The organism is Hyphomonas oceanitis (assembly GCF_036964545.1).
Lineage (GTDB): Bacteria > Pseudomonadota > Alphaproteobacteria > Caulobacterales > Hyphomonadaceae > Hyphomonas > Hyphomonas oceanitis.
The window spans coordinates 229,939-393,866 of the sequence record NZ_JBALTL010000005.1 but is presented as its reverse complement, the minus strand read 5'-3'; the positions used below and the strand labels follow the sequence as shown (position 1 = coordinate 393,866).

General features: G+C 60.9%; 163 protein-coding genes and 1 pseudogene (1 of these 164 running past the window's edge). 95 read left to right on the top strand and 69 right to left on the bottom strand.

Annotated elements, in window-relative coordinates; all coding sequences use genetic code 11:
• The first annotated feature begins 131 nt into the window (after positions 1 to 131).
• The 8 genes from V7651_RS15550 to V7651_RS15515 all read left to right on the top strand — a co-directional run bounded on the left by V7651_RS15550 (position 132) and on the right by V7651_RS15515 (position 6,683).
• Entirely contained in the window at positions 132 to 1,511 is a 1,380-nt protein-coding gene (locus V7651_RS15550; protein WP_335613696.1) for an aromatic ring-hydroxylating dioxygenase subunit alpha, read from the top strand.
• Positions 1,512 to 1,625: 114 nt separating this feature from the next.
• The gene (locus V7651_RS15545) at positions 1,626 to 2,189 is read left to right on the top strand and encodes an aromatic-ring-hydroxylating dioxygenase subunit beta (RefSeq protein WP_045699447.1); all 564 of its coding nucleotides are present in this window, start codon (positions 1,626 to 1,628) and stop codon (positions 2,187 to 2,189) included.
• Positions 2,190 to 2,197: 8 nt separating this feature from the next.
• Complete coding sequence (locus V7651_RS15540) at positions 2,198 to 2,524, top strand: bifunctional 3-phenylpropionate/cinnamic acid dioxygenase ferredoxin subunit (RefSeq protein WP_034738357.1); 327 nt, start codon at positions 2,198 to 2,200, stop codon at positions 2,522 to 2,524.
• The gene (locus V7651_RS15535; RefSeq protein WP_051615014.1) at positions 2,524 to 3,753 is read left to right on the top strand and encodes an NAD(P)/FAD-dependent oxidoreductase; all 1,230 of its coding nucleotides are present in this window, start codon (positions 2,524 to 2,526) and stop codon (positions 3,751 to 3,753) included. The genes V7651_RS15540 and V7651_RS15535 overlap by 1 nt, the downstream gene beginning before the upstream one ends.
• Positions 3,754 to 3,804: 51 nt before the next feature.
• Entirely contained in the window at positions 3,805 to 4,683 is an 879-nt protein-coding gene (bphC, locus tag V7651_RS15530; protein ID WP_335613695.1) for a biphenyl-2,3-diol 1,2-dioxygenase, read from the top strand.
• A 66-nt stretch (positions 4,684 to 4,749) separates the two neighbouring features.
• Positions 4,750 to 5,604: an alpha/beta fold hydrolase gene (locus V7651_RS15525; RefSeq protein ID WP_335613694.1), complete on the top strand. Its 855-nt coding sequence runs from the start codon at positions 4,750 to 4,752 to the stop codon at positions 5,602 to 5,604.
• A 100-nt stretch (positions 5,605 to 5,704) separates the two neighbouring features.
• Positions 5,705 to 5,998 (top strand): hypothetical protein, encoded by a 294-nt coding sequence (locus V7651_RS15520; RefSeq protein ID WP_034738361.1) that lies wholly within the window; start codon positions 5,705 to 5,707, stop codon positions 5,996 to 5,998.
• Positions 5,999 to 6,167: 169 nt separating this feature from the next.
• Positions 6,168 to 6,683: a hypothetical protein gene (locus tag V7651_RS15515; protein ID WP_335613693.1), complete on the top strand. Its 516-nt coding sequence runs from the start codon at positions 6,168 to 6,170 to the stop codon at positions 6,681 to 6,683.
• Positions 6,684 to 7,192: 509 nt separating this feature from the next.
• Here V7651_RS15515 and V7651_RS15510 read toward each other — a convergent pair.
• From V7651_RS15510 to V7651_RS15475, 8 genes are all read right to left on the bottom strand, one after another.
• A protein-coding gene (locus V7651_RS15510; RefSeq protein WP_335613692.1) for an IS630 family transposase occupies positions 7,193 to 8,150 on the bottom strand; the annotation gives its coding sequence in 2 pieces (ribosomal slippage) (positions 7,193 to 7,798 and positions 7,800 to 8,150; 957 coding nt in all).
• A gap of 394 nt (positions 8,151 to 8,544) precedes the next feature.
• Complete coding sequence (locus V7651_RS15505) at positions 8,545 to 9,894, bottom strand: M24 family metallopeptidase (protein WP_335613691.1); 1,350 nt, start codon at positions 9,892 to 9,894, stop codon at positions 8,545 to 8,547.
• Between the two features lie 89 nt (positions 9,895 to 9,983).
• Complete coding sequence (locus tag V7651_RS15500; RefSeq protein ID WP_335613690.1) at positions 9,984 to 11,642, bottom strand: MFS transporter; 1,659 nt, start codon at positions 11,640 to 11,642, stop codon at positions 9,984 to 9,986.
• 51 nt (positions 11,643 to 11,693) lie between these two features.
• The gene (locus V7651_RS15495) at positions 11,694 to 14,978 is read right to left on the bottom strand and encodes an efflux RND transporter permease subunit (RefSeq protein WP_335613689.1); all 3,285 of its coding nucleotides are present in this window, start codon (positions 14,976 to 14,978) and stop codon (positions 11,694 to 11,696) included.
• Complete coding sequence (locus V7651_RS15490) at positions 14,975 to 16,051, bottom strand: efflux RND transporter periplasmic adaptor subunit (protein ID WP_051624956.1); 1,077 nt, start codon at positions 16,049 to 16,051, stop codon at positions 14,975 to 14,977. Before V7651_RS15490 ends, V7651_RS15495 begins: the two co-directional genes overlap by 4 nt.
• Before the next feature lie 176 nt (positions 16,052 to 16,227).
• Positions 16,228 to 17,256, bottom strand: a complete 1,029-nt coding sequence (locus V7651_RS15485; RefSeq protein ID WP_051624957.1) for a zinc transporter ZntB — start codon at positions 17,254 to 17,256, stop codon at positions 16,228 to 16,230.
• The gene (locus V7651_RS15480) at positions 17,257 to 18,780 is read right to left on the bottom strand and encodes an amidase family protein (RefSeq protein ID WP_335613688.1); all 1,524 of its coding nucleotides are present in this window, start codon (positions 18,778 to 18,780) and stop codon (positions 17,257 to 17,259) included.
• Positions 18,781 to 18,891: 111 nt separating this feature from the next.
• On the bottom strand, positions 18,892 to 19,479 hold the full coding sequence (locus tag V7651_RS15475; protein ID WP_335613687.1) for a superoxide dismutase family protein: 588 nt from the start codon (positions 19,477 to 19,479) through the stop codon (positions 18,892 to 18,894).
• Between the two features lie 71 nt (positions 19,480 to 19,550).
• Here V7651_RS15475 and V7651_RS15470 point away from each other — a divergent pair, with 71 nt between their 5' ends.
• Positions 19,551 to 20,279, top strand: coding sequence for a TlyA family RNA methyltransferase (locus tag V7651_RS15470; RefSeq protein ID WP_335613686.1), 729 nt, complete (start codon positions 19,551 to 19,553; stop codon positions 20,277 to 20,279).
• Here the strand turns inward: V7651_RS15470 and V7651_RS15465 are convergent.
• Positions 20,276 to 21,121 (bottom strand): hypothetical protein, encoded by an 846-nt coding sequence (locus tag V7651_RS15465; protein ID WP_335613685.1) that lies wholly within the window; start codon positions 21,119 to 21,121, stop codon positions 20,276 to 20,278. The two genes, V7651_RS15470 and V7651_RS15465, sit on opposite strands and share 4 nt — an antisense overlap.
• A 118-nt stretch (positions 21,122 to 21,239) precedes the next feature.
• Between V7651_RS15465 and V7651_RS15460 the strand changes: the two genes are divergently transcribed.
• Positions 21,240 to 22,313, top strand: coding sequence for a class I SAM-dependent methyltransferase (locus tag V7651_RS15460; RefSeq protein WP_335613684.1), 1,074 nt, complete (start codon positions 21,240 to 21,242; stop codon positions 22,311 to 22,313).
• Here V7651_RS15460 and V7651_RS15455 read toward each other — a convergent pair whose 3' ends face one another.
• Positions 22,314 to 23,369 (bottom strand): hypothetical protein, encoded by a 1,056-nt coding sequence (locus V7651_RS15455; protein WP_335613683.1) that lies wholly within the window; start codon positions 23,367 to 23,369, stop codon positions 22,314 to 22,316. It lies immediately after the preceding gene.
• A 94-nt stretch (positions 23,370 to 23,463) separates the two neighbouring features.
• Positions 23,464 to 24,555: a chorismate synthase gene (gene aroC / locus V7651_RS15450; RefSeq protein WP_335613682.1), complete on the bottom strand. Its 1,092-nt coding sequence runs from the start codon at positions 24,553 to 24,555 to the stop codon at positions 23,464 to 23,466.
• An 81-nt stretch (positions 24,556 to 24,636) separates the two neighbouring features.
• On the opposite strand from aroC, the gene pdxH reads away from it, so the two are divergent.
• Complete coding sequence (gene pdxH, locus V7651_RS15445) at positions 24,637 to 25,293, top strand: pyridoxamine 5'-phosphate oxidase (RefSeq protein WP_418887256.1); 657 nt, start codon at positions 24,637 to 24,639, stop codon at positions 25,291 to 25,293.
• A 3-nt stretch (positions 25,294 to 25,296) separates the two neighbouring features.
• Here pdxH and V7651_RS15440 read toward each other — a convergent pair whose 3' ends face one another.
• Both V7651_RS15440 and V7651_RS15435 read right to left on the bottom strand, forming a co-directional pair.
• A complete protein-coding gene (locus tag V7651_RS15440) occupies positions 25,297 to 25,746 on the bottom strand; it encodes a glyoxalase superfamily protein (RefSeq protein ID WP_335613680.1) in 450 nt (149 codons plus the stop codon).
• Positions 25,747 to 25,951: 205 nt separating this feature from the next.
• On the bottom strand, positions 25,952 to 26,986 hold the full coding sequence (locus tag V7651_RS15435) for a glycerophosphodiester phosphodiesterase family protein (RefSeq protein ID WP_335613679.1): 1,035 nt from the start codon (positions 26,984 to 26,986) through the stop codon (positions 25,952 to 25,954).
• Positions 26,987 to 27,089: 103 nt separating this feature from the next.
• On the opposite strand from V7651_RS15435, the gene V7651_RS15430 reads away from it, so the two are divergent.
• Entirely contained in the window at positions 27,090 to 28,715 is a 1,626-nt protein-coding gene (locus tag V7651_RS15430; RefSeq protein ID WP_035540152.1) for a long-chain-fatty-acid--CoA ligase, read from the top strand.
• Positions 28,716 to 28,793: 78 nt separating this feature from the next.
• Here V7651_RS15430 and V7651_RS15425 read toward each other — a convergent pair whose 3' ends face one another.
• The gene (locus V7651_RS15425) at positions 28,794 to 29,168 is read right to left on the bottom strand and encodes a hypothetical protein (RefSeq protein WP_335613678.1); all 375 of its coding nucleotides are present in this window, start codon (positions 29,166 to 29,168) and stop codon (positions 28,794 to 28,796) included.
• A 156-nt stretch (positions 29,169 to 29,324) separates the two neighbouring features.
• On the opposite strand from V7651_RS15425, the gene V7651_RS15420 reads away from it, so the two are divergent.
• Positions 29,325 to 30,200, top strand: coding sequence for a DUF1499 domain-containing protein (locus V7651_RS15420; RefSeq protein WP_335613677.1), 876 nt, complete (start codon positions 29,325 to 29,327; stop codon positions 30,198 to 30,200).
• 23 nt (positions 30,201 to 30,223) lie between these two features.
• Positions 30,224 to 30,712 (top strand): GNAT family N-acetyltransferase, encoded by a 489-nt coding sequence (locus tag V7651_RS15415; protein ID WP_335613676.1) that lies wholly within the window; start codon positions 30,224 to 30,226, stop codon positions 30,710 to 30,712.
• Here V7651_RS15415 and V7651_RS15410 read toward each other — a convergent pair.
• Together V7651_RS15410 and V7651_RS15405 are read right to left on the bottom strand one after the other, a co-directional pair.
• Positions 30,709 to 31,620 (bottom strand): ABC transporter permease, encoded by a 912-nt coding sequence (locus V7651_RS15410; protein WP_035540162.1) that lies wholly within the window; start codon positions 31,618 to 31,620, stop codon positions 30,709 to 30,711. The genes V7651_RS15415 and V7651_RS15410 overlap by 4 nt on opposite strands.
• The gene (locus tag V7651_RS15405) at positions 31,620 to 32,591 is read right to left on the bottom strand and encodes an ABC transporter permease (protein ID WP_335613675.1); all 972 of its coding nucleotides are present in this window, start codon (positions 32,589 to 32,591) and stop codon (positions 31,620 to 31,622) included. Before V7651_RS15405 ends, V7651_RS15410 begins: the two co-directional genes overlap by 1 nt.
• A 132-nt stretch (positions 32,592 to 32,723) precedes the next feature.
• Between V7651_RS15405 and V7651_RS15400 the strand changes: the two genes are divergently transcribed.
• The 3 genes from V7651_RS15400 (at position 32,724) to V7651_RS15390 (ending at position 35,168) form a co-directional block, all read left to right on the top strand.
• Positions 32,724 to 33,134, top strand: coding sequence for a protein tyrosine phosphatase family protein (locus tag V7651_RS15400; protein ID WP_034738388.1), 411 nt, complete (start codon positions 32,724 to 32,726; stop codon positions 33,132 to 33,134).
• A gap of 147 nt (positions 33,135 to 33,281) precedes the next feature.
• A complete protein-coding gene (locus tag V7651_RS15395; RefSeq protein WP_335590569.1) occupies positions 33,282 to 34,220 on the top strand; it encodes an ATP-grasp domain-containing protein in 939 nt (312 codons plus the stop codon).
• A 36-nt stretch (positions 34,221 to 34,256) separates the two neighbouring features.
• Entirely contained in the window at positions 34,257 to 35,168 is a 912-nt protein-coding gene (locus V7651_RS15390) for an MBL fold metallo-hydrolase (protein ID WP_335590570.1), read from the top strand.
• A 4-nt stretch (positions 35,169 to 35,172) separates the two neighbouring features.
• Here V7651_RS15390 and V7651_RS15385 read toward each other — a convergent pair whose 3' ends face one another.
• Positions 35,173 to 37,092 carry a DUF3604 domain-containing protein gene (locus tag V7651_RS15385; protein ID WP_335613674.1) on the bottom strand — a complete coding sequence of 640 codons (1,920 nt, stop codon included), beginning with the start codon at positions 37,090 to 37,092 and terminating at the stop codon, positions 35,173 to 35,175.
• Positions 37,093 to 37,180: 88 nt separating this feature from the next.
• Positions 37,181 to 37,687, bottom strand: a complete 507-nt coding sequence (locus V7651_RS15380) for a hypothetical protein (RefSeq protein WP_335613673.1) — start codon at positions 37,685 to 37,687, stop codon at positions 37,181 to 37,183.
• 112 nt (positions 37,688 to 37,799) lie between these two features.
• Here V7651_RS15380 and V7651_RS15375 point away from each other — a divergent pair, with 112 nt between their 5' ends.
• From V7651_RS15375 to V7651_RS15365, 3 genes are all read left to right on the top strand, one after another.
• The gene (locus V7651_RS15375) at positions 37,800 to 39,425 is read left to right on the top strand and encodes a peptide ABC transporter substrate-binding protein (protein ID WP_335613672.1); all 1,626 of its coding nucleotides are present in this window, start codon (positions 37,800 to 37,802) and stop codon (positions 39,423 to 39,425) included.
• 24 nt (positions 39,426 to 39,449) lie between these two features.
• Positions 39,450 to 40,523, top strand: coding sequence for a DUF3667 domain-containing protein (locus V7651_RS15370; RefSeq protein ID WP_335613671.1), 1,074 nt, complete (start codon positions 39,450 to 39,452; stop codon positions 40,521 to 40,523).
• Positions 40,524 to 40,704: 181 nt separating this feature from the next.
• The gene (locus tag V7651_RS15365) at positions 40,705 to 43,716 is read left to right on the top strand and encodes a TonB-dependent receptor plug domain-containing protein (protein ID WP_335613670.1); all 3,012 of its coding nucleotides are present in this window, start codon (positions 40,705 to 40,707) and stop codon (positions 43,714 to 43,716) included.
• 215 nt (positions 43,717 to 43,931) lie between these two features.
• Here the strand turns inward: V7651_RS15365 and V7651_RS15360 are convergent, their stop codons facing one another.
• Complete coding sequence (locus V7651_RS15360) at positions 43,932 to 44,822, bottom strand: class I SAM-dependent methyltransferase (RefSeq protein WP_335613669.1); 891 nt, start codon at positions 44,820 to 44,822, stop codon at positions 43,932 to 43,934.
• Positions 44,819 to 45,631: a TrmH family RNA methyltransferase gene (locus tag V7651_RS15355; protein WP_035540187.1), complete on the bottom strand. Its 813-nt coding sequence runs from the start codon at positions 45,629 to 45,631 to the stop codon at positions 44,819 to 44,821. Before V7651_RS15355 ends, V7651_RS15360 begins: the two co-directional genes overlap by 4 nt.
• A gap of 97 nt (positions 45,632 to 45,728) precedes the next feature.
• Here V7651_RS15355 and V7651_RS15350 point away from each other — a divergent pair, with 97 nt between their 5' ends.
• The 14 genes from V7651_RS15350 to tuf all read left to right on the top strand — a co-directional run bounded on the left by V7651_RS15350 (position 45,729) and on the right by tuf (position 66,202).
• A complete protein-coding gene (locus V7651_RS15350) occupies positions 45,729 to 47,174 on the top strand; it encodes an OmpA family protein (RefSeq protein WP_335613668.1) in 1,446 nt (481 codons plus the stop codon).
• A complete protein-coding gene (locus tag V7651_RS15345) occupies positions 47,174 to 48,988 on the top strand; it encodes a hypothetical protein (protein WP_335613667.1) in 1,815 nt (604 codons plus the stop codon). The genes V7651_RS15350 and V7651_RS15345 overlap by 1 nt, the downstream gene beginning before the upstream one ends.
• Before the next feature lie 121 nt (positions 48,989 to 49,109).
• The gene (locus V7651_RS15340) at positions 49,110 to 49,961 is read left to right on the top strand and encodes a M48 family metallopeptidase (RefSeq protein ID WP_335613666.1); all 852 of its coding nucleotides are present in this window, start codon (positions 49,110 to 49,112) and stop codon (positions 49,959 to 49,961) included.
• A gap of 201 nt (positions 49,962 to 50,162) precedes the next feature.
• The gene (gene rplK / locus V7651_RS15335; protein ID WP_034740641.1) at positions 50,163 to 50,609 is read left to right on the top strand and encodes a 50S ribosomal protein L11; all 447 of its coding nucleotides are present in this window, start codon (positions 50,163 to 50,165) and stop codon (positions 50,607 to 50,609) included.
• Between the two features lie 5 nt (positions 50,610 to 50,614).
• Positions 50,615 to 51,307: a 50S ribosomal protein L1 gene (gene rplA, locus V7651_RS15330; protein ID WP_035540193.1), complete on the top strand. Its 693-nt coding sequence runs from the start codon at positions 50,615 to 50,617 to the stop codon at positions 51,305 to 51,307.
• 394 nt (positions 51,308 to 51,701) lie between these two features.
• A complete protein-coding gene (gene rplJ / locus V7651_RS15325) occupies positions 51,702 to 52,217 on the top strand; it encodes a 50S ribosomal protein L10 (RefSeq protein WP_035540195.1) in 516 nt (171 codons plus the stop codon).
• Between the two features lie 58 nt (positions 52,218 to 52,275).
• Positions 52,276 to 52,653: a 50S ribosomal protein L7/L12 gene (gene rplL / locus V7651_RS15320; RefSeq protein WP_035540198.1), complete on the top strand. Its 378-nt coding sequence runs from the start codon at positions 52,276 to 52,278 to the stop codon at positions 52,651 to 52,653.
• Between the two features lie 154 nt (positions 52,654 to 52,807).
• Positions 52,808 to 56,944, top strand: coding sequence for a DNA-directed RNA polymerase subunit beta (gene rpoB, locus V7651_RS15315; protein ID WP_335613665.1), 4,137 nt, complete (start codon positions 52,808 to 52,810; stop codon positions 56,942 to 56,944).
• A 132-nt stretch (positions 56,945 to 57,076) separates the two neighbouring features.
• A complete protein-coding gene (gene rpoC, locus V7651_RS15310; protein WP_035540201.1) occupies positions 57,077 to 61,303 on the top strand; it encodes a DNA-directed RNA polymerase subunit beta' in 4,227 nt (1,408 codons plus the stop codon).
• A gap of 82 nt (positions 61,304 to 61,385) precedes the next feature.
• Positions 61,386 to 61,634: a hypothetical protein gene (locus V7651_RS15305; RefSeq protein ID WP_035540203.1), complete on the top strand. Its 249-nt coding sequence runs from the start codon at positions 61,386 to 61,388 to the stop codon at positions 61,632 to 61,634.
• A 254-nt stretch (positions 61,635 to 61,888) separates the two neighbouring features.
• On the top strand, positions 61,889 to 62,260 hold the full coding sequence (gene rpsL / locus V7651_RS15300; protein ID WP_034740661.1) for a 30S ribosomal protein S12: 372 nt from the start codon (positions 61,889 to 61,891) through the stop codon (positions 62,258 to 62,260).
• A gap of 12 nt (positions 62,261 to 62,272) precedes the next feature.
• A complete protein-coding gene (gene rpsG, locus V7651_RS15295; protein ID WP_034740664.1) occupies positions 62,273 to 62,743 on the top strand; it encodes a 30S ribosomal protein S7 in 471 nt (156 codons plus the stop codon).
• A 90-nt stretch (positions 62,744 to 62,833) separates the two neighbouring features.
• Positions 62,834 to 64,957: an elongation factor G gene (gene fusA / locus V7651_RS15290; protein ID WP_035540205.1), complete on the top strand. Its 2,124-nt coding sequence runs from the start codon at positions 62,834 to 62,836 to the stop codon at positions 64,955 to 64,957.
• A 54-nt stretch (positions 64,958 to 65,011) separates the two neighbouring features.
• Positions 65,012 to 66,202: an elongation factor Tu gene (gene tuf / locus V7651_RS15285; protein ID WP_035542525.1), complete on the top strand. Its 1,191-nt coding sequence runs from the start codon at positions 65,012 to 65,014 to the stop codon at positions 66,200 to 66,202.
• 94 nt (positions 66,203 to 66,296) lie between these two features.
• On the opposite strand, the gene V7651_RS15280 is transcribed toward tuf, so the two are convergent.
• Positions 66,297 to 67,607, bottom strand: coding sequence for a tetratricopeptide repeat protein (locus V7651_RS15280; RefSeq protein ID WP_335613664.1), 1,311 nt, complete (start codon positions 67,605 to 67,607; stop codon positions 66,297 to 66,299).
• 204 nt (positions 67,608 to 67,811) lie between these two features.
• Here V7651_RS15280 and V7651_RS15275 point away from each other — a divergent pair, with 204 nt between their 5' ends.
• Positions 67,812 to 69,497 carry a bifunctional helix-turn-helix transcriptional regulator/alpha/beta hydrolase gene (locus V7651_RS15275; protein WP_335613663.1) on the top strand — a complete coding sequence of 562 codons (1,686 nt, stop codon included), beginning with the start codon at positions 67,812 to 67,814 and terminating at the stop codon, positions 69,495 to 69,497.
• Between the two features lie 63 nt (positions 69,498 to 69,560).
• Here V7651_RS15275 and V7651_RS15270 read toward each other — a convergent pair whose 3' ends face one another.
• Entirely contained in the window at positions 69,561 to 70,181 is a 621-nt protein-coding gene (locus V7651_RS15270) for a hypothetical protein (protein WP_335613662.1), read from the bottom strand.
• Positions 70,182 to 70,547: 366 nt separating this feature from the next.
• Positions 70,548 to 70,868 (bottom strand): hypothetical protein, encoded by a 321-nt coding sequence (locus tag V7651_RS15265; protein WP_335613661.1) that lies wholly within the window; start codon positions 70,866 to 70,868, stop codon positions 70,548 to 70,550.
• Between the two features lie 947 nt (positions 70,869 to 71,815).
• Between V7651_RS15265 and rpsJ the strand changes: the two genes are divergently transcribed.
• From rpsJ to V7651_RS15110, 31 genes are all read left to right on the top strand, one after another.
• Positions 71,816 to 72,136, top strand: a complete 321-nt coding sequence (gene rpsJ, locus V7651_RS15260; protein WP_034738419.1) for a 30S ribosomal protein S10 — start codon at positions 71,816 to 71,818, stop codon at positions 72,134 to 72,136.
• Positions 72,136 to 72,897 carry a 50S ribosomal protein L3 gene (gene rplC / locus V7651_RS15255; protein WP_035537785.1) on the top strand — a complete coding sequence of 254 codons (762 nt, stop codon included), beginning with the start codon at positions 72,136 to 72,138 and terminating at the stop codon, positions 72,895 to 72,897. Before rpsJ ends, rplC begins: the two co-directional genes overlap by 1 nt.
• The gene (gene rplD, locus V7651_RS15250; RefSeq protein ID WP_035537789.1) at positions 72,897 to 73,559 is read left to right on the top strand and encodes a 50S ribosomal protein L4; all 663 of its coding nucleotides are present in this window, start codon (positions 72,897 to 72,899) and stop codon (positions 73,557 to 73,559) included. Before rplC ends, rplD begins: the two co-directional genes overlap by 1 nt.
• A 2-nt stretch (positions 73,560 to 73,561) precedes the next feature.
• Positions 73,562 to 73,861: a 50S ribosomal protein L23 gene (locus V7651_RS15245; RefSeq protein ID WP_035537792.1), complete on the top strand. Its 300-nt coding sequence runs from the start codon at positions 73,562 to 73,564 to the stop codon at positions 73,859 to 73,861.
• A gap of 16 nt (positions 73,862 to 73,877) precedes the next feature.
• Complete coding sequence (rplB, locus tag V7651_RS15240; RefSeq protein WP_035537794.1) at positions 73,878 to 74,708, top strand: 50S ribosomal protein L2; 831 nt, start codon at positions 73,878 to 73,880, stop codon at positions 74,706 to 74,708.
• Between the two features lie 14 nt (positions 74,709 to 74,722).
• Entirely contained in the window at positions 74,723 to 75,001 is a 279-nt protein-coding gene (gene rpsS, locus V7651_RS15235; protein WP_034738424.1) for a 30S ribosomal protein S19, read from the top strand.
• A 2-nt stretch (positions 75,002 to 75,003) separates the two neighbouring features.
• Positions 75,004 to 75,393 carry a 50S ribosomal protein L22 gene (gene rplV / locus V7651_RS15230; RefSeq protein ID WP_034738426.1) on the top strand — a complete coding sequence of 130 codons (390 nt, stop codon included), beginning with the start codon at positions 75,004 to 75,006 and terminating at the stop codon, positions 75,391 to 75,393.
• Positions 75,393 to 76,130, top strand: a complete 738-nt coding sequence (gene rpsC / locus V7651_RS15225; RefSeq protein WP_035537796.1) for a 30S ribosomal protein S3 — start codon at positions 75,393 to 75,395, stop codon at positions 76,128 to 76,130. The genes rplV and rpsC overlap by 1 nt, the downstream gene beginning before the upstream one ends.
• 3 nt (positions 76,131 to 76,133) lie before the next feature.
• Complete coding sequence (gene rplP, locus V7651_RS15220) at positions 76,134 to 76,550, top strand: 50S ribosomal protein L16 (protein ID WP_034738428.1); 417 nt, start codon at positions 76,134 to 76,136, stop codon at positions 76,548 to 76,550.
• A gap of 2 nt (positions 76,551 to 76,552) precedes the next feature.
• Positions 76,553 to 76,753 (top strand): 50S ribosomal protein L29, encoded by a 201-nt coding sequence (rpmC, locus tag V7651_RS15215; RefSeq protein WP_034738429.1) that lies wholly within the window; start codon positions 76,553 to 76,555, stop codon positions 76,751 to 76,753.
• 10 nt (positions 76,754 to 76,763) lie between these two features.
• Positions 76,764 to 77,009, top strand: a complete 246-nt coding sequence (gene rpsQ, locus V7651_RS15210; RefSeq protein ID WP_035537799.1) for a 30S ribosomal protein S17 — start codon at positions 76,764 to 76,766, stop codon at positions 77,007 to 77,009.
• Positions 77,006 to 77,374, top strand: coding sequence for a 50S ribosomal protein L14 (gene rplN, locus V7651_RS15205; protein WP_034738431.1), 369 nt, complete (start codon positions 77,006 to 77,008; stop codon positions 77,372 to 77,374). The genes rpsQ and rplN overlap by 4 nt, the downstream gene beginning before the upstream one ends.
• Before the next feature lie 2 nt (positions 77,375 to 77,376).
• Positions 77,377 to 77,694 carry a 50S ribosomal protein L24 gene (gene rplX / locus V7651_RS15200; protein WP_035537805.1) on the top strand — a complete coding sequence of 106 codons (318 nt, stop codon included), beginning with the start codon at positions 77,377 to 77,379 and terminating at the stop codon, positions 77,692 to 77,694.
• Positions 77,687 to 78,241: a 50S ribosomal protein L5 gene (rplE, locus tag V7651_RS15195; protein ID WP_034738433.1), complete on the top strand. Its 555-nt coding sequence runs from the start codon at positions 77,687 to 77,689 to the stop codon at positions 78,239 to 78,241. The genes rplX and rplE overlap by 8 nt, the downstream gene beginning before the upstream one ends.
• 19 nt (positions 78,242 to 78,260) lie before the next feature.
• On the top strand, positions 78,261 to 78,566 hold the full coding sequence (rpsN, locus tag V7651_RS15190) for a 30S ribosomal protein S14 (protein WP_035537806.1): 306 nt from the start codon (positions 78,261 to 78,263) through the stop codon (positions 78,564 to 78,566).
• A 14-nt stretch (positions 78,567 to 78,580) separates the two neighbouring features.
• Positions 78,581 to 78,976, top strand: a complete 396-nt coding sequence (rpsH, locus tag V7651_RS15185) for a 30S ribosomal protein S8 (protein WP_034738435.1) — start codon at positions 78,581 to 78,583, stop codon at positions 78,974 to 78,976.
• Between the two features lie 10 nt (positions 78,977 to 78,986).
• Positions 78,987 to 79,598 (top strand): 50S ribosomal protein L6, encoded by a 612-nt coding sequence (gene rplF, locus V7651_RS15180; RefSeq protein ID WP_335613660.1) that lies wholly within the window; start codon positions 78,987 to 78,989, stop codon positions 79,596 to 79,598.
• Positions 79,599 to 79,602: 4 nt separating this feature from the next.
• Positions 79,603 to 79,965 (top strand): 50S ribosomal protein L18, encoded by a 363-nt coding sequence (gene rplR, locus V7651_RS15175; protein WP_034738437.1) that lies wholly within the window; start codon positions 79,603 to 79,605, stop codon positions 79,963 to 79,965.
• Between the two features lie 11 nt (positions 79,966 to 79,976).
• Positions 79,977 to 80,555 (top strand): 30S ribosomal protein S5, encoded by a 579-nt coding sequence (rpsE, locus tag V7651_RS15170; protein WP_034738438.1) that lies wholly within the window; start codon positions 79,977 to 79,979, stop codon positions 80,553 to 80,555.
• Between the two features lie 13 nt (positions 80,556 to 80,568).
• Positions 80,569 to 80,754, top strand: a complete 186-nt coding sequence (gene rpmD, locus V7651_RS15165; protein ID WP_034738439.1) for a 50S ribosomal protein L30 — start codon at positions 80,569 to 80,571, stop codon at positions 80,752 to 80,754.
• Between the two features lie 53 nt (positions 80,755 to 80,807).
• Positions 80,808 to 81,287: a 50S ribosomal protein L15 gene (rplO, locus tag V7651_RS15160; RefSeq protein ID WP_035537809.1), complete on the top strand. Its 480-nt coding sequence runs from the start codon at positions 80,808 to 80,810 to the stop codon at positions 81,285 to 81,287.
• A gap of 89 nt (positions 81,288 to 81,376) precedes the next feature.
• Complete coding sequence (secY, locus tag V7651_RS15155) at positions 81,377 to 82,723, top strand: preprotein translocase subunit SecY (protein WP_035537811.1); 1,347 nt, start codon at positions 81,377 to 81,379, stop codon at positions 82,721 to 82,723.
• Positions 82,720 to 83,289, top strand: coding sequence for an adenylate kinase (locus V7651_RS15150; protein ID WP_034738442.1), 570 nt, complete (start codon positions 82,720 to 82,722; stop codon positions 83,287 to 83,289). The genes secY and V7651_RS15150 overlap by 4 nt, the downstream gene beginning before the upstream one ends.
• Before the next feature lie 145 nt (positions 83,290 to 83,434).
• The gene (gene rpsM, locus V7651_RS15145; protein WP_034738443.1) at positions 83,435 to 83,803 is read left to right on the top strand and encodes a 30S ribosomal protein S13; all 369 of its coding nucleotides are present in this window, start codon (positions 83,435 to 83,437) and stop codon (positions 83,801 to 83,803) included.
• A 15-nt stretch (positions 83,804 to 83,818) separates the two neighbouring features.
• On the top strand, positions 83,819 to 84,211 hold the full coding sequence (rpsK, locus tag V7651_RS15140; protein WP_034738444.1) for a 30S ribosomal protein S11: 393 nt from the start codon (positions 83,819 to 83,821) through the stop codon (positions 84,209 to 84,211).
• 57 nt (positions 84,212 to 84,268) lie between these two features.
• The gene (locus tag V7651_RS15135) at positions 84,269 to 85,312 is read left to right on the top strand and encodes a DNA-directed RNA polymerase subunit alpha (protein ID WP_035537813.1); all 1,044 of its coding nucleotides are present in this window, start codon (positions 84,269 to 84,271) and stop codon (positions 85,310 to 85,312) included.
• 52 nt (positions 85,313 to 85,364) lie between these two features.
• A complete protein-coding gene (rplQ, locus tag V7651_RS15130) occupies positions 85,365 to 85,787 on the top strand; it encodes a 50S ribosomal protein L17 (RefSeq protein WP_035537814.1) in 423 nt (140 codons plus the stop codon).
• Positions 85,788 to 85,945: 158 nt separating this feature from the next.
• Complete coding sequence (locus tag V7651_RS15125) at positions 85,946 to 87,310, top strand: metallophosphoesterase family protein (protein WP_335613659.1); 1,365 nt, start codon at positions 85,946 to 85,948, stop codon at positions 87,308 to 87,310.
• A 375-nt stretch (positions 87,311 to 87,685) separates the two neighbouring features.
• Complete coding sequence (locus V7651_RS15120; protein ID WP_335613658.1) at positions 87,686 to 88,897, top strand: RtcB family protein; 1,212 nt, start codon at positions 87,686 to 87,688, stop codon at positions 88,895 to 88,897.
• Positions 88,898 to 89,152: 255 nt separating this feature from the next.
• Positions 89,153 to 90,220: a hypothetical protein gene (locus V7651_RS15115; RefSeq protein WP_335613657.1), complete on the top strand. Its 1,068-nt coding sequence runs from the start codon at positions 89,153 to 89,155 to the stop codon at positions 90,218 to 90,220.
• 386 nt (positions 90,221 to 90,606) lie between these two features.
• On the top strand, positions 90,607 to 91,455 hold the full coding sequence (locus V7651_RS15110; RefSeq protein ID WP_335613656.1) for an alpha/beta hydrolase: 849 nt from the start codon (positions 90,607 to 90,609) through the stop codon (positions 91,453 to 91,455).
• A gap of 68 nt (positions 91,456 to 91,523) precedes the next feature.
• On the opposite strand, the gene V7651_RS15105 is transcribed toward V7651_RS15110, so the two are convergent.
• Positions 91,524 to 92,510 (bottom strand): pepsin/retropepsin-like aspartic protease family protein, encoded by a 987-nt coding sequence (locus V7651_RS15105; RefSeq protein WP_335613655.1) that lies wholly within the window; start codon positions 92,508 to 92,510, stop codon positions 91,524 to 91,526.
• A gap of 137 nt (positions 92,511 to 92,647) precedes the next feature.
• Between V7651_RS15105 and V7651_RS15100 the strand changes: the two genes are divergently transcribed.
• Complete coding sequence (locus tag V7651_RS15100) at positions 92,648 to 93,244, top strand: HD domain-containing protein (RefSeq protein ID WP_335613654.1); 597 nt, start codon at positions 92,648 to 92,650, stop codon at positions 93,242 to 93,244.
• Positions 93,245 to 93,280: 36 nt separating this feature from the next.
• On the opposite strand, the gene V7651_RS15095 is transcribed toward V7651_RS15100, so the two are convergent.
• Together V7651_RS15095 and V7651_RS15090 are read right to left on the bottom strand one after the other, a co-directional pair.
• Entirely contained in the window at positions 93,281 to 93,643 is a 363-nt protein-coding gene (locus tag V7651_RS15095; RefSeq protein WP_335613653.1) for a Kazal-type serine protease inhibitor domain-containing protein, read from the bottom strand.
• Positions 93,644 to 93,702: 59 nt separating this feature from the next.
• The gene (locus V7651_RS15090; RefSeq protein ID WP_335591973.1) at positions 93,703 to 94,623 is read right to left on the bottom strand and encodes an SDR family NAD(P)-dependent oxidoreductase; all 921 of its coding nucleotides are present in this window, start codon (positions 94,621 to 94,623) and stop codon (positions 93,703 to 93,705) included.
• 155 nt (positions 94,624 to 94,778) lie between these two features.
• On the opposite strand from V7651_RS15090, the gene V7651_RS15085 reads away from it, so the two are divergent.
• On the top strand, positions 94,779 to 95,147 hold the full coding sequence (locus V7651_RS15085) for a VOC family protein (protein WP_335591974.1): 369 nt from the start codon (positions 94,779 to 94,781) through the stop codon (positions 95,145 to 95,147).
• A gap of 336 nt (positions 95,148 to 95,483) precedes the next feature.
• Here V7651_RS15085 and V7651_RS15080 read toward each other — a convergent pair whose 3' ends face one another.
• From V7651_RS15080 to ruvX, 13 genes are all read right to left on the bottom strand, one after another.
• Entirely contained in the window at positions 95,484 to 96,080 is a 597-nt protein-coding gene (locus tag V7651_RS15080; protein ID WP_335613652.1) for a hypothetical protein, read from the bottom strand.
• 153 nt (positions 96,081 to 96,233) lie between these two features.
• On the bottom strand, positions 96,234 to 96,446 hold the full coding sequence (locus V7651_RS15075; protein ID WP_335613651.1) for a hypothetical protein: 213 nt from the start codon (positions 96,444 to 96,446) through the stop codon (positions 96,234 to 96,236).
• A gap of 251 nt (positions 96,447 to 96,697) precedes the next feature.
• The gene (rsmA, locus tag V7651_RS15070; RefSeq protein WP_035537838.1) at positions 96,698 to 97,531 is read right to left on the bottom strand and encodes a 16S rRNA (adenine(1518)-N(6)/adenine(1519)-N(6))-dimethyltransferase RsmA; all 834 of its coding nucleotides are present in this window, start codon (positions 97,529 to 97,531) and stop codon (positions 96,698 to 96,700) included.
• The gene (gene pdxA / locus V7651_RS15065; protein ID WP_418887255.1) at positions 97,528 to 98,517 is read right to left on the bottom strand and encodes a 4-hydroxythreonine-4-phosphate dehydrogenase PdxA; all 990 of its coding nucleotides are present in this window, start codon (positions 98,515 to 98,517) and stop codon (positions 97,528 to 97,530) included. Before pdxA ends, rsmA begins: the two co-directional genes overlap by 4 nt.
• 60 nt (positions 98,518 to 98,577) lie before the next feature.
• Positions 98,578 to 99,822 carry a peptidylprolyl isomerase gene (locus V7651_RS15060; protein WP_335591978.1) on the bottom strand — a complete coding sequence of 415 codons (1,245 nt, stop codon included), beginning with the start codon at positions 99,820 to 99,822 and terminating at the stop codon, positions 98,578 to 98,580.
• 167 nt (positions 99,823 to 99,989) lie between these two features.
• Positions 99,990 to 102,179: an LPS-assembly protein LptD gene (locus V7651_RS15055; RefSeq protein ID WP_335613649.1), complete on the bottom strand. Its 2,190-nt coding sequence runs from the start codon at positions 102,177 to 102,179 to the stop codon at positions 99,990 to 99,992.
• Positions 102,180 to 102,351: 172 nt separating this feature from the next.
• Complete coding sequence (gene dprA / locus V7651_RS15050) at positions 102,352 to 103,464, bottom strand: DNA-processing protein DprA (protein ID WP_335613648.1); 1,113 nt, start codon at positions 103,462 to 103,464, stop codon at positions 102,352 to 102,354.
• The gene (plsY, locus tag V7651_RS15045) at positions 103,461 to 104,078 is read right to left on the bottom strand and encodes a glycerol-3-phosphate 1-O-acyltransferase PlsY (protein WP_035537847.1); all 618 of its coding nucleotides are present in this window, start codon (positions 104,076 to 104,078) and stop codon (positions 103,461 to 103,463) included. Before plsY ends, dprA begins: the two co-directional genes overlap by 4 nt.
• Before the next feature lie 69 nt (positions 104,079 to 104,147).
• A complete protein-coding gene (locus tag V7651_RS15040) occupies positions 104,148 to 105,170 on the bottom strand; it encodes a glycoside hydrolase family 5 protein (RefSeq protein ID WP_335613647.1) in 1,023 nt (340 codons plus the stop codon).
• Positions 105,171 to 105,258: 88 nt separating this feature from the next.
• Complete coding sequence (pyrC, locus tag V7651_RS15035) at positions 105,259 to 106,551, bottom strand: dihydroorotase (protein WP_335613646.1); 1,293 nt, start codon at positions 106,549 to 106,551, stop codon at positions 105,259 to 105,261.
• The gene (locus V7651_RS15030) at positions 106,548 to 107,495 is read right to left on the bottom strand and encodes an aspartate carbamoyltransferase catalytic subunit (protein WP_035537851.1); all 948 of its coding nucleotides are present in this window, start codon (positions 107,493 to 107,495) and stop codon (positions 106,548 to 106,550) included. Before V7651_RS15030 ends, pyrC begins: the two co-directional genes overlap by 4 nt.
• A 54-nt stretch (positions 107,496 to 107,549) precedes the next feature.
• A complete protein-coding gene (locus V7651_RS15025; RefSeq protein WP_335613645.1) occupies positions 107,550 to 108,476 on the bottom strand; it encodes an AEC family transporter in 927 nt (308 codons plus the stop codon).
• The gene (ruvX, locus tag V7651_RS15020) at positions 108,473 to 108,931 is read right to left on the bottom strand and encodes a Holliday junction resolvase RuvX (protein ID WP_335591985.1); all 459 of its coding nucleotides are present in this window, start codon (positions 108,929 to 108,931) and stop codon (positions 108,473 to 108,475) included. Before ruvX ends, V7651_RS15025 begins: the two co-directional genes overlap by 4 nt.
• Before the next feature lie 83 nt (positions 108,932 to 109,014).
• Here ruvX and gatC point away from each other — a divergent pair, with 83 nt between their 5' ends.
• The 6 genes from gatC to V7651_RS14990 all read left to right on the top strand — a co-directional run bounded on the left by gatC (position 109,015) and on the right by V7651_RS14990 (position 114,774).
• Positions 109,015 to 109,302: an Asp-tRNA(Asn)/Glu-tRNA(Gln) amidotransferase subunit GatC gene (gatC, locus tag V7651_RS15015; RefSeq protein WP_335591986.1), complete on the top strand. Its 288-nt coding sequence runs from the start codon at positions 109,015 to 109,017 to the stop codon at positions 109,300 to 109,302.
• 112 nt (positions 109,303 to 109,414) lie between these two features.
• On the top strand, positions 109,415 to 109,543 hold the full coding sequence (locus tag V7651_RS15010) for a hypothetical protein (RefSeq protein ID WP_277812963.1): 129 nt from the start codon (positions 109,415 to 109,417) through the stop codon (positions 109,541 to 109,543).
• 83 nt (positions 109,544 to 109,626) lie between these two features.
• The gene (locus tag V7651_RS15005) at positions 109,627 to 110,073 is read left to right on the top strand and encodes a hypothetical protein (protein WP_335613644.1); all 447 of its coding nucleotides are present in this window, start codon (positions 109,627 to 109,629) and stop codon (positions 110,071 to 110,073) included.
• Between the two features lie 77 nt (positions 110,074 to 110,150).
• Complete coding sequence (locus V7651_RS15000) at positions 110,151 to 110,930, top strand: enoyl-CoA hydratase/isomerase family protein (RefSeq protein WP_335613643.1); 780 nt, start codon at positions 110,151 to 110,153, stop codon at positions 110,928 to 110,930.
• Positions 110,931 to 111,157: 227 nt separating this feature from the next.
• Positions 111,158 to 112,885 (top strand): peptidase M61, encoded by a 1,728-nt coding sequence (locus V7651_RS14995; RefSeq protein ID WP_335613642.1) that lies wholly within the window; start codon positions 111,158 to 111,160, stop codon positions 112,883 to 112,885.
• Positions 112,886 to 113,034: 149 nt separating this feature from the next.
• The gene (locus V7651_RS14990; protein ID WP_335613641.1) at positions 113,035 to 114,774 is read left to right on the top strand and encodes an AMP-binding protein; all 1,740 of its coding nucleotides are present in this window, start codon (positions 113,035 to 113,037) and stop codon (positions 114,772 to 114,774) included.
• Between the two features lie 3 nt (positions 114,775 to 114,777).
• On the opposite strand, the gene V7651_RS14985 is transcribed toward V7651_RS14990, so the two are convergent.
• Together V7651_RS14985 and V7651_RS14980 are read right to left on the bottom strand one after the other, a co-directional pair.
• The gene (locus V7651_RS14985) at positions 114,778 to 115,161 is read right to left on the bottom strand and encodes an SET domain-containing protein (RefSeq protein WP_335613640.1); all 384 of its coding nucleotides are present in this window, start codon (positions 115,159 to 115,161) and stop codon (positions 114,778 to 114,780) included.
• A gap of 32 nt (positions 115,162 to 115,193) precedes the next feature.
• The gene (locus tag V7651_RS14980; RefSeq protein WP_335613639.1) at positions 115,194 to 115,628 is read right to left on the bottom strand and encodes a DUF6491 family protein; all 435 of its coding nucleotides are present in this window, start codon (positions 115,626 to 115,628) and stop codon (positions 115,194 to 115,196) included.
• A gap of 173 nt (positions 115,629 to 115,801) precedes the next feature.
• On the opposite strand from V7651_RS14980, the gene gatA reads away from it, so the two are divergent.
• Positions 115,802 to 117,274 carry an Asp-tRNA(Asn)/Glu-tRNA(Gln) amidotransferase subunit GatA gene (gene gatA, locus V7651_RS14975; protein WP_335613638.1) on the top strand — a complete coding sequence of 491 codons (1,473 nt, stop codon included), beginning with the start codon at positions 115,802 to 115,804 and terminating at the stop codon, positions 117,272 to 117,274.
• Positions 117,275 to 117,284: 10 nt separating this feature from the next.
• Positions 117,285 to 117,758, top strand: a complete 474-nt coding sequence (locus tag V7651_RS14970; protein WP_335613637.1) for a hypothetical protein — start codon at positions 117,285 to 117,287, stop codon at positions 117,756 to 117,758.
• Here V7651_RS14970 and V7651_RS14965 read toward each other — a convergent pair.
• The gene (locus V7651_RS14965) at positions 117,755 to 118,126 is read right to left on the bottom strand and encodes a hypothetical protein (protein ID WP_335613636.1); all 372 of its coding nucleotides are present in this window, start codon (positions 118,124 to 118,126) and stop codon (positions 117,755 to 117,757) included. The genes V7651_RS14970 and V7651_RS14965 overlap by 4 nt on opposite strands.
• A gap of 157 nt (positions 118,127 to 118,283) precedes the next feature.
• Here V7651_RS14965 and gatB point away from each other — a divergent pair, with 157 nt between their 5' ends.
• The gene (gene gatB, locus V7651_RS14960; protein WP_335613635.1) at positions 118,284 to 119,795 is read left to right on the top strand and encodes an Asp-tRNA(Asn)/Glu-tRNA(Gln) amidotransferase subunit GatB; all 1,512 of its coding nucleotides are present in this window, start codon (positions 118,284 to 118,286) and stop codon (positions 119,793 to 119,795) included.
• Positions 119,796 to 119,799: 4 nt separating this feature from the next.
• Here gatB and V7651_RS14955 read toward each other — a convergent pair whose 3' ends face one another.
• On the bottom strand, positions 119,800 to 120,675 hold the full coding sequence (locus tag V7651_RS14955; RefSeq protein ID WP_335613634.1) for a LysR family transcriptional regulator: 876 nt from the start codon (positions 120,673 to 120,675) through the stop codon (positions 119,800 to 119,802).
• Positions 120,676 to 120,839: 164 nt separating this feature from the next.
• Between V7651_RS14955 and V7651_RS14950 the strand changes: the two genes are divergently transcribed.
• Together V7651_RS14950 and V7651_RS14945 are read left to right on the top strand one after the other, a co-directional pair.
• Positions 120,840 to 121,211 (top strand): group I truncated hemoglobin, encoded by a 372-nt coding sequence (locus V7651_RS14950; protein ID WP_335613633.1) that lies wholly within the window; start codon positions 120,840 to 120,842, stop codon positions 121,209 to 121,211.
• Between the two features lie 43 nt (positions 121,212 to 121,254).
• Positions 121,255 to 121,761, top strand: coding sequence for a GFA family protein (locus V7651_RS14945; protein WP_335613632.1), 507 nt, complete (start codon positions 121,255 to 121,257; stop codon positions 121,759 to 121,761).
• A 9-nt stretch (positions 121,762 to 121,770) separates the two neighbouring features.
• Here the strand turns inward: V7651_RS14945 and V7651_RS14940 are convergent, their stop codons facing one another.
• The 5 genes from V7651_RS14940 to V7651_RS14920 form a co-directional block, all read right to left on the bottom strand.
• Positions 121,771 to 122,205: an HIT family protein gene (locus V7651_RS14940; RefSeq protein WP_335613631.1), complete on the bottom strand. Its 435-nt coding sequence runs from the start codon at positions 122,203 to 122,205 to the stop codon at positions 121,771 to 121,773.
• Positions 122,202 to 123,365: a GNAT family N-acetyltransferase gene (locus V7651_RS14935; RefSeq protein WP_335613630.1), complete on the bottom strand. Its 1,164-nt coding sequence runs from the start codon at positions 123,363 to 123,365 to the stop codon at positions 122,202 to 122,204. Before V7651_RS14935 ends, V7651_RS14940 begins: the two co-directional genes overlap by 4 nt.
• A 25-nt stretch (positions 123,366 to 123,390) precedes the next feature.
• Positions 123,391 to 124,107, bottom strand: coding sequence for a glycerophosphodiester phosphodiesterase family protein (locus V7651_RS14930; RefSeq protein ID WP_335613629.1), 717 nt, complete (start codon positions 124,105 to 124,107; stop codon positions 123,391 to 123,393).
• Between the two features lie 6 nt (positions 124,108 to 124,113).
• Positions 124,114 to 124,575 (bottom strand): RidA family protein, encoded by a 462-nt coding sequence (locus V7651_RS14925; RefSeq protein WP_035537884.1) that lies wholly within the window; start codon positions 124,573 to 124,575, stop codon positions 124,114 to 124,116.
• A gap of 69 nt (positions 124,576 to 124,644) precedes the next feature.
• Positions 124,645 to 125,940 carry a DNA polymerase IV gene (locus tag V7651_RS14920; protein ID WP_335613628.1) on the bottom strand — a complete coding sequence of 432 codons (1,296 nt, stop codon included), beginning with the start codon at positions 125,938 to 125,940 and terminating at the stop codon, positions 124,645 to 124,647.
• 124 nt (positions 125,941 to 126,064) lie between these two features.
• Here V7651_RS14920 and V7651_RS14915 point away from each other — a divergent pair, with 124 nt between their 5' ends.
• The 3 genes from V7651_RS14915 to V7651_RS14905 all read left to right on the top strand — a co-directional run bounded on the left by V7651_RS14915 (position 126,065) and on the right by V7651_RS14905 (position 129,108).
• Positions 126,065 to 126,454, top strand: coding sequence for a response regulator (locus V7651_RS14915; RefSeq protein ID WP_034738512.1), 390 nt, complete (start codon positions 126,065 to 126,067; stop codon positions 126,452 to 126,454).
• On the top strand, positions 126,451 to 127,818 hold the full coding sequence (locus tag V7651_RS14910; protein ID WP_335613627.1) for a PleD family two-component system response regulator: 1,368 nt from the start codon (positions 126,451 to 126,453) through the stop codon (positions 127,816 to 127,818). Before V7651_RS14915 ends, V7651_RS14910 begins: the two co-directional genes overlap by 4 nt.
• Before the next feature lie 63 nt (positions 127,819 to 127,881).
• The gene (locus tag V7651_RS14905; protein WP_335592002.1) at positions 127,882 to 129,108 is read left to right on the top strand and encodes an MFS transporter; all 1,227 of its coding nucleotides are present in this window, start codon (positions 127,882 to 127,884) and stop codon (positions 129,106 to 129,108) included.
• A gap of 66 nt (positions 129,109 to 129,174) precedes the next feature.
• On the opposite strand, the gene rpmG is transcribed toward V7651_RS14905, so the two are convergent.
• The 3 genes from rpmG to rnr all read right to left on the bottom strand — a co-directional run bounded on the left by rpmG (position 129,175) and on the right by rnr (position 132,448).
• A complete protein-coding gene (gene rpmG, locus V7651_RS14900; protein ID WP_034738520.1) occupies positions 129,175 to 129,342 on the bottom strand; it encodes a 50S ribosomal protein L33 in 168 nt (55 codons plus the stop codon).
• Positions 129,343 to 129,428: 86 nt separating this feature from the next.
• The gene (locus V7651_RS14895; RefSeq protein WP_335613626.1) at positions 129,429 to 130,163 is read right to left on the bottom strand and encodes an NUDIX hydrolase; all 735 of its coding nucleotides are present in this window, start codon (positions 130,161 to 130,163) and stop codon (positions 129,429 to 129,431) included.
• Entirely contained in the window at positions 130,160 to 132,448 is a 2,289-nt protein-coding gene (gene rnr, locus V7651_RS14890) for a ribonuclease R (protein ID WP_335613625.1), read from the bottom strand. Before rnr ends, V7651_RS14895 begins: the two co-directional genes overlap by 4 nt.
• Before the next feature lie 152 nt (positions 132,449 to 132,600).
• Here rnr and V7651_RS14885 point away from each other — a divergent pair, with 152 nt between their 5' ends.
• Positions 132,601 to 133,239, top strand: a complete 639-nt coding sequence (locus V7651_RS14885) for a hypothetical protein (protein WP_335613624.1) — start codon at positions 132,601 to 132,603, stop codon at positions 133,237 to 133,239.
• 21 nt (positions 133,240 to 133,260) lie between these two features.
• Here V7651_RS14885 and V7651_RS14880 read toward each other — a convergent pair whose 3' ends face one another.
• From V7651_RS14880 to V7651_RS14860, 5 genes are all read right to left on the bottom strand, one after another.
• Positions 133,261 to 133,929: a M90 family metallopeptidase gene (locus V7651_RS14880; RefSeq protein ID WP_335613623.1), complete on the bottom strand. Its 669-nt coding sequence runs from the start codon at positions 133,927 to 133,929 to the stop codon at positions 133,261 to 133,263.
• Positions 133,930 to 133,983: 54 nt separating this feature from the next.
• The gene (locus V7651_RS14875; protein WP_335613622.1) at positions 133,984 to 134,664 is read right to left on the bottom strand and encodes a M23 family metallopeptidase; all 681 of its coding nucleotides are present in this window, start codon (positions 134,662 to 134,664) and stop codon (positions 133,984 to 133,986) included.
• Positions 134,665 to 134,706: 42 nt separating this feature from the next.
• Complete coding sequence (gene topA / locus V7651_RS14870; RefSeq protein ID WP_335613621.1) at positions 134,707 to 137,307, bottom strand: type I DNA topoisomerase; 2,601 nt, start codon at positions 137,305 to 137,307, stop codon at positions 134,707 to 134,709.
• 66 nt (positions 137,308 to 137,373) lie between these two features.
• Positions 137,374 to 138,498, bottom strand: coding sequence for an LPS export ABC transporter permease LptG (gene lptG / locus V7651_RS14865; RefSeq protein WP_035537899.1), 1,125 nt, complete (start codon positions 138,496 to 138,498; stop codon positions 137,374 to 137,376).
• The gene (locus V7651_RS14860; protein ID WP_051624689.1) at positions 138,495 to 139,637 is read right to left on the bottom strand and encodes an LptF/LptG family permease; all 1,143 of its coding nucleotides are present in this window, start codon (positions 139,635 to 139,637) and stop codon (positions 138,495 to 138,497) included. The genes lptG and V7651_RS14860 overlap by 4 nt, the downstream gene beginning before the upstream one ends.
• 122 nt (positions 139,638 to 139,759) lie before the next feature.
• On the opposite strand from V7651_RS14860, the gene V7651_RS14855 reads away from it, so the two are divergent.
• Together V7651_RS14855 and V7651_RS14850 are read left to right on the top strand one after the other, a co-directional pair.
• Positions 139,760 to 141,226 carry a leucyl aminopeptidase gene (locus tag V7651_RS14855; RefSeq protein ID WP_335613620.1) on the top strand — a complete coding sequence of 489 codons (1,467 nt, stop codon included), beginning with the start codon at positions 139,760 to 139,762 and terminating at the stop codon, positions 141,224 to 141,226.
• A 155-nt stretch (positions 141,227 to 141,381) separates the two neighbouring features.
• Entirely contained in the window at positions 141,382 to 141,858 is a 477-nt protein-coding gene (locus V7651_RS14850; RefSeq protein ID WP_035537903.1) for a DNA polymerase III subunit chi, read from the top strand.
• Here V7651_RS14850 and V7651_RS14845 read toward each other — a convergent pair.
• Positions 141,855 to 142,190: a zinc ribbon domain-containing protein YjdM gene (locus V7651_RS14845; protein WP_035537905.1), complete on the bottom strand. Its 336-nt coding sequence runs from the start codon at positions 142,188 to 142,190 to the stop codon at positions 141,855 to 141,857. The genes V7651_RS14850 and V7651_RS14845 overlap by 4 nt on opposite strands.
• Before the next feature lie 145 nt (positions 142,191 to 142,335).
• On the opposite strand from V7651_RS14845, the gene ndk reads away from it, so the two are divergent.
• Positions 142,336 to 142,758: a nucleoside-diphosphate kinase gene (gene ndk, locus V7651_RS14840; RefSeq protein WP_335613619.1), complete on the top strand. Its 423-nt coding sequence runs from the start codon at positions 142,336 to 142,338 to the stop codon at positions 142,756 to 142,758.
• 101 nt (positions 142,759 to 142,859) lie between these two features.
• Here the strand turns inward: ndk and V7651_RS14835 are convergent, their stop codons facing one another.
• From V7651_RS14835 to V7651_RS14815, 5 genes are all read right to left on the bottom strand, one after another.
• Positions 142,860 to 143,240, bottom strand: coding sequence for a DUF7668 domain-containing protein (locus V7651_RS14835; RefSeq protein ID WP_035537908.1), 381 nt, complete (start codon positions 143,238 to 143,240; stop codon positions 142,860 to 142,862).
• A gap of 110 nt (positions 143,241 to 143,350) precedes the next feature.
• Positions 143,351 to 144,295, bottom strand: coding sequence for an alpha/beta fold hydrolase (locus V7651_RS14830; RefSeq protein ID WP_335613618.1), 945 nt, complete (start codon positions 144,293 to 144,295; stop codon positions 143,351 to 143,353).
• A gap of 117 nt (positions 144,296 to 144,412) precedes the next feature.
• The gene (locus V7651_RS14825) at positions 144,413 to 145,267 is read right to left on the bottom strand and encodes a formate/nitrite transporter family protein (RefSeq protein WP_335613617.1); all 855 of its coding nucleotides are present in this window, start codon (positions 145,265 to 145,267) and stop codon (positions 144,413 to 144,415) included.
• 61 nt (positions 145,268 to 145,328) lie between these two features.
• Positions 145,329 to 145,970: a glutathione S-transferase family protein gene (locus tag V7651_RS14820; RefSeq protein ID WP_335613616.1), complete on the bottom strand. Its 642-nt coding sequence runs from the start codon at positions 145,968 to 145,970 to the stop codon at positions 145,329 to 145,331.
• 383 nt (positions 145,971 to 146,353) lie between these two features.
• Complete coding sequence (locus V7651_RS14815; protein ID WP_335613615.1) at positions 146,354 to 146,788, bottom strand: GNAT family N-acetyltransferase; 435 nt, start codon at positions 146,786 to 146,788, stop codon at positions 146,354 to 146,356.
• Between the two features lie 280 nt (positions 146,789 to 147,068).
• On the opposite strand from V7651_RS14815, the gene V7651_RS14810 reads away from it, so the two are divergent.
• On the top strand, positions 147,069 to 147,290 hold the full coding sequence (locus V7651_RS14810) for a hypothetical protein (protein ID WP_335613614.1): 222 nt from the start codon (positions 147,069 to 147,071) through the stop codon (positions 147,288 to 147,290).
• On the opposite strand, the gene purN is transcribed toward V7651_RS14810, so the two are convergent.
• Both purN and purM read right to left on the bottom strand, forming a co-directional pair.
• On the bottom strand, positions 147,287 to 147,877 hold the full coding sequence (gene purN, locus V7651_RS14805) for a phosphoribosylglycinamide formyltransferase (protein WP_335613613.1): 591 nt from the start codon (positions 147,875 to 147,877) through the stop codon (positions 147,287 to 147,289). The genes V7651_RS14810 and purN overlap by 4 nt on opposite strands.
• Positions 147,874 to 148,899, bottom strand: coding sequence for a phosphoribosylformylglycinamidine cyclo-ligase (gene purM, locus V7651_RS14800; protein WP_035537922.1), 1,026 nt, complete (start codon positions 148,897 to 148,899; stop codon positions 147,874 to 147,876). Before purM ends, purN begins: the two co-directional genes overlap by 4 nt.
• 107 nt (positions 148,900 to 149,006) lie before the next feature.
• Here purM and V7651_RS14795 point away from each other — a divergent pair, with 107 nt between their 5' ends.
• The 4 genes from V7651_RS14795 to V7651_RS14780 are packed head-to-tail and all read left to right on the top strand — an operon-like array spanning position 149,007 to position 154,432.
• Positions 149,007 to 150,035, top strand: a complete 1,029-nt coding sequence (locus tag V7651_RS14795) for a hypothetical protein (RefSeq protein WP_335613612.1) — start codon at positions 149,007 to 149,009, stop codon at positions 150,033 to 150,035.
• A gap of 25 nt (positions 150,036 to 150,060) precedes the next feature.
• Positions 150,061 to 150,744, top strand: a complete 684-nt coding sequence (locus V7651_RS14790) for a P-loop NTPase family protein (RefSeq protein WP_335613611.1) — start codon at positions 150,061 to 150,063, stop codon at positions 150,742 to 150,744.
• 35 nt (positions 150,745 to 150,779) lie between these two features.
• Positions 150,780 to 152,954 carry an RNA degradosome polyphosphate kinase gene (locus V7651_RS14785; RefSeq protein WP_335613610.1) on the top strand — a complete coding sequence of 725 codons (2,175 nt, stop codon included), beginning with the start codon at positions 150,780 to 150,782 and terminating at the stop codon, positions 152,952 to 152,954.
• Positions 152,951 to 154,432 (top strand): Ppx/GppA family phosphatase, encoded by a 1,482-nt coding sequence (locus V7651_RS14780; protein ID WP_335613609.1) that lies wholly within the window; start codon positions 152,951 to 152,953, stop codon positions 154,430 to 154,432. The genes V7651_RS14785 and V7651_RS14780 overlap by 4 nt, the downstream gene beginning before the upstream one ends.
• An 8-nt stretch (positions 154,433 to 154,440) precedes the next feature.
• Here V7651_RS14780 and rnd read toward each other — a convergent pair whose 3' ends face one another.
• Entirely contained in the window at positions 154,441 to 155,607 is a 1,167-nt protein-coding gene (gene rnd / locus V7651_RS14775; RefSeq protein ID WP_335613608.1) for a ribonuclease D, read from the bottom strand.
• Between the two features lie 97 nt (positions 155,608 to 155,704).
• Here rnd and aspS point away from each other — a divergent pair, with 97 nt between their 5' ends.
• Positions 155,705 to 157,537 (top strand): aspartate--tRNA ligase, encoded by a 1,833-nt coding sequence (gene aspS, locus V7651_RS14770; RefSeq protein ID WP_418887254.1) that lies wholly within the window; start codon positions 155,705 to 155,707, stop codon positions 157,535 to 157,537.
• Positions 157,538 to 157,668: 131 nt separating this feature from the next.
• On the opposite strand, the gene V7651_RS14765 is transcribed toward aspS, so the two are convergent.
• The 3 genes from V7651_RS14765 to V7651_RS14755 form a co-directional block, all read right to left on the bottom strand.
• Positions 157,669 to 158,403 carry a pentapeptide repeat-containing protein gene (locus V7651_RS14765; RefSeq protein WP_051624691.1) on the bottom strand — a complete coding sequence of 245 codons (735 nt, stop codon included), beginning with the start codon at positions 158,401 to 158,403 and terminating at the stop codon, positions 157,669 to 157,671.
• A gap of 150 nt (positions 158,404 to 158,553) precedes the next feature.
• Entirely contained in the window at positions 158,554 to 160,794 is a 2,241-nt protein-coding gene (locus V7651_RS14760) for a TSCPD domain-containing protein (RefSeq protein WP_335613606.1), read from the bottom strand.
• A 104-nt stretch (positions 160,795 to 160,898) separates the two neighbouring features.
• Positions 160,899 to 162,047, bottom strand: a complete 1,149-nt coding sequence (locus V7651_RS14755) for an FG-GAP repeat domain-containing protein (protein ID WP_335613605.1) — start codon at positions 162,045 to 162,047, stop codon at positions 160,899 to 160,901.
• A gap of 185 nt (positions 162,048 to 162,232) precedes the next feature.
• Here V7651_RS14755 and V7651_RS14750 point away from each other — a divergent pair, with 185 nt between their 5' ends.
• The 3 genes and pseudogenes from V7651_RS14750 to V7651_RS14740 form a co-directional block, all read left to right on the top strand.
• Entirely contained in the window at positions 162,233 to 162,625 is a 393-nt protein-coding gene (locus V7651_RS14750; RefSeq protein WP_034739614.1) for an NADH:ubiquinone oxidoreductase subunit NDUFA12, read from the top strand.
• Entirely contained in the window at positions 162,618 to 163,307 is a 690-nt protein-coding gene (gene mlaD, locus V7651_RS14745; RefSeq protein WP_335613604.1) for an outer membrane lipid asymmetry maintenance protein MlaD, read from the top strand. Before V7651_RS14750 ends, mlaD begins: the two co-directional genes overlap by 8 nt.
• Positions 163,304 to 163,657 (top strand): annotated as a pseudogene (locus tag V7651_RS14740) (DUF2155 domain-containing protein); the annotation flags it as partial. The gene mlaD and the pseudogene V7651_RS14740, both read left to right, overlap by 4 nt.
• 35 nt (positions 163,658 to 163,692) lie before the next feature.
• Here V7651_RS14740 and aat read toward each other — a convergent pair.
• Positions 163,693 to 163,928 carry the 3' end of a leucyl/phenylalanyl-tRNA--protein transferase gene (aat, locus tag V7651_RS14735; RefSeq protein WP_335613603.1) on the bottom strand. The gene runs 487 nt beyond the window's last position, so 236 of the gene's 723 nt are visible here — the last part of the coding sequence; its start codon lies off the right edge, out of view — the gene reads right to left on this strand; the stop codon is at positions 163,693 to 163,695.

Genomic DNA, 163,928 nt, shown 5'->3' with positions numbered 1-163,928 from the left:
AGCCGTAGAATTCTTGAAGGGGCGTGGTCTGATTTTGGAAAGTCCGGACAAGGAAAGCTAATTCTGCCGGCAGGCCTCATATTAAAAATGGAGGCATGGGCGGCTCATGATATCAAGGAAGGTTACAAAATATGACGACGGCTAAGACAAAGACGCGCCTGAACATCGGGACCGAACCAAAGGCGTTCGAGAAGAAAAATGTTTGGAATGTCGAGGAGATAACGGCTCTGCTTGACGAAGAGAATGGCACGCTTGATCCAAGAATTTATTCAGATCAGGATCTGTATGAGTTGGAACAGGAACGCGTTTTCGGACGATCATGGATTATGCTCGGGCACGAGACACATGTTCCCAAAGCCGGTGACTTTTTGACGGCCTATATGGGCGAGGATCCCGTCATTCTTGTGCGTCAAAAAGATAGAAGCTTGAAGGTTTTTCTAAACCAGTGCCCGCATAGGGGGATGAGAATCTGTCGAACCGATGGCGGCAACGCAAAATCGTTTACATGCAGCTATCATGGTTGGGCGTACGACATCGGCGGAAACTTGGTGAACGTACCATATGAGTCTGAGGCATTCTGTGAGGACTTCAACAAGGCCGAGTGGGGGCCGGGCCAGGCAAGGGTTGAGACCTACAAGGGCTTGATCTTCGCGAACTGGGATAAAAACGCGCCAAATCTGCGCGAGTATCTTGGTGACGCGACATTCTACATGGACCACATGCTCGATCGAACCGAGGCGGGTACTGAAGTTATCAGCGGCATGCAGAAATGGGTTATCCCATGCAACTGGAAGTTTGCCGCTGAGCAGTTTTGTAGTGATATGTATCATGCCGGAACCGTATCCCATCTGTCCGGTATCGAGGCGGGCCTGCCCGAAGGTATGGAGCTTTCGGATGCGAAGATTCCGACGGTGGGATACCAGTTCAGGGCGAAGTGGGGCGGGCATGGAACGGGTTTCTATGTCGGAGACCCAGGTATGCTAGTGGCTATCATGGGGCCCAAGATTGCTAAATATTGGACGGAAGGTGAAGCGGCCGCCAGGGCGGAGAGGCGCTTGGGAAGCGCAGAGCGTGCGCGTCAATTGATGGTCCAGCACATGACTGTTTTCCCAACCTGCTCATTCCTTCCCGGTGTCAACACCGTTCGAACCTGGCAGCCGAGAGGCCCGAACGAGACAGAGATATGGGCATTTACAGTTGTAGATGCTGATGCTCCTGACGAGATCAAGGAAGAGTACCGCCGTCAGACATTAAGAACGTTTTCTGCCGGAGGCGTATTCGAGCAAGACGATGGTGAAAACTGGGTCGAAATCCAGGCTGTGTTGCGAGGGCATCAGGCTAGGAAGCGCCGGCTCAACATTCAAATGGGAAAAGGTCGTTCTGCTGCCGATAATCCGCATTACCCGGGCAGTATTGGGTATGTGTACAATGAAGAAGCCGCTCGCGGACTCTATCATCAGTGGATCCGTATGATGACTGAACCTGATTGGGACACACTCGGGCCAAAGTAGGGAGGTCTGTGAGCGGATCACCCGTTTCGTAGGCAGAGCGAAGTGCGCTCAACCGATAGTTCTATTAACCCTCGCGAATAACGGGCGCATAAATCGCGCAAATTGGAGATAATTATGCTGAAAGAAAAAGTGGGACCAGAGTCATCAGCGTCGCAGATAAGCACTGCCGCTCTGCTGCTGCAGCATGAAGTTGAGCAATTCTATTATAAGGAGTCTCTTCTGCTTGATCGGCACGAGTTCAACGATTGGTTTGACCTTCTGGACAAGGACATCAGGTACTTTATGCCGTTGAGAACGAATCGCACGAGGCGCGATCAAAAGCTCGAATACTCTAAGGACGGTGAGTACGCGCATTTTGATGATGATCTAGTGATGATGCGTGGGCGGCAGCGGAAATTAATGTCGGATGTCGGATGGTCTGAAAGCCCGGCTTCGCGAACGCGCCACATCATAGCGAACGTCATCATTAACGATGCAAGTGATGATCAGGAAGTTCATGTGACGTCGTCATTTATTCTTTACCGAAATCGTCTGGAACGGCAGGTCGATATTTTTGCAGGAGAGCGAATGGATGTACTGCGCCGCAGTGACAACAAGCTCGGCTTCATGATCGCTAAGAGAACCATACACATCGATCAAAGTACGATTCTCTCTAATAATCTCAGCATCTTTTTCTAGGTATCGTGATGGCTTTTAAGAAAGTTTGCAGCCTAGACGAAGTTCCTGAAGGTGACGCGTTGCGGGTGGAGTTGTTCGACGAACCTATCGCGCTATTCAACTTAGACGGAGAGATCCTCGCGACTCAGGACCGCTGCACACATGGCGACTGGTCGTTAGCGGATGGCTTTCTCGAAAATGGCGTCATTGAGTGTACGCTTCACTGGGGAAAATTCTGTGTGCGGACGGGAAAAGTGAAGGCTCCACCCGCTTGCGCGGCCTTAACTGTTTATCCCGTGAAGGTGGAGGGCAACGACGTCTACGTGGATTTCGAATCTGGTAAGGTCAACGATTGATGCAGAGTTTCGCGATCATAGGTGCGGGTCTGGCGGGGGCGACAGCGTGTCGGTCGCTCAGAGACCAGGGGTTTGAGGGAAAGATTTTCCTCTTTGGCGACGAGCCGTATGAGCCATATGATCGACCCTCTTTGTCAAAGTCTGCTTTAGCGACCAAATCTGCCCCCCCTTTGTTAATGGGTTGTAATTGGAGCGAAGAATTCAGGGTCGAGAAATGTCTGGGAGTTCGCGTTGAAACAATAGACTTGCCCTCGATGCGTATTGAGGTGAGCTCTGGCTCGGACCTCAAGTTTGACAAGCTCCTTTTTGCCACTGGGTCTCGGGCGCGGTCTCTGCGTCTAGATGCGCATAGCGAGACGCCGGGACTTTACTCACTGCGGACACTTGACGATTGCGTGGCTCTACAGGGAGCAATCTCCCCTGGGGCACAAGTCATCATCATCGGGGGAGGCCTCATTGGATGTGAGCTTGCCACTACAATTCAGAAGATGGGTGCAAAGGCGATTATCCTTGAGACTGCCAATGAGCTCTTGTTGCGTGTTCTGGGCAAGACAATAGGCTCGTGGTGTCGAGAGGAATTGGAGGCCATAGGGGTTGAAGTCCACACGGGCGTCTCAATTACTCATGTAGATCTAGACCCCTCGTTCCGGGAAGTACGATGCGGCGACGGAAGAAGATTTTCTGGTGATCTGGCAATCGTCAGCGTTGGTGCGGAGCCGGTCACCGCTTTAGCAGAGCATGCTGGATTGGCGTGCGCGAGGGGCATCATTGTAAATTCAGTTGGTATGGCTTCAAGCGACACGGTGTACGCAGCGGGCGATGTCGCAAGTTGGCCTCTCAGGAGCGGAGGGCGCCGCAGTCTGGAGACTTATCTGAATTCTCAAAACCAGGCGGCTGTGGCTGCGGGAGCAATGCTCGGAAAGGGTGAGCCAGCACCGCAAGTTCCGATTTCTTGGACGGAGATAGCGGGGCATCGGATACAGATGATGGGCGAAGTCACTGGTCCTGGCGATGTCGTCACTCGGGTTGATCCCGGAGGGACCGGAATGACGGTGTGTCGATTGAATGGTGGGGAGCTTCAATCTGTTGTTTCAATAAACCAGCCGGCAGATTTTTCTTTCGCATCAAAAATCATTGAACGGAGGATGCAGGTAGATGCGAAATCAATTCGTGATCCACTCATTCGTATGAAAGACGTTTTCAAATTGGCGGCAAAGACGGTCGCGTGAAGTACAATAAGTACGGATACACACTAAAATCAAAAAGACAGGGAGAAGACAATGAGCGTTAACAAGTTGGGATATCTGGGTTTTTCTGCATCAAACATTGATGCGTGGCGGGATTACGCAACCGGAACGTTAGGGCTAATGGATGCTGGGACGAGAAATGACACTCTCTTTCTGAGAATGGATTCTCGAAATTGGCGGGTTGCAGTCCATCCAGGTGCGGCAGATGATCTTTTGTATGCGGGGTTCGAAGCTTCGAATCGAGCCGAGATGCTTGAGATCGCTGAAAGACTAAAGGAAATGGGTATCTCCGTCGAGCAGGCCGATTCCAAGCTGTTGGCGCAACGGGGAGTGATTGATTTGGTATCCTGCCTTGATCCGTCAGGGATCAAGATTGAGGTGTATTATGGTGCCAGCGAACTCTACGAAGAGCCGTTTATTTCGCCTACGGGTGTATCTGGATTTCTAACTCAGGATCAGGGACTTGGGCACTATGTCCTGAGTGTTGAAGATATTGAACGTTCTTTGGATTTCTACATCCGTGGACTGGGAATGGAGCTATCCGACATCATCGACTGGCAGGTCAATCCGGACGTGAAGCTTCAGGTGAACTTTCTCCATTGCAACAGGCGCCATCATAGCCTGGCATTAATCCAAGCGCCCGCCTCCAAGAAGTTACACCACTTTTTGCTGGAAGTAAGCTCGTTCGATGATGTCGGGCGCGCATATGATCGCGTGTCAGAGAAGAATGAGATCGTGATGACGCTCGGTCGGCACACAAATGACCACATGTATTCGTTCTACGGCGTCACGCCTTCCGGCTTTGCTGTCGAGTATGGATGGGGCGCTCGACCCATCGAGTCAGATTGGTCTGTCGTCCGATATGACAGCATCAGCATGTGGGGACATAAGTTTATGGGCACAGGAGCTTGAGCGGCGCGTCCGCAAAACTGATCCAAATCCGTCCGACCCCCGACGCTGCATTTAGGAGATTCTAGCATGGCCATTCAGAGCGTATCTGAAGATACCAACCCAGAGATCGCACGTAACATTGAAGTTCACGGTGTAAAGACGAACTATCATGATCTCGGCTCTGGGAAACCGCTCTTTCTGATTCACGGATCAGGGCCGGGGGTTTCAGCTTGGGCAAACTGGCGATTGGCAATGCCAAATTTTAGTGAGGTGGCCAGAGTAATTGCTCCTGATATGCTCGGGTTCGGATATTCGGAACGTCCGGGTAAAGACTACTATAATATGGAAAGTTGGCTCGACCAGGTTGTTGGGTTGATGGACGCTCTTGATATTGAACGGACCGATCTCGTAGGCAATTCCTTCGGGGGTGCGATTTCTCTTGCGATGGCCATTCGACACCCGGATAGAGTTCGGCGCATTGTTCTAATGGGAAGCGCGGGTTTGGCGTTGGGGCTGAGTGAGGGACTTGACCAGGTTTGGGGGTATTCTCCATCCATTGAAAATATGCGCCGTTTGCTGGATATCTTTGCATATGATCGAAGTTTGGTAACGGATGAGCTTGCTGAACTACGGTACAAAGCAAGCATTCGTCCGGGTTTTCAGGAGTCATTCTCAGCGATGTTTCCTGCGCCTCGGGGGAGATGGCTGGAGCACTTGGCAAGTGATGAACGCGATATCCAGAAAATTCCTCATGAGGTTCTGGTTATTCATGGGCGTGAAGACGTGGTTGTGCCGCTGGAAAATGGCCTGCGGCTGTCGCAGTTAATCAAGAGGTCTCAGTTGCATGTCTTTGGAGAGTGCGGGCATTGGGCGCAAATTGAACATGCTGCGAGATTTGAAAAACTCGTCATGAATTTCATTCAGGAGGCGGAAGAAAAATAGGTGCGGTGCGTCGTTAGTGCGAAACGAAAATATCTAAAATTCGTATGCTGCAATTGACTTAATAATTAAGTTCGAACAAGGACTAAAAAGGAGTGGTAAAATGTTGAAAAAGTTTGCTTTGATTGCCTCTGGTTTTGCGGCCCTGTATTGTGCGAGCGCGCAAGCGGAGGGCCGAGATGATTTGCAGCGCGTCTGCGTAACGGTTTCTGTTGCTGACGGTTTGAGCGAGGAGGAGAGTCAGGATTTTTGTGAGTGCTTAGCAACAGGCGCTGAAGAACAAGGACAAGAGTCCATTGACGAGCTTGTTGAATCGGCAGGAATACCGGATCGGCAAGCGCGCATCAATGGGCTGTCCGAAACGTCTCAGAAAATCGTGGCGGTATGTGCTCCCTAAACAGGTTCCAGTATAAGAGTCTTCGCCTTGGCTAGCTCTGCTTCTGAACAAGCTGTCCGAAGCATGAGTTATTACGCATTCGATTGGTCTTGCCGCTGTGAGGCCGGCTCTCTTCGGGGAAATGTAGACTATTGTTCTTGTGCAGAAAACTTCAATCGGGTCCGGGCGAGTGACTGTTGTCGCGGCATTGGCGAGAAATGCGGTAGGCGATGACAAAGCTGACGTGCCTGTGGGGAGGCTCTCATCTGCCGCCGTCGATATTCTTTTGGGCCTTTATACTGCGCAAACAAGGATGCTTGAGAATGGTTTCCGCAATGACGTAGCAGTCTTGGCTGTATGCACTTTGCTTGCCAATCTGATCGACGGGTTCGTTGCCGCCGAACTTGGTAAGCCGTCCTTGTCTCTCGTTCAGAAAGGCTGGCATCTTCGGAGGCGCGAATTGTTGCTCGCGCGTCCGAACGTCGAATCCCGCAAGGTCGGCGCGGCTGCTAATCGATTGACAAATGATTTTCGCAAAAGCCTCGAAGCATCCGCAGGCGCGAATGGATTAGCCAGAGAGCTAGCAGCTATCTGCCTGGCAGTCATTAGCGAATATCATGAGCGGGGCGAACCGGGCTCGTGCTTCGCTGAAGCCGAGGGAGCGCTCAGCCAACTCATCCGCGCATTCAGTAAAGGTGTTGCTTGACAGAATCAGTATGCGGATAAAGAAGGGGCTGGAGCAACCTCTATTGTTTGAATTCAATCGATAGAAAAGAGACGTTGATAAAGCTCAACCATTGACGGGATCTGACGAAAGTGATCCGGCAAGTGCTTTAGCTATCTTACAATGGTGACGCGCTTACCGATCAAATCTTGGGCTCTTGTACGTATCTAAACAAATCAAAATGGATTTCTCGTGGCCCAGTACCTCGGTAGATGGCGTGCACATGAATTCCTTTAATGGATCGCTCCGGGATGAACGCCAACGGGTTCGTTTCCTTGACCGTAGCAATACAGCTACTTGAGACGTCGAGAATGGACTACAGTGAGAGGAGACCTCATACGGCTCACAATGGGCAATCTCCTGCCGAGTTTGCCCGCAACGTCGGCCTGTGCCATGATGGCAAGGTCAAAATCGCTGCTGGATTTTAACACCAAGGCCGGACTACCAGAGCCAAGCACTTCATCGCTGCTGTATTTTAGAGCACCATGCTTTTAATCTGACGCATAGCCTGCGGCCTTGAAGTAGTTCCAGCATTCATCTGGCTCGTAAAGTTTGCAGATACTACCGATTGCGGCTTCGAGATCGTCAAAGGTCCGTGCGGCGGCTGCCCGCAGATGGGCTTTCAGCTTCGAGAAGGCCTGCTCGATCGGGTTCAGGTCGGGCGAGTATTGCGGCAGGAACAACAGCCATGCGCCATGGGATCGGATGATCTCGTCGGCGTAGGCACTCTTGTGGACCGAGAGGTTGTCGAGGATCACCACGTCACGGGGCTGCAGGGTCGGAGCAAGTTGAGTTTCGACATAGACATTGAAAGCGGATCGATCCATCGCGCCGGGGATAATCCAGGGTGCGGTGAGTTCTCCGCAGCGCAGGGCAGCGATGAAGGTCTGGGTACCCCATTTGCCGAACGGAGCGTCTGCTTTCAGCCGTTTGCCCCATCGCGCCCGGCCGCGCAGACGCGCCATCTTGGTGTTCACCGAAGTTTCATCGATGAACACCAGCCGGCCGGGCGAGCGGCGCATAAAGGGCTGGCGATGGTGGATCCAGATCCGGCGGCGTTCAGCTACGTCGGCGCGTGCGCATTCCGAGGCCATCAGCTGTTTTTTTATATGTGAACCCGGCCCGGCACAGCAGCCGCGAGATCGAGGCAGGATGGGCAACCTTGCCAGTCTCGACTTCAAGCTTGTCGGCCAGTTCCGGCATCGTCATGTCTGGCTTCTTCTCGACCATCGCAATCAGCAGGTCGAGATGATCAGCGAGCGGGCCCTTGCCCAAGGGGCGGCCCTGCTTGCGAGGAGCCGGGCTGCCCTCATCGGCTGCTCGAGCGGCCCACCGGATCGCCGAACTCTCGCTCACCGCAAACCGGCGGGCCGCCGACCGACGCGATGCGCCATCCAAAACAAGCTTGGTTACCCGAAGCCGGATGTCGTCTGAATATACCTTTCCCATGATCCACCTCCTAAAACGAGTGAATCACCGTTCTCACCAAATGGGAATCCTTCGATTCACAGAATCAGCAGGATGCTCTAGCACCACGACTGGGCCACCAGAGCCAGGCATTTCAGAAACCGCCAACTCTAACTTTACGGGTGGACCAGTCCGATTGGGCAAGCGAGGAAGACATGACGACAAGCGCCTAGTTCCGATGCCAGAGTGATGACATTTGCGGTTTACACTTGGTGCCAACGAGCCTTGTTTTTAATACGGAAAACCTGATGCGGTTTACAGAGAACTCCATGTAAAATAAGAAAAAGTGCGTCGTTTACACCGAGAGGGTCAGCGGTTCGAGCCCGTTACCGCCCACCATTAAACACCGCAGATCGCGTCAGGCGGTTTTGCGTGCTTACTCAGCACCAATCAGATGCAGACGCGTTTGGCGCCCGTCGATGAACCGAACGGTCTTGCCGTCAAAGAACGCGTCATCCTCTGTGCGGAACGGGAGTTCCTGGCCACCCCATTCAGGAACAGCCTTCTTTGCAGCCAGTTCAATGGACCAGGCCGTGTTTGGCCGCAGGCGATAGGTGCCTTTGTCGGATGGTGCCTGGTTGTCCCAAAAGCCAATGGCCGACCCGGCGCCGTGTCCATGATAGCCAATCGGGTGGCTGTAGATCGTTGGCTCAAGACCGGCTGCGATGGCTTTCTGCCGGGCGCGCGCAAGTATCTCGTTGCCTGAGAGGCCGGTCTCGAAGGAGGAGATAAGCGCGTCCTGTACGTCATTGCTCGCCCTCAGGCCCGCTTTCAGACCTTCGGGCGCATCCGTTTCGCCATCCTTCAGGACATAGGCCATGTGCTGGGTGTCGGTGTTGAGGCCGAGATAGACGATCCCGAAATCGATCCAGAGCAGGTCACCCTTCTCGATGACCGTATCGCCCGCCAGTTCTTCCGGCTCGCCTTCCCTGAAAACGCTCACCGAGGTGTGAAACCACGGTGACAGGCCAAGATCCGAAATCTTCTGGCGTGTCCACCAGACGACATCGTCTGCCGTGGTCTCGCCCGGTGTGATCACGCGGGAGGAGAAGGCTTCGCCGATGATGCTGTGAGCGGTGCGAACGATCTCGGGATAGTACTCCATCTCGCCGGGAATACGCGTCTCCAGCCATCCGGTGGCGAGTTCGAAACCCGAGACGATACGCTTCTGGTATTCCGGATCTAGCGCAGCATAAAAATCCGTATACTGGCTGCTTGTCAGTCCGTCCGCGAAGGCCGAGGCGGATGACACATTGACGGCGATCTTCTCTGGATTGCGCTCTGCAATGACTTCCGCAAGACGCGCCCATTGATCGTCGCCGCCTTCTGGATTCCATGCTGCCTTGAAGAAGTCACCCATGCCATAGCGGCTCACCGTAAGACGCTCCACGGGCTCGCCATTGCCGGGATCACTGAACACAAGCACGGTGCGTCGGCGTGCCCGCATGCTTGTTGAATTCAGCATCGTGCTCAGCACCGGGTCTTCCATGTATTCGCGGGCGATGATGACCCACATGTCGATCTTGTGCTCGCGCATGAGGGCTGGGACCACAGTATCGAGGCGTTCGGCCAGCCAGCGGTCGTGGATCTCGGCCTGATCGCGCAGCGACAGGATTTCCGGCGTCGCGGGCGATAGGCTCGTCTCGCCCTGGGCAGGCTCATCAGCGTGGGCGGCACCCACGGCAAGCAGTGACAGGGCAGACAGCGCGTAGAGAAAATGGCGCATTGTGGCATTCCTTCAGAAGATCAGCCCATTGGGAGGATGGACGGTGTTGCAGGGGTTTCGGCGCGTGCAGAAAATCGTTTACCGCCTCACTAGGTCTCGCTTGGCTCAGGCGGGTTGGTGGCGGGCTTAGGTAATGAATGCGTATCGGCAGATACTTGCCGTTCGATCAGGCGGTGCACAACGGGCTTCTGTCCGTCCTTCATCAAGCGCCGTATGGCATCGCCAATGTCGGCATCCGCCTTGGTGCGTCGCTGCGTGTTGCGCACATAATCGAGCCATGTCGGCACACGATAACGTTCGAGCCATTTGTCCGGATCGTTGAGGTCGCGCGCTAGGGTCCACCGGAAGGCGCCGTCGCGGCGACAGATGCGGCGACGTTCGCGCATGGCCGTCAGAAATTCGGGGATGTTATGTTCGGCCACCCTGTACTCGACCATGATGACAATCGGGCCGCTGCGCTGTTCAATTGGCAAGACAACATCCGGCTCTTTCCAACGCCCGAGCGGGTCGAGATCAATATCTTCCACTTGCGGCAGTTTCACGAAAAAGCCGACCAACATGCCAAAGGCCTGAAAGCCGGCTGCCGCAAGCAGCGCGTTCCGCACGCCATAATGTTCCGACACATAGCCAAACGCGGCGCTGCCGAGCGCCATGCCGCCAAAGGCCGCCATCTGGTAGATCGAGAGGCTGCGCGCGACGACCCAGCGCGGCGCCGACAGCTGGATGGCCACGTTGAAGGTGGACAGCGCAAGCACCCAGCCCGCGCCGGCAATCATCAGCGCCGGAATGGTCAAGAGCACCGATCCGCTGAGGGCCGTACTCGTGACGCCGACAACAAGCGCCGTGGACGACAGGCGGATGATGCCGTCGGTTGACAGACGCGCCCGCAGGCGGCGGCTCGAAAATGCACCCAGCACAGCGCCGATACCGAACGCCCCGAGCAGGCCGCCGTAAATCAGCGGGCCGCCTTTGAGCAGTTCCTTGGCCACAAGTGGCATCAGGGCCGGCACAGCGCTGGCGGCGATTGCAAACAGCGTGGCGCGTAGCAGGGTGATCTGGATTTTGGGGGAAAGCGATACGTATCGCAGGCCGGCCAGGATGGCGATGGACGTGGGTTCGCGGGGCAGGAGACGGGTGTGCTGCGGCGGCTTCCATTTCAGCAGCACAAAGATCAGTCCGAGATAGCTGAAAGCATTGACCATGAAGGCGGCGGCCGCCCCTGCCGTGGCAATGATGATGCCGCCAATGCCGGGGCCGACACTGCGGGCGATATTGAAGCCCATGCTGTTGAGGGCCACCGCGCTTGGCAGCACAGGGCGCGGGACCATGTCGCCGACGGAGGCCTGCCAGGCTGGGCTGTTGAAGGCCGTGCCGCAGCCGATCAGGAAGGTGAAGGTCAACAGCAGGGCGGGCGTCAGGGCGCCCGACCAGGCAAACAGGGTGAGGCCGACCGAGACAATCAACATGAAGCTCTGCGTGCACAGCATCATGATGCGCCGGTCGAGATTATCAGCCAGCGCGCCGGCCCAGAGCGAGAAGAGCATGATCGGCAAGGCCGTCGATGCCTGCACAAGGGCCACGTCCGTCGGCGAGTTCGACAGTGTCGTCATCAGCCATGCGGCGCCGACCGACTGGACCAGACTGCCGAAGTTTGACGCAAGGTTTGCCAGCCAGACATTCCGGAAAATCGGGATGTTGAAAGGCGAAGGCGGCGCCTGGGCTACGGAATCGGGTGATATCTGTTCCACACGCCATTGGTAGTAGCGGTGGCTCAGATCGCAAGAATCTTTGTGCGATCCCTATTCAGCGGCGGGCAGGATCCGGACAGGCTTGTCGTCCTTTTTCACAGATTCGCGAGGTCCCGGTTGGGGATCCGAGGGGGGCTTTCGGGTCACAAAGCGCTTTATTCGGGTCATAAGGCACATTATCTGGCGCCATAGCCAGAGGATAGCTGGAACCAGGACGCGCCGTGTCCAGCGGCCCACGCGGTGGGGCACAAGCAGCCAGACCGGCGTCACCAGCAGGATCATGAGCGTCGAGAAGGCGAGGCCGAAGACGACCGCGGTTGCCAGCTGCGTCCACCATTCCGAAGAGGCGCTGCCATAGTTGATGGCACCGGCGCCGAAATCCACGTTCAGCTGGAAAACCATGGGCAGCAGGCCGCAAATGGTCGTGCCGGTGGTTAGCAGGATGGGGCGGATACGCTGGGCGGCTGTTGCAATCGCGGCGTATTCGGGCGTGCGTCCATCGCTGCGCAGGCGGTTATAGGTATCGATCAGAACGATATTGTTGTTCACGACGATACCCGCCAGCGCCACGATACCCGTGCCGATCATAAGGACCGAGACATAGGGCAGCACGAGCTGGATGCCGACCAGCACGCCGGCCGTGGAGATGATGACGGCCGTGAGCGTCAGGATGACCTGCCAGAAATTGTTGAACTCCCAGAGCAGGATGACGGCCATCATGAACAGGGCCGCCGCTGCAGCGCCCGCGAAGAATGCGCCAGCATCGGCGGCGTCTTCATCGGCACCTTCGAAGCGGACTTCCACATCGGACGGTATGTCTTGCTGGGCGATCCAGTCTTTCAGATCGGCGACGATGACGGCGCCTTCACCCTGGACCCTGGCATTCGCGCGCACATCAACCACTCGCTTGCCATCGCGCCGCTCGATCGAGCTGACTCGTGGGGCAGGCACGCGTTTGACGAACAGGGAGAGCGGCACATTGCCTGCCGGCGTTGCGATACGCAGCTGGTCGATGGCAGACGCACTCCGGTCGTCTTGCGGGAAGCGGACGCGAATATCGACTTCATCGGGCGCATCGTCGGGCCGGTAGCGGCCGACGAGGATACCATTGGTGATCAGCTGAACGGCCGCGCCGACCTGTGACACGTCCACGCCGAACTTGCCGGCTTCGGCGCGGTCGACTTCGAGCTGGTATTCAATACCAGGCAGCGGGCGGGTGTCGTCAATCTCCTGCACGGTGTCCATGCTGTCGAGCTTGTTGCGCACGAGGGCAGCCGTGGCGGCAAGCGCGGGACCGTCCTCCGAGAGGAGGGCGATCTGCACGTCCTTGCCGGCTGGCGGACCCTGTTCGCGGGCCTGGATCTGGTATTTCAGCGCGGGCACGGTCGACAGGCGCTCGCGCACCGCGATCAGCGTCTTGCGGCCATCATGCACGCCATCATCTGTGGCGAGGTCCAGCAGGATCTGGCCAATCGTGTCGACAGGCGCACTGCCGCCATCGCGGCTGAAGCCGTCGCTGCCTGGCCCACCCGTGCGTGTGGAGATGTCCTCGATGCCGTTAATGTCGCGAATGGCCGCTTCGGCGCGCTTCACGAGGTCAGACTGCTCGCTGGCCGAGAGGGCGCCCTGTGCCTGGATGAAGACATAGGCCTGTTCCGGCTCGATATCGAGGAAGAGTTCCGATTTGTGGGTTGTGCTGCCAAACCACATGAAGATCAGGATGACTGAGCCGATGGCGACACCTGTCACCATCAAGGGCCGCGCGATGAGGCCCTTGACCAGTTTGACGTAACCGCCGAGCCAGCCCTTGGCGAGTTCCGGGTCGGCATCGGCTGCGAGGGCGGCAAGGTCTTCATTGGTGCCGCTGGGGCGAGCGCCGATCACCGAGCCAAGCACAGGCAGGAAGATAAGCGCCATCACCAGCGAGGCCGTCAGAACGAAGATCAGCGTGATCGGCAGATAGGCCATGAACTTGCCGGGCATCGAGTTCCAGAACAGGAACGGCACGAAGGCCGCGAGCGTGGTCGCGTTGGAGGCAACAACAGGCCAGAACATGCGCTTGCCCGCGAGGCCATAGGCTTCCTTGCGGTTCAGGCCTTCAGCCATTTTCCGGTCGGCATATTCCGTCACGACGATAGCGCCGTCGACGAGGATACCAACCGCGATCACCATGCCGAACATGACCATCATGTTGATCGTGTAGCCAAAGGCGCCAAGGATCAGGAAGGCCATCACGAACGAGGCCGGGATCGAGATGCCGACCAGAAGGGCCGAGCGCCAGCCGAGGGCGGCGACGCAGATGATCATCACGAGCAGCACGGCGGCGACGATGGAGCTTTGCAGCTGGCCGAGCTGTTCGCCGATCATTTCAGATGCGTCAGACGTGACCTGCGCGCGGATCGTCGAGGGCCACGACTTTTCCTCGTCAGCAATCTCACTCCGCACGAAATTGGCGGTGTCGAGAATATTGGCGCCGGTGCGCTTGATGACTTCGACAAGAATGGCGGGCTGGCCGTTGAAGGTCGCATAGCTGGTCGCGTCCTTGTACGTCCGGCGCACCTGCGCGACGTCCGAGAGCGTAACTACCGAATTGGCCGTCCGGCGGATCGGCAGGTCGAGTGCATCCTTCGCAGTACGGATCAGGCCCGGCACTTTGACGGCAAAGCTGCCCTCGCCCGTGTCGATCTGGCCAGCGGGCACCAGCTGGTTATTGGCGGACACGACCTGCAGGATTTCCTGATAGGATATATTGTAGGTTTCGAGTTTTACAGGATCGACGATGATTTCCAGAACGTCGTCGCGGCGGCCGACGATGCGGGCCTCAAGGATGCCGGCATTGCGTTCGAGCCGGTCCTGAAGGTCTTCGGCAATGTCGTTGAGGCCGCGTTCCGGCGCGTCGCCATACAGGTTCACGATCATCATCGGGAACTGGGCGGCGTTGAATTCGGTGATGATCGGCTCGCGCGCGTCGGCGGGGAAATAGCGCTTGGCCATGTCCACCTTGTCCTTCACGTCCAGCACGGCCTGGTCGATATCGGTATCAATCTCGAATTCCAGCACGAGCTGGCCGGCGCCTTCAGCGCCATAGCCACGGAAGGTCTTCAGGCCTTCGAGCGACTGGATTTCCTGTTCGATCGGTTTGACCAGCAAGCGCTCGGAATCTTCCGGCGTCACGCCGACCAGTGGCACCGTGATGCTGACAAAGGGAATCTGGATGTCCGGATCAGCTTCCTTCGGCAGGCCGATATAGGTGACCGTACCGGCAATGATGGCGCAGAACAGAATGGCGAGCACCATGCGTGCCCGGCCAATGGCGCCGTCGATCAAGCTGTTCATCGTTGCGCTCCACCCGACATGACTGGCTTAACCTTGACCCCTTCATTGAGATAGTCCTGCCCCATCGAGATGATGCGGACCGTGTCAGGCAGGCCCGTCACCCAGGCGCCGCCTGGGCCTTCGTCGACGATCCGTACGGGGGCAAAGCGGACTGTATTGTCTGCCTCGACATAGCGGACGCCGAGTTCGCCGCTGTCTGAAAGGGTCAGCAGGGCTGGCGAGATGAGCGTGGCCGGCGTGGTGCCAATCGGGACCAGCAGTGAGGCAGAGACACCTGCGGCGAGCGTGGCGTCGCCTGAGTCAATCTCGGCTTCAATGATGAAGGTCCGTGTCTGGTCACTGGCCGTGCGCGACACATAGCGGATGCGCGCGGGATAGGATTCGCCGCTGGCCAGCTTGGCGGTAGCTTCCATGCCGGGCTTCAGCTGGACGGCATAATCTTCTGCAACTTCGGCCGCGACGATGACGGGAGTCATGTCGACCAGCACGCCGCAGGCGCCGCCGGGGCCGAGATAGTCGCCGGCTTCGGCAAGCTGGGTCTCGAACACGCCATCGAAGGGCGCGCGTACCTGGGTCTTGCCGAGTTCGACCTTGGCTGAGTTGAGGGCTGCTTCTGTGGCGTCGAGCGAGGCCTTCGCGGCGGCTTCCTGGTTGGCAGGCGTCAGGCCTTTGGATGCCAGCGTACGGGCGGCTTCATAATCGATACGGGCAGAATCGCGCCGGGCCTGTGCTTCGCTGACACGGGCCGACCGGGCCTCGACATCCAGGCCGCAAAGCAGGGCGCCCTTGCGGACAAAGCTGCCTTCTTTTGCCGGGGTGGAGATAACGGTACCCGTCGTGCCGGCCTTGACCGTGACCGACTTGTCGGGCGCGGTGCGGCCTTTGGCTTCCAGCATGATCGCGTGCGGCGCTGTGGAGACTTCTTCCACAATTGCGTCAGGCGTTTTCACGGACGTATCGACGGCGGCTGCTTCAGTTTGGGAGCTGATACTGCCGCGCATGACGCTGCGGATGCCGAAATAGGCGAGAAGGACGACCAGAAGGCTGAGAGCGATGTAGGCGGAACGGTTCACGGGTGATAACTTTCTGGGAGCTGACTATAGCCAATATAGGTCGATACGTCGCCGGGATAAGCGCCGTTTCAACCTTAACTACACGAACAGCATTGAATTATGACAAACCGCGTGCGTCGTTTTCACACTAGCCTGAAAGCTATGGTTAACAAATGCCCTAAGGGAAGGGCGTCGGATCAGATCCAGCGACGCCATCGGAAGATGGCCAGCATGATACCCGTAGCCAGCGCCAGCGAGCCGATTAGGATGCTGAAAGCCATCGGGCTATTCACGCCCGGAATTCCCCCGACATTGACCCCGAACAGGCCTGTCACGAAGCTGATCGGCAGGAACACCGCCGACAGGATGGACAGCACGAACAGGCGCTGGTTCATCATGTCGGATCGCTCTTCCATCACCTGTTCCTGCAACACGATGGAGCGTTCACGAATGGCATCCAGGTCTTCCGCGAGGCGTGTCACCCGGTCGACGGACTCGCGCAGGTAAAGCACGTCCGTATCCGTGAAGAAGCCCGCCGCGCTGCCCTCGCGCACCAGTTGGGACAAGGCTTCGCGCTGCGGCACGATATAGCGGCGCAATGCCAGAACCTTGCGCCGGAATTCCGAAAGCGTGGCCCGACCGAGCCGAATGGCGGGATCAAGGATTTCATCCTCGTAGCCATCACAATGCTCGTCGAAGGTGGCAATCTCGGGTTCCATCCGGTCGGTCAATGCATTGGCGAGCGCCGATACGAGGCCACCTGTCGAGGCCGGGGCTTCGCCCGCTTTCACCAATGCCTCGACATCGCGCGAGGCCTGCACGGGGCGTGATCGGAGCGTGATCAGCATGCTTTCACTGGCCCACATGCGCAGGGCGATCATGTCTTCCAGATCCGCGCCGTCATTGAGGTTCACGCCGCGCAAATTGATCAGGAAGCCGTTGCCATGGCGTGTCGATCGTGGGCGCGTTTCTTCCTGAAGCAGGGATTGCACGGCGACCTTGTCGATGCCGCTCTTGCGATAGAGCCAGCCTTGCGTTTGCCGAGACAGGCGGTTGAGATGCAGCCAGACGCGTGGATAGGTGGCCAATTCGCCTGAAATCACGTCTTCCCATTTGAGGGGGGTGGCCGCGCCATCCGCCGTAAACCCGAAACCAAACAGAAACGGATCGATGCCGAGGACATCGTCCGAATCCGCATTGGTAACGGGGGCAGGTTCGATGATCATCTAGATCGCGACGACCCCTGGCAGTTTGTCGGCCCATGGGCGGGCTGCTTCGAGTTCCAGCGCCAGTTCGAACAGGAGCTGGTCGTCGCCGCTCTTGCCCGAGAACATCGAGCCGATTGGCAGGCCCTCGGGCGACCATGACAGCGGCACACTCATCGAAGCAGCGCCGGACACGTTCATCGGCGCCGTGAAGGCGGCGAACGTGATGACCCGCTCGTAGAGCGTGTCAAAAGCGACTGTCGGCGCCTGTTCGCCCAGCTTCACGGCCGGGCTGCCGGTTGTCGGCGTCAGCAGAAGGTCAATGCCCTGGTCCGCAAGGTCGGCATTATAGACCGCCTCGAATCCCTTGAGCCATTTCACCGTCTCTTCCATTTCGTCTTTGCGGCTCATGAACATCTGGGTCAGGCCGAGTGTCCAGGGTTCGACAATGTCGGGGCCAACCGGCTTGCCGGTATAGGCGCTGGCCTGTTGCGCGAACTCGGCTGCGCCCGCAGCCCAATACAGCAGGAACTTGTCGACAAATTCCTGTCCGGAATAGGTCGGCTTGTAAGCGACGATTTCATGGCCCAGCTTGCCACATAGCGCGGCCACATCATCCAGCGCGGCTTTCGTTTCCGGTGCGACCGGCGTGCCGGCGGGGGCGTCGGTCGTGAAGCCGATCTTCAGGCGGCGCTTGAGCGGCTGCAGGTTGGCGGCGAGCGGCGCAAATGTGCCGTCATTCATTTGCGTATCGCGGAACAGGTTGATGGAGTCCCGCACGGAAATCGTCACGGCGTGCTGGACGGAAATCTCAAGCGGCGCACTGCTTTCGCCTTGCGCAGGCAGCTGGCCGCGCGAGGGCTTCAGACCGAAGACGCCGCAGGTGCTGGCCGGAATGCGGATCGAGCCGCCGCCGTCACTGGCATGGGCAAAGGGAACAACACGCGCGGCGACGAGGGCCGCTGCGCCACCTGACGAGCCGCCAACGATACGCGTCGTATCCCACGGATTGCGGGTCTCGCCGGTCACCAGCGGTTCGGTCGAGGCCATCAGGCCCATTTCCGGGGAGGTGGACTTGCCGAGCACGACCACGCCTTCAGCGCGCCATTTGGCCGGCAGCGGGGAATCCTTCTCAGCGATATGGCCTTTGAAGGCGCGGCTGCCATACATGGTCGGCGCGCCTTTCCAGTCGTGAAGGTCCTTGATGAACGTCGGCACGCCCTGGAATGGCCCGGCGGGCGTTTGGCCAGCCTCGGCGCGGGCAGTGTCATAGATTTCGGTCGCGATGGCATTGATCTGCCCATTGACGGACTGGGCCCGCGCAATCGCTGCATTCACCTGTTCCAGCGAAGTTGTCTGGCCCGAGGCGATGGCGGCGGCCATGGCTGTGCCGTCCATCCAGGCGGACGATGCGGCGGCAGGGGCCGTCTCGGAAACTGGCGTGACATCTGCCTGTGCCATGGGGGATTGTTTGCAGGCGGCGAGCGTCGCCATTGCGGTCGCGCCCAGCAGGACTCCGCGCCGTGAAATCTGTTTCAATGTCATTTCCTCTCAATTTTTTAGCTAGGCGCATCGTGAATTGCGCCGCCTTCAAGCGCAAGTGGCGCAAGTGCTGGAACACCTGCGCCACCGGGCCAAAAACTGAAAGTGTGTTTCTTAGTTGATAACGCCGCAGGCAACCCGTGCGCCGGCGCCGCCGATGGGCTGCGTCATGGCATCATCTTCGCCCTCATGGATGAGGAGGGCCGAGCCGTCTTCGTCCTGCAGGTCAGACATCTTGGTCAGCGTTGTGAAGGCTTCGTAGCCAGCCGAGCCGTCAGCGGCGGCCCAGATGTTCGGGATGTCACCGCCTTCTGGCCCTTTCGGGTTCAGCAGGCCGTGGCCGCCTTCAACCTTGCCGACATGGCCGCCGGATAGCTTGAACGTGCCGACATCCGAGCAATCACCCACAGCATGCAGGTGAAGGCCATGCCAGCCAGGCGTGAGGCCACCCGGCGCGATTTCAACACGAATGAGGAGGCCGTTCGGGCCGCCGATAAGATTGCCTGTGCCGATCTCGGTACCTTCGCCACCGACGATGGATATGCTGGACTGCATCATGGACGGGTACACGCCCTCATCAGGCCCCGGCATCTCGGCGGGTGTGGGCAGAGGTTCGGCTGGCAGTTCCTGGGGCTCTGCTGCCTGCTGGCTGCAGGCGGCGAGTGAAAGTGCGAATAGGCCGATTGCAAAACGGTCAAGCATGGGCATGTCTCCTGTCGATATTTGGGGCAGTATAGGGCACAACGCAGCAAATGCAGGGGAAGTTTCATGAAATGAAAGAGCGGGCCGATAAACTCCTTGTGTCCATGGGCCTTTTTGACAGCCGGGCGGGCGCGCGTGCCGCAATTGAGGCAGGCGGTGTGACGGCGAATGGCGTGAAGGTGACCAAGCCATCTCAGATGCTCTCAGCCGCCGATTCGATCATAGCGGAGGCGGCGCATCCTTATGTGTCGCGCGGCGGGCTGAAACTTGCGCATGGGCTTTCGGCGTTCGGTGTGGACCCTTCAGGCCGGTATTGCCTCGATATTGGGGCCTCGACGGGTGGGTTCACGGATGTACTTTTGCGGGCAGGCGCGGCGCATGTGACCGCGGTGGATGTCGGGCGGGACCAGTTCCACCCCTCGCTACAGGGCGACCCGCGCGTGACGTCGCTGGAGGCGCAGGATGCCCGGACGCTGACGGTGGACATGCTGCCACAGGCGCCTGGCCTGCTGGTGTGCGATGCGAGCTTCATCTCACTGGAGAAACTGCTCGGGGTGCCGCTCAGCCTCGCGTCGCCGAGGGCGGACTTAGTCGGGCTGTTCAAGCCGCAGTTTCAGGTTGGCCGCGAGAATGTCGGCAAGGGTGGCATCGTCTCCAATTTGGCCGAGGCGGACGCGGCGGCGGAACGCTTTGCAGTGTGGATGAAAGAAAAAGGCTGGCCTATCCATGCCTGGACAGCCAGCCCGATTTCAGGTGGCGACGGCAATGCCGAACGCCTGTTTCATGCCGTGAAGGCCTAGTAGCCGCCGTAGAGTTCGTCGCCCTGCTGGCCATTATTGGCGACCGGGCGCCATGTGTCGGTCGGGCTGTTGCGGCAGGCCATGACATGGCCGCCATTCATGTAGATCTGGCGGCATTCCTGCTGCGAATAGGCCGAATTGTCCTGATAGCCGGAATAACCCTGATCATAGTCGGAATAGCCCTGATCATTGTAGCCCTGGTTTCCATAGTCCGGGCCGGGATAGCCGGATGTCGGATAGGCTGACGCCGGATAGGTGCGGGCAGGTGGCTGGGACGCCGGGTAGCGCGGCTGCTGCATCACTTCCGGCCCACCGTAGAGGCCGTCCGTGGTGCGCGGGATGGAGCCGCCCTGATAGGCGCCATTGTAGCTGTTGCTCTCATAATAGCCGTTGCCATTGTAACCGCCTGAGGGTTGGTAAGGTGTCGGGCCTGTGGACTGGCAATCATTGTTTCCCGACGCGAGGCTGCTGCCGGCGAGGCCGCCAACGACCGCACCAAGCACCGCGCCAACGGCGACTTCGCCGCTATTGCTCCGGGGCTCGGAATAGTAATAGCCGCCGCGACCCCGTCCACGTCCATGGCCGTGATGGCCACGGCGACCCGGCACATAGTAATAGTCGTCGCCTGCATCGATATTGTTGCCGATGGCACCGCCAACCAGCGCGCCGACAAGAGCCCCAGCGACACCGCCGGCCATCTTGTCATTGCCTCGCTGGCGCTCGCACTGCGTGTTCTGCGGCGCGTAGCCATTATTATAGCCATAGCCCTGCGCGGAGGCAGTGGCGGGAATGGCCAGCGCGGCAAAGGCTGCGGCGCCGACAAACAGCGATCGTTTCATCATCGCGTATCTCCTTCTATGGCAGGCATGATGCTGCCAGATTGACGGCCAATGTGACAGGCGCAACCTGAACCGGAGCTGAAGGCTGGACCCGTGTGCAGGGCCGCCCCATATTAGCCTCATGGGAATTCTGGATACCGCCGCCAAAACCGCCGCCCGCGCCCGTTATGCGGCCCAGCAGGGCCTGCGCTCGGCGTGGTATGGCGCCCAGATGTCGGCCGCGCGGCGCAGTGCGAATGGCTTCAACCGGCCCGGTGAACCGGAATTCCGGCCGACGCGCGGAACACCCGACATAGCGGCGCTGCGAAAGGCCTATTTCCAGCTATTCATACAGGACCGGCTGAATGTGGAAGCCGGGCTTTATCCGGCGCCTCAGGACATCCGGGTGCGTGATCTGCCGGACGCGCTGAAATCGGCGCGCGCTTTCATGGCCGACGTGGCCGAAGTGGACCGGCGCCGGATGGCGCGGGACGGGACCGAGATACAAAGCCATATCCCGGAAGGCTCCAACCGCTATCCTGATTATTACCAGCAGAACTTCCATTACCAGTCCGGCGGCTGGTTCACCGACGAGAGCGCCGAACTCTATGACACGCAGGTGGAGGCCCTGTTCAGCGGCACGGCGGACGCGATGCGCCGCGCGGCGCTGGCCGAAATATCCCGCGAGTTGAAAGGCCGGGACCAGCGCACGGTCAGCCTGCTGGACATGGCGTGCGGTAATGGCCGCTTCCTGTCACGTGTGATGAAGATTTATCCGCGCCTCAAGGCCAGCGGGCTGGACCTCTCACCGAACTATACCGAGGCGGCGCGCAAGCGGCTGGCCCGCTGGCCGCATGTGAGCGTGCTGCACGAGGCCGCCGAGGCGATGCCGCTGGCGGATGCGAGCCGCGACATGATTGTGTCGATCTTCCTGTTCCATGAGCTGCCGCCGGAAGTGCGCGGCGCGGTGCTGGCGGAAGTGTCGCGCGTGCTGAAGCCAGGCGGGCTGTTCATTCTCGCCGACAGTACGCAGTTCGGAGACTATCCGGAGATGGACGGCCTGCTGGAATATTTCCCGCACGGTTTCCACGAGCCCTATTACGAGGGTTATCTCTCCTGGGACAAGGCGGCAGCCTGCCACGCTGCGGGCCTTGTGAAGGAGCGCGAAACGCTGGCTTTCCTCACAAAAGTAACGACCTGGCGCAAGCCGGTCTGATCAAAGCCCCGGCAGCTTACCCGTGCCAATCAACGGCATCAGGAAGGCCAGCAGGATGGAGATGATGAGGCCGAGGAAGGCGCGGCCCGCATCGCTGAGCACATCGCGAACGGTCTCGCCCTGGTCACGCAGATGGGCGACGTAGGCGATGGCCAGTTCACGTCCTGCGAGCAGGCCGAGGAAGACCCAGGTCGTGCTCATCGGCACATTGCTCATCTCTTTGAAGACAAAGAGGATGATGCCGTAGAACACGTCGACGATCGTCGCGGCGCGCACGTCGACCGTGTTGACCTTTGAGGATACGATTTTCTGTATGTCGCCGCCCTTGGTGGCGAAGATATAGGCTTGGATCAGGACCAGCAGCACTGTGCCGCCGATGACATAGGCGGGGTCGAAGCTGACATGCGTGACGCCCCCGGTGACTGTGACGGTGCGGGGCAGGTAGATGAAGATGTTGGCGAGATCCTGCATCAGCCATTGCGACCAGAGGAAGGTTGTCGACAGCCACTGGAAGCTGACCCAGTAGGGAAAGGGCAGTTCTTCCTTCGTGTCGAACACCCAGCGCTCGAATGTCCGCGAGATGACGATCCAGATCAGGACACCGACGACGAAGGCGACGACATAGCCGAGCGCAGACTTGACCAGCATGCTCTGCAGCACGCCTTCGCTGGACGCCCCGCCGGACAGGGCGAACAGGGTGAGCACGAGGAACGTGGTGGAAACGGGAATGCCGTAACGCGTCATCACCAGCAGAACGACGGGCGGCAGCGCGTGCCACCATTGTATGCCGGGCATGAGCAGCGCCGTCCGGTCGCCTTCACCGGGGATGAATGACAGCTTGTCGAGCCGGTCGTAGGCGACGTCGCCATGGCCATGAAAATAGCCATAGGCGATCACGAGCACCATGATCAGACTGGCGAAAATCCACAGCACCCACCAGGGGCGTTTGGCATTCGAGGACAGGAATGTGCCCAGCGTCTGGATCGAGTCGTTCGCCACAACCGCATAGGCGGCCACGGCAAAACCGATGACCCCGAAGATTTCCACGCCACCCATTTTGCCTGCCCGCCAGTCTGTTCAACTGGCACTTCAGTTAGCAGCTTGAAGGCATGAATCCGATGGGAGGAACTTGAATAGAATGTGACAGTTTCTAGCGCCCGGTCTGGCCCCGGTGGCGCAGTTTCGCATCGGCCAGCACGCAAGCCATCATGGCCTCGGCAACGGGCACGGCGCGGATGCCGACGCAGGGGTCGTGGCGGCCCTTGGTGCGCACATTCACATTCTCGCCGTCACGCGTGACGGACTTCACTTCGGTCAGGATGGACGAGGTCGGCTTGATCGCGATGCGCACAACCACGTCCTGTCCGGTCGATATGCCGCCCGCGACGCCGCCATTATGGTTCGACAGGAAGCGGATGCCGTCATTCCCGGCGCGCATCTCGTCGGCATTCTCCTCGCCGCTGAGGGCGGCGGCGGCAAAGCCCGCGCCGATCTCGACGCCTTTGACCGCATTGATGCTCATCATCGCGCCGGCCAGTTCACCGTCGAGCTTGCCATAGATGGGCGCGCCCCAGCCGGCGGGCACACCGCTGGCATGGATTTCGACGATGGCCCCTGTGGACGAGCCCGCCTTGCGGGTCGCATCGAGGAAGTCTTCCCACTTGGCTGCCATCTCGGCGTCCGGGCACCAGAACGGGTTCTGGTCGACCATGTCCCAGTTCCATTTGTCCCGGTCGATGGCGTGCGGGCCGATCTGCACGACGGCGCCGCGTATGGTGATGCCGTCACCAAGGGCGCAGCGGGCCACGGCGCCAGCGGCGACACGCGCAGCGGTTTCGCGGGCGCTGGAGCGTCCGCCGCCGCGATAGTCGCGCACGCCATATTTGGCGTCATAGGAGAAGTCGGCATGGCCGGGCCGGTAGCGGTCGCGGATCTCGCCATAGTCCTTAGAGCGCTGGTCGGTATTCTCGATCATCAGCGAAATCGGTGTGCCGGTGGTGACGGGGCCGCCGGTGCGGTCGTCCTCGAACACGCCGGACAGGATTTTGACTTCGTCGGCTTCCTGGCGCTGCGTCACGAAGCGCGATGTGCCGGGGCGGCGCTTGTCGAGGAAGGTCTGGATGAACGCGGGCGTCAGCGCGAGGCCGGGAGGGCAGCCGTCAACCACACAGCCGAGGGCCGGCCCGTGGCTTTCCCCCCAGGTCGTGACGCGGAACAGATGACCGAATGTGTTGTGTGACATGTTGTGCCGCACCCCTCGTTAAAGCTGGATGCCTCCTATATGAAAACATGAAGCCTAACAAACCCGGAAAAAGGCAGATTTATCGTGTCCCCAGTCATCCCACCTTCGCCCAGCGCCGCCGACTATGCCTCGGAGCGCGACCGGCCGCTGATCCCGCTGGTCGATAATCCGATCGCCTTCTTCAAGGATTGGATGGCCGAGGCGCGCGCGGCGGAGCTGAATGATTCCAACGCGATGTCTTTGGCGACGGTGGATCCAGACGGCATGCCGGACGTGCGGATCGTGCTGCTGAAAGAGATTTCGGACGCCGGTTTCTCGTTTTTCACGAACCTGCAGAGCATGAAGGGGCGCCAGCTGGCGACGAATCCGAAAGCGGCGCTGTGCCTGCACTGGAAGAGCCTGCGCCGTCAGGTGCGCATCCGGGGCAATATCGAACAGGTCTCCGAGGCCGAGGCGGACACGTATTTCGCCTCCCGCGCCGCGCAGAGCCGCATCAGTGCCATCGCGTCGGACCAGTCGCGCCCCTTGCCGGACCGTTCCGTGTTCGAGCAGCGCATCGCCGAAGTCTCTGAAGTCTACGGCGACGGGCCAGACATTCCCCGCCCAGAATTCTGGGGCGGGTTCCGCCTGGCCCCGACAGAGATCGAGTTCTGGCAGGACCAGGCGTTCCGCATGCATGACCGGCTGCGCTATACGCGCGATGGCGATAGCTGGACGACGACGCGCCTTTATCCCTGAGCCTCAGACGATCCCGTTCAGCACGGACAGGAGCCGCATGTGCGGGTGGCCGTCACTGGTCTTTGCCCATGAGCTGCCGTCGGCCGAGATCGTCGCTTTGACGCGCTGGCGGTAGGCCGAGAAGCTTTCGAATTCGACCACATCGACCGGCTCGTCAAAGTGCAGCGTCACCTCGAAGGCCGAGCCGCCGCCAATGTCGCGCACGGCGATGACGACGCCTTCGAACGGCTTCTTCAGGTAGAGCCCGGTGACGCGGTCACCGACCTGCACCGGCACTTCGGGCAGGTTGGAGAGGCGCGCCGAGGCGGTGTTCCAGTCGCGATAGCCGAGTTCGGTCGCGACGCGTTCGAGCGCGGCGGAGTGCGAGATGGGGTGGCCGGCCAGTGTTTCCACGGCGCGGATTTCACGCGCACGGGCCTTCGCCTGTTCGCGCGTATTGATGGTGGGAGACATGGGTTTCAGATCCTTTACCGTCATCCAGAAGCGGTCACGTCAACGCGGGGGCTCGCCTTGCCGCAGGACCGCTGGAAGAGGTTCAGCATCCTGATGGAAACAGCCGCTGTGAGGCGCCTGTGAGATCTTCACCTTCGGGATTTTGTCCCGGCGAGCGGCTGGTGTCTCAAACCGGGGCCGCAAATACGCCGGGTTTCCGCTTGCGTCAACGTCCGCATTTCTCGCGGGCGAGGTCGTCGGACTTGAGGGCGGAGGCGACGCGGTAAGGCTCATCTGTCGCGAGGAGGACGAGTCCGTTGTCGACCAGGTCCTGGTATTCGCTGGCATCGCCATCGGCCCAATACTGGTCGTCGAGGCGTTCGCCCTTGCGACCGAGCGTGCCGAAAGCGGGCTCGACGCCTTCCTGAATGTCGCGGGCCCAGGCGGCATAGTCGGGTGAGCTGGTGCCGGTCCAGGCGACGAGGCGGGTGCGGTCGACCCCTAGGGATTCGAGGCGGCCAATGTCGCGTGAGCCCTTGGCACCGGCGGTCATCATCAGGCCGGAGTCAGCGGCGGCGATCTCGGCGGCTTCATCATCGGAATAGGAAATGAGGAGGACATTGTCGCCCGCTCCGGCGGCGCGGACGGCGGACGCGATATTCTTGAAACTGGTGGTCGGCTTGCGGTCGAGTTCGAGGATGGCGCCGGACTGTTTGGCCCAGAGGAGCACATCGGTGAGCTTGGGCGGGTGGAAGTCTGTGCGCTGGTTGTCATCATCGACCATGCGGAGGCCGGCAAGGTCCGCCCAGTCTGTGTCGGCAACATAGCCGTCGCCGGTGGTGGTGCGGTTGAGCCGGTTGTCGTGCATCAGGAGCATGACGCCGTCGCGGCTCTCGGCGATGTCGACTTCAAAGACGCGGATGCCCTCGGCGAAAGCATGCTGGAGCGTTTCGAGCGTGTTTTCTGGATAGCCCGGCGCCGGGCCACCCCGATGGGCCGCGATGAGCAGGCCCTTGTTCTCGCGCACGCAGTCGAAATAGGCTGGCAGGGGAAGTTTCTTCAATTCGGACAGGCTTATCGAATTGGAACCGGTGTCAGAACTGCGTGTGCCGCAAGTATCGGGGAGTGGTTTGCCCGTGTCGGGATCGAGATCGCAGGTGTAGACTTGCCCTTGGGTCGCTTCCGGATTTTCACTCTCTGTCGGCTCGGGACTGCATCCGACGGTCAGCAACATTCCGCAAAGTAACGCAAATCTCAACATGGGTGCGACTCCTCATCCTTGCATGGCAGCAATACCGCGAATAAAGCAGGGGGCAACGCAGAAATCGTCGCCTGTCTGAGGCGCACCCCATGGAGGAGACCCGATGCTCGGCATCATGCAGGACTGGCCACTCACGGTTAACAAGATTCTTGAACACGCGAACACGATCCACAGTGACCGTGAGATCATCACGCGCCGCGTGGAAGGCAATATCGTCCGCACGACTTATGCCGACCTGTTCAATACGTCGAAACAGGTCTCCAATGCGCTGAAAGACCTGAACATTGGCATGGGTGACCGGGTCGCGACGCTGGGCTGGAACTCCGAGCGCCACATGGCCTCCTGGTATGGCACGATGGGCATTGGCGCGATCCTGCACACGATCAACCCGCGCCTCCACCCTGAGCAGATCGCCTGGATCGCCAACCATGCCGAAGACAAGGTGCTGATCTTCGACAAGACCTTCCTGCCGATTGTCGAAGCCATCAAGGACCACCTGCTGACGGTGAAGACCTTCGTGATCTATGCCGATGCCGACACGATGCCGGAAAACACGCTGGGCGCCATTGCGTTTGATATCTGGGTTGATGGCCGTTCGACCGAGTGCCGCTGGGGCGACTTCCCGGAAGAGACAGCATGTGGCCTTTGCTACACGTCGGGCACGACGGGCAATCCGAAGGGCGTGCTCTATTCCCACCGCTCGAACGTGCTGCACACGCTGATCACGATGTCGAAGGATGCGATGGGCATGGGCGCGGCTGACTCGGTGATGCCGGTTGTGCCGATGTTCCACGCCAATGCCTGGGGCCTGGCCCTCAGCTGTCCGGCGACGGGTGCCAACATGGTGATGCCGGGCGCGCAGATGGATGGCGCGTCGATCTATGAGCTGCTCGACACCGAGAAGGTCTCGATCACGGCGGCTGTGCCGACCGTGTGGCTGATGCTGCTCAACTACCTTCAGGAAAACGACCTGAAGCTGCCTCACCTCAACCGGGTGCTGATCGGCGGTTCGGCCATTCCGGAGAAGATCCTGCGGGCCTTCGAGGAAGATTATGAAGTGGACGTTGTCCACGCCTGGGGCATGACCGAAACATCGCCGCTGGGCACGCTCGGCTCACTGCCGCCGCACCTGATGAATGCCGATATCGACACGCGCATGAAGCAGAAACTGAAGCAGGGACGTCCGCCCTTCGGCGTCGAGCTGAAGATCGTTGACGATTCCGGCAAGACACTGCCGCGTGACGGCAACACATCCGGCAAGCTGATGGTGCGCGGCCCGGCGATTGCGTCCGGCTATTTCAAGGGCGATGGCGGCGAAGTGCTGTGTGATGAAGGTTTCTTCGACACGGGCGACGTGGCCAACATCGACAAATACGGCACGATGACGATCACCGACCGCGCCAAGGACGTAATCAAGTCCGGCGGCGAATGGATTTCCTCCATCGACATCGAGAACATTGCTGTCGGCCACCCGAAAGTCGCCAACGCGGCCGCCATCGGCATCTACCACCCGAAATGGGATGAGCGTCCACTTCTGATCATCCAGGCTGCGCCCGGCGAAAAGCCGAGCAAGGAAGAAGTCCTGAAGTCGCTCGAAGGCAAGATCGCCAAATGGTGGACGCCGGATGATGTGGCTTTCGTGGACGAAATCCCTCTGGGCGCGACGGGCAAGATCAACAAGCTCGCCCTGCGTGAGACGTTCAAGGACTATAAGCTGCCAACAGCTTAAGGCCTTTCCAGCAGCACAAGCGGCGCCTGTGAGGGCGCTTGCTTGTGGGGCTGAATTCTACGAACTGCGGCTGCCGGGTCAGGAATCCGGCAGCGGCAGGGCGGTTGCTTGCACCGCCGGATGGCGCGGCAGGCGGGACGAAACGGCGCGCGGTTGCGGCCGGTCAGACATTAACTGCACGTATGCGGGCGCGGGGTCTACTCCGCTGAGCGCAGCAGCCAGCTGTGGCGAGGCGTGTGCTGCGAGGGGGCGGACATGTGCGCGGTCGCGCGATTCCAGATCAATAGAGATCAGGAAGACGCGCCCGGAATGTGTCGCGCCCCAGCAATAGCGATAGCCCCGCCCATAGGTGAGCCGAATCCACGCGAGCAGGATCTGATGCTGCAGCCATATCCACGGCCAGATCGGCACGAGATGCGCAGGCACATAATCAGGGGGCGTAAGCAGGGACATCACCTGTCATCATAAGCCCGCGCGCCCGGTGTCGGAGAGATTTTCCCGATATGCCGTGATTGTTACTGACCGCAACCAGAAAACTGTTGGATAAGTCGGGGGCGACAAGTTCGGCAGGTCGCGCTATCTGATGGGAAAATCGAGGGAGTTGAGCCAATGGCAGACATGAATGATGTATCGCAGGACGCTGGCTGGCGCGGCAAGTTTGCGGGCTTTGCCCTCGGGCTCTCGATCTTTTCGGTGCTCTGGTTCGCGATTGCGGCCATAGGCACCAAGCTCGGCCTCTGGGGCTGGCAGTTCGGCCTTGGCAAGATGACGATTGGCTGGGGCCCGATGCTGCTGATGCTGGCGCTTGCCGTGTCGCTGATCGCCATCCTCCTCGCCGTGATCAAGTCGCCGCGCAAGCAGGCGCTGATGCTGGCACTGGGCGCACTGCTGATTTCCACGCTCGCCTTTGGCCGGGTGATTGCTTTCAAGGGCCAGGCCGAGCGCCTGCCGCCGCTGCATGATGTGCAGACCGACTGGGCCAACCCGATCATGCCAAGCGAGGCCCTGCTGGCAGACCGCGCCGAAACGGGCGCGCTGAACCCGGTCGAGGCTGCACCGATTGTGCCGGAGGCCGCCGATGCGCGCTGGCCGGGCACGGGTGGACGGCTTGTGTCCGAAGTGCAGGAAGAAGCTGAATTTGATCCGGCCAAGCAATCTTCGCCGAAGAACGCCCCTTATCCCATGCTGGAAACGCTGGTCGAGCCGGCCGCCTCTTATGACATGGCCTATGAAGCGGCCCTCGAAGCGGTGAAGGCGCGCGGCTGGACCGTTGTGACTGACGACGTTCAGTCCGGCAGCATCGAAGCGACGGTGAGTTCCTTCTGGTTCGACTTCAAGGATGACGTGATGATCCGCGTCATGCCCGAAGGTGAAGGCTCGCGCATCGACGTGCGGTCGATCAGCCGGGTGGGCCTGTCGGACCTTGGCGCGAACTCGAAGCGCGTGAGCGACCTGCTCACCGAAATCCAGACGCGCCTGAATTAGGCCTTTGTTCCGGGAGGTGGGCCATGCGCCAGCCGGATGGCGATCTGACGGTTCGCGCCTATCGGGGCGAGGACGTGCCGCGGCTTGCGGAGATATTCCGCGAGGCCGTGGCCGCGATTGGCCCTGCGAATTATAGCGAGGCACAGGTTGCCGCCTGGCTCGGGCGTGTGCCGTCAGCGGATGCGCTGGCCGAGCGTCTGGGTGATGGGCGGCGTGTCTGGGTGCTGGCGGATCAGGCCGGGTGTGCCTTCGCCTTTATCGATCTCGAGCCTGACGGGCATATCGACCTGCTCTACGCTTCGCCGGCGATTGCCGGGAGGGGCGCCGTCGCGGTTCTGTTCGCAGAACTCGAAGGGCATGCGCTGACGGTGGGTATGGCGCGGCTTCATGTTGAGGCCAGTGCGGCGGCGCGGCGGTTTTTCCTGAAGCAGGGCTTTGCCGTGGTGCAGCGCCGCACGTTCGAGATCGACGGCGTTGAGATCCATAATTTCGCGATGGAGAAGGTGCTTTAGCGCTCTTTCGGGTCGAGCGCGTCGCGCAGGCCGTCGCCGATGAAGTTGAGGCAGAGCAGCGTGACCGCCATGGTAATGGCAGGCGCTAGCAGCATCCATGGCTTTTCGCCCATCGTCTTGGCGCCTTCCGATATCAGCACGCCGAGCGATGTCAGCGGCTCGTTCACGCCGAGGCCGAGGAAGGAGAGGAAGCTTTCCGCCAGGATCACGACCGGGATGGTGAGCGTGACATAGACGGCCACCGGGCCGATCACGTTGGGCAGGATGTGGCGCAGGATGATCGCGCGGCGCGACACGCCGGAGGCGCGGGCGGCTTCGATGAATTCCTTGCCCTTGATGGCGAGGGTCTGGCCGCGAACGATGCGCGCCATGGTCAGCCATTCGATGGCGCCGATGGCAGCGAAGATCAGCACGATGTTCCGCTCAAACACGGTGAGCAGCAGGATGACGAAGAAGATGAAGGGCAGGGCGTAGAGCACGTCGACGATGCGCATCATGAAATTGTCGATGCGGCCGCCGAGATAGCCCGCTGTGGCGCCCCATGTGACGCCGATGACGAGGCTGACAGCCGTCGCCACAACGCCGACCATGAGCGAGATGCGCAGGCCGATCATCAGGCGGGCGAACAGGTCGCGGCCCTGGATGTCAGTGCCGAGGATGTGCCCGCCCTCCAGTGTGGGGGCGATTGTCCGAAGGTCGGAGATTTCCTTGTAGTCATTCATCCAGACCATCGGCCCGAACACGGCGACGATCACGATGACACCAAGGATCCACATCGAGATGACGGCGGCCTTGTTGCGGAACAGGCGCGCGCGCGCATCGTCCCAGAGGGAGCGGCCGCCGACAATGGCCTGGCGGACGGGCTGGATACGGCCGGTCGGGTCGAGGAGGGGGTCGATATCGGTCATCAGTCGTACTTCACTTTGGGGTCAAGCACCGCATAGAGCACGTCGGCGACGAGGTTCAGGATTACGATCAGGCCCGCATAGACAATGATGGCGCCCATCACGAGCGTGTAGTCCCGGTTGAGGGCGCCGTTGACGAAATAGGAGCCGAGGCCCGGCAGGCCGAAAATTTTCTCGATGACAACGGAGCCGGTCATGACACGGGCCATGGCGGGGCCCGCATAAGAGATCAGGGGCAGCATGGCCGCCGGCAGGGCGTGGCGCACGATGACCTGCTGTTCCGAGAGGCCTTTCGAGCGCGCGGTGCGGATATGGTTGGAGCGCATGGTCTCGATGATCGAGGCACGCATGAGGCGCGAGATGATGGCGATCTGGGGCAGGGCGAGGGCGACGACCGGGAGGGTCATGTTGTGCCAGTTCATGCCGATGTTCGGGTATTCGCCTAGGCCGCCAACGGCGAAGATGCCGGCGCCAAGGGAGAGGAGGAGGATCAGGATTGGTCCTGTCACGAAGGTCGGTATGGATATGCCCGCCATGGCGACGCCCATGACGGTGAAGTCTGCCGCCGTGTTTTGTCGGAGCCCCGCAAAGACGCCGAGGAGCGTGCCAAGCCCGAGACCGAGCAGCATGGCGAGGGAGCCGATGGTAAGCGAAATCGGCAGGCCGTCGGCGATCAGCTGGTTAACGCTCTTGCCGAGTGTCTTGTAGGACGGCCCGAAATCACCCTGCAGCACACCGCCGACATAGTTGAAATACTGTTCGTGGAGGGGCTTGTCGAAGCCGAACTTGGCCGAGATGGCCTGTTCCGTGGCGGCGGGCAGTTTGCGCTCGCCATCAAAAGGTCCGCCCGGCGCGGCGCGCATCATCAGGAAAGCCATCGTGATAATGGCCAGCATTGTCGGGATGGCAATCAGGAGGCGCCGGAACGTGTAGGCCCATGGAACGCGGCTGAGAGCTCTCTGGAGGGATGACAAGGGCGGGAGACTTTCTGTTGATAACACGGCGAAATCCCGAAAGATTGCGCGTGCCGCTTGGAAGGTTGCGCCATCCTCCTTAGCTTGTGTACAGAGCCAATCAAGACTGCGGCAACATTCAGGATATTTCCCATGGCAGACATTCGACGCGTAACCGACGCCTTTTCCGTCGCTCCGCAAATCTCCGAGGATGATGTGGAGGCGATTGCCGCCGCCGGTTACAAGACACTTGTGGCGAACCGGCCCGATGGCGAGGGCGGTGTCGATCAGCCGCGCATGGGCGCGATAAGGGCCAAGGCCGAATCGCTTGGCCTGAGCTTTGCGGCCTTGCCATTCTCCGGCGCGCCCACGCCTGAAATCGTCGAGCGGATGGCCAACATCCTGAACGAGGCGCCCCAGCCGGTTCTGGCATATTGCCGCACGGGCACCCGCAGCATCACGGCCTGGGCCCTGACGCAGGCCGGACAGGGCTCTGCTGACGATATCATTGATGCCGCAGCGGCCGCCGGATATGATCTGTCCAGTCTTGAGTCGCTGCTCTAGCGCGGGGCAGGCCACTTGATGATGCCAATTGTGATCAATTATTCACAATTGCGCCGCATTAAGTGTGTTGTCAGTGATTAACCGCCGTGCGAGGCAAGCGGACCGAGGGTGCAGCCATCCGTTGTTCCCGCGACAGGAGTTGACCCGATGTCAGAGCGTCTCTGGATCACGGATTTCAAATACGACGAGGGTACGATCCTGGTGAAGAAAACCGGGCACCGGATTGTTCCGGACCTGTCGCTCCTGCACAGCATTTTTATCTGGTTCTGCTTCTATTTCTTTGCCCAGACATGGCGCACATGGCGCCGCGTAACGGGTCACAAGCGCCCGACCATCGCCTTTTATCCTGACAAGCCGCGCCCCTGGTATTTCATCTGGCCGGTCATGCACGTCTCCGGCGCCAAGCTGATTGATGACGTCTCGACCGCCGACATTGTTTTCCAGTTCGACGATTCCACCGAAACCGACAACGCCATTCCCGCCGTCAAAGAGGGCGCACGCCTCGTCAATTTCGGCTGCCAGGATGTGTCCAAAACCACCGTGGCCGAAGTGTTCGAGCGCGCCTCCGGCTATACGCTGAAAGTTGATCCGACCACCCATCAGGGGCGCATGGTCGAGAAATCGGAAATGAATGCAGCGCATGACGGCCGCGTGCTCGAAGGCCCGCTTGATGCGCCGGTCGAGGGCAAGGCCTACCAGCTGCTGATCGACAATGAGATTGAAGGCGGACTGGTCGAAGACCTGCGCTGCTGCCTCGTCGGCGGACGCCCGACCGTCGTGTTCCGCAAGCGTCGCCCTCTGGAGCGCCGCTTCCTCAACGAGAATGTTGAAGTTTTGCTCGATGAGCCTGCCAATTGCTACACGGCTGATGAAATTGCCGTGATTGAGCGTTTTGCTGCAGAGCTTGGGCTGGACTGGGGCGGGGTAGACGTCCTACGTGACCGAATGTCCGGTCGAATCTATATCGTCGATGCGAACAAGACCGACATGGGTCCCCCAGTGGCGCTCAAACTGGCTGCGAAGCTTCGCGCCACGCGCCGCATGGCCCGGGCCTTTGCCGGGGCGTTCGCACCGAAGAAGCGCTGACCGGCGCAAGCAAGGCGAAAGTTCAAGAGTTATACAATGGCAATTCCCTACGTCCGCGGCATCGAATTCGAATATGGCGAGGTCCAGCAGGTCTCACCGCTGATCCGCCGTGTCATCGCCAACAATCCGGGCCCGTTCACCTATGTCGGCACAGGCGTCTACATTGTGGGCCATGGCGAGGTTGCGGTCATCGATCCCGGCCCGATGGACGAGACGCATTTTGCCGCCCTGAAGAAAGCTCTCGAAGGCGAGACCGTGACGCACGTTCTGGTCACGCATGGCCATTCTGATCATTCTCCGCTCGCCATGCCGATGGCCGAATGGGCTGGCTGCAAGACCTATGCGAAGAATTGCGGTGTACCGACGGCTAAGGGCGAACTCGGCAGCGCTGACGATCTTGGCTTCATGCCCGATGTCATGGTCGGTGACGGCGACACGTTCTCCGGCCCCGGCTGGACAATCGACGTGATCGAGACGCCTGGCCACACCTGCAACCACCTCTGCTTTGCCCTGCGCGAAGAGAATGCCTGCCTCTCCGGTGATCATATCATGGGCTGGTCCACGACCGTCGTTGCGCCGCCGGATGGCGACATGGCCGACTATATGGACAGTCTCGAGAAGATCCGTGTGAAGGGTTTCGACACGCTATGGCCGACGCATGGCGACCCCGTGCGCGGCAAGGACTTCGTCAACGAGTTCATCACAGAATACGCCAAGCACCGTCGCGCCCGCGAAGCGGCGATCCTCGAACACCTGCGAAACGGTCAAACGTCTATCCCGGCCATGGTCGAGATCATGTATGCCGATGTCGAGAAACGCCTCCACCCTGCGGCCGCCATGTCTGTGCTCGGCCACATGATCGCGCTCATCAAGACCGGTGTCGTGGTCTCGCCTGATGCTGCGCCCACCGTGCGGTCACGTTTCGAACTCGTCCGCACGGCGGCCTGAGGCCTTACTCGCCCGAATAGCCCGCATACCAGATCGGTGACGACCAGGCGCGCTCCTGCAGCATTTTCGGCAATTCCGGATTAGGCGGCGTGCCTGCGCGCTCCGCATCCCAGGTTGACCAGCGACAGGTCGGGTTTTCCAGCACACGCACATAATAGGCCGCTTCGAGGTCCGGCGCGAAATCCGGGTCCTGCCAGTAGGCTTTCAGTTCGCTGGTGCCGCTGCCGGGCTCTGTGCTGCAATCGGAAATGTCGACGCTGGCGCCATTGTCCGGGCAGCGATGGGTTGTCGCATCCGGAACGGCGCCGCCGGAACAGGCGACATCGTGAACGGCCTCATGCGTTTTTCCGCCATCGGACCAGACTTTCACGACCTGCGCCCGTTGCAGCGGCGCGCTCAGCGGATCGCGGATCGCCCAGACAAGGAAGCCCGGTGCAGCATCGCCGCTGACCTTCTCAAGCTGGCCGCCCATCGGCACGCCGTCCGCATAGGCTGTTTCAAGCAGCGCAGCCGAGCCCAGCATTTCGGACGCGTAATCCATGCCGGCAAAGAAGCGCACTTTCATGCGCGGGCCGGATGTGCCGAAGGTTTCCTTGCGCCGCATGGCGTCGAAAATGGCCTCGCGCGTGTTGGACTCGGCCCAGACACCGGCCAAGCCGCTGGAGCTGAACTGCGTCGCGGTGATCTGCCGTCTGGTGCTCGGGTCTTCGGCGCCCTCCCATGTCGTGGCGCCGTTTGGCGGAACGGATCGGCGGGCTTCGGGGCTGGCACCGTCCTGGGGTGTCTTGCCCCAATGGAATTCCTCGACCAGCGAGGCCGCCGCAACATGCGTGTCGCTGGAGCTGATGAGGCCGAACTTGAAGGGGTTGAAGCCCTCGGTTTCCTGCAACGCCAGACCGGCCTTGTAGGCGGGGCGAACAAAGTCGCCCTCACTGGGCGTCGACTTGACCGTGCTGCCGATGAAATATTCGTACTGTTCGAAATCGGCCCATTCATCATTGGGCGACAGGGTGGGGGCGGTTTCCGACGTGCCCTTGACCTGTGACACTTCCACAAGTGGCTCGTTGCGCATGCGGGTCGTGGCATAGCCAGCCGTCAGGGGCTCGCCCTTGTATGTCTGCAGGGCGAACATCTGGCCGTTCGAGGCATTCGAATTATGTGGGATCGCAAGCACATCCCGGCCGTCTGCGCGCTCGGTCTCCATCCAGGCCCAAAGATCTTCCGGATTGGTGGAATCGAGCGTCGAGAACAGGCGCGCGGGCGCCTCGCCACGGAAGATGACATTGCGGTGCAGGTTCGCAGCTGCTGCCGGGCCATCGCCGGGAACCGGCAGCATGGAGGTGAACTCATAGCCCGAAAATGCGGTGAACCTGCCCGGCTCATTGTTGCTTTCAGCCGAGGCGATCGTCGCGGCCCAGACGGAATCGATTAGGTCGCGGTCATAGATTTCCTCAATCTCCTGTCCTGTCACCACGGTCATCCCGACGCGCAGGAAGGACGTGCCGGGATCGGTGGCGTCCGGGCCGAACACCGATTGCGCCAGGGCTGTCTGCGAGAGGGGGGACGAGGCCGTGTCCATCGCAGGGACCACGCCGAGATATTCGCCATGGTCCGTGACAGCGAGGAAGTCGAGCGGCGGGCCGGCGAGCTTGATGTCATAACCCGCCGGATGCCGGATCGCTTCGCCCTTGGCGAAGCGGTAGGCATCATCGGGCGTCGCCCTTACGCCGAAGATATAGGCGTCGAAGGAATTGCTGGTATGGACATGGACGTCGCCGAAATAGGCATTCCGTGTCGGGTTGGCGTCGACCGTGGCGGTGTCCGGGGGCGGCGGGGCCGCCTCAAGATCCGTCGTGATCTGCGTGCTGGGCGCGCATGCGGCCAAGGCGAGGGCGGGCAGGGCCCATCCCGTAAATCTGCTCATGTTGTTTCCTCCCGTGTACCTTTTGTCGGTACTTGCGGGAGAGAGTGACGAATGGACCCTCGCTTGCCAAGGGAAAATCGAGGCGGCGCTATTGTTCCCGGCGAACCCGGAAGGCCATGCCGCCATCGATCTTCATCTTGTAGCTGCCAAGGGCGGCCGCATAAATACGGGCTTCGGAAGGATTTTTGGCGCGAATCCGCATGCCGTCATTCTGCACCCAGACCTGTCCGCCTTCGAGCGTGATACGCAACTTCCCTGCAGCGTCGCGGCTGACCGATTTCACGGCAAGGGTCACTTCGTCGAATTTTTCCTGCGAGCCGTCGTCATTCTTGAACCCCAAAGAGCGCAGGGACGGCATGGAGAATCCGAAGGTTTCGCGCTTGGCTTGCTCGACTTCGGCACGGGTGACCGTGGTCACTTCGCCAGCGTCTTCAGCAGCTTTGAGGCGTCCGACGGCGGCGTCATAGCAGGCCAGGCGCTCGTCATTGCCGGTGATTTCGGCGCAGGCATAAACGTCCCCGGTTGAGGCATTTTCTGCAATGGCAGGCAGCGAAACAAGGCAGATCGCGGCAATCGCGCTCAGGAATCGGGTCATTTCGGGGCGTCCTCCATAATCGTTTTACGACGCAGGCTTCCCAAAGCTGCATCAGTCTGGCAGCAGTGTGGCAAATCTGGCGAGAGCCGGGAAGCCACCGGAGACAGGAAACATGTTGCTGAAATCCCTGATGAGTTCGACCCTCGCCGCTGCTTTGGCGCTCACACTGGCCGCTTGTGGCGGTGGTGGCAGCACAGCGGCCGACGATGTGCCGACCCTGCGCAGGGGTATTTCAGCCAAGGTCGACACGCTCGATCCACACAAGTCATCGGCCCAATGGGAGAATATTGTCATTGGCGACATGATGATCGGCCTGATGACTCATGGCCAGGACGGCAAGCCGGTGAATGGCATGGCCGAAAGCTATGAAACCACCGACGATGGTCTGGTCTGGACCTTCCATCTGGGGGATTATGTGTGGTCGGACGGTGAGCCGGTGACGGCGGGTGACTTCGTTTATGCCCTGCGCCGCATCCAGAACCCGACGATCGCGTCGCAGTATGCGTCGCTGCTTTACGTCATCAAGAATGCCGCCAAGGTGAATTCAGGGGAGATGGCGCCGGAAGAGCTTGGCGTGCGGGCCATTGATGACAAGACGCTTGAGGTCACGCTCGACTATCCCGCGCCCTATTTGCCGGGCCTCCTGACCCATTACACGACCTATCCGGTACCTCAGCACGTCGTGGAGCAATATGGTGACGCGTGGATTCAGCCGGGCAACATCGTCACCAATGGCCCTTACAAGCTGGTCTACTGGCGCACCGGCGACCAGCTCGTGTCGGAAAAGAACCCGACGGGCTTCGGCGCCGCGGATGTCTGTTTCGATCGTATTGTGTATTACGAACTCGAGGATCAGACGGCCGTCGAGAACAAGATTGAAGCCGGCGAGCTGGACATCAACAATGCATTCGATGGAGCGCGCAAGGCCGAGCTGGAACAGAAGTTTCCCGGCTGGCCGCATACTTCACCGTCCCTGATCACGACCTATTGGTCATTCAATTCCACCCAGCCGCCGTTCGACGATATCCGCGTTCGTAAGGCCCTTGCCATGGCGCTGGACCGGGAATTCATCACCCGCAACGTACTTACTTCCGGCTATGTGCCCGCCTATTCCATGGTCCCTCCGGGCATCGACAATTACGATGTCGTGCGCCCGACCGTTGAGTGGAAGGACATGCCCCGCGCAGACCGCCTGGCCGAAGCCCGGCGCCTGCTGGACGAAGCGGGCTATGGCCCGAACAAGCCTTTCCGCTTTGAATTCATTCACCGCTCGACCGACGACAACCCCAAGGCCGCCCCGGTCGCGCAGCAGAACTGGGCCGAAATTGCCCCATGGGTTGATCCGGTCATCATCAAGCAGGACACGAAAGTGCTGTATGCCCGCCTGCGCCAGTCCGACTTCCAGGTCGCGGACGGCGCCTGGGTGGCGGATTATGACGACCCGCTGAACTTCCTCTATTTGCTGGAATCCAATACCGGCCAGCAGAACTATGGCCGCTACAAGAACCCGGAATATGACGCGCTTCTGGCCAAGTCCAATGCTGAGATGGACCTGAAGAAACGGGCCGAAACCTTTGCCGAGGCCGAACAGCTGATGCTGAACGACTATCCGATTACGCCGATGTGGTTCCAGGTGACCAAGAATCTCGTCGATCCCACCCTGACGGGCTGGACCGACAATGCAGTGGATCAGCACCGTTCGCGCTACATCTGCCGGGAGGGCATGAAGGCAGAATAGGCCTCAGCGTCGCGGGAGGGCGGCATGGAGCATGACATCGAAGCAGCGGGGGCTGCCTCCCTTGGCGGCCTGTCCAAGGGAACTCATCACCCGGTGAATTCCGGCAAGCCGTGCGAGAATTGCGGCGCGGTGGTGCCGGACCGCTTCTGCTCGGCCTGCGGCCAGCTGGCCTCCAGCTTCCACCGGCCGCTTTGGCAGCTGGTCAGCGAGAGCATCGCCGACATGTTCGCGCTGGATGGGCGGCTTTTGCGGTCGCTTCCCCTGCTGATGTTCAGGCCGGGGCGGATGACGCGCAACTATCTTGACGGCAAGCGGGCGCGCTATGTGCCGCCGTTCCGCATGTTCCTGCTGGCATCGGTGATCTTCTTCCTGACGATCTTCACGATGAACGATACGCAGCGCTGGTTCGAGGGCTGGACATTCGACCCGTACAGCAAGAGCGGCATGGACTTCTCCCCCAGCGCAATTGACGCGGCCCTGGACGCGCCGCCGGCTGGCGCGCCTGCGGGTCCCGAAACGCCACCAGCGGATGACGTCGTTGCGGACAGCGTGCGGTTTGCCGACATCATGCAGCCGGACGGCACGATCGACCGGGCCAAGTTGCACGAAATGGTCAAGCAGCAGGCAAGTCCGGGGACGACAGATGCGGAGCTCAGGACCAGTTTTCTCGCTGCCGACAAGGCCGCAACCGTTTACGAGAACCAGGACCGTTTCGGCGTTAGGTTGCGGCAATGGGCGCCGCGCTTCAGTCTTCTCTTCCTGCCGGTTTTCGCGCTACTGTTGACACTGATGTACGCATGGTGGCGCAAGTTCTATGTATTTGACCACCTTGTCGCCAGCCTGCACTTCCAGACGTTCCTGTATATTCTGGGGACACTTGTGCTGCTCTTTACGGCCATTTTCCCCCATTTGGCCTATGCGGCGCCCGGAGCGGCTCTTCTGGCAGTTTTTGTTTATATTTACAGGATGTTAAGGGTAATTTACGGCTCTGGTCTTGTCGCGTCCCTGCTCGGCGCTACCATCCTCCTGATTTTCAGCATGATATTGCTCGTCAGCCTTGCTGTCGGCCTAGTCATTCTCAGCTTCGTGCTCACCTGAGGCAGGAAATACCCTCAACTGAGGCAAATAAACCACACCCTGAATCTAATAATGACGGAAAGGTAACGGCGCGTTGACGGCTACGTGACGAAAGCCCTATCGATACTGCCAAGTTCCGGAATCAGGGGTCCGGAACGCGCCTTGTGAGGAGGCGCCATTTTCAATCATTGGAGGTACCAACGTGAACGGGAATACTATTAAGTCCCGCCTGCTTGCCTCGTCCGTATTCGCGGGCGTTGCATTCATGGCATCGGCGAGCATACTCGCCACCGCACAAGAAGCAGATCCGGCAGTCGATACCGTCGCAGCGCCAGCCGCTGAAGACACCACTGCCCGTCAGGCAACTGTCTATGTCACCGGCACGCGCATCCAGAGCCCGGGCGTCGTTTCGTCCAGCCCGATCGCGACGGTTGGCCGTGCAGAGCTTGAAGTTGCTCAGACTGTTGAAGTCGAGCGTCTCTTCAAAGACCTGCCGATCACTGTCCCAGGCGACGGTCAGAACACAAACAACGGTACGGCCGGTGCAACCACCGTCAACCTGCGCGCCCTCGGCACGCAGCGCAGCCTGATCCTTGTTGACGGCAAGCGCATGACCCCGTTCGACGTGAACGGCCAGGTCGACGTTTCCGCCATCCCGGTGAACATGCTTGAGCGCGTTGACGTCGTCACCGGCGGTGCTTCCGCTGTTTACGGTTCGGACGCCATGGCTGGCGCGATCAACTTCATCACCCGTCAGGACTTTGCTGGCGTTGAAGTCGACTCCAAGTACACCGTCACCGAAGAAGGCGACGGCCAGATCTATGACATCGCAACGCTCTTCGGCGCCAACTTTGACGGCGGCCGCGGTAACGTGACGGTTTCGATGGGTCACACCGATCGTAAAGCTGTTCTGCTCGGCGACCGTGAACTCGGTCTCTTTGGCATCGCGACGGCCAATGGCCCGAACGAAGGCGGCGCACCTGCTTCGCCAGAAGCTAACTGCGACAACCCGGACACCACGGCGTTCGAATCGGGTGTTGGTTCGACCACAACGATCCCGACGACACTCGACCTGACCGGTGGTTCGCTGCAAATCCGCAACGACGGCACAGTTGGCCCACGTTGCTCGCGCTTCAACTTCAACCCGTTCAACTATTACCAGACGCCACAGCAGCGCTACAACGCGTTCACGACGGCACGGTATGACATCACGGACAACATCGAGGCCTATGCACGTGCATCGTTCTCGTCGATCAACGTGACGCAACAGGTTGCGCCATCGGGCGTGTTCGGTAACGTCTTCGAAGTTCCGTTGCAGAACCCGTTCCTGTCTGACTCGGCTCGCACCGCGATCCTCGGCCAGATCAACACGTTCCTCGCTGACAACCCAGCTGTTGGTTTTGCTGACGTCGGCGTGAACGACCTCAACGACAACGGCATCTTCGACGATCAGGACTCCATCTCGACTCCTATCCGTCGTCGTACGACCGAGCTTGGTGCACGTTCGACTGCCTATGACAGCAACACGTTCCAGATCCTCACGGGTATCCGTGGCGATCTCGACAATGGCTGGAACTATGACATCTCGTTCTCGCACGGCGAATCCGACCGTACGAACGTGAATGCCGGCTATACCAACGTTGCAAACATCGCGACGGCCCTGAACACAATCAGCGCCGACACATGTACAACACCTGGTGGTTCGACGACCGACGGCTGTGTGCCGCTCGATCTCTTCTCGACCGGTTTTGGTTCGATCACACCAGCCATGGCTGGCTACTCGAGCGCAACGGCCATCGAAAAGCGCAACTACACGCAGAACATTGCTTCCGCCTCGATCTCGGGTCCGGTTGAAATGCTGACGTCGCCTTTCGCTGATAGCCCGCTTCAGTTCGCACTTGGCACAGAGTACCGTGAAGAAAGCGGCTCGACCACGCCTGACGAATGCTTGAAACTGGCTCCAACAAGCTGCCTCGGCGGCGCCGGTGGTAACCTGCTTCCTGTTTCGTCGTCCTTCGACGTGATCGAACTCTTTGCTGAAACGATCGTGCCACTGATCAGCGGCAAGCAGTTTGCACAAGACGTGAGCCTCGAGCTCGGTGGCCGTATCTCCGACTACTCGTCGGTTGGCCAGAACGAAACCTGGAAGGCCGGTGTGAACTGGGCTCTGACAGACTCGTTCCGCGTTCGTGTCATGCAACAGAAAGCTGTTCGTGCTCCAAACATCGGTGAGCTTGGTTCGCCAATCACCACCGGTCTCGGCGATGCGTCCTTCGACCCATGCTCCGATGGCAACCCTAATCCAATCAGTGCCGAGCTTGCTGCACGCTGCGTCGCGACAGGTGTGAACCCTGCGCTCGTGGGTGTCGTTGGTGACATTGTGTCGGGCCAGATCAACCAGTTCCAAGGTTCGGATCCAGCCGCTCTGCCTGACGCAGAAACAGCTGATACGTTCACAGCTGGTTTCGTGTATCAGCCAGCTTTCAACATGGGTCCGCTTCAGGGCACCACGATCTCGCTTGACTACTACGACATCGAAATCTCCGACTACATCGGTTCATTCTCTCCACAGGAAGTTCTGGACCAGTGCTATATCGCCGGAGATCTCAACGAGTGTGCCAAGATCAACCGTATCGGTGGCTCGCTTGCAACGGCCGGTTCGGGCGTTGACACTTACACGACCAACCTGGACTATATCCGTACCGAAGGTGTCGACCTCGTCGCATCGACCGGTATGGACTTCGACCAGTACGGCGCGCTTAACTTCTCGTTCTACGGTAGCTTCCTGATGACTCAGGAAAGCCTGTCTTCGTCGGCTTCGCCAGCGATCGACTGCCTCGGCAAGTACGGTAACGACTGCTACCCGACCCCTGAATTCCGCTTCCAACAGCGCACCAGCTGGAGCATGGGCCCTGCAAGCCTCTCGCTCAACTGGCGTCACCTCGGCGAAGTCGAAATTCAGGACACCCAGAAAGCGGCAACGTTTGATGGCTTCGAGAAAATCAAGGCCCAGGACTACTTCGATCTGACCGGCAGCTACCAGGTTAACGACATGGTTGGCCTCACCGTTGGTGTCCGCAACCTGTTCGAAGAAGATCTGCCAGTCGTTGGTAACGAAGCTGGTTCGACGGATGCGAACTCGGGCAACACGTTCCCAAGCACGTACGACGTCTTCGGCCGTACCTACACGATCGGCCTGAAAGCCACGTTCTAGGTTTTCTGACCTAACCAAAATCGGAAACGGCGGTCCTTCGGGGCCGCCGTTTTCTTTTGGGCGAATGTCAGGTCTGGGGAGGGTTGGCTGTGACTTGCTAGCCGACAGCCGCAGGCTGTTCGGGCAGGTCCGTATGGTCTTCGGGGTGTTTTCGGGCTTTATCCGGGCATCTGTCCGGGGGGCGCAGCTGATGGAAAAGGCAGGGCCTTTCCTGCCTAGCTGGTGCGCCAGCGGGCGTAGAGCGCGGTCGGCAGAAGGCGGCTGGAGCCCTGCTGCGGCAGGGCCATTTCCCCCTGTTCCATGATGCCGCCAAAGGAGGCAAGCCGGTCGCCCAGCGTCTGCGACAGGGCGAGATATGAGAGGCGCACCGCATAGGCCGTTGCAATCACGAAGAGTGGCTTCTCGACCAGCAATTCCTTTATATTATCAAGCAGTTCGGGCAGGTCCTGCTCGAAACGCCAGGTCTCGTTCTTGGGGCCGCGGCCGAATTTCGGCGGGTCGAGAACGATGGCATCATAGCGGTTCTCGCGGCGGATTTCGCGAGCGACGAACTTCATCGCGTCATCGGCGATCCAGCGGATCGTGCGGTCCGACAGGCCGCTCAGCGCCTGATTGTCCTTGCCATAGCCATTCGATTTGGGACTCGCATCGAGATGCGTCACCTCGGCGCCAGCAGCAGCGCAGGCGAGGGACATCATCCCGGTATATCCGAATAAATTCAACACTTTGACTGGCCGTTTGGCGGCGCGGATCTGCTCCTGCGCGAAGCGCCAGTGGACTGAATGTTCCTGGAAAACGCCCATGTGGCGGAAGGCGGTGCGGCGGGCGGTGAAGGTCAGCCCGTTCCAGCGCATCGGCCAGTCTTCGGCCGCGCGGGGCGACAGGGTTTCCCAGTTGCCGCCGCCATCTTCGTCGTCGTTCTTGCTGAGAAAGGCGGCGTCCGCTTTCCATGTGTCCACCGGGCGCGCGGGCTCCCAGAAGGCCTGCGGGTCGGGCCGGATGACGGTCTGGCTGCCAAAGCGTTCCAGCTTTTTCAGGTGGCCGCTGTCGAGCAGGGCATAGTCGTCCCAGTCGTCGGCGATGAGGAGTTTGGTCTCGGTTTTCATGTGAAATCCCTCTGCCGCCAGGCCTCATAGGTCATGATGGCGGTGGCCTGTGCCAGGTTCAGGCTGTCCGCCCCGCCGCGCATCGGGATGAGGGCGAGCGTATCGCACTGCGCCTCAATCGCTTCCGGCAGCCCGGCCTGTTCATTGCCCATGATGATGACTGACCGCGCCCCAAAAGGCGCCTTGTCATGCCGCGCTGTGCCGTTCACCGAAGCAGCGGTTAGCGACAAGCCCTGCGCCTGGCGCCAGCTGTTGAACGCGTCGAACGAGGCGTTCGCAAATGGCATGTCGAAGATCGACCCCATCGAGGCGCGGACTGTTTCGAAACTGTAGGGATCACAGCAGGTTTCGAGCAGAACAACCCCGCTCGCCCCGGCGCAGTCGGCGGTGCGCAGGATGGTGCCCAGATTGCCCGGATCGCGTACTTCGTAGAGGGCGATCCAGATGCCGTCGCCGGTCTTGGTCAGGGCATCCAGCGGTCGGTGCTGCTGGTGGAAGGAGGCGATCACGCTCTGCGCATTGTCTTTGTGGGTCACCTTCGACATCAGCCGCTCAGGCGCCAGAACCACGCGCGCGCCGGCCGCGCTGGCGCGTTTGGCAAGGGCTGCCAGGTGTGGCCGCTCTGCCATGGTCGCCGTGATAACGAGCGTTTCTGCCTTCCAGCCTTGCTCCAGCCCCTGTTCGACGAGACGTGCGCCCTCGGCCAGGAACAGGCCCGTTTCGCTACGGCCCTTTTTTCTTTCCAGACTTTTCAATGACTTGATAAGCGGATTGGACGGGCTCGTAATGGTCTCGATAGGGTGGTTCATGGGGCGTCAGGCCTGCAGCGAAAGTCTTGCGATTAGGGGGTGAATAGGGCATCCCTGAAGGAAGGGAAGTGACTTCAGGGAGTAAGGCGGGGTCCCAATGAGGCTACTCGATCACCTGTTTGCACTTGTGTCTCTCGCCGGTCTCGTGGCGATGGGTTGGTGGGGCGTTTATCAGTCACCGCAGAATGCTGCAAATCTGCAGATGGAACTTCAGCAGAAAACCTCAGCTGCCCTCAAGGCCGCCGGTCATGACTGGGCCCTTGTCACCATGGATGGCCAGCACGCTGTCCTGTCGGGCAAGGCACCCTCAACCGATGCCGTACGCGATGCCGCACTCACCATTCTCACGGCCGCCGGCCCGGGCGGCCTGATCTTTGGCGGCGTCACGCAGGTCGAGAGTGTCGCCGATGACGCGCCGCCGGTTTCGCCCTTTGTATGGCATGTAGAGAAGACACCTGAGGGCGCGCTGGTCCTGTCGGGCCACGTGCCCTCGCGCGCGATCCGGAAGACCCTGCTCGCCGAGGCGCAAGCCGTTGCCGCCGGGGCGCCGGTGGAAGACCATATGCAGCTTGCTTCCGGCGCGCCTGTGGGCAATTGGCAGGGCATTGCGCGCCTCGGCCTGCAACAGCTGGCCAGCCTGGATTCAGGCGATGTAACGCTTGAGGATACGCGCCTGCGCGTGAATGGCGTGGCGAGTGACAAGGCCGTACGTGAGGCCGTTAAGACGGAAGTTGCCAATATTGCCGCGCCCTTCCAGGGGCAGCCTCTGGTGCGCGGGGCCTCGCTCTGGCTGGCGCGGGTGTCGGATGAAGGCCTGCTGTTGAAGGGCAATGTGTCCAGCGAATCCGAGCGCCGGGAAATCCTGACGCTGGCCAAGAAGCACTACCAGGGCAAAATGGTGGACGAGATGGCCATTGCCGACCAGGTGTATAATGGCTGGATGGAAGGCGTACGGCGGGGGCTGCCGCAGTTCGTGCAATTCCAGAGCGGAGAAATGGATTTCGACCCGGATGGGGCGGGCTTCCTGATCCTGGGGCAGGCGCGGCCCAGCACGCTGGCCTACCTGAAACAGGACGTGGCGAGCCTGACCGCCCCTTATGGGGCAGAGATCAGAGCTGTCAGTCGTCTGCCAGCCCCTCCTGATGTCACGCCTGCTGCGACACCTGTCGAGACATGCCAGCGCCTCGTGGACGCCGCTGTGGCTTCCGGGGATATAAGCTTTGCAGAGGGCGCCGCTGAGCCGCAGCGAACAAGTGGGCCCGTTCTCGATGCCTTGGCGGCTTCTTTTTCGGCCTGCGACCCCGCGCTCGGATTCAGCATCAATGGCCGTTCGGAGGCCGGAAACCCCAAACCTGCAGATGTTGCATTGGGCAGGGCACGCGCGGGGGCGCTGGTGGCCTTTCTTGAGGCAACCGGGGTGGATGCGGGGCGTTTGTCTGCGATTGGCTATGGCCCCAGCGCTGCGGAGCAGGCTATTGATTCAGCTGACGCCGGGGCAGACAGCCGGACAATCGAGATCACAGTACTGGAACGGAGCGAATAATGGCCTGGCTTCTGACGCACATGTGGATAGCGCTTGCAGGCGTCGGCCTGTTCAGCCTGCTTTTTGGTTGGTCAATGCGTGGCATCCTGCTTGTCGGCAAGTTGCGGACGGCCCGTGTGGACCGCGATATCGCCCGGACCGAACTGGATCAGGCCAAGGCCGAAATCGAAGGCCTCTATGCGGCCCAGCGCAACACAGTGCCCGGCAGCGTCTCGCCAGCAACTGCGGCAGATCCCACGCTGCGGGCCGAGCTGAACGTGCGCGAGAAGCGGCTGTCGGAGCTGTCCGCCGAGCTGTCACGGTCCAAGGCGGAGCTGCAAGCCCTGAAATCCGGCGCCGGACGTAGCGCTGCGCCTGTCGCCCCGAAAATGGCCAGCGACCAGACCGAACCAAGCCTGCTGTGGCGCAACCGGCACCTTGAGAGCCGCGTGCAACATCTGGAGGCCGCGCTGCACGAGCAGGCCGCTGCACCGGCTCAGGCTGTCGCAGCGCCAGCCGCGGCTGCTGCTGTTTCGGCAGAGCCTGCTGTCGATCAGGCTGAAGTGGACAAGCTGAAATGGCAGGCTGACTTCTTCAAGCAGCGTGTCGAGACGCTGGAGGCAGAACTGGCAGCCCAGCCGGCGCCTGAGCCGGCAGCGGTTGCAGCGCCGATTGAAAGTGATGATGCGGGCGAGGAACTGGCCCGGCTGCGCTGGCGTAACCGCTTCCTTGAGGGGCGCCTCGCCTATTTCGAGGGTGATGCTGCCCCTGAGGACGCCGCCGCGCCGGACGTGGCCGAGCTGGTCGATCTTGAAGTTGAGACAGACGAGACGCCGGACGATGATGACGAGGTTATCTCTGCCACGGATGCCATCCTGCAGGAGCTGGAAGAGGCTGATGCAGCGGCAGATGCCGAGGAAGAGGGTGAATTCGACGAAGACGTTGATGAGCCTGAAGACGACATGGCGGACGAGATCGAAGACGAGCTTGAGGCCGAGGATGAAGCCGATGAGCTGGAAGATGAAGACCTCGAGGACGAGGCGCTAGAGGATGACGACGAAGACGAGGGTGATGAGGACGCGCTGGACGAGGACGAAGATTTCGAACTGGAAGATGACGCGGACATCGACGAGGAAGACGAGGACGAGGCGGAAGCGGACGAAGAGTCCGACGATGAAACCGAGGACGACGATGCCTATGACGAGGAATCCGATGAGGAGGACCTCGACGCGGAAGATGAGGACGATCTAGAGTCCGACGATGAGGCAGATGAAGACGTCCTGGAGGACGACGAGTCTGACGAAGATGAGTCAGAAGACGATGAATCTGACGAGGACGATGAGGACGACGAAGTCGAAGAGGATGATGTCGAAGACGACGATTCCGAAGAAGACGACGCGGACGAGTCTGATGACGAGGAAGACTTCGACGAAGACGATGTAGACATCGACGAAGAGGCGCTCGACGAGGCGGACGAGGATGACGACGGCGAGTATGATGAAGAATCAGACGATGATGCCGACGAAGAACTTGATGATGAAGACGGCGTGGACGATGAGGAGGCTGAGGCTGACGAGATCCCTGCAGAGCGCCCGATCGCCCTGCCTAAGGCCGTTGCGGACTCGCCTGACGACCTGACAATCATCGGCGGCATCGGTCCGAAAATCCAGGAAGTGCTGAATGAACTCGGCATCTTCCATTATGACCAGATCGCTGCGTGGACACCGGCCAATATGGCTTGGGTCGACAACCACCTGAATTTCTCGGGCCGGATTGCCCGTGAAGGCTGGGTGGAACAGGCCGCGATCCTGTCCGGCGACGTCGCCGAGGAATAGGCGCGCAATTCACGGTGCATTCATTCCGGATCTGGCAGGTGCGTCTTGGCGCTATTCTTGTGGCATTGCTTTTCAGCCCCCAGAGAGTAACCATGGCGCCAAAGGGTGAAGGAGTTTTTATATGGTCGAACGCATCGATTTTGACGGCGAAATTCTCGCGAATGCGCCGCGTATCAACATGTCCCGCCGGGCGATCATCTGCGGCATTGCCTCCGGTAGCGTGCTGCCTTTCGTAACCAGTTGCGCAACAAATCCGGCGACGGGTTCCAACCAGTTCATCTTTCTCGGCGAAGACCAGATCGCTGGTATGGCTGCAAGCGCATGGACCGACATGAAGGCGCAAGTGCCGGTGACAGCCAATTCCAGGCTTAAGAGCCGCGTTCTCAATGTGTGGAACCGTACAGTGCGCGGCGCAGGTCAGACCGGGTATGTCGACCCGAACGCCGATTGGGATGTCGCCGTGTTCGATACCGATGACGTCAACGCGTTCGTCATGCCAGGCAACCGGGTGGGCGTATATCGCGGCATTACCGAACTGACCGAGAATGATGATCAGCTGTCATCCGTTCTGGGCCATGAGACGGGGCACGTCGTGGGCCGCCATGCCGCCGAGCGCCTGTCGATCACGACGGCTGCGCAGGCCGGCCTGATGCTGGGCCAGATCGCCATCACGCAATCGGAAACGCTTAGTCAGTATGGCACGGCCATTGGCGCACTCGGTGGAGCGGCCATGCAGTTTGGTGTCGTATTGCCCTACAGCCGCCGGCACGAATCCGAGGCCGACCGACTGGGCGTCGATTACATGCACAATGCCGGCTATGACGTGAAACAGTCCGTGCGCCTGTGGGAACTCATGGCGGCCAACTCGGAAGGCCAGCGCCAGCCGGAATTCATGTCCACGCACCCGGATCCGCTCAATCGTGCGGCGGCGCTGAAGCAATATATCAATGCCAAGGGCTATGCGCTGATGTAGGCGGCGCCCCAAGGCGAGACGAAACAAGCCCGGATGGCCTACGCCGTCCGGGCTTTTCACATCCGGGCTGCTTGACCTGAAGGGGTGATTGGGCCATACGCCCGCTTCTGCGGAAGGCCCGCCAGCCGGACCGCGGACCCTCGATACCAATCGGGGCGGATCGAAAGACCACCGCCCCCTCGTAACAATTGTGAGGACACAATGGCTAAGAAACTGCTGGGGCAGATCAAGCTCCAGATTCCCGCAGGCAAGGCAAACCCTTCGCCGCCCGTCGGCCCAGCGCTCGGTCAGCGCGGCATCAACATCATGGAATTCTGCAAGGCGTTCAACGCCAAGACGCAGAGCATGGAAGAAGGCCTGCCTATCCCGGTCGTCATCCAGTATTACCAGGATAAATCATTCACCTTCGTCACGAAGACGCCACCTGCCACGGTGCTGCTGAAGAAGGCTGCTGGCCTGAAGCTCGGCAAGAAGCCAGCTTCCGGCTCGAAAAAGCCTGGCTTTGACACGGTCGGCAAGGTCACCATGAAGCAGATCCGCGAAATCGCGGAAGCCAAAATGGAAGACCTCAACGCAAACGATCTCGATGCAGCGTCCAAGATCATCGCAGGGTCCGCCCGCGCGATGGGCCTGACAGTGGTGGAGTAAGAACGATGGCGAAACCAGGAAAGCGCTCACGCGCAATCGCAGAAACGATTGACCGCGAAAAAGCCTACACAATCAGCGAGGCCGTCTCGGTGGTGAAGGGCAACGCGAAATCGAAATTCGACGAAACGATCGAGATTGCCGTCAATCTCGGCGTCGACCCCAAGTACGCTGACCAGATGGTCCGCGGCGTGGTTAACCTGCCAGCCGGCACGGGCAAGGACGTTCGCGTCGCCGTGTTCGCGAAAGATGCCAAGGCTGACGAAGCCAAGGCTGCCGGTGCTGACTTCGTTGGCGCAGAAGACCTGATGGAAAAAATCCAGGGTGGTTTCATGGACTTCGACCGCGTTATCGCGTCGCCGGACATGATGGCTATCGTCGGTCGTCTCGGTAAGGTCCTCGGCCCACGCGGCCTGATGCCTAACCCGAAAGTCGGCACGGTCACGCCAAACGTCGCACAGGCTGTCAAAGACGCCAAAAGCGGCTCGGTTGAATTCCGCGTTGAAAAAGCCGGTATCATCCACGCAGGCGTCGGCAAGGCCAGCTTTGCCGAAGCTGACATCGAAAAGAACGTCAAGGCGTTCCTCGATGCGCTCGTCAAGGCGCGCCCAAGCGGCGCAAAAGGCACGTTTGTTCGCAAAATCTCGCTGTCCTCGACGATGGGCGCGGGCATCATGATCGATACGGCCGAAACCAAATAGGCTCGCTTCGGCGGCTAATTTGCTCGAAAATCAGAAAAGCCCGGTGCCAAAAGGCGCCGGGCTTTTTCCTGTGATAGCACTTTTTCTGGATTCAGGGGGTTGCGGGCCTTTGGATAAAGCGTTAACAGACCTCTCTTGACGGGAGATCACCGATGTGCATCGGCGGCCTCCCGTTTTCCTGTCCTAGACCATAGGTCACGTTTTCGGACGCGGTAAAGGCTTTTTAGCCACCTATGCAGACGGGGTGAGGCGTTGAAACGGTTCGGAAAAACAGGATTTCCTGTTTTGCTTTACCGGGCAGGCCAATCCCTGGGCAGGCGCTGGAAGGCCCTTGGGCCGGAAGGCGATTACCAGGGCGGCCGGATGGTCCGGGCGCCTCTACTGGAGACCCGCTATGGATAAAGCTGGAAAAACAGTGGCCCTCGACGCGCTGAAAGGCGTGTTCGCTGAGTCCGGTGCTGTCATCGTGACGCACTATTCCGGAATGACCGTTGCGGAAATGTCAAAGCTGCGCGCCCTTCTTCGTAAGGATGGCGGTCAGCTTAAGGTGGTCAAGAACCGTCTGGCGAAAATTGCGCTCGACGGTCAAGGTGGCGACGATGCCCAAGCCCTGTTCCAGGGCCCTGTGGCAATTGCCTATGCTGCTGATCCGGTGTCCGCTGCGAAAGCAGCTGATGAATTCGCGAAAGACAACGCGAAGCTCATCATCATCGGCGGTGTCATGGGTGACGTGGTTCTGGATGCTGATGGCGTCCAGGCTCTCGCGAAGCTTCCGTCTCTCGACCAGCTCCGTGGCAAAATTGTTGGCCTTCTGCAGGCACCGGCAACGAAAGTTGCAGGCGTCATTCAGGCTCCGGCCAGCCAGCTTGCCCGTGTGGTGTCGGCATACGCGTCGAAAGACGCCGCCTAAGGCACCCGTTTTCGCAACATCTCAACACTAACAACCGAACCAAACAGGAAATCATACAATGGCAAATCTCGAAAAGATTGTCGAAGACCTCTCGGCCCTGACCGTTCTTGAGGCTGCAGAGCTCGCAAAGATGCTCGAAGAAAAATGGGGCGTTTCCGCCGCTGCGCCAGTGGCTGTTGCTGCTGCCGGTGGTGCTGCTCCAGCTGCCGCTGCTGAAGAGCAGACGGAATTCGACGTCGTTCTGACGTCGGCGGGCGACAAGAAAATCAACGTGATCAAGGTCGTCCGCGACGTTGTTCCTGCCCTCGGCCTGAAGGAAGCTAAAGACCTCGTCGAAGCTGCTCCTAAAGCCATCAAAGAAGGCGTCTCCAAAGCTGAAGCTGAAGAGATCAAGAAGAAGTTCGAAGACGTCGGCGCTACGATCGAAATCAAGTAGCGCTTGCTGCTTTAAAATCCGGACAGTGTTCGCGCGAGGCGCTGTTCTATCTAAAAGATGCGCGGCGGTCTCATTCAGAGGCCGCCGCGAACTCGCGTTCTGGTGATAAGGTCTGTGGCCATGTGGCCCGGACGGACAAAATTGGGATCCTGGGATGGCACTCTCCTTCACGGAAAAGAAACGTATCCGCAAGTCCTTCGGGCGCATTCCCGAAGCCATCGAAATGCCGAACCTGATCGAGGTTCAACGCGATTCTTACGAGAGCTTCCTTCAGATGCACACGCCGCGCGAGAAACGCACGGATGATGGTCTCGGAGGCGTTTTCAAGTCGGTATTCCCGATTACAGATTTTTCCGAGCGCGCGACGCTCGAATATGTGAACTACGAGTTCGAAACGCCGAAATTTGACGTTGAAGAGTGCATGCAGCGCGATCTGACCTATCAGGCGCCGCTCAAGGTACGTCTTCAGCTCGTCGTGTTCGACATTGACGAAGACACGGGCGCCCGCTCGGTCAAGGAAGTCAAAGAGCAGGAATGCTATCTCGGCGACATCCCGCTGATGACCGACAAGGGTACGTTCGTCGTGAACGGCACCGAGCGCGTGATCGTCTCGCAGATGCACCGTTCGCCTGGCGTGTTCTTTGACCACGACAAGGGCAAGACCCATACGTCCGGCAAGCTGTTGTTCGCGGCGCGCATCATTCCTTACCGCGGCTCGTGGCTCGACTTCGAGTTCGACGCGAAGGACGTGCTAAACATCCGTATCGACCGTAAGCGCAAGCTGCCGGCGACGACGATGCTTTACGCCCTCGGCTACGACACCGAGCAGATCCTCGACCTTTTCTACACGCACTCCATCTACCGGATGGACAAGCAGGGATGGGTCACCGGGTTCCGTTCGGAAGCCTGGAAAGGCCTCAAGCCCGAGTTCGACCTCATCGACGCCAAGTCGAAAAAGGCCATTGCCGAAGCTGGCAAGAAGATCACCGCGCTGAAAGCCAAGCGTATTGCTGAGGCCGGCACGGACGAGATCCTGGTGCCGTCTGAAGCCCTCGTTGGCAAATTCCTGGCACGCGATGTCGTGAACATGGAAACCGGCGAGATCTTCGGTGAAGCTGGCGACATGCTGGAAGAAGAAGTCATCGCCGAGATGCGCGAATACGGCATCAAGACGATCGAAGTCCTCGACATCGACGCGTCCGGCCGTGGCCCATGGCTGCGCAACACGCTGAAGGCTGACAAGAACGAAACCCGTTTCGAAGCCCTGTCGGACATCTATCGCGTCATGCGCCCAGGTGAGCCACCAACGCAGGAAGCCGCTGACGCCCTGTTCGGCCAGCTCTTCTTCGATCCAGAGCGCTATGACCTCTCGGCTGTTGGCCGGGTGAAGATGAACATGCGCCTCTCCGTGGCCGTCAAAGGCTACGAGTCGGCTGCTGACGACATGCGCGTGCTGCGCAATGACGACATCATCGGCGTCATGAAGGTCATTCTCGACCTGAAGGACGGCAAGGGCGAAGTCGACGACATCGATAACCTCGGCAACCGCCGGGTCCGCTCGGTCGGCGAGCTGATGGAAAACAACTACCGTATCGGTCTCGTGCGCATGGAGCGCGCGATCAAGGAACGTATGGGATCGGTCGATATCGACACGGTCATGCCGCACGACCTGATCAACGCGAAACCGGTTGTGGCGTCTGTGCGTGAATTCTTCGGCTCCTCTCAGCTGTCGCAGTTCATGGACCAGACCAACCCGCTGTCGGAAATCACCCACAAGCGCCGTCTTTCAGCGCTTGGCCCAGGTGGTCTGACACGCGAACGTGCCGGCTTTGAAGTCCGCGACGTGCACCCGACCCATTATGGCCGGATCTGCCCGATCGAGACGCCGGAAGGCCCGAACATCGGTCTGATCAACTCGCTCGCCACGCATGCGCGCATCAACAAGTACGGCTTCATCGAGAGCCCGTACCGCAAGGTTGTGAACGGCAAGCAGACTGACGAGGTCGTCTATCTGTCGGCCATGGAAGAGTCGATCTACTCAATCGCCCAGGCCAACGCCTCGGTGAATGAAAAGGGCGAGCTGCAGAACGAATTCGTCAACGCCCGTGTGGCTGGCGAAGCGACCATGGTTTCGAAGGACGACATCCAGTTCATGGACGTCTCGCCGAAACAGGTCGTATCGGTTGCTGCCTCGCTCATCCCATTCCTTGAAAATGACGACGCCAACCGCGCCCTCATGGGATCGAACATGCAACGCCAGGCGGTTCCGCTGGTCCAGTCCGAAGCGCCGTTCGTCGGCACGGGCATGGAATCCATTGTGGCCCGTGACAGCCGCGCCGCCATTATCGCCCGTCGGGCTGGTGTGGTCGAGCAGGTTGACGCGCTGCGTATCGTGGTTCGCGCCACTGAAGATCTCGAAGGCTCCAAGTCGGGCGTCGACATCTATCGTCTGGCCAAGTTCCGCCGCTCGAACCAGAACAGCTGCATCAACCAGCGTCCGATCGTTAAAGTGGGCGATACGGTCTCGAAGAATGACATCATCGCGGACGGTCCTTCGACCGATCTCGGTGAGCTGGCACTCGGCCGGAACGTGCTCGTCGCGTTCATGCCGTGGAATGGCTACAACTTCGAAGACTCGATCCTGATCTCCGAACGTATCGTGAAGGACGACGTCTTCACGTCGATCCACATCGAGGAATTCGAGATCGCGGCACGTGACACGAAGCTTGGCCCTGAAGAGATCACACGCGACATTCCGAACGTCGGCGAGGAAGCCCTGCGCAACCTCGACGAAGCCGGTATCGTGGCTGTGGGCGCTGAAGTGAAAGCTGGCGACATTCTCGTCGGTAAGGTCACGCCGAAGGGCGAAAGCCCGATGACGCCGGAAGAGAAACTCCTCCGCGCCATCTTCGGTGAGAAAGCGTCCGATGTGCGTGATACGTCGCTGCGTGTGCCTCCGGGCGACGCAGGCACGGTTGTCGATGTTCGCATCTTCAATCGTCACGGCATCGACAAGGACCAGCGCGCGCTTCAGATCGAACGCGAGCAGATCGAGCAGCTGCAGGAAGACAAGGAGGACGAGCAGTCCATCCTTGAGCGCAACACTTATGCGCGTCTTGCTGACCTACTGACCGGCAAGGAAGCCGTTGCGGGGCCGAAAGGCTTCAAGGCTGGCAAGATTGCGGCCGACGCACTTGAAGAGCTGAGCGAGAGCCAGTGGTGGGATATCGCCCTGAAGTCTGAAAAGGCCCAGTCCGATCTCGATGCCCTGCGCGCCCAGTTTGATGCCTCGATCCACGAGCTTGATGCCCGTTTCAACGACAAGGTCGACAAGGTCCAGCGCGGCGACGACCTGCCTCCGGGTGTGATGAAAGTCGTCAAAGTCTTCCTGGCCGTGAAGCGTAAGCTTCAGCCGGGTGACAAGATGGCCGGCCGTCACGGCAACAAGGGTGTCATCTCGAAGATCAACCCGAGCGAAGACATGCCGTTCCTCGAAGACGGTACGCCTGTCGACATCGTTCTGAACCCGCTCGGCGTGCCGTCGCGCATGAACGTTGGCCAGATCCTTGAGACCCACACAGGCTGGGCCTGCCGCGGTCTTGGCCGGATCATCGACCAGGCTCTGGAGGAGTTCCACCAGAAGCATGACATGGACGCACTTCGTAAAGCGGTTACCTACGCCTATGGCGAAGAGCAGGAGCTTCCTGAAACCGACGCTGAAATCGTCGAGCTGGCCGGTAACCTGCGCAACGGCGTTCCGATCGCCACGCCAGTGTTCGATGGTGCCCGCGAAAGCGACATCAACGACCTGCTGACACGTGCCGGTCTCGACACGTCAGGCCAGGTGAAAATGTTCGACGGTCGTACCGGCGTTCAGTTCTCGCGTCCTGTCACGGTCGGGTACAAGTACCTGCTCAAGCTTCACCACCTCGTGGACGAGAAAATCCACGCGCGTTCGACCGGTCCTTACTCGCTCGTTACCCAGCAGCCGCTGGGCGGCAAGGCGCAGTTCGGTGGCCAGCGCTTCGGGGAGATGGAAGTCTGGGCACTCGAAGCTTACGGCGCAGCCTACACGCTGCAGGAAATGCTGACTGTGAAGTCGGATGACACTGCAGGCCGTGCGAAGATCTACGAATCGATCGTCCGTGGCGACGATTCCTTCGAGGCTGGCATCCCGGAAAGCTTCAACGTGCTGATCAAGGAAATGCGCTCGCTTGGTCTCAACGTGGAGCTGATCGAAGAAGACAACGGCGAAATCGAGGACGAAGAGTCCACGGTTGCTGCCGAGTAGACAGTAAACGAAATATCGGGGTGCCCCGGGAAGCGACACGCGTTTCACGGGGCATCCCATTCGATACGAAATTTCATGAGGGCAGGGGCCCTTTCGCCCCGACAACATCGCCCACCCAAGGAGCAGACACCCATGCGCCAGGACGTCGCCAGCATTTTCAACCCGAATACGCCCGCCCCGACTTTCGAGGCGATCCGCATTTCGATCGCAAGCCCGGAGAAAATCCGCTCGTGGTCGTCAGGTGAGATCAAGAAGCCTGAAACCATCAACTACCGGACGTTCAAGCCCGAGCGCGACGGCCTTTTCTGTGCCCGCATCTTCGGCCCGGTAAAGGACTATGAGTGCCTTTGCGGCAAGTACAAGCGCATCAAGTATCGCGGCATTGTCTGCGAGAAGTGCGGCGTTGAAGTCACCCTCGCACGCGTCCGCCGCGAGCGAATGGGCCACATCGACCTGGCTGCACCTGTTGCACACATCTGGTTCCTGAAGTCGCTTCCATCCCGGATTTCGACCCTGGTCGACATGGCGCTGAAAGATGTGGAGCGCGTGCTCTACTTCGAAAGCTATGTTGTCATCGAGCCGGGCCTCACGGAACTGGAGCCCAAGCAGCTCCTGACCGAAGAAGAATACATGGATGCGCAGGACCGTCTGGGTGAAGACGCGTTCACAGCCATGATCGGCGCCGAAGCCATCCGCGAGATCCTCCGCAACCTCGACCTGCCAACGCTTGCCGAGACGCTGCGCGATGACCTGCGCGAGTCCACCTCGGAACTGAAAACCAAGAAGGCTTCCAAGCGCCTCAAGGTAGTTGAGTCCTTCCTCCAGTCGCGCGCCAAGCCCGAGTGGATGATCCTGACCGTCGTTCCCGTGATCCCGCCGGACCTGCGTCCGCTCGTTCCACTGGATGGCGGCCGCTTTGCGACGTCCGACCTTAACGACCTCTATCGCCGCGTGATCAACCGGAACAACCGCCTGAAGCGCCTTATGGAGCTTCGCGCCCCGGACATCATCATCCGCAACGAGAAGCGTATGCTTCAAGAGTCGGTTGATGCCCTGTTCGACAACGGCCGTCGCGGCCGCACGATCACGGGCACCAACAAGCGTCCGCTGAAGTCGATCTCCGACATGCTCAAGGGCAAGCAGGGCCGCTTCCGCCAGAACCTTCTCGGCAAGCGCGTCGACTATTCCGGCCGTTCGGTCATCGTGGTTGGCCCGAACCTCAAACTGCACGAGTGCGGCCTTCCAAAGAAGATGGCGCTCGAGCTGTTCAAGCCGTTCATCTATGCGCGTCTCGACGCCAAGGGCCTTGCCGGCACGGTCAAGGCTGCCAAGAAACTGGTCGAGAAAGAGAAGCCGGAAGTCTGGGATATCCTCGACGAGGTCATCCGCGAGCACCCGATCCTGCTCAACCGCGCACCGACGCTTCACCGCCTCGGCATCCAGGCGTTTGAACCGAAACTGATCGAGGGCAAGGCCATCCAGCTTCACCCGCTGGTCTGCGCCGCGTTCAACGCTGACTTCGACGGCGACCAGATGGCCGTTCACGTGCCGCTGAGCCTCGAGGCCCAGCTGGAATGCCGCGTGCTCATGATGTCGACGAACAACATCCTGTCGCCTGCCAACGGCAAGCCAATCATCGTGCCGTCGCAGGATATCATCCTCGGCCTCTACTACCTCTCGCTCGATCGCGACGAGGAAGTCGGCAATGGCATGATGTTTACGGACCTCGCCGAAATCGAGCAGGCGTTGGACAACGGCTTCGTCTCGCTGCACTCGAAAATCAAGGCGATGTACGAAGGCGTCGATGATGAAGGCAAGCCATGGCGCCGTGTGATCGACACGACACCGGGCCGCTTCATGGTGGCAAACATCCTGCCGCGCTTCAAAGGCATCCAGCCTGACATGGTCAACCTGACGCTGACCAAAAAAGCCATCGGTCGGATCATCGACGATGTGTATCGTCTGTGCGGGCAGAAGGCGACGGTCATCTTCTGCGATCAGATGATGGGTCTCGGCTTCAAGGAAGCTGCGAAAGCGGGCATCTCGTTCGGCAAGGATGACATGGTCATTCCGGAAGCGAAGAAGAAGCTCGTCGAAGCGACCAAGGAACAGGTGTCCGAATACGAACGCCAGTATGCTGACGGTCTCATCACGCGCGGTGAGAAGTACAACAAGGTTGTCGACGCCTGGTCCACATGTACGGACAAGGTCGCTGACGCCATGATGGAATCCGCGTCCAAGGCCCAGGTGGCCAAGGGTGACCGGAAGGCTCAGGTCAACTCGATCTACATGATGGCCGACTCCGGTGCGCGTGGTTCGAAGAACCAGATGAAGCAGCTCGCCGGTATGCGGGGCCTGATGGCCAAGCCGTCAGGCGAGATCATCGAGACGCCGATCATCTCGAACTTCAAGGAAGGTCTGACCGTTCTTGAATACTTCAACTCGACCCACGGTGCCCGTAAGGGTCTTGCCGATACGGCTCTGAAAACGGCGAACTCGGGTTACCTGACCCGTCGTCTTGTCGACGTTGCCCAGGATTGCATCATCAACGAAGATGATTGCGGTACGGAAAAAGGCATCGACATCTCGGCTGTCATGGAAGGTGCTGATGTCACCGTTTCGCTGGGCGAGCGTCTGCTCGGCCGTGTTACGGCTGAAGATGTCAAAGGTGCGGACGGCACGCTGGTCGCGCCTGCCAACACCTATATTGACGAAGACCTTGCCGACATCATCGAGAATGCCGGTGTGGACGTGGTGAAAGCCCGCTCTGCGCTGACATGTGAAGCGCGCAACGGTATCTGCGTTCAGTGCTATGGACGTGACCTTGCCCGCGGCACGGTCGTCAACCGCGGTGAAGCGGTCGGCGTTATCGCTGCCCAGTCGATCGGTGAGCCGGGTACCCAGCTGACCATGCGTACGTTCCACATTGGTGGCGCAGCGCAGGTGGCCGACCAATCGTCCATCGAAGCCAGCTTCGAAGGCACCGTCCGGTTCACGGATGGCGAGTATGTGACCCGCAAGGACAAGAACATCATTGTTGTTGGCCGCCGCATGCAGGTCGAGATCGTCGATGCCGACGGTCGTACACGTCAGTCGTTCCGCCCGGCCTACGGCACACGCCTCATGGTCAAGGACAAGGCGAAGGTTTCGCCCGGCATGCCGCTCGCAGACTGGGATCCATTTGCCCAGCCGATCGTGTCGGAAGTGGCCGGCGAAGCCAAACTGATCGACGTGATCGATGGCGTCTCCGTGCGTGAAGAAACCGACGAAGCGACGGGCATCTCGTCCCGCGTTGTGATCGACTGGCGTTCGGCCTCGAAAGCGGCTGACATCAAGCCGTCGATCCAGGTCATCGACAAGGACGGTAAGCCCGTCAAACTGCCTAATGGCTCTGATGCTGTCTATCTTCTCTCGGTGGGCGCTATCCTGTCCGTCGCCGATGGTGACAAGATCGAAGCCGGTGACACGCTCGCACGTGTTGCGACCGGTGGTGCGAAGACACGGGACATCACGGGTGGTCTGCCACGCGTGGCGGAACTCTTCGAAGCGCGCCGTCCGAAGGACCACGCCATCATCGCAGAAGTCGATGGCAAGGTGCTTTACGGCCGTGACTACAAGAACAAGCGCCGCGTCTCGATCGTGCCGATCGAGGAAGGTCGTGACCAGATCGATTACCTCGTTCCGAAGGGCAAGCACCTTGCCGTTCAGGATGGTGACTTCATCAAGCGTGGTGAATACCTGATGGACGGTAACCCGGCGCCGCAGGACATCCTGTCGACGCTTGGTGTCGAGGCTCTGGCCAACTACCTCATCGACGAAGTGCAGAAGGTCTATCGCCTGCAGGGCGTGCCGATCAACGACAAGCACATCGAAGTGATCGTTCGCCAGATGCTGCAGAAGGTCGAAATCGTGGACGGTGGCGACACGCCATTCATCGTCGGCGAGCATATCGATCTGATCGACTTCGAGGACGCCAATGAAGTTGTGCGCAAATCCCGTAAAAAGGACCAGCGCGAGGCAACTGCCAACCCGCTTCTGCTCGGTATCACCAAGGCTTCGCTCCAGACCCGCAGCTTCATCTCTGCTGCGTCGTTCCAGGAGACGACCCGCGTGCTCACCGAGGCGGCTATCCAGGGCAAGATCGATACGCTGGACGGCCTCAAGGAGAACGTCATCGTTGGCCGCCTGATCCCGGCCGGTACGGGCGGTGGTATCCGTCAGTTCCGCCGCGTTGCGGCCGAGCGCGACCTGAAGCTGAAAGCCAAGCGCGCTGCTGCGATGGCCAAGGCCCAGGAAGAAGCGGCAAATCTCGCGATGGCGGCCCTTCCGGCACCTGCTGCCGAGCCTGCGGACGAATAGTCCGGTCCGACACGGCTCTTGATACAAATGAGAAAGCCTGCCAGCCTTGGCAGGCTTTCTTGCTTTCGGGGATAGGCGTCAGATGGAACGAAACGATATTATCGGCGCGGCGTGTGCGGTCGTTGCGATTGGAATCATTACGTTTCTATCGCTGGACAGCTGGGCCATTGCCGATTGCCGCACCGTTCTGAGAGAAGCGGAATTTCAGCGGGCAGGGGCGCTGGAGCCGGACGCTGCGGCCGATCTTGCGGCATTCCGCGCCCAGCTTGAAGGCGGCGCAGCGGGCCCTGAGGCGGCTGCCTGCGTCGACAGGATCGGCCTGCCGTTCTAGAGGTGCCCGTTCAGGCCTAATATTGCTGCGGTCTGGCCGCATGCGACCCTTGACGCCAGCGCTTGAGAGGCTTAAACGCCACCCATTGTCAGAGAGGCAGCTGGGCTTTTGCCCTTTCGCCGTACCGGTTCAGGAATGGTCCGGCCAATCTGACCCCCAAGTTTTCAGCCGTCCCGGAAGCTGCTATGGCATTCGGGGCATCATTTCGTTACCGGCCCATCGGGCCATGAGTTCAGAAGAGACAGAAGGCCCGAATGCCCACAATTCAACAGCTTATTCGTAATCCGCGTTCGCCAAAGCCGACGCGCACCAAGACGCCGGCTCTCAAAGCTTGCCCACAACGCCGCGGTGTTTGCACGCGTGTCTATACAACGACCCCGAAGAAGCCGAACTCGGCGCTTCGTAAAGTGGCAAAAGTGCGTCTCACCTCCGGGTTCGAATCGCTGTGCTACATCCCGGGCGAAGGCCACAACCTGCAGGAGCACTCGGTTGTGCTTATCCGCGGCGGCCGCGTGAAAGACCTTCCGGGCGTCCGTTACCACATCATCCGCGGCGCGCTGGATACCCAGCCCGTCAAGAACCGTAAACAACGCCGTTCGCATTACGGCGCGAAGAAACCGAAATAAGAGGGCCGCTCAATGTCTCGTCGTCACAGTGCAGAGAAGCGTCAGGTCCTCGCGGATCCGAAATTCAAAGACATCGTCGTCACCAAGTTCATGAACCAGATCATGCGCGATGGTAAGAAGTCGGTTGCCGAACGTATCGTCTATGGTGCCTTCGACCTCGTCGAAACGCGCGCCAAGAAAAACCCTGTCGAGGTTTTCCACGCTGCGCTTGAAGCCGTTGCGCCTTCCGTCGAAGTGCGTTCGCGCCGCGTCGGTGGTGCCACGTACCAGGTCCCGGTTGAAGTTCGTACCGAGCGCCGTCAGGCTCTCGCCATCCGCTGGCTGTCGGCTGCTGCCGCAGGCCGCAACGAAAATACTATGCGTGAGCGTCTTGCAGGCGAACTGATGGACGCCAGCCAGGGCCGCGGCAACGCTGTCAAGAAACGCGAAGACACGCACCGCATGGCGGACGCCAACAAGGCCTTCGCACACTACCGCTGGTAATCAGCACTGGAATTTCATGGCAACTGAGGGTAACGCGCCCGTCAGTTGCCACAATTTCCTCCCGGAAAGCAGACACGAAGGTTTACCCACATGGCCCGCGAATACACGCTGGATCGCTATCGTAACTTTGGCATCATGGCACACATTGATGCCGGCAAAACTACGACCACTGAGCGCATCCTTTACTACACCGGCAAGTCGCACAAGATTGGCGAAGTGCATGATGGCGCCGCGACCATGGACTGGATGGAGCAGGAGCAGGAACGTGGCATCACGATCACGTCCGCTGCGACCACCACTTTCTGGGAGCGCACTGAAGACGGCTCCACGCCGCTCTCCGACAAGTACCGTTTCAACATCATCGACACGCCTGGGCACGTTGACTTCACGATCGAAGTCGAGCGCTCGCTGGCCGTTCTCGACGGCGCCGTCTGCGTCCTTGATGCGAACGCCGGTGTTGAGCCGCAGACCGAAACTGTGTGGCGTCAGGCTGACCGCTACAAGGTTCCGCGCATCGTGTTCGTCAACAAGATGGACAAGATCGGCGCTGACTTCTTCAACTGCGTCCACATGATCAAGGATCGTACAGGCGCAACGCCTGCGCCGATCCAGCTGCCAATTGGTTCCGAAACCGAGTTGGCGGGTCACGTTGACCTTGTCACGATGCAGGAATGGGTCTGGGAAGGCGACGATCTCGGCGCTTCATGGATTCTGAAGCCTATCCGGGACAGCCTCAAGGCAAAAGCCGAAGAGATGCGCGCCACACTGGTCGAGCTTGCTGTTGAGCAGGACGATGATGCGATGGAAGCCTTCCTCGAAGGCAACGAGCCAGACGTGCCAACCCTGCGCAAGCTTATCCGCAAGGGTACGCTCGCCATGGCATTCGTGCCGGTTCTTTGCGGCTCGGCCTTCAAGAACAAGGGCGTGCAGCCTATGCTGAACGCTGTGATCGACTATCTTCCAGGCCCGCTCGACGTGCCGCCCTACTTCGGCTTCCTGCCGGGTGACGAAGAAGAAGTTCGTAACATCGAGCGTAAGGCTGATGACAGCCAGCCGTTCTCGGGCCTTGCCTTCAAGATCATGAACGACCCCTACATGGGCACTCTGACCTTCACACGTATCTATTCCGGTACGTTGTCGAAAGGCGACGCGTTCATGAACTCGACCAAGGGCAAGAAAGAGCGCGTCGGCCGTATGGTCATGATGCACTCCAACAAGCAGGACGAGATCACGGAAGCTTTCGCAGGCGACATCGTTGCGCTTGCCGGCCTCAAGGAAACGACAACGGGTGACACGGTCTGTGATCCGAACAAGCCAGTCGTTCTCGAAACGATGACGTTCCCCGATCCGGTTATCGAGATCGCCGTCGAGCCGAAGTCGAAAGCTGACCAGGAAAAAATGTCGGTGGGCCTTCAGCGCCTCGCGGCAGAGGATCCATCCTTCCGCGTCGAAACCGATTTCGAATCCGGTCAGACGATCATGAAGGGCATGGGCGAACTTCACCTCGACATCCTGATCGACCGCCTGAAGCGCGAGTTCAAAGTTGAAGCGAACATCGGCCAGCCGATGGTTGCCTACCGTGAGAAACTCGGCCGTGCAGCAGAGATCGATTTCACGCACAAGAAACAGTCCGGTGGTACCGGCCAGTTCGCGCGCATCAAGCTGCAGTTCGAACCTCTCGAAGCCGGTTCTGGCTTCGTGTTCGAAAGCTCGATCGTCGGCGGCGCCGTTCCTAAGGAATACGTTCCCGGTGTGGAAAAAGGCCTCAACATGGCCAAGGAAAACGGCCTTCTGGCTGGTTACCCGGTCACCGACTTCAAGGCCGTGCTGGTTGATGGCGCGTTCCACGACGTTGACTCCTCTGTCCTCGCTTTCGAAATCGCCGCCCGCGGCGCATTCCGCGAGCTGAAAGGCAAAGGCGATCCGCGCCTGATGGAGCCGATCATGAAAGTGGAAGTTGTCACGCCGGAAGACTATATGGGCGACGTGATCGGCGACCTGAACTCCCGCCGTGGCCAGATCCAGGGTTCGGAACCACGCGGTAACGCCGTGGCGATCAACGCTCTGGTCCCGCTGGTCAACATGTTCGGATACGTTTCGAACCTGCGCGGCATGTCGCAAGGGCGTGCCCAGTTCACGATGATCTTCGCTCACTATGACGAAGTTCCGCGTGCCGAAGCACAGAAAATCATTCAGGAAGTCGCAGGTTCCTGATCCATCCCCGACCGGTGAGCCGGTCTTTTGAATTTAGAATGAAGGAGAGGCCCGATGGGCAAGGCAAAGTTTGAACGCAACAAGCCGCACGTGAACATCGGCACGATTGGACACGTTGACCACGGCAAGACGACGCTGACGGCGGCCATTTCGATGGTGCTTGCAGAGGCATCCGGTGGCGAAGCGAAATCGTACGCTGATATCGACTCGGCGCCTGAAGAAAAAGCACGCGGCATCACGATCAACACGGCGCACGTGGAATATGAGACGGAAAACCGTCACTATGCCCACGTCGACTGCCCGGGCCACGCTGACTATGTGAAGAACATGATCACCGGCGCAGCGCAGATGGACGGCGCGATCCTTGTTGTGAACGCAGCTGACGGCCCGATGCCACAGACGCGCGAGCACATCCTGCTGGCCAAGCAGGTCGGCGTGCCTGCCATGGTTGTCTTCCTGAACAAGGTTGACCAGGTTGACGATGCCGAGCTTCTGGAACTGGTCGAGATGGAAGTGCGCGAGCTTCTGACATCGTACGACTTCCCGGGCGACGACATTCCGATCATCGCGGGTTCAGCGCTGGCCGCTGTTGAAGGCCGCAATCCTGAAATCGGCAAGGACAAGGTTCTTGAGCTGATGCAGGCCGTTGACGATTACATCCCGACGCCAGAGCGTCCGCTGGACAAGCCGTTCCTGATGCCTGTGGAAGACGTGTTCTCGATCTCCGGCCGTGGTACGGTTGTGACGGGCCGTGTCGAACAGGGCGTCGTCAAGGTTGGCGAGGAAATCGAGATTGTCGGCATCCGTCCGACCGTCAAGACGACCTGCACGGGCGTTGAAATGTTCCGCAAGCTGCTCGATCAGGGCCAGGCTGGCGACAACATCGGCGCCCTGCTTCGCGGTATCGACCGTGAAGGCGTTGAGCGCGGCCAGGTTCTCTGCAAGCCAGGTTCGATCACGCCACACACGACGTTCGAAGCCGAAGCCTATATCCTGACGAAGGAAGAGGGTGGCCGTCACACGCCATTCTTCACCAACTATCGTCCGCAGTTCTACTTCCGCACGACCGACGTGACGGGCGTGGTGACGCTGCCGGCCGACAAGGAAATGGTTCTGCCAGGCGATAACGTGAAAATGGACGTCGAGCTGATCCAGCCGATCGCCATGGACCAGGGCCTGCGCTTCGCCATCCGCGAAGGCGGCCGTACCGTCGGCGCCGGCGTCGTCTCCGCAATCAAGAAATAAGTCCTGATCCTTTCGGGAACTGAGATAAGAAAAGGCCGCCCGGATGGGCGGCCTTTTTTGCATTTGGATGAGGTTTTTCTGATGCAGGGATGGCCTAATTGCAGAGGTAGCGATTGGCGTTGTTGTTCATCGTGCAGTGGGCGTCGCGGTATTTCTCGCGTGTCTGCGCCCGTGCCTCACCCGAACTCATACCCCCGGTGGCCTGCGGTGCCGGGCCCTGCTCGATGGGGCGATAGGTCGAGGTCGACCTTGCCGCGTTGAAGCGGGCATTGGCGGACTTGATCATCTTCATGTCATTGGCCCAGGAATTGTCCTCGCCGGAGATGGCCATGCCGCGGCCGCGCAATTCCGCTCGCACGATTGAGGCGATCTGGCCGGATTGGAACCAGTGCTCCAGCACTTGCAGGTCATAATCATCGACAGCCGACATGCGGCCAGCGGCCGAGGCTGCGCGGACCGCCTGTTCGGCATAGACCGTGGAGCTGTAGACCGAGACGGCGGTGGCCACCGCACCATTATAGTCGCCAGCACTCAGCAGCGAGGCCATTTCGGCGCGGCGGGCTTCCTGCTTGGCATTCCACGCGGCCAGTTCATCAACATAGCGGCGCACGTCCTTTGAATAGTCGCAGATCTTCTCATTGCCGAGCTGGCAGGACTTTTCGTACGGCCCGACCGCGAAATCAAAGTCTTCGACAATCGCGTAGATCCGACCAAGGTTCGCGCAGGATTCCTTGACGTTCGCATCGCAGTTAATCTGTGTGAGTTTCAGCGCCTGGGTGGCATCGAAAGCGGGCGACGAGGGATCTGCATACATGTGTTCTGCTGTGACGCAAAAATAGGGATCTACCTGTTCACACGCCTTTGCGGCAAGTGGCGCGCCGCGCACGAAATCGATGACGGTCGGGTATTTTCCTTTCAGGCCATCATAAAAGAATGACGCGCCCCAGCTGCACGCTTTCAGCGATTCGTTAGCGCAGCCCTTTTCAAAAGCCGTGAGCAGGCGGGGAATGTCCTTCTCGCCCTTCTCATCGGAACCAAGGATGGCATAGGTCGCGTTGCAGGCATCCTCATGCCCCATCGCGCAGGCTTTCTCGTAAAGGACTATGCCGCGGGCCGGATCAGCCGCGATTCCTTCAACACCATGGCGATACATCGTGCCGGTATAGAAGCAGCCATCAGGAATGCCGAGGTCGCAGGCCTTGATGAAAAGCTCGGCGGCTTTGGGCTTGCTCAGGGGCATGCCGTTGTCGCCATTTGCATAGTCGGCAGCTGCGTAGAAGCAGGCTTCCGCGCCGCCTTTGCTACACGCGATTTCATTGGTCGAGACTGGATCTGCGCTGGCGCTTGGCGCGGCGAGGAGGGTGATAAGCGCGAGTCCGAGGGACGTCAGCGGTATGGTCTTCATCTTTCATATCCTTTGGTGTTTGGCCGGATCCCCACCCAGCCCGCAGGTCTGCAGGCATTCTCGTAGCGCGTAGCGGGATGGGGCTCATGGCCCGTAGGGGGGATAAACCCTACTTTTCTGCCTGTGACTGAAACGGGCGCTTGTGATGGGAGCGACGCAATCTAGACTAGAGGCTCGTCCAGACTTTTCTTTGCCCGAGAGCCCATGTCCCTGAACAAGCGCTATTTCGACATGCTGGGAGCCGCTTATGACGTGCCAAACGAGACGGCGCGGTTTGAAGGCTTTCTCGATGCCGCAATGGCCTACTTCTTTGATGGGGCCGAAGATGGCTTTTTGGCGGGCGATGTGCCGCGTCACGAGGGCGATGATGATACGCTTGATACGCATGGCCAGAGGGTTGGCGCGCTGGTGGATGCGGCCTCGCGGCGGGATGCTTCCAATGCGGATCGGTTCCACGCGATACTGGATGTTTCGGCCCGCAATGGGCTGGTTTCAGGCAATGCTGCGGCCGCGCAGCTGACAGGGCGGACCTTTCCGTGCCCGTTCGACGAGCTGCCTTTGGACCCGGGCGCGCTGAGTGAAATCCGGCGGGCCCTCAGGGCGACAACAGCGCAGGCGCAGGATCGGATCATCCTCGCGAATATCGAGACCGGCCCCTCAAGGGCCTGCCTCGCGCTGATCCAGCGGCCGAAGGATAGCGCCGATCTGCTGCATGTTTCGCTGTCCTATATCGACTGGTCGCCGGCCTTGATGACGCGGCTGGGCGAGGCGTTTGGGCTGACCTCCAGCGAGACGGAAATCCTTGAGGGCTATCTCGGCAATCTCAGCCAGAAGGAAATCGCGCGCGAGCGTGACCGGGCGCTGGATACGATCAAGGGGCAGTCGAAGAGCATCCTGAGGAAGACTGGCTGCGCGCGGATGTCGGATGTCGTGCAGCTTTCCGCCAGCATTGCCTATCTGATGCGGCAATTGCCGGAGCAGGCCAATCCGCCGAGCGCCGAGACCTGGGTGACGCCGAAATGCGGCCTTTCCATGCTGGCGCGGCCGGGCGGGCGGGAGCTGGCCTGGTACAAGGCGGGGGCGGGTGAAAAGCCCGTTCTGTTCATTCATGGCTATCTTCAGGGGCCGTTCTTTACCGCAGAGATGCTGGCGGGACTGGCCGGGGCGAATGTCCATTTCATTGCGCCGTCGCGGCCGGGTTTTGGCTATACGAGCCAGAGCCGTTCGCGGGCGGATTTCGACAAGACGGTCGTGGAAGATGCGGTGGCGCTGGTTGATCATCTTGGCCTGTCGAAGATCAGCCTTTGTATTCATCAGGGCGGCTCTTCGCATGGCTTCCGAATCGCAAGGGCACTGGGTGATCGGCTGGGGGATATGCTGGTGCTGGGCGGTGGAATTCCGATCGATGAGGACAGGCACCTGGCCCATATGGACCGGCAGACGCGGTTTGCGGCGATGGCCACGCGGCATGCGCCTTCGGTGATGAAGATGGTGATGTCGGTGGGCCTGCCGGTCTATCGGCGGCGGGGGACGAAGGCCTTCCTGAAGGCGCAATATGTGCGCTCGCCGGGAGACCTGGCCACGCTGGAGGTTCCGGCGCTGATGAAGGTTCAGGCCGAGGGGCTTTATCACGCGGTGGAGCAGGGGGCCGAGGCCTGGCTGCGCGATGGCGGGGCGGCGATGGCCGACTGGAGCGATGATCTTGAGGCCGTGACGGCGCGGCAGACCTGGCTTCAGGCGGAAGACTGCACGATCATTTCAGCGACCGATGTGGCCGACCATATGCGTGGGCGGGCCAATGTGGATTTCCATGTTCTGGAAGGCCATGGCTCGAACATTCTTCACACGGCGACGGATACGATTTGCGCGCATCTGGTCAAGCTCGCCTGAGCCTGCGCCAGCGACCGGCACGCATGGCTGCGCCCGGCAAAAAGTGTGGAAAGCGGGGCGGATTCAGCCCGAGCTTTCCCATGTTTCAAGGCGCGCATTGATCATGCCGGGCAGGGCGGTGGCGACGAGGCCAAGCTCTGCGAGCAGGCGATAGGCGCCGCTGGCCGGCATGCAGACGGGCCGGGCCTCGCCCTCGCGGCGGATGCGTTCGAGACTGCGCGCGAGGCGTTTGGCATGGGCGTCCGGCGCCGAAAGCAGGCCGTGCAGGGCGATGATGCGGGCAAAAATGCGGGCGGCGGGCACCGGGCCGGATGCCCGGATAGTGTCCGGAAAATGCCCGGAGCCTTCGGTCAGCGTCATGTCCATGGCCCGGCCGACGAGGCTGATGCGGCAGGCGGGCACGGAGGGGAAGGATTGCGTCACGTCCTCCACGCCTTGCGCAAGGGGCGCGGGGCCGGTGGCGGCGCGGGGCCGCACGGGCGCGAGCGTCAGGCCGAGGGCGATCAGCCAGAGCAGCCGCCGCACGATGGTCTCCAGTATCTTGAGCTTCGCCCGCGCCCGCTGCGCCGTGCCCCGCCGCAGCGTGACCGGCGCGCGCACCATGTCGGTCAGGTTGCGCACATTGAACAGGACATAGCGCGCCTGCTCGAGACCATGGGCAATGAAGGCGTCAGAGACTTGCATGACGTCAAGTATGGCACGGGCGGGTTTAGGGTTGGATTGGGAGGGGGAGAGGGGGGGGCAGCTAAGATGATTTGGATTAAATCATCTTGAATATGTCGAACTAACTAAATTGCTACTTGCGTGGTGTGGCCATGATGAAGCCAGAGCCGCCAGTCCTACGAATGACGCAAAAACTATTCGAGACATTCCTCTACTTACTGGAGCCGATACTCTAGCTTGAGAATCTCCCCATTCCACTGCCGCCCAAACTAAAGCTGACAGAACGCCCAGCAAAGTGAACGAAAATGGCTTCCAAGTATCTGAGGATAGCAAAATGATCGCAATAAACGCGAATGGATATAGAAGCCTAACAATCCAAGTGAGCACCTAAATTCGGCTCTCCGGATTCTTACGAGAAGGTTGATCACCGGGTTGAGTAGGAACGTTTGATTGGGGAGGGAAAATATTAGTGGGCTGGATAACGCTTCGGTTCTTTACAGAGAAAATGCGCCCCACAAATGGTCCAAATCCCTTAGGTTCGCCGCCACCGGATGTCGTAAACTTATTTCGCAGCCATCCCTGTTGAATATTTAGTCTGGATACTACCGCCAGAAATTCAAAGAAAGAAGGACTGAGATGGGTGTGATCAAGCTTAACAGCCTCTTCTTCAGGAACAATTTTCGAGTGATCGGTTATAATAAAGACCATTACTTGTATCCATTCCATCCTATAGACCCAGCTTCTGCGCCGATATGCGTAGCTAATGTCTCTCTGACGTAAATATTGAGCTGGTCGGGCGATAAACGACTCGCGATGCCAGACCACAGCATTTCCCCAGTCTGAGGCTCAAGTGAAACTAGCAGCCCAGGTGATAAAATTACTCGGGTAGAGCCAAATTCAAACATGTCTCCTACTACGGTCATGACGTTTGTAACCCGAGCCCCAATTTTAGGTTCCGTCGTGGGAAAGATATGATACAACTCAAAAAACCTGTACGGCACGTCAAAAATAGCAGTTCCGACTAGCGATTCAATGTCTGGACCATGAATTGCGATTTCGTGCGTCCATATATGGTGCAATATGGCGTAAACTCGTTCATTATTCAACTCCGACGATAAACTTGGATTTCTCATCGGTTTTAGTATCGCCCGTGGTCGCGCAATGCGCTGACTACCATAAGATGCGCTCGATAATCCCCAGCCAAACATTATGCGCACGAATCTCCTTTTGCTTATTTATCTACAAGGAGCGAGTGTAAGATCAACCTCAAAATTAAATCTTTGATTGATGGGCTCGCCGCCGAGGCGAATAGGTTTTCCGCATCGATGCTTTCTGCGGTTTGTAACCGGGGTGCGGGGGGGGCGGCTTGTGAGGCGCTTTCGGCTGGTGGGTATCGCTTTGCTCAACCCACCCCTACGGTGTATCAATGGTGTGGTGATGCGCCCCCGTGCCTGTGCGGATTTGGTCTGCAGATTCCCTGTTTCGGCTGTTGACCTATGCGATTCCTTCCCATAGAAGCACCAATTCGCCGGGAAGGCCGCGCTTAATTAGCGAACGCTCCCTCGAAACTGACAATTTAACCCTACCCAACCCGGGCGCTCGATGCTGACGAGCCATCGCCCTGGGCTTAAGTGTTTTGTGTGGACGGACGAACGATGGAACGACAAAATATCCGGATCAGGCTCAAAGCCTTCGATCACCGTGCGCTCGACATGTCGGCGAAAGAGATCGTGAATACTGCCAAGCGTACCGGTGCTGAAGTTAAGGGTCCTATCCCGCTTCCAACCCGTATCGAGCGTTTCACCGTGAACCGTTCGCCGCACGTCGACAAGAAATCACGCGAGCAGTTCGAGATTCGTACGCACAAGCGTATCCTCGACATCGTTGACCCAACCCCACAGACCGTTGACGCGCTGATGAAGCTCGACCTGTCTTCCGGCGTTGGCATTGAAATCAAGCTTGAGGGAGCGCGCTAATGGCTCTTCCAGCCCCCCGTTCCGGCGTGCTGGCCCGCAAACTGGGCATGACACGCATTTTTGACGAAGATGGCCGCCACATCCCGGTGACCGTCCTGTCGCTTGATGGTTGTCAGGTCGTTGGCCTGCGCACCGAAGAAGAGCGCGCCGTCACCACCAAGAAGGGTGGCGAAGTCACCCGCACCGACGGCTACAAGGCTGTCATCCTCGGCACTGGCGAAAAGAAAGCCAAGCGCACGAACAAGGCTCTGCGCGGCCAGTTCGCGAAAGCCGGCGTGGCACCCAAGTCGAAACTCCGTGAGTTCCGCGTCTCGGGCGACCTGCCGGAAATCGGCGCCGAAGTTCAGGCTGACCACTATGTGCCAGGCCAGAAGGTTGACGTTTCCAGCTACGCGATCGGTAAAGGTTTTGCCGGCGCGATGAAGCGCTGGAACTTCGGCGGTCTTCGCGCCACGCACGGTGTGTCGCTCTCGCACCGCTCGCACGGTTCGACGGGTATGAACCAGGATCCGGGCCGCGTGTTCAAGAACAAGAAAATGGCCGGCCACCTCGGTACCGACCGTATCACCACACAGAACCTGACGGTTGTGCGCACAGACGTTGAGCGCGGCCTGATCCTCGTGAAGGGCGCCGTGTCCGGTCATGACGGTTCGTTCGTGGAAATCCGCGATGCCGTGAAGAAAGCCCTGCATGCCGACGCGCCTGCAGCCGGTTCCTTCAAGTCGGCAAACGCTCCTGCCCAGACAGAGGGTGCTGAATAATGGAACTCGCAGTCAAAACCCTTGCCGGTAAAGCGGCTGGCAACATCACACTTGATGATGCCATCTTCGGCATTGCCGAAATCCGCAAGGACCTGCTTCACCGCACGGTCCGCTGGCAGCTGGCCAAGCGCCAGGCTGGCACGCACAAGACCCAGACGCGGTCTGAAGTGTCGGTCACGACCAAGAAGTCGATCCGCCAAAAAGGTTCGGGCGGCGCTCGCCACGGTTCGCGCAACGCACCTATCTTTGTCGGCGGCGGTGTGGCTCACGGCCCGCGCGTTCGCAGCCACGCCCACGATCTTCCCAAGAAGGTCCGCAAGCTGGCGCTCGCACATGCCCTGTCGTCGAAAGTTGTCGCTGACTCGATCCTGGTGATCGACGCTGCAACGCTGACCGCGCCGAAGACGAAGGAACTGGCGGCTCACTTCGCCAGCCTTGGCATCGAGAACGCGCTGATCATTTCCGGCATCACGGTTGACGAAAACTTCGCCAAGGCCGCTCGCAACATCCCGAACGTGGATGTGCTGCCTGTCGCCGGCCTCAACGTGTATGACATCCTGCGCCGCAAGACGCTCGTCATCACGAAGGAAGCCGCTGAAGGCATCCAGGCGCGCTTCGACGGCACGCTGGCCCAACCCGCAATCGCAGCAGAGGCTGAATAGTCATGGCTGATCCGAAGCAACATCACTACGACATCATTCGCAAGCCGATCATCACCGAGAAATCGACGCTGGTCGCTGAAGAGAACAAGATCGTTTTCGAAGTCGCGCTCACCGCTGACAAGAAGTCGATCAAAGAGGCCATCGAGTCCCTCTTCAAGGTTGATGTCACGGCCGTGAACACTGTGCTCCAAAAGGGCAAAACGAAGCGTTTCAAAGGTCACCTTGGTCGTCGTAACGACATCAAGAAAGCCTATGTCACGCTCGCTGAAGGCCAATCTGTCGACATTTCGACGGGCCTGTAGGGGAAGGACGTAGACCATGGCACTTAAGACATTCAATCCAACGTCCCCAGGCCGTCGCCAGCTCGTGCTGGTCGACCGTTCGGACCTGCACAAGGGCAAGCCCGTCAAGGCGCTGACCGAAGGCCTGTCCAAAAAGGGCGGCCGTAACAACCGTGGCCGTATCACGGCACGCCGCATCGGTGGTGGCGCCAAGAAGCTGTACCGTATGGTCGACTTCAAGCGTAACCGCTGGGACATGCCGGCTGTTGTTGAGCGCCTCGAGTATGACCCGAACCGCACGGCCTTCATTGCGCTGATCAAGTACGAAGACGGCATGCTTTCCTACATCATCGCGCCACAGCGCCTTGAAGTTGGTGATACGGTCGTCACGTCGACAACGGCTGATATCAAGCCGGGCAACACGCTGCCGCTGAAGAACATTCCTGTCGGTACGATCATCCACAATATCGAGCTGAAGCCCCAGAAGGGCGCCCAGATGGTGCGTTCGGCTGGTACGTATGCCCAGCTCGTTGGCCGTGACGGTGGTTATGCCCAGATCAAGCTGACGTCCGGCGAGCTTCGCATGGTGCTCGACACCTGCCTCGCAACGATCGGCGCCGTGTCCAACCCGGACAATATGAACCAGGTCCTGTCGAAGGCCGGTCGCAAGCGTCACATGGGCAAGCGCCCATCTGTTCGCGGCGTGGTCATGAACCCGGTCGACCACCCACACGGTGGTGGTGAAGGCAAGTCGTCCGGCGGTCGTCACCCAGTGACGCCATGGGGCAAGAAAACCCGCGGTCCGAAGACCCGTTCAAACAAAGCGACGGATCGTCTGATCATCCGCCGCCGTAACGCGAAACGCTAGAGGAGCCGCGAGACATGTCACGTTCTGTCTGGAAAGGCCCATTTGTTGACGGCTATCTGCTGAAGAAAGCCGAAGAGGCTCGCGCCTCCGAGAAGCGGACGGTCATCAAGACCTGGTCGCGTCGTTCGACAATCCTGCCCAATTTTATCGGCCTGAACTTCCAGGTCCATAACGGCAACAAATTCATCCCGGTCACGGTCTCGGAAGAGATGGTCGGCCACAAGTTTGGCGAGTTTGCTCCAACCCGTACGTTCTACGGCCACGGCGCAGACAAGAAAGCGAAGCGGAAGTAGTCATGGGTAAGACCAAGAATCCTCCGAAGCAGGCTTCCAACGAGTCGCGCGCTGTCCTGCGCATGTACCGTTCGAGCCCACAGAAGCTGAACCTGCTGGCCCAGCAGATCCGCGGCCTTCCGGTCGAGCGGGCACTGGCTGAGCTGCAGTTCTCGCCGAAGCGTCCTGCCAAGGACGTTCGCAAGCTTCTGCAGAGCGCGATCGCCAACGCAGAAAACAATCACGGTCTCGACATTGACAGCCTTGTCGTTGCCGAAGCCCACGTGGGCAAGAACCTCGTGATGAAACGTATTCGGGCCCGCGCCCGCGGCCGTGCCGCTCGCGTCCTGAAGCCGTTCGCGCAGGTTACCATTGTCCTTCGTGACACAAGCATGGAAGCGGAGGCCGCCTGATGGGTCAGAAAGTCAATCCAATTGGTTTTCGTCTGGGTATCAACCGGACGGCAGACAGCCGCTGGTATGCAGACAGCGCCGACTTCGGTCGCCTGCTGCATGAGGACCTTGCCATCCGCAAGGCCATCCGCGCAAAACTGAAGCAAGCCGGCATCTCGAAGATCATCATCGAGCGCCCGCACAAGAAATGCCTCATCACGATCCACACGGCCCGTCCGGGCCTGGTGATCGGCAAGAAGGGTGGCGACATCGAAGTGCTCCGCAAAGAGCTCGGCAAGATGACGACGGACGAAGTTCGCGTGAACCTCGTTGAAATCCGCAAGCCGGAAATCGACGCCACGCTGATCGCTGACGACATTGCACGCCAACTCGAGCGCCGGGCTTCGTTCCGCCGCACGATGAAGCGCTCGATCCAGTCCGCCATGCGTCTTGGCGCTGAAGGTATCCGTATCATGGTTGCAGGCCGTCTTGGCGGTGCTGAAATCGCGCGGACCGAGCAGTATGCAGAAGGCTCCGTGCCACTGCACACGCTGCGCGCAGACATCGACTACGGCACAGCGGAAGCTGCGACCACCTACGGCATCATCGGCATCAAGGTCTGGGTCTACAAAGGCGAGATCATGGAGCACGATCCGATGGCGCAGGACAAGCGCCTCGAGTCTTCGGGCCAATCGCGCGCTCGTGCCAATGCTAACCAACGCGGACCGGCTACCGGTGCGCAAGCCTCCGGAGCGTAAGAGATGCGTCAGCCGAAGCGAACCAAATTCAGGAAGGCCTTCAAAGGCCGGATCAACGGCACGGCGAAAGGCGGCTTCACGCTGGCTTTCGGCGAGTTCGGCCTCAAGGCTCTCGAGCCTGAGCGTGTTACGGCACGCCAGATCGAAGCCACCCGCCGGGCTGTGACGCGTTACATGAAGCGTCAGGGCAAAGTGTGGATCCGCGTATTCCCGGATGTGCCTGTGTCGGCAAAGCCGATCGAAGTGCGGATGGGTAAAGGTAAGGGTTCGGTCGACCGTTGGGTCGCCCGCGTCTCGCCCGGTCGCATCATGTTCGAGATCGACGGTGTGCCGGAAGATGTCGCCCGCGAAGCCCTGCGCCTTGGTGCAGCCAAGCTTCCGATCAAGACGAAAGTCGTCAAGCGGATTGAGGGGATCTGATCATGAAAGCCTCTGATGTAAGAACCAAAAGCGCCGACCAGCTCAAAGACGAGCTGATCAAGCTGAAAAAAGAACAGTTCAACCTGCGCTTCCAGGCGGCCACCGGCCAGCTTGAGAAGACGGCCCGCGCCAAGGAGATCCGTCGCGACATTGCTCGCGTCAAGACGATCCTTCGCGAAAAGGCCGTGGCAGGTCAGGCCTAGGAGAGAGAACATGCCTAAACGTATTATGGAAGGTGTCGTTGTCTCGACGAAGCAGGACAAGACAGCCATCGTTCGCGTCGAACGGACCTTCACCCACCCGGTGATGAAAAAGATCGTTCGTCGTTCGAAAAAGTATCACGCCCACGACGAAGCCAATGTGGCTGTCGAGGGACAGATTGTAACCATCCAGGAATGCCCACCGCATTCCAAGCTGAAGCGTTGGGAACTGGTTTCCGGCGAAGGGAGTGACGCATGATCCAGATGCAATCAAATCTCCGCGTCGCCGATAACTCCGGCGCTCGCCGGGTCCAGTGCATCAAGGTGCTGGGTGGTGCTGGTCGCCGGTACGCTTCTGTGGGCGACGTTATCGTCGTCTCCATCAAGGAAGCGATCCCGACCGGCCGCGTGAAGAAGGGTGATGTCCGCAAGGCCGTCGTCGTTCGCGTCGCGAAAGACATCAATCGTGCAGACGGTTCGACCATCCGGTTCGACTCCAATGCTGCCGTGCTCATCAACAACAATGGTGAGCCAATCGGAACCCGCGTTTTTGGTCCGGTCCCGCGTGAACTTCGCGGCAAGAACCAGGTCAAGATCGCCAACATGGCGCCGGAGGTTTTGTAGTCATGGCTGCGAAGATCAAAAAAGGCGACACGGTGCTGATCATTGCTGGTCGCAACAAGGGCTCGAAAGGTGAAGTGCTTAAAGTACTCGTCGACGAGAACCGTGTTGTGGTTCGCGGCGTCAACGTCGTGAAGCGCCATCAGAAGCCAACACAGATGGATCCGGGCGGCATCAAGAATTTTGAAGCGCCGATCCACGTGTCCAATGTTGCACACGTTGACCCACGCGACGGCAAGCCCGTTCGCGTCGGCTTCAAGACAGACGAGCATGGCCGCAAAACGCGGTTTGCCAAGCGTTCAGGGGAATCCATCGATGTCTAAGGCATACGAACCCCGTCTCAAGACGAAGTACCGCGATGAGATCCGGGGCAAACTGCAAGAGCAGTTCAGCTACACGAACCCAATGCAGGTTCCGAAACTCGACAAGGTCGTGATCAACATGGGCGTAGGCGAAGCCGTCTCCGACTCCAAGAAGATCAAAGCCGCCCTTGCTGAGCTGGAACTGATCGCGGGCCAAAAGCCTGTGGCCACCAAGGCCCGCAAGTCCATCGCCGGCTTCAAGCTGCGCGAAGGCATGCTGATCGGCTGCAAGGTCACGCTTCGCCGTGATCGCATGTTCGAGTTTCTTGACCGCCTGACCAACATTGCGCTTCCGCGCGTGAAGGACTTCCGCGGCCTGAATGGCAAGAGCTTCGATGGCATGGGCAACTATGCCATGGGCCTCAAAGAACACATCGTTTTCCCGGAGATCGCTTACGATCAGGTGGAAGAGATTCGCGGTATGGACATTATCGTCTGCACCACCGCCTCAACCAACGAAGAAGCCAAGGCACTCCTCGCCGAGTGTGGCTTCCCGTTCCGGAACTAGCGCCAGGAGATCTGCTGATATGGCAAAGAAGAGCGCAATCGAGAAGAACAAGCGGCGCCAGAAGCTCGTTGACCGTTATGCGGCCAAACGTGCTGAACTGAAGGCAATCGCGATGGACGAGAACCTGACCCTTGAGGAGCGCTTCAAGGCGCGTCTCAAGCTGGCGGAACTTCCACGCAACTCGGCGCCGAACCGTGTTCGTAATCGCTGTGAAGTAACCGGGCGTCCGCGCGGCTACTATCGCAAACTTAAAATGTCGCGGATCGCGCTGCGGGACCTTGGTTCCACTGGCATGATCCCCGGTCTCGTGAAATCCAGCTGGTAAGGAGGGAGAGCTAAATGAACCTTTCAGATCCCCTCGGTGATATGCTGACACGCATCCGGAACGCCCAGATGCGCGGCATGTCTAAAGTTGTCACCCCGGCGTCGAAAGTCCGCGCCCGTGTCCTCGATGTCCTCGCTGATGAGGGTTACATCCGTGGCTACGCGGAAGTGGAAAAAGACGGCCACAAAAATCTTGAAATCGAGCTTAAGTATTACGAAGGCCAACCGGTCATCTCGGAGATCAAACGTATCTCCAAGCCGGGTCGCCGCGTGTACTCTTCGGTCTCTGACATTCCGCTCGTGCGCAATGGCCTTGGCATTTCCATCCTGTCGACTTCGCAGGGTGTTATGTCGGACAATGCTGCCCGGACGAAAAATGTCGGTGGCGAAGTGCTCTGTCGGGTATTCTAGGAGAGCGCTGATGTCACGTATTGGAAAACTCGCAATCCCGGTCCCGAATGGCACGACGGTTTCCGTCGAAGGCCAGACGATCAAGGCCAAGGGCCCCAAAGGCGAAATGACGTTCACGGTCGCGGAAGTGATCACACCGAAATTCGAAAACGGTGAACTGTCCGTCATGCCACGCGCCGACCTGGTGAAGGCTGCCGCAGATCGCATCGCGCAAGAGAAAGCACGCGGACGCCGCCTGCCGACTTTCGCCGAAGCGCTTGACTCGACCGCTCGTACCCAGTGGGGCACGGCTCGCGCTCGCGCCGCCAACATGGTGCAAGGCGTGTCGGAAGGCTACACCAAGTCACTTGAACTCGTCGGCGTGGGTTACCGCGCGCAGATGCAGGGCAATGACCTGAAACTGGCCCTCGGCTTCTCGCATGATGTCGTTTACAAGGCTCCTCAAGGTATCACGCTGGCTTCATCGAAGCCGACAGAAGTTGTGATCACGGGCGCGGACAAGCAGTCGGTTGGCCAGGTTGCCGCCGAAATCCGCAAGTACCGTCCGCCAGAGCCGTATAAAGGCAAGGGTATTCGCTACGTCGGCGAATATGTGCGCCGCAAGGAAGGCAAGAAGAAGTAAGCCGATGAAAAGTCCACGCGAAAAAATGCAGCGCCGCGCACAGCGGGTCCGCACCAAACTCCGGAAGGTCGCCGAAGGGCGCCCGCGTCTGTCGGTTGCTCGCAGCCATAAGAACATTTCGGCCCAGATCATCGACGACGAGAAGGGCATCACGCTCGCCTCGGCGTCGACCCTGGAAAAGGATGTGCTGGGCAAGGCTAAGACCGGTGCAGATTCTGCTGCTGCCGCCCTGGTTGGCAAGACGCTCGCTGAGCGCGCCAAGAAGGCCGGTGTCGAGGACGTCGTGTTTGATCGCGGCGGCTACATGTTCCACGGCCGGGTGAAAGCCCTGGCAGACGCCGCCCGTGAGGGCGGTCTCAAATTCTAAGGAGAGGCCCTATGGCTGAAGAAAGAGGAAGAGGCCGTCGTCGCGATCGTGAGGAAGAAGTTTCCGAGATCGTCGACAAGCTCGTCGGCATCAACCGCGTTGCGAAAACGGTGAAGGGCGGCAAGAACTTCGGTTTCGCTGCACTCGTCGTCGTCGGTGACCAGAAGGGCCGCGCAGGCTTCGGCAAGGGCAAAGCCCGCGAAGTGCCTGAGGCGATCCGCAAGGCAACCGAAGAAGCAAAGCGCAACATGGTTCGCGTGCCACTTCGCGAAGGCCGCACACTGCACCATGATGGCAAGGGCCGTCACGGCGCTGGTAAAGTTGTGCTCCGCGCAGCGCCTCCCGGTACTGGCGTTATCGCCGGTGGTCCGATGCGCGCCGTGATGGAAGTGCTCGGCGTGCAGGACGTTGTCGGCAAGTCGATCGGTTCGTCGAACCCTTACAACATGGTTCGCGCCACGTTCGACGCTCTGAAAGAGCAGGCGAGCCCGCGTACCGTCGCTTCCAAGCGTGGCCTGAAGGTTCAGGACGTTGTCGGTCGTCGTACCGATGGCGCTTCCGAAGCCGGCATGGCTGACATCGTAAGCTAGAAGGACAGGCGACATGGCGAAGAAAATGCTCACCGTCCGTCAGAAGGGCAGCCCGATCGGCCGCGATCCCAGCCAGCGCAAGACGCTGATTGGCCTCGGTCTCAACAAGGTTGGCCGGACGAAGGAACTCGAAGACACTGCGCCGGTTCGCGGCATGATCCGCAAAGTGGCTCACTTGGTAGAGGTGGTTGGCGAGTAGCGCAGGTTTGCGCAGTCGGCCCTCTCACAGAATAAATATCGGAAGATAAAGCGATGAAACTCAACGATTTGTCCCCAGCAGAGGGCGCCACCAAGAACCGCATGCGCGTTGGTCGCGGCGTGGGTTCGGGCAAAGGCAAGACAGCCGGTCGCGGCGTCAAGGGTCAGAAGGCCCGTTCCGGCGTTGCCGTGAACGGCTTCGAAGGCGGCCAGATGCCAATCTACATGCGTCTTCCAAAGCGCGGCTTCACGGCCCGCAACTCGAAGTCGCACGCCTGGATCAACCTCAGCCGTCTGGCCAAGGCCATTGAAGAAGGCAAACTCGACGCCAAAAACGTGACAGAGGAAACCCTCGTCGCCGCTGGCGTGGTCAACAAGCTGGGCGACGGTGTTCGCCTGCTGGCCAAGGGTGATGCCCCCAAGAACGTGACCATTACGGTGACCGGCGCCTCGAAAGCTGCGATTGAAGCAATCGAGAAAGCTGGCGGATCCGTCACGGTGACCGGGCCCAAGAAAGACACAGCTGAAGTTTAATCAGCGGTTTTTTCCTTATACCCCTTCACAAATACTGTTTCGCCGCCGATTTTGGCGGCGAACGCTTTTTCAGGGAGGCTGAACGGCCGATGGCGAATGCTGCAGAACAAATGGCCCGCAACGTCAATTTTGCGAGCTTTGGAAAAGCGAAGGATCTGCAAAACCGGATCCTGTTCACGCTTGTAATTCTGGTCCTCTACCGCCTCGGCACGTACATCCCCATTCCTGGCCTCGACCCGGAACAGTATCGCAGCCTCTTTGCCGGCCAGTCGAACGGCATTCTGGGGTCGATGAACCTGTTCGCCGGCGGCGCGGTTGAGCGTATGGGCGTCTTCGCGCTCAACGTGATGCCCTACATCACCGCTTCCATCATCATCCAGATGATGACGTCGGCCTCACCCACGCTTGAGAAACTCAAGAAGGAAGGCGAAGCGGGCCGCAAGCAGATCAACCAGTACACCCGTTACCTGACGCTGGCCTTCGCGCTGGTCCAGTCGTTCGCAATTGCCGGTGGCCTGTCGGCTGTGCGCATTGAGGGCATTGCGCCCTGGTTCTTCATCCTGACCGGCGTTGTCACGCTGACCGGCGGCACAATGCTGCTGATGTGGATGGGCGAGCAGATCACCGCGCGCGGTATCGGCAACGGTATTTCGCTGATCATCTTCGCCGGCATCGTTGCGGAACTTCCGAAGGCAATCTTCAACCTGATTACGCAGGCGCGCACGACCTCGGTCAATATTGTGTTTGTTCTTGCGATTGCGGTCATGGTTATCGCGCTGGTCGTCTTCATCGTGTTCATGGAGCGATCACAGCGAAGGCTACTGATTCAGTATCCGAAGCGCCAGCAGTCCCATGGCTTTGCACAGGGCCAGCGCAGCTTCCTGCCGCTCAAGATCAACACGTCGGGCGTTATCCCGCCAATCTTCGCCTCGGCGCTGCTGATGCTGCCAATGACGGCAATCGGCTTCCTCGGTGGCGGCGCGGCAGATGCTGGCGGTAGCGGCATTCTCGGCTTCCTCGCGACTCACTTCTCGCCGGGCTCGTGGACCTACATCATCACCCAGGCTGGCCTGATCATCTTCTTCTGCTTTTTCTACACGTCGATCATGTTCAATCCGGAAGAGACGGCTGATAACCTGCGCAAGTATGGCGGCTTCATTCCAGGTATTCGCCCAGGCTCCAATACAGCAGCCTATATCGACTATGTTCTAACCCGCCTGACGACGATTGGTTCTTTCTATCTCGTCTTTGTCTGTATTCTTCCCGAGCTCCTGCGTCGTTATTTCCCGGAAATTCCGTTCTATATCGGTGGCACATCGCTTCTGATCGTGGTTTCTGTAACTATGGATACGGTGACGCAGATTCAATCGCATTTGATCGCGCACCAGTATGAAGGCATGATCAAGAAGTCGAAGCTCGGGGGCCGTAAGAAATGAATTTGATACTGTTCGGGCCGCCTGCGGCCGGAAAAGGCACGCAAGCCAAACGTCTCGTCGAAGAACGTGGATACGTCCAGCTCTCGACCGGCGACATGCTGCGTGCAGCGCGGGCCTCGGGTTCCGAGCTGGGCCAGCGGGTTGCGCAAATCATGGATGAAGGCGGCTTGGTCTCCGACGAGATCGTGATCGCCCTGATCGATGAGCAGCTGGAAGTGCAGGCGGGTGCGCCTGGTTTCATTTTCGACGGCTTCCCACGCACTGTGGGCCAGTCTGAGGCACTTGATACGCTACTTGAGTCGCGCGGCACCTCTGTGGATCTCGTGATCCGCATGCTGGTCGACGATGACAAGCTGCTGAGCCGTGTCACGAAACGATTCGAGGAGCAGGGGCGTAAGGACGACAATCCAACGACTTTCTCGCGCCGTCTCGAAAAATACTATGAAGATACAGCACCCTTGCTGCCGATCTATGCCGAACGAGGTGTCCTCGTTGAGATCGACGGAATGGGTGGAATTGATGAGGTCGCGTCCCAAATCGACACGGCCTTGAAACAGACCGCCTAAAGCTGGGATTCCGCTGTTGACGCGGGAATTTGTGGGGTTATAAGCCTCATCTCTTAGCTTAAGGCTTAATCGCCAGTGCGCGACGGGGCGGCATCCGCCCCTTTGCGCTCTTTATGTTTGAACAGTCGCTTCAGGAGTAACGGCTTTGGCCCGTATTGCAGGCGTTAACATCCCGACCAACAAGCGCGTCGAAATCGCGCTGCGCTATATTCATGGCATTGGCCCGGCGATGGCACGCGAAATTATTGAAAAAGTGGGCGTCGAGCCTGCACGCCGCGTCGCAGACCTGTCGGACGCCGAAGTTATCCGCATCCGCGAAGCGATTGATGCCGACTATCTCGTGGAGGGTGACCTTCGCCGCGATACGTCGATGAACATCAAGCGCCTTATGGACCTTGGTTGCTACCGTGGCCTTCGCCACCGTCGCAAGCTGCCAGTCCGCGGCCAGCGTACACACACCAACGCCCGCACCCGCAAGGGTCCGGCCAAGCCGATCGCCGGCAAGAAGAAATAATAGGATCACACCGAGATGGCCCGCGATACAACGACACGAGTCCGCCGCAGAGAGCGCAAGAACATCACTTCCGGTGTTGTTCACGTCAACTCGAGCTTCAACAACACGATGGTCACGATCACCGACGCGCAGGGAAATGCTATTTCCTGGTCGTCCTCGGGCGTCGTTGGCTTCAAGGGCTCGCGCAAGTCGACCCCCTATGCTGCCCAGATGGCTGCTGAGGACGCTGCGAAAAAAGCCCAGGAGCACGGCCTCCAGACGGTTGAAGTGAACGTGCGCGGTCCTGGTTCGGGTCGTGAGAGCGCGCTGCGTGCGCTCCAGGCTGTGGGTCTGACCGTCACGTCGATCAACGACACGACGCCGATCCCGCACAATGGATGCCGCCCGCCGAAGCGCCGCCGCGTCTAATCAAACCTCTCCAGCGGCGCGCTTTGCGCCGCTTGCCGCTTTCAAGGAAAGTCGCCCATGGCTGACAAAGAACTTATCTCCGTCAACGACCGTAACTGGAAAGAACTCATCCGTCCGAACCGCCCTGTGGTTCAGGCTGGATATGACACGAAGCGTAAAGCGAAGCTGGTGATTGAACCGCTTGAGCGCGGCTACGGCACGACGCTCGGAAACGCCCTGCGCCGCGTGCTGCTGTCATCGCTTCAGGGCGCCGCCATCATTGGCGTCCAGATCGACGGCGTGGTTCACGAGTTTTCGGCAATCCCGGGCGTCCGTGAGGATGTTACGACGATCGTGCTGAACCTGAAGCAGGTCGCGATCTTCATGGAATCCGACACGCCGAAGCGCATGGTGCTGAAGGCGAAAGGCCCAGGCGAAGTCAAAGCCGGTCAGATCGAAACGCCAGCTGACGCCAAGATCCTGAACCCTGACCTCGTCATCTGTACGCTCGACGACGGCGCAGAAGTTCGCATGGAATTCACTGTTGCCACCGGCAAAGGCTACGTGCCTGCTGATGCGCACCGTCCGGAAGATGCCCCAATCGGCTATATTCCGATTGACGCGATCTATAGCCCAGTTCGCCGCGTTGGCTATCTGGTTGAAGATACGCGTGAAGGCACTGTGCTGGACTATGACAAGCTGACGCTCGACATTGAGACGGACGGTTCTGTAACGCCCGAGGATTCGGTCGCTTATGCTGCCCGCATCCTCCAGGACCAGCTTCAGCTGTTCATCAATTTCGAAGAGCCAACCCTCGAAGTGGGCCAGGCTCAGGAAGAAACCGACCTCGGCTTCAATCCCGTCCTCCTCAAGAAGGTCGACGAGCTGGAACTGTCCGTGCGTTCGGCAAACTGCCTGAAGAACGACAATATCGTCTATATCGGCGACCTCATCCAGAAATCGGAAGCAGAGATGCTTCGCACGCCGAACTTCGGCCGCAAGTCTCTCAACGAAATCAAGGAAGTTCTCGCTGGCATGGGCCTGCACCTCGGCATGGAAGTGCCGGATTGGCCGCCAGAAGATATTGAAGGCCTTGCCAAGAAATACGACGACCACCTATAGGACCCGATCAATCTGATTACCGGGGGCCTGATCACCTCCAGAGGACACGACAATGCGCCACGGACTAGCCCACCGCAAACTGAACAAAACGACCTCGCACCGTAAGGCGATGTTCGCCAACATGGCGGCGAGCCTCATCACGCATGAGCAGATCGTTACGACCCTGCCCAAGGCCAAGGAAATGGCGCCGCTCATGGACAAGCTTATCACGCTTGCCAAGAAGGGTGACCTTGCGGCCCGCCGTCAGGCGATCGCGAAAGTCCGCGACGAGGACGCTGTCCGCAAGCTGTTCGACGTGATGGGCGACCGTTACAAGGACCGCAACGGCGGTTACACCCGCGTTCTGAAAGCTGGCTTCCGCCATGGCGACAACGCACCTGTTGCTGTCCTGGAACTGGTTGATCGTGACGAAACGGCTCGCGGCGCTGCCGACAAGGCGCGTCACGCTGCTGAACTGGAAGCGATGGACGACTAGTCCTTCCGCGCCTTCACTGAAATACTCAAAGCCCCGGACGGAAACGTCCGGGGTTTTTCGTTTGGGGCAAAGGAATTCGTTGCAACAGGGGTTGGCCGAAAGAAAGTGTCATGCTGGTTTGCTAACGCCTGTCAGGCAATAGCGAGGAGGCTGCATCCATGATTCCATTCCCTTACAGTTCGGGCCGCACGACAGCGACGGCGATTTTGCTGGCTGCGTCGCTGATCAGTGCCTGTGCAACACCGGCAAGTGAAACCGCTACGATAGTTATGGAAGCCGAGGCGCCGGTTGCTGATTCGGAATTCACCATTGCGGTTCTGCCCGATACGCAGAACTATCTCGATTACACGCACCAGGCCGCCGAAGGCTTTCCGTTTGAGGCCAGCGAGCTGTTCCTCAAACAGATGCAATATGTTGCCGACAATCTGGAGAGCGCTGGCGGAGAGATCGCCTTCGTTACGTCCCTCGGCGATGTCTGGCAGCACCAGACGCTGGTTATGGACGAAGACCACAAGGCGCGTGGATTCAAGGCCGTGCCAAATCCGATCATGGACAGTTTCTTTGCACCAACGGAAAAGACGAAGACCGTCGAGATGCCAAAGGCCCATGAAGGTTTTTCGCTGATCGCCGGCAAGACGCCCTTCTCGGTCGTGCCGGGCAATCACGACTATGATTCCATGTTTACGGACTCCAAGTTCCCACCCAAGGCCACGCGCCCGCAGGAGGTGGACCCGAACGACCTGAAGAGCTCACTTGGGATTGTCCATCCGGGGGGGCTCGACAATTTCCGCTCCGTTTTCGGCGGGGATACGGCCTTCTTCAAGGACAAACCCTGGTATGTCGCCAGCCATGATGGCGGCGCGGACAGCGCGCAGATTTTCGAGGCGGGCGGCTATCGCTTCCTGCACATCGGTCTGCAATTCGATCCGCCGAACAGCTCGCTGGATTGGGCCAAGGCCGTGATGGTGAAATACCCCGGCGTGCCGACCATTGTTTCCACCCATGACTACATGGACAAGGAAGGCGCGCGCGTGCCGAACCCTATGGTCGATGGGCATGCCGTGGACCCGCAGAACAACAACCCGCAAATGGTGTGGGACAAGCTGATCAGCCAGAATGACCAGATTTTCCTCGTCCTGTGCGGCCATGAGCATGGCCAAGCCTACCGCGTCGATGACAACGCATTCGGCAACAAGGTGTGGCAGGTGCTGGCCGACTATCAGGACCGCGGGCAGACGGCCATTGATGCGGGCGTCAAATCGGCCTGGCCCGTGGGCATTGGCGATGGGTGGATGCGCCTGATGCGTTTCGACATGGCCGAGGCCACGCCGGTCATGACGGTAAAAACCTATTCAACGCATTATGAGAAGATGAGCCGCGATACGGATACATATGCGGCCTGGTACAAGGCCGGAGAAAAGCCGAAACTCTCGGACGAAGCTTTCCATGATGAAGACGATTATGCCGTCACGTTGACCGATTTTTATGCCCGTTTCGACAAGACAGGACGTGTCGCGAAATAGATGCAAGTCCTTGGGTGATAAGAGACTTTATGTAAAACACATCAGACCCCGGACCAATGTGTCCGGGGTTTTCTTTTTCAGGAAAGCTTGACGACGCAATCTGATTCCATCATACGGCGCATCCATTCAGCAACGGAGATACCAATGAACTGGTATACCAACCAACCAAGAGCGAAGTTTGACGCGCAGGAACTGCGCAGCGAATGCGTTCGCATGGAGGAAGCTGGATAGGGCTGATTGTCAGTCTGCAGATCGGGAAACCGGTTTTTGTCCGCCCTCCGCGTCTTACGCCCGGAGGGTTTTTTATGTCTTTCACCCAAAGGGAACCGCGGAGGGCTTGTCAGGAGGAGTTTGGAACCACCAGACTTTGGAACGATGAGTAAATTTGACGTTTTCGAAACCAGCGCCGGTGGGCGCATCAAGGCCTGGGTAAAAGGTGTTCCCGTTGAGGAGAGCGCCCGGCACCAGCTTGAGAATGTAGCGGGCCTGCCGTTCATTCACTCGCACCTTGCCGTGATGCCAGACGTGCACTTCGGGCGCGGCGCCACTGTTGGTTCGGTCATCCCCACGAAGGGGGCGATCATTCCCGCTGCTGTCGGTGTCGACATCGGTTGCGGAATGATGGCGATTGGCACGAGCCTCACAGCGAACGACCTGCCGGACAGCCTTGCGGCCATCCGCAGTGAGATCGAGCGCAAGGTGCCGGTCGGCAACGGGCGCGCTGGCAGCCATAAGGAAGCACCCGCACGGGCAGCCACGGCGCTGCGTCATTCCGGGCTGGTGGACCGTCTTGAGGCCATTACCGGCAAGCACAAGCGCATCCAGCGTACGGCCTTTGCCAAGCAGCTGGGCTCGCTCGGTGGCGGGAACCATTTCATCGAGCTTTGCCTCGATGAAACGGATCATGTCTGGGTCATGTTGCACTCCGGGTCTCGCGGCACCGGGAACGTGATCGGTACGTACTTCATCCAGGAAGCCCGTGAGGCCCTGGAGAAGCGCGTGCTCGGCTATCATGTGCCCGACCGTGACCTCGCTTTCCTTGTGGAAGGAGAGGAGCTGTTTGCGGATTACATCGATGCCATCGGTTGGGCGCAGGACTATGCGCGCCTTAACCGGGAAGTCATGATGGACCGTGTGCTGATCGCCATGCGTGACATGCTGCCAGCCTTCACGTTGGCCAAGCAGGCGGTGAACTGCCACCACAATTACGTGGAGCGGGAGCATCATTTCGGCGCCGATATCTGGGTCACTCGCAAAGGCGCCGTGCGCGCAGGTGAGGGTGAGCTGGGCATCATTCCGGGTTCGATGGGGGCGAAGTCCTTCATCGTTCGCGGGAAGGGCAATGCGGACTCGTTCTGTTCGTGTTCGCACGGGGCAGGGCGGGCCATGTCGCGCACGGAAGCGAAGCGCCGGTTCACGCTGGAGGACCATATCGCAGCAACAGCCGCCGTGGAATGTCGCAAAGACGCGGGCGTGATTGATGAAACGCCGATGGCCTACAAGGACATCGACGCCGTCATGGCCGCGCAGTCTGATCTGGTGGAGGTGGTGCACACGCTTCGTCAGGTCGTCTGTGTAAAGGGTTGACAGTTAACCATGTCTGGCCTTATACGCCGCACCTCACTGCCGGGCCGTCCGCTCAAGGATGGCCCGGCAGACCTAACCCGAAGAGATTTGAGATGAAGCTGAGTTGTAAAAACACAATCAGCTCCTCGCGACTGCGGGGGGCATTGTCGGCCTCCCCCGCGCTTTGGCCGGTGGATGCCTGACCTCGTATTGAACACCTGATCCGCTCGCGCTGGGGCATTGCCTCGGCGGATGCGATTTGAAAGGAGGTGGATCATGGGCACGCCCATGACCCTGATGCATGTGCGTCCGAAAGGGCGTGCCGGCATCCAGACGCCGTTGCTCGGCTTCCTGGCCGGGCCCCATGCTGACCTGATTGCTCAGGCCTGGCCTGCGCCGCACAACGGGTTCTTCACCCTGCCAACGGCCCGTCGCCATGCTGCCGCGATCCTGCTCGGTCGTGCGCCGGAGATGCGAATGGGCGAGATCATCCACGCAGTTGAGCGTGGGCGAGATCGTGACGTTGCGTGCTTCCTGATGCGAGGCGAAGCGCCGGGCGGCCTGATGAAGGCGCTCGGCCGTCTCGGCGAAGTGCTGTGGGAGGCGGGTGACTATGCCCGTTTCCTCAGCCTGTTTGCTGAGGAGGAAGCGGCACGTGTGCTGCGGCACATGAAGGCCATCGGTGCTGATCGGCTCGCGCTGATCGGTAAATTGCCGATACAGCTGCGTCAGGCGGGGATCATTTCCCGGTTGCCAGCTTTGCCGGTCGCCGTGGATGACCTTGCCGAAGCGTTCCGTCTGGCCTTGCGCATTCATGGGGCAGGCGAGGCGGTCGCCATGGCCAGCCGCTGGAACCGGGCGCGCGATACGCTCGCCTTGTTCGACATGGCAGCCGAGGCACTTCAGCCGGTTCGGTTCGGCAGCGTGATGGCGCTGCCGCGCCTGCCGGAGGCCTTCGTGCAGGTGAATGACCGCAAGGCACTGGTCAGTGTCGCGCTCGAGTTTCGCAATTGTTTGCGGGACTTTGTGGGCGATCTGTCCGCCGGGCGGATGGCGGTCTACACCGTGCGCGTTGCGGGTGAGCACTTGGCTGTTGCCCTGCGGCAGGATCCTGCCGGCTGGCGCTTGGCCGAGGCGCTCGGTGTGCAGAACGCGGACGCAAGTGACGCCGCGCTCCGGCACATCGTCGCTGTCCTCGACGCGGCTGGCGTTCGCACCGGGCAGTCGACGTGGGCGCTCGCCCGCCAGCTGCACGACCATGCGTGCGACAGGTGCGGTCCGGCCCATATCGGCCCGCGTGAAACCTGGCGTGACCGGCTTGCACTGGGCTCGCTCTGGGATTGAGGCGTCTGATGGAATGCCCCTTCTTCCGCGAGGAAGGAGGGGCATTTTGCATATGCCATCAGGAAACCGGACAACTGCCCGTTATTCGACCCCGTGATGAGCGCGACAAAAGGATTACAAATCCGAAATTGTCATTGTCCCAATAAGTGCCGTAGAAGTTTACCATGTCGATTTGGAAAGCCGCGGTCATTGTTGCCGCATCTGTCAGTCTTGCGGGTTGCGGTGGTGGGGGCTCCGGCTCTTCATCAGGGCCTGTCGTTGTGCCCCCTTCGCCACCGGCGTCGCCTCCGCCCGTTTCACCAGCACCTCCGCCGCCACCCCCGCCTGCTTCACCGCCGGTGTCCCCGCCACCGCCGCCACCTCCGGCACCCGGCCCCCAGCGCTACATGGACGAGGTGTTCGCCAGCACGAACCGGACGTCCGATGTGGTGTTTGGTGAGGCGGACCGGAATGTCGGCACCCAGACGCTCCGCATGGATATCTACACGCCTGTGGGCGACACAGAGACGGATCGCCCCGTATTCGTGCTTGCTTTCGGTGGCGGATTTACGGAGGGCAGTCGCCGGAACCCCCTCATTGTCTCCGTTGCTCAGAATCTGGCGCGGCGTGGCTATGTGACAGCCTCCATCGATTATCGATTTTTTGAAAACACACCGGCTACGGAAGATGATGCGAATATCGCAATCATTGAAGCCATGTATGACATGCGAGCCGCTGTGCGTTTTCTCCGACAGGATGCGGAAGGCGCCGATGTCTATGGCACGCGTGACGATGCCATTTTCGTCGGCGGCGTTTCCTCCGGGGGCATCATGGCGTCCTTCGCCGGTGCCCTGGACCTTGGCGACGGCCTGTCGACGAATGTGCGTAATTTCCTGACGGCGCATAACGGCACAGCGGGCGACAGCAGCACGAATACGGGCATTTCCTCGGATATTCAGGGTGTCTTCAGCATTTCGGGCGGGCTGACGGATTTTCTCTGGATTGATGCGAACACGGCGCCGATCTACGCGGCGCATGAAGAGTTCGACCCAACCGTTCCGTGCCGGTATGCCATGGGCGATGCAGGCTTCAGCCTCGCAGGTGGGTGCGACATGGTGCAGATCGCGCAGTCCTACGGCGTTGATGCCGAACTCTATCTTGTGCCGGGCGCAAATAGCCATGTCGGATACAGCAATGCCCAGGTGGCGGAGTTCACCGATGGGGCAGCGGCCTTCTTCGCGACGAAAATTCCCTGAATTTTAGAGGCTTCTTAGCTGATTGCATTGCCCCGATCGCAGATCGCGAATGCCAGCGCGTGAGCCGCTCAATCACCGCGAATATTCGTGCCGGTCGCATTACCGTGGATCGGCACCGTGCCACGCTTTCCATCCTGCAGAGTCAGGACAAGATAACCCCTGCGGCGGTCAAGCTGGACCCTGAAAGCGGACAGATAGTCCAGCCCCATCACCATGGCAGGTGCATCGATAAGCCCCAGATGCTCGAATAGGAGCGGATCAGCGACGATCATATCGGGCCGGGAGACCGTGTGCTTGCCGAGCCGGATTTTTCGCCCCGTCGCCACCCGGACATCAATACCATTCCCGGTGATTCCTTGCAGGATATGGGTCTTCTGGAGATTGGGCGTCATGTCCGCGTCTTCAGCAAACCGGCTGTTGATATATGAGACGCTGGACCCGGTGTCGATGAGCGCCAGACCTTTGCGTCCATTGAGCTTTACCTCCGTGAACCAGAGCCCGTTGATCTGGCGCATCGGCAGGCGACTTGTTATCTGTGCCGTGTGCGTATCGGGGCGCCCGTTATAGACAAGGACGCGGCCCTCTGCGAAGTCAAAGTCCACTACATCGCCCTCAAGAACCGTCAGCGGGACGATGTTCTTCACACCGGTCACCTCGATCCGCTGGTTCAGTGCGGCGGCCACATCAATGAACCGGCAATTTCCTGCTGCGATACTGTCCAGGTATACGATGGGATAGGCGCGCGTGCCCTCAAGGCCGAGGACAGTTACCATAGAGGAATCGGGTGGTTCCACGCCTGCGCGTTTGGCCGTTGCCATACCGATCATCGCATATGTTGCTGCCGTATCGATCACCCCGATGGCGGGCGTCTCGTCGTTCAAGGTCAGTTGCACGACGATATTGCCATTCATGTCTACATTGAACGGAATAGATTGGCGTTCGGTGGCATGCGCGGCAACGGAACCGACGACGCACAAGGCAGCCAAGGCGGCCTGACGAAAGCGGCGCAGCCATTTTCCTGCCGGGCTAAGTGTCGACTTTTTCCTCCCGTGCATCGCGTATCCTCGCTCTTGCACTTGCCAGAATGACACGATTTTGGCTGGTGGCCAAACGGCGGCCTGCCGCAGTCGCGCTTTCCTGTTTCCGTCGTGTGGTATATTGTAAGCCCAACGAGACATGGAGGAGACACAACATGGCCGACGGACACGACATCGAAGAGCGTGCAAAATTCCGCGAAATGCTGGAGGGCACGCAGGAAGACTGGGGTATCATCGCCACGCATGCCAAGCAGTTCAACAAGGGACTAGCCAAGCGCGTACTGGACCATTTGAGGCTGCTTGACGGTGACTATGGTGGCTTCCCTGTCGACCGTCTGACCCATTCGCTGCAGACTGCAACGCGCGCTCACCGCGACGGGCGTGACGAGGAATATGTCGTTTGCGCCCTGCTGCACGATATCGGCGATACGCTGGGCAGCATGAACCACCCGGACGTGGCTGCGGCGATCCTGAAGCCCTTTGTGTCAGAGGCCAACCTGTTCATGGTGGCCAATCACGGTGCGTTCCAGGGTTATTACTTCTTTGAGTATCTTGGCCTCGACAAGAATATGCGCGAGCAGTTCAAGGACAGCCCGCACTACGAATACTGCGCGCAGTTCTGCCATCTGTACGATCAGGCCGCATTCGACCCTGATTATGAGAGCGAGCCGCTGGAATTCTTCGCGCCGATGGTTGAGCGCGTCTTTTCCAAGCCGAAGAACTCAATGTATCTGAAAGCCATGCAGGACTAACGCGAACGGCCTCCCCTCGGGGGGGCCGTTACAGCTTCAGCCTGTGCAGGCGCCCTTCGTGGCAACACTCGTGCCGTCGGCATGGGCTTCACACGTATTCGGATAGGTCTTGCCGTTGCAGCCGCAGACGGGTGCATATTCGCGTGTGCAGGCGGGCTTAATCTTCTGGCAGGTGCCGGCATAGTCAGCCGTATTGACGCACATGCCATCCTGCACAAGACAGAAATAGCCATCTTCGCATTGCAGGGCAGCGATGCCGCCGCAGGTCTCGCCTTCGGCGCTAATGGGTAACGCGACTGATTCTGAAGCGGGCTCGGCAGGCTCAGCGGGAGCAGGGGCGCTACACGCCGTGGCAATCAGGAAGGCTGAAAATAGAAATGTAATGGCAGTAAAACGCATGGATTCCCCTCAATAGCGTGTGAGGAGAATCCTGCGCTTAAAACTCGCCTGAAGCAACCTTAGGCCTTCACACCACCAGCTGCGACCGCGAACATGTGCTGGCCGTGTTCACCACCGGCCTTGAAGGCTGGAAGCGTTTTGGACGTATCGGTGATCTGGTCCCACTTGGCGGCAACCGCCTCAGCCGTGAGGTCGTCACCGACGCCGACGAATGCACCTTCGGTTTCAACGATGCGCGCGATGGAGAATGCGCCTGCGGCAGCCGACAGGATCACGCCGGTAGGGGCATCTTCCTTGACGAGGTTCATCACGCCGGGCGACACGTATTCAGGCTTCAGCTGTTCCAGAACGGCAGGCGGCATCAGGCCTTCCGTCATCTGCGTTGCAGCCACCGGGCAGACGGCGTTGATCTTGATGTTGTTCTTTGCGCCTTCGATCTTCAGCGTGTTCATCATGCCGACGAGGCCGAGCTTGGCGGCGCCGTAATTGGCCTGGCCGAAGTTGCCATAGAGGCCAGTCGAGGAAGTCGTTACGACGATACGGCCGTAATTCTGTTCTTTCATGATGTCCCAGGCGGCGTGGATCGGCATGAACGAGCCGCGCAGGTGAACGTCGATGACGAGGTCGATGTCGGTTTGCGTCATCTTGGAGAAAGACTTGTCGCGCAGGATGCCGGCATTGGCGATCAGGATGTCGATGCGGCCCCATTTGGCCATTGTGTCATCGATCATTTTTTTCACGCCTGCTGCGTCAGCAACCGAGGAGCCGTTGGCGATCGCTTCGCCGCCCAGGGCTTCGATTTCCTTCACGACGCCTTCAGCTGCAGCGGAGCTGCCACCCGATCCGTCCATGCTGGAGCCCAGATCGTTGACGACGACCTTGGCGCCGCGGCGGGCAAGTTCGAGGGCGTGGCAACGACCAAGGCCGCCGCCGGCGCCGGTGACGATGGCAACTTTGCCGTCAAAACGGATATCGGACATGGGAAAACTCCTGCAATTGCTACAAACGGTTCTGGTCGGTGTCACACCAGACGTTCACGTAAACGTCAAGCCGCGTCCCTGCGTCATATCTTGCCGCAAGCGCATGCCCGTGGTCAGAGTCCCAAAACGAAACGCATGAAATGGGAGGAACCGACATGCTGGCTTACGTAACCCTTGGAACGAACAACAAGGAAAAAGCCCTGACTTTCTATGACGCTGTCCTGGGCGAAATGGGCGCGAAACGCTTCTTCGCGAACGATCGCCTGCAATTCTATGGCGTCGGCCCCGGCCAGCCCATGCTGGCGATTGGTGACCCCTATGACAAGGATTCTGCCAGCTGCGGCAATGGTGTGATGCCGGCGCTGGCCTGCGCGGACAATGCAACCGTCGACAAGGTCTATAACAAGGCCATCGCGCTGGGTGCTGTCGACGAAGGCGCACCGGGCAACCGCATGCCGACCTTCTATGGCGCCTATTTCCGCGACCCGGACGGCAACAAGATCTGCGTTTGCAAGCTCGGATAGGCCTTGTTGTCGGCTGAAACGGCCCGTATCCCCGGGGTCTCGTGCGGCTTTGTCCTTTCTTCAATTGCCTGAGGTCCCGGCGTTCGCCGGGACTGCGGCGTGTGGGGTGGACGCGTTAAGCCCCTTTGAGAGACCCACTCACCGCCCGGGGATACCTGCGGAGGCAGGTATCCATGGACCGGATTGTCCCCAAGCGCTGTGAGGCCCGGCCAGTCCATGGGCCCCTGCCTGCGCAGGGGCCATCGGGGGGAGCGTTGGGTGTGCGAATTAGCGGGATGCAGGTGCGCCCGGACCATCCTGCGATGCCCGGCAAAATGGTCTGATTGACTGTCGGATCTACCCCGAGCTTTCCCAGCTTTTGAACGCGTTGCGCAGCAATTCCGGCAGGGCTGTCGCGATGGCGCCAAGTTCTGGCGGCATGCGGTGGGTGCGGGTCATGGGCAGCGCCATGGGCGCGGCTTCGCCGGCCTTGCGTTGGCGTTCGAGGGTTCGGGCGAGGCGTTTGGCGTGAGCTTCGGGGGCGGCGAGCAGTTCCTGCAAAGCCGCGAGCCGGGCGAGGATCGGGGCGGCCTGAACGGGGCCGCAGGACCGCGCCGCAGTCGCAAGCCCGTCCCTGTCCATGTCCGGGCCCATGACGCGCGGCGACAGGCCGGTGAGGTGGCCCGAGGCCTTGGTCTCGACGCGTTCGGTATCCGAATGATGCCCGGACGATGCCCGAATAGTAACCGGAGGCAGCACGAGCCCCAGCGCCATCAGCGTGAGCAGGCGCCGGATGATGATTTCAAGGCGCGCGAGTTCGGCGCGGGCGCGCTGAGCGAGCGTGCGTTTCAGGGTGGTGGGGTTGAGGTGCGCGCGCGTCATCACGCCGACGTTCGCCAGCGCGCGCTGCGCGTGAGCGATGCCGTGAGTGACGAAGGCGGACGGGTTGGTCATGGCGGCCAGTATAGGCCGGGTGGGATTGGGGTTGGATAAGGTGGGGGAGAAAAGTCCGCATCCACGGAGAAGGTCGGGACTGCGGCTGAAAAAGAAATGCGTTCCCCTCACGTGTGAGGAGAGGGGAACGCATCAATTCGGTTCAGGCCTGGATCACTCCGGGTCGGACGCCTCATCGGCGGCGTCGTCGACGGCTTCGCCTGCATTTTCAAGAGGGCCATCGGTGCGATCGACTTCACCCGTGGTGGCTTCTTCGATGGCGGAATCCATCTTCTCGCCCTGTTTCTCGGCACTCGAATTTTCGCCACATGCGGCCAGCATGAGAAGGCCGGCCAGCATGAGGCCTGTCGTTTTCAATTTCCGCATTTTACTGCTCCTGTCGTTTTGATCAGATAGTCGGACAGGGACGCATGCCCCCGGAGCCCGGTCCTGCCTGCATTGGCGAGCGTGGACTGACACAAGCATGATCGCATCGCCGGCGATTCGCAATGTTTGTGCGATTGTGAGGAGAAACATGACCGTATCCCCGGCGAAGGCCGGGGTCTCCTGCGGGTGGCTTTGGTCTTCAATGGCATGAGATCCCGGCCTTCGCCGGGATTGCGGGTATGGGAGTGCGTTCAGGCCAGACTTGCCGCCAACCGCCTGAAGTCGTCCTGCGTCAGGGTTTCCGCCCGCGCTGTGGGGTCGATGTCGACGCTCTGGAGCCATTCTTCGGCTTTCATACCACGCTTCTTGGCGAAGGGTTTCAGGGCCGCGCGCATCATTTTGCGGCGCTGGCCAAAGGCGGCGCCGGTGATCTGTTCGAGCTGGTCGATATGCTGGAAGCGCTGGTCGGCGGGCAGGGGCTCCAGCACGGCGACGGCGCTGTCGACCTTGGGCGGGGGCGAGAAGGCGCCCGGCGGCAGCGTGAAGGAGATGTAGGGGCGCGTGGCCGACTGGGCGAGCACGGCGAGGCGGCCGTAATGGTCTGTGTCCGGCGCAGCGCAGATGCGCTCGGCGACTTCCTTCTGGAACATCAGCGCCATCTCGCCGCGCCAGTCACCGGCCTTGAGCCAGCCGACGAGCAAAGGCGTGCCGACATTGTACGGAAGGTTGGCGATGATCATGGCGGGCTGTGTGGCGCCTGCCTCGTTGACCAGTTTCTCGAAATTGACCTTGCGGGCATCTTTCTGGACGACGATGAGACGGCCGTCGCGGGCCGCAGGCCAGAGCGTCAACGCTTCGGCAAAGCGCGGGTCTGTCTCCACGGCGATGACGGTGCCTGCGCCTTCGTCGAGCAGGGCGCGGGTCAGGCCGCCGGGGCCGGGGCCGACTTCGATGACGACACGGTCTTTCACCGGACCTGCGGCGAGCGCGGCGCGGTGGAGGATGCTGGGGTCGAACAGGAAGTGTTGTCCGAGCGCCTTGCGGGCTGGCGCGTCTGTCAGTTCGGGGCGTTCAATGTCGCTCATGAGGCGTTCGCCCTTGTTTTGGCCATGGCGGCGGCGAGGCGGATGGCGGCGATGAGGCTGTCGGGGCGTGTGGTGCCTGCGGCGGCGGCATCATAGGCGGTGCCATGGTCCGGGCTGGTGCGCACGACAGGCAGGCCGAGCGTGACGTTCACGCCGCCCCACATGTCCAGCGTCTTCACCGGGATCAGGCCCTGGTCGTGCGTCATGGCGATGACGGCGTCATAGGCGCCGCTGAGGGCTTCGGCGAAGACCGTGTCGCCGGGGCGGGCATCTGACATGTCCACGCCGGAAAGGCGCAGGGCATGGGCAGCAGGGTTGATGACGGAGATTTCTTCCTTGCCGATGGTGCCGTCTTCACCCGCATGCGGGTTGAGGCCGGTAAAGGCGATGCGCGGCGCGGCAACACCGAAATCGCGTCGAAGCGAGGCGGCAACGATCTGGCCGATCTGCACGAGGCCTGGCACTGTCAGCGCATAGCCGACCGTCATCAGCGGAATGTGGATCGTGGCGAGCGCCACACGCAGGCCGCCGCCGACGAGCATCATGACCGGCTTGGGCGGCGGGCTGTTCGGGTCGGCGCAAAGGTGCGCGACGTATTCCGTGTGGCCGGGATAGGCAAAGCCTGCGCCGTAGAGCAGGGCCTTGTTGATCGGGTTCGTGACGAGTCCGGCAGCTGCGCCATCCAGGGCGTGGGACGTGGCCAGCGCGATGGATCGGATGATGGCGGGTGCGGCTTCAGCGTTTGGCTTGCCGGGCTGGATGTCCGGCACGTCGTTGAGGACGAGCACCGGCAGGGCATCTGGGAACACGGCTGCTGCCTCTTCCGGCGAGGCAATTTCGCGGACGGGCAGGTCGGACGGATAGAGAGCCGGGGCGCTGATGGCGTAGAAGGCAAGGCTCGGATCGGTGCGAAGCTGGCGCCAGGCCTCTGCCGTGATGGCAGGACCGCACCCGGCCGGGTCCCCCATGGTCAGCGCCAGGGGCAAAAAGGAGACATCTTCGCTCACGTGCGGAGGTGTGGTTCCAAACGCGGGATCGTGCAAGCCCTAACGATAGATGATCGTGGCTTCACGGCGCAGGTTACGCAGCTCGCGCTCGGAAATCATGCCGAGTTCACGGTTCTTGAGGCTGCCCTTCAGGTCATCGCGCGATGGAAGGGCTTCAGCGCCGTCATTGCGGGCACAGACATACATGGTGGCAAGGCCGCCGGACGCCGCGAAGATGGCTGTGGGCTGGCCGACATCAACCTGCATGACCAGATCCTTGCCCTCGGGGCCGAGCTCATCGACATTGATCTCGTCAAGATCGGAAGCACGCAGGTTGGTCTTGGAATTGGCGATACTCTGGACGTCATCACAGGTCTTGATCTGGTCCATGGCGGCCTGGAGGTCTTCCTCCTTGCCGTCCGAAACGAAGAGGCGTTTCAGATTGACCTTGGTCACGGCCTGGCTTGGCTCGCGCTTGTTGGCGACGAGGAGGATGTAGACGCCGTTTTCGACAGGAATGGGTTCAAGCAGGCCGGGCTTGTCGTTGGCGGCGACAGCTGCGGCCAGTTCAGGTGCGAGGTCCTCGGTGGAAATCCAGCCCATGTCGCCGCCCGTTGCGGCGGTCGGCGCCGACGAGATGCGTTGCGCGGCGACACGGAAGTCTGCGCCTTGCTTCAGCTGGTCAAGAACGGTGTTGGCGGCGGCAAGCGCCTGCGTCTTGGTTTCCTCGTCCGGCGCGAACAGGAAGATTTCCGATACGCGATACTGGGTTTTCTTTGCGGCTGACCGCATGCGCTCCAGCTGGTCGTCGACCTGGTTTTCCGAAACGCGGATACGCGAACCATAGAGGCCGCTCATGACGCGGTTCCAGGCGATTTCGGCGCGCATCTGCTCCTCGAGGCTGGCCGGGTTCACGCCCGACTCCAGAAGTTGCGCCTTAAGCTGGTCGCCAGTTGTACCACCCTGACGCGCCATGTCTTCGATCGAACCTGCAATCTCGCGAGGGTCGATCTCCATGTCGAATTCGGAAGCTTTCTCAAGCTGCAGACTTTCGTCGATCAACTGCTCGAGGGCCTGGCCTGTGATCTGCTGGACTTGCTCAGGGGAGGGTTGCTGGCCTCCAAGGCTGAGCAGGAGCAGACGGGCGCGTTGACGCACGTCCGAATAGGAGATCGGCTTGTCATTGACGACGGCGGCGATGCCTTCCAGCGCGAGGCGTCCGGAATCCGTGGAATCCTGCGCATTGGCGACGCCTGCGGCAGACAATGCGAACAGGGAGGCAGCGACAAGTAACTGACGGACCATGTATTTTCTCCGTTGAGCCCCCAGCCGGGCCCAAATCATTAACTGATGCGGACCATACAAGTCCTGTCGCAAGGCGCAACGGATCAGGACAGTCATGCCTGAATCGTTACAGAAAAATCAGGTTTCAGGCGATCCCGATGGCGGGGGCGCCAAGAGGGGCTTCCGAATCAGTCGAATTCGCTCGACCCGAAGTCTCCGATGGATTTGAGCGAGAAGCGAAACTGGATGCTTTCGGACGGACCCAGCGTGCGGTCGTTCAACTCGGAACGCTGGTAGACGAGTTCAAACCGAGAGCAATCGTCTTCATAGGCAACGCCGAATTCACGCTTGGCGTTCAAGTCGCCGACAATGTCGCGCAACTGGCCGAAGATGAACGAGTAGCGGTTGGTGACCTGAAACTCGCCGCGCAGGAATACGCCTTCATCTGGCCGGCCAAGCGGGCTGATGCGCTCGTTGATGTTGTAATACTGGGCAACGGCGACCAGGCGCTTGTAGGATGTGCTGATCCGCGCATCTATCCGGTTCAGCTTGTAGCCATCATCATCAAGACGCATGCGCGTGTCGACACGCAGTGCTTTGCCGAAGTCGGCTGTGGCAGCGGCGACCCAGTCGGACGACGTACCGTCAAGGTTGCTGGCGACGTCGAAATTCGGGTCTGTTCTTGAGCGCCAGCGGCGACCCAGCGTGGTGCTGAATTCAGGTCCGTTCTTGAAGACAGCCCGCGCCGTTACGCCGGCGGCGACTTTTCCGTCGCCCTCATAGAGGTCGTAATTGCCAAATCCGTTGGCTTCGAACAGGTCGCCTTCGTCAAATTCGTAGAGAATGCTGTCTTCGATCGGAATGGCGGTACCATTGACGTTCGAGAATCCCCAGGCAGCCATCACGGTGGGCTCTACCATGATATCCACGACCTTGCCCGGACGGATCAGCGGATAGGAAACGCGCGCACCAGCGTTACCGACGGCGCGGCTGACATCGGGTTCGCCGGAGACATCTTCATTTAGCGCGTAATAATCTCCACGGAGTTCCGCAAACGGCTCGAATGTAAATCCGCCGGGCAGCACGTTCAGATCAGACCAGTCACCCCCGACGCTGACGCGCTGGCTGTTTAGGCCGCTTTCCCGTGTCAGCATGGCGGAAGAGGCATTGACGGCGGCGAAGCCATAATCGCCTAGATCCCAGTATTTTTCGCTGAAGAGAACAGGCGCGACTGTTGGCAGGCTCTCAGCCGTGTCTCCTTCGCGAAGCCCCTGGAAATCCAGGACCGCAACATCGGTATAGTAGCTATCGCCCTGGCCCACTGCGAAAAGCTGGGAGAGCAGCCTGCGCGGCTGGCTTTTGTAGAGGCCTCGCCGTTCCCCCTGACCATCGAGATCGTAGCGTCGATCATAAAGGTCGTCCGACTGGGTTTCGACTCCGAAACCCCATTTCCATTCCGGACTGATCGCGAACAGACCTTTGCCGTAGATGTGGCCGCGCCACTTCTCATCGCCAAACCTGATGCCGTCACTGTCGAAATTAGCTTCGTGGGTGATGCTCGTATTGATCTTGATGCCACCGGAATAGAACCGCTTGCGGTAATCGAGTTCCAGCATCGGGTTCACGTTGGCACTGACCATCGGCGAAATGGTCAGGTCCTGCGAGTCTGAAATCGCCCAATAATAGGGTTGCTGGTAGAAGGTGCCGAGCTTCGACGAGACGCCGCCCGATGGCACGAGGAAGCCAGAGCGCCGGTCGGAGGTTGGATCGGGGTGAGACAGATAAGGCAGGTAGAAGACCGGAATACCGCCAACCTCGATCACCGCGTCACGGTAGGAGATCATCTGGCTTTCCTGATCAAGCACGGCGCGGCGGGCGCGCAGCGACCAGGTCGGGGTCGTATCGTCACCGCAGAGCTGGCAAGACGTGTAGATGACCTGCTCAAGGGCGTTTACGCCGTCTTTTTTGCGGATCGCGGAATTGGCAACGATCGTGGCACCTTCCGGCAGGCGGGCGGAGAAGCCGATGGCATAGCCGTCCGCGAGGTCCGAATTCACTTCGACCTCATCGGCAAACTGCTGGGAGCCGTCAGTATCGACGATGACGACATTGCCGGTGGCGCGGACGCGGTCCGTGGTCTTGTTGTATATGATGCGGTCGGCGCGCAGCACGCGGCCCTCGTACAGCGCCTCGACATTGCCCTCGGCAACGACACTGTTCTCTTCGCGGATTTCATAGATATAGTCGGCTTCGAGAACGACGTGTTCGGTCGGCGCGGCGGCGGGTGCGGCCACTTCCGAGGTTTCCTGTGCTTGCGCAGAAAAGGCCCCGGATGACACCAGACCCAATGCCGCGGCGTAGAGAAGCCAATTCGCCAAGTCGGGATTACCTCAGTCACGTCTGCGCATTTGAATGGGCATTACATGCCTGCGCCGGATTGTTGATCAGACAGGAGGCTTAGAGGTGATGGCGAAGGCCGTCCAGCCATAGGCAGCTTATGGCGGCATTTTCCTGCAGGACGCGGTGCTTTCGGAACACAGCCGCCAGCCCTCAGACGGCTCGTGCCGCCAGCCCGCCGGGTAGAGTCAGGGCGAGGCCCGAAAGCTCCAGTTCGACGAGAACAGCTGCACATCGCGCGGCGCCAAGGCCGCAGGCGCGGGCGATTTCGTCAATCGGCATGGGGTGGGGCGAGAGGGCTTCAAGAACCCGCTCGAGCTGGCCCTCCGGAAGGGAGTCGCCATCCATTTCCGCGTCGTACGGTCCGTTCTCCGGTTCGGAGACATGGCCGAAGCGAAGCGAGGACAGGATTTCAAGCACGTCCTCGGCATGTCGCACGAGGGAGGCGCCTTGATAAATAAGGGCATTTGTTCCGGATGCTCGTGGATCGAGGGGGGAGCCCGGTACGGCCATGACTTCGCGCCCCTGCTCGCCAGCCATACGCGCGGAAATAAGCGATCCGGACCGTTCTGCGGCCTCTACGACGACCACGCCACGGGACATTCCGGTAATAATACGGTTGCGGCGGGGGAAATCCTGGGCCTTTGCCCGGTAACCGAAGGGGCTTTCGGAGACGATGAGCCCTTCAGCGGCAATCTCGGCATACAGGCGCTCATGCTGGGGTGGGTAGACATGGTCGACGCCGCCACCGAGCACGGCGATCGTACCCGTGCGCAATGTGGCCGCATGGGCCTCCCCGTCGATTCCGAGCGCGAGGCCGGACACAACAACGAATCCCGCCGCGCCGAGGCCTGCTGATATGTCCCGGGCGAGCTTGCGACCGGCCGCTGAGGCATTGCGGGCGCCGACGATCGCGACTGTGGGCTGGGCCGCAAGGTCAGCGCGGCCGAGCAGCGTCAGCGTGGGTGGGGGCGGTGCCAGCGTTCGAAGCAGAGGCGGAAAGTCCGCCTCGCAACTGGCGATAATGCGGGCGCCATATTTGCGCGCTGCGGCGATCTCGTCCTCAACCGCGTCAACGGATGGCGCGATGATGGGGCGGCCACGGCCTGCCCGCCGTGCGATCTCCGGCAGGGCATCGAGCGCAGCGCCTGGCGTGCCGAAGCGTTTGACCAGTTGGGCAAAGGTGACCGGGCCGACATTCTGCGTACGGGCGAGGCGGACCCAATTACGGCGCTCAGTGTCGGACAGGGGCCGCGCCGGACTCATGCTTCAGGTTTGGCCTTGGGCGTGCCGAACTTGGGTTCGGTGCCTTTGAGCAGGCGGCTCACATTGGTTCGGTGCGTCCAGAACACAAGGAGCGAGAGGAGCGTCAGGCCGACCAGCACAACCGAATTATGCTCACCCAGGAGGTAAGCGCCGGGCGGCACGAGAACGGCGGCTGCGAGAGCCGCGAGTGAGGAGATGCGCGTGATGCCGAAAAGGAGGAACCAGACCGGCGCGGCGACAAGAAACCCGGGCAGCGTCGTGAACAACAGAAGGCCGGCATAAGTCGCAATGCCTTTCCCACCCTTGAAGCCCAGCCAGACAGGATAGCAATGGCCTACAAAGGCCATGGCACCGGCGACGAAGCCGACCTCGCGGCCGAAGAAATAGGAGAAGGCAAAAGCGACGAGGCCCGCCTTGAGGCTGTCGAGCAGGAGCGTTGCAAGGGCGAGGTCCTTGCGACCGGTGCGCAGCACATTGGTGGCGCCGATATTGCCGGACCCGATGCTGCGGATATCACCGAGGCCAGCGGCCTTGGTGATCAGCAGGCCAAAGGGAATCGAGCCTGCGAGATAACCGCAGGCAGCCGCCGCGCCATATCCCATCCATGCCTGCATGCCGTTCTCTCCTGACGCATCCTGACAGACGGTCTACGAACCCTGCCAGCCTGCGGCAAGGGCTTCAGATCAATCGCCCAGCAGAGCGGCGCGGATCGGTTCGATCCAGGCTTCCTTCTCGGGATCGTAGACCCGGAAATTTGATGAGAATGACCAGTGGCACCAGCCGAACTCATTTGACTCAGCCAGTTCGCGGACCGTACGGGTCCACCGCGCGCGGTCTTCCATGGGCGCCGCATCATAGACCCCGAATTCGCCGAGGAGGAGCGGCTGGTTGTGCAAGTCGCGGAAGGCGGCTGCGCGGTCAAAGTCGGCTTTGGCCCGGTCCATATCGGCCTTCGTGCCCCAGTGGGTTCCGACTGGCGGCGTGGGCTTGAAGAAGTCTGCGCCCTGATGGGTAAAGCTGAACGGGTCATAATAGTGCCAGGACAGAATAACGCGCGAATCGGCTGGCGGTGCGCTTTCCAGGAGGCCGGCAAGCGAACCCCATTCCGCCGTTGCAAGGATGATCCAGCGATGAGGCTGGGACTGCCTTATCTGGCGGACGATGCGCTTGTTCAGGGAATCGGTCCGTTTCGCCGTCATGTTCGTGTTCGGCTCGTTGAGCACTTCGAAGATCAGCGTGTCAGGATAGGACTCGTAGTGACTTGCGAGCTGTTTCCAGATGCTTTCAAGACGGCGCTCATGCTTGGCCGGTTCCATGTTCAGATCGTAATAATGATGAACGTCGAGGATGACTTTCAGATCCTGCGACAGGGCGTAGTTGATGACCTCGTCGGTGCGGTCCAGGAGGTGGTCTTCAATCTGGTAACCGCCCCATGTTCCTGCATGGGCAGACCATTGGACGGGCAGTCGGATCGTGTCGAAGCCTGCCGCCTTTATGCGGTCTATGTCTTCCATGCGGATCGTGTAGCCCCATTCTCCCTCGTTCGGGGCTTCCAGCGCGCCACCCATATTGATGCAGCGCTGAACAGGGGAGGATGGACGCCGCAAACTGGCGGTCTCGCTGCAAGCCGCCAGCACGCTTGACGCGAGCACGAGGAAGGCGAGCGCCGATACGCTTCGCTTCATTACATGTTGTACATTATTCATGAAATGCATCTGACAGGATGTGGAAATGCGGTCAATCAGAAGTGGCTTCTGCATCCCTTTCCGCCCCCTGACGCCGCATTATCAGGCGTCAGCCCGCAGGTGCGTATTCGAATACGGTTTCACCCCCGACGAGCGTGCGGATAACGCGGCCCTGCAGGCGTCGGCCATCGAAGGGCGAGTTGGTCGAGCGTGAACGCAGATCTTCCCGCACGCACAGCCACGGCTTGCCTGGATCGAAGAGGATCAGGTCGGCCGGTGCGCCAGTTTTGAGGCGGCCCTGGGGCAGGCCGAGCAGGTCGGCCGGGCGGCAGGTGACCGGGGCGAGGGCATCCAGCAGCGGCAGGTCCGCATCGTTGACGAGGCTCATCAGCGCCGAGAGTGTGGTCTCAAGGCCGGCCGCGCCAAAGGCTGCTTCGCCGAAGGGCAGGCGTTTTTCTTCCGGGGGTTGGGGATCATGCGCGGAGACGACCGCGTCGATCTCGCCACGCTTCAGGGCGGCGATCAGGCCCTGCCGTGTGTCCTCGTCCCGGAAGGGAGGGTTGACCTTGCAATAGGTGAGATAGTCGCCGACGTCGCGCTCGTTGAAGAACAGCGTGTGGGCAGCGACAGTGGCGTGGATCTTGGCGCCACGGCCACGTGCGGCGGCGATGATCTGCAATGTGCGCTCGGTGGAGACCTGATCGACCACGAGGCGGCAGCCGGTCGCTTCGGCCAGCATCACGTCGCGGGCCGCGCCGATCCATTCGGCTTCGGGCGGAATGCCGGAGAGGCCGATGCGTGCAGCCAAGGCGCCCGCATTCATCACTCCAGATCCGGACAGCGCCCGCTCGTCCGGCCGTGACATGACAAGCGCGTTGCGGCTGGCGGCATAGGTCATCACGCGCTTCATGATCGAGGCGTTGGCGATGGGCATATCGCCATTGGTGAAGATGATCGCATCGGCATCAGCCATCAGGCCAATCTCGGCCATCTGCTCGCCCTGGAGGCCGACGGTCAGGGCGCCGGAGGGGTAAATGCGGGCCTTGGCGGTCTTGCGGGCCTGCTCGATGATAAAGCGCACGAGGGCGACATCATCCACAACAGGGCGCGTGTCGGGCATGACGACGAAGCTTGTGACACCGCCGGCAACGGCTGCGCGCGAGGCGGTGGCGAGCGTTTCCTTCTGCTCGTCGCCCGGCTCGCCGGTCTTGACGCGCAGGTCGATCAGGCCAGGAGCGAGGCAGAGGCCGCCCGCGTCGAGGCTTTCCCTGGCATCGCCGTGCGGACCGGACTGGCCCTTGGCGACATCCTTGATCTTGCCCTTGTCGATGAAGATCGTGCCGGGCTCATCCAGGCCGGTGGCCGGGTCGAGCAGGCGGGCATTGTAAATCGAGAGGCTCATGGTCGTGTCCCCGCGAGAAGGTCCAGAACGGCTTCGCGTACGGCGACACCCATTTCGACCTGTTCTGTGATGACGGAGCGCGGCCCGTCGGCAATGGCGCTTTCGATCTCGATGCCGCGGTTCATCGGGCCGGGGTGCATGACAGTGGCATCCGGCAGGGCCAGCGCGAGGCGTTCTTGAGTGAGGCCGAAATAGCGGAAATATTCGCGGCGGCTTGGCAGGAAGGCGCCGTCCATGCGCTCCATCTGCAGGCGCAGCATCATGACCACATCGGCGCCCTTCAAGGCAGCGTCAAAGTCAGTCGTCGCGCTGGCGGCGCCCCATGTATCGGTGCCGGGGGGCAGCAGGGTTTTCGGGCCGCAGAGATGGACTTCGGCGCCCAGCAGGTGGAGCGCCATCGTGGTCGAGCGGGCTACGCGGCTGTGGGCGATGTCGCCGCAGATGACCACTTTGAGTCCCTCGATGCGGCCCTTGTGGCGGCGGATGGTGAGTGTGTCGAGCAGGCCCTGAGTGGGGTGTTCGTGGGTACCGTCACCGGCATTGATGACCGCGCAGTCGACCTTGCGGGAGAGTAGCTTGGCCCCGCCGGAGGCCGAGTGGCGGATAACCAGCACGTCCGGCTTCATGGCGTTCAGCGTCATCGCCGTGTCGATCAGGGTCTCGCCCTTCTTCACGCTGGAATTGGCGACCGGCATGTTGATGACATCGGCGCCGAGGCGTTTCGCGGCTATCTCGAAACTGCTCATCGTGCGGGTGGAATTCTCGAAGAAGAGGTTCACCACCGTACGCCCGGTTAGGACCGGATCGGCGCGCTGGCCTGCGCGCGTGGCATCCGCATAGCGGTCGGCGAGATCCAGAATGTGGGTGATATCCAGAGGGTGAAGGCCTTCGATTCCCAGCAAGTGCGCGTGATCGAAGCTGTAAGTGTATCCCGCCATCGGCATGGAAGCCCTTTCGATTTGGGGCGGTTTAGGCGCGATTCCGGTCGGCGGCAAGCCTCAGGCGAGGCCGAAATGTATCGCGGTGAACCAGATCAGCGGCAGGGTGATCATGGCGAGCACGGTTTCCACAGCGATCAGGTTGGCTGAAAGCGGGCCGTCGCCGCCAAGCTGGCGGGCCAGGATATAGCCGTTGGTGGCGGTCGGCACGCTGGCACAGATGAGCATGATGGCGAGGGGCGTGCCGCTGAGGCCAATGGCGAGGCCTGCTGCCAGCGCTGCAGCGGGCAGGCCGAGCAGGCGCATGAGGGCCCATGTGAAGGTGCGTACGCCTGCGCGGCGCAGGGCGGCGAGGTCAACCCCGGCACCGGCGCTCAGCAGGCCGAGCGCGATTGTGCCCTGACCGAGGATGCGGAGCGTGTCGTCAAGCACTTTGGGGCTCTGGAAATGCGTGGCCGCGACGATGCCGCCAATGACACAGGCGATGATCAGCGGGTTGGTCATGAGGGCGCGGAAGGGGCGTGGCTTTGTGCCCGGCGCGTGTTCGGCGTTCAGGATGAGGCCGTAGACCGAGAGCACATTGGCGGTAGGGATCATCGCGGCGGCGGCGATGGTGACAAGCGCCAGCCCTTCGTCACCGAAAAGGATCGAACCGAGCGAGAGCGCAACGAATGTGTTCCAGCGGACATTGGACTGGATGATCGAGCCAACAGCCGGGCGCTCCATGCCGGGCCAGAGGCGGGCGCCGAAGCCGATAGCGGCCAGCACGAGCTGGGCGATGATCAGCGCAGCAGCGAGCTTCCATGGCGCGGTGTCGAACGGGGCATTGCCGAGCGAGCGGATGATAAGCGCCGGGAAGAGGAGGATATAAGAGATGCGCTCGATGGCGCGCCAGCCTTCGGGTGTGATCCAGTTCTTCGCCGCGATCAGGCGTCCGATGGCGACGATGATGATGACGGGCAGGAGCGCGAAAATGAAGGATGTCATGGGCGGCGCTCCAGAAGGTCAAGCGTGGATTTGAGGATGATGGCGGCGGCCTGCGCGTCGATACGGTCGTCGCGGCGCTTGCGGGAAACTTCCGCTTCCCACATGGCGCTTTCGGCTTCGGCGCTCGAGAGGCGCTCGTCCTGGAAGTAGATCGGTACATCGCGCTTCTGCAAGATGTTCCAGGCGAGCGCGCGGGTAGACTGGGCGCGGCGGCCCTCGCTGCCATCCATGTTGAGCGGCAGGCCGATGATGAGAGCGACGGCCTTGCGGTCGTCATAGATTTCGAAGAGGCGGGTGATCATGGGCCCCAGCGCCTTGCCGCGATGGATGGTCTCGACCGGGCTGGCGAGCATGCGAATGCCGTCTGTTGCGGCGACTCCCATTGTCTTGGTGCCGGGATCGATGCCGAGGAGGACGCCGGTGCGCGGCAGGGAATCGAGATCTGTAACGGCCATTGGCCGCTCACATAGCGCCTTGAAGCCTTGTTGCCTATCGCGTATTCGGGCGGGAACGAAGCCAAGCCACCGGAGCCCATAAAATGAGCGTTACCAAGGAAGACGTCCGCAAGGTTGCCCGCCTGTCGCGCATTGCGGTGCCCGAAGAGCGCCTCGAAGAGATGGCCGGCGAGCTGAACGGCATCCTCGGCTGGATCGACCAGCTGAACGAAGTCGACATTGAGGGCGTGGAGCCGATGACGTCTGTTGTGGCGACCAGGCTGCCCATGCGCGAAGACGTGGTGACTGACGGTAATATCCAGGAACAGGTTCTGGCCAATGCCCCGAGCAGCCAGGACGGGTTCTTCGTCGTGCCGAAGGCCGTCGAGTAGGACGCCCGGCGGCGCGCGCAAAACATAAGTGCGCGACCGCCTTATTTAAGCACCGGATCACCCCCACCTGTGAGACTGGACCCGTTTGGGGCCCAAACACAGGGACACGATCATGGCCAAAGGTCAGAAGAAAACGAACAAGGAAGTCCGCAAGCCCAAGGCGGAGAAGGTGAAGACCAACGCGTCGAACCCATCGGTGAAGCCGGGCACTATCAAGGGCCTTGAGCACCTCAAGCGCTAGACCCCCTCAATTTTGTCACGTGCATTGCGCCGCGAGTCCTGATGGGATTGGCGGCGCAAACGTATCACGAGGGATGAATGGACATGATGTTTCGAGCATTAATCGCTGGCGCCGCGCTCGCCGCCCTGGCCGCCTGCAATCCGGGGCCGAAGGACGCGCCGGCGGAACCTGTCGCAGAGCCAGTCGCTGCCGAGCCGGCCCCGGCGGTACAGATGGAGGAAGAGCCGAAACTGCTGGAAATGATGCAGGGCACCTGGCAATCGCTGGAAGACCCGATGAATGTTTTCACGATCAGCGGTGACCAGATGAGCAGCGTCTATAATGACGAGCCCCTGGGCAACGAAACAATTACGGTCGTTGCTGACTGCACGGCGATGACGCCGGATGCGGATGGCATGTCGTTCACGCTGAAAGCGGATGGCGACGACGAAGCACGCTGTTTCAGCATCATCGATGCCGGCGCTGACAGGCTCGACTACAGCTACAGCGCACGCGGCAACACGCTGGCGCACAAGCGCATGACGCCCTGAGCCCTTACCCGACGTCGTCGCTTGTTCAGGCTGGGGTAGGGCCCGCATAGTCTCCCAAAATAACAAGGGAGGCCGCCATGACGGTAATGACCATCGAGATGAAGGACCATGTCGCGCTGCTGACGCTCCGGCGTCCGCAGGTGATGAATGCGCTGAACTATGAGCTGTACATGGCGCTGGAAGATGCCGTGCGCGACAGCGAGGCGCGGGTGATCGTGATCACGGGCGAAGGGCGTGGCTTCTGCACCGGCGACGATGTGAAAGAGATCCTGAGCCAGAAGGCCAAGGGCCCGGCCGAGATGAAGGCACGGGGGCGGCGCACGGGCGGGTTGACCCCGGCGGCCGACGCCTTGCTCTATACGGACATTCCGGTGATTGCGGCGGTCAATGGATTTGCGCTCGGCTGGGGCATGGAGCTGGCTCTGATGGCAGATATCCGCGTGGCATCTGAGGCGGCGAAGTTCGGCGAGCTGTTTGTGCAACGCGGGCTCTGCTGTGACGCGCCGGGCCTCGGGCGACTGGCGCAGGTCGTGGGACGCGAACGTGCGGCGGAACTTTTGTTCACGGGCGATATCATTGACGCGCACACGGCGAAGGAGATGGGCCTTGTATCGCGGGTCGTCGCTCCGGATGATCTTCTGTCGACGGCGATGGAAATTGCAGGCAGGATTGCCGCCAACCCGCCGCGCGCTGTGCAGTCGATCAAGGCAGGCCTGCGGCGCACACTGGACCCGGACTGGCGCGATGTCGGCAATTGGGCGATCAAGGAAATCCGGTCTCTGATGGAGACTGAGGACGCTGCCGAAAGTGCCGCTGCCTTCCTTGAGAAACGAAAGCCCGTGTTTACGGGCAGATAGGGTTGGCCCAATCCCTGCCGACATAGATTATTCGTATTACCGGGCTGATATCGCCAAATGGGATGAAAATAGCCGGAGGCATCCCTTAGGCTTTCAGATGCAGGCCCCATTGGGCAATGTGTGCTGTGGTGATGTTGCGCCATGTGTTGGCGTCTGGAGGTCAAATGTTTGGTCAGAACGTGTGTGCTATCATAGGCAGAGCTTTACTGGCGACAGCGATCGGGGGATTGGTTTCGGGCTGTGCCACGACGGCCGACTCCGGGGACAAGGCAACGGAGCTGGCTATCACGCTGAAGCCGCACGCAGATCCGGATCATGGCGAGACGATTGATACGGTAGCGGTGACCTTGCACTTCTCGGGGCTGGAAACCGGGGACATAATGAAACCCGTGCTGCTGATGCCGCTCGTCGTGAGCAATGTGGACAGCGTTGCCACGACGCTGACCGACATGAAGGCAAGCGACGAGCGTGGCCCCCTCACGCTCCGCGTCAGTCATATTGACGCCCCTCTTGAGGCGGCCGGTGATGCGGAGAGCGGCGGTCCCTCCCGGGCGTGGCTGGCTGATCGGTCCATTGTGGGGCCCGTGACGGTCAGCTTCGTTGTTCCTGCGGAAGCCACTTTGCCACCGCGTGGGCCGGCCCCGCCCTTTTCCTTCAGCGCAGACGGTGGCGGCGTTTCCGCTTCCGGGCATGTCTTTCTTCCTTTGCCGCCTGGTGATGCAACATATCGCGCGAGCTTTGACTGGGATCTGACGGCGCTGCCGGCTGGCGCGCGCGGCGTCACGACCTTTGGTGAAGGGCATGTGATTGCGCCTGAGCCGCTGACATCCTCCGAACTCCGTATGACCTTCTATATGGCTGGCCAGATTGGCGCGTACCCAACCGTGGTGCCAGCAACAGGTTTCTTCGGCGCATGGCAGGGGGAGCCCGCTTTTGATGCTACCAAGCTGCTGGCATGGACGAGCAATCTGTACGGCCATTATTCAAAGTTCTTTGGCCAGGAAACGCCTCCGCCCTATGGTGTATTCCTGCGTTATAATCCGATCAATGCGGGCGGTGGGGTCGGGCTCTATCATTCCTTCGTGACGACCTTCGGTGCGGGCGACGGGGCGGATGTTGAAAAGATCCGGATCACGCTGGCGCATGAGATGTTCCATACGTTCCAGCCTTACATCGAGTCACCGCCGGGCCTGGAATCCTCATGGTTCGGCGAGGGGCTCGCAGTCCTGTATGCGCGCCGTCTGGCCCTGCGGTTCGACAGTATCACGCCGGATGCATTCCTCGACGATCTGAACAGTGGGGCAGGGCGTTACTATACGAGCCTCATGGCAACTGAGCCGAACAGCGAGGTGCCCAAGCGCTTCTGGGCTGATACGCGCATCCGGACGCTGCCCTATGATCGCGGCATGCTGTATTTTGCGACCGTCGACGATGCGGTTCGCAAGGCGTCAAACGGGACGCGCTCGCTGGACGACCTGATGCTGGCCATGCTTGCGCTTGAGAAGAGCGGCAAGGTGACGACGAACGCTGACTGGGAGGCGCTGCTGACAGACGCGCTTGGTCCGGATGCGGTTACAGCGTTTCGCGGCTTCCTCAATGGCGACATGCCGATCCCGGCTTCGGATGCTTTCGGACCGTGCTTTGAACGGACGACCAAGCCTATGCGCCGGTATGAACTTGGCTTTGACACGGCGGTATTGGCAGAGCCCAAACGTATTGTTCGCGGCCTCGTCGCAGGATCTGCTGCGGAGCAGGCGGGTCTGCAGAATGGCGACGAGATTGTTGTTCCGGTTCCGCAGGATGGCATTCAGGGCAACCAGACAGAGGTGCTGAAACTGAAAATCCGCCGCAACGGCGAGACTAGCGACATTACCTACCTGCCTCGCGGCGAGACGGTGGAGGCTTATCAGTGGCAGCGCAAGGCCGGCACGGACGATCTGGACTGCGCACTCTGAGCCGTTTTCTGCGAGCGCACCGGGTATCCTGGGCACTGACCGTCATCTATCTTCCCGATCGGTGAAATTTCATCGATCGGGTTCAGCATGTTTCAAAAGCAATGTGTCAGGTTGGGACGATCCCGATTTGCCACGGGGCTGGAGAAGACATGTCTGCCGTTTTGCCAATCAGTGCCGTTCCGTATCAGGACCAGCCGGTCCCGAGATTCTATAACCGGGAAGCGGCCACCTTCCAGACACAACTGGGCGCCTATCTGCCGCGCCGCATTGAAGCCCTCATGGAGGCTGCGGCCCGCGACCATGGGCATGAGCCTTTCCTTTCCACCGCCCTGCCGAACGGCGCCAGCGCGACACTGAGCTTTGCTGATGTCGAGACGCATTCGGCGAACCTTGCACGCTACCTGCGCGACGAGCTGCGCCTGTCGAAGGGCGATGTCGTGGCGATCCAGTCGCCGAACTGCATCTCCTACGTCGTGGCCATGCTGGGCGTCCTGCGCGCCGGCCTTGTGCTGACCAATGTAAACCCGCTCTACACAGCGCATGAGACACGCCGTCAGCTGCGTGACGCGAAAGCCTGCGTGCTGATCACATCGAGCCTGTTTCCCGAAATGACGGAAGAGGCGCTGACCGGCACGCGCATTCATACCGTCGTGTCGCTGTCGCTGACCGACTTCTTCTCGCCAGTCAAAAAGGCCGCGATGGATTTCGTGCTGCAGCACGTCAAGAAAATGGGCCGGCCACTGATCGTGGATCATGTGCCCATGGCTGAAGCGCTGAAGCTCGGCGCGGCACACACGACGCCGATCGCTGACTATGCGCCAGACCGCGAGGCCGATGAGGACGCGATCTACCAGTATTCCGGCGGCACAACTGGCATCTCCAAGGGCGTGCGCCTGACCGAAGCGGGCCTCGTCACCAATGTTGACCAGTTTGCCAGCCTCTCGCCGCATATGATCGACAAGTCGGGGCAGACCATATTGCTGGTCCTGCCGGTCTACCATGTGTTCGGCCTGTTCGCGTCTGTGATCGCGCTGCGCAATGCGGCCCACCTGGTGCTTGTGCCGAGCCCCAAGCCGCTGTCGAACCTGAAGGCGGCGTTCAAGAAATTCCGGCCGGATGTGTTTCCGGGTGTCAGCACGCTGTTTGCCAAGCTGATGGAAGAGAAATGGTTCTATGAGAACCCACCCAAGCTAACCCTGACGATTTCCGGTGCCATGGCGCTGAGCCCACAGGTCCGCTCCGAGTGGACCGGCCTTACAGGCTCCAGCGTCATCGAAGGCTATGGTATGACGGAAGCGACGACGCTGATCAGCGTCAACCCGCCTGACGCGCGCACCAAGGTCGGTTCGGCCGGCTTGCCGCTGCCCGGCACGGGCGTCGCGATCCTGCGCGAGGATGGCGGCTTTGCCAAAGCGGGCGAAGTTGGCGAGATCGCCGTGGCGGGTCCGCAGGTCATGGCGGGTTATCTCGGCCGGCCGGAGACGACGGCAGCGGCCTATCAGGCTGGCATGCTGAAGACAGGCGATGTCGGCTATCTCGATGACGAGGGCTATCTCTTCATTGTTGATCGCAGCAAGGACATGTTGCTGGTTGGCGGGTTCAACGTATTCCCAAGCGAAGTCGACGCGGTGCTGGCCGAGCATAAGGGCATTGCCGAGGCAGCTGTGGCTGGCGTGACCGATGGCGATATGGGCGATGTGATGCATGCCTTCGTGGTACGTCGCCACCCGGAGCTGACAGCACAGGACGTGCTGGCGCACTGCGCCAGACAGCTCACGGCCTACAAGCGGCCCCGCAAGGTGCACTTCGTTGATGAATTGCCAAAGTCGCCTATTGGCAAGGTATTGCGCCGCGAGCTGCGAGCGCTGGTCGCCTGCGAACAGGCCTAGGCGTCAGATAATCTCGTCCGCAAATTCTTCATAGTCGATGAGGATCTCGTCGCCGGGCTTCAGGGCCATGCGGGCTGAGAGCGTGACGGTCTGCGCCGCGCCATCCACCACGAAATCGGCATTCGCTTCGGGGCTGTGATTGCACATCGAGATTTCACCGAAAGCAACGGCGGCGCGCATCGTGCCGTCGTCTCTCTCGTCCACATAGAACACATAGTGATGCAGCAGCGTGGAGCGCACGGTGGCGGTATCTTCGTGTGACAGGACCAGCAGCGGGTAAACCGCGATCGTCTGGCCGGCTGAAATGGGCGCGACCGCGAACAGGCCGCGGCCGTGGAAGGGGGAAGTCTTTACCTCGACGAACGAGGCCTGCGCAGAATGGGGCATGGGTACTTCTCTAGCACAGGCCAGATTCGGCGCTATTGGGATTCTGCGGTTTCTGAGGGCGCCTTGGCTTTCGAATCCCATTTGTACATCGCCTTGATGGTGCAGCGCTGGACGCCAAAGCCGGTGTCGCTTTGCCCCGATATGGAATCGGAGGTGATGATATGATCGCCCTTGCCGAGGCAGCCGGTGGTGGAATCCACGGCCAGGCGCTGGGCCTGATCCAGGTTGAAGCAGCCGCCGAAGGTTTCGATGAGATAGTCATCATTTCCCTTGGACAGGACGACAGTGTCATCGGTGGCGTCATGGAAGCCGTCTATGGTTGAAGCGAAGCAGACCTTGTTGACCTCTTCCCCGAGCCGCGCGTCGCCTGCGAACTGGGCGACGCCCTTGGCCTTGGGTTGCGTCGGTGCGTGGCTGGTGCAGGCGGCGAGGAGGGTCGTTGAGAGAGCGAGTGCAATGAGGCGCATTATCTTGTCCTTTATCGGGTGTGCTGCCCGTCAAAAATGCGGGGAATCCGGGCAAATGTTCCGAAATTCATTGATGCGCCGGGCCTAAGGAACTGACAAGCGCGGTCACGGAGACTTGAACTTTCCCCCCAAGCCGTCATAGCAGGCGGGCAGATTTCTTCGCGGGATTATACATGACCGATTTGACCAAACTCACCCTCGCAGCAGCGCTTGATGGCCTGAAGGCCAAGCAGTTTTCGTCGCGCGAGATCACGCAGGACTTCGTGAGCGCCATTGAGGGCGCCCGGGTGCTGAACGCCTATGTCGTCGAAACGCCGGAAAAGGCGCTGGCCATGGCCGATGCATCTGACGCGAGACTGGCCAAGGGCGAGGGCGGCAGGCTGGAAGGCGCGCCGCTCGGCATCAAGGACCTGTATTGCACCAAGGGCGTGCGCACGACGGCCTGCAGCGGCATTCTCGGCGAGTTCACACCGACCTATGAATCCACCGTCACGCAAAACCTGTGGAACGAAGGCGCCGTCATGTTGGGCAAGCTCAACATGGACGAGTTCGCCATGGGCTCGTCGAACGAGACCTCGCATTTCGGCAACGTGATCAACCCCTGGCGCCGTGATGGCGACAATCAAAGCCTCACGCCGGGCGGTTCATCGGGCGGCTCTGCGGCCTCCGTGGCGGCGAACCTCTGCCTCGCGGCCACCGCTTCAGACACCGGCGGCTCGATCCGCCAGCCTGCGGCCTTCACAGGCACGGTCGGCATCAAGCCGACCTATGGCCGGGCAAGCCGTTACGGCATGGTGGCGTTCGCCTCCTCGCTTGATCAGGCCGGGCCGATTGCCAAGACCGTGGAAGACAGCGCCATCCTTCTGGAAGTGATGTGCAGCCATGACGCGAAGGATTCCACGTCACTGGACATCCCGACGCCGGACTGGCGCAGCGATGTCTCCAAGGGTGTGAAGGGCATGCGGATCGGCATTCCGAAGGAATACCGAATTGACGGCCTGTCGGACGAGATGAACGCACTTTGGGACCAAGGCATTGCCTGGCTTAAAGAGGCCGGCGCGGAGATCGTCGAGATCAGCCTGCCGCACACGAAATACGCGCTGCCTGCGTATTACATCGTGGCGCCAGCGGAAGCCTCGTCCAACCTCGCCCGCTATGACGGCATGCGCTACGGCGCCCGCATTGAGGGCAACAACCTCGCGCAGACCTATGAAGGTACGCGCGCCGGCGGCTTTGGCGCGGAAGTGCAGCGCCGCCTGCTGATCGGCACCTATGTGCTCTCCAGTGGCTATTATGACGCCTATTACCTGCGTGCCCAGAAAGTGCGGACCAAGATCCTCAACGACTTTGTTTCCGCTTTCGAAGGCTGTGACGCAGTGCTGACGCCGACCTGCCCGAGCCCGGCCTTCGCCTTTGGCGAGAAGAGCGGCGACCCGGTGGAAATGTACCTCAACGACGTGTTCACGGTGACGGCGAACCTCGCCGGCCTGCCGGGCATTTCGGTGCCGACGGGCATGTCCAAGAGCGGCCTGCCGCTCGGACTGCAAGTGATCGGCAAGGCGCTGGACGAAGCGGCCTGCTTCCGTGTCGGCGGCGAACTGGAACGTGCAGCTGGGTTCGTGGCGAAGCCGGAGAAGTGGTGGTAAGCTGCTCCACATGAAACGCTTTCTCATTCTCTTCGCCATCATGCTCGTTGTCTCGGTCGGCCTGATGTGGGCCATGATGGCGCAGAACGGGTATGACCTGTTCGCGCCCGAGATGTCCGGCATGATGCTCGTGGCCGTTCTGGTGGCAATGTATGTGTCCTTCCGGATTTCGCGGATCCTGGCCAAGCGGGCCGAGCGCGCGGAAGGCGGCTCGCCGCTGAAAGGCGCGCAAAAATCCAAACTGTCCGGCCTGTTCAATTCCAAAAGCCAGGCCCTGCAGGCGCGTGAAGCTCGCGTTGCCGCCCGCCGCAAACAGCTGATCGCCGAGGGCAAGCTGGAAGAAGAGGCGCCAGCCGAGCCTGAAGTGGCGCCGACACCCCCGGGTGAAGCCCCGACCCGCGTGCCGCAGTCTGCCTCAGTGGCTGACAAGATGGCGGCCCGCCGCGAGCGCTACAAGCGTGCCAAGGAAGAAGGCAAGATCTAGCTGGCGATTGCGGCCTGAAGCCGGGGCGGTGCCTTATGGGTGCTGGCCGCGGCCTCAACCCGCACTTTCGTGCCGCCGCCGGGTCCATCCTCCTCCTCATCATCCGCGCGTGACCTGTCGGTGATGCGCGAGAGATAGATGCCGACGCCAACCAGTCCGCCAATCGGCCCGAATTGCAGCATCATGGCCGCGATGAACAGGATGGGCATGTCGAGCTTGAGGTTGCCGAAGGCGGCGATCACCATGAACAGGCCGACCGCGCCGACCAGAAGCCCCACCGCAAAGCCCGCGATCAGGTGCTTCAGGAAGCCCCTCACAATCGGCCGTTCGTCTTCTCCGGACCCGTCCAGGATCATCTTGAACAACATGGTTTCCCTCCCGATGCGCTATTGCGCTTGGCCGCATTCTTGACCAGTCCGGCGCAAAAGGGAAGTCAGGGCCCATTGAGCAGCCTTCGCGGCTCGACAGGCCGGGCCGCTTGCCGCTAAAAGAACCCAGATTTTCAACTGGATCAGAAGGCAAGCCATGTCAGCGCGCACACCCTACGTAATCAAAGGCGACACCGGCGACTGGGAAGTCGTCATGGGGCTTGAGATCCACGCGCAGGTGGCCTCGAATGCCAAGCTGTTTTCGGGCGCCTCGACGGAATTTGGCGCCGACCCGAACTGCAACGTCTCGCTGGTCGATGCCGCGATGCCGGGCATGCTGCCGGTGATCAACAGGAAGTGCGTCGAGCAAGCCGTGCGCACAGGTCTTGGCCTCAAGGCCGAGATCAATCTCTACAGCCGGTTTGACCGCAAGAACTATTTCTATCCTGACCTGCCGCAGGGCTACCAGATCAGCCAGTTTGCCCACCCCATCGTCGGTGAAGGCGAGATCGATGTGGACGTTGAGCCCGCTCATGGCGGCGAGGCCTACAGCTTCCCGTGCCGCATCGAGCGCCTTCACCTTGAGCAGGACGCCGGCAAGTCGATCCACGACATGGACCCGAACTCCACCTATGTGGACCTGAACCGCTCCGGCGTCGCGCTGATGGAAATCGTGTCGAAGCCGGACGTGCGTTCGCCTGCCGAGGCCGCCGCCTATGTGAAGAAGATCCGCGCCATCGTGATCGCGCTCGGCACATGCGACGGCGACATGGACAAGGGCAACCTGCGCGCTGACGTGAACGTGTCGGTCTGCAAGCCCGGCCAGTACGAGAAATTCCGCGAGACGGGCGATTTCAGCCATCTCGGCACGCGCTGCGAGCTGAAGAACATGAACTCGTTCCGCTTCATCCAGCAGGCGATTGAGTACGAAGCACGCCGCCAGATCGAGATCATCGAAGGCGGCGGCAGTGTGGACCAGGAAACGCGCCTGTTCGACCCTGTGAAGGTCGAAACGCGCTCCATGCGCTCCAAGGAAGACGCGCACGATTACCGTTACTTCCCGGACCCGGACCTGTTGCCGCTCGAAATCGAGCAGGCCTGGATCGACGAGATCAAGGCAAGCCTGCCGGAACTGCCGGACCAGAAGCGCGCGCGCTTTGAATCCGAATACGGCATCTCGCACTATGACGCCGGTGTGCTTATCGCGGACGCCGACAAGGCCGCCTATTTCGAGACCGTGGCCAAGGGCCGTGACGCGAAACTGGCTGCCAACTGGGTAACGCAGGAACTGTTCGGCTACCTGAACAAGGAAGGCCTTGAACTCGGCGATAGTCCGGTCTCGGCGGATGCGCTGGGCGGACTGATCGCCCTGATCAGCGACGACACGATCAGCGGCAAGATCGCAAAGGATGTTTTCGCGCGCATGATTGCGGGCGAGGGCGAAGCGGCGGCGATTGTCGAAAAGCACGGCCTGAAACAGGTGACCGACACAGGCGCCATCGAGAAGGTCGTCGACGAGATCATCGCGGCCAACCCGGAACAGGTCGAGAAAGTCAAAGAGAAGCCGCAGACGCTCGGCTGGTTCGTCGGCCAGGTGATGAAGGCCTCAGGTGGCAAGGCCAACCCGAAAGCCGTGAACGATATTCTGAAAGCGAAGCTGGGGCTTTAAGAGTCTAGCGGGTTCCGGCCCCCTCGAACAATGGGCTGATGCCAACGATTTCGCGCTGCATGTATTGGCGGAAAAGGGTCACGCGCCTGGTGTTGCGCAGGTCGCGATGATAGAGCAGCCATAGTCCGAGATCATGGTGTTTTTCCGGCTCATGGAACCTCACCAGATGCGGATCGCTGTCGCCCATGAAGCACGGCAGGTATCCGACACCCAGCCCTCCCCGGATGGCGGCGATTGTCAGTGACGTGTCGTCCACGCAGAAGGAATGATCGGCCTGTGGCCTCGCCTGCCTGGTCCAGGTTCGGTGGTATTCGCAGCAATCGACGCCTATCCACTTTTCCGCAACCTTACCGGCCTCGAGGGCGGCGCAGTATTCGGTTGATGCGTATACTGCCGAGGAGACGGTGGTCAGCCGGGTACCGATCAGTGTTTCGCCCGGCGTATTTGTCTGCCTCAGGGCAATATCGGCATCGCGTTCGGCCAGGCGGACGGAATCGTTGGTCACTTCAATATGCAGGTCAATGCCCGGATAGGCGGCGCTGAACCCGGCAAATAGCGGCATCAGTACGGTCGAGGCCATATTGGCGATGGCCGTAACGCGAAGTTCCCCCGAGGGCGCGTCGCTTTGGCCTGTGCTGGCTGCCTCGAAGGACAATAACTCCCGCTCTATACGGGTGGCGGATGTCCTCAGGTTCTCGCCCGCCTCGGTCAGGACATAGCCGGTCGCGCTGCGCTCAACCAGCGGCGTCCCCAAGTCTTTTTCCAGCGTATGTATGCGCCGCGAGACGGTGGAGTGCTGGACGCCCAGCCGCTTGGCCGCAGCGCTGAATGAGCCTTCGCGCGCCAGGGCAAGGAACATCCGCGCGTCATCCCATTGCATTTGGCGTCCCCCTCGGCGTGCATTTTTGCACAACCGCTTTCGATTTCTATCGAGTTTCCAGGATCGTGTGAGAATGCGACCCAGTTGGCAACCGAAATCGGGGCGTGGTGGGGCTTCACCAAACCGGCGGCACGTATCTGGACGGTAAGGAAAGGACTTCGAGAATGACGGTATCACTTTACGACCGCCTCGGCGGATATGATGCAATCGCACTATTTGCGACACAGCTTGTTGACCAGGCAAAGGCTGACGACTTGCTGGGGCGCTTCTGGGCCCATAGCGGCGAAGACAGGGACGCCCGAGCTTTGCAGATGTTGATCAACTATCTCGTGCGGGAAACAGGGGGCCAGATGTATTATACCGGGCGTGACATGGCGCTGGCCCATGCCGGAATGGGGATCACGGACGTTGACTGGACGCGTTTCCTCGAGATTGTGGTTAGCGTGGCGGGCGAACTTGGCGTTGAGGCCCAGGAAGGTGGTGAGGTGATGGCGTTTCTGGACAGTCTCAAGAGCGACATTGTCACCTCATCGTAACGGACCGGCTATCGGCACGAAACGCCAGTATGGAAGGCAGGCGATGACTAATACACTCTTCTCAGCTGAGGGTGGCTGCACATGTGGCCATGTTCGTTACAGCCTGCTGTCAAAGCCGATGATCGTGCATTGCTGCCATTGCCGCTATTGCCAGAGGCAGACCGGGGCAGCCTTTGCGCTGAATGCGCTTATCGAAGCCGATCAGGTAAAAGTGACTGGCGCCGATGTCGAGGATATCCTCGTCGACACGCCGAGCGGCAGGGGGCAGACGATCGCGCGCTGCCCCAGGTGCCGCGTTGCGGTGTGGAGCCATTATCACATGTCCGGCTTGCGGGAGCGCATAAACTTCATCCGTGTCGGGACGCTCGACAATCCTGACCTCTGCCCGCCCGATGTGCATATCTACACGTCCGACAAGCAGCCTTGGGTGCGCCTGCCCGACGGCGCACGGGCGGTCGACATCTATTATGAGTATGAGGTCACTTGGTCGCCGGACAGCCTGCGCCGACGGGCCGCGTTGTTCGAGGCGGCGGGAATCCCGATGCCTTAGGGAGTGCTTCTACAGCGCCGCGCGAATCTTCAATGCAAGCTTCTCCAACTCGCCCATATCGGCCATGCCGCCGCTGCCGTGGCGGCCGAGGGGGACGCTTTCCCAGCGCGGGATCACGTGGAAATGGAGATGATAGACGGTCTGCCCGGCTGGGGCGCCGTTGAACTGCGTGACGACGAGGCCGTCAGGCTTCAGCGCGGCTTCGACGGCCTTGGCCACTTTCTGCACCGCTAGCATGTAAGGCCCGAGTTTCTCGGGCGGCATTTCGAGCAGGTTGCGTGCTTCAACATCCTTGGGGATGACCAGCGTGTGGCCTTCGGCTTGCGGAAAAACGTCCATGAAGGCGAGGGCGGTATCGTCCTCGTAGACTTTGACGGCGGGCATCTCGCCACGCAGGATTTTTGCGAAGATATTGTCGGAATCGTAGGTGTCGTGAAGGGTCATGAGTCTTTCTTAAAGGGTGTGCGCTCTGTGAGATAGTCCATGTCGGATTCAACCGCGTCGCGTTCGCGGGTGAGATAGTCGGCGACGGCATTGCGCAGGCCCGGATGGGCGATCCAGTGTGCCGATCGGGTGAGGACTGGCACGTAGCCGCGGGCGAGCTTGTGGCCACCCTGGGCGCCCGCTTCGACGTACTGAAGACCGCGCGCGATGGCGAAGTCGATGGCCTGGTAATAGCAGGTTTCGAAGTGGAGCATCGGCCGCTGGTCGCTGCAGCCCCAGTAGCGGCCATAAAGCGTGTCGGACCCGATCAGGTTCATGGCGCCGGCGATAGGCTCGCCATCCTCCATGGCGAAGACGAAAAGCAGGTCGTCCGCCATGCGATCACGCAAGAGGGAGAAGCTCAGGCGCGTGAGATACGGCGTGCCCCATTTGCGGCTGCCGGTGTCCATGTAGAACTGGAAGAAATGGTCGAGATGGTCCTCGGTGATCGCGTCGCCGGTGAGGTGGACGAACTCGACGCCCTCCTGTGCCTTTGCGCGCTCCTTGCGCAGGTTCTTGCGCTTGGCCGATGAGAGCGCGCCCAGGAAGCCATCGAAGTTCTCGTAACCGTCATTCTCCCAGCGAAACTGCTGGTCGGTGCGCGAGAGGAGGCCGGTATTCTCCAGCACGTCTGCGTCGTCATGGTCGATGAAATTGATATGCAGCGAGGAGAGATCATTCTCCTCGGCGAGTTGGATCGCCCCAGCGAGAAGCGCGGCCTTGAGCTGGATTTCGTCAGGGCCGGGCGGCACGAGGCGGCGGCGGCCCGTAACGGGCGTGAAGGGCACGGCGGCGAGGAGTTTTGGATAATAGGAGCCGCCCGCGCGTTCGAACGCTTCGGCCCAGCTATGGTCGAACACAAACTCTCCACGCGAATGCATCTTGGCATAGAGCGGCATGGCGGCGCGCAGGCGCCCGTCATCGCCGCGGATCAGCAAGTGGCGCGGCACCCAGCCCGTTCGCGGCGTTGCGGCGCCGCTGCTCTCCATGGCCTCCAGGAATTCCCATGTCAGGAAGGGATCGTAGCGCGCGCCCGGCGGATTGGCGATGGCGTTCCACTCATCGGAAGACACCTCGGCCAAGGCCGGGACGATCGTGATTTTGAGCGCGGTGTCGTCCATGCCCATCAATCTAGGGCGCGCGGCATCATGTTGCCAGCGGAACGGGCAGGTGTTCGAAGATGATGCCGCCATTCAGCACATGGATGCGGCGGACATCCTCAATCGTGCGCACCGTCCAGACGACAAAGGGCAGCTTTCCGGCGAGCGAGACGGCGGCACGCTCGGCATCAGCGACATTGATGGCGAGATAGTCGACCTTGCGCTCAAGCGCGCGGGCGAGCTTGGCGTCAAACTCGGCTTCGCTGGTGCGGCTGATCGGGTGGATCAGCTGGCCGCGCATCACCGCTTCGGGAATGGCGTCGACGGCGGCTTCCGAAAAGCTCATCGCGGCAGCAGGGCCGATATGGCCCGTTAGCATCTCACCCACCTTGCGGGCGAAGGCAACGGGGTCTGTGTTCCCCTCGATCTTCATTTCGGTGAGCAGAGGCAGGTCGGTCGGCCAGATGTCGAGCAAGGCGTGCAGCGTGGGCACAGGCTGGTCCGTGCCAGCCAGCCGCACGGCCTGAAGGTCATGCGCCGTCATGTCTTCGAATACGGCCTCGACGCCCGTCATGCGGACAAGGGTGGGGTCATGAAAGACCATGACCTCGCCGTCCTTCGAGGGCCGCACGTCATATTCGATGCCGAGTCCGGCATCGATGGCGGCCTCGAAGGCGGCAAGAGAATTTTCCGGATGGCCATCGGCGGACCAGAGACCGCGATGTGCATAGGTAAATGCTGTCAGGTCAAAGTGCCGGGCCATCGGATACTATCCTTCGATTTCAAACACACCGTCGACTTCAACCGCGACGCCAAGCGGCAGGACCGGGCAGGCCACAGCCGAACGCGCATGCTTGCCGGCATCGCCAAAGACTTCGACCATCAGGTCGGAACAGCCATTGATGACCTGCGGGATGTCGGTGAAATCGCCGGCTGCGTTGACGAAGCCGCCAAGCTTCACGACGCGCTTGATGCGCGAGAGGTCGCCCACGGCGGCCTTGCACTGGGCGATCAGGTTGATGCCGCACTGGCGAGCGGCGTGCTGGCCAGCCGAGAGTTCCATGTCTTCGCCGAGGCGGCCCGTGATGCGGCCGGTAGGCGTGGCGCTGACCTGGCCTGAGACGAACAGCATGTTACCGGTGATCACGTAGGGCACGTAATTGGCGACGGGCACCATTGGGGCGGGCAGTTCAATGCCGAGGGCGTCGAGGCGGGCTTCTGGGGTGGTCATGTGGGGCGTGCTCCGGTGCGTTAATGACGGTGTGGCCCCTGCATGCCGCACGTTGCGGAAGGGGGCAAGTCAGCCATCTGACTCGCGCAGTTTCGCAATGCGGGCAGCGCGGCCGGTGACGACGGCATCCGTGCCGAAGCGCGCACGAGCCGCGTCGGAGGCGCGCTCGGCGGCGGCGCGCTTGGCAATGCTCGGGTCAAGCAGGTCGACCGTATCGGCGCGATGGTCGTCAAGGCCGGAGATACCGATGCCGATCAGGCGATAGCGTTCGCGGCCATTGGCTTCACGGGCCAGAAGCGGCCGACCGGCGCGGAAAATTTCCTGGGCGAGTTGTGTGGGTTCCGGCAGTGAAATGCGCCGGGTAAGCGCGCGGAAGTTCGCGGTCTTCAGTTTCAGTGTCACGACGACCCCGACAACGCCCACGGCTTTGGCGCGGTCGGCGGTTTTTACACACAGCTGCCAGAGCTCGTCTTCAAGCGCGGCGGGATCGGAAATGTCAGTGCGGAACGTGGTCTCGCTGGAAACGGATTTGCGCTCCTCGTCATTGCGCACAGGGCGGTTGTCGAGGCCGTGGGCGCGTTGCTTCAGCCACATGCCTGTCTCGCCGTAGCGCTGGATCAGTGGCTTCAGCTCGGCCTGCTGGATATCGTGGACGGTATCGAAACCGTCGGCGGCGAGTTTCTGGGCAAATTTCGGGCCGACGCCGTGCAGGAAGTCGATGGGTTTAGGGCCGAGCAGGGCTTCTGCCTCTTCCGGCGCGATGACGGCGAAGCCGCGCGGCTTGTCGAGTTCACTGGCCGTCTTGGCGAGGAACTTGTTGGACGAGAGGCCGATGGAGACGGTGATGCCGATGTCGCGTTCGATATCCCGGGCGAGGCGGGCGAGGCTGACGGCAGGCGGAGCGTGATGGGTGGTCTCAGTGCCGGAAAGGTCCATATAGGCCTCGTCGATGGAGACCGGCTGGACCAGTGGCGTCAGCGCGTCCATCTTTTCGCGCATCATCGTTGCGGCTTCGCGGTACTTCCCGAAATTGGAGCTGATCACCACGGCGTCCGGGCAGAGTTTCAGCGCCTTGAACATGGGCATGGCGGACCGCACGCCATAGAGGCGGGCAATGTAACAGCAGGTGGAGACGACACCGCGCTGACCGCCGCCGACGATGACCGGCTTGTCCTTCAGGCTGGGATCGTCGCGTTTCTCGATGGCGGCGAAGAAGGCGTCGCAGTCGAGATGCGCAATGCTGAGTTGCGTCAGTGCGGGATGCGCAATGATCCGGCCCCGTCCGCAGCGCGTACAGGCTGAAACGGCACCGTTTTCCAGATGCAGGCAATCACGGCAAAGGGCGTACATGACAAGAATGTTCATGCCATGTTCCGCGACTCGCGGCAATGAGATGTGTACGCTAGTGTAAAGCCAAATTAAGTATTTGGGGTATAGCTAAAATAGATTGAATAGAATTCGGCCGAATCATTAGTCGTTACGGGGAATTATGGCGGAAAAGCGCACCAGAAAAGTGCTGGTTGTTGAGGACAATGAACTCAACATGCGCCTCTTTTGCGACTTGTTGGACGCCTATGGCTTTGCAACCTACCAGTGCCGCGATGGCGCCAAGGCGGTCGAAATTGCCCGGCGCGAGCTGCCGGATCTCATCATCATGGACATCCAGCTGCCCGAAGTCTCGGGCCTCGACATCACGCGTTGGTTGAAAGATGACGACAAGGTCGCGCATATCCCTGTCCTGGCTGTAACGGCATTTGCCATGCGGGCCGACGAGCAGCGCGTTCGCGAAGCCGGCTGTGAGGGATACCTCTCGAAGCCGATCCAGATCATGACCTTCATCAAAGCGGTGGAGGCGCTGATGCCCAAGGAGCCTGCATGAGCGCCAGGATCCTTGTCGTCGACGATATTGAAGCCAACAGCCGCCTGCTGCAGGCCAAGCTGGAGGCGCAGTACTTCAACGTGCTGCATGCCGAGAATGGCAAGCAGGCGCTGGATCTCGCTCGCGCCCAAATGCCGGATATAATCCTGCTCGACGTGATGATGCCAGGCATGGATGGCTATGAAGTCTGCCAGCGCCTAAAAGCGGACCCCCGCACTTCCTTCATTCCCGTGGTTATGGTGACTGCGCTCAGCGACACTGAAGACCGTATCCGCGGGCTCGAAGTCGGCGCGGAAGATTTCCTCACGAAGCCGGTAGATGATTTCGCGCTGATGTCGCGTGTGGGCGCGCTGATGCGCTACAATGCGGTTGCCTCGGAACTGCGCCAACGTCAGGCCAGCGGCCTGAAGGCCGGTGCGGTTGAAGCGATCAGCGAAGAAGAGCTGAACCGTTCCGCACGCGCTTTCATCATCGACGACAACCCGCGTACGTCGGCCCGTATTGCCACCATGATGCGCGAGGCGGGCCATTCTGCCACGACGCTTCTGGAGGCGGGCGACATGTCCAACCTCTCGGAAATGGGCGTCGACATCTTGATATTGTCGGCTGCATCAAAAGCCTTCGATGCGCTGAAACTCTGTGCCCATTTCCGGATGACCGAAGCGACACGTGCGATCTCGATGCTTCTGGTTTGTGATCAGGCGGATACGTCCAAAGCCGGTCGCGGCCTGCAGATTGGCGCGAATGACGTGATCTTCTCGCCGGTAGACCGGCTGGAGTTGCTGGCGCGTGTGCGCACGCAGACACGCCGTTCCCGCTATATCGACATGCTGCGCAAGCGGGTGGATCGCGGGCTCGAACTCTCGGTCATCGACCAGCTTACCGGCCTCTACAACCGCCGCTACATGGTCGACCAGCTCCAGCAGCTGATGCAGCGCTCGGTTATGGGCGGTAAGCCCGTTTCCGTGGTGATGTGCGATATCGACCATTTCAAATCGGTCAACGACACCTATGGCCACGATGCAGGCGATGAAGTGTTGCAGGAAGTGGCGACCCGTCTCAGGGAAAATGTACGGCCCAGTGATATTGTCTGCCGGCCGGGCGGCGAAGAGTTCATGGTCATCATGCCGAACACGGCTGGAGACCTTGCCTGCGCAGCGGGTGAGCGCATCCGCCGCGCCGTTGCGAGCCGGCCCTTCAGTGTCAGCGGCGGACGCCGTGAGATCACCCTTACCATCAGCGCAGGGGTCGCCACGATCAATGGGCCGGACGATACGATGGCAGACCTGATGAAGCGTTCCGATACGGCGCTCTATCAGGCCAAGTCCGGCGGCCGAAACCGCGTTGAAAGCATTGCCGCCTGATTGACTTGGGCCACGACGCGGCGCAACTGCACGTTTTGAGCTTCCAAGGCAGGTTTTAAGGACATGGCAGATCGTTTCGCGGCGTTCAGGCACTCGTCCTACAGCCGCTATTTCACCTCCCGTTTCATGACCGCCTTTGCGGCCCAGATCGTGTCGGTCTCGGTCGCCTGGCAGATCTATGACGAGACGCAGAACGCGATTTATCTCGGTTGGATCGGGCTGGTTCAGTTCCTTCCCGCCCTGCTGCTGGTCTTCGTGACGGGGCTTGCCTCGGACACGTTTGGGCGGCGGCTGGTGATGGGCCTCGCCATCCTCGTCGAGATGAGCTGCGCGGCGGGCATATTGTTCCTGGCGGCGACAAACCAGTTCCACCCGGTCTGGGTGCTGGCCATCCTGACCGCGTTCGGCGTGGCGCGGGCCTTCCTGTCGCCGGCATCTGCCAGCCTCGCGGTGAACGTGGTGCCGCGTGAGGATTTCGCCAATGCCGTTGGCTGGAATGCCTCGGCCTGGCAGATGGCCTCCATTGTCGGGCCTGTCGTGGGCAGCCTCCTCTATGGCGTGTCGCATGTGCTGTCCTATTCCACCGCGACGGTGATGTTTGCCATCGCAGCGGTGCTGATCTTCTCGATCCCCAAGCCGCCCCAGCGCGTCTCTACGGAGCCCAAGACGCTGAGCGTGGTTCTGGGTGGGTTCACCTATGTCTGGAAGCAGAAAGTGGTGCTGGGGGCGATCTCACTCGACCTGTTCGCGGTGCTGCTTGGTGGGGCGGTTGCGCTGATGCCGGTCTATGCGCGCGACATCTTGCAAGTGGGCGAGACGGGCCTTGGCCTGATGCGGGCGGCGCCGGGTATTGGCGCGCTGATCGTGACGGCCGTTATCACGGCTTTCCCGATTCGCGAGCATGCAGGGAAGATCCTGTTCGTCTGTGTGGCCCTGTTCGGCCTGTCGACTGTGGTGTTCGGCTATTCGACCGTGGCGTGGCTTTCGATCCTGGCGCTCGTCTGCGTTGGCGCGTTCGATATGGTGTCGGTCTATATTCGCGAGATATTGCTGCAGCTCTGGACGCCGGACCAGGTGCGGGGGCGGGTGAATGCGGTGAATTCCATTTTCCTTGGTGCTTCAAACGAGCTGGGCGAGGCGCGGGCCGGGTTCATGGCGGCGAAGTGGGGGGCGGTGTTTACCGTCGTGGCGGGCGGCTATGCGGCCGTGGGCATTGCAGCGGCGTGGTCGGTGCTGTTCCCGGGCATACGCAAGGCGAGCAACCTGCACGAGGGCAATCCGGACGCCTGAGGCCCATAAGCAAAAAGCCCGCTCTTGCGAACGGGCTTTTGACAAATTGCCTTTAAAAGCAGGATCTTACTTGATCTTGCCTTCTTTGAATTCGACGTGCTTTTTCACGATCGGGTCGTACTTTTTCATCACGAGCTTTTCAGTCTTCGTGCGTGGGTTCTTCTTGGTGACATAGAAGAAACCTGTATCGGCCGTCGAGTTGAGGCGAATCTTGATCGTGGTTGGCTTGGCCATAGTGTTGGCTCGCTTGTGCTAGCGTCTGAAACTGGAAAGCGGCTTAATGACGGGGCCCGAAGGGGAAGTCAAGCAGTGTTCCTGCTCTAAAGCCTGTCCGTTGTGTGACCATTCCGAGTCCATCGGAGGAACGGTGGGCCTTTTGGGGCTTGTTGCTTTGCAATCCGCTCTCCGATTTCGCCCAGCATGAAGCGTGTAACCGAGGGCAGGTCGAGGTCCAGGGCGTCGGCCAGCGTCACCCATTGCAGGTCTGACAGCTCTGCGCCGTCCACAGGGGGGCGTTCGTCAATCAGGGCATCTTCGGCATCGGCCATGAAAAATCGAGCGTCAAAGCGCTTGGGGCGGTAGGGCGGCGTGATCGCGCGGCCGATGAACTCGAAGGATTCGAGGCAGGGCATGACGCCCTCGCCATAATAGCGGTGCCAGCCCTGCGGCGGTTTGCCGGTATGCGTGCCGGGGCGGCCGACGATCAGGCCGGTTTCCTCGAATGTCTCGCGGATAGCCGTCAGCGCGAAGGCGTGGGGCGCACGGCGGGTGCCGATGGCGAGCTTGGTGGCCACAGGCTCGGAGAGGGGCGTCAGCGTCGGTGCACGGGCATCGTGAGGGTCCACACGGCCACCGGGGAAGACGTATTTGTCGGGCATGAACGTGTGCCCGCCAGAGCGCTTGCCGAGCAGGACGCGCGGTGTGGCAGCATCCCTGCGGACGAGGATCAGCGTGGCGGCATCCTTGGGCCGCGGACTGCGCTGGTCGGTGACCACAACGTCACCCTCATCTTCCTTGTCGAAGGCTGATTTTATGCCCGGTACGGCCTCGCTCATCTCCTCGGTCCCTTTGACTTGCCTTTGCCCTTCGTCTTCGGAAGGGTCTTCTTGTTGAATCTAGGCTTGCCAGAGCGGGGAGGTCCACCCTTACGGCGGGGAACGTTGCCGATATCCATTTCGCGGCGGTGCTGCTTGCGGCCTTCGGGGGCCGGCTGCGGCTCGGAGAGCATTTCGAGCAGGAGGCCGCCTTGCAGGGGCGTTACTTCCTTCAGCTTCACGCGGACGATCTGGCCGAGGCTGTAGGTCTTGCCGCTGCCACGCGCATAGAGGGCCATGGCGGCCTCGTCCTGTACCCAATAGTCATCCGAGATGGTCGAGATCGGGATGAAGCCGTCGGCGCCTGTTCCGGCGAGGGCAACGAACAAGCCGGAGCCCGTGACGCCGGTGATGCGGCCTTCGAACTCGGCGCCGACCTGATCCTTCAGGAAGAGGGCGAGATAGCGGTCTGTGGCTTCGCGCTCTGCGGCCATCGAGCGGCGCTCGGTGTCGGAGATGTGCTGCGCGGTCTGCTCAAGCTGCGAGGCGGCTTCTTTCGACAGGCCGTCAGGTCCGAGCTTCAGCGACGCGATCAGCGCCCGGTGGACGATGAGGTCTGCGTAGCGGCGGATCGGCGAGGTGAAGTGCGCATAGCGTTCGAGGTTCAGACCGAAGTGACCGAGATTCTCCGGGGCATAGACGGCCTGCGCCTGCGTGCGCAGGATCATCTGTGTGACCATCTGGTCGAATTCGGTGCCATTAAGCTCGCTGAGCAGCTTGTTGAACTTGTGGGTCTGCGGGCGTTCGCCGACATTCCATTTCAGCTCCAGCGTCTGCAGGAAGTCCGCGAAGGCGGCGATCTTGGCATCGGTCGGCGTGTCGTGGACGCGGTAGATGAGCGGGCTCTTCTGGCGTTCCAGCGTTTCGGCGGCGGCGACGTTGGCCTGGATCATGAACTCTTCGATCAGGCGGTGAGCTTCAAGGCGTTCCTTGGTATAGATGCCGTCAATCTCGCCATCTTCCTTGAACCGGATCCGGCGTTCCGGCAGGTCGAGGTCGAGCGGGCCGCGTTTGTCACGAGCCTTTGCGAGCGCGTGATAGGCGTCCCAGAGCGGGCGCAGCACAGTGTCCAGCATCTCGCCAGCCTTGCCGCCGGGCTTGCCGTCAATGGCAGCCTGCGCCTCTTCATAGGAGAGCTTGGCGGCAGACTTCATCATGCCGCGAATGAAGCGGTGCGAGCGCTTGTGGCCATCCGATCCGAAGATCATCTCAACAGCCAGCGTGCGGCGCAGTTCGCCTTCCTTCAGCGAGCATTCGTCAGCCGACAGTTCAAACGGCAGCATCGGGATGACGCGGTCCGGGAAGTAGGTGGAGTTGCCGCGTTTCAGCGCTTCCTTGTCGAGGGGCGAGCCCTCGGTGACATAGGCGGCGACATCGGCAATGGCGACGATCACGCGCCAGCCATCGTCCAGCTTTTCGGCGAAGACGGCATCATCATGGTCGCGGGCATCGGCCGGGTCGATCGTGATGAGGGCGGTCTGCGTCAGGTCTTCGCGTTCGGCGGCGGCCGGTTTCGGGTCGCGGGCCTGCGCGAGGGCGGCCTCGGGAAACTCGGTGGGGATGTCGTGAGCGTGGAGGGCCAGAAGGCTCGCCGAGCGCGGGTCCGTGATATGGCCTATGATCTCGGTGATCTCGCCGAGGGCCGGGCCATGATGGCGGCGGCCCTGGGGCTTCGGCTCGGCGATCACGAGATCGCCATCCTTGGCACCCTTGGTGTCGGCTTCCTGAATCACGAATTCGCGGCGGTCCTTCCGGCTGGACGGGTTGACCCGGCCGCCGCGTGCAGTGGTTGAGTAAAGGCCGACCAAGCGATCTGAAATGCGCTTTTCCATGACCGTGATGGCGCGGGCGCGCCATTCGCCGTCATGCTCGTTGATCTTGCACAGGGCGCGGTCGCCGACGCCGGGCGCCTTGGACTTGCCCCGCGGCTTGCCCGAGGGACCAGCATAGATGATGTCAGGGCCGAAGGGGCCATTGTCGCCTATCGACTTGCCGATCAGGTCGCCATTCTTGTCGATCCGCATGAATTCGACGATGCCGGTGGGCGGCGGGCGATCAGCCTGTGACCAGGCGCGTTTGCCGGTGCGTTCGAGGGCGCCGTCGGCTTCGAGTTCGCGCAGGATGGCGCGCAGCGTGGCGCGTTCCTCACCCTTGACCTTGAGGCCCTTGGCGATGGCTTGTTTCGTTGTGGCAGTGGGATTGTCCCGAATATAATCAAGGACAGTTTGCTTATCTGGAAATGTCATAATCCGGCATATAAGGGATTCTTGCCCGAAATGCTTGTGGGAAATGCCGCAGATACTTGATTGGCAATAGGAGGCATCATAGAACATAATGGCAACATATCGTTGCGGCCTAATTTTTACATTTGGTGGCACAGCCGATGGCGCACTCAAATATGTCAAATGCATTCGTTGCTCTCGTTGAAAGTCCCTCAGCGGACGACTTGATGGATGGGCGAACGGAAGGGAAATCGCTCTGTAGCGCGCTTGAACTGGCTGCAATTCCGCATTCGTACAGGTTGGCTGTCACATCCGACACCCTGTCGAAATGTCTTCAGTCTCAGCTTCTCGAAATTAGCAGAGAGAAACAAAAGCTTCCGATTCTACATATCAGTGCGCACGGAAATGCGAACGGTATCGGGTTAGCGGACGGCACATATGTCTCTTGGGTTCAGCTACGCACTCTCATTGCTTGGCTTAATGTGGAGATGAATGGAAATCTGTTGATCTGTATGTCCAGTTGCGGTGGCGCCGGTGCTGGTGCAATGGCGTTTCATACAGATGAAGAACCTCCGTATTGGAAACTTATTGGAAACGTGGGCGATGTCATATGGTCCGATAGTTCCGTAGGTTTTACCGCGTTCTATCATAATCTGTTCAAGTACGGTGATGTCGATTTGGCATACAACGCCATGTGTATAGCGTCAGGAAATCACGACTTCAGATGTTATGATGGACATGAGATCAAATCGAATTGGGCTAACTCGATGCAAACGACCAATTCAAATGCATTGTCGGGTCAGAATTTCTCTTAGTTCTAAGCCGGTCCCTTTCAATTAACGTCCATCCTCGTAGAAATGGGCCAGGCGGTCGTGCACACGGCGGAAATGGTCGCGCAGCATGTCGGGCTGTTCGAAATAGGCCGTGGTGGTGCAGTTGAAGAAATCGGCCTGGCTGGTGGCGGCGTGTGGCGTCAGCGGTGTCTCGAACCCGTTGGCGAGGCGCGTGCGGAGGAAATCCAACTCCTCATCCATGTCGGCACACCATTTTTCGTGGCATTCGGCCGAATGGGTGGCGGGCAGGCCGTCCCGGAAGATGTTCCGGTTGTCGAGCCGGTGGGCAAGCTCGTGCATGGCCGCGCAGCAGCCCGGGATGGACAGCACGCCATCCTTCATGATGCTGGCCCAGCAGAGATCCATCCGGCCCCAGCGCGAATAGCGGCCGATCATCTGGTCGTCGGTGGGCACGCCGCGTTCGCGTATCACGATACGCATGCCGAGATCGAAACGCTCACGCGGGCGATTGAGAAGTAGGAGGCAGGCATAGGTCGCGAGGGTGACCCGCACACGGGAGGTGACGTCAAAACCGTCGGCGCCGCGAAACTCCACATCCTGCAGGAATTGGTCGACGAGATGGGTAAAGCGCGCCCTGCGCCCCGGTGACAGTTTTGCCACGACGGGCGATGCCGCATCAATCATGATTTCGAGTCGGGTGGGTCCAGCCATCGACCGGCGATATACAACCAGAAGGCAATAAAGTCTCGCATAAAATGAATAGATTTAGTCGATAGGTGGAATGGCGAGCGGGTCGGTGGGCGCGAGGGCAAATGATCCCGCCTGTTCACCCCATTCGCCGGTCAGGATCTCGTAGTGGAGATGGCGCGGCACGAGGTAGCCGGCCGTATTGCCCATGACGCCGATGATCTGACCGGCGAGGACCGTGTCGCCCGCCTTGAAGCCGGAGAAACTGGCCATGTGGGCATAGCGGGTGAAGACGCCATTGCCGTGGTCGATGACCATCATGTTGCCGAAATCGTCGCGGTATTGCGCCTCGCGGATCGTGCCGTCGGCGGCGGCATAGATGGCGACGGGGTCGCGATTGTAGAGATCGACGCCGCTATGGACCTGACCGTTGCGGGCGCCGAAGCCGGACGACACGCACCCATCCTCGACGGGAGCACGGGCGAGGGTTACGCCGTTGATCGTGATCATCGCGGTATAGCCGATGATGTGCAGCCCGGTATCGGTGGGTGGCGCATTGGCGACGTAGAGCTTGGGGCAGAGCGACAGCGTGACCGGGAAATCATAGATGACAGGCAGGGCAGGCTGAGGCGGCGGCAGGGGCTCGACGACTTCCTCAACCAGCGGCTCCAGCGGTGGCAGCCTTTCGATTGTAAATATCCACGTGACGCTCGCCGCGAGCAGGGCAAACGGGAACATAAGGCGGGGCGACAGGCGCATCGCGAGGGGGAGCCAGTCCGGGCCTTGCGGGCCCGGCGCGGCCTAGTCCTCTGTCTTCGCGGCAGGCGTTTTCTTCGCCGCCGGTTTCTTCTTGGCAGCAGCCTTCTTCGGCGCGGCCTTCTTCTTCGGCGCAGCCTTCTTCTTGGCCGGGGCAGCCGCCGCGCGGGCGTTCACCAGTTCCACGGCCTGTTCCAGTGTGATGGCGTCCGGCGCGATCTCTTTCGGGATCGTCGCGTTGACCTTGCCATGCTTCACGTAAGGCCCGTAGCGGCCCGCGAAGACCTGGATCGGCTCGCCGTCTGCGTGATTGCCGAGTTCCTTCAGTGGCGTGGCGCCACCGCGACCCCGGCCCGGATTGGCCTTCTTGTCCTCGATCAGCGCCACGGCGCGGTTGAGGCCGATATTGAAGACGTCTGCCGGGTCTTTCAGGTTCGCATATGTCTTGCCATGCTGAACGTAGGGACCGAAACGGCCGAAATTGGCCAGGATGGGTTCGTTGTCTTCCGGGTGGCGGCCGACTTCGCGCGGCAGGAGCAGCAGCTCCACGGCGCGTTCGAGCGTCAGCTCCTGTGGCTTTTCTTTCTCGGCCTTGGTGAGGGAGGCGCGTTGCGGCTTTTCGCCATTCGCCATCTCGACATAGGGGCCGAAGCGACCGGTCTTGAGATAGATCATCTCGCCGGTTTCCGGGTGGATGCCGATCTCGTTGCCGTCCGGGTTGATCGCGGCTGCCGCGTCGCCATCGGCGCTGAACTGGCGGGTGAACTTGCACTCAGGGTGGCGCGAGCAGCCGACAAAGGCGCCGAATCGGCCAAGCTTCATGGATAGCTCGCCCTCCTTGCAGAGCGGGCACTGACGCGGGTTTTCGATCGGGTTGCCTTCGGCATCCTGACGCGGGAACACGTAAGCGCCGAGCGTCTCGTTGAGGGCGTCCAGCACGGCGGAAACGCGCAGATCCTTGGTGCCGTCAATGTCAGCAGCGAACTGTTTCCAGAACTCGTGCAGGAACGCTTTCCAGTCGAGCTTGCCGTCGGAGATGACATCGAGCTTTTCTTCGAGACCGGCGGTGAAGTCATATTCCACATAGCGCGAGAAGAAGTTCTCGAGGAAGGCCGTCACGAGGCGGCCCTTGTCTTCGGGGATCAGCGCCTTGCCTTCGATGCGGACATAGCCCCGGTCTTCCAGCGTCGACATGGTGGACGCATAGGTCGACGGGCGGCCAATGCCGAGTTCTTCGAGGCGCTTGACGAGGCTGGCCTCGGTGTAGCGCGGCGGCGGGGCGGTGAAGGACTGGTTCGCGAGTGCGTTCAGGAGGTCCGCGTGCTGGCCGGCTTCCATCTTCGGCAGGCGGCCTTCGGCGTCGTCTTCATCGTCCCCCGCGTCATGGCCTTCGGTGTAGAGCTTTATGAAGCCATCAAACACGAGGACCTGACCGGTGGCGCGCAGCGTGGCGCGCTTATCCTTGGAGGCAAGGTCGATCGTGGTGCGCTCGAACAGGGCGGTTTCCATCTGGCTGGCCACGGCGCGGCGCCAGATAAGGGTGTAGAGTTTCTTCAGGTCACCGTCGCCGTGATAGTCCTCAGGGCGCAGGTTGAAGTCGGTCGGTCGGACGGCTTCGTGGGCTTCCTGCGCGTTCTTGGCTTTGGAGGAATAACGACGCGTGTTTTCCGGCAGGTAGCGGGCGCCATAGTTCGACTGGATCATGGTGCGGGCCGCGGCATAGGCTTCTTCGGCCATGTTGACGCCGTCGGTACGCATATAGGTGATGCGGCCCTCTTCGTAGAGTTTCTGGGCGGCCTGCATGGTGCGCTTGGCGCCGAAACCGAGCTTGCGGGAGGCTTCCTGCTGCAACGTAGAAGTAATGAAGGGCGGCGGCGGGTTGCGCTTGACGGGCTTCGCCTCGACGCTGGAGACCGAATAGCCGCCGGTCTGGACGATTTCGAGTGCCTTGTCGGCGTCGCCCTTGTTGCCGAGTGTGAACTTCTTCAGCGTGTCGCCATCAAGAGCATGCAGGCGGGCTTCGAAGTCGGTCCCGTCGGGGGCACGCAGTGTGGCGGCGATGTTCCAGTATTCCTGCGGGCGGAACAGCTCGATCTCGTTCTCGCGGTCACAGACAATGCGCAGGGCAACGGACTGAACGCGGCCGGCCGAGCGGCTGCCGGGAAGCTTGCGCCAGAGGACGGGTGAGAGGTTGAAGCCGACCAGATAGTCCAGCGCGCGGCGCGCAAGGTAGGCATCAACAAGTTCCTGGTCGATCTGGCGCGGGTGTTCCATGGCCGTTGTAACGGCGCTTTTGGTGATCGCGTTGAACACGACGCGCTCGACGTGGATGTCCTTCTTGAGCGCACGACGCTTCTTCAGGGCTTCGACGAGGTGCCAGGAAATGGCTTCCCCTTCACGATCAGGGTCGGTCGCGAGAATGAGGGTGTCGGCGTCTTTCAGCGAGTTCGCAATGTCGGAGATGCGCTTGGCCGACTTGGAGTCAGCTTCCCATATCATGTCGAAATCATTGTCCGGATCGACCGAGCCATTCTTCGATGGCAGGTCGCGGATGTGACCGTACGAGGCGAGAACCTTGTAGTCCTTGCCGAGGTATTTGTTGATCGTTTTGGCCTTTGCGGGCGATTCGACGACGACAAGTTTCATGGAGGCACCTCTTCAAGGGCGGGAGTGATGGGGGGCACAAGCGCCGTATGTCAAGGCCGCAACTGGTCAGCCATCTTCCCGATAGGCGAGCCATGTGAGGGTACAGAAGAGCACAAACAAGGGGGGGCTCCATGCTGCAATTACAGCGGGAGCTGCACCCGTGGCACCGAGGCTGGACGAGAATTGGGTGAAGAAATAGAGGCCGACGGCCAGCAGTGAGCCTATGGCGAGGAGGCGCGATGTGCCGCCAAGACGCGACAGGCGCAGGCAGACAATGGCGCCGATCAGGCCCATGGCAACGAACAGAGCCGGGGTCGCCATGAGGCTGTTCCAGCGCATCTTGTAACGCGAAGCATCGAGCCCGGCGGCCTGCGTCTGGTGCACGAACCGGGGCAGGTTCCAGAAGCCGATTGTGTTTGGCGAGGCGAACTTGTCGAGCAGGGTGACGGCGTCAAGCGAGGTCGGGATGGCGAGGTTCTTCTTGCGCTCGGGCGGCAGGTTGGGGACGTTCTCGACCACATTCTCGAGTTGCCAGAAGCCGTTGCGGAGATAGGCGCGGTCGGCATCGATGCGCCGCACGAATGTATAGTCATTGGTGGGCTGGTTGCCGGCGAAGAGGCGCTCTTCCTGGATCATCTTCACCTTGATCAGCACGATGCCGCCATCTTCCACGCGGGCCGCATGGATCACGATCTGGCTGGTGTCGTCGCCCTGACGTAGCCAGACGCCGCTGTCCGAGACGGCCATGGCTTCGCGGCCATCGTTCAGCAGGCGGGCGCGTTCCAGCTCGAAGGATTCCGTCAACCGGGCCGCAAACGGGTTGAGAAGCGTGGTCGTGAAGATTCCGAGCACGAGGCCCATGATGATGACCGGGGCCAGGAAGCGCCAGGCCGAGATGCCGCTGGCGCGAATGATCGAGAGTTCCGAGCGGCGATTGAGGCGTGTGAAGGCCAGCATGCTGGCCACAAGGATGGCGAAGGGAAGCGTCTGCTCCATGATTTGGGGCAGCTTCATGAGCGACAGCCGCAGCGCGCCGCCGAGGCTGAGCTTTACGTCACCGCCAACCGTGCGCAGCTGCTCGACCACGTCGATCATCAGGATGGCGAGCAGCAGAACGCCAAGGACGAGCAAGAGGCCGGTCAGGCATTCGCGCAGGATGTAGCGTTGAATGCGGTTGAAGGTGATGTTCATGCCGGCACCGCATGATCGGGTGCGCCGCCGCCAGACCCTCGATGTGGGGCCTTGCCGATCTTTCGACCGCCATGGAAGTAAACATAACTGAGCCCGCCAATCACGCTGAGCGGCAGGATCCACTGGAGAATATTGAGGCTCGGATCACCCGCCGCAGCCGATTGCACCGCGAGTTGGATGATGAGGACCGTAATTGCGCCCGCCGAGGCGATGGCGATGCGCTTGCCATAGCCCTTTCGGCTAAAATCGCCGCCAAGGACGGCAAAGATCGCTATCAAGGCCATGACGATATTGAGCAAGGGCGTCGTCAGGCGGGAATGGCCTTCAGCCAATAGCGTATCGGCGTCCTTGGCTTCGAAATAGTTGGATCGGTCGATGAAGAAGAGCTCGTAGAGGAATTTGTCCGACGCCTTGAGGCGCAGGTCTGCGTCTTCCTTCATGAAATCGCTGAGATCGAACATGTACTGGTCGAATTCGAGGATCGACAGCTGTTGGTTCTCATCGAGCTGCTGGCTGATAGCATCGCGCAGCAGGAGCGTGGGGCGGCCCTCTACCTCGACCAGGGCAGCGCTGCGAGCCAGGATGTCGGTCGGGAACTCCGGGTCGGTCATGTCCGAAATCAGCACGCCGCGCAGTTCGCCCCCGATCTGCTCGCGGGCATAGAAGGTCAGTCGTTCACCATTGGAGGTGAACTGGCCGGGGCGAATGAGGGCTGCGGCGAGGTCTGCCCGGGCCATGGAGACGGTTTCGCGCATGGCCCGTTGGGCCGAAGGCTGGACCCAGAGGTTCACCGCGAGATGGGCAATGGCGCACAGGACCGCGAGGCGCATGAGGGGCGACGCGATCTGCCAGGGTGTCATGCCGGCGGCCTGTGCGACGACGATCTCGCTGTCCTTGTGGATGCGGTTAAGCGACCAAACGCCCGCGACGAAGAGGGCGAGCGGCGTCAAAAGGGCGATCACCTGCGGCGCACCCAGCATCACGATGTAGAAGTATGTCAGCGCTGACTGGCGGTTCTCGAGGATGAGATCCGTGCGCGCGAGGCCCTGCGCAAGGAGCGCAAGCATCGCGAGACCACCGACGATGATGAGCACGGCGCGCAAGACTTCATAGAAGAGATAGGTCTGTACTTTGCTCATATGCTCAAATTGACAGTCATTTCCGGCTAGTCTGCATCATATAGGGCATGCTTTTTTCTTAGCTAACGAGTTGCGCTGCGCGCGTCGACGTTTACTTTCCGTCACAAACGGAGATTACTCATATGAAGATTTCATTCGCCGACGCCGCCAAGGCCGACATCGTTGCCTTTATCGTAGACGAGGGCGACGGTCTGCCGGGGGCTGCAGCGGACGTGGATGCGGCTTCGGGCGGCCTGCTGACCGAAGCCCTGTCGGGCGCGCGCTTTGACGGCAAGAAGGACCAGCAAGCTGTTGTGGTTCTGCCGAAAGGCGGCGATGCCCGCCGCGCCGTGCTGATCGGCGGCGGCAAGCCCAAGAAGCGCGATGCGCGCGTTTTCGAGTCGCTTGGCGCCAATCTGGTGAAATCGCATGCCAAGGGCGGCTTCAAGTCGATGGCCGTGCATGTGGCCAGCGCCGAGGATGCCGCACGGGTCGCACTTGGCGCCAAGCTGGCTGCGTACCGGTTTGATACTTATTTCACGAAACTGAAGGCGGACCAGAAGCCGAGCCTGACGTCGCTGACGTTTATCGTCGACGATGCAAAAGCCGCCAAGGCCGCCTTCGCGCCGCTGGACGCCGCCGCCGAAGGCACGAACATGGCGCGCGACCTGGTGAACCTGCCACCGAACGACCTTTACCCCGAGAGCTTTGCCGGGCGCCTGAAGGACCTCAAGGAATTCGGCGTTGAGGTGGAAATCCTCGGCGAGAAGGAAATGAAGAAGCTGGGCATGGGCGCGCTGCTGGGCGTCGGCCAGGGCTCGCGCAAGGAAAGCCAGCTCGGCATCATGAAATGGATGGGCGGCGCGGAAGGCGAGGATCCGGTGATCCTGGTCGGCAAGGGCGTCTGCTTCGACACGGGCGGCATCTCGCTGAAGCCGGGACCGGGCATGGAAGACATGCGCGGCGACATGGGCGGCGCTGCCGCTGTGACCGGCACGATCCGAGCATTGGCAGCCCGCAAGGCGAAAGTGAACGTCGTGGGCCTCGTGGGCCTCGTCGAGAACATGCCTGACGGCGATGCGATTCGCCCCGGTGACATTCTCACGTCGGCCAGCGGCCAGACCATCGAAGTGCAAAACACCGACGCCGAAGGGCGCCTCGTTCTCTGTGACGTGCTCTGGTACGCGCAGGAGCATTTCAAGCCGAAGGCCATTGTCGACCTCGCGACGCTGACCGGCGCCATCGTGATCTCGCTTGGCCACCACCATGCCGGCCTGTTCACCGGCAGCGACGACCTCGCTGACGAGCTGACCAAGGCAGGCCTCCATGAGGGCGAGCGCGTGTGGCGCCTGCCGATGGGCCCGGAATATGACAGCCTGCTGAAATCCAAGTTTGCCGACATGCGCAACATTGGCGGCCGGGCCGCGGGCTCAATCACGGCGGCGCAGTTCCTGAAACGCTTCGTCAAGGACGGCGTGAAGTGGGCGCACCTCGATATTGCCGGTGTGGCATGGGTTGAAGGCCAGAAGGCCGCGTTTGACGTGACCTGGGCATCCGGCTTCGGCCCGCGCCTGCTGGATCGCTGGATCGCGCAGAACTACGAGGACTGATGTGGACAACCAGGCGCCTTCCTTATCCTCCCCCGCCTGCGGGGGAGGTGCCCCGCAGGGGCGGAGGGGGCGTTTTGCGTCCGTGGAAGGGTTCCCCCCTCCGAGCTGCTGCGCAGCCCACCTCCCCCGCAGGCGGGGGAGGATAAGGAAGGCTCATGACTGACGCGCCTGCTTCCCCCGAATGGTGGTTCTACCATCTCTCCCGCACGACGCTGGAGCAGGCGGCGGCGCCGTTGATGGCGAAATGCCTCGAAGCCGGGTGGCGCGTGCTGGCGGTTTCGCCCAGTGCGGAGCGCCGGGCGGCGCTGGACGCCGCGCTGTGGACCTATGAGGACAAGAGCTTCCTGCCGCATGGCCAGGCCGAGGCGCCGGGGCTGGACGCCGCGCGCCAGCCGGTGCTGCTGTCAGCCAAGGCCGAGAATGTAAACGGCGCGGCGGCTCTGGTGCTGATGGACGGCGTCACCGTGCCTGTGGATGCGCCCTATACGCGCTGTATGGTGATGTTCGACGATGGCGACAGCGGCGCGCGGACCAAGGCGCGGGCGCAGTTCAAGGCCGCCAAGGATGCTGGCCTCGTGACACGCTACTTCCAGCAGACACCGAAGGGTGGCTGGAGCGAGGCAGGCGTCTAGGCCTTCTTCACGAACTCGGATTTGAGACCCATGGCGCCGATGCCGTCGATCTTGCAGTCGATGTCGTGGTCGCCGTCGGTGAGGCGGATGTTCTTCACCTTGGTGCCGCGCTTCACAACGAGGGAGCTGCCTTTCACCTTCAGGTCCTTGATGACGGTGACCGTGTCGCCATCGGCGAGCGGGTTGCCGTTGGAATCCTTGATGACCTTGTCGCCAGCCTCGGCGGCCTCGCCTGCGGCCCATTCATGGGCACATTCCGGGCAGACCAGCATGGTGCCGTCTTCATAGGTGAATTCGGACTGGCATTTGGGGCAGGGGGGCAGGGCGGTCATGGCGTGGTCCTTGGGCGGCAGTGATAATCGCCCCTAAGCCGCATCCCGCCTCTGCGCAAGGCAGCCCTCTGCGCTTGCCCCGGCGGGCAGGCGCCGCTATAGGCCGCGCCAACACTCCCCTTTCCAGCACAACAGGAACTTCCCCATGGCTGTCCAGCGTACATTTTCCATCATCAAGCCTGACGCGACCAACCGCAACCTGACCGGCGCGATCAATGCCGTGATCGAAAAAGCAGGCCTGCGCATCATCGCCCAGCGCCGCATCCAGATGAGCCAGGCGCAGGCGGAAGAATTCTACGGCGTTCACAAGGAACGCCCCTTCTTTGGCGAACTGGTGGAATTCATGACCTCTGCGCCGGTTGTGGTGCAGGTTCTGGAAGGCGACGATGCCGTGGCCAAGTATCGCGACGTGATGGGCGCGACCAACCCGGCCGACGCCGCCGAGGGCACGATCCGCAGACTGTTCGCGCTGTCGATTGGCGAAAACTCGGTCCACGGTTCGGACTCCGCAGAGAACGCCGAAATCGAAATCGCGCAATTCTTCACGGCTGACCAGATCGTCGGCTAAGCCTCCACCGCCCTTCGGGGCAGCAGAGATTCAAGAGAAGGCCCAGCCGAAAGGCTGGGCCTTTTTGTTGGGATTGATGTATTTACCTGGCGGGCAAAAATTCAAGGCACATAAACGAGCCCCGGCTGAAATATGAAATCTTGACCGTTTTTCCGGACTTTCACATGCAGTACGAGGTCGCTTGTTAGGGTTGCTCCCGCTGACAGATCGACAAGCACTTCCCAATACTCTTCCATCCACCGGTAGATTGACGTGTCCCATGTGCTCGCGTCGAGCGGGGCCAAGGAATCTGGATAATCTTGAATATTGGCGCGATTGATTTTTGCGAAGTCTGGATCTTCGTACTGGGAAACTTGCGGAAGACTGCTCAGCTCAAAATCTCCCGCTGCGAGCGCATCAGCTATTTGCTTCAAGGCGGCCCGCCATTCTGTCGGGATCGGAAGTTCACGATCTCCATTTTTCTTTACGGGAACATCAGACATGGGAAGCCCTGCGGTTGTGAACGAAGTCTCGTCGATTGCGGAAATAAATCACAGCGTCAAATACAGGGCTTTTCAAGCTTCAGAGGCGCCACCATTTCGCCCCCCTCGTATCATTCAGCCAGCAGGCTGTCGAACTCCCTGCGGAGGTCGGGGTGGTGGCCGAGGAGGAGGTGGCCGCCGTGGTCCAGTGCGAGGAAGCGGCTATGGGGGATGCGGGCGGCGAGGGTTGATCCGACGGCGAACGGGTTCAGCCGGTCGTCGCGCGCATGCACGATCAGGACTGGGGCGCAGATGGCTTCCAGATTGTAGGTGGCGGACGGATCGACGGCGGCGCCCTCATTATTGACCCCGGCAAGGCGGCGCGAGGCGGGGAGGAACGTGTCGATCAGGTCGCGAACGAACAGCGCCTCTTCGTCTGAGAGGCCCTCGCGCAGGTCGGCGCGGGCATCGAAGGCGGCCTCCAGCTGGCGGCGCGCGACCTTGGTGAGCGTCCAGTAGATCACGTTATTGCCGAGCAGTGCGGAATAGGCCCAGGTCGGGATCGGGCGATCCGCCACTTCGGGCGAAAAGGGCGTGAACGGGGCAGGCGACAGCAGCATCATGCGGTCGGTCCGTTCGGGATACATGGCGGCAAACTGGAGGGACGGGGGCACGCCGCCCGACATGGCGAGGATGCTGACACGGCCAATGCCCAGCGTATCAAGGAGATCGGCGAAGGCCTCAGCTTGCGCCGCTGTCGAGGGCGTCTCAGGCAGGGCGCTGCCGAGATAGCCGAAGCGGGAAACGGAAATCCACCTGTACCCGTCGCCGCCAATGGCCTGCGCCAGGATGCGACCCTGATCGAACCCGCCGCCCGCGCCATGAACCACGAGCACGGGCGGCCCTTTGCCCCAGCTGGCATATTCGATGGGGCCGTGCCGGGTTTCGGCGAGGGAGCGTTCCGCCTCCAGCGCGGTGATCCGCTGCCGCGTCTCGGCCAGTGCCAGCAGGGCGACCGCAAGCATGGCCAGCAGCAGGAGCGCGGCGGCGATGAGGCATACGCGCAAGACAGTCATGTTCCGGGCTGGGCCTCCCCTCGTCTTCGATCATGGTGCCGGATCGTGCCTGTGAATAGAGCGCGGCCATTCGAATCTGCAAGTGGGTTAAACCGGGTGTGCGAACGGGCCGCGGCCCTAATCCTTCTCCTCTTTCATTTCGTCGCTGACCTGGCCCCAGGCGAGCATGGCGAAGAGGCCGGTGCCGCCGAGCACGTTGCCGAGGAGGGCGGGCAGGAGGTTTATGGTGATCAGCTTGAAGATGTTTGCCTCACCGGTGACCGCCAGCAGGAACAGCTCTGCCGAGCCGACAACGACGTGGGCCATGTCGCCGAGCGCGATGATATAGGTGAAAAGCACGATCACCCAGAATTCGCTGCCCTCGGCGCTGGGCAGCATCCAGACGATGGCGGCGATCAGGAAGCCTGCGGGAATGGCCTTCACAAATGTGTCGGAGGCGCTCCACGCGGCGACATGGTGGCTGATCTCGACGGCGGCGGCGGTGACTTCCGGCGTGAGGATGCCACCATAGGCGATGAGCAGGGCGGCGAGGAAGGTGCCGATCATGTTCGCGGTGAAGACGATGCCCCAGAGCCGCGCCGTGCCGAACATGGTGCGTCGGCAGGGGTGGGCGAGTGTGGGCAGCACGGTTGTGATCGTGTTCTCGGTGAAGAGCTGCATGCGCGACAGCATCACGAGCAGGAAGCCCGACGTGTAGCCGAGATTCTCGATGAGGCCACGCCATGGTGCGTCCGGCAGGTGCGACCGGAACATGGCTTCGGTCATGAGGGAGAGGGAGATGCCTGCGCCGGCGGCGATGCCGGACCACCACATGGCCGATTGCGGGCGCTTGAGTTCGGATTCGCCCTCCTGACGTATCGTCTCGTAGACGACGCGCGATTTAAGGCGTGTGAGCTTCTTGGCTTCGACCTGCTCCTCGGCGGAGATGTGGTCGTCAGTGCCGTCTTCCGGCGGGGCTGTTGGTTCGTTCATTATGGGGACAACTGTTGGGGCGCGATAAGGTTGCCGTCAATCATGCGGTCATTTGGGCGCATCACTCCCCGAGCGCCGCAGCCCATTCCCTCGTGGCCTCGCATGTGTCCATTGCCCGGCGATAGCCGTCGCGGTCGGTGGTGTGGGCGACATAGGCCTGCTCTGCTTCCGTGAGGGGTACGCCACCAGCGCGGCGGGCGAACTGCAGCGCATAGGTGATCGAGATGTCGGCGGCGGTGAAGGCGTCGCCAGCCATGTAGCGCGCTTCGGCGAGGCGGCGGGCGACGATGGTGCGGCGGCTCTCGAAGGTCTGCATGGCCTTGCGGGCGCCCCAATTGTCTTTCTCTTCCTCGGGCGCGAGCATCTTGCTGACCACGACGAAGAACATGGAGGCAGCGAGGCCTGCCTCGCCGAGGTGGAGAAATTGCTGGTAGAGGGGGAAGGCGGGATTGTGCGGGTCTGGGGCGAGCGGCGTCGGCCCGTAACGGGCCAGCAGGTATTCCATGATGGCGATGGATTCGACCAAGATGGCATCGCCGTCCTGCAGTGCGGGGATGAAGCCACCCGGGTTGATGGCCAGGAATTCGGGATCGTTCTCGACACCGGCCAGCATGTCGACGGGGCGCAGCCGGTAGGGCAGGCCCATTTCTTCGAGCAGCCAGACGACACGGAAACCGCGGCCCTCGCCGTATACGGTGATCATTGCTGAATGCCCCTGTGCACGTTGGCTGTATCCTAATTCTACGGGAGCGTACGTGCAACGGCGATGGCAACAGCACGAAAAGCCGGACGGGCAGGAAGCTCTCCGGTTTTTAGCGATAGAAGCGAGCGGGGAAAACAGGGCCGCTAGCATGGATGATGTTTTGGGAAGTCAGGTTGCGATCCTGCCTCCCCCGCTTGCCGCCGCCCGGTGGGGCCGGGCAGCATGAGAAGTATCGCATGGGGGCATGTGGGGTTGGGTTGGAGTGGTAGGACAGGCGGCGGGGATTGGTGCATGGGAGTGGAAAGCCGCCTTCCTATCCCTGCGCGGACGAACGCGAGTCGTGAGGAAGTTGGGCGCCGCCGGGAAGCGGCGCCCCGAATATGTCAGCCTTCTGATGGCGAGAATGCCAGTTTCAGCGTCTCTTGCCCGGAGGCTTCGTGAACGTATTCACCGACCTGTCGGAAGCCGTACCGGTCATAGAAGGCACGGCCGATGGCATTGGCCTTGAACACGTCCAGCGTGACGGCGCCCTTCTTCGACACGGCGAAATCCATCATGGCGCGGCCGTAGCCTTGCCCATGATGTTCGGGTTGGAGGAAGATGGCGCCGACTTCTGCATCAATGAGCGCGATGAAGCCGATGGGTATGCCTGCGCCTTCCAGCACCCAGATGTCAGCGAATTGGGGATAAACGTTCCTCACATTCTCCGCCTCCGCGTCCAGAAACGGCGTGGAGAGAAACGGATGGGCGCGTTCGCTGGCAGCACGCCAGATGGACACCACAGCGTCAGCGTCGTGGTCAGTATAGGGCCTGATCATTGTCAGAGACCTCTTTCATGGTTTGCGGCCCGGCGAATGCCGGGCGCGTGTTTTCGGGATTTTGTGGATCAAGTCAAAGGGCTCAGCGTGGCGCGGCACGGCGAGACTCATCTTCTGCAACTTGTTTTGGCCGCACCATGCGCGCCAATATTATCGGGACATAAAATCTCCGGTTCGATGTGGGGATCATACCGCATCAGCCCCCTGTTTCCAAGAGTTGACCCATTGGGCCCTGTTTTGACGCCTCTTCCTTGAGTCACCTGATCAGCGAGGGAAGGCCGTGCCGAATTTACCACATGTTCCGATGCCCAAATGGACCTGCGCCAAGTGCGACGCCGAGAACAATATCAACGTGTCGCGCTGTTCGAATTGCGACGAGATGCGCGCTGCGGGGCAGGCGTTCAACAATGGCGCGACATCGGTGAATGCGGCGTTGCGGCAGGCGATTGATGATGCGAAGGCCGATGCGATGAAGAGCCTGAAGAAGCCGCCGGGGGCTTAGCGGCGCGCCTTGATCGCGGCGCAGGCCTTGGCGAGCGCAGCCGGATAGAGCTGGTGCTCAACAGGCAGGAGGCGGGCGGCGAGCGTGTCGGCTGTGTCGCCGGGCAGGATGCGGAGGCTCGCCTGCTGGATGATCTCGCCATCGTCGACACCGGGGCTGACCCAGTGGACTGTGGCGCCGGCCTCTGCATCGCCCGCGTCGATGGCGCGCTGATGGGTGTCGAGGCCCTTGTACTTGGGCAGGAGCGAAGGGTGGATGTTGATCATCCGGCCCTGCCACTTGTTGACGAACCAGGGCGTCAGGACGCGCATGAAACCGGCTAGGGCAATGATCTCGGTGCCAGCTTCCGTGAGGGCCTGGTCCATGGCGCGCTCGAAGGCTTCGCGGTCCTTGCCATAGGGTTTGTGGTCGATGGCAAGGGCTGGGATACCAGCATCCATTGCAGTTTCGAGGCCCTTTGCGTCCGGGCGGTTGGCGAGGACGAGGACGGGCTTGGCCGGATAGTCCGGGGCGGCGGCGGCCTTGAGCAGCGCCTCCATGTTCGAGCCGCGGCCGGAGATCAGGATCGCAAGGTTTAGCGGGGTCATTTCGCGGCGAGATGGCCAAGGATGACGGGCATTTCGCCCGCGTCTGTGAGCTGGGCCATGGCGGCGTCAGCGTCTTCAGCAGCCACAGCGAAGATGAGGCCGATACCCATATTGAAGGTGCGGTGCATCTCGTCTTCGGTCACATTGCCGGCTTCCTGCAGCCACTGGAAGACCGGGAGCGGGGTCCAGGCGGACCGGTCGATGACCGGCTTGAGGTGTTCCGGGACCATTCGCGGGGTATTCTCGGTGATACCGCCGCCCGTGATGTGGGCGAGGCCTTTCACGAGGCCGGACCGGATCAGCGGAAGAGCAAGGTGCGAATAGAGCCGCGTCGGGGTCAGCAGGGCCTCGCCGAGCGTCTGGTTGCTAAAGGGGGCTGTGGACTCATAGTTCAGCCCTTCGCGCTCGACGATGCGGCGGATGAGGGAATAGCCGTTGGAATGGGGCCCGGAGGAGGCCACGCCGATCAGCACATCGCCTTCGACCATGTCGTCCATGCGGGGCAGGACCTTGGTGCGATCGACAGCACCGACGACGAAACCGGCAAGGTCGTAATGGCCCGGCGGGTACATGCCGGGCATTTCGGCCGTTTCGCCGCCGACAAGGGCGCAGCCGGACTGGCGGCAGCCTTCGGCGATGCCGGAAATAACCGCTTCGGCGATGCCGCCTTCGAGCTTGCCGGTGGCAAAATAGTCGAGAAAGAACAGCGGCTCTGCGCCCTGGGCGAGGACATCATTGGCGCACATGGCGACAAGGTCGATGCCGACCGTATTGTGCTGGCCGACGTCGAAGGCGAGCATCAGCTTGGTGCCGACGCCGTCCGTGCCGGAGACGAGGATGGGGTCGTCGTATCCGGCTTTCTTCAAATCAAACAAGGCGCCAAAGCCGCCGAGGCCGCCCATGACGCCCGCGCGGGACGTGGCCTTGGCCATGGGGCCAATGGCGCCAACGAGGCGTTCGCCTGCCTCAATATCGACACCAGCGTCACGGTAGGAAAGGGGAGTTTTTGGCGTTTCGGTCATGATGTCTCGCGCGTTAGCATGGGGAAATCGCCTTATCCAGTGCTGCTTGCGGTTCCAGCCGCCGCATCAGCTTGCTACAAGGAAGGCTGACAGGGAGGTCGTTGACCATGATTCGTTTGCTTCTCGCCTCGGTATTCCTCGCCTGTATGGCATCCCTGCCAGCCATGGCAGATACCCGTGATGTTTACACCGTCCGCAATATCGAAGTCGATGAACAGGCTGCCAGCGTGATCGAAGCGCGCAATGCGGCCATGTCCGTTGCGCGCCAGAAAGCGGCGCGGCGCCTGCTCGACAAGATCACCCTTGCGTCTGACCGGGCCGCTGTCGGCGGACTGCCGGTGGATTATGCACTGGCCGAGCGCCTTGCGGCAGCTGTGGACGTGCAGGAAGAGAATGCGGGCGCCGGGCGCTATCGCGGCGTCCTCTCGGTTGTGCTCAATCCGCTGATGGTACGCGCGCATCTCGATCAGAAAGGCGTGCCCTATGTGGACACGCAGGGGCCCCTTAGCCTGATGGTGCCGCTGGCAGCGGACTACCAGGCGCAGGAAGCCTGGCGGGCAGCGCTGGGCCCACGCAATTCCACGGCGCTGACACCCTATGTGACGGCAACGGACCCTGGCTATTCCAATTATTCCGACTGGTCGCAGGTTTCGACCGAAGCGGCGACCGTCAATGCGCGGCGCGGCGTGCTGGCTGAACTGGCTGGCAGCGAGGGCGCCTATCGCGTGACGCTGTCGACCGTAACGGCGGCCGGGACCGAACTGGTTGGCACGACGAATTCAGTACCGACGCTGGCGGATGCCGCAGCCGCAGCCTCTGCCCTGATGGACGAGAACTGGAAGCAGCTGTCGATCATCCGGGGCGGTGCACGCACGACCACCAGCGCCAGCGTGCGCTACACGTCGCTCGCTGAGTGGAACACGCTGCGCGGGGCGCTGGCCCGTTCGCCGCTCGTCTCGGATTTCAAGATCACGGCGATTGCCCGCGATGGCGCGCTGGTGACCTTTGCCTATGCGGGCGATGAGCCACGGCTGCAGAATGACCTGTTGCAGCGCGGTGTGTCGCTGGCCGCAGCGCCGGATGGTGAAGACGGCCTCGTGCTCAGCTCTGCCGTGTCTGCCACGGCGAGGCCGTGAGCCAGAGTATCCTGACAGGCCCGGCATGCCCGACCAGTTGAGTTTTGGATTTCCCGCCACGGGGCTCGGCTTCGCCGATCTGGTGGTTTCCCCCGTCAACGAGAGCGCCCTGCGCATCGTGCAGCGGCCAGAGAACTGGCCGACGCCGGTGCTGTGCCTCGTGGGCGCTCCAAAGTCGGGGCTGACCACGATTGCCCATGCCTGGGCGCAGCGCTTTGGCGGCGATGTGTTCGAGGCGAAGGCCTTTGCCAGCCTCAAGGCGCGGGACGTGGATGCGCGGGCGGCGGCTCTCACGGCGATTGACGGGGCAGACCGCGTGCCCGCAGGCGACAAGGTGCTGTCGCTGATCAACCTCATTTCGGGCGGGGCCGGGCGGATGCTGCTGACGGCCAATGTGCCGCCACCGCAATGGCAGGCACCTTCGGCGGACCTGAAATCGCGCCTCAATTCCATGCCCGTGACGGAAATCGACCCGCCGGACGAGGCGATGATGATGGGACGGCTGAAGGCGGCTGCGGTGCGGCATTTCCTCAAACTGGAGCCGGATGTCCTCAAATATCTGGTTCCGCGGCTTGATCTCTCCTATGAGGCCATTGAGACCTTTGCCGAAAGGCTGAGCGATGGCGTAACCGACCTTGGCCGGGCGCCCAGCGTGCCGCTGGTGAAGGAGGTGCTCGATGCAATGCAGGATCGGGCGCCGGACGGCTAAGTCGTGATACTGAACTGAAAGCTGACGGGGCAAACATGGCAGACGGAACGACGCGGACCCAAAAGGCGCTGAAGGCGTCGCCTGACAGGTTCCTCAACCGGGAACTGTCCTGGCTGGAATTCAACCGGCGTGTGCTGGAAGAGACGGCCAACAAGGCGCACCCCCTGCTGGAGCGTCTGCGTTTCCTGTCCATCTCGGCAAGCAACCTCGATGAGTTCGAAATGGTGCGCTATGCGGGCCTGCGTGAGCAGGTGCGGGCCGGTATCGTCAAGCCGAGCCAGGACGGGCTGAAACCCTCCGAACAGGTCGAGCAGATCGAGAAGGCGTCGCTGCGCCTGATCGCAGACCAGCAGGAACAGTGGCGCATCCTGAAAGAGGAAATGGCGGCGGAGAATATCCACGTCCTTTCGGCCGCCGCGCTGACCAAGAAGGAACGCACTGACCTCGAGACCTATTTCCGCAACAATATCTTTCCGGTGCTGACACCGCTGGCGGTGGACCCGGCGCACCCGTTCCCGTTCATTCCGAACCTCGGCTTTTCGATTGCCGTGGATCTCGTCTCGCGCTCAGGCGGGGAAGGGCATGTCGGCATCGTGCCGCTGCCGGCCTTCGTGCGCCGCTTCATCCGGCTGCCGAAGACGACCAAGGGCCATATGCGCTTCATTGCGCTGGAAGACGTGATCGGCCTGTTCCTCGAAGAATTGTTTCCCGGATTCGAGGAGAAGGACCGGTGCCTTTTCCGCGTGGTGCGTGACAGCGATATCGAGATCGAGGAAGAGGCCGAAGACCTGATCCGCGAGTTCGAGGTGATGCTGAAGCAGCGGCGCCGGGGCCGTATCGTGCGCCTCAGGATGCAGTCGAGCGCGCCGGACAAGCTGCGTGAATTCATTACCCACGAGATTGGCGCCGAACAGGCCGATACGGTTCTGTATGATGGCATTCTGGGCATGGCGCAGCTGTCTGAGTTGATCGTCGACGACCGACTGGACCTGCAATTCCCGCCTTATGAGCCGCGCTATCCCGAGCGCATCCGCGAGATGGGTGGCGATTGCTTTGCAGCGATCCGGGCAAAGGACATTCTGGTCCACCACCCGTTCGAGAGCTTTGATGTGGTGGTCCAGTTTATCCGGCAGGCCGCAGCGGACCCACAGGTCGTGGCCATCAAGCAGACGCTGTATCGCACGACATCGAACTCGCCGGTTGTTGCGGCGCTGATCGAGGCGGCCGAGTCCGGCAAGAACGTGACCGCGCTTGTGGAGATCAAGGCGCGCTTTGACGAGGAGGCGAACCTGCGCTTGGCGCGCGACCTGGAACGGGCCGGTGTGCAGGTGGTCTACGGGTTTATCGAGTACAAGACGCACGCCAAGGTGTCGCTGGTGGTGCGGCGTGAGGGGACGGAGCTTCGTTCGTATACGCATTTCGGGACGGGGAACTATCATCCGATCAATGCCCGTATCTATACGGACCTTTCCCTGTTCACGGCTGACGCGGCGCTGGGGCGCGATGCGAACCGGCTATTCAACTTCGTGACCGCCTATCGCGAGCCGCCGGATGTTGGCCCGGTGCTGGAGAAGATTTCCATGTCGCCGCTGACCCTGCGGTCGAACCTGATCAAGATGATCGAGGCGGAAGCGGCGGCCTCCAGGAAGGGCCAGCCCTGCGGCATCTGGGCCAAGATGAACTCGCTTGTGGACGGCGAGGTGATCGACAAGCTTTATGAGGCGAGCCAGGCGGGTGTGCCGATCACGCTGGTGGTGCGGGGCATCTGTTGCCTGCGTCCGGGCGTGCCGGGGCTGTCGGAGACCATTGCTGTGAAAAGCATTGTGGGCCGCTTCCTGGAGCATTCGCGGATCGTCTGCTTTGCCAATGGTGAGGCGCTGCCGTCGCCGAATGCCAAAGTGTTTATCTCGTCGGCTGACTGGATGCCGCGTAACCTGACGCGGCGCGTTGAGGCGCTGGTGCCGATCGAAAACCCGACCGTACATCGCCAGGTGCTGAACCAGATCATGGTGGCGAACCTGAATGACGAGACACAGAGCTGGATCATGGAGGCGGATGGCGACTATCGCCGCGTGAAGCCGGAAAACCGCGAGACGGCCTTCGAGGCGCACCAGTATTTCATGGACAATCCAAGCCTTTCCGGGCGAGGGAGTGCCCTTGAAGTCAGCCTGCCCCCGCGCCTGTCGCACAAGGGCGGCAAGTCGGCATGATGTTCCCGAAATCAGAACGCGCCGGCATTATCGATATCGGGTCGAACTCTGTTCGTCTTGTGATCTATGACGTGCTCGGATCGTCGATCCTGCAGACCTTCAATGAGAAGGTGATGGCGGGCCTCGGCGAAGGTCTGATCAAGCGGGGGACTTTGTCACCCACCGGCCGGGAGGCAGCGCTGGGGGCGCTGAGCCGTTACCGGGCGATCCTGAAGGCGCTGAACCTGCGGAACTATACCGCCGTCGCAACGGCGGCCGTGCGCGAGGCGAGCGACGGGCCGGACTTCGTGAAGAAGGCCGGGCGCGTGCTGGGGCGGCCTGTGAGAGTCTTGTCTGGGGCGGACGAGGCGCGGCTTTCGGCGCTGGGCGTGGAGGCGAGTTTCCACCAGCCCAAGGGCGTGATGGGCGACCTTGGCGGCTCAAGCCTGGAATTCCAGCGCATCGGTTATGGCAAGGCGCTGGGCGAGAGCCTGCTGCTGGGGCCGCTGTCACTGGCCGAGGATGTGATCGACCTGCGCGAGCTGCGCAAGAAGGTGAAAGCCGAGCTGAAGAAGTCCAAGGCGCTGCCGGGCGCACAGGGGCGGTTCTATGCGGTAGGCGGCGCGTGGCGCTCGTTTGCGCGGCTGAACATGGATGTGGAGGATTATTCGCTCCACGTGCTGCAGGGCTATCAGATGAATGAGGGGCAGGTGGCACGCGCAGCGAAGCTCTGCTTCGACAGCGTGACCAACCCGGCAGCCCGCAGCGTGATCGAGAAGGTGGACCGGCGCCGGGCACGGCACTTGCCGATTGCGGCGATGATCCTGGAAGAAGTGCTGGCGAGCAGCCAGCTGGAGGGCGTGACGATATCGTCCGGCGGCCTGCGCGAGGGCGTGCTGCGCGACCTGACGGGCGCGGCGGTGACCGATCCGTTGCTGGACGGTGTGATCGCCTTTGGGCGGCTTGACCATAACCAGATCGCCTTTGGGCAGGCGCTGCATGAATTCGTGAGCCCGGCCTTCGGTCCGGAAGCGGACCTGTTCGGCTCACCGGCGGCGGATGCGCGGATCGAGAAGGCGGCCTGCATGATGGCCGACAGCGCAGGGCGCTTCCATCCGGACCACCGCTCGCTGCTGGCCTATGAACAGGCCCTCAGGGCGCCCTATGCGGGCGTGAGCCATGCCGAGCGGGCGATGATCGCCTACGCGATTGGCTGCCGGTACGAGAAGGATTTCAAACGGCCGAGCGAATATCTCGGGCTGACCACGGACGAACAGGCCGACCGGGCCAAGCAGCTGGGCAGCGCGATGCGGCTCGGTGCGGTGTTTTCGGGGCGGTCAGGGCCGATCCTGCAGCGGGCGAGCCTCGCGCGGAAAGGCGGCGACCTGGAACTGCATGTGCTGAAAGTGGATGCGCCGATGGTATCGGACACGGTGCTGCGGCGCCTGTCGCAGACGGCGAACCAGCTGCGGCTGAAGCCGAAGGTCGTGACGGTCTAAGACTGGGCCTAGACGTCGAAGAGGCGGACCTGACCACCCTGGAAGGAGACGGCGAGCTGGCCGTTGAGCAGGGCCTGCGCCTTCTTGCCGAACATATCATAGCGCCAGCCGGTCATGGCCGCGATGTCTTCGGTCGTCTCGCCACGGGCAATGCGGTCGATATCGGCCGCATTGGCGATCAGGCGGGGCACGACATTGTGCTCGTCGCTGACATGCTTGAGCAGCACTTTGAGCAATTCCGGCGCGCCGGCAGGGATTTGTGCATTCTGCACGCGCGGCTCCAGCTCGGGGGCGAACTTGTCCGGATTGTCGATGGCTTCGATCACGGCTTCCATCAGACCCTGGCCATGCTTGGAGCGGATGAAGCCTGACGGCACAGCGCGCAGCTGGCTGTAATCGTTCTCGTTACGCGGCTTCTGGGCAGCGATTTCCTGGATCGCGTCATCCTTGAGGATGCGGCGACGGGGCTTGTCCAGTTCCTGCGCGAGGCGTTCGCGCCAAGCGGCGACGGCGACGACGATGGCGGCATAGTCCTTCTTGGGCTTGCGCAGTTTCAGGCGCTGCCAGGCGTTCATTGGGTCGGTGTCGTATTTGGCGGGATCTTCCAGATCGGCCATTTCCTCGCGGACCCAGTTCATGCGGCCGGATTTTTCCAGCTCTTCGCGCATGATGAGGTAGATGTCGCGCAGGTGCGTGACGTCTCCGAGGGCGTAGATCAGCTGTTTCTGGCTGAGCGGGCGGCGCATCCAGTCAGTGAACTGGCTGGATTTGTCGATCTGGCGGCGCACGACGCGCTGGACCAGATTGTCGTATGAGATCGAGTCGCCATAGCCGAGGGCCATGGCGGCCACCTGGGTATCGAAGATCGGGCCGGGCGGGTGGCCGATGAGGCGATTGAAGATTTCGATGTCCTGCCGGGCGGCGTGGAACACCTTTACCCGGTTATCCATGGCGATCAGGTCAAGGAAGGGACCGATGTCCAGATCCTCGGCCAGAGGGTCAATAAGGCCCTCGACCCCCGGTGCGGAGGCCTGCACGAGGCAGAGTTCCGGCCAGTAGGTCGTTTCCCGATGGAATTCGGTATCGACGCAGATGAAGTCCGATTCGGCCAGTTTGCCGCACAGGTCTTCGAGCGCCGACTGCTCAGTAATGGGAGTCAAGGTGTTGTCAGTCATCGCGGGCTTGCGTATCGCAGGCCCTTGACAAGTGAAAGGGCTTAAATGCCCTTGCGCCCCTGATTTATAATGAATGCCTTTCCGGAGAAACGATCCGATGCACGCCTATCGCACCCATACATGCGGTGAACTTCGCAAGTCCCACGTGGGCGAAACCGTCAAATTGTCCGGCTGGCTGCACCGCCGCCGCGAACATGCCGGCGCCCTGTTCATCGATCTGCGCGACCATTATGGCCTGACGCAGGTCGTGGTCCACCCAGGCGCGCCTTTCTACGAGGACGCCAAGCGCGCCTCGGCCGAAAGCGTGCTGACCGTGACCGGCAAGGTGATCTCGCGAGAGGCAGAGGCGGTTAATGCCGAACTGCCCACAGGCGAGGTGGAATTGCCCGCAGACACGCTGATTATCGAGAGTGCAGCTGAAAAGCTGCCGCTGCCAGTCTTTGCGGAGCCGGACTATCCGGAAGATATCCGCCTGAAGCACCGCTATCTCGACCTGCGCCGCGAGACGCTGCACAAGAACATGATCCTGCGCAGCCAGGTCATCGCCAGTCTGCGCCAGCGCATGATCGCGCAGGGCTTCATGGAATACCAGACGCCCATCCTGACGGCCTCCAGCCCGGAAGGCGCACGCGACTTCCTCGTGCCGTCGCGCCTGCATCCCGGCGAATTCTACGCGCTGCCGCAGGCGCCGCAGCAGTTCAAGCAGCTGCTGATGGTGTCCGGCTTTGACCGTTACTTCCAGATTGCGCCGTGCTTCCGCGACGAAGACGCGCGCGCCGACCGGTCGCCGGGTGAGTTCTACCAGCTCGATATCGAAATGAGCTTCGTCACCCAGGATGACGTGTTTGGCGCGATTGAGCCTGTCATGCGCGGCGTGTTCGAGGAATTCGCCAACTGGGAAGGCAAGGGACGTTCGGTCCCGGCCGAACCGTTCGTGCATATTCCCTACGCCGAAGCGATGACGAAATACGGCTCAGACAAGCCAGACCTGCGCAACCCGCTGGAACTCTCCGATGTGACCGATTTCTTTGCGGATGAAAGCAAGACCGGTTTCAGCATCTTTGCGAAGATCATCAAGGGCGGCGGCAAGGTCATTGCCATTCCGGCGCCGAAGGCTGCGGCTGAAAAGTCCCGCAAGTTCTTCGATGACATGGACAAGTGGGCCAAGAAAGAGATGCAGGCGCCCGGCCTTGGCTATGCGCGCCTGAAGGAGGCCGATGGCGGCGGTGTGGACAGCCAGGACCCTGTGCTCAAAGGCTTTGAGGCGGGCCATCTGGCCGATCTGCTGGCTCATATGGGGCTCGGCGCTGGCGACGGCGTATTCTTCTCGGCAGGCGCAAAGGGCGCGGCCTACAAGCTGGCTGGTGCCGCCCGCAACGAGCTTGGCAAGTCGCTTGAGCTGATTGAAGAGGGCGTGTTCCGCTTCTGCTGGATCGTCGACTTCCCGATGTTCGAATATGACGAAGACAACAAGAAGATCGACTTCAGCCACAACCCGTTCTCGATGCCACAAGGCGGCATGGAGGCCCTGACCGCAGCCAAGACCGAGGAAGAGATCCTCGACATCAAGGCCTTCCAGTATGACATCGTCTGTAACGGTATCGAACTGTCATCGGGTGCCATCCGGAACCACCGCCCTGACGTGATGCTCAAGGCCTTCGAGATGGCGGGATACGGCCCGGAAGTCGTCGAAGCCGAGTTTGGCGGCATGCTGAACGCGTTCCGCTATGGCGCCCCGCCGCATGGCGGGATTGCTCCCGGCGTCGACCGGATCGTCATGTTGCTGGCGGATGCCGAGAATATCCGCGATGTCACGCTGTTCCCGATGAACGGTCAGGCACGCGACCTGCTGATGGGCGCACCGAGCCCTGTCGACGACAAGCAGCTGAAAGAGCTGAACATCCGCATGGCGCCTCAGGTTAAATCCTGAGGCGATAGCGGCTTACCATCCATACGTATCCCCGGCGAAAGCCGGGGTCTCATGCGGTTTGGCTGAATTGGTTTCTTCAATTGCCTGAGGTCCCGGCGTTCGCCGGGACTGCGGAGCTTTTGGATACGGGCTTATTGAGCCGTGGCGCTCGCCATGATGACGTCGCCGCAGAGGGGCAGCAGCAGGCCCGGTGGCATCAGCGTGTCGATCGAGCTGCAGGCGCCCTCGAAATTGGCCAGATCGTGATGGGTCATGCCCGAAAGGTCAGCCCCGATGAAGCGTACATCGCGGAACGAGGCGCCGGCCACGTCTGCGCCTGTCATAACGACGCCGGTCATGTTGGCGCCGTTGAGAACGGTGGCTTTCATCACGGCCTTGTCGAACTTCGCGCCGCTGAGGTTTGCGCCGGAGAGGTCGGCTTCATCCAGCTGGGTTTCGCCGAGGTCGGCATCGGAGAAATTGGCGCCGACCATAAGCGCGCCTTGCATGTTGGCACCGCGCAGGATGGATTTGCGGAATTCCGCGCCTGAGGCCTGAACGCCCATGAGGCGGGCATTGGTGAGGATGGCATCGGAGAAGTGGGCGGCCGTCAGCAGGGCGGTGCGCAGGTCAACGCCCGCGGCATTGGCGCCCTCGAAATTGGTGCTGGTGGCCTGGATGCCGCGCATGAAGGCGAACTCGAGATTGGCTTCGCGGTAGTTGGCGCCGCTGAGCGTCCAGCCGGACATGTTGCGGCCAGCGAGGTTGCAGCCCCCGCACGAGCCGACATAGCCGGGCTGCCATGCGACGGGCTTGCTTTGTGCGACAGCCGGAAAGGATGCGCCAAGCAGGGCGATCACGGCAGGCAAAATCAGGCGAAAAGGCATACCAGTCATGTATCCGGGATATCGCTTTGTGGTAGCGAGCTATACTGAACAAACTGTAACAACTGCATATGCGTCCCAAGTGTTGCCGGATTGTCGCGGAAGTGTTTCCGCTGCGTAAGCCCCTGAATACTGGTGGATAAAGAGGGAATGCTACCGCGACAGGCGGCCTTCTTCCCCACATGTGTCACAGGCTGTGTCGCCATCCTCACCCACGGCGAAGAGGGTGAAGCTGCCGCATGCTTCGCAGCCCTGTTCGAGGTAGGGCGGCGGAGCGAGTTCCTCGGATTCGTCGTCCAGGTCCGATTCGGCCTGCTTCTCGGCGCGGCGCTTGTCGAGGATGACGATATTGTCGGGCAGCTGGCCCCGCGAGAAGCCGCGCGAGATGATCTGGGCGGCTTCCTCGGTGAACGGGGCAGGCTCGCGGGTGGCATCGCCTGCGCCGCGACCGAGGCCGTCATGGGTGACGTCAGCCTCGGCGAGGTCGTCGCGGCCGAGATAAGAGACGGCGAGTTCGCGGAAGATATAGTCGAGGATGGAGGTGGCGCGGGTGATACGGTCATTGCCGGTGACCTGCCCGGCCGGCTCGAAGCGCGTGAACACGAAGGCGTCGACGAATTCTTCCAGCGGCACGCCGTATTGAAGGCCGATCGAGGTGGCGATGGCGAAATTGTTCATCAGGCTTCGGAAGGCGGCGCCTTCCTTGTGCATGTCGAGGAAGATCTCGCCGAGCTGGCCGTCATCGAATTCGCCTGTGTGCAGGTAGACCTTGTGGCCGCCGACTGTGGCTTTCTGGATATAGCCCTTGCGACGGTCCGGCAGGCGCGTGCGGGCGGCGCTGCGCGCCTCCGTGAACTCGGGCGTGGCTTGTGGTGTGTCGGCCTCCTCGGCCAGTTCCTCGGCGAGGGAGAGGATATGCTCCATCCGGTCGCGCACATCGTCGCCCGGCGGGGAGCGGTGGCCCATGAGGTGCGCCGAGAGGCCGTCTGCGGTGATGGCTTCGGCCATGTCGAGACCAGCGCGGGCGCTGACCGGGACCGTCACACCGCCGCCGAGCACCTTGTTACAGGCGGCGGCAAAGCGGATCTCGTCCTCGGCGGAGACATCCAGCACGAAGCCGCATTCCTGCAGGGCGCGCGAAGCGAGGGCTTCACCAGCGCCATCAATGGCGGCTTCGGCCTTTGCGATGTCCGCGCGCGAGAAACCCATGGCCGAGAGAACGCCGCGTCCGTCGGCATCGAAGTTTTCAGGCGTGAGTTTCAGGTCATGGGAGATGATCTCGTCGCCGAGGACCCAGCGGGAGAAGGCAGCGTTGAGCGGCAGGCCTTCGCCGAGGGCGCGGCTGACACGGTCCAGCGCGGCTTCGGTGAAGCCACGGTCGCGCAGGCGGGCTGTGCCGAGCGATGTTTCGAGGTCCTGCGCGCCGGCATGGCTGATCTGGTCGAGCACGCCGGGCAGGGCCTCAGGCGCGCGGGCAGCGAGGCCAAGGCGGGCCGCGCGAGTGAGGCTGGGAGCGTCGTCGCCATAGGTAAGCACGGCGCGGACCGGGGCGGCCGCATCGCTCTCGCATTCCGGCAGGGCCACCATCGGGTCAACGATGGGCAGGATCAGGACCTGGCAGGGGCGCTTGGTGGAGGCTTTGCGGGCCTGCAGGCCGAGCGGCTTGGCGTGTGCGGCGCTGAAGGCGGTACCGGTCGCAGCTGAGCGGACAAGGGCCGTGAGCGCGGCGCCAGCGGCAATGCCGTCATCAGAGCCATAGTCGAGGCCGAGGGCCATGACGGCCGCGCCAAGGCCTGTGAGGAGGATGACGCCCTCCTTCATCTGTGCGGCAGCGGCCTCAATGGCGGAGACGAGGAAACCATCTTCGAAACCATCCGGGCTGACGGCCTGGGCCACATCCACCACGCGCGCAGGCGTTGCAGCGGCGGGCAGGGCGGACTGCAGGAAGAAGACTTCGCCGCCTTCGCGCAGGGCCGCGAGGAGCGAGGGCTCGAGCGCAACATCCACCGGCCCGGCGGTGAACACGGCAGGGGGCGGAGCGGGCGTGTCGACGGCGGCGGCGCGCAGGGCGTCTGCGGTGCGCAGGATGCCGCCGGGCAGGCGCAGCGCCTCTTCCAGCAGGTCCTGTGGCAGGCCGGAGGCGAGCGCTTCGGCCAGTTCGGCATTGCGCGGAGCAGGGCCGAGGCGTTCGAGCATTTCAGCGAGGGCCAGTTGCGACACGCTCTGAAGGCTCGCGACGGATGCGGCGGAGGCCAGATGGTCGAGCGCGTGAGGCGTCATGTCCTGAGGCGCGAGACCGGCGGCGCGGCAGAGGCGCCCGAAGGGCATTTCGGCGGAGATCAGGCCGTCTGATTCGGCCGCTGAGAGGATTTCGTCGAGGCTCTGGTCAGGCATAAGCGGCTCCTTCGCGAATCACTTTCTGCCAGCGTGACCCTTGGAAGGTCAGGCTTCAACGTCAAACGTCGGCAAATACAGGGATCGGTCCGAAATTTGCGCGATTATTTTTGCCGCCGTGCGGTCATAACCATGTTGGGCGCCTCGGAATTGGCGAAAACAAGGTCGGGTATGCCATCGCCGTCCATGTCGCCTATCGCGACCCCATATGTGTCCTCAGCCTCATCATCGAGCGGGAGCACGGCGAACGTGCCGTTTCCGTCATTGAAATAGACGGCATTGGAGGTTTCGCCAGCCCCGACGACGATATCGATATCGCCGTCGCCATCGAGGTCTGCTGCCGCGAGCGCCTGTGTCGCCTCGCTTGCCGAGCCAACATGTCCGCCAAGGGTGAAATTGCCCGTGCCGTCGCCGACGAAGAGGGGGTTTTCCGCGCCTATGGCTGAGAGCAGCAGATCCACATTGCCATCGCCCGTCAGGTCAGCGAGGACGGCCTGGCGATGGTCGCCGCGGCTGTTTGGCAAGGCACGCGCCGTAAATTCAGCGGCACCGTTGTTTAGCAGGATCAGGCTTTCATTGTCGTCACGACGGGCAAAGGCGAGGTCCACGTCGCCGTCTCCATCAATATCAGCCGCCGCAAGACCGGTGGCGCCGTCCTCAGGCCCTTCGAGTGATTTGGCGGCCTCGAATGTGCCGTCGCCCCGGCCCAGCGCCAGCAGGTTTGTCCCGCCGCGACGGGCAATCACAATATCGAGGGTCTGATCCTTATTGAGGTCGGTCAGGATCGCATTGCGTGCTGCGCCGCCCGTGCCCTCGACGAGCCCGGCGAAGGAAAACCTTCCTGTGCCGTCATTCATGAACGATTGAGCGGGCAGGACATCGCGAATCATCACGGCGTCCATGTCTCCGTCGCCATCGATGTCGCCCGCGAGCACGATGTAGGAGGGGCCCATCGTGTCGCCAATTGGCCGGGCTTCAAGCAGGCGTCCATTACCGGCGTTCAGGTAAACATAATCCTGCTGTGCCCAGTGGCGTCCATTGGCCACCAGCACGTCAAGATCGCCATCATTGTCCACGTCGGCCAGTCCGATATTCGCACTGAAACTGTCGGGACTGTCGAACATGAAAAATGGCGAATTGCGATAGGTCAGTTGCGGGGTATCTGCAGTCGTATCTGCGGTTGCTGGTGCGCTGGTACACGCGACTGACAGGAGCACTGCGAACAGTCCAGCGGCCTTGAATGATCCGTACATTGGCGGCCCTTTCACAGTCTTGGCGTTATCCAGACGCTATCCGACATCGCCCCTGTCGTCACCCATGGCGCGCCTCAATGCGGTGCAATCCGGCCATGCGGCGCATTGCCTGCCGCGGCGGTCTGGATTAACAGGCCGACTGGCGCCATATTGCCGCCATCAAGTCACGTCAGGACAGGCCTACGATGCTGAAGCACATTTTCACCTGGTGGAACGGGAATACCGTCGGCGCCAATTTCGACATCAAGCGGCGCAGCGGCTATGTCGGCACCGATGAGTATGGCAACAAGTATTTCGAGGAGCGCAAGACCTCGCTGGAAGGCCGCCATCGCCGCTACGTGATGTATGAAGGCCTCGCCGAGCCGTCGAAAGTGCCGGCTGACTGGCACGGCTGGCTGCACCACACCGTGGACCAGCCGCCGACCCATATGCCGCTGGAGCGGCGCGATTGGGAAACCGATCACACACCGAACATGACCGGCACACCGTATGCCGTGAAGCCGAAGGGCAGCGTAGGCGCCAGCGGCGTTCGCCAGAAGTCTGACGGCGACTATGAGGCATGGACCCCAGATGCGTGAATCGATCTTTGAAACACTCGTCGGCGCAGTCGTTGTCGCGGTTGCGGCCGTCTTCCTCTGGTTCGCGCTGGCCGTAGGCGGCGATGCCGAAGCGAGCGGTGACCAGTACACCGTGATTGCGCGCTTCAACAATGTGTCCGGTATCTCGCGCGGCTCCGATGTGCGCATCGCGGGCGTGAAGGCCGGCGTTGTGAAATCCATCGAGGGCGACCCCAAACGTTTCGAAGCCGTGCTGACACTGGCGCTCGACAAGAAATGGGAGCTGCCGGACGACACGGATGCGCGGATCTCGACCGATGGCCTCCTCGGCGGCAGCTATATCGGCCTCGAGCCAGGTGGCGGCTATGACGTTATCCCGCAGGATGGCACCGGTGAAATCCAGTATACGCGCGGTAGCGTGGACCTGCTGACCCTGTTCGCTTCGTTTGCGGGTGGTGGTGGTGGCGGTGACAATGCCGATGCGGCCGAAGCGCCTGCTGAGCCTGCGGAAGCGGCTCCTGAGCCCGCAGCAGAGCCAAAGCCTGCGCCCAAGAAGCAGCCTGCGGCTGAAAAAGCGCCTGAGCCTGTGAAGGCGGAGCCTGCCACGGCACCGGAAACTGACAGCGAGCCTGAAGCAGCTGACCCTTATCCCGCCCCGGCGGATGATCCTTATCCTGCGCCTTCTGGAGATGATGGCCAATGATCCGATTCCTCGCCGCAACGGCTCTTGGCCTTGGCCTCATCGGCGCAGCCCATGCCGCGACCTATGCGCAGAAGGACAGGGCGACCTTGCGGGCGCTGGACAAGATCACCGGCCGGTCGACGGATATCGAAGTGAAGGTGGGAGAGCCGGTCGTATTCGGCTCGCTGAAGGTCGAGCTGAAAGCCTGCTATCAGACCCCGCCTGAGGAGGCGCCCGAAAGCGCGGCGTTCCTGAAGATCCATTCGACTCAGCCTGTGGCTGTCGAGACGATGGAAGCCGCTGTTGATGCCAGCGAGGTTGAAACGTCTAGTGACGAGAACCCGGAGCTGTTCTCCGGCTGGATGTATGCCTCATCGCCGGGCCTCAGCGCGCTGGAGCACCCTGTCTATGATGTCTGGGTGATCCGCTGCACGGCGCCTGATCCGGTGAAAGTGCCTGAGCGCAACGCCGCTTCGTCGGACGAGCCGATGGTCGAAGACGCGCCGCCGGTAGACGATACCGAGCCGACACCGGAATAGAAGTTCCCCTCGATTGTCAGGGCTGCGCGCAGGCGGGCCTTGAAATCCGCACGTGGGATTTCGATCAGGCCGAACTGTTCCAGATGCGGATTGTGGAACTGCG

Coding starts and splice junctions, on each gene's coding strand:
- V7651_RS15005 (WP_335613644.1), top strand. CDS start 109,627: ATGATGTTTCGAGCATTAATCGCTGGCGCCGCGCTCGCCGCCCTGGCC.
- V7651_RS15095 (WP_335613653.1), bottom strand. CDS start 93,643: ATGCGTTTTACTGCCATTACATTTCTATTTTCAGCCTTCCTGATTGCC.
- V7651_RS14980 (WP_335613639.1), bottom strand. CDS start 115,628: ATGCGCCTCATTGCACTCGCTCTCTCAACGACCCTCCTCGCCGCCTGC.
- V7651_RS14965 (WP_335613636.1), bottom strand. CDS start 118,126: ATGTTGTTCAAGATGATCCTGGACGGGTCCGGAGAAGACGAACGGCCG.
- V7651_RS14945 (WP_335613632.1), top strand. CDS start 121,255: ATGACTAATACACTCTTCTCAGCTGAGGGTGGCTGCACATGTGGCCAT.
- rplV (WP_034738426.1), top strand. CDS start 75,004: ATGGGTAAGACCAAGAATCCTCCGAAGCAGGCTTCCAACGAGTCGCGC.
- dprA (WP_335613648.1), bottom strand. CDS start 103,464: ATGAGTCCGGCGCGGCCCCTGTCCGACACTGAGCGCCGTAATTGGGTC.
- V7651_RS15355 (WP_035540187.1), bottom strand. CDS start 45,631: ATGAACCACCCTATCGAGACCATTACGAGCCCGTCCAATCCGCTTATC.
- V7651_RS15395 (WP_335590569.1), top strand. CDS start 33,282: ATGTCAGAGCGTCTCTGGATCACGGATTTCAAATACGACGAGGGTACG.
- V7651_RS15010 (WP_277812963.1), top strand. CDS start 109,415: ATGGCCAAAGGTCAGAAGAAAACGAACAAGGAAGTCCGCAAGCCCAAG.
- V7651_RS15535 (WP_051615014.1), top strand. CDS start 2,524: ATGCAGAGTTTCGCGATCATAGGTGCGGGTCTGGCGGGGGCGACAGCG.
- rpmD (WP_034738439.1), top strand. CDS start 80,569: ATGGCGAAGAAAATGCTCACCGTCCGTCAGAAGGGCAGCCCGATCGGC.
- V7651_RS15485 (WP_051624957.1), bottom strand. CDS start 17,256: ATGATCATCGAACCTGCCCCCGTTACCAATGCGGATTCGGACGATGTC.
- rplL (WP_035540198.1), top strand. CDS start 52,276: ATGGCAAATCTCGAAAAGATTGTCGAAGACCTCTCGGCCCTGACCGTT.
- V7651_RS14930 (WP_335613629.1), bottom strand. CDS start 124,107: ATGGCCCGGCACTTTGACCTGACAGCATTTACCTATGCACATCGCGGT.
- V7651_RS15550 (WP_335613696.1), top strand. CDS start 132: ATGACGACGGCTAAGACAAAGACGCGCCTGAACATCGGGACCGAACCA.
- rplB (WP_035537794.1), top strand. CDS start 73,878: ATGGCACTTAAGACATTCAATCCAACGTCCCCAGGCCGTCGCCAGCTC.
- V7651_RS15080 (WP_335613652.1), bottom strand. CDS start 96,080: ATGACCAACCCGTCCGCCTTCGTCACTCACGGCATCGCTCACGCGCAG.
- V7651_RS15465 (WP_335613685.1), bottom strand. CDS start 21,121: ATGATGAAACGATCGCTGTTTGTCGGCGCCGCAGCCTTTGCCGCGCTG.
- V7651_RS15430 (WP_035540152.1), top strand. CDS start 27,090: ATGCTCGGCATCATGCAGGACTGGCCACTCACGGTTAACAAGATTCTT.
- V7651_RS15135 (WP_035537813.1), top strand. CDS start 84,269: ATGGCTGACAAAGAACTTATCTCCGTCAACGACCGTAACTGGAAAGAA.
- V7651_RS14985 (WP_335613640.1), bottom strand. CDS start 115,161: ATGCCCCATTCTGCGCAGGCCTCGTTCGTCGAGGTAAAGACTTCCCCC.
- V7651_RS15460 (WP_335613684.1), top strand. CDS start 21,240: ATGGGAATTCTGGATACCGCCGCCAAAACCGCCGCCCGCGCCCGTTAT.
- V7651_RS14915 (WP_034738512.1), top strand. CDS start 126,065: ATGGCGGAAAAGCGCACCAGAAAAGTGCTGGTTGTTGAGGACAATGAA.
- V7651_RS14860 (WP_051624689.1), bottom strand. CDS start 139,637: ATGAGCAAAGTACAGACCTATCTCTTCTATGAAGTCTTGCGCGCCGTG.
- V7651_RS15345 (WP_335613667.1), top strand. CDS start 47,174: ATGGCCTGGCTTCTGACGCACATGTGGATAGCGCTTGCAGGCGTCGGC.
- V7651_RS15545 (WP_045699447.1), top strand. CDS start 1,626: ATGCTGAAAGAAAAAGTGGGACCAGAGTCATCAGCGTCGCAGATAAGC.
- V7651_RS15265 (WP_335613661.1), bottom strand. CDS start 70,868: ATGGTCTTTATTATAACCGATCACTCGAAAATTGTTCCTGAAGAAGAG.
- V7651_RS15100 (WP_335613654.1), top strand. CDS start 92,648: ATGGCCGACGGACACGACATCGAAGAGCGTGCAAAATTCCGCGAAATG.
- V7651_RS14950 (WP_335613633.1), top strand. CDS start 120,840: ATGACGGTATCACTTTACGACCGCCTCGGCGGATATGATGCAATCGCA.
- gatA (WP_335613638.1), top strand. CDS start 115,802: ATGACCGATTTGACCAAACTCACCCTCGCAGCAGCGCTTGATGGCCTG.
- aspS (WP_418887254.1), top strand. CDS start 155,705: ATGCACGCCTATCGCACCCATACATGCGGTGAACTTCGCAAGTCCCAC.
- V7651_RS15025 (WP_335613645.1), bottom strand. CDS start 108,476: ATGACATCCTTCATTTTCGCGCTCCTGCCCGTCATCATCATCGTCGCC.
- V7651_RS14955 (WP_335613634.1), bottom strand. CDS start 120,675: ATGCAATGGGATGACGCGCGGATGTTCCTTGCCCTGGCGCGCGAAGGC.
- V7651_RS14895 (WP_335613626.1), bottom strand. CDS start 130,163: ATGAGCGAGGCCGTACCGGGCATAAAATCAGCCTTCGACAAGGAAGAT.
- V7651_RS14940 (WP_335613631.1), bottom strand. CDS start 122,205: ATGACCCTTCACGACACCTACGATTCCGACAATATCTTCGCAAAAATC.
- rplC (WP_035537785.1), top strand. CDS start 72,136: ATGGCTCTTCCAGCCCCCCGTTCCGGCGTGCTGGCCCGCAAACTGGGC.
- V7651_RS15305 (WP_035540203.1), top strand. CDS start 61,386: ATGGAACGAAACGATATTATCGGCGCGGCGTGTGCGGTCGTTGCGATT.
- rpoB (WP_335613665.1), top strand. CDS start 52,808: ATGGCACTCTCCTTCACGGAAAAGAAACGTATCCGCAAGTCCTTCGGG.
- gatC (WP_335591986.1), top strand. CDS start 109,015: ATGAGCGTTACCAAGGAAGACGTCCGCAAGGTTGCCCGCCTGTCGCGC.
- rplX (WP_035537805.1), top strand. CDS start 77,377: ATGGCTGCGAAGATCAAAAAAGGCGACACGGTGCTGATCATTGCTGGT.
- V7651_RS15480 (WP_335613688.1), bottom strand. CDS start 18,780: ATGACATTGAAACAGATTTCACGGCGCGGAGTCCTGCTGGGCGCGACC.
- rpsL (WP_034740661.1), top strand. CDS start 61,889: ATGCCCACAATTCAACAGCTTATTCGTAATCCGCGTTCGCCAAAGCCG.
- purN (WP_335613613.1), bottom strand. CDS start 147,877: ATGACCCCGCTAAACCTTGCGATCCTGATCTCCGGCCGCGGCTCGAAC.
- V7651_RS15105 (WP_335613655.1), bottom strand. CDS start 92,510: ATGCACGGGAGGAAAAAGTCGACACTTAGCCCGGCAGGAAAATGGCTG.
- rpsJ (WP_034738419.1), top strand. CDS start 71,816: ATGGAACGACAAAATATCCGGATCAGGCTCAAAGCCTTCGATCACCGT.
- V7651_RS14790 (WP_335613611.1), top strand. CDS start 150,061: ATGCCCGACCAGTTGAGTTTTGGATTTCCCGCCACGGGGCTCGGCTTC.
- V7651_RS15245 (WP_035537792.1), top strand. CDS start 73,562: ATGGCTGATCCGAAGCAACATCACTACGACATCATTCGCAAGCCGATC.
- V7651_RS15075 (WP_335613651.1), bottom strand. CDS start 96,446: ATGCGGAAATTGAAAACGACAGGCCTCATGCTGGCCGGCCTTCTCATG.
- V7651_RS15440 (WP_335613680.1), bottom strand. CDS start 25,746: ATGTCTCCCACCATCAATACGCGCGAACAGGCGAAGGCCCGTGCGCGT.
- rpmC (WP_034738429.1), top strand. CDS start 76,553: ATGAAAGCCTCTGATGTAAGAACCAAAAGCGCCGACCAGCTCAAAGAC.
- rplE (WP_034738433.1), top strand. CDS start 77,687: ATGTCTAAGGCATACGAACCCCGTCTCAAGACGAAGTACCGCGATGAG.
- V7651_RS14820 (WP_335613616.1), bottom strand. CDS start 145,970: ATGATCACCGTATACGGCGAGGGCCGCGGTTTCCGTGTCGTCTGGCTG.
- V7651_RS15475 (WP_335613687.1), bottom strand. CDS start 19,479: ATGCTTGACCGTTTTGCAATCGGCCTATTCGCACTTTCACTCGCCGCC.
- ruvX (WP_335591985.1), bottom strand. CDS start 108,931: ATGGCCGTTACAGATCTCGATTCCCTGCCGCGCACCGGCGTCCTCCTC.
- V7651_RS14780 (WP_335613609.1), top strand. CDS start 152,951: ATGATGTTCCCGAAATCAGAACGCGCCGGCATTATCGATATCGGGTCG.
- V7651_RS15090 (WP_335591973.1), bottom strand. CDS start 94,623: ATGTCCGATATCCGTTTTGACGGCAAAGTTGCCATCGTCACCGGCGCC.
- V7651_RS15000 (WP_335613643.1), top strand. CDS start 110,151: ATGACGGTAATGACCATCGAGATGAAGGACCATGTCGCGCTGCTGACG.
- V7651_RS14885 (WP_335613624.1), top strand. CDS start 132,601: ATGTCAAATGCATTCGTTGCTCTCGTTGAAAGTCCCTCAGCGGACGAC.
- V7651_RS14850 (WP_035537903.1), top strand. CDS start 141,382: ATGACTGACGCGCCTGCTTCCCCCGAATGGTGGTTCTACCATCTCTCC.
- V7651_RS14835 (WP_035537908.1), bottom strand. CDS start 143,240: ATGTCTGATGTTCCCGTAAAGAAAAATGGAGATCGTGAACTTCCGATC.
- V7651_RS14845 (WP_035537905.1), bottom strand. CDS start 142,190: ATGACCGCCCTGCCCCCCTGCCCCAAATGCCAGTCCGAATTCACCTAT.
- rpsH (WP_034738435.1), top strand. CDS start 78,581: ATGAACCTTTCAGATCCCCTCGGTGATATGCTGACACGCATCCGGAAC.
- rpsE (WP_034738438.1), top strand. CDS start 79,977: ATGGCTGAAGAAAGAGGAAGAGGCCGTCGTCGCGATCGTGAGGAAGAA.
- rplA (WP_035540193.1), top strand. CDS start 50,615: ATGGCGAAACCAGGAAAGCGCTCACGCGCAATCGCAGAAACGATTGAC.
- V7651_RS14990 (WP_335613641.1), top strand. CDS start 113,035: ATGTCTGCCGTTTTGCCAATCAGTGCCGTTCCGTATCAGGACCAGCCG.
- V7651_RS14875 (WP_335613622.1), bottom strand. CDS start 134,664: ATGCGCCTGTCGCCCCGCCTTATGTTCCCGTTTGCCCTGCTCGCGGCG.
- V7651_RS15520 (WP_034738361.1), top strand. CDS start 5,705: ATGTTGAAAAAGTTTGCTTTGATTGCCTCTGGTTTTGCGGCCCTGTAT.
- V7651_RS15150 (WP_034738442.1), top strand. CDS start 82,720: ATGAATTTGATACTGTTCGGGCCGCCTGCGGCCGGAAAAGGCACGCAA.
- V7651_RS14765 (WP_051624691.1), bottom strand. CDS start 158,403: ATGCCTTTTCGCCTGATTTTGCCTGCCGTGATCGCCCTGCTTGGCGCA.
- lptG (WP_035537899.1), bottom strand. CDS start 138,498: ATGAACATCACCTTCAACCGCATTCAACGCTACATCCTGCGCGAATGC.
- V7651_RS14905 (WP_335592002.1), top strand. CDS start 127,882: ATGGCAGATCGTTTCGCGGCGTTCAGGCACTCGTCCTACAGCCGCTAT.
- V7651_RS15115 (WP_335613657.1), top strand. CDS start 89,153: ATGGGCACGCCCATGACCCTGATGCATGTGCGTCCGAAAGGGCGTGCC.
- V7651_RS15425 (WP_335613678.1), bottom strand. CDS start 29,168: ATGTCCCTGCTTACGCCCCCTGATTATGTGCCTGCGCATCTCGTGCCG.
- fusA (WP_035540205.1), top strand. CDS start 62,834: ATGGCCCGCGAATACACGCTGGATCGCTATCGTAACTTTGGCATCATG.
- aroC (WP_335613682.1), bottom strand. CDS start 24,555: ATGTCACACAACACATTCGGTCATCTGTTCCGCGTCACGACCTGGGGG.
- ndk (WP_335613619.1), top strand. CDS start 142,336: ATGGCTGTCCAGCGTACATTTTCCATCATCAAGCCTGACGCGACCAAC.
- V7651_RS14910 (WP_335613627.1), top strand. CDS start 126,451: ATGAGCGCCAGGATCCTTGTCGTCGACGATATTGAAGCCAACAGCCGC.
- V7651_RS14815 (WP_335613615.1), bottom strand. CDS start 146,788: ATGATCAGGCCCTATACTGACCACGACGCTGACGCTGTGGTGTCCATC.
- V7651_RS14855 (WP_335613620.1), top strand. CDS start 139,760: ATGAAGATTTCATTCGCCGACGCCGCCAAGGCCGACATCGTTGCCTTT.
- V7651_RS15085 (WP_335591974.1), top strand. CDS start 94,779: ATGCTGGCTTACGTAACCCTTGGAACGAACAACAAGGAAAAAGCCCTG.
- V7651_RS15495 (WP_335613689.1), bottom strand. CDS start 14,978: ATGAACAGCTTGATCGACGGCGCCATTGGCCGGGCACGCATGGTGCTC.
- V7651_RS14935 (WP_335613630.1), bottom strand. CDS start 123,365: ATGGACGACACCGCGCTCAAAATCACGATCGTCCCGGCCTTGGCCGAG.
- V7651_RS15380 (WP_335613673.1), bottom strand. CDS start 37,687: ATGACCCGATTCCTGAGCGCGATTGCCGCGATCTGCCTTGTTTCGCTG.
- pyrC (WP_335613646.1), bottom strand. CDS start 106,551: ATGAGCCTCTCGATTTACAATGCCCGCCTGCTCGACCCGGCCACCGGC.
- V7651_RS15060 (WP_335591978.1), bottom strand. CDS start 99,822: ATGGTCCGTCAGTTACTTGTCGCTGCCTCCCTGTTCGCATTGTCTGCC.
- rplQ (WP_035537814.1), top strand. CDS start 85,365: ATGCGCCACGGACTAGCCCACCGCAAACTGAACAAAACGACCTCGCAC.
- V7651_RS15120 (WP_335613658.1), top strand. CDS start 87,686: ATGAGTAAATTTGACGTTTTCGAAACCAGCGCCGGTGGGCGCATCAAG.
- rpoC (WP_035540201.1), top strand. CDS start 57,077: ATGCGCCAGGACGTCGCCAGCATTTTCAACCCGAATACGCCCGCCCCG.
- V7651_RS15435 (WP_335613679.1), bottom strand. CDS start 26,986: ATGTTGAGATTTGCGTTACTTTGCGGAATGTTGCTGACCGTCGGATGC.
- V7651_RS15525 (WP_335613694.1), top strand. CDS start 4,750: ATGGCCATTCAGAGCGTATCTGAAGATACCAACCCAGAGATCGCACGT.
- V7651_RS14920 (WP_335613628.1), bottom strand. CDS start 125,940: ATGAACATTCTTGTCATGTACGCCCTTTGCCGTGATTGCCTGCATCTG.
- V7651_RS15270 (WP_335613662.1), bottom strand. CDS start 70,181: ATGCAAGTCTCTGACGCCTTCATTGCCCATGGTCTCGAGCAGGCGCGC.
- rplF (WP_335613660.1), top strand. CDS start 78,987: ATGTCACGTATTGGAAAACTCGCAATCCCGGTCCCGAATGGCACGACG.
- purM (WP_035537922.1), bottom strand. CDS start 148,899: ATGACCGAAACGCCAAAAACTCCCCTTTCCTACCGTGACGCTGGTGTC.
- V7651_RS15375 (WP_335613672.1), top strand. CDS start 37,800: ATGTTGCTGAAATCCCTGATGAGTTCGACCCTCGCCGCTGCTTTGGCG.
- V7651_RS15040 (WP_335613647.1), bottom strand. CDS start 105,170: ATGAATAATGTACAACATGTAATGAAGCGAAGCGTATCGGCGCTCGCC.
- V7651_RS15125 (WP_335613659.1), top strand. CDS start 85,946: ATGATTCCATTCCCTTACAGTTCGGGCCGCACGACAGCGACGGCGATT.
- V7651_RS15390 (WP_335590570.1), top strand. CDS start 34,257: ATGGCAATTCCCTACGTCCGCGGCATCGAATTCGAATATGGCGAGGTC.
- rplD (WP_035537789.1), top strand. CDS start 72,897: ATGGAACTCGCAGTCAAAACCCTTGCCGGTAAAGCGGCTGGCAACATC.
- V7651_RS14785 (WP_335613610.1), top strand. CDS start 150,780: ATGGCAGACGGAACGACGCGGACCCAAAAGGCGCTGAAGGCGTCGCCT.
- rplJ (WP_035540195.1), top strand. CDS start 51,702: ATGGATAAAGCTGGAAAAACAGTGGCCCTCGACGCGCTGAAAGGCGTG.
- V7651_RS15030 (WP_035537851.1), bottom strand. CDS start 107,495: ATGCCGATGGCGGGATACACTTACAGCTTCGATCACGCGCACTTGCTG.
- rplO (WP_035537809.1), top strand. CDS start 80,808: ATGAAACTCAACGATTTGTCCCCAGCAGAGGGCGCCACCAAGAACCGC.
- rpsS (WP_034738424.1), top strand. CDS start 74,723: ATGTCACGTTCTGTCTGGAAAGGCCCATTTGTTGACGGCTATCTGCTG.
- rplK (WP_034740641.1), top strand. CDS start 50,163: ATGGCTAAGAAACTGCTGGGGCAGATCAAGCTCCAGATTCCCGCAGGC.
- rpsQ (WP_035537799.1), top strand. CDS start 76,764: ATGCCTAAACGTATTATGGAAGGTGTCGTTGTCTCGACGAAGCAGGAC.
- topA (WP_335613621.1), bottom strand. CDS start 137,307: ATGAAACTTGTCGTCGTCGAATCGCCCGCAAAGGCCAAAACGATCAAC.
- V7651_RS15420 (WP_335613677.1), top strand. CDS start 29,325: ATGGCAGACATGAATGATGTATCGCAGGACGCTGGCTGGCGCGGCAAG.
- rpsN (WP_035537806.1), top strand. CDS start 78,261: ATGGCAAAGAAGAGCGCAATCGAGAAGAACAAGCGGCGCCAGAAGCTC.
- V7651_RS14970 (WP_335613637.1), top strand. CDS start 117,285: ATGAAACGCTTTCTCATTCTCTTCGCCATCATGCTCGTTGTCTCGGTC.
- V7651_RS15280 (WP_335613664.1), bottom strand. CDS start 67,607: ATGAAGACCATACCGCTGACGTCCCTCGGACTCGCGCTTATCACCCTC.
- V7651_RS15455 (WP_335613683.1), bottom strand. CDS start 23,369: ATGGGTGGCGTGGAAATCTTCGGGGTCATCGGTTTTGCCGTGGCCGCC.
- V7651_RS15350 (WP_335613668.1), top strand. CDS start 45,729: ATGAGGCTACTCGATCACCTGTTTGCACTTGTGTCTCTCGCCGGTCTC.
- V7651_RS15415 (WP_335613676.1), top strand. CDS start 30,224: ATGCGCCAGCCGGATGGCGATCTGACGGTTCGCGCCTATCGGGGCGAG.
- rpsC (WP_035537796.1), top strand. CDS start 75,393: ATGGGTCAGAAAGTCAATCCAATTGGTTTTCGTCTGGGTATCAACCGG.
- V7651_RS15340 (WP_335613666.1), top strand. CDS start 49,110: ATGGTCGAACGCATCGATTTTGACGGCGAAATTCTCGCGAATGCGCCG.
- secY (WP_035537811.1), top strand. CDS start 81,377: ATGGCGAATGCTGCAGAACAAATGGCCCGCAACGTCAATTTTGCGAGC.
- rsmA (WP_035537838.1), bottom strand. CDS start 97,531: ATGAGCGACATTGAACGCCCCGAACTGACAGACGCGCCAGCCCGCAAG.
- tuf (WP_035542525.1), top strand. CDS start 65,012: ATGGGCAAGGCAAAGTTTGAACGCAACAAGCCGCACGTGAACATCGGC.
- V7651_RS15370 (WP_335613671.1), top strand. CDS start 39,450: ATGGAGCATGACATCGAAGCAGCGGGGGCTGCCTCCCTTGGCGGCCTG.
- rplN (WP_034738431.1), top strand. CDS start 77,006: ATGATCCAGATGCAATCAAATCTCCGCGTCGCCGATAACTCCGGCGCT.
- V7651_RS15385 (WP_335613674.1), bottom strand. CDS start 37,092: ATGAGCAGATTTACGGGATGGGCCCTGCCCGCCCTCGCCTTGGCCGCA.
- V7651_RS14750 (WP_034739614.1), top strand. CDS start 162,233: ATGCTGAAGCACATTTTCACCTGGTGGAACGGGAATACCGTCGGCGCC.
- rplP (WP_034738428.1), top strand. CDS start 76,134: ATGCGTCAGCCGAAGCGAACCAAATTCAGGAAGGCCTTCAAAGGCCGG.
- rnr (WP_335613625.1), bottom strand. CDS start 132,448: ATGACATTTCCAGATAAGCAAACTGTCCTTGATTATATTCGGGACAAT.
- gatB (WP_335613635.1), top strand. CDS start 118,284: ATGTCAGCGCGCACACCCTACGTAATCAAAGGCGACACCGGCGACTGG.
- V7651_RS15400 (WP_034738388.1), top strand. CDS start 32,724: ATGGCAGACATTCGACGCGTAACCGACGCCTTTTCCGTCGCTCCGCAA.
- plsY (WP_035537847.1), bottom strand. CDS start 104,078: ATGCAGGCATGGATGGGATATGGCGCGGCGGCTGCCTGCGGTTATCTC.
- V7651_RS15360 (WP_335613669.1), bottom strand. CDS start 44,822: ATGAAAACCGAGACCAAACTCCTCATCGCCGACGACTGGGACGACTAT.
- V7651_RS14925 (WP_035537884.1), bottom strand. CDS start 124,575: ATGACCACCCCAGAAGCCCGCCTCGACGCCCTCGGCATTGAACTGCCC.
- rpmG (WP_034738520.1), bottom strand. CDS start 129,342: ATGGCCAAGCCAACCACGATCAAGATTCGCCTCAACTCGACGGCCGAT.
- V7651_RS15410 (WP_035540162.1), bottom strand. CDS start 31,620: ATGACCGATATCGACCCCCTCCTCGACCCGACCGGCCGTATCCAGCCC.
- V7651_RS14825 (WP_335613617.1), bottom strand. CDS start 145,267: ATGAACGAACCAACAGCCCCGCCGGAAGACGGCACTGACGACCACATC.
- V7651_RS15505 (WP_335613691.1), bottom strand. CDS start 9,894: ATGCGCCATTTTCTCTACGCGCTGTCTGCCCTGTCACTGCTTGCCGTG.
- V7651_RS14830 (WP_335613618.1), bottom strand. CDS start 144,295: ATGACTGTCTTGCGCGTATGCCTCATCGCCGCCGCGCTCCTGCTGCTG.
- V7651_RS15110 (WP_335613656.1), top strand. CDS start 90,607: ATGGACGAGGTGTTCGCCAGCACGAACCGGACGTCCGATGTGGTGTTT.
- V7651_RS15540 (WP_034738357.1), top strand. CDS start 2,198: ATGGCTTTTAAGAAAGTTTGCAGCCTAGACGAAGTTCCTGAAGGTGAC.
- bphC (WP_335613695.1), top strand. CDS start 3,805: ATGAGCGTTAACAAGTTGGGATATCTGGGTTTTTCTGCATCAAACATT.
- rpsG (WP_034740664.1), top strand. CDS start 62,273: ATGTCTCGTCGTCACAGTGCAGAGAAGCGTCAGGTCCTCGCGGATCCG.
- V7651_RS15275 (WP_335613663.1), top strand. CDS start 67,812: ATGTCCCTGAACAAGCGCTATTTCGACATGCTGGGAGCCGCTTATGAC.
- V7651_RS15470 (WP_335613686.1), top strand. CDS start 19,551: ATGAAAGAGCGGGCCGATAAACTCCTTGTGTCCATGGGCCTTTTTGAC.
- V7651_RS14795 (WP_335613612.1), top strand. CDS start 149,007: ATGATTCGTTTGCTTCTCGCCTCGGTATTCCTCGCCTGTATGGCATCC.
- rnd (WP_335613608.1), bottom strand. CDS start 155,607: ATGACTGACAACACCTTGACTCCCATTACTGAGCAGTCGGCGCTCGAA.
- mlaD (WP_335613604.1), top strand. CDS start 162,618: ATGCGTGAATCGATCTTTGAAACACTCGTCGGCGCAGTCGTTGTCGCG.
- rpsK (WP_034738444.1), top strand. CDS start 83,819: ATGGCCCGCGATACAACGACACGAGTCCGCCGCAGAGAGCGCAAGAAC.
- rplR (WP_034738437.1), top strand. CDS start 79,603: ATGAAAAGTCCACGCGAAAAAATGCAGCGCCGCGCACAGCGGGTCCGC.
- V7651_RS14760 (WP_335613606.1), bottom strand. CDS start 160,794: ATGCCTGACCAGAGCCTCGACGAAATCCTCTCAGCGGCCGAATCAGAC.
- V7651_RS14755 (WP_335613605.1), bottom strand. CDS start 162,047: ATGTACGGATCATTCAAGGCCGCTGGACTGTTCGCAGTGCTCCTGTCA.
- V7651_RS14880 (WP_335613623.1), bottom strand. CDS start 133,929: ATGGCTGGACCCACCCGACTCGAAATCATGATTGATGCGGCATCGCCC.